At 53.0% G+C, this 200,066-nt stretch carries 175 protein-coding genes, 3 tRNA genes and 2 riboswitches (1 of these 180 only partly in view); of the genes, 120 read left to right on the top strand and 58 right to left on the bottom strand.

Going from position 1 to position 200,066, the window contains the following annotated elements; genetic code table 11:
* Window positions 1-52 precede the first annotated feature (52 nt).
* From L6H98_RS20070 to L6H98_RS20050, 5 genes are all read left to right on the top strand, one after another.
* Window positions 53-131: transfer RNA gene (locus tag L6H98_RS20070), tRNA-Leu, on the top strand.
* A gap of 6 nt (window positions 132-137) precedes the next feature.
* Window positions 138-211 (top strand) — tRNA-Pro (locus tag L6H98_RS20065).
* A gap of 13 nt (window positions 212-224) precedes the next feature.
* A tRNA-Gly gene (locus L6H98_RS20060) sits at window positions 225-295 on the top strand.
* 647 nt (window positions 296-942) lie between these two features.
* Window positions 943-1,572, top strand: coding sequence for a sporulation-specific diadenylate cyclase CdaS (gene cdaS, locus L6H98_RS20055; RefSeq protein WP_236417758.1), 630 nt, complete (start codon window positions 943-945; stop codon window positions 1,570-1,572).
* A 204-nt stretch (window positions 1,573-1,776) separates the two neighbouring features.
* On the top strand, window positions 1,777-2,883 hold the full coding sequence (locus L6H98_RS20050) for a Glu/Leu/Phe/Val dehydrogenase (RefSeq protein ID WP_236417756.1): 1,107 nt from the start codon (window positions 1,777-1,779) through the stop codon (window positions 2,881-2,883).
* A gap of 75 nt (window positions 2,884-2,958) precedes the next feature.
* On the opposite strand, the gene L6H98_RS20045 is transcribed toward L6H98_RS20050, so the two are convergent.
* The gene (locus L6H98_RS20045) at window positions 2,959-4,170 is read right to left on the bottom strand and encodes an MFS transporter (protein WP_236417754.1); all 1,212 of its coding nucleotides are present in this window, start codon (window positions 4,168-4,170) and stop codon (window positions 2,959-2,961) included.
* A 251-nt stretch (window positions 4,171-4,421) separates the two neighbouring features.
* Here L6H98_RS20045 and L6H98_RS20040 point away from each other — a divergent pair, with 251 nt between their 5' ends.
* Window positions 4,422-5,000 carry a TetR/AcrR family transcriptional regulator gene (locus tag L6H98_RS20040; RefSeq protein WP_236417753.1) on the top strand — a complete coding sequence of 193 codons (579 nt, stop codon included), beginning with the start codon at window positions 4,422-4,424 and terminating at the stop codon, window positions 4,998-5,000.
* A gap of 74 nt (window positions 5,001-5,074) precedes the next feature.
* On the opposite strand, the gene L6H98_RS20035 is transcribed toward L6H98_RS20040, so the two are convergent.
* On the bottom strand, window positions 5,075-6,190 hold the full coding sequence (locus tag L6H98_RS20035; RefSeq protein ID WP_236417750.1) for an LLM class flavin-dependent oxidoreductase: 1,116 nt from the start codon (window positions 6,188-6,190) through the stop codon (window positions 5,075-5,077).
* Window positions 6,191-6,552: 362 nt separating this feature from the next.
* Here L6H98_RS20035 and L6H98_RS20030 point away from each other — a divergent pair, with 362 nt between their 5' ends.
* From L6H98_RS20030 to L6H98_RS20020, 3 genes are all read left to right on the top strand, one after another.
* Window positions 6,553-7,941: a helix-turn-helix transcriptional regulator gene (locus L6H98_RS20030; RefSeq protein WP_236417748.1), complete on the top strand. Its 1,389-nt coding sequence runs from the start codon at window positions 6,553-6,555 to the stop codon at window positions 7,939-7,941.
* Between the two features lie 280 nt (window positions 7,942-8,221).
* Complete coding sequence (locus tag L6H98_RS20025; protein ID WP_236417744.1) at window positions 8,222-9,634, top strand: helix-turn-helix transcriptional regulator; 1,413 nt, start codon at window positions 8,222-8,224, stop codon at window positions 9,632-9,634.
* A 247-nt stretch (window positions 9,635-9,881) separates the two neighbouring features.
* On the top strand, window positions 9,882-10,070 hold the full coding sequence (locus L6H98_RS20020; protein WP_236417742.1) for an aspartyl-phosphate phosphatase Spo0E family protein: 189 nt from the start codon (window positions 9,882-9,884) through the stop codon (window positions 10,068-10,070).
* A 129-nt stretch (window positions 10,071-10,199) separates the two neighbouring features.
* Here the strand turns inward: L6H98_RS20020 and L6H98_RS20015 are convergent, their stop codons facing one another.
* The 4 genes from L6H98_RS20015 to L6H98_RS20000 form a co-directional block, all read right to left on the bottom strand.
* Window positions 10,200-10,850 carry an amino acid ABC transporter permease gene (locus L6H98_RS20015; RefSeq protein ID WP_236417740.1) on the bottom strand — a complete coding sequence of 217 codons (651 nt, stop codon included), beginning with the start codon at window positions 10,848-10,850 and terminating at the stop codon, window positions 10,200-10,202.
* Window positions 10,851-10,883: 33 nt separating this feature from the next.
* Window positions 10,884-11,609, bottom strand: coding sequence for an amino acid ABC transporter permease (locus L6H98_RS20010; RefSeq protein ID WP_236417736.1), 726 nt, complete (start codon window positions 11,607-11,609; stop codon window positions 10,884-10,886).
* Between the two features lie 107 nt (window positions 11,610-11,716).
* Window positions 11,717-12,553, bottom strand: coding sequence for a transporter substrate-binding domain-containing protein (locus L6H98_RS20005; protein WP_236417734.1), 837 nt, complete (start codon window positions 12,551-12,553; stop codon window positions 11,717-11,719).
* A gap of 42 nt (window positions 12,554-12,595) precedes the next feature.
* Window positions 12,596-13,336, bottom strand: coding sequence for an amino acid ABC transporter ATP-binding protein (locus tag L6H98_RS20000; RefSeq protein WP_290371467.1), 741 nt, complete (start codon window positions 13,334-13,336; stop codon window positions 12,596-12,598).
* 458 nt (window positions 13,337-13,794) lie between these two features.
* Here L6H98_RS20000 and L6H98_RS19995 point away from each other — a divergent pair, with 458 nt between their 5' ends.
* Window positions 13,795-15,414: a glycoside hydrolase family 28 protein gene (locus L6H98_RS19995; protein ID WP_236417730.1), complete on the top strand. Its 1,620-nt coding sequence runs from the start codon at window positions 13,795-13,797 to the stop codon at window positions 15,412-15,414.
* A 255-nt stretch (window positions 15,415-15,669) separates the two neighbouring features.
* Here the strand turns inward: L6H98_RS19995 and L6H98_RS19990 are convergent, their stop codons facing one another.
* Window positions 15,670-16,521 carry an AraC family transcriptional regulator gene (locus L6H98_RS19990; RefSeq protein WP_236417728.1) on the bottom strand — a complete coding sequence of 284 codons (852 nt, stop codon included), beginning with the start codon at window positions 16,519-16,521 and terminating at the stop codon, window positions 15,670-15,672.
* Window positions 16,522-16,775: 254 nt separating this feature from the next.
* Here L6H98_RS19990 and L6H98_RS19985 point away from each other — a divergent pair, with 254 nt between their 5' ends.
* Window positions 16,776-17,234: a cupin domain-containing protein gene (locus L6H98_RS19985; RefSeq protein WP_236417726.1), complete on the top strand. Its 459-nt coding sequence runs from the start codon at window positions 16,776-16,778 to the stop codon at window positions 17,232-17,234.
* A gap of 108 nt (window positions 17,235-17,342) precedes the next feature.
* Here L6H98_RS19985 and L6H98_RS19980 read toward each other — a convergent pair whose 3' ends face one another.
* Window positions 17,343-18,170: an aldo/keto reductase gene (locus L6H98_RS19980; RefSeq protein ID WP_236417719.1), complete on the bottom strand. Its 828-nt coding sequence runs from the start codon at window positions 18,168-18,170 to the stop codon at window positions 17,343-17,345.
* 329 nt (window positions 18,171-18,499) lie between these two features.
* Between L6H98_RS19980 and L6H98_RS19975 the strand changes: the two genes are divergently transcribed.
* From L6H98_RS19975 to L6H98_RS19960, 4 genes are all read left to right on the top strand, one after another.
* Complete coding sequence (locus L6H98_RS19975) at window positions 18,500-19,756, top strand: DUF445 domain-containing protein (protein ID WP_236417717.1); 1,257 nt, start codon at window positions 18,500-18,502, stop codon at window positions 19,754-19,756.
* Window positions 19,757-20,141: 385 nt separating this feature from the next.
* Window positions 20,142-20,513: a hypothetical protein gene (locus L6H98_RS19970; protein ID WP_236417716.1), complete on the top strand. Its 372-nt coding sequence runs from the start codon at window positions 20,142-20,144 to the stop codon at window positions 20,511-20,513.
* A 15-nt stretch (window positions 20,514-20,528) separates the two neighbouring features.
* Window positions 20,529-21,809: a hypothetical protein gene (locus tag L6H98_RS19965; protein ID WP_236417715.1), complete on the top strand. Its 1,281-nt coding sequence runs from the start codon at window positions 20,529-20,531 to the stop codon at window positions 21,807-21,809.
* A 51-nt stretch (window positions 21,810-21,860) separates the two neighbouring features.
* Complete coding sequence (locus L6H98_RS19960; RefSeq protein ID WP_236417714.1) at window positions 21,861-22,133, top strand: hypothetical protein; 273 nt, start codon at window positions 21,861-21,863, stop codon at window positions 22,131-22,133.
* Window positions 22,134-22,296: 163 nt separating this feature from the next.
* Here the strand turns inward: L6H98_RS19960 and L6H98_RS19955 are convergent, their stop codons facing one another.
* Genes L6H98_RS19955 through L6H98_RS19940 form a run of 4 tightly spaced genes read right to left on the bottom strand, consistent with a single transcriptional unit; the run spans window position 22,297 to window position 25,098 of the window.
* Window positions 22,297-22,650, bottom strand: coding sequence for a YxeA family protein (locus L6H98_RS19955; RefSeq protein ID WP_236417713.1), 354 nt, complete (start codon window positions 22,648-22,650; stop codon window positions 22,297-22,299).
* A gap of 37 nt (window positions 22,651-22,687) precedes the next feature.
* Complete coding sequence (locus tag L6H98_RS19950; protein ID WP_236417712.1) at window positions 22,688-23,419, bottom strand: ABC transporter permease; 732 nt, start codon at window positions 23,417-23,419, stop codon at window positions 22,688-22,690.
* Between the two features lie 12 nt (window positions 23,420-23,431).
* Window positions 23,432-24,184: an ABC transporter permease gene (locus L6H98_RS19945; RefSeq protein ID WP_236417799.1), complete on the bottom strand. Its 753-nt coding sequence runs from the start codon at window positions 24,182-24,184 to the stop codon at window positions 23,432-23,434.
* The gene (locus L6H98_RS19940; RefSeq protein WP_236417711.1) at window positions 24,181-25,098 is read right to left on the bottom strand and encodes an ABC transporter ATP-binding protein; all 918 of its coding nucleotides are present in this window, start codon (window positions 25,096-25,098) and stop codon (window positions 24,181-24,183) included. The genes L6H98_RS19945 and L6H98_RS19940 overlap by 4 nt, the downstream gene beginning before the upstream one ends.
* A 269-nt stretch (window positions 25,099-25,367) precedes the next feature.
* Between L6H98_RS19940 and L6H98_RS19935 the strand changes: the two genes are divergently transcribed.
* The 5 genes from L6H98_RS19935 (at window position 25,368) to L6H98_RS19915 (ending at window position 33,766) form a co-directional block, all read left to right on the top strand.
* The gene (locus L6H98_RS19935; RefSeq protein WP_236417708.1) at window positions 25,368-26,084 is read left to right on the top strand and encodes a response regulator transcription factor; all 717 of its coding nucleotides are present in this window, start codon (window positions 25,368-25,370) and stop codon (window positions 26,082-26,084) included.
* The gene (locus L6H98_RS19930) at window positions 26,084-27,469 is read left to right on the top strand and encodes a HAMP domain-containing sensor histidine kinase (protein WP_236417706.1); all 1,386 of its coding nucleotides are present in this window, start codon (window positions 26,084-26,086) and stop codon (window positions 27,467-27,469) included. The genes L6H98_RS19935 and L6H98_RS19930 overlap by 1 nt, the downstream gene beginning before the upstream one ends.
* A 350-nt stretch (window positions 27,470-27,819) precedes the next feature.
* Window positions 27,820-28,002, top strand: coding sequence for a type A2 lanthipeptide (locus tag L6H98_RS19925; protein WP_236417704.1), 183 nt, complete (start codon window positions 27,820-27,822; stop codon window positions 28,000-28,002).
* Between the two features lie 213 nt (window positions 28,003-28,215).
* Window positions 28,216-31,551 carry a type 2 lanthipeptide synthetase LanM family protein gene (locus L6H98_RS19920; protein ID WP_236417702.1) on the top strand — a complete coding sequence of 1,112 codons (3,336 nt, stop codon included), beginning with the start codon at window positions 28,216-28,218 and terminating at the stop codon, window positions 31,549-31,551.
* On the top strand, window positions 31,544-33,766 hold the full coding sequence (locus L6H98_RS19915; RefSeq protein ID WP_236417700.1) for a peptidase domain-containing ABC transporter: 2,223 nt from the start codon (window positions 31,544-31,546) through the stop codon (window positions 33,764-33,766). The genes L6H98_RS19920 and L6H98_RS19915 overlap by 8 nt, the downstream gene beginning before the upstream one ends.
* Before the next feature lie 195 nt (window positions 33,767-33,961).
* Here the strand turns inward: L6H98_RS19915 and L6H98_RS19910 are convergent, their stop codons facing one another.
* From L6H98_RS19910 to L6H98_RS19895, 4 genes are all read right to left on the bottom strand, one after another.
* A complete protein-coding gene (locus tag L6H98_RS19910; protein ID WP_339275736.1) occupies window positions 33,962-34,717 on the bottom strand; it encodes a YcnI family protein in 756 nt (251 codons plus the stop codon).
* A 78-nt stretch (window positions 34,718-34,795) separates the two neighbouring features.
* The gene (locus tag L6H98_RS19905; RefSeq protein WP_236417699.1) at window positions 34,796-36,520 is read right to left on the bottom strand and encodes a copper resistance protein CopC; all 1,725 of its coding nucleotides are present in this window, start codon (window positions 36,518-36,520) and stop codon (window positions 34,796-34,798) included.
* A 171-nt stretch (window positions 36,521-36,691) separates the two neighbouring features.
* Window positions 36,692-37,348 carry a response regulator transcription factor gene (locus L6H98_RS19900; protein WP_236417698.1) on the bottom strand — a complete coding sequence of 219 codons (657 nt, stop codon included), beginning with the start codon at window positions 37,346-37,348 and terminating at the stop codon, window positions 36,692-36,694.
* A gap of 1 nt (window position 37,349) precedes the next feature.
* Window positions 37,350-38,180, bottom strand: a complete 831-nt coding sequence (locus tag L6H98_RS19895; RefSeq protein ID WP_236417696.1) for a histidine kinase — start codon at window positions 38,178-38,180, stop codon at window positions 37,350-37,352.
* Window positions 38,181-38,485: 305 nt separating this feature from the next.
* On the opposite strand from L6H98_RS19895, the gene L6H98_RS19890 reads away from it, so the two are divergent.
* Window positions 38,486-38,653 carry a hypothetical protein gene (locus L6H98_RS19890; RefSeq protein WP_236417693.1) on the top strand — a complete coding sequence of 56 codons (168 nt, stop codon included), beginning with the start codon at window positions 38,486-38,488 and terminating at the stop codon, window positions 38,651-38,653.
* Window positions 38,654-38,824: 171 nt separating this feature from the next.
* Here L6H98_RS19890 and L6H98_RS19885 read toward each other — a convergent pair whose 3' ends face one another.
* The 3 genes from L6H98_RS19885 to L6H98_RS19875 all read right to left on the bottom strand — a co-directional run bounded on the left by L6H98_RS19885 (window position 38,825) and on the right by L6H98_RS19875 (window position 43,140).
* A complete protein-coding gene (locus tag L6H98_RS19885; protein WP_236417689.1) occupies window positions 38,825-40,642 on the bottom strand; it encodes a diguanylate cyclase in 1,818 nt (605 codons plus the stop codon).
* Between the two features lie 304 nt (window positions 40,643-40,946).
* On the bottom strand, window positions 40,947-41,537 hold the full coding sequence (locus tag L6H98_RS19880) for a DUF5317 domain-containing protein (RefSeq protein WP_236417686.1): 591 nt from the start codon (window positions 41,535-41,537) through the stop codon (window positions 40,947-40,949).
* Window positions 41,538-41,739: 202 nt separating this feature from the next.
* Entirely contained in the window at window positions 41,740-43,140 is a 1,401-nt protein-coding gene (locus L6H98_RS19875; RefSeq protein ID WP_236417792.1) for a hypothetical protein, read from the bottom strand.
* 293 nt (window positions 43,141-43,433) lie between these two features.
* Between L6H98_RS19875 and L6H98_RS19870 the strand changes: the two genes are divergently transcribed.
* The 8 genes from L6H98_RS19870 to L6H98_RS19835 all read left to right on the top strand — a co-directional run bounded on the left by L6H98_RS19870 (window position 43,434) and on the right by L6H98_RS19835 (window position 50,729).
* Complete coding sequence (locus L6H98_RS19870; RefSeq protein ID WP_236417683.1) at window positions 43,434-44,465, top strand: BMP family protein; 1,032 nt, start codon at window positions 43,434-43,436, stop codon at window positions 44,463-44,465.
* Between the two features lie 113 nt (window positions 44,466-44,578).
* A complete protein-coding gene (locus L6H98_RS19865) occupies window positions 44,579-46,078 on the top strand; it encodes an ABC transporter ATP-binding protein (RefSeq protein ID WP_236417790.1) in 1,500 nt (499 codons plus the stop codon).
* Entirely contained in the window at window positions 46,075-47,142 is a 1,068-nt protein-coding gene (locus L6H98_RS19860; RefSeq protein WP_236417680.1) for an ABC transporter permease, read from the top strand. Before L6H98_RS19865 ends, L6H98_RS19860 begins: the two co-directional genes overlap by 4 nt.
* Window positions 47,126-48,049, top strand: coding sequence for an ABC transporter permease (locus tag L6H98_RS19855; RefSeq protein ID WP_236417678.1), 924 nt, complete (start codon window positions 47,126-47,128; stop codon window positions 48,047-48,049). The genes L6H98_RS19860 and L6H98_RS19855 overlap by 17 nt, the downstream gene beginning before the upstream one ends.
* A 60-nt stretch (window positions 48,050-48,109) precedes the next feature.
* Window positions 48,110-48,781, top strand: coding sequence for a sulfite oxidase-like oxidoreductase (locus L6H98_RS19850; protein ID WP_236417676.1), 672 nt, complete (start codon window positions 48,110-48,112; stop codon window positions 48,779-48,781).
* A gap of 1 nt (window position 48,782) precedes the next feature.
* The gene (locus tag L6H98_RS19845) at window positions 48,783-49,526 is read left to right on the top strand and encodes a nucleoside phosphorylase (RefSeq protein ID WP_236417674.1); all 744 of its coding nucleotides are present in this window, start codon (window positions 48,783-48,785) and stop codon (window positions 49,524-49,526) included.
* A 186-nt stretch (window positions 49,527-49,712) separates the two neighbouring features.
* Complete coding sequence (locus tag L6H98_RS19840) at window positions 49,713-50,333, top strand: hypothetical protein (RefSeq protein WP_236417672.1); 621 nt, start codon at window positions 49,713-49,715, stop codon at window positions 50,331-50,333.
* A 210-nt stretch (window positions 50,334-50,543) separates the two neighbouring features.
* Window positions 50,544-50,729, top strand: a complete 186-nt coding sequence (locus L6H98_RS19835; RefSeq protein WP_236417670.1) for a hypothetical protein — start codon at window positions 50,544-50,546, stop codon at window positions 50,727-50,729.
* A 169-nt stretch (window positions 50,730-50,898) separates the two neighbouring features.
* Here the strand turns inward: L6H98_RS19835 and L6H98_RS19830 are convergent, their stop codons facing one another.
* Window positions 50,899-51,846, bottom strand: a complete 948-nt coding sequence (locus tag L6H98_RS19830; RefSeq protein WP_236417669.1) for a response regulator — start codon at window positions 51,844-51,846, stop codon at window positions 50,899-50,901.
* Entirely contained in the window at window positions 51,824-54,886 is a 3,063-nt protein-coding gene (locus L6H98_RS19825) for an ATP-binding protein (RefSeq protein ID WP_236417668.1), read from the bottom strand. The genes L6H98_RS19830 and L6H98_RS19825 overlap by 23 nt, the downstream gene beginning before the upstream one ends.
* Window positions 54,887-55,114: 228 nt before the next feature.
* Here L6H98_RS19825 and L6H98_RS19820 point away from each other — a divergent pair, with 228 nt between their 5' ends.
* The 7 genes from L6H98_RS19820 (at window position 55,115) to nfsA (ending at window position 62,025) form a co-directional block, all read left to right on the top strand.
* Entirely contained in the window at window positions 55,115-55,603 is a 489-nt protein-coding gene (locus L6H98_RS19820) for a GNAT family N-acetyltransferase (RefSeq protein ID WP_236417667.1), read from the top strand.
* Between the two features lie 112 nt (window positions 55,604-55,715).
* The gene (locus tag L6H98_RS19815) at window positions 55,716-56,117 is read left to right on the top strand and encodes a metal-sensitive transcriptional regulator (RefSeq protein WP_236417789.1); all 402 of its coding nucleotides are present in this window, start codon (window positions 55,716-55,718) and stop codon (window positions 56,115-56,117) included.
* 27 nt (window positions 56,118-56,144) lie between these two features.
* Window positions 56,145-56,345: a copper ion binding protein gene (locus L6H98_RS19810; protein WP_236417666.1), complete on the top strand. Its 201-nt coding sequence runs from the start codon at window positions 56,145-56,147 to the stop codon at window positions 56,343-56,345.
* 136 nt (window positions 56,346-56,481) lie between these two features.
* Complete coding sequence (locus tag L6H98_RS19805; protein WP_290371466.1) at window positions 56,482-59,004, top strand: heavy metal translocating P-type ATPase; 2,523 nt, start codon at window positions 56,482-56,484, stop codon at window positions 59,002-59,004.
* A 285-nt stretch (window positions 59,005-59,289) separates the two neighbouring features.
* Window positions 59,290-60,450 (top strand): ABC transporter permease, encoded by a 1,161-nt coding sequence (locus L6H98_RS19800; RefSeq protein ID WP_236417664.1) that lies wholly within the window; start codon window positions 59,290-59,292, stop codon window positions 60,448-60,450.
* 233 nt (window positions 60,451-60,683) lie between these two features.
* On the top strand, window positions 60,684-61,298 hold the full coding sequence (locus L6H98_RS19795) for a TetR family transcriptional regulator (protein ID WP_236417662.1): 615 nt from the start codon (window positions 60,684-60,686) through the stop codon (window positions 61,296-61,298).
* Complete coding sequence (nfsA, locus tag L6H98_RS19790) at window positions 61,279-62,025, top strand: oxygen-insensitive NADPH nitroreductase (RefSeq protein ID WP_236417660.1); 747 nt, start codon at window positions 61,279-61,281, stop codon at window positions 62,023-62,025. The genes L6H98_RS19795 and nfsA overlap by 20 nt, the downstream gene beginning before the upstream one ends.
* Before the next feature lie 217 nt (window positions 62,026-62,242).
* On the opposite strand, the gene L6H98_RS19785 is transcribed toward nfsA, so the two are convergent.
* The 6 genes from L6H98_RS19785 to L6H98_RS19760 form a co-directional block, all read right to left on the bottom strand.
* On the bottom strand, window positions 62,243-63,049 hold the full coding sequence (locus L6H98_RS19785; RefSeq protein ID WP_236417659.1) for a TatD family hydrolase: 807 nt from the start codon (window positions 63,047-63,049) through the stop codon (window positions 62,243-62,245).
* 38 nt (window positions 63,050-63,087) lie between these two features.
* A complete protein-coding gene (locus L6H98_RS19780; RefSeq protein WP_236417658.1) occupies window positions 63,088-63,975 on the bottom strand; it encodes an ABC transporter ATP-binding protein in 888 nt (295 codons plus the stop codon).
* Between the two features lie 31 nt (window positions 63,976-64,006).
* Window positions 64,007-64,765, bottom strand: a complete 759-nt coding sequence (locus L6H98_RS19775) for an ABC transporter permease (RefSeq protein WP_236417657.1) — start codon at window positions 64,763-64,765, stop codon at window positions 64,007-64,009.
* Window positions 64,765-65,055, bottom strand: a complete 291-nt coding sequence (locus L6H98_RS19770) for an MTH1187 family thiamine-binding protein (RefSeq protein ID WP_236417656.1) — start codon at window positions 65,053-65,055, stop codon at window positions 64,765-64,767. Before L6H98_RS19770 ends, L6H98_RS19775 begins: the two co-directional genes overlap by 1 nt.
* 42 nt (window positions 65,056-65,097) lie before the next feature.
* Window positions 65,098-66,135 (bottom strand): ABC transporter substrate-binding protein, encoded by a 1,038-nt coding sequence (locus tag L6H98_RS19765; RefSeq protein WP_236417654.1) that lies wholly within the window; start codon window positions 66,133-66,135, stop codon window positions 65,098-65,100.
* Window positions 66,136-66,331: 196 nt separating this feature from the next.
* A riboswitch (TPP riboswitch) is annotated at window positions 66,332-66,443 on the bottom strand.
* Between the two features lie 82 nt (window positions 66,444-66,525).
* Window positions 66,526-66,912: a VOC family protein gene (locus L6H98_RS19760; RefSeq protein ID WP_236417652.1), complete on the bottom strand. Its 387-nt coding sequence runs from the start codon at window positions 66,910-66,912 to the stop codon at window positions 66,526-66,528.
* Between the two features lie 406 nt (window positions 66,913-67,318).
* Here L6H98_RS19760 and L6H98_RS19755 point away from each other — a divergent pair, with 406 nt between their 5' ends.
* The 28 genes from L6H98_RS19755 to sdaAA all read left to right on the top strand — a co-directional run bounded on the left by L6H98_RS19755 (window position 67,319) and on the right by sdaAA (window position 97,024).
* Entirely contained in the window at window positions 67,319-67,798 is a 480-nt protein-coding gene (locus tag L6H98_RS19755) for a hypothetical protein (RefSeq protein WP_236417651.1), read from the top strand.
* A 326-nt stretch (window positions 67,799-68,124) separates the two neighbouring features.
* The gene (gene serS, locus L6H98_RS19750) at window positions 68,125-69,417 is read left to right on the top strand and encodes a serine--tRNA ligase (RefSeq protein ID WP_236417650.1); all 1,293 of its coding nucleotides are present in this window, start codon (window positions 68,125-68,127) and stop codon (window positions 69,415-69,417) included.
* A gap of 123 nt (window positions 69,418-69,540) precedes the next feature.
* The gene (locus L6H98_RS19745; protein ID WP_236417645.1) at window positions 69,541-70,644 is read left to right on the top strand and encodes an Ig-like domain-containing protein; all 1,104 of its coding nucleotides are present in this window, start codon (window positions 69,541-69,543) and stop codon (window positions 70,642-70,644) included.
* A gap of 179 nt (window positions 70,645-70,823) precedes the next feature.
* Entirely contained in the window at window positions 70,824-71,246 is a 423-nt protein-coding gene (locus L6H98_RS19740; RefSeq protein ID WP_236417643.1) for a DUF2809 domain-containing protein, read from the top strand.
* A gap of 55 nt (window positions 71,247-71,301) precedes the next feature.
* Entirely contained in the window at window positions 71,302-71,859 is a 558-nt protein-coding gene (locus tag L6H98_RS19735) for a GNAT family N-acetyltransferase (RefSeq protein WP_236417641.1), read from the top strand.
* Window positions 71,860-71,918: 59 nt separating this feature from the next.
* Window positions 71,919-72,254, top strand: a complete 336-nt coding sequence (locus L6H98_RS19730) for a DUF952 domain-containing protein (protein WP_236417639.1) — start codon at window positions 71,919-71,921, stop codon at window positions 72,252-72,254.
* Between the two features lie 80 nt (window positions 72,255-72,334).
* Window positions 72,335-72,883 (top strand): DUF1572 family protein, encoded by a 549-nt coding sequence (locus L6H98_RS19725; RefSeq protein WP_356723713.1) that lies wholly within the window; start codon window positions 72,335-72,337, stop codon window positions 72,881-72,883.
* 80 nt (window positions 72,884-72,963) lie between these two features.
* Window positions 72,964-73,554: a histidine phosphatase family protein gene (locus tag L6H98_RS19720; RefSeq protein WP_236417635.1), complete on the top strand. Its 591-nt coding sequence runs from the start codon at window positions 72,964-72,966 to the stop codon at window positions 73,552-73,554.
* Between the two features lie 66 nt (window positions 73,555-73,620).
* Window positions 73,621-74,385, top strand: a complete 765-nt coding sequence (gene pxpB, locus L6H98_RS19715) for a 5-oxoprolinase subunit PxpB (RefSeq protein WP_236417628.1) — start codon at window positions 73,621-73,623, stop codon at window positions 74,383-74,385.
* Entirely contained in the window at window positions 74,382-75,410 is a 1,029-nt protein-coding gene (locus L6H98_RS19710) for a biotin-dependent carboxyltransferase family protein (protein WP_236417625.1), read from the top strand. Before pxpB ends, L6H98_RS19710 begins: the two co-directional genes overlap by 4 nt.
* On the top strand, window positions 75,407-76,168 hold the full coding sequence (locus tag L6H98_RS19705) for a 5-oxoprolinase subunit PxpA (protein ID WP_236417624.1): 762 nt from the start codon (window positions 75,407-75,409) through the stop codon (window positions 76,166-76,168). Before L6H98_RS19710 ends, L6H98_RS19705 begins: the two co-directional genes overlap by 4 nt.
* Window positions 76,169-76,206: 38 nt before the next feature.
* Entirely contained in the window at window positions 76,207-76,665 is a 459-nt protein-coding gene (locus L6H98_RS19700) for an NUDIX domain-containing protein (protein ID WP_236417783.1), read from the top strand.
* Window positions 76,666-76,754: 89 nt separating this feature from the next.
* Window positions 76,755-77,171, top strand: coding sequence for a pyridoxamine 5'-phosphate oxidase family protein (locus tag L6H98_RS19695; protein WP_236417621.1), 417 nt, complete (start codon window positions 76,755-76,757; stop codon window positions 77,169-77,171).
* Between the two features lie 509 nt (window positions 77,172-77,680).
* Entirely contained in the window at window positions 77,681-79,885 is a 2,205-nt protein-coding gene (locus tag L6H98_RS19690) for a bifunctional 2',3'-cyclic-nucleotide 2'-phosphodiesterase/3'-nucleotidase (protein ID WP_236417778.1), read from the top strand.
* A 235-nt stretch (window positions 79,886-80,120) separates the two neighbouring features.
* Window positions 80,121-81,164 (top strand): EAL domain-containing protein, encoded by a 1,044-nt coding sequence (locus L6H98_RS19685; RefSeq protein ID WP_236417619.1) that lies wholly within the window; start codon window positions 80,121-80,123, stop codon window positions 81,162-81,164.
* Window positions 81,165-81,399: 235 nt separating this feature from the next.
* Window positions 81,400-83,493 (top strand): methyl-accepting chemotaxis protein, encoded by a 2,094-nt coding sequence (locus L6H98_RS19680; protein ID WP_236417617.1) that lies wholly within the window; start codon window positions 81,400-81,402, stop codon window positions 83,491-83,493.
* Window positions 83,494-83,583: 90 nt separating this feature from the next.
* Window positions 83,584-84,876, top strand: coding sequence for an arsenic transporter (locus tag L6H98_RS19675; RefSeq protein WP_236417616.1), 1,293 nt, complete (start codon window positions 83,584-83,586; stop codon window positions 84,874-84,876).
* Between the two features lie 584 nt (window positions 84,877-85,460).
* Window positions 85,461-86,399 (top strand): phosphate ABC transporter substrate-binding protein PstS family protein, encoded by a 939-nt coding sequence (locus L6H98_RS19670; RefSeq protein WP_236417615.1) that lies wholly within the window; start codon window positions 85,461-85,463, stop codon window positions 86,397-86,399.
* 117 nt (window positions 86,400-86,516) lie between these two features.
* Entirely contained in the window at window positions 86,517-87,449 is a 933-nt protein-coding gene (gene pstC, locus L6H98_RS19665; RefSeq protein WP_236417614.1) for a phosphate ABC transporter permease subunit PstC, read from the top strand.
* A gap of 2 nt (window positions 87,450-87,451) precedes the next feature.
* Entirely contained in the window at window positions 87,452-88,339 is an 888-nt protein-coding gene (gene pstA / locus L6H98_RS19660; RefSeq protein WP_236417774.1) for a phosphate ABC transporter permease PstA, read from the top strand.
* Window positions 88,340-88,351: 12 nt separating this feature from the next.
* A complete protein-coding gene (gene pstB / locus L6H98_RS19655) occupies window positions 88,352-89,107 on the top strand; it encodes a phosphate ABC transporter ATP-binding protein PstB (protein WP_236417613.1) in 756 nt (251 codons plus the stop codon).
* 339 nt (window positions 89,108-89,446) lie between these two features.
* Window positions 89,447-90,157 carry a response regulator transcription factor gene (locus L6H98_RS19650; RefSeq protein WP_236417612.1) on the top strand — a complete coding sequence of 237 codons (711 nt, stop codon included), beginning with the start codon at window positions 89,447-89,449 and terminating at the stop codon, window positions 90,155-90,157.
* Window positions 90,154-91,617, top strand: a complete 1,464-nt coding sequence (locus L6H98_RS19645) for a HAMP domain-containing sensor histidine kinase (protein ID WP_236417611.1) — start codon at window positions 90,154-90,156, stop codon at window positions 91,615-91,617. The genes L6H98_RS19650 and L6H98_RS19645 overlap by 4 nt, the downstream gene beginning before the upstream one ends.
* Window positions 91,618-91,649: 32 nt before the next feature.
* Window positions 91,650-92,741 carry a hypothetical protein gene (locus L6H98_RS19640; RefSeq protein ID WP_236417610.1) on the top strand — a complete coding sequence of 364 codons (1,092 nt, stop codon included), beginning with the start codon at window positions 91,650-91,652 and terminating at the stop codon, window positions 92,739-92,741.
* Window positions 92,742-92,758: 17 nt separating this feature from the next.
* Complete coding sequence (locus L6H98_RS19635) at window positions 92,759-93,265, top strand: PH domain-containing protein (RefSeq protein WP_236417609.1); 507 nt, start codon at window positions 92,759-92,761, stop codon at window positions 93,263-93,265.
* Window positions 93,255-94,766, top strand: coding sequence for a PH domain-containing protein (locus L6H98_RS19630; RefSeq protein WP_236417608.1), 1,512 nt, complete (start codon window positions 93,255-93,257; stop codon window positions 94,764-94,766). The genes L6H98_RS19635 and L6H98_RS19630 overlap by 11 nt, the downstream gene beginning before the upstream one ends.
* Before the next feature lie 292 nt (window positions 94,767-95,058).
* A riboswitch (glycine riboswitch) is annotated at window positions 95,059-95,187 on the top strand.
* Window positions 95,188-95,412: 225 nt separating this feature from the next.
* Window positions 95,413-96,102, top strand: coding sequence for an L-serine ammonia-lyase, iron-sulfur-dependent subunit beta (gene sdaAB, locus L6H98_RS19625; protein WP_236417606.1), 690 nt, complete (start codon window positions 95,413-95,415; stop codon window positions 96,100-96,102).
* Window positions 96,092-97,024 (top strand): L-serine ammonia-lyase, iron-sulfur-dependent, subunit alpha, encoded by a 933-nt coding sequence (sdaAA, locus tag L6H98_RS19620; RefSeq protein ID WP_236417605.1) that lies wholly within the window; start codon window positions 96,092-96,094, stop codon window positions 97,022-97,024. Before sdaAB ends, sdaAA begins: the two co-directional genes overlap by 11 nt.
* Before the next feature lie 99 nt (window positions 97,025-97,123).
* On the opposite strand, the gene L6H98_RS19615 is transcribed toward sdaAA, so the two are convergent.
* On the bottom strand, window positions 97,124-98,887 hold the full coding sequence (locus tag L6H98_RS19615; RefSeq protein ID WP_236417604.1) for an alpha-glycosidase: 1,764 nt from the start codon (window positions 98,885-98,887) through the stop codon (window positions 97,124-97,126).
* Window positions 98,888-98,995: 108 nt separating this feature from the next.
* Between L6H98_RS19615 and L6H98_RS19610 the strand changes: the two genes are divergently transcribed.
* The 6 genes from L6H98_RS19610 to L6H98_RS19585 all read left to right on the top strand — a co-directional run bounded on the left by L6H98_RS19610 (window position 98,996) and on the right by L6H98_RS19585 (window position 104,677).
* A complete protein-coding gene (locus L6H98_RS19610; RefSeq protein ID WP_236417603.1) occupies window positions 98,996-99,679 on the top strand; it encodes a response regulator transcription factor in 684 nt (227 codons plus the stop codon).
* Window positions 99,676-101,208 (top strand): HAMP domain-containing sensor histidine kinase, encoded by a 1,533-nt coding sequence (locus L6H98_RS19605; RefSeq protein WP_236417602.1) that lies wholly within the window; start codon window positions 99,676-99,678, stop codon window positions 101,206-101,208. Before L6H98_RS19610 ends, L6H98_RS19605 begins: the two co-directional genes overlap by 4 nt.
* A gap of 99 nt (window positions 101,209-101,307) precedes the next feature.
* Window positions 101,308-102,222 (top strand): ABC transporter ATP-binding protein, encoded by a 915-nt coding sequence (locus tag L6H98_RS19600; RefSeq protein ID WP_236417601.1) that lies wholly within the window; start codon window positions 101,308-101,310, stop codon window positions 102,220-102,222.
* Entirely contained in the window at window positions 102,219-102,935 is a 717-nt protein-coding gene (locus L6H98_RS19595; protein ID WP_236417600.1) for an ABC transporter permease, read from the top strand. The genes L6H98_RS19600 and L6H98_RS19595 overlap by 4 nt, the downstream gene beginning before the upstream one ends.
* A gap of 1 nt (window position 102,936) precedes the next feature.
* A complete protein-coding gene (locus L6H98_RS19590; RefSeq protein WP_236417599.1) occupies window positions 102,937-103,671 on the top strand; it encodes an ABC transporter permease in 735 nt (244 codons plus the stop codon).
* A gap of 22 nt (window positions 103,672-103,693) precedes the next feature.
* Entirely contained in the window at window positions 103,694-104,677 is a 984-nt protein-coding gene (locus tag L6H98_RS19585) for an alpha/beta hydrolase (protein WP_236417598.1), read from the top strand.
* A gap of 92 nt (window positions 104,678-104,769) precedes the next feature.
* Here the strand turns inward: L6H98_RS19585 and L6H98_RS19580 are convergent, their stop codons facing one another.
* The gene (locus L6H98_RS19580; protein WP_236417596.1) at window positions 104,770-105,723 is read right to left on the bottom strand and encodes an L-lactate dehydrogenase; all 954 of its coding nucleotides are present in this window, start codon (window positions 105,721-105,723) and stop codon (window positions 104,770-104,772) included.
* Between the two features lie 563 nt (window positions 105,724-106,286).
* Here L6H98_RS19580 and L6H98_RS19575 point away from each other — a divergent pair.
* Together L6H98_RS19575 and L6H98_RS19570 are read left to right on the top strand one after the other, a co-directional pair.
* The gene (locus L6H98_RS19575) at window positions 106,287-107,021 is read left to right on the top strand and encodes a hypothetical protein (protein ID WP_236417588.1); all 735 of its coding nucleotides are present in this window, start codon (window positions 106,287-106,289) and stop codon (window positions 107,019-107,021) included.
* A gap of 144 nt (window positions 107,022-107,165) precedes the next feature.
* Window positions 107,166-107,987: a protein kinase gene (locus L6H98_RS19570; protein ID WP_236417586.1), complete on the top strand. Its 822-nt coding sequence runs from the start codon at window positions 107,166-107,168 to the stop codon at window positions 107,985-107,987.
* Between the two features lie 201 nt (window positions 107,988-108,188).
* Here L6H98_RS19570 and L6H98_RS19565 read toward each other — a convergent pair whose 3' ends face one another.
* Complete coding sequence (locus L6H98_RS19565; RefSeq protein WP_236417585.1) at window positions 108,189-108,401, bottom strand: hypothetical protein; 213 nt, start codon at window positions 108,399-108,401, stop codon at window positions 108,189-108,191.
* Between the two features lie 255 nt (window positions 108,402-108,656).
* Between L6H98_RS19565 and map the strand changes: the two genes are divergently transcribed.
* Entirely contained in the window at window positions 108,657-109,403 is a 747-nt protein-coding gene (gene map, locus L6H98_RS19560; protein WP_236417584.1) for a type I methionyl aminopeptidase, read from the top strand.
* A gap of 170 nt (window positions 109,404-109,573) precedes the next feature.
* Complete coding sequence (locus tag L6H98_RS19555) at window positions 109,574-110,587, top strand: NADP-dependent oxidoreductase (RefSeq protein ID WP_236417583.1); 1,014 nt, start codon at window positions 109,574-109,576, stop codon at window positions 110,585-110,587.
* 89 nt (window positions 110,588-110,676) lie between these two features.
* On the opposite strand, the gene L6H98_RS19550 is transcribed toward L6H98_RS19555, so the two are convergent.
* Entirely contained in the window at window positions 110,677-111,171 is a 495-nt protein-coding gene (locus tag L6H98_RS19550) for a cytochrome c biogenesis protein CcdC (RefSeq protein ID WP_236417582.1), read from the bottom strand.
* 309 nt (window positions 111,172-111,480) lie between these two features.
* On the opposite strand from L6H98_RS19550, the gene L6H98_RS19545 reads away from it, so the two are divergent.
* Window positions 111,481-112,602 carry a hypothetical protein gene (locus tag L6H98_RS19545; protein WP_236417581.1) on the top strand — a complete coding sequence of 374 codons (1,122 nt, stop codon included), beginning with the start codon at window positions 111,481-111,483 and terminating at the stop codon, window positions 112,600-112,602.
* 179 nt (window positions 112,603-112,781) lie between these two features.
* Here L6H98_RS19545 and L6H98_RS19540 read toward each other — a convergent pair whose 3' ends face one another.
* Together L6H98_RS19540 and L6H98_RS19535 are read right to left on the bottom strand one after the other, a co-directional pair.
* Entirely contained in the window at window positions 112,782-113,324 is a 543-nt protein-coding gene (locus L6H98_RS19540; RefSeq protein ID WP_356723650.1) for a WHG domain-containing protein, read from the bottom strand.
* 29 nt (window positions 113,325-113,353) lie between these two features.
* The gene (locus tag L6H98_RS19535; RefSeq protein ID WP_236417579.1) at window positions 113,354-114,079 is read right to left on the bottom strand and encodes an MBL fold metallo-hydrolase; all 726 of its coding nucleotides are present in this window, start codon (window positions 114,077-114,079) and stop codon (window positions 113,354-113,356) included.
* A gap of 343 nt (window positions 114,080-114,422) precedes the next feature.
* Between L6H98_RS19535 and L6H98_RS19530 the strand changes: the two genes are divergently transcribed.
* The gene (locus tag L6H98_RS19530; protein ID WP_236417578.1) at window positions 114,423-114,857 is read left to right on the top strand and encodes an Rrf2 family transcriptional regulator; all 435 of its coding nucleotides are present in this window, start codon (window positions 114,423-114,425) and stop codon (window positions 114,855-114,857) included.
* A gap of 188 nt (window positions 114,858-115,045) precedes the next feature.
* A complete protein-coding gene (locus L6H98_RS19525) occupies window positions 115,046-115,672 on the top strand; it encodes a nitroreductase family protein (RefSeq protein ID WP_236417577.1) in 627 nt (208 codons plus the stop codon).
* Window positions 115,673-115,826: 154 nt separating this feature from the next.
* On the opposite strand, the gene L6H98_RS19520 is transcribed toward L6H98_RS19525, so the two are convergent.
* Together L6H98_RS19520 and L6H98_RS19515 are read right to left on the bottom strand one after the other, a co-directional pair.
* Window positions 115,827-116,510, bottom strand: coding sequence for an S-layer homology domain-containing protein (locus L6H98_RS19520; protein WP_236417576.1), 684 nt, complete (start codon window positions 116,508-116,510; stop codon window positions 115,827-115,829).
* Between the two features lie 92 nt (window positions 116,511-116,602).
* Entirely contained in the window at window positions 116,603-117,505 is a 903-nt protein-coding gene (locus L6H98_RS19515; RefSeq protein WP_236417575.1) for an AraC family transcriptional regulator, read from the bottom strand.
* A gap of 238 nt (window positions 117,506-117,743) precedes the next feature.
* Here L6H98_RS19515 and L6H98_RS19510 point away from each other — a divergent pair, with 238 nt between their 5' ends.
* Window positions 117,744-118,802, top strand: coding sequence for a lactonase family protein (locus L6H98_RS19510; protein ID WP_236417574.1), 1,059 nt, complete (start codon window positions 117,744-117,746; stop codon window positions 118,800-118,802).
* A 214-nt stretch (window positions 118,803-119,016) separates the two neighbouring features.
* Here L6H98_RS19510 and L6H98_RS19505 read toward each other — a convergent pair whose 3' ends face one another.
* From L6H98_RS19505 to L6H98_RS19480, 6 genes are all read right to left on the bottom strand, one after another.
* Window positions 119,017-119,982, bottom strand: coding sequence for an ABC transporter ATP-binding protein (locus L6H98_RS19505; protein WP_236417573.1), 966 nt, complete (start codon window positions 119,980-119,982; stop codon window positions 119,017-119,019).
* Window positions 119,975-120,958 carry an ABC transporter ATP-binding protein gene (locus L6H98_RS19500; RefSeq protein WP_236417572.1) on the bottom strand — a complete coding sequence of 328 codons (984 nt, stop codon included), beginning with the start codon at window positions 120,956-120,958 and terminating at the stop codon, window positions 119,975-119,977. The genes L6H98_RS19505 and L6H98_RS19500 overlap by 8 nt, the downstream gene beginning before the upstream one ends.
* Before the next feature lie 12 nt (window positions 120,959-120,970).
* Window positions 120,971-122,002 carry an oligopeptide ABC transporter permease gene (opp4C, locus tag L6H98_RS19495; RefSeq protein ID WP_236417571.1) on the bottom strand — a complete coding sequence of 344 codons (1,032 nt, stop codon included), beginning with the start codon at window positions 122,000-122,002 and terminating at the stop codon, window positions 120,971-120,973.
* Between the two features lie 12 nt (window positions 122,003-122,014).
* Entirely contained in the window at window positions 122,015-122,971 is a 957-nt protein-coding gene (locus L6H98_RS19490; protein ID WP_236417570.1) for an ABC transporter permease, read from the bottom strand.
* Window positions 122,972-123,093: 122 nt separating this feature from the next.
* A complete protein-coding gene (locus tag L6H98_RS19485) occupies window positions 123,094-124,830 on the bottom strand; it encodes an ABC transporter substrate-binding protein (RefSeq protein ID WP_236417569.1) in 1,737 nt (578 codons plus the stop codon).
* A 327-nt stretch (window positions 124,831-125,157) separates the two neighbouring features.
* A complete protein-coding gene (locus L6H98_RS19480; protein WP_236417568.1) occupies window positions 125,158-126,105 on the bottom strand; it encodes a winged helix-turn-helix domain-containing protein in 948 nt (315 codons plus the stop codon).
* A gap of 385 nt (window positions 126,106-126,490) precedes the next feature.
* Between L6H98_RS19480 and L6H98_RS19475 the strand changes: the two genes are divergently transcribed.
* From L6H98_RS19475 to L6H98_RS19455, 5 genes are all read left to right on the top strand, one after another.
* Entirely contained in the window at window positions 126,491-128,236 is a 1,746-nt protein-coding gene (locus L6H98_RS19475; RefSeq protein ID WP_236417773.1) for a rhamnogalacturonan lyase, read from the top strand.
* A gap of 382 nt (window positions 128,237-128,618) precedes the next feature.
* Window positions 128,619-129,704 carry a sulfate ABC transporter substrate-binding protein gene (locus L6H98_RS19470; protein WP_236417567.1) on the top strand — a complete coding sequence of 362 codons (1,086 nt, stop codon included), beginning with the start codon at window positions 128,619-128,621 and terminating at the stop codon, window positions 129,702-129,704.
* Window positions 129,705-129,810: 106 nt separating this feature from the next.
* Window positions 129,811-130,647: a sulfate ABC transporter permease subunit CysT gene (cysT, locus tag L6H98_RS19465; RefSeq protein ID WP_236417566.1), complete on the top strand. Its 837-nt coding sequence runs from the start codon at window positions 129,811-129,813 to the stop codon at window positions 130,645-130,647.
* Window positions 130,648-130,705: 58 nt separating this feature from the next.
* Window positions 130,706-131,581 (top strand): sulfate ABC transporter permease subunit CysW, encoded by an 876-nt coding sequence (gene cysW, locus L6H98_RS19460; RefSeq protein ID WP_236417565.1) that lies wholly within the window; start codon window positions 130,706-130,708, stop codon window positions 131,579-131,581.
* 229 nt (window positions 131,582-131,810) lie between these two features.
* Complete coding sequence (locus L6H98_RS19455; protein WP_236417564.1) at window positions 131,811-132,050, top strand: YezD family protein; 240 nt, start codon at window positions 131,811-131,813, stop codon at window positions 132,048-132,050.
* 105 nt (window positions 132,051-132,155) lie between these two features.
* Here L6H98_RS19455 and L6H98_RS19450 read toward each other — a convergent pair whose 3' ends face one another.
* The gene (locus L6H98_RS19450) at window positions 132,156-133,028 is read right to left on the bottom strand and encodes a hypothetical protein (protein WP_236417563.1); all 873 of its coding nucleotides are present in this window, start codon (window positions 133,026-133,028) and stop codon (window positions 132,156-132,158) included.
* A 138-nt stretch (window positions 133,029-133,166) separates the two neighbouring features.
* Here L6H98_RS19450 and L6H98_RS19445 point away from each other — a divergent pair, with 138 nt between their 5' ends.
* The 3 genes from L6H98_RS19445 (at window position 133,167) to L6H98_RS19435 (ending at window position 136,295) form a co-directional block, all read left to right on the top strand.
* Window positions 133,167-133,580, top strand: coding sequence for a GNAT family N-acetyltransferase (locus L6H98_RS19445; protein ID WP_236417562.1), 414 nt, complete (start codon window positions 133,167-133,169; stop codon window positions 133,578-133,580).
* Window positions 133,581-133,779: 199 nt separating this feature from the next.
* A complete protein-coding gene (locus tag L6H98_RS19440; protein ID WP_236417561.1) occupies window positions 133,780-134,412 on the top strand; it encodes an NAD(P)H-binding protein in 633 nt (210 codons plus the stop codon).
* A 218-nt stretch (window positions 134,413-134,630) separates the two neighbouring features.
* Window positions 134,631-136,295, top strand: coding sequence for an NAD(P)H-hydrate dehydratase (locus L6H98_RS19435; protein ID WP_236417560.1), 1,665 nt, complete (start codon window positions 134,631-134,633; stop codon window positions 136,293-136,295).
* A 321-nt stretch (window positions 136,296-136,616) separates the two neighbouring features.
* On the opposite strand, the gene L6H98_RS19430 is transcribed toward L6H98_RS19435, so the two are convergent.
* From L6H98_RS19430 to L6H98_RS19415, 4 genes are all read right to left on the bottom strand, one after another.
* Window positions 136,617-138,269: a methyl-accepting chemotaxis protein gene (locus L6H98_RS19430; RefSeq protein WP_236417559.1), complete on the bottom strand. Its 1,653-nt coding sequence runs from the start codon at window positions 138,267-138,269 to the stop codon at window positions 136,617-136,619.
* 65 nt (window positions 138,270-138,334) lie between these two features.
* Complete coding sequence (locus L6H98_RS19425; protein ID WP_236417558.1) at window positions 138,335-139,351, bottom strand: BMP family ABC transporter substrate-binding protein; 1,017 nt, start codon at window positions 139,349-139,351, stop codon at window positions 138,335-138,337.
* Between the two features lie 256 nt (window positions 139,352-139,607).
* Window positions 139,608-141,218, bottom strand: coding sequence for a gamma-glutamyltransferase family protein (locus L6H98_RS19420; RefSeq protein ID WP_236417557.1), 1,611 nt, complete (start codon window positions 141,216-141,218; stop codon window positions 139,608-139,610).
* 118 nt (window positions 141,219-141,336) lie between these two features.
* Window positions 141,337-142,236, bottom strand: coding sequence for a glucose 1-dehydrogenase (locus L6H98_RS19415; protein ID WP_236417556.1), 900 nt, complete (start codon window positions 142,234-142,236; stop codon window positions 141,337-141,339).
* A gap of 149 nt (window positions 142,237-142,385) precedes the next feature.
* On the opposite strand from L6H98_RS19415, the gene fosB reads away from it, so the two are divergent.
* On the top strand, window positions 142,386-142,811 hold the full coding sequence (fosB, locus tag L6H98_RS19410; RefSeq protein WP_236417555.1) for a metallothiol transferase FosB: 426 nt from the start codon (window positions 142,386-142,388) through the stop codon (window positions 142,809-142,811).
* A gap of 197 nt (window positions 142,812-143,008) precedes the next feature.
* Window positions 143,009-144,823, top strand: a complete 1,815-nt coding sequence (locus L6H98_RS19405; RefSeq protein WP_236417554.1) for a S9 family peptidase — start codon at window positions 143,009-143,011, stop codon at window positions 144,821-144,823.
* 188 nt (window positions 144,824-145,011) lie between these two features.
* On the opposite strand, the gene L6H98_RS19400 is transcribed toward L6H98_RS19405, so the two are convergent.
* From L6H98_RS19400 to L6H98_RS19390, 3 genes are all read right to left on the bottom strand, one after another.
* Complete coding sequence (locus tag L6H98_RS19400; RefSeq protein ID WP_236417553.1) at window positions 145,012-145,986, bottom strand: SMI1/KNR4 family protein; 975 nt, start codon at window positions 145,984-145,986, stop codon at window positions 145,012-145,014.
* 232 nt (window positions 145,987-146,218) lie between these two features.
* The gene (locus L6H98_RS19395; RefSeq protein ID WP_236417551.1) at window positions 146,219-147,250 is read right to left on the bottom strand and encodes a ribonucleotide-diphosphate reductase subunit beta; all 1,032 of its coding nucleotides are present in this window, start codon (window positions 147,248-147,250) and stop codon (window positions 146,219-146,221) included.
* Window positions 147,251-147,397: 147 nt separating this feature from the next.
* A complete protein-coding gene (locus tag L6H98_RS19390; RefSeq protein WP_236417550.1) occupies window positions 147,398-149,731 on the bottom strand; it encodes a ribonucleoside-diphosphate reductase subunit alpha in 2,334 nt (777 codons plus the stop codon).
* Window positions 149,732-150,496: 765 nt separating this feature from the next.
* On the opposite strand from L6H98_RS19390, the gene L6H98_RS19385 reads away from it, so the two are divergent.
* Window positions 150,497-150,832, top strand: coding sequence for an MTH1187 family thiamine-binding protein (locus L6H98_RS19385; protein ID WP_236417549.1), 336 nt, complete (start codon window positions 150,497-150,499; stop codon window positions 150,830-150,832).
* Window positions 150,833-150,949: 117 nt separating this feature from the next.
* Here L6H98_RS19385 and L6H98_RS19380 read toward each other — a convergent pair whose 3' ends face one another.
* Both L6H98_RS19380 and L6H98_RS19375 read right to left on the bottom strand, forming a co-directional pair.
* On the bottom strand, window positions 150,950-151,471 hold the full coding sequence (locus L6H98_RS19380) for a stalk domain-containing protein (protein ID WP_236417771.1): 522 nt from the start codon (window positions 151,469-151,471) through the stop codon (window positions 150,950-150,952).
* Window positions 151,472-151,827: 356 nt separating this feature from the next.
* A complete protein-coding gene (locus L6H98_RS19375; protein WP_236417548.1) occupies window positions 151,828-152,964 on the bottom strand; it encodes a PsbP-related protein in 1,137 nt (378 codons plus the stop codon).
* A 356-nt stretch (window positions 152,965-153,320) separates the two neighbouring features.
* Here L6H98_RS19375 and L6H98_RS19370 point away from each other — a divergent pair, with 356 nt between their 5' ends.
* The 3 genes from L6H98_RS19370 to L6H98_RS19360 all read left to right on the top strand — a co-directional run bounded on the left by L6H98_RS19370 (window position 153,321) and on the right by L6H98_RS19360 (window position 155,967).
* A complete protein-coding gene (locus tag L6H98_RS19370; RefSeq protein WP_236417547.1) occupies window positions 153,321-153,425 on the top strand; it encodes a YjcZ family sporulation protein in 105 nt (34 codons plus the stop codon).
* A gap of 411 nt (window positions 153,426-153,836) precedes the next feature.
* Window positions 153,837-153,959 carry a YjcZ family sporulation protein gene (locus L6H98_RS19365; RefSeq protein ID WP_236417769.1) on the top strand — a complete coding sequence of 41 codons (123 nt, stop codon included), beginning with the start codon at window positions 153,837-153,839 and terminating at the stop codon, window positions 153,957-153,959.
* 484 nt (window positions 153,960-154,443) lie between these two features.
* Window positions 154,444-155,967, top strand: coding sequence for an HD domain-containing phosphohydrolase (locus L6H98_RS19360; protein ID WP_236417546.1), 1,524 nt, complete (start codon window positions 154,444-154,446; stop codon window positions 155,965-155,967).
* Here the strand turns inward: L6H98_RS19360 and L6H98_RS19355 are convergent.
* Window positions 155,960-156,613 carry a phosphatase PAP2 family protein gene (locus tag L6H98_RS19355; protein ID WP_236417545.1) on the bottom strand — a complete coding sequence of 218 codons (654 nt, stop codon included), beginning with the start codon at window positions 156,611-156,613 and terminating at the stop codon, window positions 155,960-155,962. The two genes, L6H98_RS19360 and L6H98_RS19355, sit on opposite strands and share 8 nt — an antisense overlap.
* A gap of 221 nt (window positions 156,614-156,834) precedes the next feature.
* On the opposite strand from L6H98_RS19355, the gene L6H98_RS19350 reads away from it, so the two are divergent.
* Together L6H98_RS19350 and L6H98_RS19345 are read left to right on the top strand one after the other, a co-directional pair.
* Window positions 156,835-158,247: an ATP-binding protein gene (locus L6H98_RS19350; RefSeq protein ID WP_236417544.1), complete on the top strand. Its 1,413-nt coding sequence runs from the start codon at window positions 156,835-156,837 to the stop codon at window positions 158,245-158,247.
* Between the two features lie 157 nt (window positions 158,248-158,404).
* Window positions 158,405-158,779 (top strand): RidA family protein, encoded by a 375-nt coding sequence (locus L6H98_RS19345; RefSeq protein WP_236417543.1) that lies wholly within the window; start codon window positions 158,405-158,407, stop codon window positions 158,777-158,779.
* 115 nt (window positions 158,780-158,894) lie between these two features.
* On the opposite strand, the gene L6H98_RS19340 is transcribed toward L6H98_RS19345, so the two are convergent.
* Entirely contained in the window at window positions 158,895-159,653 is a 759-nt protein-coding gene (locus L6H98_RS19340) for a tryptophan-rich sensory protein (RefSeq protein WP_236417542.1), read from the bottom strand.
* A gap of 222 nt (window positions 159,654-159,875) precedes the next feature.
* Between L6H98_RS19340 and L6H98_RS19335 the strand changes: the two genes are divergently transcribed.
* Complete coding sequence (locus L6H98_RS19335; RefSeq protein ID WP_236417541.1) at window positions 159,876-160,844, top strand: bile acid:sodium symporter; 969 nt, start codon at window positions 159,876-159,878, stop codon at window positions 160,842-160,844.
* Between the two features lie 235 nt (window positions 160,845-161,079).
* Here the strand turns inward: L6H98_RS19335 and L6H98_RS19330 are convergent, their stop codons facing one another.
* A complete protein-coding gene (locus tag L6H98_RS19330) occupies window positions 161,080-162,708 on the bottom strand; it encodes a helix-turn-helix domain-containing protein (protein WP_236417540.1) in 1,629 nt (542 codons plus the stop codon).
* Complete coding sequence (locus tag L6H98_RS19325; RefSeq protein ID WP_236417539.1) at window positions 162,705-164,543, bottom strand: sensor histidine kinase; 1,839 nt, start codon at window positions 164,541-164,543, stop codon at window positions 162,705-162,707. Before L6H98_RS19325 ends, L6H98_RS19330 begins: the two co-directional genes overlap by 4 nt.
* 143 nt (window positions 164,544-164,686) lie before the next feature.
* On the opposite strand from L6H98_RS19325, the gene L6H98_RS19320 reads away from it, so the two are divergent.
* The 23 genes from L6H98_RS19320 to L6H98_RS19210 all read left to right on the top strand — a co-directional run bounded on the left by L6H98_RS19320 (window position 164,687) and on the right by L6H98_RS19210 (window position 194,055).
* Window positions 164,687-165,568 (top strand): sugar ABC transporter permease, encoded by an 882-nt coding sequence (locus tag L6H98_RS19320; protein WP_236417538.1) that lies wholly within the window; start codon window positions 164,687-164,689, stop codon window positions 165,566-165,568.
* On the top strand, window positions 165,568-166,404 hold the full coding sequence (locus tag L6H98_RS19315) for a carbohydrate ABC transporter permease (protein WP_236417537.1): 837 nt from the start codon (window positions 165,568-165,570) through the stop codon (window positions 166,402-166,404). The genes L6H98_RS19320 and L6H98_RS19315 overlap by 1 nt, the downstream gene beginning before the upstream one ends.
* A 1,089-nt stretch (window positions 166,405-167,493) precedes the next feature.
* Window positions 167,494-168,792, top strand: a complete 1,299-nt coding sequence (locus L6H98_RS19310) for an ABC transporter substrate-binding protein (protein WP_236417536.1) — start codon at window positions 167,494-167,496, stop codon at window positions 168,790-168,792.
* A gap of 167 nt (window positions 168,793-168,959) precedes the next feature.
* A complete protein-coding gene (locus tag L6H98_RS19305) occupies window positions 168,960-169,502 on the top strand; it encodes a TetR/AcrR family transcriptional regulator (RefSeq protein WP_236417535.1) in 543 nt (180 codons plus the stop codon).
* Between the two features lie 76 nt (window positions 169,503-169,578).
* Entirely contained in the window at window positions 169,579-171,546 is a 1,968-nt protein-coding gene (locus L6H98_RS19300) for an alpha/beta fold hydrolase (RefSeq protein ID WP_236417534.1), read from the top strand.
* A 208-nt stretch (window positions 171,547-171,754) separates the two neighbouring features.
* Entirely contained in the window at window positions 171,755-172,705 is a 951-nt protein-coding gene (locus L6H98_RS19295) for a DUF1177 domain-containing protein (RefSeq protein WP_236417533.1), read from the top strand.
* 65 nt (window positions 172,706-172,770) lie between these two features.
* Window positions 172,771-173,439 carry an AroM family protein gene (locus L6H98_RS19290; RefSeq protein WP_236417532.1) on the top strand — a complete coding sequence of 223 codons (669 nt, stop codon included), beginning with the start codon at window positions 172,771-172,773 and terminating at the stop codon, window positions 173,437-173,439.
* Window positions 173,440-173,471: 32 nt separating this feature from the next.
* Window positions 173,472-174,419 (top strand): aminopeptidase, encoded by a 948-nt coding sequence (locus L6H98_RS19285; protein WP_236417531.1) that lies wholly within the window; start codon window positions 173,472-173,474, stop codon window positions 174,417-174,419.
* A gap of 231 nt (window positions 174,420-174,650) precedes the next feature.
* A complete protein-coding gene (locus tag L6H98_RS19280; protein WP_236417530.1) occupies window positions 174,651-175,301 on the top strand; it encodes an aspartate/glutamate racemase family protein in 651 nt (216 codons plus the stop codon).
* 372 nt (window positions 175,302-175,673) lie between these two features.
* The gene (locus tag L6H98_RS19275; RefSeq protein WP_236417529.1) at window positions 175,674-177,215 is read left to right on the top strand and encodes a PucR family transcriptional regulator; all 1,542 of its coding nucleotides are present in this window, start codon (window positions 175,674-175,676) and stop codon (window positions 177,213-177,215) included.
* Window positions 177,216-177,524: 309 nt separating this feature from the next.
* The gene (locus tag L6H98_RS19270; protein ID WP_236417527.1) at window positions 177,525-178,535 is read left to right on the top strand and encodes an ABC transporter permease; all 1,011 of its coding nucleotides are present in this window, start codon (window positions 177,525-177,527) and stop codon (window positions 178,533-178,535) included.
* A 27-nt stretch (window positions 178,536-178,562) separates the two neighbouring features.
* On the top strand, window positions 178,563-179,465 hold the full coding sequence (locus L6H98_RS19265) for an ABC transporter permease (RefSeq protein ID WP_236417525.1): 903 nt from the start codon (window positions 178,563-178,565) through the stop codon (window positions 179,463-179,465).
* A gap of 528 nt (window positions 179,466-179,993) precedes the next feature.
* Window positions 179,994-181,577 (top strand): ABC transporter substrate-binding protein, encoded by a 1,584-nt coding sequence (locus tag L6H98_RS19260; RefSeq protein WP_236417523.1) that lies wholly within the window; start codon window positions 179,994-179,996, stop codon window positions 181,575-181,577.
* Window positions 181,578-181,686: 109 nt separating this feature from the next.
* Entirely contained in the window at window positions 181,687-183,009 is a 1,323-nt protein-coding gene (locus tag L6H98_RS19255; RefSeq protein WP_236417521.1) for an ArgE/DapE family deacylase, read from the top strand.
* Window positions 183,010-183,063: 54 nt separating this feature from the next.
* Complete coding sequence (locus L6H98_RS19250; protein ID WP_236417519.1) at window positions 183,064-184,044, top strand: ABC transporter ATP-binding protein; 981 nt, start codon at window positions 183,064-183,066, stop codon at window positions 184,042-184,044.
* The gene (locus L6H98_RS19245) at window positions 184,041-185,003 is read left to right on the top strand and encodes a dipeptide ABC transporter ATP-binding protein (RefSeq protein WP_236417516.1); all 963 of its coding nucleotides are present in this window, start codon (window positions 184,041-184,043) and stop codon (window positions 185,001-185,003) included. Before L6H98_RS19250 ends, L6H98_RS19245 begins: the two co-directional genes overlap by 4 nt.
* Before the next feature lie 515 nt (window positions 185,004-185,518).
* On the top strand, window positions 185,519-186,220 hold the full coding sequence (locus L6H98_RS19240) for a dihydroorotate dehydrogenase electron transfer subunit (protein WP_236417515.1): 702 nt from the start codon (window positions 185,519-185,521) through the stop codon (window positions 186,218-186,220).
* Window positions 186,201-187,133 (top strand): dihydroorotate dehydrogenase, encoded by a 933-nt coding sequence (locus L6H98_RS19235; protein WP_236417513.1) that lies wholly within the window; start codon window positions 186,201-186,203, stop codon window positions 187,131-187,133. The genes L6H98_RS19240 and L6H98_RS19235 overlap by 20 nt, the downstream gene beginning before the upstream one ends.
* A 287-nt stretch (window positions 187,134-187,420) precedes the next feature.
* The gene (locus tag L6H98_RS19230; RefSeq protein WP_236417511.1) at window positions 187,421-187,852 is read left to right on the top strand and encodes a chemotaxis protein CheW; all 432 of its coding nucleotides are present in this window, start codon (window positions 187,421-187,423) and stop codon (window positions 187,850-187,852) included.
* Between the two features lie 253 nt (window positions 187,853-188,105).
* Window positions 188,106-191,312, top strand: coding sequence for a DEAD/DEAH box helicase (locus L6H98_RS19225; RefSeq protein WP_236417509.1), 3,207 nt, complete (start codon window positions 188,106-188,108; stop codon window positions 191,310-191,312).
* A gap of 52 nt (window positions 191,313-191,364) precedes the next feature.
* A complete protein-coding gene (locus tag L6H98_RS19220; protein ID WP_236417508.1) occupies window positions 191,365-192,150 on the top strand; it encodes a hypothetical protein in 786 nt (261 codons plus the stop codon).
* A 349-nt stretch (window positions 192,151-192,499) separates the two neighbouring features.
* Window positions 192,500-193,468: a M15 family metallopeptidase gene (locus L6H98_RS19215; protein WP_236417507.1), complete on the top strand. Its 969-nt coding sequence runs from the start codon at window positions 192,500-192,502 to the stop codon at window positions 193,466-193,468.
* Window positions 193,469-193,662: 194 nt separating this feature from the next.
* On the top strand, window positions 193,663-194,055 hold the full coding sequence (locus tag L6H98_RS19210) for a RidA family protein (RefSeq protein ID WP_236417506.1): 393 nt from the start codon (window positions 193,663-193,665) through the stop codon (window positions 194,053-194,055).
* 194 nt (window positions 194,056-194,249) lie between these two features.
* Here L6H98_RS19210 and L6H98_RS19205 read toward each other — a convergent pair whose 3' ends face one another.
* The gene (locus L6H98_RS19205; RefSeq protein ID WP_236417505.1) at window positions 194,250-195,395 is read right to left on the bottom strand and encodes a copper amine oxidase N-terminal domain-containing protein; all 1,146 of its coding nucleotides are present in this window, start codon (window positions 195,393-195,395) and stop codon (window positions 194,250-194,252) included.
* A 339-nt stretch (window positions 195,396-195,734) separates the two neighbouring features.
* Between L6H98_RS19205 and L6H98_RS19200 the strand changes: the two genes are divergently transcribed.
* Both L6H98_RS19200 and L6H98_RS19195 read left to right on the top strand, forming a co-directional pair.
* On the top strand, window positions 195,735-196,211 hold the full coding sequence (locus L6H98_RS19200; RefSeq protein ID WP_236417504.1) for a GNAT family N-acetyltransferase: 477 nt from the start codon (window positions 195,735-195,737) through the stop codon (window positions 196,209-196,211).
* A gap of 36 nt (window positions 196,212-196,247) precedes the next feature.
* Window positions 196,248-197,318, top strand: a complete 1,071-nt coding sequence (locus L6H98_RS19195) for a Gfo/Idh/MocA family oxidoreductase (RefSeq protein ID WP_236417503.1) — start codon at window positions 196,248-196,250, stop codon at window positions 197,316-197,318.
* A 37-nt stretch (window positions 197,319-197,355) separates the two neighbouring features.
* On the opposite strand, the gene L6H98_RS19190 is transcribed toward L6H98_RS19195, so the two are convergent.
* Together L6H98_RS19190 and L6H98_RS19185 are read right to left on the bottom strand one after the other, a co-directional pair.
* Window positions 197,356-197,721, bottom strand: coding sequence for a hypothetical protein (locus tag L6H98_RS19190; protein ID WP_236417502.1), 366 nt, complete (start codon window positions 197,719-197,721; stop codon window positions 197,356-197,358).
* Between the two features lie 119 nt (window positions 197,722-197,840).
* A protein-coding gene (locus L6H98_RS19185) for a UvrD-helicase domain-containing protein (protein ID WP_236417767.1) crosses the window boundary here: on the bottom strand, window positions 197,841-200,066 show its 3' portion. Its footprint extends 336 nt past the window's final position; 2,226 of the gene's 2,562 nt are visible here — the last part of the coding sequence; its start codon lies off the right edge, out of view; it ends in the stop codon at window positions 197,841-197,843.

The raw sequence follows: 200,066 nt of genomic DNA, 5'->3' as shown, positions 1-200,066 counted from the left end.
ATCAAAAGGTCGGGAGTTCGAATCTCTCAGGGCGCGCCATTTAATTAAATAAGCCGGTGTGGCGGAATGGCAGACGCGCTCGACTCAAAATCGAGTGGGAAACCGTGGAGGTTCGAGTCCTCTCACCGGTATGTTTTCGGGATGTAGCTCAGCTTGGTAGAGCACCTGGTTTGGGACCAGGGGGTCGCATGTTCAAATCGTGTCATCCCGATTTTTTATAGGATGCGGGTGTAGTTCAATGGTAGAACTCCAGCCTTCCAAGCTGGTAGCGTGGGTTCGATTCCCATCACCCGCTTAAACTTTTTTTGAGACCCTTGTGCGACAAGGGTTTTTTCTTTGCTTAAATTTCGACATACTGATCTCGAAGCAGCATGCCCGCGGTATGCCGTATCCTCAATCCTCGGAGCGATGCCGACCAGGGAGGAATATTCAATTCCACATCCTAGAATTCGGTATCTGTACCGGCCCATCCACAGTTCTGATTTTCGCCCGATCCTCCTAAAGAGTGGAACAACATATTATAAACGCAAAAAGAAATGTAGAAGTATTTAAGAATGCCACGATTCCTGGAGGCGAAGCGCTCGATCCTGGAACCCCAATAGTAGTCCAATTCGTCGTCTCTTAATGGTCTGTTTTTAAATTAATGCAAGAAGGATCTGCTTCGCATTTAGACGAGCGGGTCCTTTTCTCGATCTTGTGTACGTTTGACAACCATAGACTTCGACCATCACCCAACTTATATTTAAAACACAAAAAGCTTTTGCGCTGCAAGGGCATTTTTTCCTATAAATGATGTTCCACGGCTGATGAAAGAACCTTTACTACGATGGCAAACAGATTATGCAGCATTGCATAGATTGCATGCGCTTATGGGCACGTTAATGAACATTAGGTACCGTGAACGTTGGAAAGGATGAAGACATCACGAAGGAGGAACATTCCATGATCCATCAGCAGGCAGATTGCGACAGTTCATCCATGCGGCAAAAATTGAAGGAGGATCTTCGGCGCGTGGCGAACCGCATGAATGAGACATTGACGCGTTTCGATCAGGATAGCGTCTGTTTGCTGGCACAGTTTGCGGAGATTCGGAACGAGATCAAGAGGGTCGAGGTGCTGGCTGCTTCCTTTTATCTGGACTGCTATTTGTCACCCTTCACGGAGAAATTTGCCGAACTGACGGTGAGTGTGCAGCATTTGTCGGATCGCAGATATGGTGCGTTGATTGTGATCGAACGCGAAATATCGCTTGAGAAGATTATCCATTCCGGCGTTGCCGTGGATGCGAAAGTCACGCATGCCTTGCTTGAGTCGCTTTTTATTCCGGGTGCTCCGTTACACGACGGTGCCGTGTTGATTCGCGGCAACCAGATCGTATCGGCCGGCAACGTGCTTCCCGTCTCGCAGGCCGACGCCATTGGAGGAAAGTTGGGAACCCGTCACCGGGCCGCGCTGGGACTGAGTGAGCTGACGGACGCGATCGTGCTGGTCGTCTCCGAAGAGACGGGACAGGCTTCTTTTGCAGTTGACGGGGAGCTCCATCCAATCAACGTGATAGAGACGATTCAGTAAAGGTTAGGGCCTGCACGGAAAGGAAATATATTGCCCCCAGAAATAAGTAATCCATTCTGACATTAGAAAGCTAGTATGAATATGATCTTTACATGGTTGGTGTCATTGTAATGGAAATAATGAATCGCGCGCGCAACAGAGAGTAGTCAAAAAAGACAGAATGATTGATTCGATCGCAAAAACGGTTTGAGGAGACGGTTAGCCATGAATTGGTTTGAAGCAATGGAACGCCATGATTACGAGGAGCTCGTCTTGTGTCAGGATAAATCATCCGGATTGAAGGCGATCATCGCTATCCATGACACAACGCTTGGACCTGCACTGGGCGGGACGCGAATGTGGACATATGCCTCCGAAGATGCAGCCATTGAAGATGCACTGCGGCTTGCCCGCGGAATGACGTACAAACATGCCGTATCCGGCCTGAACCTGGGCGGAGGAAAGGCAGTTATTATCGGGGACCCGCGACGGGACAAAAATGAAGCGATGTTTCGCGCTTTCGGCAGATACGTTCAAGGGTTGAACGGCCGTTATGTGACTGCGGAAGACGTCGGTACGACCGAGGAAGACATGAACCTGATTTATCAGGAGACGGACTACGTTACGGGCATCTCCCCGAGTTACGGTTCATCCGGTAATCCTTCTCCGGCGACGGCCTGGGGTGTATATCGGGGAATGAAGGCAGCAGCCAAGGAGGCACTCGGCACCGATTTACTGGAAGGCAAAACGATAGCCGTGCAAGGCATCGGAAACGTGGCCATGCGTTTATGCGAGTATTTGCATGAGGAGGGAGCCCGCCTGATCGTGACGGATATCCATAAAGACGCTGTGCAGGAAGCGGTGAACCGTTTTGGCGCGATTGCCGTGGATCCCTCGGATATTACTGGCGTCGACTGCGATATTTATGCACCTTGCGCCCTTGGCGGCACCATCAATGACGACACACTTAGGACGCTGAAGGCAAAGGTTGTCGCTGGCTGTGCGAACAACCAGCTCTTGGAGACTCGGCACGGCGACCGACTTCACGAGATGGGCATCGTATATGCGCCTGACTACGTGATTAACGCAGGAGGCGTCATCAACATAGCCGATGAACTCAGCGGGTATAACCGGAAGAGGGCATGGAGCAAGATTGGGGAAATTTACGAAAATCTGGAGAAGGTTTTTGAAATTTCGCGGACGGAAGGTATAGCAACCTACATGGCGGCGGACCGTCTGGCTGAGCGTCGCATTGAATGGATGAAAAACGCGCGCAGTACGTTTCTGCAAAATGGACATCACGCCCTGAGCTCCCGCAGATTGCGCCGATAAATCAGCATAAGCAAAAAATCAGGAGAGTCTCTTGCAGGATTCTCCTGATTTTTTATATGCGTCGAAACTAGAAGTTTACGGATTGACTGCGGCCTGAGCTTTTCTCTCCGTCAGATAGTAACCGAGAGCAAGCAGCGGCATAATCAATCCGATAAGCGTGGTAAGGCTCCATCCTCCGGCTGCATAAGACCAGCTGCCGAGTGTTGAGCCGATCGCCCCGCCGATAAAAAAGATCGACATGAAGATCCCATTCACGCGTCCGCGGGCATTGCCTGCCAGAGAATAGATCACGCGCTGTCCCAGAACCAGGTTGCCCGAAACGGCCATGTCCAGCGTGATGGCGACGACGACGAGCAGAGAGAGCGACAGGACGGAGTGGCCTTGGAACAGATAAGCGAGACCGAAGGATAGGGCAGCGACGACCATGGCGACTCCCGTCAATACTTTGGTCATGCCCCGGTCTGCCAGACGGCCTGCAATCGGAGCAGCCACGGCACCGCCCACACCAGCCAAAGCGAACCAGGCTATGCCTTGCTGAGACATATTGAAGTCATTAGCCAAACGCAGCGGAACGGTAGTCCAGAACAGGCTGAAGGCACCGAACAGGCTGGCCTGGTAGAAGGCGCGGCGACGGAGCATCGGCAGTGTTCTGAACAATTTGGCGAGCGATCCGATAAGTTGGCCGTAATTCATGACAGGCTCGGGTCTCCGGGTAGGCAGGGCCCGAGAGAGGAGCAGGGTCAGCAGAGCGATTACGACGGCCGAGAAAATGAAGACCGCATGCCATCCGAACAGGCTGGTGATGAAGCTTGCGACAGGGCGAGCGAGCATAATGCCGAGCAGCAGGCCGCTCATCACGTTGCCCACGACGCGCCCCCGCTGCTCTTCGGAAGTCAGGTACGTGGCGTACGGCACAAGAATCTGGGCGATCACGGAGCCGATTCCGATAATCAGCGAAGCCGACAGGAACAGCGATGCATTAGGTGCGAAGGAAGCCGCCATCAGTGCGACGATCAGAACAAGGAGAAGTATGGTGATCAGACGGCGATTTTCGGTAATGTCGCTAAGCGGCACGATAAAAAGCAATCCAAGGATGTACCCGATTTGGGTAATGGTGACGATAAGTCCGGCTGCGGCAGACGATAGCCCCGTGGCAGCGCTGATTGGGCCAATGACGGTTTGAGCATAATAGAGATTGGCCACGATGAGCCCGCATGCCGAGGCCAAAAGCAATATCATCCATGATGATACGGGCGCAGCCGGCTTCGAATTTTTGGTCATTTCCATGACGATCATCCTCCGTAATATTCAAATTGTTATTCGTATCGTTCGTTGCGAGTTAAAGATGAATTACTAAACGTTTAGTTCATTAATTATGGTTATATAATAAACTATACGTTTAGTATTGTAAATAGGAAAATCCATTTTTTCTGCATTCAAATTTGAAGCGGGGCGAAATTGGTTGTGTCCGATTTCTTTTAGTATAATGAACGTACATTATATGGATGATTAGTTTATAGGTTTGGGGAGGACTATCGATGACTGCCAAAAGAGGGCGCCCTCGCAACATGGAAACCCAGAACGCTATTCTGACCGCATCGTACGAGCTGCTGCTTGAACTCGGATTCGCGGCGGTTACGGTGGAGAAAATTGCTGAACGGGCGCAAGTGAGCAAGGCAACGATCTATAAATGGTGGCCGAACAAAGGCGCAGTAATTATGGACGGATACATGAATGCGGCCACGGCACGGCTTCCCGTTCCCGATACGGGAACCGTATTCGAAGATTTGCGCATTCATGCCGCCAATCTCGTCGTTTTTCTGACGAGCCGTGAGGGGAAAATGATAACTGAAATTATTGGAGAAGGACAACTCGATCCTGCGCTAGCCGAAGAATACAGAAGCAGGTATATCCGCCCTAGAAGGCAGGAAGCTTGGGGGATCATCGAGAAAGGCGTGAAACGCGGAGAATTGAGAGCCGATGCCAACATCGGATTGTATATCGATATGATCTATGGACCGGTTTTCTATCGAATGCTCGTTACGGGGGAAGGCATCTTGGAGAGCGACATCCTGGAGCTTCTGGACTCGTTATTTGAGGGGATTCGCGTTACATAGCGATTGTTCGGGCAAAAGATTAAGGGACGATTCCATGGAATCGCCCCTAGTTTGCGTGGGGAAGAGGACAAATATCATACCTGAAAAATCGGGGAAATGGCAGGAGGGATGCCGACAGAGGACGAAGTGGAGTCAAGCTCATTCAGAATCGGGGGTGTGCTCCACACCTGACTGGGGATTTCCCTCCGTAAAATGGGAGCCACTTCTTCAGCGAAACGCTGTACTTGCTCTAACTGCTCCTGATGGCTCAGGCCGTCCACGCTGATGCTTAGCACCTGATGGCCAAATGCCTGGTGGTAATCCAGAATTTTTTCGACGATCTGCTCCGGGCTTCCAATCAGTACCGGGCCGTTAGCGATGTTATCCTCCAGGTCCTTGAAAGGCGACTGGTTATGCTGAGCGGCGGCTGTTGCATGAAATGCCTCGTAGTAGGGCTTGTATCGGCGTATGGCTTCCTCGCGCGTATCTGCCAAATACAGGCTGCCTGCTCCGGAGCCTATAAGCGCTTTGCTGGCATCGTGACCGTAGTGCTCAAGGCGTTCTCGATAATGGTCAATCAGCGCCTTGTATTTGGCTTGGGGATGGAAGGAATTCGAAGTGAACAAAGGCTCCCCATGTTTGGCTGCAAGCTCGGTAGACAGGGTGCTGGATGCACTGCCATGCCAAACAGGGATGGTTTGCTGATAAGGCCTTGGCTGGGTTGTGACTTCATGTAATGGTGGGCGGTATTTTCCGTTCCAGGTGACGTTCTCTTCCGTCCAAAGCCGTTTCAGGAGCTCGTATCGTTCTCCTAGAGATTCCCATTGATCCTCTTCACGGATGCCGAACAGCGGATAATGCCGGGGATCGTTGCCTTTGCCGATGATTAGCTCCAGGCGTCCGCCGGAGAAGTGGTCAAGCGTGGCGTAATCCTCGGCTACACGCACGGGGTCAAGCACGCTAAGCACGGTTACCGTCGTCAGCAAACGAATGCGCGAAGTCGCGGCAGCCACCGCGGTTAACACGACGGGAGGGGAAGATGAGAGGAAGGGAGCGCCATGTCTCTCGCCGACCCCATATGCATCGAAGCCCAGCTTCTCCGCCAGGCGGGCCTGATCCAAAATGTTCAGGAACTTCTGCTGCGTGGTCAGGGCTTCGCCTGTTAACGCATTGGGCAGATTCATCATGAGGCTGAACAAGGCAAACTTCATTCCATCGTCTCCATATCCTATTGGAATAATTGGATAAGTTACTTTTTTAATGTACCATGGTCCGAATCAAACTTCTAATGGATTTTTTCTATAAGCAGCGGAAAAGGTGTAGAGTCAGATTCGAAGCCAGGTTATTTTGAATGCGTTGAGTACGGCTTCGCATATTAGCAGCCCGATCATGAACACGAGAAAATAATTTGATTAGTGACAAAAATCACTGAAAACGAACAGACATAGCATGAATGATATTGAAAAGGTAACGGAATTGCCACGATTTTTATTGACCACTGTAAAATTTAGGGTTAAAATTATTGTTATCATATAAATTCTAATTTCTGGATTTTATTGCGGGGGTGGGATGCATGGAACCTACAGCTACGATTCGCTCGACGATCGAGGATTACATCAGGAAACAGGGGTACACCCTGCAGTACTTTGCTGATATATCCGGTGTTAATGCAGGGACCTTGAGTGCCATCATCAAAGGGACAAGACCCATCGCCATGGCACAGCTTGACTTGCTGACGGAAGGCATGAAGCTGGAAGAGGGGCATTTTTACGAGCAGTATGGGGCCGAATGCTTCGTGGAAGCAGCGCCGCATTGGAGGAGGCTGGAGCCTTTCCTGCAGCGTTGTGCCGAATTGGACAAGCTGGATTGCATCCAGAACGTGATTCGCCAGGTAACAGACGACCGTTCGTACATTTCCGAATTGTTCGAGATGGCGGAAGGCATGTTCGAGCGCGGACAGAAACAGGCGGCACTCATGCTCTACGAATGCGTTGCGGAGTGCGAGAAGTATCAACATTCCGAGCGTTTGGCACTCTGCCAATACCGGATTTTCACCTTGTCCTTGGGTCAGGATCAACATGCAAACCTGAGAGCGGCCGTGCATTTCGAGCCCTTCATCAATCGGCTGGATGAGGAGCGGCAGCTTGATGCGATCAAGGATCTGGCAAATACATATGGAGGGCTTAATCTATGGGATAAAGTTCTTCATCTTGCCAATGAACTCGAAGAAAGAGTAAACTTTATGGAGACCATATATAGGAAGAATTCGGATGTATCTCTGAACAGATTATCTAAATATCCATTATTCATATACAAGTATTACTCCTATTTAATGAAGTCGGTAGTTTTTGGTGAATATCAAGATTACGAAACAGCTTTAAGTTTCACAAAATTATACTCGGATATTCATGTGGAAAACGCGAGCTCCGAGGATCGATTATTTATTGAGAGATTTAAAGGCTGGGCAGAAGTCAACACATATCTTTTTCTATTGATGATGGGGAATTTGGAAGCGTTAAAGCCATACGTCAATTATATTGAAAATAATCCGGATGAATTATTACCGGGTTTAGTGAAAATATTAGAGGCTTCCAATATGTATGATATTAACATTGACCATGTTCTTACAAAATTTGATTCATTTATTTCTCTATTAAATGGCCCTGATCATCTGAATAGCATCTACAATACCGAAATCAGTAATGAGAGGCAAGTAAAGCTTCTAATGGAATTAGCTAAATATTATTTAAGAAGTTCAGATTCTATCGAAGGTTTCGTTCAATTGTTGAGTTGTTTGTCTCACGCAATCAGAATCAATGACCACAAAACCATTATTTATTGCGTAGGACTTTTTGAGAAAAATAGATCCAGTGCTCCAAATCATATTATTAATAGTTACAGACAACTGATTGAGGAGGTCTATAAAGGTTATGAGAAGAAAAAAAATATCTACGTCCATTAAGGTTTGTACGGTGGCAATGTTGACTTTCTCAATTACGTTGGATACTGTTTTAAGGCTGTTAAACCATGGATTTGGTGGAGTATGATGTATAAACCGTTATTACAACATAAGTTCGGGATTTATTAAAATTACGAGTATAGCGAAATGAAAAACAGTAACCCCTAACCTGAGGGGCTACTGTTTTTTTTGTTGAATTAACAGATCAACAGGTTTAAAATCGAGGATATAATTTACATTAATTATATTTATCGTTTATGTTTGCAGATTCGGGGTGGGACCATTGGGGCCAGAGGCTACGATTTGCTCGCAAATTGAAAGGCACATGAATAAGGAAGGTTACAAACTTCAGAGATTTTCAGAATTATCTGGAGTAAATGTTGGGACACTTAGCGCCATACTAAAAGGAAAAAGGCCGCTGTCTATGAATCAATTAGACAAAATTACTGCTGCTATGGGACTAGAGTTAGGTTTTTTTTACGAGAAATATGCAATAGAGAGTTTTGTTGAAGGAGAAACTCATTGGAGAAGGTTGGAGCCCTTTTTAAATCGGTGTGCTGAACTTAACAAGCTTCAGTGTATAAAAAAGGTTGTAACCCGTGCAACAGATGACCGTTCTTATATCAATCAGTTATTTAAGTTGGCTGAGAAATGGTACGAAACAGGGTTATACAAGGCTGCGCTTATTTTATACAAATGTGTCGCAGAGATCGAAAAATATCAGCACTCAGAAAAACTCGCTATATGTCACTACAGAATTTTTATCTTGTCTCTAGACTCTGATAGCAGGAAAAATCTCCGTTTAACGGCAGTTTTTGAGAAGTATGTTGATTGTCTGGATGAAGATCATAGGTTGGATGCGATAAAGGATCTTATGAATGTTTACTCTGCTTGTCTTGAACTTGATAAATTATACGATACTACGATTAAACTTGAAGAAGCTGTGCAGACAAGGAAAAAGTACACATCAAATAAAACTGTAGCAAAATCTAAATACCCGATTTTCGTTTACGAAGCATATGCATATTTAATGAGAGGCTCGTTTTTCAGTCATACTGAGCAATATGAAAAAGCTTTGTTATGTGTGGAACATTATCAGAGAATCACCTTAATTAATGATCCAACAAGAGAAGAATTGATACACATCAATAAATTTAGAGAATGGGCAAAGTTGAATAGTTTACTTTATAACGTGATGATGGGTAATATGACAAAATTAAGAGAATATATACAATGTATAATTGCGTATAAAGATGAAGAGCATATTGCGTTGGGACATATATTTAAAGCCGCGAATAAATATGATTATGATGTTGATTTTGTAATAATTCAATTCGAGGAACTGTTAAATAAATTCTACCATTTCCCTTTTGAGGGAGATGTAATGACATCGAATAAATTTGTAATTTCAATGTTTTACGAGCTTTCACGATATCATTTGCGAAAAAAAAGATACGATAAGGGTATAAGGTTCTTGCTTAAAAGCTTAGAAGGTGCTATCAATAATTGGGATTATTTTACGATTGTTAAATGTCTCGATCTCTACGGTGAGAATAGGGGCCATGCTACGTTAGAGCAAGAGAAAGAATATGAAAGATTTCTTCAAACAATGTCTATGGAAACGCCTCGATACAAGAATTTCACCGCTGAGAGAGGTTTAGGTACTTGTGAGCGCAAAAAATATGGAACCAACTGAATGTCGGACGCAGACCGATGTTGGTTGGTTTTTTTATTTGCTGAATATTTTCTTTTAGAGAGTTGTGAAAAATAAAGTAAATTTTTATCAGTGATTGGAAGTTTTTTGTTTGGTTATATTTGAGGAGGGTGTCAATATTCTATGAAAAATTATTCTTGCAAACCATCATTTCAATTTGCAAAGGAAAAAAAGTTCAACTTTTTGGCAAACTATCTTAAAATGGATATAAGAAGGGGAGGGGCATGCTGTGAGAGTACCGAAACAGATTAGAGACCAAATCGAACAGAACCGGAAGGAACTAAGTCGTTTGGCGGCCGATCATGGCATGCACGACCAGAAAGTGCTGCACCAGTCTATGGTGCTGGACGAGCTTATTAATGAGTACTATCGTTTCGATTACCAAAAACGTATTCTGAACCATCAGCCGATCGCGTAGAGCCGTCGGTTTTTTTATTTTGCCAAATGAAAAGAGTCGAAAAACCGCCGATTGCATCGTGCATTCGGCGGTTTTGTCATGGTATCGTTCATACATTCATCGGATATGTTATCGAGCCATGCGTTTTCCTCAATGGATACGGGCCTCAAGTCGTCGTGCCACGATCGACAACGTGTAGTTGATGATAAAATAGAGCGCGGTCGCCAGCAGCAGGGCCGGAATGACGTAATTGAAGCTTTGCCCGCCAAGAATCTGCACATTGCGCATCAGCTCCGGCAAGGAAATGATGATCGCAAGGGACGTATCCTTTAGCAGGGAGATGAACTGGCTGACCATGGGAGGAGACATGCGCCGCAAGGCTTGAGGCATAATGATGCTGCCTAGTGTCTGCATATAACTCAGGCCGGACGAGCGGGCTGCTTCAATCTGCCCTCGTTCAATGGAGTTCAGCCCGCTGCGAACGATCTCGGCGATCATGGCCCCCTCAAACAAACTCAAGCCCACAACGGTGGACCAAAATACGGGCAGTTTGATGCCGAGCTGCGGCAGGACGATATGGATGAAAAAAATGATCAGCAACAGCGGCAAATTGCGAATGATGTCCACGATGACCGCAGCAAGCTGCGACAGAACCGGAACCCGCATATACCGGATCGTTCCGAACACGGTTCCAAGCACGAAACTGAATACGATGGATAATCCGGCGACCTGGAGGGTTACCAGAAACCCCTGAAGCAGAAAGCGTAGATTGGGCCAAGCGTAAGCGCCGGCAAAGTCCATGGGATCGATCACCACCTTTGATAAAAGAATGCCTCACATCGTCGCTTGCTCCGAGCGCTTATTCGGTTTTCGGGAATGCTGACGTTTGGGCCGAATTCCGCCATCGCTTTTCCCGAGCCGCCGTTCCATGTAGTGCACGAGGAAGCTGAGCGGCAAGGTCAGGACCAGATAGAACAAGGCAACGATCGTATATACGCTGAGCGGCTGGAACGTATCCGAGTTGACCAGGTCGGCGAAATACATCAGATCCATGCCTGCCACGACGGCCAGTATCGAGGAATTTTTGACCAGGTTGATAAATTGGTTGCCGATGGACGGCAGCACGATTTTGATTGCCTGCGGCAAGATGACCAGATTCATGGCCTGAATGTAGGAAAGACCCGATGACCGGGCGGCCTCCAGCTGCCCGCGCGGTACGGACTGAATGCCCGCACGGATCGCTTCGGCGATAAACGCCGCAGTATAAATGGTCAGGCCAAGCGTGCCCGAGACGAAGCCGTCCAATGAAATGCCGAGTGCAGGCAGCCCGAGGTAAAAGAAAAACACGACCAGCAGCAGCGGGATGTTGCGAATGAACTCGACAAACGCGGTGCCGATCCAGTTAAGCGGCTTGACGGGAGCGATGCGAAAGACCGCAATGACCGCACCCAAAAGAAAACTGCCAACGAGGGCGATCAGGCTAATCTGGATCGTATTCAGGAAACCTTCAAGGAAGCGGTCCGAGTGCCTCGTCAGCACGCTGAAATCCAATGTTCCCATAACGTTAAACGCCTCCGTTCGTTGCGGGAGTGACACAGATGGGGTGAAGCAGGGCAGAGGACTGGTATCGGTTGATTGTCTGCAGACCTATCCGCCCTGCTGCTTGTTTACTCAGGCTTGCTACCGAGCCACTTTTCATGCAGGGCATCGTATTCGCCGCTATCTTTCATGTTTTTGAGCAGGGTATTCACTTCCTCCACAAAGGCGCTGTCTCCCTTGCGGATGGCCATGCCGTAAGGTTCGCTGGTGAAATTGCCGCCGACGAGCTTATAGTTGTTATCGGATTGCTGCATGCCGATGAGGATGATATTGTCGGTGGTCAGCGCATCGCCTTTGCCGGCTTTGAGGGCCGTGAAGGCATCCTGATAGTTGTCATATTCCAGCACCTCGGCGTCCGGTGCTTTTTCGCGAATGTTTTGCGCAGAGGTGGAGCCTTTCACCGCAAGCACTTTCACGCCTTTGCCAAGGCTATCCAGCCCGGTGATGGAGCTATCGTTTTTCACGAGAAGGGATTGCCCTGCTTCGAAATACACATCGCTGAAATCAACCTGCTCCTTGCGCTCATCGGTAATGGTCATGGTTGCGATGATGATGTCGATGTCGCCGTTTTGCAGCATGGGGATGCGCGTTTTGGAGGTGACCTCTTTCAGCTCGACCTTGGTTTCGTCTCCCAGAATTTGCTTGGCGAGCGCTTTGGCAATATCGACGTCGAAGCCTTCGACGGCTCCGCTGGACGGGTCTTTGAGGCCAAACAGCTTGGTATCATACTTCACCCCTGCGATGAGTTTGCCACGCTCTTTAATCTGTTCGATCGTACCTTTGGCCGAGGAATCGCTATCCCCGCCGCTCCCCGGTGAATCGCTCCCCGTATTATTGCAACCGGAAAGTACAATAGAGAGCATCAGCACCAACATGAATGCAGGCCATTTCAACACGTTTTTCATCGGATCATAACCCCTTTCGGATCGTGGATTTTCTCTGCTTTCCTAATGATGAATCAAGCGGCTAAGAAATTGTTGTGCACGTTCCTCCTTCGGTTGATCAAAAAAGTCGGCGGCAGCGGCTTCTTCCACAATTCTTCCTTCATCCATGAAAATAACCCGGTCCGCTACCTCGCGGGCAAAGCCCATCTCATGCGTCACGACGACCATGGTCATGCCATGATGGGCCAGGGAGCGCATGACGTCGAGCACTTCGCCGATCATCTCCGGATCGAGCGCGGAAGTGGGCTCGTCAAACAGCATGATTTTGGGCTCCATCGCGAGTCCTCGCGCAATTGCCACGCGCTGCTGCTGGCCTCCGGACAATTGGGAGGGATAGCTGTCGGCTTTGTCGGCAATGCCTACGCGGGTCAAATACTTCATGGCCGTGGCCGCGGCCTGGTCTTTGGATTGTTTGCGTACTTTGATGGGGGCAAGGGTGATGTTATCGATGACTTTTTTGTGAGGGTAGAGATTAAAGTGCTGGAATACCATGCCGATGTCGCGCCGGAAGAGGTTGATGTCCACCTTTTTGCCATGCAGGGCGACGCCGCTAACGAACAGTTCGCCTTCAGTGATCGTTTCCAGACGATTGATGCAGCGAAGCAGCGTGCTTTTGCCTGAGCCCGAAGGGCCGATGATCACGACGACCTCGCCCTCGGCAATGGTGAGATGGATATCTTTGAGGACATGAAATTGACCATAATGCTTCTGAACACCCCTGAATTCAATCAAAATACATCCCATCCTTTCTGCTGTTTTGGTGTGACAGGAAATTTTAGGGATTAAATGGAATTGGTTATTCTATCATACCGAGACATCCTCTTCATGGCAATTGATTTGTTATAAAATATGACGTAAGTAATAGAAATAGTGGGCCTGAAGCTCGTTATTATGTTATATGTTTGTGATGTTGTTGGAATTGTTGTGACGAATCCTGACAAAAAAATGAATCGAATCGCCTAGATGATTTGTAGAGATTGGAATATATGGTTGTAGTATACTTATTATGGAGAAGCCCAAATGATGTGGATCATGGAGCATATAATCTCAAATTCCGTGCGGACAGAGCAAAAAAGCTCAACCCGAAGGGCTTGTCCTGCTGATATGATGGAGCCACCATCTGTGAACCGGGGGGGTGATGTCCGGTTTTGGTGCCATTCCAAAGTTATGAATAGTAATGATATGGAGGGTGATTCGGTTCGATGAATACATATAACGCTTCCTTGCAAACAGACAAAGGTACTGCTTTCAACACCAATGAACCAAAATATGAAGTACAGCTGCCCAAGATTCCTGCGCGTGATTTTCGAATCACCGATTACGGCGCCGTTGGAGATGGCCACACGGACAATTCGGAGGCATTCCGATTGGCAATAGCGGCCTGCGCGGAAGCGGGCGGCGGGCGAATCGTCATTCCGGCAGGCGTATGGCTGACAGGACCAATCGTGCTCCGCAGCAGCATCGAACTTCATACACAAGCAGGGGCGTTGGTCACCTTTAGTCAGGCATTTGATCAGTATCCCTTAATTGCATCGAGTTTTGAAGGGTGGCAAGTCGTCAGATGCCAATCCCCGATCGATGCCGAAGGGGTGGAAGATATTGCGATTACGGGCGAGGGCATCTGGGATGGGGGCGGTCAAGCCTGGAGACCGGTCAAACGTTCCAAGCTGACACCTTCGCAATGGAGAAAGCTTGTGTCTTCGGGCGGAGTTGTAGCGGGAGCCGAAGAAGAGGACCAGATCTGGTGGCCGTCCGCGTCTGCGCTTGAAGGCGGTTCCATCGCCCTTCGCCTACATCAGGAAAAGGTACGGGATGTGGCGGCCTATGAAGGAATTCGCGATTTTTTGCGTCCCAACATGGTCAGCCTGCGACGCTGCAAACGGGTGCTGCTGGACGGACCGACGTTCCAGAATTCACCGGCATGGAACCTGCATCCGTGGGCATCCGAACACGTGACGATTCGAAATGTGCAAGTGCGTAATCCGTGGTTCTCGCAGAACGGTGACGGGCTGGATATAGATTCATGCCGTCATGTGCTGGTGGAACAAAGCGTATTTGACGTTGGCGATGATGCCATCTGCTTAAAATCCGGCAAGGACGCGGAAGGACGCGAGTTGGGAATGCCCTCCGAGTACATCACGGTCCGGGATTGCACCGTGTATCACGGGCATGGCGGGGTGGTCATCGGCAGCGAAATGTCCGGCGGCATTCGGCATGTACGCGTGTCGGACTGCACGTTTATCGGCACGGACATCGGGCTGCGTTTCAAAAGTGCACGCGGACGCGGAGGGGTTGTCGAGGATATTCAGATCGAGCGTATTTACATGAAAGATATCATCTGGGAAGGCATCTCGTTCTCCTTTTTCTATGCTAACCAGGAAGGTTCAGCGAGGGGCAGCGACTTGGCACAGGAGGTTAGCGAGGAGACCCCCGTTTTCCGTGACATTCACATTCGGGAAGTGGTCTGTGCAGGCGCGGAAACGGCGCTGTTTGTCAGCGGGCTGCCCGAAATGCCGTTGGAAGGATTGGTCATCGAAGATTACAAGGTACAGTCCCGATCCGGAATACAGTGCTCCCATGCCAAACATTTGCGAATTGCGCGGCTGGACGCCGACATTGCCGAAGGTTCCCTAATCCATTTGCATCAGTGCAAAGGAGCGGAGCTGGAGGCGATTGGGGGGCATGGCGCGGATGGGCGTTTGTTGACGTTGACCGGGCGAGAAACAGCGGGGATCGTTTGCCGCGAAGGTGATGACGAAACAGCAGGACGCCAGATATCCGTCGGACCCGAAGTGCGGAGCGGGGCGCTTATTCGCAGATAGTCCCGACAAGACGCCGCAGCTGGGTGAGGGAGCGGCGCTGTCATACAGACGTGTCTCGCGGTGGCTGGAAACAGGGCACAGCCACCGCGCCTTTTTTTCATAATGAGAACTCCAGTCGTTGATCTCCACATTCCAGTGGCTCGGCTTAAGCGTCCAATCGGGTAAGGGTCGCATTCGCGAAATGCGGCTTTTTTTGTCCTATATGAAAAAGACGGTGAGAAGGGCCGGAAATGCAATATGCTTGCTCCAGACCGTTCACCGATGTTCTTTCCGGTATCGAAGGGGGGTCGTCCCCGTCACCTGTTTGAATGTTTTATTGAAATGGGCCGTGTGCTCGAATCCTACCTTCTCCGCGATCATCTGTACCCGGTCTCTGGTAGAGAGCAATCGGCGCTGGGCCTCCCTGACGCGCACGACGCGCAAATATTCGCTGAAACGGAACCCCGTAAATCGGCTGAACATCCGGCTGAGGTACGAAGGGCTGATATAAAAACGGGACGCCGTATCTTCAAGCGTAAGGGCTTGGCTGTAATGCTCGTTAACGTAACCTACGATTTCGCTAATCTTGTCCTGCATGGGATGGACGGGATCGGACATCGTCTGGCGCGTAGCCTCTTCTACGCGATGGATGCTGATCAACAGTTGGGCAAGCAGGCTTCTCACCGCAATCTCATGATGCGATCGGCGCTCTTTGCATTCACGCAGCATCTGCCATAACAAACGTTCGGTCTCCGGCTGCTCCTCTTTCGGGAAATGAACCAAACGGGAATGGTCAAAGGGAAGCAGGCCGCAGAGGCCGACCTCCATGCCCGTGGCAAAAGAGGGGGAGAACTCGATCAGGATCCGTTCAAAGCCGGGATTGCTTCCTTTGGATGTTGTATGTGGATCATGGGGATTGATGAGCATCAGGTCCCCTTTGCGTGCGGTAAGAACCTGTCCCTTCATGGAATACACCCGTTCTCCTTCCAGGAGATAATACAGCTCGTAAAACGGATGGGCATGCGGGTGTGTCATGGCGTATCCGTCCTGTCTGCGTATATGCTGAATGGTAAATGAATTCTCCCCGATGCGATACTTGGGTCCGATTCGATCCTCGATTACATGCATTTGCGCAGTTCCTCCCTGCAAGAATGGTTTGCGAATATAACCATATCATAACGGAAAATCCAGTTAATTGTAAACGCTATCAATAAATTGACATGCTGAAGGCCGGGGGTGGGGCGAATCGGCTCTAAATCCGAGTATCGTTCAGGTTAGGAGCGGGAAGGATGACAAAATATGATCGATGATTTACAGTAGGAGGAGTGGGACAGAGCCTGGATCGGCGTCTCCAAACTGAAGTGGAAGGAAGGAAATTGGTTATGACGACACATGAACTTTCGCCTCTCGTAGCTGCGCTCGACATGCAGCCGCACGTTGAAGGTGGTTGGTATAAGGAAGTATGGAAAGCATCCTATCAAATTCCGCAGTCCGTGCTGCCTGAAGCCTATTCAGGCCCGCGCTTTGCGGCGAGTTCGATCTATTTCCTGCTTCACCCGCATGAATTTTCCGAATGGCATACAGTGCTGTCGGATGAACTGTGGATGTGGCACAGCGGAAGTCCGATCGAACTGAAGCTGGGCGGTACCGGCGAGCGTCCGGAAAATGAGGAAGTCCATGTGCTCGGCATGGATATTGCCGCAGGACAGCTTCCGCAATTGCTTGTGCCGGCAGGTGCTTGGCAAACGGCGCGTCCGCTTGGCGATGAGCCGGTGCTCGTTTCGTGCGTGGTGGCGCCAGGTTTCCACTACGACGATTTCAAACTGGTAGCCAAGGGCTGATTTGGCTTATCGGAAGCATGCTAACCATTGTTAACATTCATTCCACAACAAACGAAAACCCCGATGCAGACATGAGCCTGCATCGGGGTTTTTTGGCATCATTATTTTTTAGAAATTGAAGTTGTCGGGGTCCGAACCGAAGCGTTTGTTTTCGTTCAACCCGTTAATTTGCCGGATGTCTTCCAGCGTCAGTTCGAAGTCGAACAGATCGGCATTTTCCCGAATGCGCTGCGGTGTAACGGATTTGGGAATGGTGACGATGCCGTTCTGAAGATCCCAGCGCAGAATGACCTGGGCCGGGGACTTGCCATACTTGGCTCCGATTTCTTGGAGCAGCGGATGTTCCAACAAATGGCCCTGGCCAAGCGGAGACCATGCTTCGACCTGGATTTTATGTTTACTGCAATAATCCCGCAATTCCTGTTGGTTCAATAGCGGATGCAGCTCAATCTGATTGACGGCAGGAACAACGGTTGCTTCGGTCATCAAATCCTCCAGATGGTGAATTTGGAAGTTGCTTACGCCAATGGCGCGAATGCGTCCTTCCCGATGCAGTCTTTCGAGCGCGCGCCACGTATCTTTGTATTTTCCTTTGACCGGCCAGTGAATGAGATAAAGATCCAGGTAATCCAGCTCCAGGCGCTCCATGCTGGCCTCGAAGGCAGCAAGCGTGGATTCGTAACCCTGGTCGGAATTCCAAACCTTCGTTGTAATGAACAAATCTTCACGGGCAATGCCGGATTCGCGAATGCCTTGGGCAACGCCGGTTTCGTTGTTATAGGCTTTGGCGGTATCGATGCTGCGGTAACCGGTTTCAATCGCCGTTCTGACGGCGTCCACGGCTTCTTGTCCGTCCTTCACCTTGAATACGCCAAATCCAAGCCATGGCATTTTGACTCCGTTATACAGCGTCGTCGTGTCCTGTACATGTTTCATGGTCCGAAATTCCTCCTTTGGTTATGTCGATGTGTTCTCCGTGTGCTTCCCCGGATGTGTGCTTGGCCCTGCAGGATGATTCCAACATTTATTATACTAAAGCTGCTCCTCCGTCGGCAAAGTTTATGGACCATGTTGGACATGAAGACCAGCTGTTTTTTTCCTTATTCTACAGGAAGAGGTTTGGATTTGATGCGCACGGGTGATAAGATGAAGTATAACGAGTCAGGGGCTTTGCTTCCGCTGACGAAGGATGATCTCAATTGAACGGATGCGGCTCGAACGGCAACTAACGGGGCGTGTCATTAACCATAAAGGAGCAAGTGGAGATGAAGAAATCGAAACATACCAAAACCGCGGCGGCCTGGTCCCTCGTCGTCATGGGGGCGGGATTTGCCGCATCCTTGCCGTTCCAAGGCTCGATTGCCGGCAAATTGCTGGTGGGGTCGTTCGAGGCCGGTTTGGTGGGAGGACTTGCGGACTGGTTCGCCGTCACGGCATTGTTCCGCCATCCGCTCGGCATTCCGATTCCGCATACGGCCTTGCTGCCGAAGAATCGGGCGAAAATGACCGAAGGGCTTGTGTCTGCCGTGGAGAACAACCTGCTCAACAAGGAGAGCATCACGGAGAAAATCGCCGGATTCAAAGCAGCGGAGATGGTGATGGATACCCTTATGCGGGAACTGCATACCGACGGAGCCAAGCAGATGATGGATACGCTCTGCAAACGCATTCTGGCCGGGCTGCCGCTGGAGCAAATTGCTCCCATCGTGGCGGCAGAGATCAAAACGCAAGCCGGGGCATTCGATCTTGGACCGATTCTGGAACGGGCGATATCGCAGGTGAGCGAAAAAGGGTATGACGCCAAGGCACTGGACTATGGCTTGAAGCAGGCTGAGGAATGGCTGGTGAAGCCGGAGACGGTCTACGTGCTTGGCGAGAGCGCCATGAAAGCGATCGGCGGCATCCAGATGAATGGGCTAATGCAGTTTGCGATGAACGCTTTTCTGGGTTACATGAACGAAGAGAAGATGGGCGCGATTTTGCAGGGGTATCTTTTCGACAGGGTAGAAGACATGAAACGCGAAGGCAGCGCCCTCCGCTACAAAGTGCTTGGCCTTGTCCGTGAGCAGGCCTCCAAGCTAGCTTTCAGCGCCAAGGTGCAAGACGGGCTGAATATGTGGAAGAACGACATGTTGAACCAATGGGATGCCGAGCAGACGGTGCTTAACAAATTGACCGAGCTGCGCGACAAGGCCCTTAGCGCCATGGAGGATGGAGCCTACGTAGAGGCGTATGCGCTGCCTGCCATCAGCAGGATGCTGACGGATCTGCGCTCCGACGAAGAGCTGCTGTCCGGGCTCAACGCCAAAATCGTGGTAGGCGTCACGACGTTGCTGGAGAAGAACCATTCCAAGATCGGCAGCCTGGTCCGCGAAAACGTCGAGAAAATGGACAATAAAACGTTGATTTCGCTGATCGAAGACAAAGTGGGACAAGATTTGCAGTGGATTCGGATTAACGGCGCGGTTACCGGTTTTATCATCGGAATCGTGCTCACGGGACTACGAATGGTGCTGGAATAATAGCGAGAACCCAGAATCGTCTGGGAAAAGGAGAGAGCCGCAGAGCCGCTGGGAAGCGGCTCTCTTTGGCATGCGTTCGTGCCGTTATGGCACAAGGATTGCAGAGGGTTCAAGGAAAGCTTGGTTAACAGCACAGCATGTTGCATCGGACCGACAAGCGGGTAATATAGACCGGGACACTTTGCCCGAATCATTTTAGGAATAAAGTTTCACAAAAACGATGCTGACAGCCGATATGGCCGATGTTGATTTTGTACTATCATTCATCTAACAGGCAAAATAGCGGATATGGAGCAAACGGGTCTGCATAGATTCATTATGGGGCGGATTGACTTCAGCGTCTGTTTTTCGCAGGAAACTCAATGGGGAAGAGAAGGTGACCCGCATGAAGCCGAGAAAACCTTGGGTGATTTTGTTAGTCGTGACGATGTTGTCTATGTTCGTATTGGGGGGGTGCCAGAACATGAAGGAAAGCGAAAAAGAAGCCTTGTTCAAGGAGGCGGAGGCCAAGGCTGTCAGTTATTTCAAGAACAATTATGAATTGGACGTGGCGATTACCAGCAAGAAGCTGCTGCCCGAAATGGCAATGAACGAGATCGGTCTGGAAGGCCATGTTCAGGGACACGAGGAACAACACTTCAGCATTTCGTATAACTATGACAAAAAAACCATGGTGGGCTTCGTCATGAGCCCGGAAATCAAGGAAGCCATCATAGCGAATGGATACGATCCGTTTGCGAAGCCGCAGGCCGAATAGGGAGGGGAGAACAGTTTGAGCCAAGGACAGAAAATCGATGACGAAACGTACAAGACGATGTCCCAGCTTGCCTACCGCGATTTCAAAGAAGGGGACGAGGTGCAGGACTTGCCGGGCTGGAAGGTGCTTGAAGACAGCCATGGGAACAAGAGGTCGGGATTCGATGCGGTGACCTTTTACAACCCGGAAACCAATCAGGCGGTAATCGCTTATCGGGGAACCGAAGGCAGTGCCGGACTGGATCGCATGGCTCCCGACTTGTTCGCGGACGGACAGATTGCGCTTCCCGAGTTGGGGCGCAAAATCGATCAAAGCATGGATCTGCGGCCCGACTGGCTGTCAGGAGGCATTCAGAAGGTCAAGGACGTTACGGGCATGACCGCAGTGGAAAATTTTTTCGGCGAAGTGGATAAAGGGATCGATAAACACCTTTCCTTTGGACCAAACCAGATGTACGAGGCTGAGGATTATGCCAAGGATATGCAGAAAAAACACAAGGATCTGGACTTTTCGCTGACAGGACATTCGCTTGGCGGCGGTAATGCGCAGTACGCCGCGGTGTATACGGGCCTGCCTGCAGTCACGTTCAGCGCGCCATCCGTCATTTCAAGTCTGACGCCGGGCATGAAGCGTAAGGCCGAGGATGGAGAATTCGACAGCCAGATCATCAATTTCGGGCATCCGGGCGATTTCGTGGCCAGCGGGTTTTTTGGAGGATACGACCGCCACGTCGGCTCTACCTATTACATCGATTCGAATTACCAAGACATGAACGACGACATGAGCATGATCGACAAGATCAAAAACACCTTCGGGGGCAAAGATTATCATAGCCTGGATCGCTATGAGTTCGAAAATGGCTACGTGTCCAACGAATTGTACGACCCCGTCACCGGCGAACGGATCGCACGCACGCCAAGACAGCCGTCCAACGCGCTGAGTGATCTTGCCCTGTTTATGCGTAACATTGGCATTCGCGCAGGCGAAATTGCCATGGGGGCGGTTGCGGGCACGATCCAGGTTACCCCGGAAGAACTCAAAGACGTGGCCACTCGCTGGAAGCAGCATGCCCAGCAATGCAACGGGGAACTGAACGCGGTGCGGGGCCGCATGATGCAATATCTGCATTCCAGCCGCAGCCGAAGGCTGGAGCCGATCGTTGGCCAATTGGATGCCTCGATGAACGAACTGGGTACTTGGCATATGAAACACACAAGCCAGTTTTTGAACTTCATTGAGCAAAAAGCCGAAGAATTCCGGCAGGCGGACCAAACGCAGGTTAGTTTTGCCCGATAGGGCATAGTCACTTGTTGCCTGGTTAGAAGGTGTACATAAGGAGGGAGCGAAGTGAACGGACAATTGCTTGTAGAGCTCAATGATCTCCGGACTGCGGAAAGGGAGCTGTCCCAGCTGCTGGTGCGCCTGCAGGCGGATGAACAGGAAGCGAGGGCGCTTTACAAACGGTTGGAAGACTGGAAAGGGCAATCGGCCGATCATGTCAGGCAGCAGATCGAAGCCTTTTTTGCAGGTCTGTCGAGCCGCATACAATCCATTGAGGAGCAGAAGCGGAGTTTATTGCAGTATATTGAGGCCATGATCCAGACGGACCAGTCGAGGTAAGCCATTTGCACCCCATCCGATCCGGTTCATAAAATAAATTCCATGGACTTTATAAATTGAACCCCGGCAATATGAACGGAGGCAGCTGCCCTCCGTCCGTATTACCGGGGTTGTTTGGTGCGAGGAGATGAATACGGCACGCTTCCGTAGGCGATTCCGGATGCTATTGGGAAGATAACTGTCGTGCTTCGCCAGGAAGATCATTTGCACTGACCTCTTCCCAATGCGTGACTCCGCGCAAGGTGGTTACGTACAATTTCAGGAATGCGCCCTGCTGAAGCGGCTTGCTTGCGGTAAAGCTGAGTTGTTTCGATTTTCCCTCATCCGTGTAACCGGTCAGCTCATACGCGTATCGGCCATTGCTATCCGTCGTGGCGCTTTCCTGATTTACGACGGTGTAATAAATCGTTTTGCCTGCCGGATTGTCTGGGGTCAGCTTGGCCGGATTCATGAAAAACAGCCACAGGCCAGTCAAGATGACCAGTCCCACAGCCAGTAAGGTGAATGCTTTTTTCATGGGGACCTACCCTCCTTAATGGATGATGACGTTTGTTTTAGGACGAGACGATGTCCTTGGTTTTCAGGCGATGTATCGACCAGAAAGCAAAAATCAGTATAAACGCGATATTCATCAACATAAACAGGACGTTCTGGGCCCGTGTGAGTCCTGTCTGGCTCAGGACGCCCATGCCGATGGTCAGCAGAGAATGGGGAAACAGCATGCCGATTTTGAGTACGTACATCCCCAAGCCAAGGAAGACGGCGCACAGGCCGATACCGATCGGCGTGGCGAAGCTGCGGATGCGGATCGACAGGCCGAGCTGCAAAGCGGCGATCGATAGGGATGCGAACCAACCGCGCAGACTCCATATGATGGTCTCCATGGGGAAGGCGTCAGGAATGGCAAACAGCTTCCCTGCAGCCCAATACATAAACATAAAGAACCCTTGGGCTGCCAGAATCAGCACGCCGACGATAACCAATTTTGCCATAAAGAAGCTGGTAACGGACATCGGGGACGAGAGCACCATGTTCCAATTACGATTGTTATGCTCCAGTCTGCAGACGAAGGCGCAGCATATCGCGATCAGGATCGGCAGAAAAAACTCCCCGTAAAACAGGCTCACCTGCGTCCAAAGGCTGTACCATCCATTCTGAAGTGCGGCCTGGTTGAAATAATAGTTGAAGCATCCGATCAGCAGGCTGATAATGGGCAGAATGGCCAACACCAGGCTGATCCGGGAATGCCTCAGCTTGAGCCATTCGGCGGAAATGCTTCGGATCATGTGGTTTCCTCCTTATACGTCTTGTCGTGAGACATGGATATTGCCCGCGATGTAAAACAAGATTGCCATGAGCAGGGCGGCGGCAAGCAGTCCGCCAGGCAGGCTGCCAGAAACGTAAGACCCCGAGGAAGCGCCATAAATATACGTCACCGGAGTGAGATCCATGTAGTAGGACCAGATAAAAAGGTGCCGAACGCCTGCGGGAAACAAGCCAGACGTCGTTCCGATGAATCCTCCGAGCATGCCAAGGCACAGCGCAAAGGCCTGGTTATGGACGGTGAGCGATAACCATTGTTGAAGAGCGGTAATCGCAAGCGTCGTAAGCAGTGTCCCGATCACGAACTGCCCGAGCAGGGAGAACGGGAGAGGGCCCGGTATGTTTTTGGAAAGACCAAAAGCGACGATGAACACGGCCTGAGCCAGAATGCCGTACAGAATCAGGCTGTTGGAACAGACGTACTTGGCGGTGTATACCTCATTGCGCCCGATATTGGTAGTCATCAGCATTTTCCAGGTGCTGCCCTTGTGCTCCATGTCGCAGATGCGGGAGACGACAATCGCCGAGATGATGGGAAGGAACAATCCGTTCATGGAAGCGATGCTGAAAATGAGGGCCTCCCAGTTTGCGTTAGACGCGCTGCGGGAGATGGAAATACTGATAGACATCGCTGCCCAGATCATCTCGGCGGCGAGAAACAGGGTCAGCATGACCCAAATCTTTTTGCGTCGAATTTTGAAATACTCCAGCGCGAGTGCCTTCATTATAAACTCCGCTCCTTCCCGGTAAGATCAAGGAAGATGTCCTCCAGGCTTTTTTTGTGCTCTTCGATGCGCGTTACGGCGATTTCCTGTTCCACCAGAATTCTGTTCAAGCGGGACACTTCCTCATCGCGGAGATAATCGAAGACCAGCTGTTTTTCTTTTGTTTTGGGCATATAACCCTGCGTAAGCAAAATTTTCTCCGCCCGGGCAGGATCTGCCGTTTGGAAATGGATCGTTGCCCTGTTGCTGGCCTGCAGTTCCTGCATCGTTCCTTGGTACATCAATCTCCCGTCACTAATGATGCCGACGGATGTGGCAATCTGTTCGATTTCGGATAACAGGTGGCTGGAGAGCAGCACGGTGATGCCATATTGCCCCGGCAGGGACTTGATCAGCTCGCGGATCTCGCCGATACCGGAAGGGTCAAGGCCGTTCGTGGGTTCATCCAGAATCAGCAGTTTGGGAAAGGCAAGCAAAGCCATGGCGATCCCGAGACGCTGCTTCATGCCGAGCGAATATTGATCCGCCTGCTTGTGCTTCTGATTTTCGAGGCGGACGATTTGCAGCACCTTGTCGATGTTTTTCGCAGGAGCATTCCGCAACCGCTGCATCACTCTCATGTTTTCCAATCCGGTCAGATGGCCGTAGTAGGAGGGGGATTCGATCAGCGAACCCGTCTGGTTCAGGATCGTGGGGCGATGCTTGCTCAGGTCTTTGCCAAAAACCCGTATGGTGCCTTCCGTAGGTTTGATCAAGCCTAGCAGCATTTTTAGCGTCGTTGTTTTGCCGGCCCCGTTGGGACCCAAAAATCCATAGATTTGTCCGGTTTCCACGCAAAGGTTGACTTGATGCACGCGCTCTACGCCGCCGTAGGTTTTGGTCAACTGCCGCGTTTCTACGATGGGTTGTATGCTCATCGTCGTCTCAACTCCATTTCAACTCGATTTATCCCGTTGTCCCCAATATAGCGTCATCGCCTTGCTCCCCGCTGAAGGTAACCTTACATTTACCTTAAATGAAATTGGAAAATATCGGGTGAATGCCTTTATCATGTATAATAAGAAAAAAGTCTGTAGATGTAAATTCATGGAATGTTGGAAAAAGCCGAAGAAAGTTCTTAGTGCAGTGCCGGGGAACCGTACTGCCGCACCAGAAGCGTACCTAGTTTAAAAAAAGGTGATGTGAATTGGATACAATGAAGAACAAAAAAATACTGATTGTGGACGATGAACCTGAAATACGGGAGATGATTGAACGGTTTTTGCGAAAAGAAGGTTTTTTTCGGGTATACACGGCAGACAACTTTGCCAATGCACTCTCGGTATGCAGGATGGAAAAGCCGGATGCCGCGATTCTGGACGTGATGCTTCCGGACGGAGACGGTTTTTCCCTGCTCTCGTCCATTCGCTCATTCTCGGATATGCCTGTATTGTTCTTGTCGGCCCGAGGCGAAGATGAAGATCGATTGCTGGGCCTTGGCTTGGGCGCGGACGATTACATGGTAAAGCCCTTCTTGCCGAGAGAGTTGATTTTGCGGCTAATGGCTATTTTGAAACGGGTATACGCGGCACCGGTCGTGGAAAGATTGCCTGTGTTTCGCCTCGGTTCGCAAGTCATCGATTTGGAAAGCGCAACGGTGCAAAGGGGGGATAGCGAGCATCCCCTGACGGCCAAGGAGCATGCCATTCTGGTCAAGCTGTACGAGAATCAGGGCCGAATCGTAACGAGCGATGCACTATGCCAGGCCGTCTGGGGGGATGAAAGCTTCGGATATGAAAACACGCTGATGGTTCATGTGCGCCGCATCCGGGAGAAGATTGAGGAGGACCCGTCCAAGCCGATGTATTTGCAGACCGTGCGGGGGCTGGGGTATAAGCTGCTCGCTGTTCAGGAGGCGCGTTAATGGATGGGGCCGTCCGCATTCTCAGGCGATTCGTCGGTTCCACCATTCTCGTATCCGTTATGCTTCTCATATTCAACTTAATCCTGCTCGGTTCACTGATCTTTAAAGAGCTTCATGAGGGTCCTTCGCCTGAAGCGGTTGTGAAGCAGCTCTCAAGCGGTCTTGCGGAGGATGGACAGGGAGGTTATGAGCTAAATGCGGAATCCTCCGGCCTGCTTGGTGCGCATCAGGCTTGGGCGATGCTGCTGGACGAGCAGGGGAAGGTGCAGTGGAGCGAGCATTTGCCGACTGAAATTCCACGATCGTACAGCGTAACCGATGTCGCAAAGTTTTCCAGATATTATCTCATGGAGTACCCGGTGTATGTGTGGGAACACGCGAACGGTCTGTTAGTGGTAGGATACCCCAAGAACTCCCACGGGAAATATCAGCTTGATTTTCTCGCAGATTGGTTGAGATCCCTTCCGCTGCGCATCCTGCTGCTATTGGTATGCAATGTAGTTCTGGCGTTGGTGGTGTCCATACTGATCGGAACACGCCTGATTCGCAGCATCCGTCCACTCATGGAAAGCATCCATGCGCTTGCAAAAGGAAAGCCCGTGCATGTGGAGAACGGCGGTATTTTCAGCGACCTTTCCCAGAGCATCAACTCCGCGTCCCGCATGCTGCAGGAAAAAAACGAGGCATTAAAGGCAAGGGACGAGGCCCGCTCGAACTGGATCGCAGGCATATCGCATGACATACGGACGCCGCTCTCCATGATTTTGGGTTACGCAAGCGAGCTGGAGGAGAGGGAGGAGCTGCCCGAGGAGGCCAGCCATCAAGCTGGGATCATCCGTCGGCAAGGAGAACGCCTGCGTTCGCTCGTCAGCGATCTCAACCTGGTATCCATGCTCGAATATGAGATGCAGCCGCTGCAGATGAAGCCGATCCGGCTCTCTGTGCTCGCGAGACAGGTCGTATCCGACTTTTTGAACAACGGGTTGGATGATCGGTACGACATCGTGCTTCAAGTACAGGACGAAAGTTTGCAGGTGATGGGCGATGAGCGTCTTCTATATCGGGCCGTCACGAATTTAATACAGAACAGTATCCGGCACAACTCCGAAGGATGCACGATCCGGCTGCAAACATTGCGTTCTTCAACCGATGGCTTTTGTCATTTTGTGGTGTCCGATGACGGCCAGGGCATTGCCAAGGAGGAACTGTCCGATGTCGTCATGCTGCCCTACGCCGCAGGGCGAAAACGGCCTTCCCGGCAAGGACACGGCTTGGGCTTACCTATGGTTTCGCGAATTGCCCAAGCTCACAAGGGCAAGCTGATCTTGAAAAGCGACGTTGGAGCAGGTTTGTGGGCTGTTATAGAGCTTCCCCTATCCCGATAGGTATCTTTCGGGGACGGGACTCTTTGACGTTTATGCCTATAACAACGATAGAAAGATACATAAGGACGTTTTATATGATTCATTGGATCGTTCAATGCTTTGAGGAGTGCATTCTTTGAACTGTCAAAAGAACTTGGAGTGACGAGGCATTGTAGGCAGGCTGCATTTTTTGTAAAAATGTTGGAAAAAAATTTAAGGAAACTATTTACAAATACTAGAATAGTATGGTAGATTATGAGTATAGAAGATTTACAAAATATTTAAATAATGTAATAAAATGTTTATTTAATGTGGTGTTTAGCTTAATTTAAGCTATTCATAAAAAAATTATTCGAATGGAGGTTTTCTCAATGAAAGAATTCAATTTTGAAGCATTGGGAGCAATCGAAGACATCAGTGATGACGAGCTCATGGTCATTACGGGCGCGGTAGCGGCCATCGAGGCTGCGAAAAGCGGCGGCGTGTTCTGCACGGTGAGTCATGAGTGTCATTATAATTCGGTTTCGCCTTCTTCCTGGTTGACTTGTTGCTAAGTTCTTTTGATCATCTTCAAGCACATGGCTGTTATCAGTTGTGTGCTTGAATTTTTTAAAATTATGGAACATACAGGTTTCAGCAGAGCTGAACCATTCTATATCGCAAAATTAACTTCGTCTAAGAACGGACCATCTTCCTTAAAGTTACGTAGATGGACGTTTTTTCTTATAGGCTTTATATCATCTCGCACAGGACAGGAGTTGGGAAAAATGAGCATGCAAGAACTACTGGGGGATGTTCGATGGAACAATGCCCTATACCTGAACGAAAAATATGAACGCTTCAAGCAGGCCGTGTCGTCTGGACGTGCCTCATGGTCGTCTCTGCATAACCGTACCGCAGGACCGGAGGAATCAGGAGGTCGGATGGCCGATTGGATCGAGAAGTATTTCGGTGACCGGCAGCTTTTGGAGGAACGTTTTGAGGCTGAGCATATGACGTTTGAAGAGGTTCGTTCATTGTCTGAACATGAGGATTGGTCCGATGCTTACACGCACATGGAATGGTATGGGGAGCTGAAGCGCACCTTTTTGGAGAACGAAGATTATGAAATCGAATATTATATCGGGGGCGAGACGGAAGAAATTCCGTTTTTTGAATTTTCCAGGCCATTTCTGCAACGAGTCATTCATATTTTGCAGGAGGGCATGCACGAAGGCTATGAGTGGCTGGACCGCAGGCGCATCACGGGGCTGGTGCTCAAAACCGTATCGGATAAAGTGTTTCACCTGTCTGCCAAAATGCTGATTTATGAGTTGAACAGGTCGAGACTACAGGGAGAATTGAAGGGAGATCATCCTGCCGAGAGGTATAAATATTTCGTCAGGGAGAACTTGCAGCATCGGCATCAGATTCTTAACCTGCTCATCGATTACCCCGTACTGGCCAGAGCCATTGTCGAGCAGACCCGGCGGATTGCGCTAAATCTGCTGACCGTTCTGGATAGGCTTACGCTGGATCGTCGTGACCTGGAAGAGGTGTTTGCTTTTAATTTGGACCGGCTGGAGGATGTCGCTTATCTGGGAGATTCCCACAATGGCGGGGCAAGCGTGATGCGGTTACAGTTTGCCAGCGGTGCCAGCCTGATGTACAAGCCGAGAGATATGGGGATTGACACGGCTTTTGCTAAGCTGCTGCAATGGTTCAATGATCGGCAGATCGCGCTGCCTTTTCGAATGATCAAGTCGCTGGATCGGTCGGATTATGGATGGCAGCAGTTCATTCCTTATAAGGAGGCTGCAAGCCTTGAAGAAGTGGAACGATTTTTCGAGCGGCAGGGGCAATATCTCGCCGTCTTGTATGCGTTGAACGCGACCGATATGCACATGGAAAATATCGTTGTTCATGGCGAGCATCCATTCTTTATCGATTTGGAGTCCCTTCTGCACAATCAACCCTTCCAGTATAACGATGACCAGATAGGGGGAACGGCGCTCGAGAAAACGATGGCCATCCTGAATGATTCGCTGCTGAAAACAAGCATGCTTCCTACGCTCGATGCCAATGCCTTGTACCACAGCGACTTGAGCGGGCTGGCGGGCGATGTGGACCAAGTACTCAATACGTATGAAATTTTGGACAAAAATACAGATACGATGCGAATCAAACGAACGAAGGTTAGCGTAACCCGATTCAATCATTTGCCTTCCTACCGCAATAAGCCGATCAATCCCGAGCGGTACATCCAGAACCTGAAGACAGGCTTCTACCGCACGTATTCCCTTATCATGGAAAGCAAAGAGTCCTTTGTCGATGCGCTGTCTTCGTATTTTCACGGTTGCACGGTGCGAACCATCGTCCGTCCTACCGTTTCCTATTTCAGCCTGATCGAAGCAAGTTCGCATCCCAAATATTTGAAAAATGCGCTGGATCGGAACCTTCTTTTCGACATGATGTGGATGATCGTTCGCCAGGATCGGAACCGGAAAAGATTGTTCGCATACGAGTATTATGATCTGCTGCACGGGGATGTACCGATGTTCAAGACGAGGATCGGAGACAAGCTTTTGTTTCACCATTCGGATCATGAGCCGATCGATGGCGTGTATGCATCGGACATTTTGACGCTGACGGCGGACAAGGTCATGCGAATGTGCCCGGAAGATCTTGAGATGCAGTGGGAGTTCGCAGAACGAACCATTCAAACGAAATATGTGCTTGAACGTTCCTTCGCCATGGAAAAAAGCAAGGATCGCGTCAGGGCGGAACAAATAGAAGGAAAGCGCACCACGTTGTCCGCCGAGGATTACCTGCTTGAAGCATCGAGGATCGGGGATTACATAAAAGAAATTGCCATTGCGGGAGACGACGGTCGGTCCGTATCGTGGATAAGCATGGGAATGGATGCCGACGAGAAGCTGATCTACAAATCCTCCGAGCTTGGTCTGTATAACGGGGTAACGGGAATTGCCTTTTTCTATCTCTATCTGAGCAAGGAGACCGGAAAGAGCGAGTATTTGGAAATGGTGGATCGGTGCACGGAGACGGCCTGGGAGATGATCCGCAAAAAAATGGACAGGAACGTTTCCTTGTTCACGGGATACGGTTCGCTGCTTTACCTGCTGATGCATCGATCCAGCGTCTGTTCCGAACCGGCAATCCATGCGGATACGCTTGAATTGCTGGACATTCTGGAAGAGATGATCGATGACGATCAGCAGCTTGACGTGATATCCGGTTGTGCGGGTACGCTGATCGCCTGCGTAGACATGTACGTTTCCCAATCCTTCGGAAGGGCTTTGGAGGTGGCCAGACGCTGCGGCGATCGTTTGTTGGAAATGGCGCGTCCCATGGAAAGCGGAATCGCCTGGGTCACTTCGGCCATCAATAAAACGCCGCTCAGCGGAATTGCCCATGGAAATGCGGGAATCTGCCTTGCGCTTGCCCGGTTGTACCGCGTGACCGGCCAGACGAAATATTTGGATGCTTGCCTGAAGGGACTGGAATATGAAGAAAGCCTATACAACCCGGAATTGAACAACTGGAAAGACCTTCGATTCACCGATGGAAGCGAGCCGGAGAATCATTATGTCATGTACTGGTGCAACGGTGCGCCGGGCGTTGGTATAGCTCGAGTGGGCATTGCGGAGCAGCTTGGATCATCTGCCGCAGCCCAGAGCGTGGAGACGGACATTCATCGCGCCGTAGCGAAAACGATCGACGACGGATTCACGGAAGTAAGCTATTCGCTATGTCATGGCGATATGGGGAATCTGGAGCTGCTGCTGCTGGCTTCCAGTCATTTCGGCGATCGTGAGCTGGAACAGTATGCTTACGATATGGCAGGCCACATCGTAAGGCAGGTACGCAAAGACGGGCATCATTGGAGATGCGGCGTTCCCGGCCGCCAGCAGATCCCCGGATTGATGCTTGGCTTGGCGGGAATCGGATACCAGCTGCTAAGGCTTCATAATCCCGACTTGCCTTCCGTACTCATGATGGAAGGACCACGAAGCGACAACCGAACGGATCCGGAAGGGACGCTTCATTTGGAGGGCATTCCGAGCAGAGTTGAAACCTATGCGGGGGAGCAGCCTTATGCCTAAGGGAAAGGTGCTCGGGCTATGGCGGGGAAAGCGACGCCGCGTTCCTATTAAATTGCAGATGAACCAGTATGATTGCGGGCCGAGCTGCCTGCACATGCTGCTTTCCTATTACGGTTATGAGGCAGACTTTGCCGAGCTGAAGGAGCGTTTCGCTATGCTCGGCAATGGCCGTGACGGAAGCTCCATGCTCAAAATGAAGGAAGTGGCCGAGAGCTATCAGTTGAACGGAATTGCCAAACGGGCATCCATGGAGCAGATGAGCAACGAATTTTTGCCGGTCATTTGCTTCTGGGAAAACAGGCATTTCGTCGTCCTGGAGCAGATTAGGGCAGGCGGGCAATATGTGGTGGCTGACCCGGCGCTGGGCAGGGTCACGCTTGACCGGAAAGAATTCGAAGAAAAATATTCCGGCATTTTTCTGCTCGTGCACCCCAATGAACATTTCGTGCCTTTAACGGGTAAAAAAATCAGCAAGGTTGGCTATTTCGGAGAACTCATCCGCAGCAACAAAAAATATTTTGCCTGGACGGTAGCGCTGGCACTGGGACTTCAACTCGTATCGGTTGCTTTCCCCTTCCTGATGCAGATATCCATCGATACGGCGATGGGAGAGAGCGGGCAGTCCATTTTTTCGGTGCTGATCGTCAGCATTGCGGCATTGACCCTGTTTCAGATCGGTTTCAGCTATATCAAGGATATGTGTATCGTCAAGCTGCAGGAACTGCTCGATGCACAATTGACGACTCGTTTCGTGTCCCATATGTTGAAGCTGCCATACCAGTATTTCGAGATTCGGTCCCGCGGCGATCTGATGATGCGGCTGAACAGCAATACGACCATTCGGGAAATCGTATCCCAAAAAATGATCTCCACCCTGATCAACTTATTTCTGATCGTAGTGACCTTCACGTATATCGTGATCCAGTCCCGGGTGATCGCTTTTACGTTATTGGGCATCGGTGTGCTGCAGGTGGCGATTTTCGGATGGACGCGCAGCAGATTCAAGAAGCTGACCCAGACTCAAATCGTCGCGCAAAGCCTTGCGGGGTCGTTCATGACGGAAGTGCTTGAGGGAATATCGACGATCAAATCACTGGGCATTGAAGAGCGAACAGAGGATACGTGGCGGGAACTGTTCAAACGTCAATTGGCCACGATCAAGGAGAAGTCGATCTTTCAAACCCGGGTTAACACGGTAACGAATACGCTCAATTTCGTGGCGCCCATGCTGATTTTGTTGGTCGGCTTGTACCAAATCATGCAGGGGAACATGACATTGGGCATGCTTGTGTCATTTCAGTCACTGGCTGCCCTGTTTCTTGGCCCGTTGAATGCGTTGGCGTTGATGCTGAATGAGTTTGTCATGGCGGACACGCTGCTTGATCGGATCTATGACGTCATCCAGGCGGAAGAGGGCGAGAGATTTAAGGAAAAAGAAACGGATAACAACCTGACGGATTTTAAGTTGTCAGGCGAAGTTGCGATCGAACAGGTCAGCTTCAAATATACCGATTATGGATCGGAAGCCTTGAAGAACATCAGCATGCAGATCAAGGCCGGCGAACGGGTTGCTTTGGTCGGCAAATCCGGTTCGGGCAAAAGCACGTTGGCAAAATTGCTGGTAGGGTTGTATGCGCCTACCCAAGGCAAGATTTTCTTTGACGGCGTAGATATGGAGGATTTAAGGCAGCAGGAGATTCGTAACCAGATCAGTATTGTGCTTCAGGATAACTTCGTGTTCAACCGAACGGTATGTGACAATATCAGGCTTCATGCAGAGCAAGCAACTATGGAAGAGGTCGTTTTCGCCGCCAAGCTGGCAGACATTCACGAAGATATTCAGAAAATGCCGATGAATTACAACACTTTGATATCGGAAGCGGGGTCCAATCTGTCTGGTGGGCAAAAACAGCGGGTTGCCTTGGCGAGGGCGCTGGTCAGCAGGCCCAAAATATTGCTTCTGGACGAGGCGACCAGCGCACTCGATACGATTACGGAGGCAACCATTTCACGCAATTTGAGCATGCTCAAATGCACCCAAATCATCATAGCCCACCGCCTTAGCACGATTCGGAATGCGGATAAGATATATGTGCTTGATCAGGGCGAGCTGATCGACGCCGGTACGCATGATGAATTGCTGAGCCGCTGTGAAACGTATGCCGAGTTGGTTGGCGAGCAGCTGATGGAATCGGCTATCCGGCAGTATGGATGAGATCGTGCTGGCCTTCATTCCCCGCATGATAGGCAAATCCCGAATCCGCAAGGCGCCATGGACGGTTTAGAAACAAAGAGAAAGAAGCCACGGCTCACGGGTATTCCGTGCGGTCCGATGGCTTCTTTTCATTCAGCGCTTATCTTTCCTGATGAAGATGTGGAGCGTTTAACGTCTCATTGAAGAAGTGCATGATCATCTTTTTTTGCGACGTGTGGCCAGTGCGATTCCAAGGAAGGACAGGATCAATGCCAAAATAGAAACGATCAGCGTAGCCTGCTGCAATCTCAGCGTACCGGGATCGGAGTCGGTGTTGTTCGGCTCTCCGGTTACCGTATCACTTAATGCATCGCCAAGCGTGGTATTGTCGTTGGACTTGCTGCCATCGCTTGCCTTGTTCGTGCTGCCGGCTGTTCCGTCGCTGTCATGGCCATGACTGTCCGCCGCGGAATCTGCGGCGTCGGGATTGGCCGTAATGGTCGTGATGCTGTGCGGGTAATCCGCATTCGATTCGCCTGTCCATTCCACGATGCTGCCATCGCTGTAATATTGGAACGCATCCCAGGCAACTTCCGCTTCGCGATCCGTGTTCTGGGCAACAAAGTTAAATTGTTGGAATTGTCCGGCCAGAATCCCTTCGTTATCGCCGTCCACTTCCCAAGTGACCATAGTGACTTCGTTGGAATCGTTCTTTTCGGTGGTTACTTTCCAACCGGCCAGCGGCTGGTATTGTTTGAACGAAACGCCCTCAGGTATTTTCAAGGCGATTTTGGTCGTGGCGATGTCCTTCTCGGACGGAATCTTGATCGTATACGTTTGCCATGCTCCTGTCTGCGCGACAGAGGGATTGACGGTAACGTGAGCGCTGGCGAACCCGGCAAAGAGCATGAGGGCGGCGGCTCCGGCAGTTAAAGTGGAAGCAAGTTTGGACATCCATGACGTTTTTTTCAACTTGAGTAACCCCTTTCGTAATGCGTAACTTTGTTTTTTAATGGTAAAGCCAAGGTTTGGAAAAGGATCATCGCCTATTCAGGGATTGTTTGTCTCGAATTCGAATTCGGCATCCAGTGAATCCAGGGACCTTGTCAGTGCGTGTACTTTGACGTGCCAATGGCCGGGCATGGAGAGATAATCCTCGGCTTTATAGATGCCGGCGTCGTTTTTGGGAATGGTAATCTCATAGATGCCCATATCCATATCCAAATGAGTCAGGGAAAGCGTAACCTGTTCCAGATCGTTGACGGTTGTTCCGTCTGCCCGTTTGATATCCACAGTAAAGGTATTTTCACCCGTAACGTTGGGACTGATCTGGAGCGTGATCGCCGATCCGTCCTGGATCGTTTGCGTTTCCTGAAACGGCCCCGATGCGGCCGGTTGTCCTGGCGACAGATGTGTCAGGACAGCGGCAAGAGCGAGCACGACAGCGCCTGCGGCCAGTTCAGCCTTGAGGCTTCCCGAAAGCCGGCCCCCCGTTCCGGTGCGGGCAAGCGCAGCGTGGCGCCATGCGAGTGCCAGCATGGCCATGAGCAGCAGCACTTTGGCCAACAAGACATAGCCATAAGCGGTCGTGAACAGCGATGTCAGGATCGGCTCGGGCAAAATGACCAGGCTGCTATAGATCCCCGTAGCAACCAGAGCGGCCACGGCACCGATTCCCCAGGCCGAGAAGCGGCGAATGGACGCCCAGTAAGCTTCTCCTCTCAAGGACGCGGGGAGTCTGTCCGTTAGCGGCGGCAAACATACAGCCATAGCCGCCAGGGCGCCGATCCAAAATGAGGCTCCGACCAGGTGGATGTAGTCCATGGCAATCGCCAGTACCTTCTCCTCCGCAGCCGCCGGGTGCCCGGTCATGGCATGGGTGAACAGCCAGCCCAGGACAAGGACTAGCGAGCCATAGGAATTCCAGTGCCGCGCCTTCACTGAACGATCGCGATCATATCCGGACAGGATGGTCACAGCGAGCAGCATCAGGAGCAGCATTTGGACGAGCCAGAGCTGTCCGAAGGAGGTCAGTTTTAGCGCGCTGCCGATGAGCGACCAGCTGAATTCGCCGATGGCCACGCCCGATTCATAGATCGTGTTTAGCGGCAGGCTGATGATCGCCGCAGCGGACGCGGCGGCATAGCTTATCCATAACAACCTGTGGCTGCGCGGCACGTCCAACGCTTCGCCGGCGATGGACTTCGGTACGATCCGAAAGAGCAGGAAGGCCAGCGTGCCAAGGATCGTGGACAATCCCAAGTATTGAATCCAGTCGGTCAACGATACCAGCCATTTGAGCGGGCCACCGCCTTGCTCCGCTCCGGAACCTGAGGTCAGGTTCTCAAGCCCCGGTGGCGCTCCTGACGGTGCACCGATATGAAATACATAAACGCCTTGAATGGGGTGCCCGTCGGCAGATACGGCTTTCCAGCTTACCGCATACGTTCCGTTCCCAAGTCCGCTACGAAGCCCGGTTTCCAGCACATGCGGTTTGGCTTCATCGATGCGCACGCTGCCATCGTCCGCCCGGTTGCCGTCCGGTCCGGTAATCACGACGTCATAGAAGGCCGTCTGCAGCGATTCGTTGAATTCCAGCGTGAGTAGAGCCGGTGCGGAGGCAACCGTCTCGTTCTCGCCCGGGCTGGCCTTAACGATATAGGCGTGAGCGGATGCCCATTGCGGCATGGCAAGGCAGCAAAAGAGCAACAAGGAGATGGCAAAGGACCAGTGTCTCTTGGCCCATGCCGGTTTAAATCCGTGAAAAAGAATCAAAAAATCACCTTCAGGTAAGTTGGAATGGTTTTCCTGTGATACGGATCACAATCTATTCCATTATAACTTTGTCCAATTTATAGTTATATGACTACATCGGGCTATAAAAAAACGGATTGCTTTCCGGAAATGTGACAAATGCATGGATGTCTCTACGGTAAGAGCTTGCGTTTACTTACGCAGGTTGCGCCCGGCCAACCCGCTCTCCAGGGCATAGCGGGTTAATTGGACCCTGTTGTCCAACTGAAGCTTTTGCAAAATGTTTTTAAGGTGGTTTTTCACCGTTTGGTCGGAAATGCCGAGCTGTTCTGCGATTTCCCGGTTCGTATAACCGGCAGATACCCACTGCAATATCTCCAGCTCGCGCGAGGTCAACGGGTTATCGGGCACGTCCTGACTGCGCGGCGCAGGAAACTCCTGCAAAATGCGATAGGCCAGCTCCTTGGTCAGCGGCGCATCGTCGGAAACGATGGCACGCAGGTACTCGAGCCATGTGGAGGGCGACAGGTTTTTGAGCAAGTATCCCTGAGCTCCTTGTTTCAACGCTTCGAACAGGTAGGTCACGTCATCCGAGACGGTAACCATCACGATCATGACGTAAGGAAAACGCAGCTTGATCAGCCGGGTGGCTTCCAATCCGTCCATATCGGGCATCTGTACATCCATCAAAATCAGATCCGGCATCCATTGCTCCGTCAATGCGAGCGCATCATGGCCGCTCGCGGCCGTAGCGATCACTTCGAATAAGCGGTCCTCGGACAAAATGCTGCAGATCGCTTCGCGCGCATGTGCATGATCATCCACAACCAATACGCGTACATGCTCCATATCAGTCATTCCCCTTTCCGATCGTTATGCGGGTAAGCCCCGGCTTGGATTCCAGCGAAAAGAACCAGCTCATCTGCGCGGCACGTTCTTTCGTGATTCTCAGTCCGTATCGTTCCTTAAGGGCAAACGGGTCACCGTTGATCCCCACGCCATTATCCTCGATTCGAATGGTCCAGAACGTGGAATCGCCTTTTGCATCAATCCGGACATCCGTGGCCTCTGCATGCTTGCGTACGTTCATCAATGCCTCGCGGATGCAAGCCAAAAGTTCGACCTGCTCTTTCGGCGTCAAAAAGGTGGCATCGAGCTGCCAATGAACGCGAGCTGAGGGAACGGTATCGTTGACAATCGATTTGACCTGGCCGAGAAGGGGTGCCTTTCCCGGCATGGCCGAATGTCCCGGCACGTATCGGAGCTGGGAGATGGCTTGCCTTACATAATCATTCGCTTCTTGAACCGTTTTGCGAATTTCACGGATATCTCGCTCGTGTTCGCTTCCGGCCAGGCTGCGCTCGGCTTTATCCGTTTTGACGGAGAGCAGGAAGAGCGACTGGGCAATGCCGTCATGCAATTCCCTGGCCAGCTGATCCCTGGCTTCCAGCGCAGCTTTGGTGGATCGCTCCTGCTCCAGAGCAGCCCTGGCACTCTCCAGCATATTGAACAGGCGGCTGAGCAGCGTTACGCTGACCAGATACACGATGACCGGCGTAAGCCAGTTTCCGGCGTCCATGGAGAGATAGGGCATCAGAAACTGGTGGCGAATATACTCCCATAGTCCGACCGTGACGGTTGGAATAAGCAATATCATCCATTTGATCTGTTTGTAGGACACCAAGCATAACCCCTTAGATAGAATTCAAAGTCAACAAACATGACAAGATTGATGGCATGGCCTCATTATAACGCAACCGTTCTCGAAGACCATAGCCCGGTGGGGGGATATGGCGATTGGGCTGTATGCAGGAGCATCCGGGAGGATCTTTGCGAACAGACATGGTGGGTATCCCTGATGAACTGTTAAGCCCGATGTGGAGGGCTAAGCATGGATGACCCCGTTTTCCCGAACCGCCAAGGTTCTTTATACTTATATAGAGCGTTAAATGATGACAAACCATGTTAAGGAGTGAATGCATCAACATGAATCAAGAGGTATTGGAACGTCGCAGCGAGTTGCTCAAAAAAAACATCCATCAAATGATTCTGCAGGATAATCAATATGGAATCAGCCGCCAGGACAGCATGTTTTTGCAGCAAATGATCAAGGAATTGGTTCAGACTTCGCATGAACTGAACGCTCAGCGATAATAGCGTTCGTAGAACAGGGAATGGGTTCGAATACGAATTATGGCCGCCTGCATGAACAGTGTTTTCTTGGAATTTAATATTTCGAAAAAAAATGGCGCTATCCCCGGATTGTATGGGGATAGCGCTTTGACGTTCTGCTGAACTACAGTCCGGTTATACGGGTCAGGAGCGTTAGGAGAGTTTGGTTTGGATGTACCCGATAAACAGTTCGACCAGTTCGGGATCGAATTGCGTGCCTGAGCACCTGCGAAGCTCATCGATGGCTTCCTGCATATTTTTCGTTTTTTGGTAAGGCCGCTCCGTCGTCATCGCATCGAATGAATCAATGACCGTCAGCATGCGGCATAACCGCGGAATTTCGGCCCCCTTGAGGCCGTAAGGATAACCTTTCCCGTCGTACCGCTCATGATGCAGCTCAATGTAAGGGATCAGGTCCGCAAACCGCTCGTTGGTCATGACCATTTTTTTGCCCCAGGTGACATGGCCTTTGATCGTTTCCCATTCATCGGCGGTGAGCTTTTCTTTTTTGTTGAGCAAAGACCAGGGGATTTCCAGTTTGCCGATGTCGTGAATCAATGCACCCAGCACGAATCGCCGTTTGTCGGCATTGTCCAGCTGCATGCGTTCACTGATATCGATCGCGTATTTGTATACCCGTTTCGAATGTTTAAATGTATCCATATCCTTGTACCGGAACAAGTTGAGCTGCTGTTCGATATCCCGCACGTCCTGCACCAGGTCGATCTCCTGCTCCATGCCGTCGTTGCTGCCATGGCGATGCACATTGTTTTTGCCTTGTTTCTTGGCGTAATAGAGTGCCTTGTCCGCCTGGTCTACGAGTTGGGACTTGTTGTACATATCTGTTTCATATTGCGCAACGCCAGCGGAAAAGGAAAGGCAGCCATGCGGGAAAACCTCCACACCTTCAAAAGGAGTATCGTTCAGTTGTTTGCGCAGTGCATTCATGAACGTAAACGCTTCGTCCACCTCCAGGCCCGGCATGAGCAAGGTGAATTCTTCCCCGCCGTAACGGAAAGCGGTAAACGGTGTGCCTTTCGTTTTTTGGATCAGAAATTTGCCGAAAAAAGACAACAGGCTGTCTCCTTGCAGATGCCCGAAGCGGTCGTTGTATTTCTTGAAATCGTCGATGTCGATTAATCCCAGAGAAAGCGACGTTCCTTGAATGCGGGTCTTGGCCAGCTCGCTTTCGAGCATGTTTTCGAAATAGCTGTGGTTGAACAGTCCTGTGCGCTGGTCCTTGTTGGCCTTTTCCTCAATGTCCTGATACATGAGAAACAGTTGTTTGAACGCATGCGACAGCAAAATGGTAAGACTGAGGTACAGCAGTAATCCAAGTACGCCGTTATGGCTAACCAGTATCGTTAAAACCAGCGCGAGAATGAGTGTACACAGGTAGACGAGCAGCGACTCCGTGACGAAGGCGCGTTTCATCTGCTGAAGGGCATCCTTGGTTGTGAAATGAAAGAAGAGTCCAAGCGTGAACGTATTAATAATGAAGTACGCCGCCAGCGCAGCAATATAAGGGAACAGGTTGTATCCGTCCAGCAGGCCGGGTTTGCCGCCAGTCCAAGCAAATACGGCTGCGGCCCCGGCGATCATGAGGACATAAATGCTGAAATTGATGATATGCTTCCACCAGGCAAGCTTGCGATCCTTGATCAGAAGAATGAGAGAGACGGGAAGCAGCACCGACAGGCTGAAGGCGCCGCCGAACATGAAGATGCATGCAAGATATACGGAAGAATCCATCGATTGCTGATTGCCTTTGGGCGGTATCTGGAACGTGAAGTAGTCGAGGATCAGCGCGGCCCCGAGCATGGTATATACCATAACCCAATCATCCATGGAGAGATGAAAATAAGACCACCTGTTCATATACAGAAAACCACCGATACCCGCGCAGCATAGCAAAATGGTATACACGCTGCTGCGATCTGCTTTATGGATAAGGTTACGAATGAAGTTCATGCCAATTCTCCCGCTTGATTTAGTCTGCTCGTGATGTTGTATCCGCTTATACTATATCGATGTATACCATAACAAGTTGCTGGGCAAAAATCCAGAACGAAAAAACAGGCTGCTTGGGCAGCCTGTTTTCGTTAGTTGGCAAGTTTGGAGTTATTAGCCGCCAAGCTTGTATCCGGAAGTTAAAGCCACAACAACGGAAGCTACGATGATTGCATTGATGACAAGGCGAGAATATTTGATGTTTTCAAATTTTTTCATGGATTGAACCTCCCTTCCTTGGAATCGGATGGCAGAACCATTCCGTTTATGCCTGACGTGCTTCGGGAGCCTTGGCTTTCTTCCGGTTCTTGTCCACCATCATGTGCTGAATAAACAGGAAGATGCCCAAGTTCATGACCACATCGCCGATGCTGATGACCTGGGTGCGCGGATAGGGACTGGACAAGGGGATAATGTCACCAAGGAAAGATAGCCGGGTAGAGGCATCCATCGCAAAATGTTTGGAGACCGCACCCCCTTGCTGCAATAAATCCACATAGTACGGACCCAGTACCTCAGAAGCCTCCACTGAAACGGGCATCCGACCGCCATTCGCCGCCATGACGGCAAAATTGAGAAATACCCCGATCCAGATCAATGTAAACCCCGGATACTTCCTATTCATCCAGAGGAAAACGAGACCGGTGACATACACGGCTCCAAACAAGTAACCATTAATAGAAGCAACCCAAGTCCACTTCTCCTGTACGTAAAAAATCAGAAACTGGCCAAGCAGCAATAACGGGAAAATCCAGCCGCCTTTCAACTTTAACGTTGAAAATTGGGCAAGACCATGGCGAAATCCGCCCCGAAACAGCCCGACGATCACACCGATCAAAATCCCATCGTATACCATGGAAAACTCCTGTTCTTGCAGATATGTGTAAGTAAATGCGTGTTTATGTATCTATGTTATTCGACCTCGTATTGGTAATTCCTTCATGATTTTGGACGATTCGATAAAAAAATTGTTAACCTCTGGAGAAAGATCAAAAAACCGCATTCGTGAGCCTTCGCGACTAGTCGCTGCAGGTTCATGAATGCGGTATGGTTCGTAATTATTCCGATTCGCCGTTCAGGTAATTGAAAAACGGCTGATCCACCCAGAAGTCGTATCCGGAAATATCGGCATCCGGGGCAAGCTTGCGGAACCCATCGCGAATCGTTGGCGCCTGCTCTTTTAGGGAGAAGGATTGCGCGTAATAATGGCCAAGCGCGATTTTGGTATTGGAAATAACCGGGTAACCGTCAATGGCGGTTGGCGAGTAATACAGCGGCTGCCACCAGGAAGCATGAATCAGCGGGGACGTGCCGTCACTGTTCTTTTTGGCATATTTTGCAACGATGTCGTTAAATCGGGCTTTGTCTGCCGCATTGTTGAACTCGAATTGAATGTCGTATTCTTTGGCATAAGCGATATAATTGCCGTTTTCGATTTGCGTTACTTTATAATCCGGGGTTTCTTTCGGCTCGCCCCATTCCTTCAAATAAATGAATGCCGATGTTTTCGGCTGGAACTGTATGTCTGCATCGATGCCTTCGCTGCGCAGCAGGCCGATCAGCTGTGCGGCATGTTTGATGTCGTCATGACCATACGTCAATGTCAGCTCATCGATGAAATTCGAATTAAAACGTTCGTCCTTCAGGTTGTAACCTGTGACGAGATTGTCGCGCAATGCCTGATCGACGATCTTCCTCAGCTCAGGCGCATCGATCAGATCAGCCGTGCGGTATGCGGCATACAGTTTGGAGTAAATATCCGGGTCGCCGGCTCTTCCGATTTCATTTTTGTATTGTCCCAGACTGGTCAGCACCTGTCCAAGCAATACATTGGCGAAATCCTTGCTTGCTGCCCCGCCTTTGCGCAACGCAGGGTACAGGCTTGCTGGCAACAGCCCCGTATCGATGGCAGCGGCCAGCTCCTGAGCGGCTTGTCCTTGGACGCGATTTTTGGAAATGCCCGCTTTGGCCAGCGCATTCTTCACCTTTGCTTCAGGGTACGTATAAGCGAGCTCCTTGAAGCCGGCTGCTTTGACGGCAAGGTATACTGCGGCATAAGTGCCGAGCGTATCGTCTGCCCGAACTTCGGTAGAAGTGAGAATGCCTGCGTTAAACAGCGAAGCTGCGGCATCATAGACGTCGTCGCCGGCCTTCAGGTCGGTAAACGAAGCCGCCTGATCTGCGGCAGCATCAGCCTCAGCGGTTTGGGTGATGGCGGCAACGGCTTGAATAAAGTCGCCCTTCGTGATCTGTGCCGGCAGCCGCACGCCATACTTGGCTTGCAGGAATTGGGCGTAATCAGCGGCGCTTTCGGCATGCGTTGCCGCTGTTGATGATGCTGGGGCCGAAGCTTGCCCCGGCGTGGACGCCGTTGCAGCGGATGCCGGAGTGAGGGGCAGGCCAATGCTGCCGATCGTAATCGGGGCCGCAAGCAGTGCGGCGAGTGTGGCGCGAGTCATTTTTTTCAAAGGAAATGCCTCCTTAAAGGAAATATGTATTGAAAGTTTGGATGAAAAGCATTAAAATTCTGACAAATCCTATCCGAATTTAAAGATTGGAATGAATTTAGCACGGTGAAGCGGAGGATGTCAACGAAAAAAACAAAGATATCATTGTCGTTCAAAGTTGCCGCAATGAAGGATGTCACATTAAGCCATTTAAAAGAGTGTATACGGTTAAAGTTTTATTGACAAGGATCGACATTATCCGATAGGATGATAACAAAAGAATGTGGAAAAGGGGAAGTTTAAAAATGAAAAGAGGTTTATCGTTCGTCTTATCCATCGTTATGGTCGCTATTTTGCTGGCTGCTTGCGGAAATTCGGCCTCTAAAGACGAACAATCCGCGCAAGGTGGCGATTCCGGAAAATCGCTCCGCATGGCGCTGGTGCTTCCCGAAAAAATCGGGGTTAACCCGTTCTTCGTACAAATGGATGAAGGTTTCAAAAAAGCGGGCGAAGAGTTCAAGGTAGATACGAAAACGATCGAATCGACAGACCCGGCTGCGTTTGAACAAAATTTGCGTGCCGCTGTTGCCGAGAATTACGACTTGATCATTACCGCTACGTTCCAAGCGGAAGATGCCCTGAAAAAAGTGGCTGCCGAAAATCCGGACAAGCAATTCGCGATCGTGGACACAACGGTAGACCTGCCTAACGTGCGCAGCGTCGGTTTCCGCGAGTACGAAGGGGCTTACCTGCTCGGCGCTGCAGCCGGATTGTCCACCAAAACGGATAAAGTCGGCATGATCGCAGCGGTAGACGTGCCTCTGATCAAGAAATATACAGAAGGTTTCAAAGCAGGTCTGGAATCCGTTAACCCGGATGCCGAGTTCCTGGTAAACTATGTCGGCGGCTTCAATGACCCGGCCAAAGCTAAAGAATTGGCGTTGGTTCAATTCGGCAAAGGTGCCGACTTCATCGCCGGCGCATCGGCTGTAGGCGATCTGGGCGTGTTCGAAGCAGCGAAGGAAAAAGGATTCTACACTTCCGGACAGGATACGGACCGTACTGTTGAAGATCCGGAACACATCGTTTTGTCCCAGTTGAAATCCACGGATACCGTTGCTTATCAAACCGTCAAGGATTTTGTGGAGGGCAGCTTCAAGGCTGGCGCGGTAAACTACGGCCTGAAGGAAGATGGCGTTGGCCTGACTTTCGTTACGCGTGACAGCGAATCCCCGCTGAGCGATTTCGTGGGACAAGAAGTGATCGACAAAGTAAAAGCGATCAAGGATGATATCGTATCCGGCAAAATCGTCGTCAAAGATCCACTGCAACAGTAAGATTGAAGTGTCGATTATGGAGTGATTGACATGTTGATCAGCCGGCTGCCCAATCAGGCAGCCGGTTTTGCTGCTATTATCATGTCCGAGACCGAGGGGAGCGAATGAGGGAAATGCTGTTGGAGATGGAACAGATTACGAAGAAATACGGCGAATTCACGGCCAACCGGGACATCCGTTTTACGCTGCGCGAAGGGGAGATCCATGCCCTTGTAGGCGAGAACGGTGCCGGAAAAACAACGTTGATGCGTATGCTCTACGGTATGGAGCAGCCTACATCGGGAACGATCCGCGTCCGTGGGAAAGAGGTGAGCTTTGCCACCCCTTCGCAGGCTATGGCCTGCGGCATCGGCATGGTACACCAGCATTTCATGCTGTTTCCATCCTTTACGGTTGCCGAGAATATCGTCATCGGGCGCGAGCCTTTATCGGCCGGGGTGTTTGACCGCAAGCAGGCGGCTGCGCAGGTGAACGAGCTCGGCAAGAAGTACGGGATGCCGGTCGATCCGTGGAAAAAGGTAGCCGAATGTCCCCTTGGCATGCAGCAGCGCGTGGAGATTCTGAAGGTGCTGCATCAAGGTGCGGACATCATCATTCTGGACGAGCCTTCTGCCGTATTGACGCCGCTTGAAGTGAAGGAATTGCTGGCAAACATGAAATCGCTCGCCAGATTGGGCAAAACGTTTGTCCTGATCACCCACAAGCTGCAGGAAGTGATGGATGTGGCGGACCGGATCACGGTGCTCCGCGACGGTCAGGTCACGGGCACATTGGATGCGAAGGATACCGACGTGGAGGAGCTTTCCCGTCTCATGGTAGGGCGCGAGCTTGTACGCATGGACAAACAGCCGTCCGTTCCGGCCGAAGCCGTGCTTCGGGTGGAAGGCGTCAATTTGTCCGGTGCCAAGGACCGCTCGCCACTGAAAAACATTCAGCTTGAGGTTCGCAAGGGCGAAGTCGTCGGTGTGGCGGGCATTTCCGGCAACGGACAGTCCGAGCTGATTCAGGTGATTGCAGGGCTGCGCAAGGCGGACAGCGGGCGCGTGCTGCTGTCCGGACAGGATACGACGAACTGGCCGGTACGGCGCATCCGCGAGCAGGGTCTGGCGCATATTCCGGAAGACCGCTACATGTGGGGAGCGGCGAAGGATGCCAGCGTACGCGAGAATGGATTGATGGGCCATCATTACCGCCTGCAATCCCGCGGCCTGATCAAAGCCAAGGCAGCCCGGGCGATGGTGGAAGGTTGGATTAAGCAGTTCGGCATCAAAACGGGATCGGCTGACACCAAGGCACAGTTTTTGTCCGGCGGTAATTTGCAAAAGCTGATTGCGGCGCGCGAATTCGCTCAGGACACGCCGTTTCTGATCGCCGCCGAGCCTACCCGCGGCGTCGACATCGGCGCGATGGAAACCATCCATGCCGAGTTATTGCGCAAACGCAATGAGGGAGCCGGCATTTTGCTTGTCTCTTCGGAATTGACTGAAATATTGCAGCTGTCCGACCGCATCATCATCATGTACGAAGGCGAGATCGCCGGCGAACTGAACGCGGCGGATGCGACGGAAGAACAGATCAGCTTGTTAATGGCAGGAGGGAAAGAGCGGGTATGAATCGGTTAAAAGACTCACTTCGCGGGCTTGTGCAGCCCCTGCTTGCCGTATTGATCGGCTTGCTGGCCGGCGCAATCGCGATTCTCGTCGTTGGCGGGAACGTCATCGAAACCTATGGGGAAATGTGGAAGGGGGCCTTCGGGAACTTCTATTTCTTCACCAACACGCTGGCCCGATCCACGCCGATCATTCTGGCGGGCTTAGGCGTCGCGCTGGCTTTCCGTGCCGGATTTTTCAACATGGGTGCCGAGGGGCAGATGATTCTGGGCGGACTCAGCGCAGCGCTTACGGCGCTCTACCTTCCGGGACCAGGCTGGTTCGTATGTATTGCCGCGATCGTCGCAGGCATTCTGGCAGGCGGGATATGGTCCCTGCTGGCAGGCTGGCTGGATGCGCGGTTCGGCATGAATCTGCTCATTACCACACTGCTGCTCAACTATATTGCGATTTGGTTCGGGGGATATATGGTATCTTACCCGTTCAAGGACCGCACCGGCTCCGCCGCCATGGCGCAGACGCCGATGATCGACCAGAGCGTCTGGCTGCCGAAGCTGTTTCAGGGCATGAGTTTGCATGCCGGCTTCATTATTGCCATCGTGGCGGCAGTTCTGATCTATTTCTTTACGTATAAAACGGTGACCGGATATGAGATCCGCATGCTCGGCAGCAACCCGTCCTTTGCGACGTATGGCGGGGTTCGCCGCATTCGCATCATGATGCTGTCCATGATTATCAGCGGCGGACTCGCCGGACTGGCGGGTGCAGGAGAGGTTCTTGGCACGCAGTACCGCTTCCTGGACGGCTCTCTGTCTTCGGCCAGTTATGCCTGGAGCGGCATCATGGCGACATTGCTGGCCCGCTCGCATCCGCTTGGAACGGCCGTAGCGGCCATCTTGCTCGCTGCTCTGCAGACGGGAGCGATGGGCATGGAGCGCAACACGGATGTGCCGCTGGAAGTCGGCAGCGTAATTCAAGCCGTGCTGACCCTGTTCGTGTCGGCGCAGATCGGTTATTCATTCCTGAAGCGGAGAAAGGAGAAGAAATCCAATGCAGCAACTGTTTGATGCAGCCTTGTTTGGCTCGACCCTGCGGATCCTGACTCCCATTCTGCTTGCGGCGCTTGGCGGGGCCTTGTGTTCCCGTGTCGGACTGTTCAACGTCGGACTGGAGGGACTCGTGCTGATCGGCGCTTTCTCTGCGATCGTGGGAAACTACCTGTTCGGCAACGTATTGCTGGCCGTGCTGTTCTCCATCGTGATCGTCATGTTGTTTTCGGCCTTATTCGCATTCATCAGCATTAATCTCAAGGCGAATGCCATCGTTGTCGGCATTTCGCTCAACTTTTTGGCGGCAGGGCTGACGACCTTTGCGCTCCGCGCGATTTTCGACGTAAAAGGCGCATATTACGATAAGGACATGCAGGGACTTCCGAAATGGGACATTCCGCTGATCAAGGACATCCCCTGGGTCGGGGACGTGTTCTCTGGCCACAGTCCGCTCGTGTATTTGGGGATCGTGCTTGTCATTGCGCTCCAGTTCTATCTGTTCAAAAGCGTCTCCGGATTCCGCTTGCGCTCGGTCGGCGAAAATCCGATTGCTGCGCAAAGCATCGGCATCAAGGTGCGCGGCATTCAATACGGCGCCGTCCTGATGTGCGGCGTGCTGTGCGCGTTGGCGGGAGCGCAATTGTCGCTGGGCCAGGTGACGATGTTCACCGAAGGCATGACGGCTGGACGCGGATTCATCGCGCTCGTGGCGACGATGCTCGGGCAGGCGAACCCGCTTGGCGTATTGGGCTCCAGCGTGCTGTTCGGCTTCATGGAAGCTTTGAGCATTCGTTTGCAGGGCTTCTCCCTGCCAACGCATTTCACGATGATGCTTCCGTATATCGTGACGCTGGTGGCCATGTTCTTTTTCAAAGATCGGACTTATGCGCAGGACGCGCAAAAAGCGGGCGGAAGCTCGCGTTAATCTGAATGCCCGCTGGCGAAATAACGTCGGCGCGCCAATCGAGCAAGGGAGGAAAGCAAATTGCATAACAAGGCTGAACGTCTGAAAAAAACGAAGGCCCCGGCGTCGAAGGCCGGTTCAGTATATGGCGACCGCCTGCCCCCAGGGCAGGTGTTGACGGAAAAATTCCCGATCCTGCACGAAGGAGAAGTGCCGGAATACGACCTGTCCACCTGGGATCTGAAAGTGTTTGGCGAAGTGTGGGAGGAAAGGGTGTTCTCCTTCGCCGAGCTGCAGGCGATGCCGCAGGTGAACACGGTCAGCGACATCCACTGCGTAACGCGCTGGTCCAAGTTTGATACGTCCTGGGAAGGCATCCGCTTCTCGGATTTCGTGAAGATTCTCGGCGTCAAGCCGGAAGCGAAATATGTGATGGTCCACGCCGACCATGATTATGAGACGAATGTGCCTTTGGAGGAACTGATGCACGATGACGTGCTGCTCGCCTTCAAATATAACGGCGAGCCGCTGACGCCGAAGCATGGTTATCCCCTGCGCCTCGTCGTGCCGCAGCTCTATTTCTGGAAGAGCGCGAAATGGATTCGCGGTTTGGAATTTATGACGGAGGACCGCAATGGCTTCTGGGAGAGCAACGGTTTCCACCATTTTGCCGATCCGTTCAAAGAACAGCGCTTCTCGGGCGAGGATTTGCCGATTCCGGAAGACGAGTGGACGAAAAAGGAGTTTGATTGACATGTTGATGCCGATTTTGCAGATTCATTCGGAGGATATGCCCGCTTACGCCATCGTGTGCGGTGATCCGGCCCGTGCGGAGAAAATCTCCCGCAAACTGGACGGAGCCAGGGAGCTGGCGTTCAGCCGCGAATATCGTACGTTTGTAGGTGATTACGAGGGTGTGAGGCTGGCTGTGGTCAGCCATGGCGTAGGTTGTCCAGGAGCCGCAGTGTGCTTCGAGGAATTGATTCGCGCCGGCGTAACGACGCTGATCCGGGTCGGCACGGCCGGTTCGTATACGGCCGACTATCCGGCTGGCAGCGTCATCGTCAGCACGGCGGCGGTTCGTACGGACGGTTTGACGCGTCAGCTCGTGCCCGACGGTTTCCCCGCCGTTGCAAACATGGATGTGACCCGAGCGCTGCTAGCGGCTGCGGAAGCCGGAGAAGGCGAGCAAGGTAAGCTCGGCGTCGGCATTACGGTGACGCTGGACGCGTTCTTTACAGGCGTGGAGGAAATTCCCCACCGCAAGTATAAACAAGCGGGAGCCTTGGCGGCCGAAATGGAGATTGCAGCGCTCTACATCGTGAGCACCCTGCGCGGTGCGCGCGCCGGAGCGATCGTGGCGATCGACGGCTTTGCGGACAGCGACCTGGCTGCCGAATACGACCCGCATACGGATGCGGTATCCAAGGCCGTGGAGCGCGAGATCGATGCCGCGCTGCGTGCGCTTGCGTCGCTCGCCCGCCAGGACAAGGAATAGACAGTGCAGGCTGGCAGGAACAAGAAGCGTCCTTGAAATAAGCATTCTGGTTGCCGATGAACGGCATTCAGAGTGCTTTTTTATGGCTTATAGCTCCAGTTTGAAGAAAAATTGCTGTATACTGGGGGCTAGATCGAAACAGGATTAATAGAAGAGTTTGGAATGTAAAGGAGGATCATTAGGATCATGTCTATGGGCTGGGCTGAATTTCGGGAAATTCCGTTTGAATACAATGATCAGGTGAAGCAGATCGATGAACAGCTGTTAAGGCTGGTGGCGGCAAGAAAAAGCATTACGGGGGCTGCTTACCATCATCCGGATCAGAAAACCATTGATGAGTGGGTGGAGCGACTGGACATGAAGGAGGAGGACATTCGCCATGTTCTTCGCAGTGTACAGCCAATGCCCAAACGACCGTTTGTCCCCCAGGAGGAAACCAAACTGACGGGTGTGCTTCCGATTATGAAACAAACGACGCAGGACGGCTGCGATTATGTGATTACACATGCCATGCAATATGATCATGAAAGCATTGTGCATCTCGACATTCACCACCGGGAGCCCAAGGCAGAGCATGTCTTTCTCAAACCGCAATTGATGCTGGAGGTCACCAGTGCTCAGGGTGAACACATGGTTCTTCGAGAAGGCAGTCGTGGTAGCGGTAGCGATGCTCAGCTTAGCTACCGGGTTGTGCCTGCACTCCCACCTTCGTTGGAGCAGGTGAAATTTTCGCTTGTTCCGGCAGTTCACGAACTGGAGATCAAGATGGAGGAAGTCATCCTGGACAAGCATGTAGACTTTAAATAGCGTGGATGAAATAAAACGTATTGCATCTAGCGGGAGCTGTAAGGCAGGGAGACTGATCCATACGTTTTTAGGTTGTGAAGTGCAGGCAAAGATCGATTTGCCTCTCTGCATTTTTTCAGGCAGGCGTTATGCATTTTTCGAATGATGGCGTTCAAATTGGGTAAATTACTTAAGAAGCATTACACCCATAATGAAGAGGAGGAGTCCATCATGAAGCAAAACAACCAGCCTCAGGACGAGGCCGAAATCCGCAACAAGCTGGACGAGGATGGGGATTCCCTGATGGAAAAGAAAAAGATTCTGAACGGAGTGGACATTGAGCCGCAGGCAGACGCTTGGGCGGCAAAACCTTCACCGGTAGCATTTGACGAAGCGGATACAACGTCCAAAAAATAGCGGAAACAACGATGCTTATTCAAACGCAAACGAAGCGGACACCCGATCGGGTGCCCGCTTTTGGCATCGTCTTATTCATTTAATCTGTCCGCTGCAAGTGGTTGTTTGGCTTCGTCTGCTCTCTTGCAGAAAGAAGAATACCTCCGGAGGCATTGGAAAACGTCGATAATCATATGTAATCCAGTTCCAGTAGCTTGCTCTGCAACATGGAGCGAATTTCCTCGTCTACATTGGGCAGGAGCTTCTCCAAGTGCCTGATAAATTTGCTCCGCAATTCTTCCCTTTTGACGTCGGCCCACTGGTAATATTCCATTTCGAGCAGGTCTCCCCTGTACAGCTCCAACAGTTCCCGGACATTGCCGCTTTCCGACTCCAGCAAGGACTCCAGGCGAGTCATGTCGCTGCTGATCCAATGCGCATGCATCCAATAGCGTTCGTCGCCGAATTCCACTTTGTTGACGAACCCTTCCGATTTCAAAAGGCTCCGCAAGTTATACAACGTCGTATGAAGCAAGGCCTGTGCACGCTCGACGTCGATATTCGGCCAGAGATCATCGAGCAGGTGATAACGATAAACCGGTTTTCCCCGTTGGAACCACAGGTAGGCGAAAAGCTCCTTTGTCTTTTTGGTTCGCCACGTGATCAGCTTGCCGCCGGAATTGTACAGTTCCAGTCCGCCGAGTACTTTGAGCTGAAGCTGTTTGGTTTGCACGACGGACTCCTGGACTGCGGAGGCTTTTGATTCGTCGCGTCTTTGCCGCAAACGGGTGTAACGCTGCAATGTTTCCTGCAGACGATCTTTCGCAACGGGCTTAAGCAAATAATCGATGGCGCGGGCATCAAATGCCTGTACCGCGTACTGCTGATAAGCCGTCACGAAAACGATCTCTGCATCCGGACACAGGAGAGATAACTGCCTGCCCGCGTCCAGACCGTTGATCCCGGGCATTTCAATATCGAGAAAAATGATGTCCGGCTGTACGGTTGCAGCACAGGCCAGTGCGTCCGCTGCCAGCTGGCATTTGCGGACGACCTGAACGCCGCCGATTTCGTTCAGCAAAATTTCCAACACATCCAGGGCGATTTTTTCATCATCAACCAGCATTGCTTTCAACATTTCTTACCTCCGGTACAGTAAGCTTAACCCGTGTTCCCTTCCCTTGCACACTGCTGATTTCAAGCCTTAAATTGTACAACATCTGCAGGCGGCGATTCACGTTCCGAAAACCGATGCCTGAAGCCTGATCGCGTTCCAGCATCTCCAGCTGAACACTGCTCATGCCAACGCCGTCATCTTCAACGACGATTTCCGTGATGCCGTTCCGGTTATGCGCAGAGATCAACAACGTACCGCCTTCGGGTTTTGGCCCGATGCCGTGGCGAACAGCATTTTCCACAATCGGCTGCAGCGTGAGAGGGGGGATCAGGCATTTCAAATTCTCTTCAAGCTCATAACGAATATTCAATCTCTCGCCGAACCTGAGATTTTCAATGGCAACATAAGCTTGTACCAGTTCCAGTTCACGTTCGAAGGTAATCGGTTCGCTATGAAAAACAAACGTAAACTTGGAGCGGAGGTACGTCGTCAGGTGATAGATCGTTTCTCTAAGCCTGATGGGGTCGGTGTAACTCAACCCTACGAGACTGTTCAAGCTGTTGTAGAGGAAGTGGGGCATAATCTGTGCCTGCAAGAAGTCCATTTCCCTGCGAACTGCCTGCTCGGAGGAATTTTTTAATTCCAGCAGGGAGCGGACCCTTGCTTTCAATTCCGCAAGCTCGAATGGCTTTTGCAAAATATCGTTGGCTCCCGCGTTCAACGAAGCCACGATATCGCCGGTCTGTCCCGAAGCGGTCAGCATCAGGACAGGAAGCTCGGCCAGGCCCTGTCTCTCGCGAATTTGGCGGCATACTTCGATTCCCGAAATACCCGTCAGCATCAGGTCCAATAAAACGATATCCGGTTTGGAGCCGTCACGCAGCACTTCAAGAGCCTCCTCGCCGCTGCCGACCGCGGTATAGGCGTACCCCAACGATGATATAACATCGACGAGCACTTTCATATTGGACAACTCGTCATCGACGATGAGCGCGTGAAAAGGCGCGAGGCGGCTGGGATGCAGCATATCGTTCATCGTTTCCGCGTCCACCGTCAAGGAGACGGTCGGTGCCGTGGCCGAGGCTTCAGACTGTTTGTCTAACGGAAGGGTAAACGTGAACCGGGTACCTTGTCCCAGCTGCGATGCTACCTCCAGGCGACCGCCTTGCAGCTCGATCAGCTGTTTGGAAATGCTAAGGCCGAGCCCGAGGCCCCCTGAAGTATCGTCCTGAAAGCTGTCCTTGTACTGATTATAGGGCTGCAGGATGTTATCCAGCTCTTCGGCAGGGATGCCTGGTCCCGTATCGGTGATGGATATAGCCATCTCCTCCTCAAGACATTCCACGGATACGGTCACCGTCCCCCGTTTCGTGAATTTCAGCCCGTTTTCGATCAGGTTGTGCAAAATTTGCTTCAAACGATTTTCGTCGGCATAGACCAGGGGAAGCGCATCAGGCAGCTTGTTGACGAGACGAACCTCTTTGTTGATCGGCGCGATCGAAAGGGTCTCCAAGACGAAATGAATGGAAGTGCCCACGTTGACGGGGGTCGGATGGATCACGAATTGGCCATGCCTGATCCGATTCAGATCCAGAATGTCATTGACGATCCCCGACAGCCTTCGGCCCATCAGATGGAGAAGCATGATGTTCTCGCGGTGATCTTCCTGCAGCGGGTGTTCCGTACTGTCGAGGAGCGATTGGGACAGGTTGACGATGCCGTGCAACGGCGTCCGCAGTTCATGGGATGTTTTGGCCAAAAACTCATCCTTCTGACGGTCGTAAATCAATAGTCTTTCTGCAAGGCTTTCGCTCCGTAAAAAGTTGTCCTGCAGCCGGTCGGAGATGAGCAGGGCCTGGGATAATAAAAGAAGCAGCGGCGTCCCTACCATGAAATAGGGATTGTCCAGGGCAAACAAGTATCGCAGCTCCCCGAAAATCCAGTAGACCGCAAGAAAGAAACAACCGAGAAGCAGATGATGGCGATCGTTAATGCCTTTTCTTCTCCCTCGGAAAATGGCTCTTACGATTAGGAAAAACACAAATATCTGTATCGGTATTCCAAGCGCCAGGGAAAACGGAAGATAATCGTTGGGAAGCACGAGCAAAATGACCGTAAGAACGATCGCGCATGACCCAAGCCATTTAAACAAAAAGAAGTTGGTCTCGTCGGTGTATGAATGCACGTAACTTGCAAAAAAATAAAATGAAGCGATCGGCAGCAAAAACAGCAATCTCTGCAGAAAAGGAAAAGGCATATCCGGAAAGATGATTAGCGCCAGAATTTCGTTGTCGATACTGATAAAAAGACCTGTCGCCAGACAAAACAGGCAGAAATGCATCAGGTAGCGTTCCTTGCCCCATTGCCTGAACATGCCGGCATAATAAAGACCGAATGAAAACAGCATGGCAATGATGGCCATATCGGCGAGCCTTGCCCCATCAACGCGTTTGCCAATCTGGGTAGCCAAGCCGAACTCGGGTGTCTGAACCATGCCGCCGCCCAGGTTGTTGAACGCAGCCGTTTGCACGATGATTTCGTTTACGCCTTTGTTCAATTGAAATGTGCGAAAATAGGGCGTGTTGCTTGGTACGAAGTGTTCCGAAGTCATCGAGGGTTTCCCGCTGCCTCCCATTTCCTGGCCGTTAATGAAGAAGCGCGATGAGATGCGGATTTTTTTGGCGCGAAGTCCGTACATTCCGTCTTCGGGCACTTCAACGAGCAAACGATAGGTTCCAGCCCCTTGGTTGTTGGGGTTGGCCGAGGAGAGCGCATTGGTTTTTTCATTCGGGACATTCTTCAGCTTGCGGATCTTGGACAGACTGCCGTCGTCCTCGGCAAAATCCACAGGAGTCAGCAGCCGGTTCGCATAATACTCCCATTCCCCGCGCAGCGGCAAGTAGCCGTCCGCTTCGAAGTTCCATTGACGGGCGTCAAACACCCCGTTTTTGGCCTCGACTTCCTTCATCGGTGGCACTAACCATTGATAAAGGCTAACTACCGTGATCAGCAAAAAAATGCCGATCATAAGCGGTAGTGCAATTTCCCGTTTCGGTTTCATTTACGTCAATCCCCGTTATGTTTTTCCATGGTACTTGTATGATTTTCGTCATCATTCGAGCACTTCCTTCATTTTTATACAAAAAATGAAGGTTTGGAATAGGTAAGTGTCGATTTTTTGGATCATTTCATCAGAAGGTAACGTTTTTATGGTGTTATGACACGTCTGGGCACCTTGCCAACCGGTAATGTATAATCATGGAAACAAGTGGCGAGGTGGCATTAGTTTATGGACAAGCTCTTGATTCGACGTGCCAGGGTTAAAGATTATATCGGCATTTCCGCGTTAATGGATGAGTTGCATGAACAACACGTCAAAGAGAGATCGGATATCTATCGGGCCCTTCAGCCCCGCTTGGAGCCGGGCGAGTATGAGGAGTGGCTCGAAAAGGATACCCGATACCTATTCGTTGCTGAGGATCTTGAAGCGGGGGAGATCGTCGGATTTGCCAGCGCCCAATGGCAGCAGATTCGGAACCTGAATGTGCTGCTTGACCGGGATATGCTGTATATCAACGAAGTTGTCGTGGATCGAAAGTGGCAGGGAAAAGGCGTCGGGCAGCGAATCATGACAGAACTGATCGAACTGGGCAAGGAGCTTCAGGCAGACAGCGTGGAGTTGACGGTATCGTCGTTCAACGAGGGAGCGCAGACTTTTTACGAGAAACTTGGTTTCGCCGTCCGCAGCAGCAGAATGGAATATATTTTGCGAACGTAAGCCCCTCATGAAGAAATGATGAACAATTGATAGCGAGAAGAAATAGGGCTTGAATACCCCTATGGGGTATGTTATATTGAATTCAGAAATCATTTGAAAAGGGGTGTTCATGATGGAACATCAGAGCCATCCCCATGAAGAGATGGAAAGGGCGGTAACCGCAGCGGGGCAAGAAGGTTCGCTGCCGGAAACGCAGGCAAATGCCTGTCATACGCCGGGACCAGACGGGAAACCGGTTCGCAAGAGCCATCATTCCCAGGAGATGAAGAGCAATCTCATTTCCCGCTTGAACCGCGTGGAGGGGCAGATTCGCGGGATCAAAGGGCTGATTGAGAAGGATACGTATTGCGACGATGTGCTTACGCAAATCGCTGCAGCGCAATCCGCATTGAGCTCGGTCGGCAAGCTGCTGTTGGAAGGGCATATGAAGAGCTGCATCGTCGAACGCATTCAGGCCGGAGAGCATGAGGTTGTAGACGAATTGCTTGTTACGGTCAGAAAGCTCATGAAATGATGAATATATACTAAGGAGGAATGAACGATGTCCAACATCACATTGAACGTTGCAGGCATGTCTTGCAACCATTGCGTCAAATCCGTAGAGGAAGCCGTTAAAAGTGTAGGAGCGAAAGGCCAGGTTGATCTGGCAGCGGGAACCGTTGCTGTGGAATACGACGAGCAAAGCGTGAGCGTGGAACAAATTAAGGCAGCGATTGAAGATCAAGGTTATGACGTAGCCTAAGTTAAGCAATAAGCGATCGTATTGGGTTTAAGCGCAGCTTCCCTTAAGAGAGTCGGAAGCGGGCGTTTAAGCCCGGATTTCGGCTTGTTTTATACCCCTTAGGGGTATTTCTGGAATAGGGAAAGGAGACTGTGTTATGGTTAAATCATCGACAACGGCAAGCGATCAAGATTCGAATGCGCTGACGTCTCCGGTTGGAGTACAGACCACGCTGCAGATTATCGGCATGACTTGCGCGGCTTGTTCGAGCCGGATCGAAAAGGGATTGTCCCGGATGGAGGGCGTGAATCAGGCCAACGTGAATTTGGCCACGGAGCAAGCGACGATTTCGTATGATCCGAAAATGGTGGACGTCTCCAGCTTGCGCGACAAGGTAGAGGCACTGGGTTACGGCACCGCCTCGGAATCGCTGGACCTGAACATCACGGGCATGACCTGTGCCGCTTGCTCAGCCCGCATCGAGAAAGGATTGTCCCGCTTGCCCGGCGTATCGCGGGCAAACGTCAATCTTGCGCTGGAGACGGCGCATGTGGAATATGCCGCCGGCACGTTGAAGCCGTCCGACATCATGGCCAAGATCAAACACCTCGGTTATGGCGCTGAAGTGCAGCAGGGCGAGCAAGAACACCAGTCTGTCCGCGAACGCGAATTGCAGCGCAAAAAATGGAAGTGGATCGTTTCTGCCCTGCTGTCCATTCCTTTGCTCTGGGCGATGGTCGGTCATTTCTCATTTACATCCTGGATCTGGGTGCCCGATTTGTTCATGAACCCTTGGTTCCAGCTGCTGCTGGCAGCACCGGTACAATTCGTGATCGGCTGGCAGTTCTATGTCGGAGCGTATAAAGCACTGCGGGGCGGCAGCGCGAACATGGATGTACTCGTTGCGCTGGGAACGAGCGCAGCTTTTTTCTACAGTTTATATCTGACCCTGAGCAGTGGATACGGGACTCAGCCGGCTATGGACCATGGCGGAATGGGTACGGCGGTCGCCGTCCCTTCGGTTGAACTGTATTATGAGACGAGCGCCATTCTGATTACGTTAATTTTGCTCGGCAAATGGTTTGAAGCGGTCGCCAAAGGACGCTCCTCTCAGGCGATCAAAAGCCTGATCGAGCTTGCTCCGCGCGAAGCGCGGGTGCTTCGCGACGGCAAGGAAGTTGTCATTCCCTCCGCTTATGTTGCCGTTGGCGATCTGGTGATCGTCAAGCCGGGCGACAGCATCCCGGTCGACGGCGTGGTGGAAGAGGGACGTTCGTCGGTCGACGAGTCCATGCTGAGCGGGGAGAGCTTGCCGGTCGACAAACAACCGGGCGATCCGGTTACGGGTGCCACGCTGAACAAAAATGGCGTATTGCGGCTGCGGGCCACTCGGGTCGGATCGGATACGGCACTCTCGCAAATCATCAAAGTCGTTGAGCAGGCACAAGGCTCCAAAGCGCCGATCCAACGCATTGCGGACGTAATATCAGGCATATTCGTGCCGATCGTTGTCGGCATTGCGGCGTTGACGCTGCTGATTTGGTATTTCTTCGTCAGTCCCGGAGATTTTGCGGGTTCGCTGGAAAAAGCCATTGCCGTTCTGGTTATTGCCTGCCCCTGCGCCCTTGGGCTTGCCACGCCGACGTCCGTCATGGCCGGTTCGGGACGGGCAGCGGAGTTCGGCATCCTGTTTAAGGGAGGCGAATACCTGGAAACCGCGCAGCAGATTCAAACGGTCGTGCTGGACAAAACGGGCACGGTTACCGAGGGTAAACCGGTGCTGACGGACGTGGTTGCTGCCGGGGACTGGCACGAGCCCGAGCTGTTGGAACTGGTAGGCGCCGCGGAGCAAGGATCCGAGCATCCTTTGGCGGAAGCCATTGTAGAAGGAATCCGGGGCAAGGGCTTGGAACCTGGACAAGCGGAACAATTTGAAAACATACCCGGATACGGTATACATGCAGTGGCAGGTGGCCGGCAGGTGCTGGTGGGGACCCGCCGTTTGCTTGCCGATGCTCAGGTGAACGTGCCGGAGCAGGCCCTGCAGCGTATGCACGAGCTTGAAGAGCAAGGGCGCACGGCAATGCTTGTCGCGGTGGACGGTCAATGGGCAGGCATCGTTGCCGTTGCGGATACGATCAAGGAAACGTCCCGTGAGGCCGTCGGTCGTCTGCATGCGATGGGGATTGATGTCATTATGATTACGGGCGACAACGAGCGTACCGCCCGCGCCGTGGCGGCACAAGCGGGCATCAAGCACATTCTCGCCGAAGTCCTGCCTGAGGGCAAGGCTGCGGAAGTGAAGAAGCTGCAGGAAAGCGGCCGCAAGGTCGCCATGGTCGGCGATGGCATCAATGATGCGCCTGCGCTTGCTACGGCCGATATCGGCATGGCGATCGGAACGGGGACGGATGTAGCGATGGAAGCGGCCGACATCACGCTGATGCGCGGCGATCTGAACAGCATCGCCGACGCGATCGAGATGAGCCGCCGCACGATGGGCAACATCAAGCAGAACTTGTTCTGGGCGCTCGGGTACAACGTGCTGGGCATCCCGATCGCTGCGGCCGGTTTCTTGGCTCCTTGGCTGGCCGGAGCAGCAATGGCATTCAGTTCGGTATCGGTCGTGCTGAACGCGTTGCGCTTGCAGCGTATGAAGCTCCAGCGGCGTGCCGGGTAACGTCGCGGTGGTTCTTTTGGCTTGATGAATACAGAAACCTGAAATAGATGTGAGCACTTTGCACGGCCCGCCAAGACGGACCGTGCATTTTTATCTGTTCGCAAGGTTGAGATGCCAGACAGTTGATCTCCGTTTTTTAATGAAAATGCTAGTGTGTATTTCTGCATCTTTCAGAAAACCGGGTTGACAATACAGACAACTCCATTTAAAATTTTAAACGACTGTTTGATTCAAACGATTGTTTAAATCAATGTAAAACTAAATATCCGATGGAGGACAAACTTTATGCTGCGAGCTTTACGCGCTCTTTTAAAGAAACCGCCAGTCATTATCGGCATTGTGACGGCGTTGATGTTCCAAGTCATTTTCAGCGTGATCTGGATGACGGCTTACTCCGGCGTCAATGATCGAACGAAAGAACTGACGGTAGCCATCGTCAATGAGGACGGCACGCAATCCCAAGGGATTGCAGACAGCTTGGCCCAAACGCTTCCTTTCCACACCGTGGCCAATCTGAGCAGCGCCGAGGCGCTGGACCAACTGGAGCATCATAAGGTGCACATGGTGCTTGACATCCCGGCCGGATTCAACGAGGTGCTTCAAACGCCGGGCTCCACGGCACAGATCAAGTACACGCTTAACGAAGCAAACCCGGTTACGATCAAAAGCATGATGCAAGGCGTTTCCCAAAGCGTGACCAACACGATCAACAAACAGGCATCTGCACAAGGCGTTCAAGCGGTATTGACCGCTTCCGGCGCACCTGCCGACCAAGCGGCTTCGGCAGCCGCTTCGTTGACTTCCCGCGTGGAGGGAACAACGACATCCATCAATCAGGTGAACGGCATGAATAACCAAATGGTGCCGATGATGATGGTGCTGGCTTCCTATGTGGGAGCAATGATCATGGGAATGAACGTGCAAGGAGCCATGGGCATGCTGGCAGCGATGCATTCGCGCCTGTCGCTGTTCGGGGCAAGAGTGATCATTAACATCGGATCCGCGCTGCTTGTATCCCTTGTTGGTTCCTCTCTGATCGTGGCCCTCGGGGGACAATTCGAACAAGGCTTTATCGCGTTCTGGATGTTCCAGGCATTGTTCCTGTGCACATTTATGTTCTTCTCCCAATTTTTCCTGATCCTGTTCGGACCGGCAGGAAGTGTGTTCAACATTATCTCGCTGTCCCTGCAGCTGGTGTCTTCCGGCGCGATGGTGCCGCGTGAACTGCTGAACGGGTTCTACAGCGGTTTGGGACAATATTTACCAGCCACATATGCGGTACAGGGCATTCTGAGCGTTCAGCTCGGCGGTCCCGGAGCACAGGCGGCCGCAGGAACGATTGCGATCATTCTGGTCGTTGCGGTGGCGCTGTCCTTGCTGGCGACGTTGCTCAAAAAAGGCCGTATGCCTGCAGTAGCGCCAAACCCGGCACCGGTTAACGGTTAAGTAAAATGAAGGCATGCGACGCAGATGCAGATACCCTCATCGCTGCGATCGACCGAACACCCCGATGGAATTCATCGGGGTGTTCGCCTGTTCTGGAGTGTTGGCTTTGCGGAAACGGCACATGACATGCCTTGCACTTTTTGACACAAACTTTCATAATAACAGGTAGAGATCAGGCATGCAGTCCGAGCGTGCCGGGCGCTTGAATAGAACGGACAAGGGGAGAGAACGGAATGACGGAACCGGAATTGGATATCAAAACGAGGATTTTGGTGGCAGCGAAGAAGCTCTTTGCCCAGCAGGGATATGACGGGACGAGCGTGCGGCAGATCTGCGACGAGGCGGGAGCGAATATTTCGCTCGTTTCGTATCATTTTGGCGGCAAAGAGAAAGTGTTTGAAGCGCTGTTCGAACGTTATTTCCTGATCCGTATTCCGGATGATTTGGATGAGATCATTCAGTCCATGTCACCAGCCGAGGGGGTAAGTCTCGTCATCGGCGAGATTGTCAGGTTCACCCTGTCGGACCGGGACATGAGTGATATCGTGCAATTGGAGATGGCGCTGCGGACCAACCGCGCCGCTTCCGTCATTCGTTTCCTGGAGCCGATCTGGACCAAGCTGACCGAATTGTTAGAAAGAGGCAAGGAGCAGGGAGTATTCCGCATCGAGTCGGCCACATATGGCATGCTTCAGGTATTAAGCGTGGCGCTTGCCCACAAAAGGGCCCATAACACACGATTTATGCTGGACTACCCGAATGTCGATCCGGAGAAGCTAGTGGAACAGACCGTCGAGTTTGTATTACGAGGATTGGGAGTGAATGAGCATGAACAACGAAACCATTGAATTGATGATGAAGCACCGCTCCGTGCGGAAATACAAGCCTGATCCGGTTAGCGAGGAACAATTGGCCGCCATCGTTTCGGCGGGTCAAATGGCTTCTACCTCCAGCAATGTGCAGGCTTACACGGTTATTGCGGTTACCGACAAAGACCAGAAGGCGAAGCTGGCCGAGCTTGCGGGCAACCAGGCTTACATTGATCAATGCCCTGTTTTCCTGGTGTGGTGCGCGGATTTGTATCGTCTCAAGCAAGCCGCAGTTCAACATGCGCCGGAGAAAGAATCGTTCGAAGATAGCATGGAAAATTTCATGGTAGCGACGATCGACGTGGCCCTTGCTTCCCAGAACGCAGCGCTTGCGGCGGAGTCGCTCGGATTCGGAATTGTATATATCGGCGGTCTTCGTACGCGGATCAGCGAAGTTTCGGAACTGCTGGGATTGCCTGAAGGCGTATACCCTGTGTATGGCATGTGCATCGGCGTAGCGGATCAAGATACGGGCATTCGCCCAAGACTGCCGCTGCAGGCGGTGCTGCACCATGGCCGCTACCAGGCTGAACAGACGCTGCAAGGCATGAAAGAGTACGATGAAACATTTGCAGCATATATGCAGGAGCGCACCCAAGGCGAGCGTTCGACGACATGGTCCGAAATGATGGCGAAACGTCTTACGGAGCCGGCAAGGCTGCAAATGAAGACATATCTTGAAGGCAAAGGGTTTATAAAACGGTGAAAAACTGCCGAAAGTTGCTCGTTGCGCAGATTCGGGCAGCGAACGCGAGTGAGATATCGTTCAGTAGCAAACCTGTTTGGATAGAGGATGAGATGTAACAAAGACACTGCACATAGCATCCGCATAATAAAGAAGCCAGTCCTCGTGGACTGGCTTCTTTTGCGTAGAAGATATGACCTGCTCTAGTGGCTTGGATCATCCAATTAGGGGTCCTTTTTCAGGGTAAACGATAGAAGCGCTTCGTATTTTCGTAGAAAATGCGTACTGCCGCCTCCGGCTTCGTTCCCGTAATCTCGCACCACGCCTGAACGACGCGGCTTGTCATGGCTGGATGCGTCATCCTGCCTGCAAAAGGGCCCTCGAACGGCCAGGGCCCGTCCGTTTCGGCCATGATCTGTCCTGGAGGATACACCCTTGCCAGTGCTTGAATCTCCTCTTCATATACGATATCCGGTGTGAAAGAGACGTAGTATCCGTTGTCCGCCATACGCCGGATCGTTTCCGGCGAGCCTTTGAACCAATGGAAGTGAGCCTTGTTTACTTGGTACTGCTCCAGCAGGTCGCAAGCCACATCGGCATCTTCGTACACGGCATGCAGCACGATCGGTTTGTCGTGCTTTTTGGCGAGCCGAACGAAACGTTCGAGCAGCAAAACGTAGCCGGATTGGTCCCAAGGTTTCCCTGCTTGCTCCGCCTCCTGGCGGCTGTAATAGGGAAGCCCTACTTCGCCGATGGCAACGGCCTGATCGATGCGGCGCTCGATCCAGTCGAACAGCTGCTCCGCTTCCGACGGCGAAGGTAGAGGCTGCTCCGGGTGGAATCCGATGGCCGGAAAGACAGCATGCGGATGTCTGGCCGCCAGGTCCATCGTGGCCTGCGAGGAGGCAAGGTGCATGGAGACGGCGATGACCGCTTCAACCTGGTGCGAAGGCAAGGAGCGAAGCATGTCCTGCTGTTCGGCCGGGGTGTATTGATCCAGATGAAGATGGGCATCGATGAAGGGGACATGGGTTGGCATTTTCATGGAGAGACGCTCCTTCTGCATGATTTAAGCCCGCTATCTCAGGATAGACGGGCCTTCTTTTGTTCTTGCTTCATCCACTCGGAGATTTGCCGTTTGCGCTCCAGGAATGCCGGCAGATCGGCGATCGTTTCTTGACGGGGCCGCTCAAAAGGAACATGGACTTCGTGCATCACCGTTGCGGGCCGATTCGAGAGCACGTAGACGCGATCGGCGAGCAGCAGCGCTTCTTCGATATTATGGGTGATGAGCAGCACCGAGCGGCGGTTCAGCTCCCATATGTCGAGCAGCCAGCGCTGCATGTCGCTGCGCGTCAAGGCGTCGAGCGCGCTGAACGGCTCGTCGAGCAGCATCAGCTCCTGGGGACTGAGCAGCGCCCGCAGGAACGCGGCGCGCTGCTGCATTCCGCCGGACAGCATGTGCGGGTATGCCTGCTCGAAGCCGCCGAGGCCGACGCTCTCCAGCCATTGGCGCGCTTCGGCAAGCGCGGTTTGCCGCGGCTGGGCCGATGGAGACACTTCGCCCGCAAGCAGCACGTTCTCTTCGATGGTGCGCCACGGGAAGAGCGCAGGTTGCTGCGGCATGTAGCTGATCTTGCCGCGTTGGCCGGTCACGTTCTCGCCGTTCATCCAGATCTCCCCCTGCTGCGGCTTCAGCAGCCCGCCGATGATATGGAACAGGGTGCTTTTGCCGCAGCCGGACGGTCCGACGAGTGCCACGAATTCGCCTTGCCCCACAGTCAGGGAAATATCGTTAAGCACCGGCAGCTTGCTTCGCCGCTCGCGGAAGGAGGCGTGCACGTTCCTGACGTTGAGCGCAGGCGCCGTTGCCGATGTCGGTGCCGTGCTGTCAGAGTGAGCCGCCCCCGCTTCGCTTGCCTGCATAGCTGGGGCAGCCGCTGGTGTTGCCGGAGAACCGGTATGATTCATGTCGTATTCACTTCCTTGGTTCAATGTCGGGTTAGCGCTTCTGCGGCCGCCATTTAACGAGCAGCTTCTCCAGCAAGGCAATGAGCAGGAAGAGCAGCAGGCTCAGCGCCACGATGATCATGATGGCGACGAATAATCGATCTGTCCGGTAAGCGGACTTCTGCAGCATCATGTAATAACCGATGCCCTTGTCGGCGCCGATCCATTCTGCGATGATGGCGCCCATAACGCTGTACGTGGCGGCAATCTTCACGCCGGAGAAGATGGAGGGCAGCGCATGCGGCAGCTCCAGCTTCCAGAAGATGTGGCGGCGCGATGCACCGGCCATGCGCATGTAATTCATCATGGCCGCATCCGTGCGCGTTAACCCGTCCATGGCCGCTACGGCGACCGGGAAGAAACAGACGAGAACGATCGTGATCAGCTTGGGCAGCAGCCCGAAGCCGAACCAGATCAGCAGGAGCGGAGCCAGCGCGATGGTGGGTATGTTTTGACTTAAAATAAGCAAAGGGTATAACGCCTGTTTGAGCAAAGGAATAAGATGCAGCACCATCGCGATCAGCAATCCGACGGCCGTGCCGGCAGCGAAGCCGATCAGGGTAAGCTGGATGGTAGCCCAAGCATGCATGCCGAGGCGATCGGCTTGAGATGCCGCTTCGCGGGCGATGTCCGAGGGTGCGGGAAGCATCCACTTTTCAATATGGAACAGGGATACGGCTCCCTGCCATAACGCGATAAAGAGAATAACCGCCACGAAGGGCGGCCATACGCTTTTCCAGTATGAATTCATTAGCGATATTTCTCCGTCAGGGCATCCATGCTGAACCCGTCAGGGCTATGGGCAATTTTGATCTGGGAAATGATGCTTGGGCTGCCGGCCTCCACGAGTGCTTCGTGCATTTTGCGCACGATCTGCAGCAGCTCCTCAAGTTCGCCTTCCATGGTCGTTTCCAGCGGGTTTACTTGATATTTGACACCGGATTGTTGAATGACTTCGATCGCGCGATCGACGTAAGGATAAGAGTTTTCGCCGTTCGGCGTTTTGGGAATCACTTGTATGCTAAGCAGTGTGCTGGCCATGTCCATTCACGGCTCCTTCCGATTTCGTTATATCGTTGCTCGTTATTGTGGTAAAAATTCGTTCGTATACGCTTTGGAAACGTCGACTTGCTGGTCGAGCAGTTTTTTGCTGAACATCCAGTCTGCGTAATTTTGCCAAACTTCCTTTTTCTGTTCGCCCCAACGTGCGGCATCGTCCTGATATTTCGGGCTGAGCCACTTCTGGCTGGCGAGTACTAAATCCTTGTCGAGGTCCGGAACGGCCTTCAGCAAAATGTTGGCAGCCTCCTCCGGGTGATCGATCGCATATTGATATCCTTCGGATGTCGCTTTCATGAACGCTTTAACCAGCTCCGGATCATTCTGAATCGTCGTTTCGTTGGTTACGAGCACAGGCGTGTAATAGTCGAGCGCTTCGGAGTAATCCTTGACGTACAGCATGTCGATCGGTTCATTCCGCAGCTGTGCTTCAATCCCGGTCCACGCATAGAAGATCCAGGCAAAGTCGATGTCGCGTTTCACGGCAGTGAAGAAATCGGCATCGCCCATATTGATGTTTTTCACCTTGGAGACGTCGGCGCCTTCGCCTTCCATAATCGATTGCATGACGGCTTCTTCTACCGGAGAGCCCCAGCCTCCATACGATTTGCCTTCAAAGTCTTTGGGCGATTTGATATTCCGGTCCACCGGAGCGGCAAAGCCGGACGTGTTGTGCTGAATGACCGCGGCGATGGATACGAGCGGTACGTTTTGCGTGCGCGCTTGGGTTACGCTCTCCTGGTAACTGACGCCAAAAGGGACCTCGTTCGAGGCTACCATCGTGTCCGCTCCGCCTGCGCCAGGCTGCACGATTTCGACGTTAAGTCCCTCGGCTTTGTAAAAGCCTTGATCCACCGCAGCGTACAGGCCGGTATGGTTCGTATTCGGCGTCCAATCGAGCACCACCTTAACGTCTTTCAGTGCGGCATTGCCGCCTTCGCTTGCCTTTTCCGTGCTGCTGCCGTTCTCGCCGGCAGGTGCCGCTTCCTTGCCGCCGCATGCGGCAACGGTTACGAGGGTGATGCACAGGAGCATCAGGCCCATCATTTTGCGCCATTTCATTTCTTTTTCTCTCCTTCATATTGTCCGGCCATCGGCACGGGTACTCCTTGGCTTCATGTCCACAACATCTGATTAAGAATGCCATATCAGGGGAATTGCATCGCGGTCCACACGTTCTGATATTAACAAAAAAGCGCCCCGTTATTCGGGACGCATGCAGGCGTTAGAGAATGGCCACCAGCCTTGGGGCTGTGCCTTGGTCAATATACTCCGATTCCTACGCTGGCATGATCCAGATCAGGTCTAAGGGTCAGTATCTTATGGGATACACTCTCAGCCGGCCAATTCCGACACCCCTGGGAAGCTATGAAGTTACGGGCGTTGCTATCACAGTAATTATAGGCAAGAGTCCGGATTGTGTCCAGTAAGGAATTGGAGGGACGACCGGGATTACCGTTGGAAAAATTCAATCCATTCTTTTTCAGGTCCATAGATGAAGAAGTAACGATATCCGTTCGGCAAGGTTACAATCTCCCCATCGATGAACTCTGCATCCGTTGCCTGAATGCGTCGGTATTCCGCTTCGATGTCCTCCACATGGATGGCAAAGTGGTGCACCGTTCCTTCGGATGGCAGCTTGTCGCTATACCCCTGAATCAGCTCGATCTCGGTCTCGTCGCTCCCGTTAAAACCGAGAAATGCCAGCTGAATGACACCGTTGGTGTGAGTCAACCGTCCCTTCAGTTCCAGACCGACAATCTCGGTATAGAAGCGGAGCGTTGTTTCCAGATCGCGAACGGAGATTCCGACGTGGTCGACGCGTTTTTGAAAAGCCATATGAACATACCTCCCGGGGCAGATAATTCGCCATTAGCATTTTAGAAATAGAATAGATGTGAAAATCCAAGCTGTCAAGTTGGAATTGGAGCGGCGGAATGAACATACTTACATTGAAAATAAAGATTTATAAAAGCGAAAAAACATAATACACGTGAACGGAGAGGAAGAACCAATCTGAAGAAGCGAAAGCGTTCGCGTTTATCACCGGATTTTCCCCTTGAAAAAGGGGATTCAAAAAATCTGGGGATAACAGCGATCGGAAGATGGTACTGCACTCGTAGTGGCCTAGTGTGATTGATTAGTACAGTTTCTATAAATGTATAGAAAAGTTCACAATTTGTTCACTTATGAAGGGCATAACGTGATCTCTATAATGATCAAATGAACAGAAAGGATGAGTACATTGCCAACAACGAAAAGAGAACAAGTGGTGTTCGGATTAATGATGTGCTTCGGCATGGTCACGATCATGCTGTTGTTTAATCTGTATAACAGCGGAATGATCGGGAAATTGTCTTTGATGGAGATTCTGCTGCAGTTTGTGATCTGTTTTGTGGTCGCTTTTGCGGTTGAATCGATATTGGTAGGTCCTGTGGCGAAAAAAGTAGCGTTTTCCCTGCCGTTCGACAAGTCGAACAAATTGGTGGCCGTGTTGACGCTCTCGTTTTTTATGGTGGTCGGCATGGTGTTGGTCATGTCTTTCTATGGTGTAATGACATCCTACTTCACCAATGGACTTGGAGGTCGTTCCATCCTGCGAAGCTATGGTTCGGCGATCGGCCATAACTTCTTGCTGGCACTTCCGGCACAGCTTCTGGTGGTGGGGCCGATCGTTCGGGCTGTATTTGGCAATGTGGTGGCCAGAAGCAAAGTCAGCGCTTGACCGATCTGTCTTATTTCCTGGGCAATGGTCGTTTGAAAACATAATGAATGAAGCTCTTGCGAATGGGGGAGCATTTCATATATAATCATTGTCAACAATTGCAGATCGGAACTATGCCGTTGAAGAGCATCCAACTCGGAGGCGTTTTCGCCAGGGGAGCGAACCCATTCCCCAAGTTAACCGGAACCGCCCGTTATCGCGGACCAAGAGGCTGGACACAGGATTACCTGTCCCGGCAAGTTGGGTGGCACCGCGAGCAGAGCGCTCCTCGTCCCAAGGGATGAGGGCGCTCTTTGCATTTTTATAGCCCAAAGGAGACGGTGTACATGTTGGATATGAAATGGATTCGTGCGCATGCTGATGAGGTTCAGGCGGCCGCGGACGGCAAAAAAATCAAGGTTTCGGTTCGCGAGCTGCTCACGCTGGACGAGGAAAGAAGAAGGCTTTTGCAGGAAACGGAGGAAGGGCGCCGCTTGCGGAACGCCTGGTCGGCAGAGATTGGCAAGCTGATGCAGGCTGGAGATCGGGCACAGGCGGAAGAGCTGCGGACACGCGTAAAGGAGCTTAACGACAAGCTCCAGCAGAATGAGACCAGGCTTGCCGACGTGCAGGAGGAGGTAACGAGACTGCAGTGGCTGGTGCCGAACGTGGTGTCGCCGGATACGCCGGCAGGAGCATCGGATGAAGATAACGTTGAAGTGCGGCGTGTCGGTGAGATTACGAAATTCGATTACGATGCGAAGGATCATGTTGAGCTGGGTGAAATGCATGACATGATCGACATTGCCCGAGGCGTAAAAATCGGCGGCACTCGCAGTTATGTATTGAAAGCGGCAGGTTTGCTTTTGCATCGGGCCGTACAACAGTTAGCCCTCGACCTATTATTGAAGAAAGGCTTCACGCCGATGGAAGTGCCGCTGATGGTGAGGGAGGAAGCGCTGGTTAACACGGGCTTCTTCCCCACAGGGCGGGATCAGGTATATGAGCTTGAGGGCGAGAACAAATGGTTGGTAGGGACTTCGGAGGTGCCGCTTGTTTCTTATTATATGGATGAAGTCGTGGATGTAGCGGAACCGATCCGATTGGCCGCCATGTCCACCTGTTTCCGCAGCGAGGTTGGATCGGGCGGCAGGGATGTGCGGGGACTGTATCGGGTGCACCAGTTTTCCAAGGTAGAACAGGTCATTATCTGTGCGCCGGATGCGGACGAATCGGAACGAATGCTGCAGGAGATCACCGGACATGCGGAGGAACTGCTGCAGCTGCTGGAGCTTCCGTATCGCGTGGTTGCCGTGTGCATCGGAGACATGTCGCAGAAAACCTATAAACAGTACGATATCGAGACATGGATGCCCAGCCGCGGAGCCTATGGAGAAACGCATTCGTCGTCGAACCTGCACGACTTCCAGGCCCGGCGCTCCAACATCCGTTGTCGTAACGCAGAAGGCAAGCTGGTCTATTGCCATACCCTTAACAATACGGCAGTGGCATCGCCGCGCATATTGATCCCGCTTTTGGAGAATCACCAATTGGAGGACGGGAGCATACGCATTCCGGCAGCGCTTCGGCCCTATATGGGGGGATTGGAATACCTGAAGCTGCCGGAAGCAGAAAAATAACAAAACATGTCGAATGGTCCTGTTATCCGAATTTCTTCAGTTATAGTATTCATTTCTGGGCATACCATTTCCGATATACTATAATAGGAGTAAAATACTGGATTATGGGAGATGAAGATGGGCATGAAAGGTTTAAGAGCAGGATTCAAGGCAACCCTAGCCTTGATCGTGGCGTGCGTTGCGCTGATTCCATCGCTGGCCATGGCGGCCGCAGGAGATATCACATCCATTAAAATTGTAAGTAATACGGATAAAATGAGCGTTTCCGAAACGGCCTCGTTGAAAGTGATGGCGGTGGTGGAAGGATTCGATAACGAGCAGGACGTCACGGCTGGCGTGACATGGTCGTCGAGCAATGCCAAAGTCGCTACCGTAACGAAAGGCAAGATCAAAGCCGTAGGTGCGGGAGAAGCGACCATCGTCGCCCAGGTGGATAACGAGAAAGCGCAGTTTGCCGTGCAGGTACAGGAGAAAATCAAAAAGATCAAGGCATCGCCGAGCTCTTATAATTTTGTCAAAGGCAAGGAGAGCGCATTGCCCAAAGTAACGATCGTGCGAACGAGCGGTAAAGAAGAGGACGTCACTTCCCAAATCGTCTGGACAGTTTCCAAGCCATCCGCCGTCGTGGAAAATGGGAAAATCAAAGGGGTGGAACCGGGACGCGTGCTGCTGCAAGGAAAATACGGCTCAACCACGGTCAAAGTCCCTGTAGCGATTACCGATATCATCGCCAAGGTGGAGGTTACGCCATCGGCCATCCAGATGAACATCAAGAAGTCCAAAGCTCTTAAGGTCATCGGTACCTATGAGAACGGCAAAACGGTGAACTTGTCGAAGCAAGTGACCTGGACATCGTCTAACCCTAGTGTGGCCACGGTCAAAAATGGCACGGTCAAAACGCTGACAGAAGGCAAGGCTACATTGACGGGCGTGTACCAGAATCAGACCGTCAAAACGGAAGTGACCGTGGTGCCTCTGCTCAAAAAGCTGATCAGCAGCACCAAAAAGCTGGTCTTGTCTCCTCAGGGCACAGCAACGGTGAGCGTTATGGCCCAGTATGACACAGGAAAGACCGCCTTGGTAACGAGTGACGCGGTATGGAGCAGCAATAAGCCAAGCGTGGTCACGGTTTCGAATGGCAAAATCCAGGCCGTTGGCAAAGGCAAGGCTTCCGTGGTCGTCAAATGGAACAACAAAAAACTTACGATTCCGGTGACGGTAAAATAGCAAGCTTGGTTCTGGTTTTAGTGGTATAATGTTAAAAAATGGAATGTTGAAGGGCGCTGGCAACGCCCTTTTTTTGTATCCTTTTGTACGATGGGAGAAAGATACATGAAAGATGCATCGATCGTGGAATCGAACTCAAGCCTGGGGGAAATCCATATGATACGGGTTGAAATACAATCATGACAATGCATAAGCAGAGGTACGCCAGTCGTTTAAGAGGCAAACTGTTGTATTTGTCCGTGACATTGCTGGCGATGTCTGCCGGGTATGCCTCCAGGGCCTATGGCGAGGTTTTGCCCGCATTTCTGCGAGAACATGCCGGGGATGCCTTATGGGCAGCTATGATTTATTTTGGAATACGCCTAATATTCACGTCGTGGAGCAAGGGATGGTCAGCCTTTGCCGGATTGCTGTTAAGTTGGTTCATCGAATGCTCGCAGCTCATCCAGGTCCCGTGGTTGAACGAAATTCGTTCGACGACGCTAGGGGCACTTGTGTTGGGCCGGGGTTTTTTGGTCATGGATCTCATGCGTTACGCCGTGGGGATATTAGGAGCTTGGTTTGTAGATCGATATGTGTTAAAGGCCGAAACCGAGCGTTGAAAGAGATGCGGCAAGAGTGGTTCTTTTGAAACGGATTCGTCAGGAGGAAATGAACATGAATGTCGACAAATTATTTTCCGAATCGCCCGAATTCGAGACAGAACGTTTGCGGTTGAGACGTCTGACCTTGGAGGATGTGCCTGAATATTTTGCGTTTGCCTCCGATCCGCTCGTCAGCCAGCACAGCCTCTGGAACTGTCATGAGACCATAGATGATTCGGTCGGATATATTCGGCGGGTACTGGATCAATATGAACAGCAGACTGTGTACATTTGGGCCTTCATTTGGAAGGACACCGGGGAACTGATTGGGCGCGGGGGCGTATTCGACATGAACGAATCGATGCAGAGCGCCGAATTGGGATACGCGATATCGAGCAGGTACTGGAATATGGGCGTGGCCTCCGAAGCGATGCAGCCTGTTGTGAACTATTGCTTTCGCGAGCTGGATTGCAACAGATTGGCAGGCAGGTGCAATGCGGGCAATATCGGTTCGGCCCGGGTGATGGAGAAACTCGGCATGTCGTATGAAGGTTTACTGCGCAAACAGTTGAAGATTAAAGGCGTGTTCACCGATCAGAAATTGTACGCACGCATCCGGGATGATCTATAATATTCGAAAGCGGATGCAAGACATCGAACGATTTTCGAATCATGGGGGGAGGGTCAAGTATGATATACAGCATTATTTCCCGCGCAGCGTGGGAAGAGGTGTCGAAAGCAGAAGTGTACGCACCGGAAAGCTTGCAAAAAGAGGGGTTTATCCATTGCTCCACCAAAGAACAGATTCCGTGGGTGGCATCGCAGTATTATGCCGGGCGTACCGATCTGGTGCTGCTGGGCATTGACGAAAAAGCATTGAAGCCGGAATTGGTTTATGAGGACCTATACGATTTGAATGAACTGTTCCCGCATATATACGGGGAGCTGAACCTGGATGCCGTGCAGAAAGTGATTCCGTTCGGTCCGAACGAAGACGGGACGTTTGCATTTCCTGTATCGGAATAATTGGAAGATAAAGAATAGATGATGATGGCCTGATTTGACGAAAACATGGAGAGGGTGCGGCGGGCGTGGATACGAACCGAATGTTTCTGGAGACGGCGGAAAAACAGTTTTTGTATTATAAACAGCTCGGCGAAAAAGCGATGGCCCAATTGGAGACAGAACAGCTCTTTCAGTCGTGGCATGAGGATACGAACAGCATCGGAGTCATTGTGAAGCATCTATGGGGAAACATGCTGTCCCGCTGGACAGACGTGCTGAATTCCGATGGCGAAAAGCCATGGCGCGAGCGCGACGCCGAGTTCGTCAACGACATATCCACGCGCGAAGAGCTGATGGACAAATGGGAGGAAGGGTGGCAGTGCCTTTTGTCCGCGCTTCGTGCCTTTGCGGCCGAGGATTTGGAACGCATCATATATATTCGCAATGAAGGTCATACCGTCATGGAGGCCATTATCCGTCAACTCGCGCATTATCCCTATCATGTCGGGCAAATAGTCTATGCTGCCAAAATGATCAAGGAGACGCCTTGGGACAGCCTGTCCATCCCTAGAAACGCTTCTGCCGATTATAATGGCGGCAAATTCGCCAAACCAAAGGCGCGACGGCATTTCACCGAGGATGAGCTATAGCTTGGGGCTGTGATTCGTCAATAACATCTGAAGATGATCATCCATCCGTTTCGGGTGGGAACAGAAAGGAAGGAAAAGGGATGACACATTTTGCATTGATTCGCCACGGAAGCACGGCATGGAACAAGGAGAAACGTTCTCAGGGCCAGACGGACAACCTGCTTGACGATGAAGGAAGAGAGCAGGCGAAATTGCTCGCCGAGCGGCTTAGCGGAGAACATTGGGATGCCATCTATGCCAGCGACCTGAAGCGCGCCAGTGAGACGGCCCGAATCATTGCGGAGCGCCTGGGCATTCAGGAGATTCATTTGGACGCGCGGCTGCGCGAAATGGGCGGCGGACAGGTGGAAGGCACGACGGAGGAAGAGCGCGTTGCAAAGTGGGGAGCGGATTGGAGCACCCTGGATTTGGGCAAAGAAGCACCCGAGGCCGGGACGGCAAGAGGCTCCGAAGTGTTGGAGGAAATATCGCGCGAGCATCCGGACGGGAAGGTATTGGTCGTTAGCCATGGAGCGATTTTACGCAATACGCTGCGCGGTCTCGTGCCCGATCTGGATGTTAGCGCCAAACTGTCCAACACTTCGATTACCCGAATCATGACGGGGCAAAGAGGTTGGCAATGCGAGCTGTACAATTGCAGCGCGCACCTGGTCCCGTCCAAGGACGAATAATCTACGGATGCAGTCGCACTGAGAGGACAATGGGAACTGTTGAGGAGTGGGTGAAGGAGGGCTCGCATGGCTGATCGGTCGTACATATGGACGAAGGAAACCTTATCTCCGCTTGGCGAATCCGGCGTCGTGATTCGCTGCGGGGATATCATTTCCGAAGAAGTCCACCATCGGGTGATGTCTGTGTGTGCCTTGCTGGAGTCACAGGATGTCATGGGAATCATGGGAATCGTTGACGTTGTTCCGTCTTTTAATGCAGTCACTTTGTTCTTTGATCCCGTAAAGGTTGCGGCGTCAGCGCAGCTGTTGGAGGGGACGGCGATGCTGCCCTATGAGGCCATCTGCGGCTGGTTGTTGGAGCAGTTATCGGGCTTATCGGAGAACCAAGATGCGGCGCCGCCGTCTCGAATCGTGACGATTCCCGTCTGTTATGGCGGGGAGCTGGGTCCTGATTTGCAGCACGTCGCGAGCGTGAACGGGCTTGATGCCGATGAGGTTGTTTCGATCCATTCGGCGGCGGAATATTTGGTGCACATGATCGGTTTTGCACCGGGTTTCCCATACCTGGGCGGCTTGTCCGAGCGGATCGCCACACCGAGACGGGCGACGCCAAGACTTCGCGTCGAGGCCGGGACGGTGGGCATCGGCGGCAGTCAAACGGGCATCTATCCCGTGGCCACGCCCGGCGGATGGCAGTGTATCGGCAGGACGCCGCTTGCCTTGTTTGCGCCTGATCAATCCCCGCCCAGCTTGCTTGCAGCAGGGGACAGGGTCCGTTTTCAACCGATTACGCTTGAGGAATACCTTTCTCTGAAGGAGGGCTGTCCATGAGCATCGAGGTCATTCGTCCAGGAATGCTCTCCATCATTCAGGATGAGGGGCGAACCGGTTATCGAAAGTATGGCGTTCCGTCAGGTGGGGTGATGGATACCTTTGCTGCCCGGACAGCGAACATGCTTGTAGGCAACCCGCGTGAGGCTGCCGTGCTGGAAATGACGCTTAGCGGTCCAGAGCTCCGGTTTCGGGAAACCCGGCTCATTGCGTTGTGCGGTGCCGACATGTCCGCCATGGTAGACGGAAAGCCGGTGCCTCTCTGGCGTCCGGTTGTGATCCGGCAGGACAGCGTGCTGCGAATCGGGAGCTGCCGCTTGGGCATGCGCGGTTACATCGCTTTTGCTGGCGGCGTGGAAGTCCCACGGACGATGGGCAGCCGCAGCACCGATCTCAAGACAGGCTTCGGCGGTCTGGATGGACGCCCATTGCGTGCAGGCGACAGGCTGTTCACGAGAGAGGGGAGCGGGGCAGCTCATGCCTTGTTGCATGTTATGGCTAAACGCGCCAAAGAGCAGGGGGAAGGCATGGCCGCCCCTTCGTGGCGCCTCTCCGAGTATGAAATTCCTGGCTATCGCACCGATCCTGTTCTGCGGGTTATGCCTGGCAAAGATCATGGGGAATTCACGGAGGAAAGCTTGCATCAGTTCTATCGGGATCGGTACATGGTCACCTCGGAATCGGATCGGATGGGATATCGCCTTAAAGGAGCGGCGCTGGAGCTTGCCCGGAAGGCGGATCGCTTATCCGAAGCCGTCGCGTACGGCACGGTTCAGGTACCCCCGGATGGCCAGCCGATCGTGCTGATGGCCGATCATCAGACGGTTGGCGGTTATCCCGTCATCGCCCAGATCGCTCGTGTAGACCTGCCGCTGTTGGCACAGGCGAGGCCCGGTAACCGGGTTGCCTTTGCAAGGGTATCCCACGAGGAAGCGCAGCAGCTGCTTCTGCATCAGGAGAAAAGCATGCGGCAAGCGGAAATGTGGATACGGCGAAAAATGAGCGAAATGGGGAATGAACGATGAGTGCAGTCGACATCAACTGCGATCTTGGCGAAAGCTACGGCATTTATCGGATGGAATCGGATAAACACATCCTGCCTTGGATTACCTCGGCCAACATTGCTTGCGGTTTTCATGCCGGCGATCCGGCAACGATGCGAAGCACCGTAGAGCTGGCATTGGAGCATCAGGTCGCGATCGGGGCCCATCCGGGTCTCCCGGATCTTCAAGGTTTTGGCCGCAGGCGGATGGACGTTACGCCGCAGGAGACGTACGACATGATGGTCTATCAGATCGGCGCGCTGGATGCTTTCGTCCGCGCCCGGGGCGGTCGCATGCATCACGTCAAGCCGCATGGTGCTTTGTACAATATGGCCGCTGCGGACGTTACATTGGCGGAAGCCGTAGCCGAGGCGGTATATCGCGTGCAGCCGGAACTGTATTTGTACGGCCTGGCCGGCAGCGCGTTGATCGAGGCTGCGGATCGGATCGGCGTGCGCAGCGTTAGCGAGGTGTTCGCGGACCGAACCTACGAGGCGGACGGAACGCTGAGATCGCGGCAGCTGCCCGGAGCGGTCATTCATCGGTCGGACGAGGCTTTGGCACAGGTGCTGCGCATGGTGACTGAAGGCAGCGTACTGGCAGTGGACGGGACGGTTGTGCCGATCAAAGCGCAAACGATTTGCATCCATGGCGACGGCCAGCAGGCTCTTGCTTTTGCCAAGGATATCCGAAATCTTCTTGAAGCCGAAGGGGTCACTTTGACAGCCATGAAACACTAACAAAGATCACAAGAAGTACAAAGGAGGGAAACATGGAAATGAAACCGATACGCAATTCGGCCAAAGCGGTCATCATACAGAACGGGCGGCTTCTGGTTATTAAACTGGAGGACCAATACGGAACGGCATATGTTTTCCCCGGTGGCGGGCAGGAAAAGGGAGAAGAACTGAAGGATGCCGTTGCACGGGAATGCTTGGAGGAAATTGGCCAGGCCGTGACGGTAGGGGAATTGCTGCATATTCGCGAGTACATCGGCAAAAACCACGAATTTGCCGAGTGGGACGAGGACGTACATCAAGTCGAATTTTATTTCAAATGTCATCTGAACGACCCGGAAGCAAGCGAATTTGCGGGTTCCAATCCGGATGATCACCAAGTGGCGGTAGAATGGATACCCCTTGAGGACTTGCCACAAGTAAGACTGTATCCGAAAACGATCGGCGAAATGCTTTTACGCCCTGAGCAGGCACGTATTTATTTGGGCGATTTGAACTAAACCTGCAGCGGATTCGCTCCCGGTGAGATGGGTACACTATAAGTATGTGAGAGTTCCATCATATACACCATCCGGAAGGGAGCATGATCATGAACCGAAACGAATTGGAGCAGCAGATCATAGGCGCTTTGGAAAACAATCCGTATTGCAGTTTTTCCACCGTGGAGAACGGAAAACCGAAAGCGAGATACATGGCACTGTTTAATGATGGGTTGAACATCCATCTGGCTACGAATCGCCGTACCCATAAGGTAGAAGAGCTTGAGAACAATCCAAATGTCAGCTTGCTGCTGGGCTATGAAACGGGCGGTACCAAAGAAGTGGTCGAGATCGAAGGCACTTGCGAGGTTACCAAAAACGAACAGCTCCGTCAGGAGATTTGGAACGATGAGCTGAAGGCCTGGTTCGACGGACCGGATGATCCGAATTACGTGGTGCTGGATATTACGCCGCAGCGCATCGAATACACAGGCAAGGATCATGAACATCAAGTCTGGGAGCAATAATCAGAACATATGCCTGCCAGGCAAGACAGCCGTGAGGTCTCGGACTTTGCGGCTTTTTTATGTTTTGTTTATGCAATTTTTGGGGAAGGGCATGAATCGATGTGAAGTAAATGTAATGTACGTATTTTACGTGTAATGTAAACTAATTTTAGGTAGAGTAATGACGTATAATGTCGAAAACACGCATGATTATGTAAACTTCCGAGGATATGTGCGGATAAAGTAAAAAATAATGCTTTTCAACCGCATCGCATTGCGTTATGATTTGGAATGTAAACGTCGCACTTCAGATATGAGCAGATATTCATGTGAGTTTAGCTGACCTGAATCACGAATTGCAGTGCCCCAGGAAGCAAAGCATCCCACAGCCATGAATTCTGTCCTTTTGGCGTCTGTTCGTTTGCCCATTAAACGAAGGTTTGATTCAATGTACATAACCGGGAGGGGTTATTTTGAAAAGGAACAAAAAAGTGTTATCGAGCCTGACTGCCGCTTTTGTTGCATTAAACGTGCTTGCGGTATTTCCGGTGCCCGTATCGGCTGCCGATGCGGCCAAAGTCAAACTGCGCATCATGGAGACGACGGACATTCACGTCAACTTGGCGAACTATGACTACTACTCTGATAAAGAGACAGACCAGTACGGATTGGCCAAAACGGCAACATTGATCAAAAAAGCGCGCGACGAGGCCAAAAACAGCCTGTTGTTCGACAACGGCGATTTGATTCAAGGCAATCCGCTTGGCGATTACGTCGCCAAAATCGATCCGCTCAAACAAGGGGAAACCCATCCAGTATACAAGGCGATGAACCTGCTCGACTACGATGCGGGCAACATCGGAAACCATGAATTCAACTATGGACTCGACTATCTCGACATGACGCTGGAGGGAGCCAATTTCCCTTATATCAATGCCAACGTATACGTTGATGACGGCGACGATGACGAGACGAACGACAAAAACTATTTCACCCCTTATCAGATTTTGGACAAGAAGGTGACCGATGAGAACGGCAAAGAGCATACGATCAAGGTAGGCGTGATCGGGTTCGTGCCGCCACAGGTCATGCAGTGGGACAGCGCAAATCTCGAAGGCAAAGTGATTGCCAAGGATATCGTGGCTACGGCCAAAAAATTCATTCCCGAAATGAAGGCGAAGGGTGCGGACATTATCGTTGCCATTCCGCACTCCGGATTCGAGGATATTCCCCAAACCGATCTGATGGAGAACTCGGTGCTGTACCTGAGCCAGGTGGAAGGCATTAATGCCATTCTGTTCGGACATGCCCATAAAGTATTCCCGAGCGCCGATTTTGCCGGCAAAAAAGGGGTGGATCTCGATAAAGGCACCATTAATGGCGTGCCATCCGTTGAGCCGGGATTCTGGGGCGACCATCTCGGGATCATCGATTTGGATCTGGAACAAGTCGACGGCAAATGGAAAGTCGTAGATTCCGCAACCGAGGCACGTCCGATTTATGATGCGGCGAACAAAAAACCGCTGGTGGAAGCGGACGAAAAAATTCTGGATGCCATCCATGACGAGCATGAGGGCACACTTGAATATATTCGCGGCCCGGTCGGCGAAACAACGGCTCCCATCAACAGTTACTTTGCTCTGGTGCAGGACGATCCTTCCATCCAGATCGTAACGAATGCTCAGAAATGGTATGTGGAGAAACATCTGCAAGGAACGGACTACGAGGATATTCCGGTTCTGTCCGCAGGAGCGCCATTCAAGGCAGGTGGACGTTCAGGCCCGGCTTATTATACCAACATTCCTGCGGGCACCATCGCCATCAAAAATGTGGCTGATCTGTACGTATATCCAAATACGGTACATGCCGTATTGATCAACGGCGCCGAGCTGAAAGAATGGTTGGAGTGGTCGGCAGGACAGTTCAACCAGATCGATCCGTCCAAAGGCGGACAGCAGCAGCTGATCAACATGGACTTCCCGACATACAACTTTGACGTGATTGACGGTGTAACCTATCAGATCGACGTGACGCAGCCTGCAAAATACGATAGCAAGGCAACGGTAATCAACGCATCCGCGAGCCGGATCAAAGACCTGAGCTTCAACGGCAAGCCGGTGGATCCTGACCAGAAGTTCATCGTGGCTACCAACAACTACCGCGCCTCTTCGTCCAAGCTTGCGAATCCGGACGGCAAACGCATCGTGCTGGCTGCCCCGGACGAGAACCGCCAAGTCATCATCGATTACATCCGCGAGAACAAAACGATTAACCCTACGGCGGACGGCAACTGGTCGCTTGCTCCGATCAAACCTGCTGCAAATGCAGCGGCTGCAGCAGCTGGCGATCTTGAAGTCGTATTTGCTTCTTCCCCGGATGCACAAGCATTGGTTGATGCCAACCCGGCCATGTCCTTCATTGGTACTAACGAGGACGGTTTTGCTGAATACGGGTTGAAACTGACAGGAGCGGCGCCTTCGACACCAGGTAACGAAACAGCCGGGCCAGCCCCAACGCCAACACCTGCTCCAGCACCTGCTCCGACGCCGACACCAAAGCCTGAGCCGGAGAAGCCTGCGAGCGGGAAAGTGGTCCATGTCGTGAAAAAAGGGGACAACCTGTATCGCATCGGCTTGAAGTACGGTGTGGATTGGCGCAAAATTGCAACAGCAAACAAAATCAAGAACGTACATGCGCTGAAAGTCGGGCAAAAGCTTGTCATCCCTGCTTCATAAACGGGAAAGCATTCGATGAAGATGGGCAGTCGTAGACTGCCCGTCTTTTTTGCGTCGGCTCCGAATATGAACATATGCGAGGTCATCAAAACGATAGAGATAATTTAGAAGACCCATGATATAATATTTACAAAGTTTGGATATCATTCTGTGGACCAATCCGACGTAGCGAACGCATCGACGAAAGGATGCAACATGACGATTTTGAACTCCAACAACGGCAAGGGGGGCTTACATGAATTGCAGCGGCTGCAGTCCAATACATCCGATTGAGGAACAAGGTATTTTGTATCTGCGTCCCAGATCCCCCGTTTTGCTTGAGGCTCTTCAAGCATTGGCAATGAAGGTTGTGCATTCAAACGATTTAATCCAGATGCAGTATACGAGTACGGAAGCGGTTAGAAACGTGTTAGGGAAAGTGGAGAGGGCAGACCTGTCTCTGCAAGCTTCAGTCGAGGTTCAAGTGACCCCGCTGCATATGCAAGCAGACCCGGACGGTTGGATTCGCCCGCAAATGCTGGAATCCCGGATTCGGCATGCCGAGTTGGTCTCCATCATTTTGGGCAACCAATTCAGCAGTCATATGCAGCCCATCGTGGATGCCTCCGAACAGATTATCGGATTTGAGTTTTTGCTTCGTCCCGCCGAGAATGGTAAGCCATTCAATCCTTACGAATTATTCGAGGTGGCCCGGTATACTGGTTTGCAATCGTATCTTGACCGGAAGGCACGTACTACGGCCATAGAGACAAGCGCTGCATGTTTGCCGCACGGCGTTAAACGCTTTGTCAACTTCCTGCCCTCGTCGATATACCACCCTGCTTCCTGCCTGACCCACACGTTCAATGCGATTGAACGTCTTGAACTTGATCCGAGAGACTTTGTGTTTGAAATGGTGGAGACGGAACAGGTTCAGCATGTTTCCATGCTTCAATACATTTTTGATACCTATCGTTCCCACGGAATTTCGGTAGCTCTGGATGATGTGGGGGCGGGATTTTCGACGCTCGAACTGATGAATCGACTGGAACCGGATTTTGTCAAGATTGACCGCAGCTTGATCGACCATTGCGACATGGACAAGACCAGACAGCGGAAAATCGTCGATATTGTCGAGATGTCGCGGCGGTTTGGCGGCCGGGTGCTGGCCGAAGGCATTGAACGAATCGAAGAATTCGAGTATTGCCGATCTGTCGGAATTGAGCTTGCTCAAGGATACTATTTCGGCAAACCTTCATCGTGTCCTCCGGAAGGGCCATACCGACGAACAACGGCTTGAAATGGCAACTTTTTGGCTAAAAATAACCGGTCACTTCATTATTGCGAAGTGGCTTTTTCGCGTTGATGTATATCATGAATGTGCCCAAAGAATTAAGGGGATTTAACCGATATAATAGGTAGACCTATACATATATCGATCTTAATGGCTTCTAGCCATGGTCTGATATCGCAGGTTGATGGAGAGGGACTTACATAAATAGAGAAAAGTCATATTTAAGAGGGGGAGAGGCTTCATGGGTAATTCTCTTGGAAATGGACAGCAGCAAACTGCTGCAGTCGGAGCATCCAAACAGAAAAAGAAAACAAACAAAAAGAAAAAAGGCTCGTTCTGGAACATACGTACCAAGGTATTGCTTTCGTTCCTGATCGTACTGATTCTTCCCAGTCAGGCCGTTGGATTCATGACCTTGACGATTGCAGACCGCACCGTGGAAACGCAATTGATGGATAGTGCCAGGCAAAACGTGATTACCACCAATTCGATGATCGACGACCAGGTGAGCGCTAAGAAAAACGACATCAACTATTTTGCCGACACCGTTGGGGTTGAAATGGTCAAGGGCCAGGACGAGAGTCCTGAACTGACGGCCAGGCTGGAGCAATATTTGAAATTGCATCCGGAAACGCTGAATATTTTCGTGGGCACGAAAGATGGCGTCATGGTTCGCGGGAAAGAGACGACAGGCAGCGCGCAAGGGTCGGCATACGATCCGCGTGAGAGAGAATGGTACAAGCTTGCCATGGAAAAACAGGGGACAACAGTGATTTCACCCGTATCCAAAAATACGGATGGGGTTGCGGTGGTTTTCGTTTCAAGAACGCTTAAGGATCAATCCGGCGTCGTCGGCCTGTCTCTGAACTTGACGAACCTGCAGGAATTGGCATCGATGAAGATTGGAAAAGAAGGTTATATCATCATTCTGGATGGCGAGAAAAACTACATCGTATCTCCGGATGTGGAGGCGGGTTCCAAAGTGGAAGGGACGGAGCTGGACCCGCTGTATGCATCGGCAGACGGCAGCTTTGACTACACGCACAATGGTGACGATAAACATCTGGTCTTTTCGACAAACCCGGAAACCGGCTGGAAAATTGGCGGGACGATGTATAAAAGCGAAATCAATGATGCTAGCAAGGATATTCGCCTGGCAACACTCATTGTAGTTCTTGCGGCCACAGTGCTTGCATTGATCTTCATTATTTTGTTCACGCGTGCGCTGCTGCGGCCAATTAAACGCCTGCAGGAAACCGCGAGAGCGGTTAGCAAGGGTGATTTGACGGTGAAAATGGACACCGCGCGCAAAGACGAAATCGGTGATCTCGCAAAGTACTTCGAACGAATGGTGGATAACTTGCGCATGATGATATTGGGCGTACAGGAGACGGCTGAACAGGTATCGGCTTCTTCCCAGGAATTGTCGGCAAGCGCAGAACAAACCACTAAAGCGATCGAGCATTCCACGCTTGCCATTCAGGAGCTTGCGGAGGGTGCTGAGCAGCAGGTCAGACGAGTGGCAGACGGAACAACACAGATGGGCAGCATGGCCGAAGAAGTGCGGATCATGTCCGAGCATGTTCAATCCATCACGGAAAACATGAAAAACACGTCCGGAGCGGCTGCGGAGGGCAATGCGGCCGCAAGCCAGGCGATGCAGCAGATGAACAGCATTCAGGAAACGGTGGAGCAGCTGGCAGAGGTCGTTCAATCCTTGAATACCCGCTCCATCGAAATCGGCAGCATGGTCGATGTCATTGCGACCATCTCCAAACAAACGAACCTGCTGGCGCTGAATGCTTCCATCGAAGCAGCCAGAGCAGGAGATGCCGGGCGTGGGTTCGCCGTTGTGGCGGGCGAAGTAAGGAAGCTGGCGGAGGAATCCGGAAGCTCTGCAGCCCAGATCGGTGAGCTCGTAAACAACATCCGTCTCGATATGGACGCAGCTCTCAAGGCGATGGAGGCAGCGCAGAATCGGGTTGGAGATGGCATTGAGGCAGTGAATGCTTCCGGTCAGTCCTTTGCGCAAATTCGCGAAGCCGTGGTGGAAGCAGCCCATACGCTGGATGGCCTATCCGGGCAAACGCAGCAGCTGGAGGCAGGAGCGGCTGACGTCGCCAAAGCTATGAAAGATATATCGGGCATTACGCAAGAAGCGGCGGCAAATACGGAATCCGTATCGGCTTCCTCCGAGGAACAGCTTGCTTCGGTGGAGGAGATTGCGTCATCCTCGGCTCATTTGAACAGTATGGCGGAACAACTGCAAGGTCTGCTCGGCATGTTCAAGATGGTGGAAGATGCACCGAAGAGCGAGAATCCTACGAAAAAATAATGGACATCTGCCCCTGTCGCCCTGTATAAATAGATCGTTGGGCAATGCTTACCTAACTAGGATACGGCTATTTGTGGCGTGGGGGACATTATGACGATGATTGCAATACTTATTTTTGTGCTTACCATCGCCTTGGTCATTTGGCAGCCGCGAGGGCTTGGCATCGGTTGGTCTGCCTCGGGAGGAGCGCTGCTCGCCCTTCTCTGCGGAGTGGTAAGTCTGAGTGATGCCGTGGATGTGGCATCCATTGTATGGAATGCAACGCTTGCCTTTATCGGCATTATTATCATTTCGCTCATTCTGGATGAGACCGGATTTTTCGAATGGGCTGCCCTTCATATGGCAAAGCTTGCGAGGGGAAACGGGAGAAAGTTATTCATTTATTCCATTATGCTGGGGGCCTTGGTATCGGCACTGTTCGCCAATGACGGGGCCGCTCTCATTCTAACGCCGATTGTGCTTGCGATGGTAAGGGCGCTGAAATTGGATGAACGGATGGTTTTGGCCTTTGTCATGGCCAGCGGCTTCATTGCGGATACGACTTCGCTGCCGTTAATCGTCAGCAATTTGGTCAATATCGTATCGGCCGATTATTTTGGCATTACGTTTGTCGATTATGCTGCGCGCATGATGGTGCCCAATTTCATTTCGCTTGGGGCCAGTACCGGCATGTTGTATTTGTTTTATCGCAAAAGCATACCGGCTCGCTATGATTATGCGTCAGCGCGTGATCCAAGGGAAGCGATCCGGGATCCGCGGATGTTCCGCATATCCTGGTACATGCTCGGATTGCTGCTCGCTGCGTATGCGTCCAGCGAAGTGCTGCCCATCCCGGTATCGGCCATCGTTGGGGCGGTTGCTCTGGTTTTCGCTTTGCTGGCTCGCCGAAGTGATGCGGTTAACCTGAAACGGGTCGTGCGGGAAGCGCCGTGGTCGATCGTCATTTTTTCCATCGGCATGTACATCGTCGTGTATGGATTGCGTAACGCCGGGCTGACGGACCATTTGAGCGAATGGCTTGATGCCATTGCCAAACATGGCGTGTTGGCCGCCTCGCTCGGCATGGGTATGATTGCAGCGGTGCTCTCTTCCGTAATGAACAATTTGCCGACGGTGTTGATCAATGCGTTGGCCATTCACGGGACGCAGGCCGAGGGTGTCGTACGTGAGGCTATGATTTACGCCAATGTGATCGGTTCGGATCTCGGACCGAAAATGACGCCGATCGGATCGCTCGCCACGCTGTTGTGGCTGCATGTCTTATCTCGCAAGGGTGTCAAAATTACTTGGGGATATTATTTCAAAGCAGGCATCATTTTAACCGTTCCTACATTACTTGCTACGTTGGCAGGGTTGGCGTTATGGCTGTGGTTGATTGGTTAGCCGGCGGGGCTCGAATGGAACTGCCGTTTATGTAAACATGTTTACGAAAAGCCGTACTCATGCACGGGTCTTGAACTCGACATGAGACGGCTTTTTTCGATATGTTAAAGCAATGTGTCGCAATCTGCTGCATTTCCCATATAGCTTACTTCTATTAATAGAAGTATTCCATTCCATAGATCTGCATCATTCATCATTAGGCCAGTCCAAATACGACTGGCCTTTTTTTGCATCCCCAGGCGTGGGGAGATTTTTAGTGAAAAACTAAGCAACTAAGTAGTGTAGAGGATGAATGAATGCGGAGAGCGAGAGCGTTCGCCTTTGCGGCCGTATTTTAACCATTGATCATATAATCAAAAAATTCGGAAGCAACAGCGATTGGAGCAACGTTCGTTTCCGGAGCGACTGCTCCGAGAAGGGAATTCATTTACGATGTTTCGAAACCACCGCCCATATTTTTAACACTGCGTTTACAAAACATTGATTTAGGGATGACATAGCGAAACTACAATAAGAACAGAGTTGATGGTGAACAAAAAAAATCGCAAATCGCCATCACTACATTGGGGGAGGAAAACAAAACTATGTTTAAAAAGTTGCCGTTTATTCTGATGACCTTAACGTTCGTACTGGTGCTTGCTGCATGCGGATCGAACAAAAATGCTGCGACAGATGATACTGCAAGCAATGGTTCCGGATCGACAGGAGAACCCGCTACGGAGCAAGTGAGCGGAAACATCCTTGCTGTCGGATCGACTGCTTTGCAACCACTGGTAGAGCAAGCTGGACAGAAGTTTATGGCAGTTGACGAATATAAAAACGTAACGGTTCAAGTGCAAGGCGGCGGCAGCGGTACTGGTTTGACTCAAGTTTCCGAAGGCCAAGCCACAATCGGGAACTCCGACGTATTTGCCGAAGAGAAACTCGAAGACGAAGCAAAAGCCAAAGAATTGATCGACCATCAAGTGGCTGTCGTGGCCATCGCACCAGTAAGCAACAAAGACGCTGGCGTGACCGACCTGACAAAGCAGCAGCTGATCGACATTTTCTCCGGCAAAATCACGAACTGGAAAGATGTTGGCGGTGCGGATCAAGCGATCGTGATCGTTAACCGTCCAAGCAGCTCGGGTACACGCGCAACATTCGAAAACTTTGCGCTGGGTACCAAAGTGGAAGACATCCAAGGTTCGATCCAAGAAGATTCCTCCGGTACGGTTAAAAAGCTCGTAGCCGAAACACCAGGCGCAATTGGTTACTTGGCGCTGTCTTACCTGGATGACAGCCTGCAAGTTTTGAAATACGAAGGCGTTGAGCCGACGGTTGAAAACGTGGAAGCAGGAACTTATCCAGTGTGGGCTTACCAGCACATGTACACTAAAGGCGAGCCTGATGCAGCAACGAAAGCGTTCCTGGACTACATGCTGAGCGACGAAATTCAACAAAACGACGTTAAGGAGCTGGGTTACATTCCGGTATCCGGCATGAAAGTTAAACGCGATGCAGCAGGCAACGTCACTCAATAATCTTTGAACCTACGCATACAGCGAGAGAGGCGGACTATGGTCCTGCCTCTTTGCGCGGTTTGCTCCGATGTTTTCCCAATATTTGTACCCAAACCAATTATAGAAGGATGGTAGTTTATGGAACAGACCGAAAGGGGAACGGCAGTGAAAAGCATTAAACCGGGTCGGCCCTTGAGAGAGAAACATTACTGGGAAGAATGGACGGGACGCATATATACGTCGATCTGTGTCGTTTTTCTGATCGTTGTCATGTTTTCTATCGTATATTTTGTCGCATCCAAAGGTTTGATGACTTTCTTCAAGGATGGCGTAAGTCTGAGCGAGTTTTTATTCGGCAAAACATGGAGCCCGACCACTGAACCTGCATCCTACGGGGCACTGCCGTTCATTACCGGGTCGTTTACGACGACGCTGCTTGCGGCACTGATTGCAAGTCCGCTCAGCCTTTGTGCGGCTTTGTTCATGACGGAAATCGTGCCGGGCAAAGGGAAAAAGATATTGCAGCCGGCCATCGAGCTGTTGTCTGGCATTCCTTCCGTTGTATACGGCTTTATCGGTCTTACGGTCATCGTTCCTGCGTTGCGAAGCATCTTCGGCGGGGCCGGCATCGGAATCGCGGCAGGGTGTCTTGTGCTTTCCGTTATGATTCTGCCAACGGTAACCAGCATCATGGCGGATGCGTTGTCCGCACTGCCAAAAGGATTACGCGAATCGTCCTATGCCCTTGGGGCAACGCGCTGGCAAACGATCTATCGCGTGATTATCCCAACGGTTCTGCCTGCGCTTCTGACGGGTGTCGTTTTGGGCATGGCCCGCGCTTTCGGTGAAGCTCTTGCGGTTCAGATGGTAATCGGTAATGCGCCGCACGTTCCGTCATCCTTGCTAGAGTCTGCTTCTACGCTGACCAGTGTAATTACCTTGAGCATGGGTAACACAACGATGGGTTCGGTTCACAACAATGCTCTGTGGAGCATGGCGCTCGTGCTGCTGGTGATGACGTTTGTCTTCGTCCTGCTGGTTCGTTTGCTTGAAAGGAGAAACCGCGTATGAAGATGAAAGCTAAAACGGTAGACAAAGTGGCCACAGCCGTTATTGTGGCATTGGCGCTATTTATCGTCGTTCTGCTGCTCGGACTGCTCGCCTTCATTCTGGTGCGCGGAATCGGCCAAATCGATTGGCATTTCCTGACGAGCGCGCCTCAGCTGCTGAAGGGTGGCGGAGGGATTGGCCCGCAATTGTTCAACTCGGTATTTTTGCTTGTCTTGACATTGATTATCACCATTCCGCTCGGTTGGGGCGGGGGTATTTATATGGCGGAATATGCCAAACCGGGTCGAATCACCAACTTCATTCGACTCGTTGTGGAAGTATTGTCTTCTTTTCCGTCGATCGTGATCGGTTTGTTCGGTCTCTTGCTGATCGTTAACACGTTCGGCCTGGGCTTTTCCCTGATTTCGGGAGCCATGGCACTGGCCATCTTTAACCTGCCGCTGATGGTAAGGACGACGGAACAAGCTTTCCGGGCCGTGCCGAAGGAACAAAAAGAAGCCGGGCTTGCGCTGGGTCTGTCCAAATGGAAGATCATCACGTCCATTTTGCTGCCTGTGGCATTGCCGAGTTTGATTACGGGTACAATTCTGGCTTCGGGCCGAATTTTCGGCGAAGCGGCAGCGCTGATGTTTACGGCAGGCATGAGCAGCCCGCCCCTGGACTTCACGGACTGGAATCCTGCGAGTCCAAGATCGCCGCTCAATCCATTCCGTCCGGCTGAAACGCTCGCCGTGCACATCTGGAAAGTCAACAGTGAAGGCATCGCGCCGGATTCCAAGGAAGTGGCGGCAGGGGCATCGGCCGTGCTTGTCCTTCTCGTACTGGCGTTCAATCTGAGTGCTCGTTGGATCGGCCGGGTCGTTTACCGCCGCATGACAGCTTCGAAATAAGGAGGAACCGACATGGCCATACCTTTTGGTACGGAACAGTTAAGCATATATTACGGGCATTTTCAGGCGGTCAAACAGATCAGCCTGGCATTTCCCGAATCGAGCGTAACGGCGCTCATCGGACCTTCCGGCTGCGGCAAATCGACGTTCTTGCGGTCTTTGAACCGAATGAACGACGAAATTGCCGGCTCCCGTACGGAAGGGCATATCTGGATGGATGGCAAAGACCTGAACGAACCGGGAACAGACGTGATCAAGCTCCGCCAGAAAATCGGCATGGTATGGCAGAAGCCCAACCCTTTCCATAAATCCATCTATAACAACATCGCGTTTGGGCCGCGTTACCGCGGCATGAAAAAGAAGAAGGATCTGGATGAGGTTGTAGAGAAAAGCCTTCGCCGCGCGGCGCTGTGGGATGAGGTCAAAGATCGCCTGAACGATTCGGCACTGGCTCTTTCCGGCGGACAGCAGCAGCGTCTGTGCATTGCACGCGCATTGTCCGTAGACCCGCAAATTTTGCTGCTCGACGAGCCGGCCTCTGCGCTGGATCCGGTGTCCACCGGCAAAGTGGAGGAGTTGATTTCGGAGCTGAAGAAAGATCTGCGCATTGTCATCGTTACCCACAACATGCAGCAGGCAGCCCGGATTTCGGATTTTACGGCATACTTCTACCTGGGCAGCCTGGTTGAGCACGGAGATACGGAGCATATTTTCACGAATCCGGACAACCGCTTGACGCAAGAATACATCATGGGTCGTTTCGGTTAATCGAAGCACACTCGCATGGAATGCAATTTAGTTCAGTGAAAAGAAATGGAAGCATAACTCCCGAACGATGAGTTTCGGAGTTATGCTTTTTTTGTGGTAACGTTTGCCACGACAAAAACAGTCATGCTACGATAATCAGGGCCAAGGCGCTGTCCTTGGAGAGCGAATTATAACGATAACATGCGTCAACCACAAAAGAGGGGGCGTCCTGACATCAGGGGGCTCTTTTTGCGTACCCTTTGCTCTTATATTCAAGAACGCATTTATGAAGAAAGTATAAACTCTGCGGAGGGATGAACGTTCTTCGCTACAATACAGTCATGGGAGGATGAAACAGCGATGAGAGACCACGTGAATATTTTGCTGGTGGAGGATGATCCGGAAATTGCCCGCATTTTGACGGACCATCTTCGGCGTGAGGGATATGGGGTGACTTGGGCTTCGAGCGGCCTGGAGAGCTGGGAGGATTTCAGGGAAGGGACCTACCAATTGGTTTTGCTGGATCTGATGCTGCCGGAGATGGACGGGTTCGCGGTATGCAAAAATATCCGGCTGATCAGCGACGTTCCGCTGCTCATGATGAGTGCGCGCATCGAAGAAGAGAGCAAGGTCAGAGGTCTTGGCCTGGGCGCTGACGATTACATTACCAAGCCGTTCAGCCTGGCCGAACTTACGGCCCGCATCGAATCCCACCTTAACAGATATCGCAGATATCAGGGCATCAAGCCGGATTCGACCCATCAACAGTACAACGACGGATTGTCGATCGACCTGTTGAATCAACGGGTGCAGCTTCATGGGGAAGATATCGTACTGACCAATAAGGAATGGGCTTTGCTCACGCTGCTTGCCTCTCATCCGGGCCGGGCATTCACCAAGGCGGAGCTGTATGAACATGTGTGGAATCAGCCGGCAGCGGGAAGCTCGGGTACGGTCACCGTCCATGTGAAGAGCCTGCGGGCCAAGCTGGGGGATGAGCCCCATCAACCACGCTGGATCCAGACCGTATGGGGCAGCGGATACCGATTTGTAGGAGATTTGGCGGAATGAAGCTGAAGTACTGGCTGATGATTGCTTTCCTCATCGTGATGCTGCTGCCTGTCGCTGCAGGCTGGGCGCTATTCTCCCTGTACGACTACTATAACGATCAGCGCGCCGTAGCGGAATATGTAGAGTTGTCCGGACGGCTGGGTCCCATCGAGCAGGCATTGTCCGACCCGGGGCTGTACCGCCTGCAATCTGCTGATGCCTATGCTTCGCTCTCCGGGCTCGCCAGTGATCAAGTGAACTTTGACCTCTATCTGCCGTCGGGGATCAGGGTGTATACATCCGGTGGGGATCCCTGGTCTGCCGGGGCTTATACCGTCAGGGGTTCGGAACTATATCGCGATCTGTACGACATGCAGATTCGTCATCGCACGTTTACGCTGAAAAAGCCGGTATGGGAAAAGGGCGAACTGGTTGGCATTTACGAGATCGTCATGCTTCGCGGAGAGTGGCTTGAAGGCATCTCGGTCCGGACGACATGGGTCGTCGGCTCCGCTGTTATATTCTTTATCCTGTTATATGGCACCGTGCTCTGGCTGCTATCCAGAAAGCTTTTTCGACCGATGAGACAGCTGATGGACAGAATGCATGCTTTTGCGCGGGGAGAAGTTCCCATGGATGACGCACCGGTACGTCGCGATGAAATGGGCACGCTGCTCAAGCAATTTGATGCAATGCAGGAAAAAGTCAGGCAGACGCAGGCAGAAGTGGAGAAGGAGCAAAAAGAGAAAGAGCTCATGGTCGCTTCGCTGTCTCACGATCTGAAGACACCGTTAATGTCCATCAGTGCCTATGCGGAGGCAATTCGTATGGATACGCAATTGGAACCGCCCGAGAGACGGGAGTACTGGGACGTGCTGTTCGGAAATGTGGAGCGGATGAAACGGATGATTGGCGAACTCGAAATGTATACGGCGCTGGGTTCCGGTGAATTGGAGATGGCCATGGTCGAGGTGGAAGGAGAAGAGTTCTTCGATATGCTGCTTGGAAGTTATGGAGGACTTGCCGAGCATGGACAGATTGAGGTGAAAACGGTCGTCCGCACAGATCACCTCTACCGGCTTCATCCCGAACAACTGATGCGCCTGACAGACAATTTGATGAACAATGCACTGCGTCACACAAGAGCGAACGGGGCAATAGGTCTGGGCGTCATTGCTTCAGATCAGCCGCTTCCGGAATGGATCATTCCAACGCTGGATTTGGAGCTGGATAAGTTCAGGAAGGGATCAACCTTGATCCTGGTGCAAAATGAAGGGCCTGCTATTCCTGAAGAACAGCTGGATCGTATTTTCGAACCTTATGTTCAACATCAGAATCAGGAAGGGAAGGCGTATGCAGGAAGCTCAGGTCTGGGATTAAGCATAGCCAAACGGATTGCTATCAAGCACGGAGGTGAAATGCGCATGTGGTCGGCCGAAGGATACGGTACGCTCGCTGCATGCCGATTGCCTGAGATGTAATGCATTGAATAAAATGAGAGAGGAAGATGGGGATGATGAAAAAAGGATGGATGATGCTCGGTACGGCTTTGCTTGCAGGTTCACTGCTCGGAGGTTGTGCAGAGAAGGAAATGCTTGGCCTGTCAGGAGATGAGATGATCGAGAAGGTGGTCGCTGCAGAAACGAAACCCGCATCATATTATGCTGAAGGTGAAATGAAAATATGGTCGGACGACAAGCTGAATCACACCATGCACATTAAGGAATGGGTCGACGGTGAGACAGGGCGAAAGCGCACGGAAACAGAGGAGAACGGCCACGTAAGCTATGCGGTCAATAACGGAACGGAAATTACAATTTACGAAAAAGAGACAGGCACGGCGTATTCGATGGACGTATCCGCCATGGGACAACAGCCCGAACAGACCCAGAAGCAGATGCTCGTGGATCAGCTGGAACGGTTGCGGGATTCCCATGATGTGGATATGATGGGACAGGAAAAGCTTCAAGGACAGGACGTCATTCACATTAAGCTGACGCCGAAAGAAGAAGGCACTTTATCCATTTCCTCCGAGTATTGGGTAGACCCCAAAACGTGGATGATTGTCAAAGTCATTAGCACCTATGGCGATGAAAAGTCAGAAATGGTCTATGACCCGATTCAATATGATCCCGAGTTTTCCGAGAATACGTTCGTGATTGATATCCCCAAGGAGGTTGATGTGAAGGATCTGAATGATCTAACGCAGAATTCGGAAGTGAGTTTGGAAGAAGCCGAACAAGCTTTGGGGCAACCCTTTTTGCAGGATATGAACGGTGAGTTGGAGCTGTCGCGGATTGAGATGACTTCACTCGGCGGAGAGCTCAGCAGGGACGAAGTGACATTGTATTATGTCAACAACGACAAGGTTGAAGTGAGTATGACTGTATTCAAGGCGCCGGATGAAGATGGTGATGACACGCTGCTGCCTGATGAGTCCGAGGTTGAGGTTCGTGACACAGAGGGTTCGTATATGAAGAGCATCCGGAACATATCCTGGACCGAGAATGGATTGCGCTACTCTATCATGGGTGAGAACGAAGAATGGACAAAGGAGAAGCTTCAAGCTTGGGCGAAGGATCTGAAGCTGCCCAATCAGCCTTAATTGAATTGGAGGAGAGTGTGAGTCACGCAATGGATTACGCAGAGCATAACAACGGAGAACGGCGGCGCCTCCACCCGAAAGCTAAACAAGCAACAGCCTTGACGGCCCTAATGGTCAATGGGCTGTTGATTTTACTGGCCGTCGGATATCTGATCGTAGCATGGTTTAGAGATTGGGTGGAGTGGCCGGGATGGCTCGGGACAGGGGTTTTTATGATTTCACTAATCTGGTATACCTGGATTTTGCCCGGATTACGTTACCGGCACTTCAGTTTTCGGGTCGCTGATGATGAAGTGGAGATCCATTCTGGCTGGTTGTGGCATACGGATACGATTGTGCCGATGACGCGTGTGCAGCAGGTGGAACTGGAAAGCGGTCCTCTGCTGCGAAAATATGGACTTGCCAAAGTCAGCATCGTTACGGCGGCAGCTACGCTCCACATTGCCGGGTTGGAACGGGCAGAGGCAGAGCAATTGAAGCGCAATATCGGTCATCTGGCGAAGGTGGAAGATCATGATGAATGAACCGAAGCGTTTACATAAGATGTATGTCCTCTTTCCTTTTTTTAGCGTAATGAAGTCCATCATTCCAATTATCGTTCTACTCATCATCAAAGGCGTGGACTGGAGCAAATTTCCGTGGTACAGCTATGCTGCGGCCGTTGTGTGCATCGCGCTTCCTTTTGTTCTGTATGGTTGGATCAAATGGCGTAAATTCAGTTATACGCTGCAGGACGATCGTATTGTGCTGCGCCAGGGCCTATTTGTCCGGGAGGAGAAATCGATCTATTTCAGCCGCATCCACTCCGTCCAGACGCAACAGCCCCTGATTCAGCGGATGCTCCGGCTGGCACAGCTCAAGATTGAGACGCCGGGGGGCAGCGTTGAGGCGGATGGCGTGCTTCCCGCTCTGGCAATTACAGAGGCCGAGCGAATCGAGCGGTGGTTATATCAGAAGCGAAGTGAAGCTGTGAAGAGAGAGGAAGCGCCTGCGGCAGCACCATGGTCCGAAGAGCATGTTCGCCGCGAAGAGGGAGAAGCTCCCGGACAGAGTGTGGAGCTTATGGAGGGGGCAGCATTCCCGGTAAAGCGAGAGGTTCTGCTGCGCCTGTCAGCCGGCAGATTGTTTGTCGGAGCGCTGACAACGATGAATCTGCCGCTTGTCGTGGTTTTCGGTGCAGGGGTCTATTCATTCGCAGATGACCTGCTTCCGGATCACTTTTACAGCAACCTGGTTGAACAGGCCGGGCGGCTGCCCGTAATTTGGTGGCTCGGACTTGTGCCCGTCATGTTTTTGCTGGCATGGATCTTGTCAGCCGTGCTGTTTACGATCAAGTATGCCGGGTTCACCGTGGAGCAGGAAGGCGGAAACATTGCCATCGTTTCCGGTCTGCTCGACCGGAGAAAGCATGTGTTTTCTCCCCGTAAGGTACAGGCTGTGGAGGTCAAAGAGGGGCTGCTGCGACAGCCATTTGGTTATGCCGAGGTGGAGATATATGTCTTGACTTCGGAGATGGAGAAAAAAATGATGCTTCATCCGCTGCTGCCGGTTCGCGATGTGAATGAACTGCTTGCCCGAATCGTTCCGCAATTCGAAATGCACACACCTGCCAGCCGCCCTCCGGATCGAGCCCGCTGGTTGTTCCTGCGCTGGAAACTGCTGGGTGCGGCCGTGCTGGGAACGGCGGGAACCGTATTTCTGGGCCAGGCCGGCGCGCTGCTGTTTCTCTTCGTGCCCTTATGTGCCGTTTGGGGATACGGATGCTTCAAGGATGAAGGGATGAGCATTCAAGGCAAGCAGCTGACGCTTCGTCACCGGACAATATCCCGCAGAACGGCATTAATGCGCAGGCCCCATATCGTTACGGTGAACACCGCTGCCACGACCGGACAGCGAAGCAAGTCCTTGCTATCCGTTCGGGCCAAGCTTATGGTGAATCGAAGCGGCTTTAGAGCGGTTTTCCTGGAACATGACCAGGCTAATGCCGTGAAGGATTGGTTTCGACAGGCTTCGAACTTGATCTAGTTGGATAGGGAGACTGTCTAATCACTGAACAATACCATAAAAGGATGCATATAAATATATGGAGAACCTCAATGTATATATGTACAACGTCTCCAAACATTATTGGCCTCTCAGCCGGGATTTGCGATATCATGCAGCCGTTTATCTGGCACTCGTCCGAGTATGGTAATAATACGTTAATTTTATTGACATAAAGTGTGTTGAAGTTTAATCTGTTATATGAATGACCAAGATGAGTAAGTAATATGTGTGAACAAGAACATGACTTATAGATTATGACCTATATAGCGAATGATGACGAGTGGGAGAGACCCGGACAGGCTGAATAAACATTCATGCTTCCGCTTCGGGCACCGAAGGAGCAAGCGGCGTGCACCCGGCACGAACGTTAATCTCTCAGGTAAATGTACCATCGTTGGACGCAGCTCTGGAGAGTGTGCCATGACATGGCGCCGCCCAAGGGGTAAATGATGGGGTCGAACAATCGACCAGCATCATGAAACTCTCAGGCATCGAGGACAGAGAGAGGGCTAAAGGCCCTTCTCTGTCCTTTTTGGTGTGTTTATAAGGAAGCATAGTGAAAATATGGATGCCTTGGATTCGGACATGATGGAGTCGGCGGGGCAGTTACATGGAGGGGTGCAGGATGCGTTTCAAAGATGTGTTTTCAATTATTGGCCCGTCTATGACGGGGCCATCCAGTTCACATACGGCAGGAGCGGCAAGGCTCGGCCGAATTGCGCGCCAATGGCTCGGCTTTATGCCCGAGCGGGCGCGGTTAACGTTGTACGGCTCGTTTGCGGATACGTATCAGGGCCATGGCACCGATCTTGCGTTGATCGGCGGCCTTCTCGACTATGCAACCGACGATCCGCGCATTCCGGATGCGGAGCGATATGCGGAAGAAGCCGGAATGGATGTCGAATTTTATACGAGCGGCCTGCCTGCCCCGCATCCGAATACCGTCAAGATCGAACTGTGGCACGGCGAACGTCAATGCTCGCTGGTTGGTGCCTCCATCGGCGGCGGCAGCGTATCGGTGCACGCGCTGAACGATTTCCGCGTGCAGATCAGCGGCGAATTCCCCACATTGGTCCTGCGCCATTCCGACAAGGCCGGCGTCCTTGCCTCGGTGACGTCAACGGTCAGTTCCTCCGGCGTGAACATCGGTTACATGCAGGTAGACCGCAAAGCCCGCGACGGCGAAGCGTTGACGGCGATGGAGATGGACGGTCCGCCAAACGCGGAGATGCTGAACCGATTGCGTACCCTGGAACATATGCTGGACGTTCGGGTCATTGATTTGAAGAGAGGGGTGGGTCACGATGCGGTTTAAACATTTGCACGAGCTGAGCGCCATTTGCACGGCCGAATCCAAGTCGATTGCGCAGCTTATGGTCGAGGAGCAGGTAAAGGAAACCAATGTCCCGGAAACGGACGTTGTGCGGCAAATGTCGGAATATTATCAGGTGATGAAGGAGGCTGTGCGTAAAGGACTGACGGAGGACACCACTTCGCGCAGCGGATTGACGGGCGGAGACGGCAAAAAGATGGCCGCGTACATTCGCAGCGGAGAAACCTGCTCGGGTGATGCTTCTGCGCTTGCAATGGCCTATGCGCTGTGCGTATCCGAGGTGAATGCCTCCATGGGACGCATCGTGGCGACGCCGACGGCGGGTTCCTGCGGCATTATCCCCGGCGTGTTCATTAGCGCCCAGGAGCGGTTTGGCTGGAATGACGAGCATTTGGTCAATGGTTTGTTCTGTGCCGGAGCCATCGGATACGTCATTGCCAACAATTCCTTCATCTCGGGAGCCGAAGGGGGCTGCCAGGCTGAAGTGGGCTCGGCGATCGGCATGGCAGCAGGCGCAATGGTGGAGCTGCGTGGAGGCACGCCGGAGCAGGTCGTGCATGCAGTCGGTCTTGCGCTCAAAAATACGCTGGGCCTGATCTGCGATCCGGTGGCCGGGCTAGTAGAGATCCCTTGCATCGTCCGCAATGGGCTGGGTGCCGTGACTGCACTGGCTGCCGCGGATATGGCCCTGGCTGGCGTGCGCAGCGCGATTCCTTCGGACGAAGTGATCGATGTGATGCTGGAGGTGGGCAGCGCCATGCCGAGCAGGCATCGCGAGACGGCCCAGGGAGGTTTGGCGCAGACGCCGACGGGGCGCAAAATGATGGAGAAGCTGGCCAAACCGAAAGCGAAGCGTGCGCCCGAGCCTGAACTGCAAACGGGAGAAGAACAACCTTCCGAGTAGACGGAAATGGTGTCATTGCCATGATTTCATCGATATTTAAAAGCCGATGCAAGTTCTTCCATAGGAAGAGCCGCATCGGCTTTTTTGAGCATGGGGCACTCACTCGGGTTTCAGCGGCGTGGTTCCCAGAACGGCATATCCATAGGCGGGAAGCTCCACGGCGAGCGTGCCTCCTTCCAGGGCGATCCGGTGGTCGCTCTCCAACAAATCGGCCCATTCTCCTTCGCCTGCTTCAAGCTCGAACATGGCCGTTTCTTCGGAGCGGTTGAATAACACGAGAATGCGTTCCTCGTCGCTTTGCCGCTCCAGCACCAGCTGGCTGCCGCCTAGGCTTGCTTGCGGGAAGCGGATGCTGCCTTTCGCACGCAGGGCGGGATGGGCATGGCGAAGCGCAATGATTGTTTTGTAGAAGTCCAGCAGCTCTCGATCTTGCTTCGCTTCGTCCCATTCCATGCATCTGCGGCATTCGGGATCTCCCCCGCCCTCCAGACCGATTTCATCCCCGTAATAGATGCAGGGGGCTCCCATGTAGCTGAACTGGAACAAGGCTGCGAGCTTCATCTTGCGTTTATCCCCTTGAGCCAACGTGAGCAGCCTTGGCGTATCGTGGCTGTCCAGCAGGTTGAATGCAACCTCGCTGGCCTGGTGTACATATCTGGACAATTGTTTTGCCATGGCATGCACGAATTGATCCGCATGCATCTTGCCCATCACAAAAAAGCGGTTAACGGCTTCGGTGAACGGATAATTCATCGCGGCGTCGAATTGGTCGCCCTGCAGCCATGCCGAAGCTTCGTTCCACACTTCGCCCAAAATGTAGGCATCCGGGTTGGCTTGCTTGACCACGCGCCGGAAATCCTGCCAGAACGCATTGTCGACTTCGTCGGCCACGTCCAGCCGCCATCCGTCCGCTCCGACATCCTTGATCCAATACTCCGCGACCTTGAGCAGATATTCCTTGACCTCGGGATTTTCCGTGTTCAGCTTCGGCATATGCGGCTCAAAACCGAAAGTATCGTACGTGGGTACGCCGTCCTTCACGTCAAGTGGAAACTCGTGAACGTGAAACCAGTTCGCATAACGGGATTTCGACCCGTTCTGTTGTACGTCGACGAAGGGAGCGAACGTTTTGCCGGAATGGTTGAACACCGCATCGAGCAGCACCTTGATTCCGCGCTTATGGCACTGTTCCACCAGGCGTTTGATCGTTTCCGCATCGCCGAAATGGCGATCCACTTTCAGATAATCTTCCGTATCGTACTTGTGGTTTGTGGTTGCTTGGAAAATCGGAGTGAAATAGATGGCCGTGATGCCGAGCTCGCTCAAATAATCGAGATGGTCCATGACACCCTGCAAATCTCCGCCGAAAAAGTTGAAAGGCGTAGGATCGCTGCCCCATGGTTCAATGTCCTTCGGATTCCGGGAAGGATCGCCATTGGAGAATCGTTCGGGGAATATTTGATAGAATACGGCGTCTTTGACCCAATCCGGCGGTTCAAAAACGGCTCCGGGATGTATGTACGGGAACTGGAACATGCGGCCGGGATCGTCAGGCTCCTCCTCTTGAAAGTCGGTTTCGGTCATCCAGATCTGCTCTTGCCCGCTTTTGAGCAAAAAGGCGTACTTCAGCCGATGATAGGGCGGCTTGACCTCTCCTTCGAAGTAATCAAACATGGAATCGGAGGCATACTTGCTTAAAGGAATCAAGGCTCTCGTTTCTTCCCAGGCATATTTGTCCCCGGTCAGCGCAAGGGCCTCGGTGAGATCGTCTTTTTTGGCGCGAAGCCGGAGACGAATCGTATCTTTGTCGTAGGCATAGGCCCAATTGCGTTTGGATTGGTGATAGATGGCTTCCAGCAGCATGTGATGCACTCCTCCAATCATAATGAACATGAACCGACGTGATATCGGCAGTTTAGGTATAATTGAGATATATTACCTCAAAGAAGCAGAAAGGAAACGATGATACGCATGAAACCAAAATTGTTATACATTGAGGACGACATCGAAATTTCCGCATGGGTCAGGGATGACCTTGAAGAACGAGGATATGACGTCGTTTGGCTCGCAAGCGGCGAAGGAGCCACGGAGGCGGCAAATGGATGCTCCTTGATTATTCTCGACGTGATGCTGCCCGGATTGGACGGATTCACGGTAGGGCAACGACTCAAAAAGGAACATCCCGCGGTCCCGATCGTCATGCTTTCGGCCCGGACGTCGATTGACGACAAGCTGCACGGGCTTGAATTCGCGGACGACTACGTGACCAAACCGTTTCATCCGGATGAGTTGGCCGCCCGAATCGAGGTCCAGTTGCGCAAGTCGGGTACCGCAGTGGCGTCCGGTCAAACGATCAGGCTGGAGCACCTCTCCATCCATGAGCAGGATCATCGGATCGTCAATGAAGAAACGGGAGAAGAGATTATTTTATCGGGAAAACAGTATCACATCTTCGCCTACCTGCTCCGGCACATGGGCATGATCCGAACCAAGGAGCAGATCTACGAAGCGGTATGGAACGAACCTTACCTTGACGGCGACAAGACGTTAATGGTGCATATTCGCCATCTGCGGGAGAAGCTGGAGCGCGATCCGGCGAATCCGACGATTTTGCAAACGGTGCGCGGCGTTGGATATCGCGTGAAAAAACCATGATTCGCCGTTGGCGGAAACGGACTACAGTAGAAGCGCCCCGCCAGACTCGAAAGGGCAAATCGGAGAACGTGCGCAAGCTCCGGTGGACGCGTTCCTTGATGTCCCGTTATATTCTGCTCATTTTATGTGCGGTATTATTTGTTCCGGTCGTCCTCCCAATCATTTCTGTAACATATGTCGTCATTGCCAACTATACAAACCATCATGTGGACCAGACTCCGTATGGCGATGCAACGGGATTCGGGAAAATGTGGATCGGCGAAGGTCGGAGGCTGGACGGGGTTCCCCCGAAGGAAGTGGATGCACGGCTAAGGAAGCTGCATGACGATTATCCCGAGTCTTCGATATACCGGGTTAACGGCAATGGGGAGACCGAGCTAATTCTGCCAGGAACCGGCGTGGAAGTGGCTGCAACGAAAAATGCAGCTAAAGCGGAGACTCGATTGAAGTGGATGCTTGGCGAACAGCGAACGGAAGTTACCCTTATTCCCGCCGTCTGGGAAGCGTCCGACATGCTGCAGTTCATGAAGGATGCTTCCTACCGCGACCCGTTGACGGCGGTCGCTTTTGTGGGCGGCGGGAATGTAGACAAAGGGCAGGGGTTTATGGTCATCGAGATGCCGCGGCATATGTTGGAGATGCAGCGCAGCGAACCTTGGGAGTTTTTGTATTTGCTCACGTTTATGGGCATCGTGTTCCTGTTCTTTATCTTGATGTCGGTCCTGTTCTTTGCCCGCATTCGCAAGCGGCTGATCCGGCTGCAAACGGCGATGGTGGATCCGGGCAAAGAAGGCATTCCGCTGCCTGTCAACGTCCGTGCATCAGATGAAATCGGCCAGCTGGAGGAATCGTTTAATCAGATGGTGCACCAACTAACGGATAGCCGGCACCGGGAGCGGGAAGAGGAACAGCTGCGCAAGCGGCTTGTGGCTGGGCTTTCCCATGATTTGCGCACGCCACTTACCGTCATCCGGGGCCATATGCATGCTTTGCATAAGGAAGCGCTCAGCGAAAACGGGCTTCATGCGTTGATGCGAATGGAAGCTAAAATGGACGACCTGGGCGGACTCATCGACAACATGCTCTCTTACAATTTGTTGGCGAGCGGAAAATATACGCTGAAGCTGGAGGATAAGGACGTTTTGCGTATCGTGAGGGAAATGGCGGCATCCTGGTATCCGGTATGGGAGAGGGAACAATTCGAGATCGACATTGATCTGCCGGACGAATCTTTGATTTGGCGCGTGGATGAACAGGGATTCAGGCGCGTGCTGGACAATCTGTTTCAAAATGCGGTGCGGCATGCAGCCGCAGGCCGGTACATCGGCATCGCCACGGAAGAAATCAAGGGTCAACGGGTCATCGTGGTGCGTGATGCCGGCCCAGGCATGCAGAAGGAGTCCGAGACCAGAGGAACGGGGCTTGGTTTATCCATCGTCGATCTGCTCATTCGCGAAATGGGGCTGCGCAAGCGCGTGGAAAGTTCGGCGCAAGGTGTTGCGATTTATATCTACAGCGGCGTTAACTAGTGACATCCCCGGGAACGCGTTTTTTAAACTAAACTTAAACTTCGGGCACCCCGGCTTTTAACCTTGAACCTTTAATATGGGTTCCGAGGTGATTAAACCATGAGCGAAAACATTATTCAAACCGCCAACCTGTGGAAAACATATCGCGACCGCGCAGCGGTCCGGGAACTTGATTTGACGATTAAAAAAGGAGACATCTACGGTTTCCTCGGCCCGAACGGCGCCGGCAAAACAACGACGATCCGCATGCTGCTCGGCCTGATCAAGCCGACGAAGGGCGTCATTCGCATCTTTGATAAAGACATCCGCAAGGATCGCATGGACATTTTGCGGCGTGTGGGCTCGCTCGTCGAATATCCGTCCTATTACGGGCATCTGAATGCGGTCGAAAATTTGGAAGCCCTGCGCCGGATTTTGGGCGCGCCCAAATCGCGGATTAGCGAAGTGCTCTCGATTGTTGACCTGACTCGGGACGCCAAACGGTCAGTCAAAGGGTATTCGCTGGGCATGAAGCAGCGTCTCGGCATTGCCAGCGCGCTGTTATGCCAGCCGGAGCTGCTCATTTTGGACGAGCCGACGAACGGTCTGGACCCGGCAGGCATTCAAGAGATCCGCGAACTGATCAAACGCATGCCCTTGGAACACGGCATCACGGTCCTCGTGTCCAGTCACTTGCTCAGCGAAGTGGAGCAGATGGCCAGCCGGGTCGGCATTATCCGTGACGGAAAAATGGTCTTGCAGGATACCATCGCGAACTTGCATAACCAGACAGGCAGTTCCATATGCCTGACGGTGTCGGAGCCGGAAGAAGCGATGAAGCTGGCGCGGGAGCAAGGACAGTTCGGCCAACGCCAGGGGTCAATGCTGACGTTCCCTTACATGGACGATAGCGCCATCGCCTTGCTCGTTCGCCGCCTGGTGGAACGGGATCATGCGGTGTATCGCGTGGAGGAGCATCGCCAATCCTTGGAGGACCTCTTCATGCGCGTGATCGGCGAGGGGGCTTCCATATGACAGGGCGGGCGCTATTTTCCGATTGGCTGAAGATACGCGGCAAGGGCATTTGGTTTCTCGTTTTTCTGGCACCGATCGGACTGACCGCAATGCAGGCGCTGAACTTCGGTTTGAGGCTCGATTACTTGAAGGAACAATACGCAGCCGATCTGTGGGGAGGGCTGCTCGAAAACGTGGTGATGTTCGTGCCGCTCGCCCTGATGTTGGGTGCAACGGTGCTCAGTTCGATGATCGCGGGCGTTGAGCATGAACAGGGTTCATGGAAGCAGCTTTTGGCCATGCCGATCTCCAGAACGGCCGTATACACGGGCAAATTTTTGCTTGCTTGCGTGCTGCTGATCATTTCGTGTTTGTTGCTGACCGCTGGCATCGTCGTCCTTGGATTGGTGCTTGGATTCGATGCGGGAAGTATTCCGTGGGGACAGGCGATCACGCTCGGATTGATGCCGCTTGCTGGGGCGCTGCCGGTATTGTCGCTTGAATTTTGGTTGACCACGGTCAGCAAAAACCAGGCGCTGCCGGTAACCCTTGGCATTGTTTTGGCCATCGTAGGCTTGTTTTCGTTGTCCCTTTCCCCATATTTCCCGCTCGCTTGGTCCCAGATGGCTTGGAGCGGTCCGAACCCCTTGATGTTTGCGGGTATGGGCATTGGTGCGGGATTGCTGATCCTGCTGCTTGGCATGGTCCACTTCAGTCGAAAGGATGTGGCCTAGGATGAACTTTGCGACGACATATTTTCGAATCCTCTCGTCCGAGCGGCTGAAAATGGGGAAATCGCCGATATGGCTCCTGATTCTCGTCAGCCCGCTGCTTGCGCTGCTGCTTGGGATCACCGCCACGCCGGGCGGAAACTGGGCCGTGTTGATGAACGCGATGCTTTCCTTGCACGGCTTGCTGTTATTTCCGATGTTAACGGGCGTGTTTGCCTCGTTCGTCTGCCGCTTCGAACATGCCGGCGGCGGATGGAAACAAATGCTGGTCCTCCCGCTGACGCGCACAGGCGTATACTCAGCCAAATTGACCGTCGTGATGGTGCTGCTTGCACTCACGCAGTGTTTGATGCTCGGGTCCATCGTGCTTGGAGGCATGTTCCATGGCTTTACGCAGCCTGTCCCGTGGGGACTCCTTGCAGGCCATCTGCTGCTGGGACTGTTCGCCGCTCTGCCGTTAGCTGCTTTGCAAATGTTCGTATCGTTGGTGTGGAGCAGCTTCGCCGCACCGCTCGCGTTGAATTTCGGCCTGACCGTGCCGAATATTCTGATCATCAATTCGGCGACTTATGGTCCGTATTATCCATGGGCGCAGCCGATGCTGTTGATGATGCCGACAGGAAGCGGCGGCTTTGGCGCGTATAATGTGCCGCTCGGCACGTTGATTGCCGTGGTTGGCGGAAGCGCGGTATTTTTCCTGCTGATCGGGCTGCTGTATTTCCGGCGTAAAGAAATTTGAACGCAGGTACAGGTCGATGAAAATGAATACAACTATAAAACGTTTGCGGGCCGTGGTCTTGAAAATCATATTGCTCCTTGTCTCATTCGTTGTTCTGTGGGTGGTTATTCACCAAGTGCTTACAGCTTATGAAAAAGGAAAGTATCCTCCCATGGGGACATTCATCGAAGTAAACGGTGAAAAGATGCATGTCTACGCGAAAGGCGCCGGGAAGCAAACGATCGTGTTGTTGAGCGGACTCGGTACGCCGGCCCCCGTGCTGGATTTTGAACCGTTGATCAACGAGCTGGCTGAGAGGAACAAAGTGGTTATCGTGGAGGGCTTTGGTTACGGCTGGAGCGATGTGACCCACAAGGAGCGGACCGTGGAGAACATCGTGGAGGAGCTGCGAACGGCTTTGAAAAAGTCAGGGATCGAAGGTCCTTATATTCTGATGCCCCATTCCATGTCTGGTATCTACAGCATGTACTACGCCAACCGTTATCCGGATGAGGTCAGGGCGGTCATTGGCATCGATCCAACATTGCCCCAGGCGTTGGCATACTTTGGCGAGAGCGCGCCTACCGCACCTTCGTACATGGGCCTGGCAGCTCCGACCGGCGTGATCAGGTTGGCTATGCTCATCAATCCGGCAGACTTTTTGCCAAGGGCGGAAGAGGGGCTGTACTCGGTTGCGAATCTCGATAAGATGAGGGCAATTACGGCATGGAAGGGAACCAACCGAAACATCATCGATGAAACGAACGAAATTGGCAGTAACGTGGCCAAGACCGCCGACATGGCATTTCCCCCGGATGTTCCCGTCCTGATTTTTACAACAAAAGAAAACAGGGAGGCAAAGGATGGAAAGACCAACGTGACGTTCTATCAGACTCAATTGCCGGACGATTCTGTCAGCCGAATCATCGTCATGGAAGGCGGCCATTACCTTCACTGGACGAAATACAAGGAAATAAGCCTGGCAGTCGAGCAGTTTACGTCGGACATTTCCGAGAAAGGGAACTGAAAAGCGACGGTTGGGCGCAAAAAAACAATAAGCCAGGGCCCCGTACAGCGAGGAGCGTCCTGGCTTTTTGTTATATGTTAAAAAGAAAATCGCTATGCCAACGTTAATCGACGGATGCTCCCGGACAAAATGCTGCACGAACGTTCGAACTTTTCACGTTCCGTTTCATGGAGATGCAGCTCGATGACTTCCTGGATGCCATTGCCACTAATAATGGCTGGTACCCCAACGCAAACGTCTTTCTGTCCGTATTCCCCGTCCAGAATGGCGGATACGGCAATGATTTTGTGCTCGTCGTTCAGGATGGAACGCGTAATGTGGGCGAGGGCGTTGCCGATACCAAACTGCGTGGAGCCTTTGCGCGTGAAAATTTCCCATCCCGCATCCTTCGTTTTGCGGGCGATATCGTCCAGATCGAGATGTTTGAAACGCTCCTTGTGCTGCTCCAAAATGTGCATGATCGGCTTGCCGCCGATCGTCACGTGGGACCAGGCGACGAACTGGGACTCGCCATGTTCCCCGAGGGCATATCCGTGCACGCTGCGCGGATCAATGGAGAACACTTCGGACAGCAAGGTTTTGAGCCTGGATGAGTCGATGGAAGTTCCCGTGCCGATGACGCGTTCGCGCGGCAAGCCCGACAGCTTCCAAACCATATAAGTGACGACGTCAACCGGGTTGGCTGCAACGACAAAAATACCCTGGAACCCGCTGTCCATGATCGGAAGCACGATATCTTTGGTGATGGCCTCGGCCTCTTCCAGAAGGTCAAGGCGTGTCTGCCCCGGCTTGGGGTTGGCTCCGGCCGTAAGCACAATAACGTCCATGCTGGTGCAATCGGCATACGTTCCCGCGTACACCTTGGTGCGATTGTGCGTAAAGTCCATGCAATGGGAAAAATCGAGCGCTTGCGCAACTGCGCGGTCGTATGTCCGGTCAACCATCATGATTTCCCTGCATATGGACTGATTAATCATTGAATAAGCACAACTTGAACCAACCAAACCCGCCCCGATCACCGCTACTTTACCTGATCTGCCTAACACCTCGTTCAACCTCCGTTTTCGAATATAATCCGTTCATAACATGCATTATGTTAAGTAAGGTCTTATAAAATATGTCGGATTCCAAATATACGTTACATAAGATAACACATGAAAATGCTTTACAGCAATGATTCCCGTTATCGCGGGAGCGTAGTGGGGTAATGAGGTTAACAAAATTGACACGAATTGCGATGGAAATAGGTAACCTCCCTTTTTTTCGAGGCATGTACCCCTGAAAATGTCTGATTTCAACACGGGTGTCGAAGCAAAATGACAGCATTTGCATGTGCAGCGTTCGACACGACGGCATATGTGGCTTAAGTCGAAACAGGCGGGAATTTTTCGAAAAAAGCGACTGACAAAAGTTCTTATGAATCCCCAGAAACAGAAGAAAACCGTCAAAGGGATTATTCCATGAATTCACGAATACATACGGCAAATGCTGAAAACAGCATGATTGAGCTTGTTTAACTGTTGCCCAATCCGATGAACGTTCCCCAAGAGGAACGCTGAAGCTATGTCCTTTGGTAGTCAAAGACTTCGATAACGGGAGGGAATTTCAAATGATTGAAGAAGCAGGAGCAACGACGGAAACAGCCAAGAGTCTGGGAATTGGGGCCAGCACTCTTCGTAAATATGCAGCGGCGCTGGAAGAACGGGGATACCGCTTTGAACGAGCCGCGAACAAATCGCGTCTGTTCAAAACAGAGGACGTGGAGTGCATTGAAAGACTGATGATGGAACTGCGAGAGCACAATATGCCGCTTGCCGATGCCGTAGTAACCGTCCTGGCCAATGATATGCGTGCCGATGACGGTCCCGAACCTGATGAGACAAATGATGAAATGGACGTTTCCAACAGTGGGCGGGAGGGAGCCGATCACGAGGTTGTGGGTGGCAGCGGGGAGCCTGCATTCGAGGCTGCCGCGCCATTGTCCATGCCATCGCTTTTTCCGGAAGTGGCGGCATCCTCCGTCCATTCCCGTATGGTGGAAGGGTTGGGGCAGCTGGTCAGCGAAGTGACGCATGGGGCCGTGGAACCGAAGGATGAGCAGACGCAGCTGCAGGAGCGGGTCAATGAACTTGAAGCAAAAATTGGGGAGCTTGCCGCCGTATATGAGGAATTGCTGGGGCAGATGGACAAGCAGCAGCAATGGATGAATGACAAATTGGAGGAAGAGCGGGATCGTGAGCTGGTTACCAATCTGCGCAGTTACCAGGGGAGACAACGCAAATCCAAGGGGGTGTCGTTGCGGATGTTGTTTGGGTTGTTGCCCAAAAAACATAAAGAGGCGTGACGAACATCGTTGTCCGCCCGTGCTATTCCTCTGCTTACGCTGCCTGATATAATAGTCTCCATACGATACCAGAAGACGGGCCGGGTACGATTTTGCACGCCACTGATGACAAATTCGAATCCCGGCTGCGATGTAGGAGGACATGTGGGACTGCGGCGAAGCTGGCAACGATGGATCGGATTTTGGACAGACCGACCCCAGAGGAAGGGCACAACCATTGCCGAAAGGTACACCGTTACCCGACTCCTTGGCATGGGCAGTTACGGACTCACTTATTTATGCACGGATGAACATACGGGGCAGGAGGTCGCATTGAAGGAGTCGAAGCCCAGCAAAGGAACGCTTTCGGTGAGGCTGCTTGAGCGGGAAGCGGAAGTGATGGGCCGTCTGGAGCATCCTTTCATCCCCAAGCTGCTCGAATCGTTCAGTTACCTCGGCCGGAACTACCTGGCTGCGGAGTATGTACGCGGAGAAACGCTGGAGCAGTGCATCTTCGAGCAGGGGTGCGTCTATTCGGAACAGGAGTGTCTTGAACTGGTGGGTCGTCTGCTCGGACCGTTAAACCATGTGCATCAGCAGGGATACATTCATGGCGATGTACGCATCCCCAACGTCATCCTGCGTGACGGCCAGGTGCATTTGATTGATTTCGGCCTGGCGCGGCGCATGGGGGAACCGCTCCTGCCGGAATTGAAACGGCGAATGCGGGACGTTCCTTTACCGGAGGACGAGCCGGCGATTGCGGATCAGGATCTTCAGGATGTGGGGCATTTTCTGTTGTTCATGTTGTATTCCGCGTTTGAACCGGAAAAGGGGAAAGCTCCTGCAAGCTGGCAGGAAGAGCTTGATCTCTCGCCATCCATGCGAGTCATGCTGGAAAGACTGTTAGGGCTTCGGCCCGGTTATGAAGGCGGCGTGCCCGAGCTTTTGGCCGATGTTCGGGATATGCTTGAGGAGACGAAGTGAATTATTTTTCTGGTAAAAAAGTAAAGGTGATCTGATGCAATGGCTGCCATGATCCGAATAAAAAGGGTGCTCTCCAACCGCGAAGCGGCTGGCAGGGCACCTCTTGTTTTGCACTCACCGGATAACAACCGCCGGGCGCGAGTTCCTTTCAGCAATTACGCCGCCGGATGCGTCGCATACATATCCGATGAACGCTGTATATTAACTGGAACTATATTTTCTGCTTTTGTAATAGCTGGAGCCGTGGCGGCTGTCCCGGTGCTTCATGTCCGACGAAGAATAACGCCGGTATGCATGCTTCCCGGAAGAACTGCTGTAGCGCCTGTAGACGCGTTTTCCCGAGGAGCTGCCATAATGTCTGCGGTGGGAAGAAGATTTGGAATCGAGAAGCTTGCCTAACATTTTTCTGAGCATCAGTTTCCCCTCCTTTCGTCTTCGGCCGTATATGCGAATATACGTTGCTTCGACGGGGGCGGTTTCGGTTTTTTTAGCACGATTCGTCTTTGCGGGATGCGGATGGATCCAATGTTTTCAGAAAAGTGTATTCATTGCATTGACGGGATATCGTATAATAGATTGTTGATGATGTTGCGGATTTTTTTGTTTTTGAGCGTTTCGAGAGTAGAATAGAGGAAAGAACAGATTAATTACGGACAAGGAGAAGTTATCATGATTACGTTGAAGACGAATGAACAGATCGGGAATATGAAAAAGGCCGGAGAGATTCTGGCTGCATGCCATAGAGAAATCGCCAAGATGATTCGTCCGGGAATCACGACCCAGGAAATCGATCAGTTTGCCGAAGCTTTTATGAAGAAAAATGGGGCAACGCCTGAGCAGAAAGGATACAACGGTTATCAATTTGCCACATGCGCGTCCGTCAATGATGTGATCTGTCACGGTTTTCCGGGAAAATACGTGCTGAAGGACGGAGATATCGTCACGATTGACATGGTTGTCAATCTGAACGGTTGGCTTGCCGACTCGGCTTGGTCTTATGCGGTTGGGCAGGTAAGCCCGGAAGCCCGGCATTTGCTGGACGTCACCAAGGAATCCCTGTACAAAGGCATTGAAATGGCCGTAGTCGGCAACCGCATCGGAGACATCTCCCATGCAATCCAGGTATATGCCGAAGGCGAAGGACTTTCCGTCGTGCGCGAATTCGTTGGGCATGGCATCGGCGAGAAAATGCATGAGGAACCGCAGGTGCCTCATTACGGACCACCGCATCGCGGGCCGCGTCTCAAAGAAGGCATGGTGATTACCATCGAGCCGATGTTGAACATCGGAACCTATCGCAGCAAGCTGGATTCCGACGGTTGGACAGCGCGCACGCAGGATGGAAGCCTTTCGGCGCAATACGAGCACACCATCGCCATTACGGCTGACGGTCCAATTATTCTGACGGCTCAATAATAGATTGCACATTCAAAACCACGATATTTGGCGAAAGTCGGGCGGACACGTTTGTGATCCGCCTGTTTCGGTTTAAACTGTTAAGGAGTCAGGAACATAATTTGCCAGGGCCAGGATAGCCCTGGCCACAAAGGCCGGTACGGTCTACTGACAGCAAGGAGGTCATTCAGTTGTCCGAAAATGAACAGATTGTGCTGGCATCGCGTCCGGAAGGTGAGCCGACCAGGGACAATTTTCGATTTATCCGGTCTCCCCTGCCGCAGCCTGAAGCCGGACAGGTGCTGGTTCGCACGTTATATTTGTCCGTTGATCCATATATGCGCGGCCGCATGAAGGATGCCAAGTCTTATGCGCCCCCTTACGCGCTGGATGAGGTCATCAAAGGTGGAGTCATCGGTCAGGTGGTTGATTCGTCGGAACCGAACCTGCGCAAGGGAGATCTTGTGACCGGGATGTGGGGATGGCAGCGATTCGCTGCGGTAAACACGGCCGATATTTCCCTGATCGAGCCGGGAGAGGCACCGATCACGGCGTATCTAGGCGTGCTGGGTCTGACCGGACTGACCGCGTATTTCGGGCTTGAAGATATCGGCAAGCCGCAAGACGGCGAAACAGTCGTCATTTCCGGCGCCGCCGGAGCGGTCGGCATGGTCGCAGGACAGATCGCAAAGATCAAAGGGGCGCGCGTCGTGGGGATCGCGGGTAAGGACGAAAAATGCGCGTATTTGAAGGAACAACTCGGATTCGACGAGGTGCTGAATTACAGACGGGAGCAGGATATGTCGGCAGCGGTCGAACGCGCTTGCCCGGAAGGTGTCGATGTTTATTTCGACAATGTGGGAGGCGACATTTCCGATGCGGTACTCCGCCATATCAACCGGAATGCGCGGATTCCGTTGTGCGGGCAAATTTCGGCTTATAATCTGAAGCAGCCCGACGTTGGCATGCGCCCGCAGACATTGCTTCTGACCAATACGGCTCTGATGAAAGGTTTTTTGCTGGGCGATTATGCCAAATCCTTCAAGGAAGGAAGAGCCAAATTGGCCAAATGGCTTGCTGATGGGCTTATTCGGCATGAGGAAAACATTGTCGAAGGGTTTGAACATACGCCGGAAGCGTTCATCGGATTGTTTACGGGCGACAATCTCGGCAAACAGCTCGTTAAGGTCGCGGATCCCGAATAGCGATGAAGCCGGGAAGAGCCGAAATCGTGACCTATGACAAAAGACACGTCATTCGCCAATGCAGCGCGAAAGACGTGTCTTTTGTCGGTTTATCGGGTTGCCGCATCCGAGGCAATGACTTCCTGATAATGTTTATACATATATACGCGCCAGCGCACGATCATGCCGAAAGCCAGCAGGAAAAAAAGTCCGCCCGTCTGCGGTATGGTGACGTAACGCTGGATGACTTCATGAAGAATAAGACGCACGGCGAGCAGGCCGAGCAAAATAAAAACAAAGCTGCGCGAACGAGTGGCGAAAATCTCGCCGTTAATCCGTTCGAACTTGGTGCTCCGTATGAGCGGGTACGAAAAGATGAACCAGCCAACGAGCAAGGCGATCAATGCCCACAACCACGGAACATGCGTCTCGGGCACGACAAACATAAGGAACCCGGTGCTCATGCCGAGCGGGGGAATCAAAATTTTACGAATGGTTACCGGCCTGTGGCTTGCCTTCATGCGAATGAAGATAGCGAGCAGTGCCATGACAAGCATACCGACGGTTGCGCCGATTTGAAGATATAACGGACTGATCTGAGCCACGGAAATATCCCTCTTTCCGGAAGAATAGTTTGACCCGCCCAGCGGATCTGCAAAAAAGTTGCTTGAATCTATGATTTCTATTATATCACAAAGAGATAAAGCCGATAGAATGCTAAGTGTGTCATTTATCGAATACTTCAAATCGAGGAATTACAAAATTTGCATTTATTTTCAACCAAAGCGGTACCGTTTATTCGGCGATGGAGGAATAACTTTCGTTCCGGGCACAGCAGCATGAGAGCAAACGCAGATCATGAAAACGTGCAGACCTTGGTGAGACTTTGACACGAATATGGAGGAAGACGCAGCATGAAAAGAACTCACAGGTCATCCGTATGGGTGATGGCTTCTTTGACAACCTTCTCGATCGTACTGGCCATCCCCTGGATTTGGTGGCAATCCGAGGCATCAACTCCGCTTGAAGTCCTGATTATCGACAAAGGGGCATCAGAGTCTCCCAATCCGGAACATAAAGGTTTGATCTGGTTGCTCAATCAGCAAAAAATCGTCCGAAAGAACGGGGAACGATATATGTACGACGAAAATGATGCGGACCGGGCTACGACCTATTCACCGTCCGTGAGCCGGCGGTTGCCCGAAGACATCATGACCGATACGGATATCATTTATGTAACGTCTTCTTTGAACCGACAAGGGAGTACGGGTTTAAACGAATCGAGTGCACGGGAAGGAATCACGGAGCAGGATATCGGCAAAATCCGTGAGGCGGCGTCCAGAGGAGTTCTGGTCGTTGCCGAGTATGGAACTTTGTCAAATACGTTATCCCCGGCGGCCCAAAAGCAGTTTTACGAGCTGATGCATGTAAGGAGCAGCGGTTGGCGGGGGAAATACATATCGCATTTGCAAAGCTCGGATGAAGTGCCGGAGCAAGTGATGAAACGTTACGAAGCCGAGACGCGGGCGAAATGGCCGTATTCCGGATCGGGTCTGCTGCTTATGCACGAGGACGGATCGATCGTTGTATTGTGCCACGGAACAGATATGCGAACCGAGGATAGCGGGCTTGCTTTTACCCAGGAGGGAACGAATTGGAGCGGCATTGATGAACGGATTCACTACGACAACTGGTTCGATATTGTAGAGCCGGATTCGAAAGACGCGGTGAAGGCCTGGTTCAGGACGGGATTGACGGATGCCGGGCGCCAAAAGCTGCAGGATGCCCGCATTCCTTTGGAATTCCCGGCCGTGATCCGGCATGACGACAACGTACGGACATACTATATGGCCGGTTCGTTTGACGAGTTGAACAACTATTCGTTTTGGCGCAGAATCAAAGGCTGGGACGTCATCAGGAACTGGCTGACTCCGAACCGGAAGGGCGTGCCTGACGTCATGTATTGGAAGGCATACGTGCCCATGATGAAAACGATCTTGCGGGAAGCGGAACGCGCGGTCGGGTCGCAGCCTTAGTATGAGGATAACGAAGAGTGAATCCGTAGTAGAAGGGTATGAATGTGGAAAACGTGATAGACCGGGAAAAGCCGATTTCGGTCCAAAGGGACAAAAAGAACGGCCCGCTTAGGCTATTGATTGCCGGAAGCGGCCGTTCGGATGTTTCCAATCATGCATCATGGACTGCGTGCTTGAAGCTATTGCATCTTACCCATGTGCTGCAGCCCGTTCAGGAATGCTGCCACGGTGAGGCGAAGGCTCTCGCCAGGATCGAAATCCATGGCAAATCCGCCTTGGGCGCCGATGGAGGCAAAGCCATGGCACAGGCTGCGCAAGCCGCGCACGGCATGCAAGGCCTCGGCCTTGGTCAATGGATAAGGCTGCAGGGTTCGCAGCAGCAGATCCAGGGTGGCACTGCTCGCGGCAGCAAGCTGCGGTTCGTCCCGGTCCGGCGCATGGAAGGAGGCTTCATACAGCCCCGGGTGCTCACGGACAAAGGCAGTGTAGGCTGCAGCGATGGCCTGGATGGCCTCGCCGCCGGAACGGCCAGCGGCAGCGAGCGTTAGGGCGTGGCCGAGCTGCTGCACGGACATCAGCGCCAATTCCTGGCGAAGCCCCGGAAGACCGCTGATGTGGTTGTACAGCGACGGGGAGCGCACGCCCAGCCGCTGGGCCAGGGCGGCCAGCGTCAGCGCCTGGAAGCCGTCGCTGTCGGCGAGCTGGATCGCGGCGTTCAGCAATGCGCCGCGATCCAGTCCTTGCCGGGGGCTCATACGCGCCCCACGGCAGGGCGCAGCCGCTGCTCGGCGTCAGCCGCGGCTGCCCGCATCGCCGCCGCGGGCTGGCGCAGCATCCGTCCGTGGCCTACGGCGAGCACGGACGGTTCCAGCTCGGCCAGCCGCTTCGCGCTGGCCAGGGCCAGTTCCCCGTTCCAGGTCGCAAGCGCGGGGAACGGGAAGAGCGGGCGCAGGCGGCCGGACACGGCCAGGCCGCCGCGCGACTGGTACGCGTCGCCGGCGATCAGCACGCGGCTGCGCGTATCCATGAAGGCCATATGCCCCGGCGTATGGCCTGGTGTGGCGATGGCGACCAGGGAGCCGATGCGGTCGCCATCTTCCAGCACCCGGTCCGGACGGGTGCGGATGCCTTTCGGCACGCTGCCCCGAACAGGGGTCTGGGGCTCGTGAGGCAGCAGGGAGGCGTCGCCCTTCAGCAGCAAGGCATCGCGAGAAGAGATGCACACTTCGGCATCCGGCAGGGCCTCGTGCAGGCGATCGAGTGCGCCTACATGGTCGCCATGGGCGTGGGTCAGAATGATGCGGGTAATCGGTTTGCCTAATGATCCGGCTGCCTTCAGAATCCCTTTGTAACTGAAGGGCATGCCTGCATCAATTAATGTTAAGCCGTCCTCTTCTTCCACAAGATATACGTTGACGGGAAAGAGACGGGGCAGAAACGAAACCTGGATGACATGATGTTCACGGGTCATGCGCATGGAGCATTCCTCCTCGAAAACTAATGATATTAGTACTATAACTAATGTAATTAGTTTTTGCAACGGGAACTTTCGACAAAAATAAAAGGAAGGATTATTTTGCGAAAAAAGCGTTTTCAAAATATGGATTACCGATTATAATAGTCTCGTAAGCCCTTTCATATGTCTATCTTATTGGAGCCCTTCGCGAAGCGATCGGCTCGCTTTTTTTGTTTTCGGACTCGATCGGGGGGCAGAAATGGCCAAAGTTGACAACCTTAACTGTCATTCCTATAATGACAGTTGTACTTGCCTTGGGGCTGAAGTTCACCGGAGTTTGCTGCCGGGAGAGGAGTAAAAAAAAATGAACAGTGAGTTTACGATTGCTGTCCACTGTCTCGTCTTTCTGTCCATGAAGGCTGAGTGCATGGCCAATAGCGAAGACTTGTCGCAGAGCGTCGGCACGCATCCGGCGAGAGTGCGCAAGGTGTTAAGCGTGCTGCGCAAGCATGGCTATCTGACAACGAAGGAAGGCGCACATGGGGGGTATATCCTTAGCCGGGCCAGCAAGGAGATCAAGCTTGGCGAGTTGTACAGGCTGGTTGCGGGCGGTTCGCTTGGTCCAAGCTGGTGCTCGGGAGAGCTGGATTCGCCATGTATCGTATCCTCCAACATGCGGGAAGTCATGGGTTCCATCTATGATGGCGGGGAGAATGCGCTAAGCATTTATTTTGACGGCATTTCGATTGAGGACGTTAAGCGGCGCATCGGCGAATCAGAACGGATTACCCGCTTATGATATGATCCGGCCGGGACTCTGGTACTACGAAACCCGGGCATTCCGGGCATAACGTGAACACAGATGGAGATCGTCTGCGCTGATGTTATTTTCGGAGGGCGGGTAAACTATCCGGGTGCATTCCCGGTGCCTTGCGAACTTAAAAAAGAAGCAAACCTAAATAACAATTTATGGGGAGTGGAAACTGCATGTCCAGCATTGAAAACAACGAAACACTTCGCGTGATCAGCGAGCGTCACGCCGTTAAAAAGTATGAAAAAGGCTTCGTTATGCCGGAAGCCGACCTGAATGCCATTCTGACGGCAGCGAGCGAAGCGCCGTCCTCCTGGAACCTTCAGCATTGGAAGTTCCTGGTGATCGAATCCGAGGCCGATAAAGAAAAATTGCTGCCTATCGCTTATGGCCAGTCGCAAATTACGGACAGCTCCGTGACGATTGCCGTATTGGGAGATTTGGAAGCTAACCGCAATGCCGTCATTTACGATCAAGCGGTAGAGGCGGGAGCCCTTTCTTCCGAGGTTCGCGACGCGCTTGTCGGGCAAATCAACAGAGCCTATGAAAACCCCCAAACCGCTCGCGAAGAAGCGATCCGCAACGCTTCCCTCGCTTCCCAGAACATCATGCTGGCAGCGCGAGCACTTGGATACGATTCCTGCCCGATGGGGGGATACAACCCGAAACAACTGATTGAAACGTTCAACATCCCTGCGCGTTATGTGCCGAACATGCTGATCACGATCGGCAAGGCTGCGCAGCCTGCGCGTCCTTCGGGTCGTCTGCCGTTGTCCGAGGTTGTTGTCAAAGGATCGTTCTAATTCAAGAGACGTATATAACCCTTGATACGCAAACAAACCGCAAGTCCGTTAATGGAATTGCGGTTGTTTGCGTTTTGTTTGCGTTTTTTTGATTGCTTTTGTCGGGACGCGTTGTCCACGTATCATGGATCGATTAAAGCATCGCTTTGCCTCGTTATTTTTCCGGCATTTCCGGAATTTGAGGCGCATGGAAGCTCTCCATGTGTTTGATCGCGTTGTACATCATGACCGCGGCTTCGGCGCGGGTGACCGTTTGTTTGGGATTGAACTTGCCGTTCTCGTCAAGGGTATTGATTTTGAATACGAGGGAACGCTGGATGGCTCCCTGATAACTTGGCGTAATCTCATCTTCGTCAGCAACGTCGAGCGGATTGATTTTGATCATGGGGAGAGCACCTTTGCTCTCGATGCCTTGCATCAGGAACATGGTGAACTGCTCGCGCGTCAGCGGCTGGGGCGGATCGATGTCGGCTTCAAGCTGGATTCCATTATATTGGGCGCGGATAAAAGCGTCGCTATACCATACCCCGTCGAGCACCTTCGAGAACCTGTCGCTTGGCAGCGGCTGTTTGACGAAACGGATGGCATCGAGATTGAGGTCCAGTCCATCCGCAATAAGTTGTATGCCTTGAGCGGTGGTGAGCTGCTGCCCTGGTTTGAACAGGGAGTCGGTGATGCCCTTGATCCGGCCGTCCTGATGCAGCGATTCGATCTTGTCCGCTCCGGCGAGACCCTGAATATCGGTGAATTTGGCCTGATCGGCATGAATCGGACCGGCGCCCAGCGAAATGGTAAGCAGTGCTCCAGCGGCAACTGTGGCTAAAATGTTCTTTTTCATTGAGGTTCGCCTCTCTTTTCCAGGGGATATCCCTTTAACTAAAAGCTATTTGCCCCTTTAGACGAACCTTGGATTCAAAAGGTTGCTGCCATTTATCCTTTCGATTTGTTGCGATATTCGGTAGGCGAACGGCCCATCATTTTGCTGAATAGACGGGAAAAGTAGTAGGGGTCCTTGAACCCGAGCTCCGAGCTGATCTGTTTGACCGTCCAATCGGTAAAATCAAGGTAGCGGCAGGAATGCTGGATTTTGAGCCGCAAATAATAGTCGATGGGCGAGTAACCGGTCGCCTGCTTGAACAATTGCGAATAATGAGGGACGGACAGGCGGGCTTGAGCCGCTAGTTCCTTGAGACTGACCGCGCCTTCGAGATGCTGGAGCATGTATTGCACCGATTTCTCGGCTGCCCGTTTGCTGCTCATTGACTCATGATCTGTCCCGGAGCCGTATGCGAGCATGCCGAGCATGTATCCGGCGATCTGGGAGGCATACATCATCGTTTGCATCGAGTAACCGGTCTCCAATGTACCGTAACATTCGTGAAAAAGTTCAAGCCATTTTTGCGTTTTGGCGGGAGCCATGGCGGTCACGCCTTCGTTCAACAACGGCTCGATGTAATTGTTCGACAGGGTGCCGCGCAAGTGAACCCAGTAGATGCTCCAAGGTTCGGACGCATGCGCCCCGTACACGTGAGCCATGTTGGCAGGGAGAACAACCAGATTGCCTGCATTCACCTCATGCCGCTCGCTCCCACCGACGGAATACCATCCTGTGCCCTCGGCACAATACATGATGATATGGGAAGGGCAACCGGCAGGACGATTGCGGTAATGGTGCTCTGCCTTGTGGAAATACCCGATATCGGTCACGTGCAGTCCGGCGGTAACGGGATGGCCGGAGGCTTCTTGCAGCAGCGGGTCAGGCAGAACGATCAGCTTTTGCAGGTGAAATCCGTCCGATTTGCGCATGGCGAGAAGTTTGTCATATGGTTTCATACTTGTATTATGGTAATGGCGCGGCGGCGGAGTCAATCCCCAAACCGATCGCGTTATCATGGGCATGAAGCGGGGATGAAAATCGATCAGGATGAAGCATATGGACCTGGGATGGGTAAATACATAACAGCCAAGATTGCCGGTGGACTTTTAATGGACAGACATAAGTTATGGGGTTCGTCGGGGGATAGAGATCAGATGTTTTTAGATAAAAGACAGACAAAGGAGAGGGTACGCGATGGAACAGTCAATCTACAATGAGACGTTATTTTATGTAGGGACGTATGCTTCTGCCGATCAGCCGGGAATCTACCTGTGCGCCTTGAATAATGACACGGGCGAAATGAGAGTGGTCAACTGGATGCAAGGCGTGGACAACCCTTCGTATCTTGCGCTCTGCCCGAAGGCCGACTGCCTGTATGCGGCGAGTGAAACGGAGGAGGGCGAATTGTTCGTGTACCGCCGCGACCCGGCGACGAGCGAGCTTCATTTGATGGATCGTAAACGTACGGAAGGATCGTCCCCTTGTTACGTGTCGGTCACTCGCGATGGTCGATGGGTCCTGACCTCCAATTACGGAAGCGGCAGCGTCAACGTGTTTCCGGTCGGGGATCAAGGTACGCTGGATGAAATGAGCGCAATGGTGCAGCATGTCGGCAGCGGGGAGAGCAAAGAGCGTCAGGAAGGCCCGCATGCGCATTCCATCCAGCCTGACCCGTCTGGCCAATACGCCGTGGTGTGCGATCTGGGATTGGATCAAATGATCGTCTATCGGCTGGATGAGGAGGGACGCCTTGTTACCCACCGCGAGCTCAAGCAGCCGCCTGGTTCAGGTCCAAGGCATCTTGTGTTCCATCCGAGCGAAAAGTGGGCATATGCCGTCAATGAACTGAACAACACGGTTTCCGCGTATTTGTACGACCTTCGCAGGGGAGAATTTTCGGTCATCCAACATGTCTCCACACTGCCTGAAGGGCATGACGGCACGGGAACGGCAGCCGATATTCGCGTATCGGCATGCGGACGATTCCTGTACGCGTCCAATCGCGGCGACGACAGCATCGTGCTCTATCACATCGACCAGGAAACCGGAAAGCTGGAAGCAGCGCAATGGACATCCACGATCGGCCGGACGCCGCGAAACTTCAACCTTTTGCCCGGAGGCATTCTGCTCGTGGCCAATCAGGATACCGACAGCATTGTAGGCTTCCGAATGGATGAGGAGGACGGAAGGTTGACCCATAACGGGTTCAAGCTGGAGATACCGCGCCCGGTGTGCATCGTGCCCGTCGTTTGACGTGAACCTTGACATGAATAGAACAGGCGCGAATGGAATGGATTGCAGAACATGTTATGCTGTTCGGGTGCATTTGGATTGAAGAAAGGCCGCTTAATCATGCATAGAGCATGATTAAGCGGCCTTTTTCGGAATCTGCGCTGCGGTGGGAGTTCAATGGATCGGACCCTCGAAGCGCCCTTGACCATTGCACGAAACAAGTCGATGAGGAGGCCTATACCAAATGGCAGGCTACCCAGTGATCGCTGCCGGCATTTCGGTACTCGGGCACTTGCTGCGAGCAAACTTCCTGTGCCCACGGGCAGCGGGTATGGAATTTGCAGCCAGCCGGCGGGTTGACCGGACTGGGGATGTCTCCTTGCAGCACGATGCGTTCCCTTTTGAGCTTGGGAATCGGCAGGGGCACTGCCGACAGCAAGGCTTTGGTATATGGATGAAGCGGGTTGCGAAACAGATCGTCCCGGCTCGCCGTTTCCACCATGGAACCCAGGTACATCACGCCGATGCGGTTGCAGAGATGTTCTACGACGCTCAAGTCATGGGAGATGAACAGGTAGGAAAGGCCCCGTTGTTGCTGCTGCCGTTTGAACAAATTGATGATTTGCGCCTGGATCGAAACGTCCAGCGCGGATACCGGCTCGTCGGCAATGATCAGGTCGGGATTCAGTACCAAAGCTCTCGCAATGCCGATCCGCTGTCGTTGACCGCCCGAAAATTCATGCGGAAAGCGGTCGATGTGGGCGACGGAAAGGCCGCATGCCTCCAATATTTCCTTAACCTGGTCGCGTACATTTCCAGCATCGCTCAGTCCGTGGTCGAGCAGCGCTTCTCCGATAGCGTCCCCAATGCGTATTCGGGGATTCAAGGAGCTGTATGGATCTTGAAATATCAATTGCAGCCGGGGCCGAATCCGCCGGATGTCTTGAGGAGACAAGGCGTGAAGGTCTGCCCCCTTGAACAGAACCTGTCCGTCGGTTTTATCCGTCAGCCGAACGATCGTGCGTCCAACCGTGCTTTTGCCGCTGCCGGATTCGCCAACCAGGCCGAAGGTTTCGCCCGGGCGGATCGTAATGCTGACGTCGTCCACCGCTTTGACGTATCCGGTCGTGCGGTTAAGCAGCCCTTTTTTGATCGGAAAATACGTCTTCAGGCGTTTTACTTCCAACAGAGGCTCACTCATGGGCATTTACCTCCTCATAGAGCCAGCAGGATGCTTTTTGTCCTTGGCCCACGTCCCGCAGCCGCGGCGGGCGCTCCCGGCAGATGGGCATGCACTGCCCGCAACGATCATGGAAATGACAGGAGTCCGTTAGGGAAAGCGGGTCCGGGACTTGACCAGGAATCGAGTACAGTTCCTCGTGCCGCTGATTCAGAATGGGCTTCGAACGGAGCAGTCCCTGAGTATAAGGATGCTTGGGATTTTCGAACAGCTGTACGACTTCTCCCTCTTCCACCACCTGGCCTGCATACATGACGACCACGTAATCCGCCATCTCGGCAACGACTCCAAGATCATGGGTGATCATCAGGATGGACATGCCCGTTTCGGATTTGATGGTACGGAGCATATCAAGAATTTGTGCCTGGATAGTTACGTCCAGCGCCGTCGTAGGCTCATCCGCAATCAATAGCTTGGGACCGCAGGAGACCGCCATGGCGATCATGATTCGCTGAAGCATGCCGCCGCTAAGTTCATGGGGATAGCTGTCGGCAATCTGTTCGGGCCGCGAGATCCCTACCTGCCGGATTAACTCGATGGCACGTGCACGGGCCTCCGCTCGCGTCAGCTTCAGATGGACCCTGAGTGGTTCCATAAGCTGCTGCCCGATTTTCAGCACAGGATTCAACGAAGACATCGGTTCCTGAAAAATCATGGAGATGTCATTTCCGCGGATATGACGAAGGGATGCCTTGCTCTCACGCAGCAAATCTTTGCCGCAGAAACGAATCTCGCCATGCGTAACGCGCCCTGTCTGTTCGTCGACCAGCCCCATGACGGACATGGCGGTGACGCTTTTCCCACATCCCGATTCTCCGACGATGCACACCGTTTCGCCTTCGCGTACGCTAAGGCTTACACCGTTGACGGCGGTAATAAGACCTTCTTCCGTCTGGAATTTCGTTTCCAGGCGGTCAATTTCCAAAATGCCGGCCATCGCGGCAATCACCTACCTTTTCTGTTTTGGATCCAGGACGTCGCGCAGGCCGTCGCCGAAAATGTTGATGGCAATGACCGTGAGGAAGATGGATAACCCGGGAGGAATCCATAACCAAGGGTGCGTCTGGAAATCGATCATGTTGTTGGCTGCATCGATCATGTTCCCCCACGTTGGTGTCGGAGGCATAACGCCCAAGCCGAAAAAGCTGAGGACCGATTCGCTAAGAATCGAGCCGCCGATGCTAAGCGTAGCCATAACGATCAGCAGTGGAACGATATTTGGCAGCAAATGATGGAACAGCTTGCGTCGGTCGCGCGGCCCAAGCACTACCGCTGCCTGCATGAATTCTCTCTCCCGCAGGCTCAGCATCTGTCCGCGAATCATGCGGGCCATGCCGGGCCAGTTGACGAAACTGAGCATAAGCATCACGATGTACATTCGCGATTCCGGGGGCACCTTCCATTCGGAGAGCAGTGCTCCGAAGATGAAGAGCAGCGGCAGGCCCGGAATGGTCAGCAGCAGGTCGGCTACGCGCATGATGACTTGATCGACGATGCCGCGGTAATAACCTGCGATGGCACCGAGCAAGGCACCGATGAATACGGACAATACCATGGAGGCGAGTCCTACCGTCAATGAGATGCGTCCGGCCATGAGCACGCGTGTAAGCACGTCCCTGCCCAGCGCGTCTGTGCCGAGCCAGTGACGCAAGCTAGGCGCCTGTTTCATGGCCGCCATGTTGATTTTGTTATCGGTGTAGGGAGAGAACAGCGGCCCAAGGAAGCAGGCGAGAAACATCAGAACAACGACGATCAAGCCGGCCATGGCCAATTTGTTTTTGGACAATCGCCGGATCGCGATCCGCCACAGGGAAGACTTGCGCGACTGCGGCGGCAAATTCGGCTGAGATTGCGGCCCGGGCTCGATGCCATAACCGGGTGCTTTCCGTCCAGGCTCTGCTTGGGGGGCTTCGACATGTGCCAGCGTTTGGCGGAGCTGCCCGCTTTTCGCACGGGAACCGCTAATAGGGGGGAATGACATGGCGTGTACCTCCTATTGCAGCCGGACGCGCGGGTCGGCAACATGGTAGAGCACGTCCGACAAAAGCGTCCCGATCACGGTCAGAATGGCGATGAACATGGTGAAACCCATCAGCAACGGATAGTCCCGCAGCGTAAACGACTGCATGTAGAGCTGGCCGATGCCCGGCCAATTGAAGATTCGTTCGATGATCAGTGATCCGCCGAACAGCGATGGCAGCTCGAAGCCTACCAGCGTGATGGCCGGAAGGAGCGCATTCCTTAGGGCATGGGTATACAGCACCTTGTTTTCCTTCAGTCCTTTGGCCCGGGCGGTGCGTATGTAGTCCTGCCGGATAACTTCGATCATGTTGCTGCGGAAGTACCTGGTTAACGACCCTACGCCCAGCAAAGTCATGACAATGACAGGGAGTGTCATATGTTCAATGACCTCCCGCACGTAGGCCATACCCGTCGCATTGCTTCCGGTAGTCATCATGCCCCCTGGCGGCAGCCATTTCAGATCGACGGCCAGCATTTTGATCAGAAACAGGCCGATAAAAAAGGACGGTACCGACATGGCCGCGAATATGGCGACCATCACCAGCGTATCGAACCATGAATACTGTTTGTAGGCCGCGATGACCCCGACAATGACGGCTATAATCCAGGTGAAGAAGGTAGACACTGCGGCGAGCAGGAACGAGTTCCAGATATATTCGTTGAACAGCGTAAGCACGGGCTTCTGCTGTGCCAGCGAATAACCGAATTCGCCCCGCATCGCATTGCCCATCCAGGTCAAGTACCTGTCCAGAACGGGTTTGTCCAGGCCGTAAATTTCCCGAAGCTCCGCCTTTCGCTCCGGGCTGAGCTTGATGTTGCTGGAGATGAAATCCCCCGGCGTCAGTGCGTACAGGCTGAAGATCAGTACCGACGCTGCCAGAAGAATGAGAATCATATAGGACAATCGCTTGGTGACGTATGTGCTCATGGCAATATCAGCTCCTTATCGGCACGTCCCCTCCAGTCTTGATGATACGGCTGAAGGGGACGCGGATTTGGCGTTGCATATGGTCGGTTAACGTTAGAAGGACATTTCTTCACGCGACCCGCTTATTTCAAGCTCCATTCCGGCAGGCTGGTCGCGATCCCGCGGAACGGGCTGACGGATAACCCTTCGATGCGCCCGTTATAGGCATATACCGTTTTGCGATAGCTGGTGAAAATAACGGGGAGTTCATCGTTCAGAAGCTGGTAGAGCTCTTTGTAGACTTGTTTGCGTTCCTCGATGTCTGTCGTGGCGAGCCCTTTTTGGTACAATTCCTTGACTTTGGGATTGTCATATCCCTTGATCTCGCCATCCACGAATTGATAAACCCCTTCGGAAGGGTCAGTCAGCATGGGAGTCGAGAAGGAGGCCATGTCATAATCTCCGCCCTCCACTTTGGAGACGAGCGCGTTGAAGTCGGCGAATACTTCCGGCTGGAACTGGATGCCGATCGCTTCGAAGTTTTCCTTGGCTACGGCAATGAAAACATCGGTTGCCGGGCTTTTGGTGCCGAGGAAGTGCAAGGACAGCTTGGTGCCGTTCTTTTCGCGTATGCCGTCCGCGCCGCGAACCCAGCCCGCTTCATCCAGCAGCTGGTTGGCTTTGTCCGGATCATAGGCATACGGATTGATGCCGTCTTCCGTATAGGACCACGAAATCGGGGAGGCCGGGATGTTCGCTACTGCACCGGCTCCCTGGTTGGCATCGACATAGATCGATTGCCGATCAAGCCCGTAGGTAATCGCTTGGCGGACCTCTTTTTCTTTCAGCTGTTCATGTTCCAGATTCAACTGCAAATACCCGTATGTACTTGGCGTGTAAGGCAGCAGATTCAGGTATGGCAGCGATTTGAGTTTATCGATGTTCTCCTGGGTGGCCGTGAACGCGGCAAAGTCGATCTCGCCTGTTTCGATGAATTGCCAGGTATCCCCCTCGGACGTTTTGTAAATAAAACGCTCGGCTTTCGGTTTACCTTTGTAGTAATACTCGTTGGCAATGAAGCGCACTTCCTGCCCGGGCAGGAACTTATCCAACTTGTACGGCCCGTTGCCGACTGGAGCGGCATGCAGCTGCTTGATGTAGTCGAGTTGGCCGAATTTGTACTCTTTGCCGTAGTAGGCTTTGGACAACACTTCCGAGCCAAGTGTCAACAAAGCGGTTGCGTTGGGCTGCTCAAGCGTAACGGAGATCGTTAGCGGATCAATGATTTTGATGCCCTCGATATGATCCGCTTTCCCGTCCGTATAGGCCTGCCCGCCTTTGACGTGGGTCGAGAAGATATCAAATCCGCCGTCATAGGCCTTATCGTGCAGAATGGTCCAGGTAAAGGCTACGTCTTCCGAGGTTAGGGGCGAACCGTCGCTGAATTTGGAGTCAGGGCGCAGATGGAACGTATAGGTCAGCTGATCGTCCGACACATCCCAGCTTTCGGCCAGATCAGCCACGGGCAAGCCTTGTTGATCGACGGTGACGAGCGAAGCAAACAGCAGTGAGGCAACATTGCCGTCATAACCGCTCTGGTGAAAATAAGGAGTGAATGCGCCGCTCGGATCCGTCAATGCCACAATGATCGTGTCCGTACGTTCCTTGGCAGATGCCGGCAATTTGCTCAAATCGGTGGCTTGATAAGGTCCATCCAAGCCGACGGCGGCAGTGGATTGGGTCTGGGCAGCCGAACCTTCGGCACTCCCGGATGAGCCGGCTGTTTCGGACCCGGAGCTGCTGCCTGCCGAGCAAGCGGACAACAACAACACTCCGCTAAGAAACATGGTGGACAACATCGAAGCTTTCTTCGTTTTCATAGTATCCTCCCTTGATTGCAATCTTCGATTTTTCCTCTCTCCTGAACCTTGTCTGAGGATGTTTAAATTTTTATAATTCCTATGAACTTAGTCAGATATGAGAGCGATAAGCCCTATTATAGAAATGCGGATTGGTTCTGTAAATAGAGAACCGGAATATTTTTTTTATAGATTAACCATAATTAACCACTTTAACGTGCTAAAATGCCGCATGATCAGGGCCGAAAATCATTGAACGGTCAAGTTCTGCGGCAGTCCTGCCATGCGGCATGTTGTACAGTGCGAAGGAGAATATTTTTGTGCAAATCCGAAATCCGGGGGGACAATTCAATCGCGTTCGATGTATTCGTGAACACTGGGAATCAGCTTGTCCAGCGCGCGTCGACGAATGGAATACTCGATCAGGTTCTCTCCCTCGAAGTGGGAGTAAATCAGCCCTGCTCCGCGAAGCTTGGAGATATGGTCATGCGTAATTCCTTTGGAAAGACCCAAATGGCGAACGATCTCGATGAAACTTCGAGGCCCATGATGCAGGAAACGTAAAATTCTGAGACGGTTTTTCTCGCCGAGGCTTCGGATGACGCGAAGTTCGTGGGTGGACATATATTCTTCGTTGCCGAAATACAGGCGTGCAGCATAATGGCATACCAAGGTATCGTCCAACTGCAGAATGATGTTCAAAGGCTGAAAGTGAAACTGTGGTACCAGTACGATGCGTCTCAATCCTTCCCGTGGACGGAACATGATGCCATTGGTTGCATCGTCGAGCACTTCATCGGGGGGGAGAACATTCAGCTGTTCCCGACGTGCGGTCATTTCCTTCAGCAAGGCCGGATGGATCCGCGAATCGGTAGAGGCGAAATAATGTTCGTTCCAGCCTTGCAACACTTGGGTCATCGCGGAGTGAAAGGCTTGCACATCTTCCGGGTAGGGGTAGCTGTAGCGCAGGAACAGCTCCGTTAACCCGTCGGTTCCCATCATGTCGAACCACCGAATAAACGATTCAGGGTCATTCTGATGACGTGGATCGGAAATTGATCCGTTCTCTGAAGCGTCCACGTACAGAAAGGCAAGCAGCAGCATCCAGTTCCAATCGTCGTCTACCTTAAGCTCGTTCAGAGCGGATGCCAGTCCTGTCGGCAGTCGTTCCTGAACGTCTTTGGCCCATGATGCGGACAGATCGATTTTTTTATGTGATTTTCGGCAGATATACGTATGCAAGCTGGCGATAAACTCCAAAGCCGGTGCGTATAATATCTCGATTTGAGGGTTCAATTCGGAAGCCACCTTTCTGGAAAACAAGGGTCACTCCATTATACCTTTATCGAGGTGATCGACGCCATGTTGGCTCAGACGTTATACGTTGAACGACCGCGTCGTCAACAGTGTAAATGAAATGAGTGAAAATGTTATTTTAGTCCTATATATGGAATTAAATGTTTAATGTAATATAAGTTATAATTAAAGCGCTTACATAAATATGCGCTATCGGGCATCGGGCTTACCAAATTCATGGGGGAGGCTGTTGAATATGGTGAATCGTCGGTCTTGGAAGCGAACATGGCAAAACGCGGGTTTGTTAATGTTGAGCTCGGCCTTGCTGGTGGCGACGCTTGGACTGGGCAGCCAGCAGGCGGCCCATGCGGCGGAGGCGCGCCAGATGGAGCTGCTGGATCGCGGCGTCGTGGCCGTTAAAACGGGCCAAGGCGTCTTTGTCAGCTGGAGGCTTTTCGGCAATGAAGGTTCTAATGTGTCGTTCAACGTGTACCGGGACGGGAAGAAGGTGAACACATCCCCGATTACGAACAGCACCAATCTCCAGGATGCAAACGGGACAAGCAGTTCCACATACACGGTCCGGGCCGTCGTTGGAGGTGCGGAGCAGGCGGCATCCGCCCCTGTGGGTGTATGGGGGAACAATTATTTGTCCGTCCCGCTCAATGTGCCGGCAGGAGGCACGACGCCGGACGGGGTTGCTTATACGTACAGCGCCAACGATGCAAGCGCGGGCGATCTGGATGGGGACGGCGAGTACGAACTGATCGTCAAGTGGGACCCGTCCAATTCGAAGGACAACTCCCAGAGCGGATACACCGGAGAGGTGTTCATCGATGCGTACAAGCTGAACGGAACGCATTTGTGGCGCATCAGCCTGGGCAAAAACATTCGTGCAGGCGCCCATTATACCCAATTCATGGTCTATGATCTGGACGGAGACGGCAAGGCCGAGGTGGCGATGAAAACCGCCGATGGCACGAAAGACGGGGCCGGCAGGGTCATCGGCGATGCGGGCAAGGATTATCGCAATTCGAATGGCTACGTGCTGTCCGGACCGGAGTACCTGACCGTGTTCAACGGGGAGACGGGCGCGGCCCTGTCCACCGTGAATTATGATCCTCCGCGCGGGAACGTTTCCGACTGGGGAGACAATTACGGCAACCGGGTGGATCGTTTCCTGGCGGCGATCGCGTATTTGGACGGAGAGCGGCCAAGCCTGGTCATGGCACGCGGATATTACACCCGTACGGTACTTGTCGCGTACAATTGGCGGGATGGACGATTGACCAAACAATGGACCTTCGATTCCAAAGCTTCGGGCAACTCGGGTTATGCGGGACAAGGCAACCATAATTTGAGCGTCGCCGACGTGGATGGAGACGGCAAGGACGAGATCGTTTACGGCGCCATGGCGGTCGATCATAACGGAGCCGGGTTGTATACGACAGGGCTGAAACACGGGGATGCGATGCATTTGAGCGATCTTGACCCGGATCGGCCGGGACTGGAGGTATTCCAGGTGCACGAAACCCCGTCCAACGCGGGTGTGGAGTTCCGTGACGCAGGGACAGGGCAGTTGATCTGGGGGGTCCCCACAACGAGGGATGTTGGCAGGGGGATGGCTGCAGATATTGACCCGAGATATCGCGGGGTGGAAGTATGGGCAGACGGCGCGCTTTATACGGCTCAAGGCCAGAAGATCGGGACAAAGCTGCCTTCATCCACGAATTTCGGAATTTGGTGGGACGGCGACTTACTGCGGGAGCTGCTGGATAGCAACCGGATTGACAAATGGGACTATGCCAACAGCCAAACGGTTAATTTGCTGACTGCGTCGGGGGTTTCCTCCAACAATGGCACGAAGTCCACGCCGAACCTGCAGGCGGACCTGCTGGGAGATTGGAGGGAGGAAGTGGTCTGGCGCACGAATGACAGCTCGGCGCTGCGCATCTATACGACAACGGATGTTACGGACAAGCGCATTTATACGCTGATGCACGATCCGGTCTACCGGCTGGGCGTGGCCTGGCAAAACGTCGCCTACAACCAGCCGCCGCATACCGGATTTTATCTGGGAGATGGCATGAGTGCCCCTCCGATGCCTCATATCCGGTTTGCCGGGCAGTGAAGGCCGATCACGAGGCATGACCCGGAAGGTTTGAAGCGGTTAGGGGTACGGATATGTTCCGTACCCCGCTTGTTTTCTGCGCATGAAAAATATTGGAATTTTGCGTAAAAAACGTTTGACAGACCTGGGGACTGCCCTTATTATAGGCATATAACTTACTAAACAGGTAGGAATAATTGTTTAGAACAGCATACGTTCTCACCGTACAGACGGAGGAACTCCACAGCACGTCATCCTGGATGAAGCTTGCACGCGTATTCGGCGGCAGGACTTCATAGGAGGATCGGGCATGGGGTTCCTGCGTCTATTTTTCGTTGAACGTCATACGCTGTTCAGCCTGCCGATGCAGTCACGCAGATTCATTCAGGGGGAGTGTTGAGCGATGAAAAAGGGAGTTCGGAGAAGCATTTTGGTTGGTCTTGCTTTGGTATTGACGGGGGTGCTGGCTGCATGCGGATCAGGCAGCGGAAGCGGCGGATCAAGTGCTGCGGAAAGTTCGGGAGAACAGGGGAGCGGTTCCGGGAAAGCCAAGGCAGTGGAGCTGCTGAACGTATCCTATGATCCGACCAGGGAGCTGTACGAACAGTTCAACAAGGCATTTGCGGCGCATTGGCTGCAAGAGAAAGGTCAGGAAGTGACCATCAAGCAGTCCCACGGAGGTTCGGGCAAACAGAGCCGTTCCGTCATCGACGGGCTTGATGCAGACGTGGTGACGCTCGCGCTCGGTTACGATATTGATGCGATCGAGGACAAAGGGCTGATCAATGCGGGCTGGCAGGACAAATACGAGCACAACAGCTCTCCATATACGTCCACCATCGTGTTTCTGGTGCGCAAAGGCAACCCGAAAGGGATCAAGGATTGGGATGACCTGATCAAGGATGGCGTCGAGGTCATTACGCCGAATCCGAAGACGTCCGGCGGAGCGCGCTGGAACTACCTTGCAGCTTGGGGTTATGCGCTGAAGCAGAACAACAATGATGAGGAAAAGGCGAAAGCGTTCGTGGCAGAGTTGTTCAAACACGCACCGGTGCTCGATTCCGGAGCGCGCGGGGCAACGACGACATTTGTGGAGCGCGGCATTGGCGACGTGCTTCTGGCTTGGGAGAATGAAGCCTTCCTCTCCGTCAAGGAACTGGGACCGGACAAATTCGATATCGTGGTGCCTTCAATCAGTATCCTGGCTGAACCGCCGGTCGCGATCGTTGACAAAAATGCGGACAAAAAAGGAACTCGCGAGGTCGCGGACGCTTACCTGAAATACCTCTATAGCGAAGAGGGGCAGACGATCGCGGCCGAGAACTATTACCGTCCGACGCTGGACAGCGTAAAAGAAAAGTTCAAGGATCAATTTCCGGAGCTGGAACTGTTCACGTTGAAGGATGTATTCGGCACATGGCGGGATACGCAGGCCAAACATTTCAACGATGGGGGCATCTTCGACCAGATCTACGTTCCGGGGAGCTAATGGACGCAGCCAAGGCAAGGCGGAGGACGGCCATGAACGGCCGTCTGTCCTAAAGTGTACGCAGCCAACCGGTCCTACCGACCGAAGGCAGAGAGGATGATGGTTCATGAGCAAGGTAATGGCAGCCCGGCGACGCACGTTGCCGGGGTTTGGGCTGACGATGGGGTATAGCGTGTTCTATCTGAGCCTGGTTGTTCTCATTCCGCTGGCGGCCTTGCTGTTCAATTCGACCGGATTGACCTGGTCAACGCTTGTGGAGAATGCAACCAATCCCCGGGTGCTCGCTTCGTTCAAAGTCAGCTTTCTGACGGCCGGCGCGGCAGCCTTGATCGATCTGCTCCTGGGGTTGCTGCTGGCCTGGGTGTTGGTTCGTTACGAGTTTCCCGGCAAGCGGCTGTTCGATGCCGTGATTGATCTGCCGTTCGCCCTGCCGACGGCAGTGGCCGGCGTTGCGCTTACGGCGCTGTATGCGGGAAATGGCTGGATAGGCCAGTTCTTCGAGCCGCTCGGCATCAAACTGGCCTATTCCCAGGCCGGTATTACGCTGGCCTTGATGTTTATCGGCATCCCGTTCGTGGTGCGCACGGTCCAGCCGGTGCTGGAGGAACTGGAGGCCGAGGTGGAGGAAGCCGCAGCGACGCTCGGTGCGGGACGCTGGCGCATATTTCGGGCCATCTTGCTGCCGGACCTTGTGCCACCGCTGCTGACCGGCTTTGCGTTAGCGTTTGCCCGGGGAATCGGGGAATACGGGTCGGTCGTATTCATTTCGGGCAACATGCCGATGAAGACGGAAATTGCGCCGCTCTTGATCATGGCAAAGCTGGAACAGTTCGACTATGCGGGAGCGACGGCGGTTGCGCTGTTATTGTTGCTCGTTTCCTTCGTCCTGCTGCTCGTCATCAATTCGCTGCAGCGCTGGAGCCGCAAGGCGGGCAGGGCTTAGCTCCTGTCGTTCAAGGATGGAAACGATCAAAAATACCGTTGGAAGGGGGCGAAGGCATATGGCTGGTTCCGTACCATTAACTCCGCTGCGGCCGGCGGGAAAGCAATCCGGGACGAACAGGGCGACGTCCGAAGCGCCCTGGGTGAAATGGCTGCTCATCGGACTGGCAACGCTTGTGCTGCTGTGGCTGCTAGTGCTGCCGCTCGTCATCGTGCTGATGGAGGCTTTGAAGCAAGGCTGGGGGGTCTACATTGCCGCGCTTACGGAGCCGGATGCCTTGTCCGCCTTGAAGCTTACCCTGCTCGTGGCGGCCATTACGGTGCCGCTTAACACGATTTTCGGGGTAGCGGCGGCATGGGTGATCACCAAATTTCAATTTCGGGGAAAAGGGCTGCTGATCACCTTGATCGACCTGCCGTTTTCGATATCTCCCGTTGTGGGCGGTTTGATCTTTGTGCTCGTCTTCGGCTCGAACGGCTGGTTCGGCCCGTGGCTGGAGCAGCATGACATCAAAATCATATTCGCCCTGCCCGGCATCGTGATCGCTACGCTGTTCATCACGTTTCCGTTTGTGGCGAGAGAGCTGATTCCCTTAATGGAAGATCAGGGCACGCGGGAGGAAGAGGCTGCAGTTACGCTGGGTGCATCCGGCTGGCGCATTTTTTGGAGCGTGACCTTGCCAAACATCAAGTGGGGTTTGCTGTACGGCATCATACTGTGCAATGCTAGGGCGATGGGCGAATTTGGCGCGGTATCGGTCGTGTCGGGACATATTCGCGGTCAGACGAACACGCTGCCGCTGCATGTCGAGATTCTGTACAACGAGTATCAGTTCTCGGCTTCGTTCGCGGTTGCTTCTTTGCTGCTGATATTGGCGCTGGCCACGCTGCTGCTCAAAAGCTGGTTAGGGCACAAGGCTGCACATGCCAAGTAATCCGGATATGCCATAACGCTTTTAAACCGGATTTGATGCGGATAATCAAGCAGTGGATAATTTCATTCTGACTTTAAGTCCAAAACCAATTGACAGTAAAATACAGCCCTGATAATGTATAATCCAAGTATATAGGTTGGATAAGAATGAATTATAGACGGGTACATGGAAGCGAAGCATTCGATGCAAGAAATATGGCGGGCACGGCCCGGGAAGAGGAGGCGGCTCTATGGCTAAGCCGTTAAAAGTGGATGAGGTATGGCTGGACCGCATTGCCGGACAATTGAACGACATGGAGTTTGGCTCGCTGCATATCGTTGTGCATGAAGGCCAGATCGTGCAGATGGAACGGACGGAACGCAAGCGTTTTGAAAATGTGTCTTCAGGCAGCGCCTCCAAATCCGGGAGCACTGCGAGAAGCAGCTCTGCCCGTGCTCTTCGGAGCCCCAAGGCAGGCACGAAGGGATAATAATTCAGGATCGAAACGCAAAAGGAGAAGCACGTTAAGACGGCTTCTCCTTTTGCGTTTGTTGTTTTGAGAAAGTGCCATTTTAGGATAAAGTCCGCCGTATCGTCAGCTCTGGCCGTCTGCTCCGTCCGCTCCATCCGTGTGGGCAGCTTGAGCCGTTTCCATCCCGTCATGCCCGGCATAGGGGCGATTGCTGCGGGAACTGGTCCTGGTAAGGCCGAAGCCGGAAACGATGAGGATGAGCTGAAGGCCAAGGGCATAAGGCGCAGCTGCGGAACCGATCAAATGCAGCAGGGCAGCCAGCACGATCGAAAGCGACAACAGCTTGCTCAGAGGAGCAGGCGTGCTCCCGCGCGGTCCGGACCAGAGCAGGTATCCATACAATATCGTGATCAACAGCGAAACGAATTGCATCCATGGCAAGGCATTGTCCCAAGCTGCCCAAAAGGGGCGGTGCAACCCTGACTGCCGGAAGACGAAATCCGCGCACAGCGCTGCCGTGGCAGCAAAGGCGATTGGTTCTGCGGCAGGACGAAACACGTTCCAGACACCCTGTCCCCAACCTGCCGGGAGTTCATTGCGTCCGAGTTCGTCGGACAAGGCCCCGGTTTCCCTCTCCAGCGCTTTGTGCACGAGAGACAGGTGTGCAGGTTCGGGATGTCGGGTACAGTCCCGAATCTGCTCCTGCAATGGCATGGACAAGCAGGCTGCCGCTTTGCATGACAGCATCGCTTGCAAAAGATCGGGAGAAGAGTGCTCGTCGAACATGTACCCATGGGTTTCTTTTGCCGCAAGTTGTCCCAACAAGGGTGTGCTTATGTATAATGTATCTCGTATACTCCGCATTCGCCGTTCGCGGTTGCGTCTGACTTCGGTTGCCGACCATAAATAGATGCCTGTTAGCAGCGCGGTCATTGCAAGCAGCAGCCCCCAAAATCCGGGATAGCTGAGCATGTTATGCAGCCAAAATGAAAACAAGGGTAACCCTCCTTTACTTAGGAATCGTTGCAAGTAAACGCACGTATCGTGAAACACGGTTCACGCAAGCTTTTCTCTCACTATTACACAGGAATTGCCTGAATTCAAGCATGAAGCGAAACGAAAGGGGATTGGATTATGGACGCCATTCATATTGTACATACGCCTCCGAAGGCAGAAGAGTATCTTGCGTTACGCAAACGGGCAGGCCTTAGCACCATGAGCAGGGAAGGAGCCGAAGCAGGTTTGCCAAACTCGCTGTTTGCCGTATGCTTGCGCCGTGGCGAGGAGCTTGTCGGCATGGGCCGGGTGATCGGCGATGGAGGGTGCTTTTTTCAGGTGGTAGACATCGCGGTACATCCGGATTCGCAGGGGCAAGGATACGGCAAACGGATCATGAGCGAGATTATGGACTATTTGCGGCGTCATGTTCCGCCTCGCGGCCTTGTCAGTCTGCTGGCCGATGTTCCGGCCGATCGGCTGTATGCCCAGTTTGGCTTCACGTATACCAGTCCGAAATCCGAAGGTATGTGGTGGAGACAAGAAGAGTAGTCGGGGGAACGAAGTCCTTTGATCTGGAAAAACGATCTTGGATCGAAAACAAACTGCATTTTTTTAGGCGTTGCGATTGACTTCATCGGATCATGAGGTTTAAGATGGCGTGTGCCGTTTAAGATTTATAACAACAGGAGTAAATTGGGACAATAATGATGCATTGAGCTTAGGACTTTGATGAAATGAGGGATTATATATGAAAGTTGCGCTGTTTGGAGCTACGGGAACGATTGGGAAAACGATATTATGGGAGTTGATGGACCGCGGGCATGAAGTGACGGCCATCGTGCGCGACCCATCCAAAGTGGAAATGGTGCATGAACGTTTGCGCGTGGAGCAGGGCGATCTGCTTAATCCGGATCAGATTGCCGATTATACGGCAGGCCAGGATGCTGTTGTGAGCGCCTACGGGCCTAAGTTTGGCGAAGAGGAAGAACTGCTCGAAGTCACGCGTTCGCTGCTGGAAGGCGTTCGCCGGGGCAAAGCGGGCCGTTTGGTCATCGTTGGCGGCGCAGGAAGCCTGCTGACGGATTCCGGTGAAATGCTGATGGACACGCCCGGATTTCCGGAGGAAGTCAGAACGCTTGCCAAAGCTCATCTGGACGCCTACGGATTAATCGAAGAGTCGGACATTGCCTGGACTTATCTGAGTCCTGCGGCAACGATTACTTCGGGCAGACGTACGGGTCAATTCAGGATTGGCCTGAATCGCATGATTACGGATGATCTGGGCGAGAGTACGATTTCCGTTGGAGATTTTGCGGCAGCGCTGGTGGATGAACTGGACGATCCGAATTTTATCCAGACGCGGTTTACGGTTGCTTATTAATGAGGGAACGGCTTAAGACCGGGTTTTCGGGGTCGCACCGGGACGTTTGAATTCGCGAACGGCATCGGTGCGTGCGTAATCTCCAGTGGGCAGAAACCTGCTGCAAATCTGATAGCATATCGCTGTATCGATCGGTGCTTCGCGTAAAGGATGATGGAACCTGGGATATGCCGGTTCGCATGAAGTCTGGATGTTAATCTTCCGGGAGGGGAATTGCGTTGTATATCGTAACGGCTGAACAGATGAGGGCGGTGGACGAACATACCATCCGCGAGCTCGGCATTCCGGCCCTCAGTCTTATGGAGAATGCGGGACGTGCCATTGCCGAGGAAGTAATCCGGCTATGCCGGCAGCAGGAGGCGGGCGTAGGCGAATGCCCGGAGGCGCCGCGTGGGGCGGATCGCCAGGCAGGCCGCGTGCATGGCGGTCCGCCGGGGCTTCCCGGCTTCATCGCCGCCGACCCGGCGCTCGTGATGAAGCGACCCCGCGATCAGCATTGGTACATGCTGATCGGCAAGGGCAACAATGGCGGCGACGGGCTTGTGGCGGCGCGCCATTTGGTGGAGGCGGGGCTCGGCGTCACGCTGGTGTACGCCGATGCCCCGGAGGCACTGCGGGGCGAAGCCGCAGTGCAGCGGGATGCCGCCGCGAAGCTCGGCATCCCTGCTTTGGTCCACGGGCGCGAAGCCGTGGACTTCAGCCGGTGCACGGGCATCGTGGATGCGCTGCTCGGCACCGGCTCGCGGGGAGCGCCGCGAGACTCTTACGCGGCGCTGATCGAGGCAGCGAATGGCAGCGGCAAGCCCGTTGTGGCGGCAGATATTCCGAGCGGGCTGGATGCGGACACGGGTGAGGTGCACACGCCATGCATTCAAGCCAAGGTCACCGTGTGCCTTGCGCTCTTGAAGCGCGGACTGGTGCAATATCCGGGGGCTTCTGCCGCCGGGCGCATCGTGGTGCGTTCCATCGGTATTCCCGCGCGGCTGGCCCCGGAACACGGAGCCTCTGTACGCTTGTTGACGGAAGAGGTGCTGCGCGATGATCTCGGCGTAGATACCGGCCGTGTGCGCGTTCCTGACGGGCACAAGGGCACCTATGGCCACGTGCTGCTGGCTGCAGGCAGCCTGCCGATGAGCGGCGCAGGCCTGCTCGCGGCAAAGGCCGCGCTGCGCGCCGGCTGCGGGCTCGCCACGTGGGCGCTGCCCGCGGCACTGCTGCCGCACGTCGTCGGCAGCGTGCCCGAGGTCATGCTCGCCGCCGCAGCCGAGGGCCCCGGCGGCGAATGGAACGCGGCTTCCGCGGACGCCGTGCTGCGTCTCGCGGAGAGCCGCGACGTGCTCGCGACCGGCCCCGGCCTCGGTCGCTTCGCGGGGGATACAGGCTGGCTGCGCAGCCTGTGGCAGGGCACGGATCGTCCGCTCGTCATCGACGCGGACGGCCTCAACATGCTGGCCGACGCCGGCCCGGACGGGCCCCGCGTCTGGGGCAAGCGCCGTGCGGCGGTCGTGCTGACGCCGCACCCGGGCGAGATGGCGCGGCTGCTGCGCCTGCCGACCGCCGAGGTGCAGCGTGACCGCATCGGATACGCTGCGAGGTACGCCCGCGAGCAGGGCGTGACCCTGGTGCTCAAGGGAGCACGCACGGTCATTGCCATGCCTACCGGCGAGGCGTACGTCAACACCACCGGACATGCCGGCATGGCAACCGCCGGCGCCGGAGACGTCCTGACCGGCATCATCGCCGGTCTGCTGGCCCAAGGGCTCAGCGCGGAGCAAGCCGCTGCCTGGGGCGTGTATTTGCACGGCCTTGCCGGGGAACGCGCCGCGCAGCACCGGGGCGATCCGTCTGCCGTGCTCGCAGGCGACATCGTGGAAGCCTTGTGATGCCTGTAAATCAGGCCGAACATGAGGACGGCCGGGCAGGGGCGTTGGATCGCTCCATGCGTTTCGCGGGATACAATCGAAAGAGAAGAGGAAACTTCTATAACCGGATGATAACGGGTTTCAAGCCCGTTGCCTCTGAATACACATCAAAGAGACGCTTCCATCACCACACCTGTCGTGGTGGCGAAAGCGTCTCTTCTTATTGGTTCCGGACCGACTCCTTCGTTGTGATCCTGATCGTTAGGTAACCGTCCTTTCGGTACGCCTGCTCCCCGTGCCGAAGATTTCCCAAACCCGGTCGTTCCGGCACCGATTTCCCGGTTACATTTTGAACCTTGCCAGTTCCCGGTGCATCTCCGCGCTGATGTCGCGGAGCGTTTTGACCTTGTCTGCCGCCTCTTCGAACGAGCGCTGCTGCTCGGCAGCGGAGGCGGTAATTTCTTCGCTGCTGGCTGCGGATTGCTGCGTGATGGCGCTGATGTTTTCGATGGCCTGGTGCACGCGGGAACTCCATTCATGGGATTGCTGCATCTCCGCGGCCAACTGCTTGATCTGGGCGCTGATCCGCTCCGCGCTGCCTTCGATTGTTGAGAAGGATTGGCCGGTTTGTCTGGCAGCTTGTTCCTGCTGCGCAACAAGGCCGATGCTGTTCAAGACGGATCGTTTCACGTTGTCCATGGCGGTTGAAATCTCTGTCACGGCCGCATAAATATGCTGCACGGACTGTTCCGATTGCTCCGCCAATTTCTTGACTTCGCTCGCCACCACGGCGAATCCTCGGCCGGCTTCGCCCGCCCGCGCCGCCTCAATGGAAGCGTTCAGCGACAACAGCGTGGTCTGGGAAGCGATGTCGGACACGTAGCCTGTCATCGTTTCGATCCGTGCGGCGCTGTCCTCCAGCTCCCGGAAGGTCTGCTCGACTTCCGCCATCGCTTGTTGGTTGACCTCGCTGAGTTTGAGCTGTTCCTGCATGAATGCTCGGCCGTCCGAAACCGTGCTTAACACTTCATTCCCGTATTCCGCCGATTGCGAGGTGGATTGCAGGCTGTTGTCGAACGTGTGCTGCATCTGTTCAACGATCATGACGGTTTCGGCCAGATCCTCGGCGATTTTCTGGCTGCCGATGGACAGTTCCTCCGTCGTACGGGTCACCTGCTGCACGATGGCCAGCATCGTGTCATTGCCGCGGTCAATGTCCTGCGCCATCGCATCCACCCGATTGCCTGCGGCGCCGATCGACTCGACCATGCTCCGAATGCTGTCGATCATGACCCGGAAGGAGGCGCTAAGCTCATCCAGCTCATCTTTTCCGCGGGTCGCCGCCAATTGGACGCTCAGATCGCCTTGGGCGATCCGTCCGGCAGCATCTTTAAGCACACGCATGCGTCCTGCCAATCGGCGGGAGGTGAAGAAGTTGAACAGGGTGACGGTGATGATCAGGAAAATTCCCCCTGCCAGCGCGATTTTCCATGTATCATCGATATCCTTGTCCAGTTGGGCAGTAAACTGCTCATAACGCTCGCGCGTGAGCTCATCCAGCATATAAATGTCATTCTGGATGCCTTTCACCCTTGAGCTGTAACGTTTGGCTTCCGTGCTGTCCTGGGCATTCATGGCTTGAGTTGCGCCCTCGCCCAGCGCGGTCAGCTTCTCCTGAATGGTTCCGATCAGGCGCATCTGCTCCTCCGTTTGCAGCAGCTCTGCCGCGAGCTGGTCCGCCAGCTGTTTTCCTTCGTCCAGCAAACGCAGCACAGCGTCCTGATTGGCTGCCGACATGGAGGTGGAGTAAACGTCCAGCGCCTGCGCCGTCTGCAGCTGGTTGGCATCCAGCTCGGAAACTTTAAGCATGGCAGGCACCAGATTTTGATTGCCGGCATTCATGCCGAGCAGTTGGAATATGATGTAGGCCACCAATACGAGGGATGCCAGCATTGAAAATAACGCATAACCGATCAGCTTGCCTTGAAGCTTCATAACATATGCCCCCATTGTTGAGTATTCACGTGCTTTGTCCTTATTGGTTACGACTGCTGCCTTGTTCAAGGGCTAAGCGTAATTTTGGTCTCGCCTGAAGCAATCTTTGCTTTCTGGTCTTCAAATTGTTTCTGCTGCTCGTCGCTCAAGGTAATATTGTGAAGCGCCGTGATGCCGATGCCGTTTTCAGCCAAGCCGTATACCATGACCTTTTGCGGGAAAGTGTTGTTGTTCTCTTTATATGTAGCGATGGCATTGCGGATGGAGACGTCCACGTTTTTGAGCATGGAGGTCAAAATCGCTTTTTCAGCCAAAAAGAATTGATCCGTATCTACGCCGATGGCATGTTTTCCCGCCTGCTGAATTTCGGTAAGAGCGCCCACGCCGGTCAAGCCTGCGGCAACGTAGATCACATCTGTGCCTTGGTCCTGCATCATTTGGGAAGCGATCTGTGCTCCCAGCTCGGGTTTGCCAAAATCGCCGGCATACACAGCATGAACGCTGGCATCCGGGTTGACGGCATGTACGCCTTGTTCGAAGCCTTCCTGAAAATCATGCAGCACCGGGATGTCCATTCCGCCCAAAAAGCCAACGTGGTTATCCTTGGTGGCAAAGCCGGCAATCATGCCTGCCAGATAACTGCCTTCCTCCGCTTTGAACTTAATGGAATTGATGTTGGGGAGTTCGGACTCGCCGTCTATCATCAGGAAGGTTTGATCGGGATATTTTTCCGCCACCTTTTCCAAATCGGCTTTGACCGTATCGGTCAAGGCGATGATCAGGTCCATTTTTTCTTGTGCAAATTGCTCGAAAGCCTGCTCTGGCGTCAGGCCGTTGGCAGGTTCCTTATAGTCAAAAATGATGTTGCCTTCATTCCGTTCCTGAATCAGTCCGTCAAAGGCAGAGTCGTTAAATGAGCGATCGCCAAGCCCGACTTCGGTCAGGACAACGCCAACCTTAATCCGGTTTTCCTGCGTGCTTCCGTTCGTCGAGCCATCGGGTGCGGAGCATGCCGTCAAAAGCAGCATAACGGCAAATATGTTCAGTACCAACACAGGAGAAATCCATTTTTGTTTTTTCATGGCCGGGCCCTCGTTTCTTTTCAAAATGTCTTGGGTGATGAATGAGTATACTTCTAGAACTATATCGGTAAAGTCCGGAAGGATTTTCATTGTTTTATTGAAAAATTACGCAAATAGTTCAATTTTCATGGAAATAGTCATTGGATTTTACAGAGGGGCGGTATTTCAAATGTTGAATTTGGTCAAAAATAAAAAAGATCCCGAACCGTTTTCTCAAACGGGGGATCTTTTGATTTACAAGACGAGTACCGGAGCGTCACCAGGCCGCAATGGTACCATCGGTTCGGCTCTCGGTGCCGCCGCATAAAACGCCGTTGTCCGGATTGCGCCAGATGATCTGGCCGCGTCCGAAGGTGGAGGAATCGAGCGCGACCTGAATGTCATGGCCCTTTCGGGCAAGCGCCTGGGCAATATGCTGCGGGAAGCCGGGCTCCACCATGACCGTCCTGCCCTTGGTCCATTGCCAGCGCGGCGAGTCCAGCGCAGCTTGCGGATTCAGGTGAAAGTCCAGCGTATTCATAATGACCTGCACATGGCCCTGGGGCTGCATGAAACCGCCCATGACCCCGAACGGGCCGACAGCCTTGCTGCCGCGGGTGAGAAAACCGGGAATGATGGTGTGGTAAGTGCGTTTGCCGGGTTCCAGCCGGTTGGCGTGAGAAGGATCTAGGGAAAAGTTGTGCCCCCGGTTTTGCAGCGCGATGCCTGTGCCCGGCACGACGATGCCGGAGCCGAAGCCCATGTAATTGCTTTGGATAAAGGAGACCATGCTGCCTTCGCCGTCCGCGACGGCCAGATATACGGTGCCGCTTGCCTGCGGGTCGCCGGCTTCAGGAAGGCGGGCCGTATCGCCGATCAGCTTCCGGCGCTCATCCGCATAGGTTTCGGATAACAGCTCCTGAATGGTTACTCCCATTTTTCCGTGATCGGTAATATATTTCTCTCCATCGGCAAAGGCAAGCTTCATCGCTTCCAACTGACGGTGGTACGTCAGCACCGATTCCTTCTCTTCGAACGCGAAGCCCTTCAGCAAGTTCAGCGCCGACAGCGCGATGAGTCCTTGCCCGTTCGGCGGAATCTCCCAAACGTCATACCCGCGGTACGAGACGGAGATGGGCTCGACCCACTCCGGTTTGAACGAAGCCAGGTCGTCTCTTGTCATATAGCCGCCATGCTCTGCCATGAATGCATGCATGCGTTCCGCCAGCCCGCCTTCGTAGAAATCGCGTGCATCGCTTTCGCCAATCTGTCGCAAGGTGGACGCATGATCCGGCGAACGCCAGATTTCACCGGAAGCAGGTGTACGCCCGCCCGGTGCGAAGGTTTCGAACCATGCGCTGCCTTTAAGCACCTCTCCTTGCGAAGCATAGATCCCGGCTGCCCTTGCCCAGTTGCGCGCCAGACCTGGTGGCAGGGGGTAACCCTCTTCCGCATAGCGTGCTGCAGGCTCGAGTGCTTCCGCCAGCGTCAGCCGCCCGAAACGCCGGCTGAGCTCGGCCCAGCCAGCAGGCGCGCCGGGAACGGTTACCGGGACGACGCCAAGTTTCGGCATTTCGGTGTAGCCGGCACTTGTGAGGGCTTCAATGGATAGGGTCCCGGGGGCCGGGCCGCTGGCATTCAGGCCGTACAGCTTGCCGCCCGTCCAGACCAGCGCAAAGGCATCGCCGCCGATGCCATTTGAAGCCGGCTCCAGCACGGTTAATGCGGCAGCCGTTGCCACAGCTGCATCCATGGCGTTGCCGCCCTGTTTCAGAACGTCCAGTCCGGCTTGTGCCGCCAAAGGCTGCGAAGTGGCGACCATGCCCTTATTGGCGTAAACGGGAACCCGATGTGACGCAAACGGCTGGTAAAGGGGATCAAAGTTCATCGAATGGTTCATCTCCTTGTCGCGAAATGTCAGCTTTCGGCCTGTCGAAGGCTTTGGTTCCTGAACCTTTTTCGCAGCCGGGGAACCGAACTCCTGCCTGAACTTCAAATCCGTTTGCTCAGGTAGTTACCATATCCCCGCCGTTGACGTGAATGCATTCGCCGGTGACATAGGAAGAGTCGCGAGATGCGAGATAGACATAAGCTGCCGCAAGCTCATAGGGTTGACCTGCCCTGCCCATCGGCGTTTCCGTGCCGAACACTTCGACATCCTCGGCGGAAAAGCTGGACGGAATGAGCGGTGTCCAGATCGGGCCGGGCGCGATGGCATTGACCCGGATGCCCTCGGCCGCGAGCGATCTCGCGAGCACGCGCGTCAGCGAGACGACGGCCCCTTTCGTGGAAGAGTAGTCAATAAGCCGGACGTCTCCCTTATAGGCCGTGATGGAAGCGGTATTGATGATGGAGGCTCCCCTTTTCATGTGGGGGTAAGCTGCCTGAATCAGGAAAAAGTAGGAAAATACATTGGTTTGAAACGTGTGATACAGCTGTTCCTCGGTAATATCGACGATACTTGGCTGCGTATACTGTACTCCATGATTATTCACGAGAACGTCGATGCTGCCGAATGCGTCCATCGTGGCACGGATGACCGCTTCACAGTTGACTTTCAGCCTCAGGTCGGTCTCGACCAGCAGGCAGCGCTGCCCCAATTCCTCGATGCGGTGTTTCGTCCATTCGGCATCCGTTCGTTCGTACAAATAAGCAATGACGATGTCGGCGCCTTCCTTGGCAAAGGCGATGGCCGCCGCCCTGCCGATGCCGCTGTCTCCTCCGGTGATGATCGCAACCTTGCCTTGCAGCTTGCAGCTTCCGATGTAAGCCGGATCTTCGCTGATGGGTTCGGGCACCATCAAGGTTTCGAGTCCGGGCTGAACGTTCTGATGTTGGGGCGGGAACGCCAGCTTTTGCTCTTTGCAGACCGTTCTTTCGCCGTGAAAAGGATAGACCGGGTTCATACGCGTTGCATCCTCCTCGCACTAAGGTTATATGCCTACACTATGCATTCGCCCATAGGATGGTGTGAGGACGAGAAAGAGGGGTTTGTTTTTTGACCAAAATATTCCATAATAAAGATAACCAAGACCATGGAGGTGTCAGGAGCCCAATGAACATTCAGGGAATCAATCATCTGTGCTTTTCCGTATCCGATTTGGAACGATCCATTGCTTTCTATGAGCAGGCCCTTGGAGCCAAGATCCTGGTAAAAGGCCGCAAGCTGGCCTATTTCGAACTTGCAGGCCTCTGGGTTGCCTTGAATCAGGAGGATGTGATCCGCAATTATACGGAACGAACCTATACACATATTGCATTTACGGTAAAAGAAGAAGAGTTCGAGGCATCGGTACAGGAACTGAAAGCCGCCGGCGCAAAGATTCTCCCTGGAAGAGAACGTGATCCGCGGGATGCGATGTCGGTGTACTTTACCGATCCGGACGGCCATCTGTTCGAATTGCATACCGGCACCATGGCCGAAAGGCTGGCCTATTATCGCGAAGAGAAGCCTCATATGACCTTTTATACGGAGTCATGAAGAATGCAGGCTGCCTATGCCATGCGGGGAATCGCAAATATACACGAATCTTCTATTTTGTTTAGCATGGCGGCGGAATGATTTTAGCGGATAGCTTACACAGGTATTGTGGTAACAGGTAACTTCCATATATTATGACTAATAGATTCCTAATTTACCACTGTTCAACTGGTGAGCCATTATGGAGGAGGTTGGTCATGCTTACTTTCCCGAAACCCGATGTGGAGCAATTTTTTCAGACGTACCGCATTTCGCATTTTGCCGTATCTTCCGACGAGAAGCGTTTGTTTTTCGACAGCAATCTGAATGGAAATCCGAATTTGTGGGCGATGGACCTGCCTGGCGGGTTTCCATACCCACTGACGTACCTGAACCAGAGCAGCCAGTTTATCAAAGCCGATCCGCAAGGACGTCATTTGCTCACCGCCTTCGACAAGGATGGGGACGAGAGTTATCACATTTATGCCTTGCAGCCGGAGGGCGGCGCTCCGTTACCTGTCGTACCCGCGGGGCCGGGGGACCGCTGTTATTATGTAGAGCTGTCCGAAGACGGGGAACGTCTCTATTACATCACAAGCGCCGGCAATCCGAATTTCCTGGATTCCAGGATCATGAACTTGCGGACGGGAGAAGGCGCGTTGCTGCACAAGGGTGAAGGAACGACCAGCATGCTGGCCGCTGTAAGCCCGGATGAGAACAGCCATGTGGTCATCAAAATATACTCCAATACGTACCAGACGGCCCATCTATACAGGAATGGGAAGGAACAAGCCGTTTTGCCTGCATCGGAACGCCAGAGCCAGGTTCCGTATGTTCTGTTTGCCGACAATGACCGTTTGCTGGTGATCACGAACGACAACGAATCGTATTCCTATGTTGCCGAATATCGGGGCGATACGGGAGAATTCCGCCAGTTATGCCGGGTGGAAGGCGAAGACGTGCAGAGCATTGCATGGCATAAGGCATCCAAGACGCTTTATTTCTGGACGCTCAAAGGAACCGAGAATCGGATGTATACGCTGGGCGAGGGGGAAGAACAACCGAAACAGGTGGATATGCCGCTGGACTTCGTGGAACAGTCGCTGGTTACGAAGGCAGGGAATGTATACGTCCTTGGACGCGGAGCCATCCAGCCGCATAACATTTATCGCCTGATGGCGGGGGAAGAGAAATGGCAGCAGCTTACGTCCAACCGGGTCACCGGACTGCATCCGGAAAATCTGGTGTATCCGGACGTCGTTCGTTATGAATCCTACGATGGATTGGAGATCGAAGCCTTGTTGTTCAAGGCCAAGCCGGAGAACGCCAACGGGCATACCGTGTTTTGGCCGCATGGCGGTCCCCAGGCGTCCGAGGCGAAGTTTTTTCGCCCGATGTTCCAATTCATGCTGGCCCAGGGCTATCATATTTTCGCGCCCAATTTCCGGGGCAGCACGGGATATGGCGCGGAGTTCGTGAAAATGGTCGAACGGGACTGGGGAGAAGGTCCGCGTCTGGATTGCGTGGCCGGGATGGAATGGTTGTTCAGCGAAGGAATATCCTCGCCAGACCGACTGTTCGTCGTGGGCGGCAGCTATGGCGGATACATGACTTTGCTGCTTGCAGGCCGCCATCCCGAGTATTTCCGGGCAGCCGTGGACATATTCGGGCCTTCCAACCTGTTCACGTTCATTGAATCCGTACCCGACGACTGGAAGCCGCTGATGGACAATTGGCTTGGCGATCCGGTTCGCGACCGCGAGCGATTGACCAAGGATTCCCCGATAACGTATCTCGATCAGATGAGAAACCCGATGCTGGTGATTCAGGGAGCCAACGACCCGAGAGTGGTCAAGGCCGAATCCGACCAGATCGTGGCTGCGCTGCAGGAGAAAGGCGTGATCGTGGAATATATCGTGCTGGATGACGAAGGACATGGTTTCTCCCGCAAAGAAAACGAAATTTTCGTATATCGGCGCATGCTGGAGTTCCTGCAGAGACATCAGGAGGCGGCGGTACCGCTTCAAAGCTAGGGACGAGGCAGAGAAAATGTCCTCATACCAATAAACGGCACCGGCTGGTCTGACAGATTCGTCAGCACCTTGCCGATGCTGTTTGCCGTTTCTATGGCCGAGGTTCAACAGGTCATTTCGCTAAGGGGGGATGATGGGATCCTTCAATCCATGCTCCGAAACAGAAGATTTTTACTGCACTAATGGCCTTAATCCTCGATATCTTCGCCTTCGTCTCCCTCATCAAACACGCTGTCATCCACCAAGCCGCGAATGAAGGCTTCGAAATTCGGCGCAAGGTAGGTGATCTCGTAATCGTCTTCCTGGTCGACGTGTACGACCGAAGGCTCGCCTTCCGGCCCGCAGAGACGGTAATCCAGCATGACGACGTCATGGCCCGCGGACGGGCAATCGCAAATGACGATGCCAAGATCGGGATATCCCCATTCTTCGATCATGAAACGGCTGCCCAGGCCACCTCCAAAGGAATGGGACCTGTCTCGGCGGATGCCGTGAATGTCCGTTATGGCAATATGGTCTTCGGCCCAGGATGTCGCTTCTTGGGTTGGAAAAGAGGTGCGCGACGGCGTGCCGCCGTTTTGCGATTTCATGAGGGCGATGTAGGCCGCGGGAATTGTATATCCGAGTTCTTGCTCAATGGACCGAACCACGGCTTCGTCCACCGGTTCAGAAATTTCATTTGCTCGTGCATACTCGTTTCCTCTCCAGAATGAAGCAAGGTCGAACCCTTCGAACGGCAAGGCGTTCCCATGTTTCTGTTTCCAGATGGCCGCATCCAATTTGCAACGCTGCTGATCCCGGATCATTTTCTCTGCTTTGGGACGAATATATTCGATGTAATCGAGCGTATCTTCGTCGCCCGGCTGCAGCCTGTTCGCTTCACGTAAAGCATGCAGTGCCTGGTCATACAGCCCCAGATGATGATAGGCGAAGCCCAGCCGGAAATGCCAAAGCGGATCCTGCTTACCTTCGTCGGCAACGGATAACAGCTGTTGGATCGCTTCCCGGTAGCGCTCGTCATTGTTATATGCCCGGGCAAGCTGGCTGATCAGCCCATAGCCGCGCTCTTGTACCGGGACTTGCTGAATTCGTTCGATAATCCGGCTGTATTCGTCATTGTCGTGCCAGTCGTGAAGCTGTGCAAGAAGCTCTTCATGATCCATGATGAGGCCCCATTTCGTTGAAAGATGTGAATCCCTTCCATTATACCGCAGCTTGTTCGCCGTACTCAAAATGAAGGAAGGGAAGCGCTGCCGAACCTATAACGGTATGCGTTCACTACAACGATCCAATGAAAATGGGATCGACAAAAAAACGGATGAAATCCTATTCCGGGATTTCATCCGTTTTCTATTCTGCCAAGTCAGGCATGGGCAAGCCGATGTTGACTGAGTTTTACAAATCGTCGAACCCGTTGTCGTCGCCGACTTTGCCGTAGTTGCGGGATTTGGCTTCGAAGAAGTCTGTTTTGGTTGCGTTCAGCGCTTCGTCGGAGAATGGTTTGATCCAAGGCATGCAGTTGACGTCAACGCCTTCGTACGCTTTTTCCATGCCCATCAGGCGCAGGCGTTTGTTGGCGATGTATTTGATGTAATCGGAAAGCTCGTTCAGGTCGATGCCGTTTACGTTGCTGAGCGTGTAATGGGCCCAGTTGGTTTCGAGCTGCACGGCACGGTCGATCGTTTTGTAGACGTAGTCCATGTTTTCCGCTGTGTTCAGTTCTGGGAAGTCTGCGAGCAATTGTTTGAACACTTCGGCGAAGAAGTAGCAGTGCTGGTTCTCGTCGCGTTGGATGTACGAGATCATTTGGCTTGTCGCCATCATTTTCTGGTCACGGGCCAGGTTGTAGAAGAAGGCAAACGTGCTGTAGAAGAAAATGCCCTCCAGAATGAGGTCGGCAACCATCGCCTGGAAGAACGTCTGCGGAGACGGTTCGTCCCGGAAGCTTTGATAGATGTCGGAGATGAACTGGTTGCGTTCCAGCAATACCGGATCATGTTTCCAATACTCGAAAATTTCCTTTTGTTCCTGCTCGGATACGATGGAAGAAAGCACGTAGGAGTAGGATTGGTTATGAACCACTTCCTGCTGCCCGATAATCGCCGAGATCGCTTCGAGCGAGGAATCGGTGAAGTAGCGTTTCACGTCGCCCACAAACATCGTTTGCATGGAGTCCAGCACCGCAAGCAGGGAAATGTTGATCTTGAACGTACGCTGCTCCTCGGGGTCCAGCTGCGCGAACTGGGAAGCATCCTTGGACATCGGGATTTCATCCGCGATCCAGTGATTCAGGAGCAAAACCTTGTACAATTTGTACATGTGAGGCATCCGAATGTCATTCCAGTTCAGAATGCCCGAGCATTCACCTTCGATAATGCGGGTCGATTGGTTGGGGGCTTCCGTATTGAAAATTTTCTGTAATTGCATGAAACGATTCACTCCTTAAAAAATCTATTTCAACATCCGGGTGGATGCAATGATCCGGTTTTGGGCAAAAAACAACCAGGGCAGCGCCGGTTTGCAAAGAAAACAGGGTGCCCTGGAGGTTATCGTAACTCAGGGATAATTCATTAATCAGCTAGCGCAGGATTCGCATTCTTCGATGGTCAATGCGCGGCTGCGGACGTAATAGGTTGATTTCAGACCGGCTTTCCAGGCATGCAGATGCAGGTCCAGGAATTCGGTTGCTTTGATGTCCGGACGAACGTACAAGTTGAAGCTTTGGCCTTGGTCCACGTGGCGCTGGCGGGCCGAGGCCATGTTGATCGAAGCATGCTGATCCACCATGAACGCCGTTTTGTAGTACCAGATCGTTTTTTCGGACAGATCCGGTGCCGGGTTGGCGATTTTGTACGTCGTTTTCTCTTCGTAGGACAACAGCTCATAGAGCGGGTCGATGCTGGCCGTCGAGCCAGCAATGATGGACGTCGAGCCGTTCGGCGCGATCGCGAACATCCACGCATTGCGCACGCCGTTCCGCTGCACTTCGGCTTGCAGTTCTTTCCATTGCTCCGTCGTTACGAATTCGCCGACGCGGTTGCCTGTCGTGTAATCACGCTGCTCGAAATATTGCCCGCTTTCCCAGTCGGAGCCTTTGAATTTCGGATAATGTCCTTTTTCCTTGGCCAGCTCCATGCTGGATTTCACGAGCAGGTAGTTGATTTTTTCGTACAGGTTGTCGTTGTAGGTCACGGCTTCGTCGGACTCCCAACGGATGCCTTCCAGGGCAAGCAGATGGTGCAATCCGAATGTTCCAAGGCCCACGGCACGATATTGGCTGTTCGTGTATTGGGCTTGCAGCACTTCGATATTGTTGATGTCGATCACGTTGTCGAGCATGCGAACCTGGATCGGAATCAGGCGCTCCAACACGTTATGAGGCACGGCGCGTGCCAAGTGGATGGAGTTCAGGTTGCATACCACGAAATCGCCGGGAACTTTTGAAATGACGATGCGCGTTTGGCCGTCCTTCGTGACGAGTTCTTCTTTTTCCACGACGGTTGCCGATTGGTTCTGCATGATTTCCGTGCACAGGTTGGAAGAGTATACCATGCCGTGTGCGCGGTTCGGGTTCGCGCGGTTGACCGTATCGCGATAGAACATGTAAGGCGTGCCGGTTTCAAGCTGGGACTTCATGATACGTTTCATGATGTCGATCGCTTGTACCGTAATGCGGGACAGCAACGGATGGTTGACGGCTTCCTCGTACTTCTCGCGGAATGTACCTTGGCCAAACGTTTCGTCGTAGAAGTCTTCCAACCCGAGTGCGCGTCCGTTTTCGTCTTTCCATCCCATCACTTTCTTCACTTCGTGCGGGCAGAACAGGCTCCACTCGCCACGCTGCTCGACACGTTCCATGAACAAGTCAGGCAGACATACGCCGTGGAATACGTCATGCGCACGCATACGCTCGTCCCCGTTGTTCAGCTTCAGGTCAAGGAAGGCGAGAATGTCTTTGTGGAATACGTCCAGATAAACGGCGATTGCGCCTTTCCGCGTACCGAGCTGATCCACGCTGACGGCTGTATTGTTCAACTGGCGAATCCATGGGATGACGCCGGAGCTTGTGTTTTTGTGTCCGCGAATGTCGGAGCCGCGCGCTCTGACTTTGCCGAGGTAGACGCCGATGCCGCCGCCCATTTTGCTTAGACGTGCCACGTCGGTATTGGAGTCGAAGATGCCTTCCAGCGAATCATCCACGGTATCGATGAAGCAGCTGGAGAGCTGTCCGGCTACCTTTTTGCCGGCATTGGACATCGTTGGCGTCGCTGCCGTCATGTACATGTTGCTCATTGCCCAGTACGCTTCTTTGACCAGGTTCATGCGTTTCTCGGCTGGTTCCTGGTGCATCAGGTACATGGCGATGACCATGTAACGCTCTTGCGGAAGTTCCATGACTTTGCCGTCAAAATCATGGGCGAGGTAACGTTCTGCCAGCGTAAGCAGGCCAATATAGTCGAACAGCAGGTCATTGCGGTAGTCGATGCAGTCTGCGAGCTCGTCGATCTGCTCTTTGGTATAACATTCGAGCAATTCTTCGCGATAGATGCCCTTTTTCACCAGATCTACGATCAACGGGTAGAAAGCACCGTACGGCTCGTCCGGATAGGATTTGTAGCGGCGGTTGTTGGCCGCTTTTTTGTACAGTGAAGTGAGCAGGGAACGCGCTGCGGCGAATTTCCAGTTGGGTTCCTCTTTGCTGACGAGCTCCAAGGCGCTCATCATAAACGCGGAACTGATTTCGTCCCCGGTGACCTCGTCGCGGCGAAGCTTGCTGTTCACCCCGCGTACCAGGCGCTCCTTGTCGAGCATCTCCAAATCTTGCAGAATGCGGTCGGCATAGACCGAAATGCGCATGTCGTCAAAGGCCAGCTGACGATTGTTCGGCTTGGTCACAACTTGTGGCATGGATATTCCTCTCTTTCATACGGTCAAAGTGTTTTGGAAAATTCTTATGTTAAGAATTGAGTTGTTACGATGTGGTGTAGCTGCTAATTCGTGCTGTTTCGTATGCGGACAAAATGGCTGCTGCAATGGCTATTCAAATGCTTAGGCAGCAAGTTGCGGGTAAGGCAGTGCACGGTGCATGTCCATACAAAAAGCATTCTCCCTGCCTCACGGCCGAAAATGCTTTCTGATGTCCGGCTGTCCTCTTCATGCCTCCAAAAAGCTGGTTAACACAGGGACACCGTATGTAAACAGTGCTGGTGCCAAAATATGATGGAAGCCGATGGACTTGCGCAGTCCAAACAGCCCCGGTGCCTCGAGGTCGACTCTGTTCGTGGAGAGCAATGCGCACCTGCCAAAGATGTCTTTGTAGGTAGTCCCATTTTTGTTTCTCGCGAACCTGCAGAAGTAGACTCATAGAAGCGGGGTTATAACATTTCACTACATTTTGTTGCTGCTATCCTAATGTAACCCAACATATAGTGTTTGTAAACAGGCCGATAAGCCAAAACGTAATTCCGAGTATATCATATGAAGCCTCAATACCGCAAAGGAAAAGGACTGGAAGATTTGCGGATTGCCCAAAAAAAATTTTCGTCAAAAGAGGGTGACGTTTTAACGTCAGTTTGAATTGGCGTTCATTCAACTGGTACAATAAAATAAGTCAAAAACGATCACAAAATGGGTGGCCGAGCGGATTTGCACGGTCAGAGGGAGGCTAGCGAAATGGCAATAGCGGAAGTAACTGTAATTCCGATCGGAACCGGAACCACCAGCTTGAGCGGTTATGTAGCGGATATGCAAAAAGTATTGGAAAGGCAGCGGGGAATTACATATCAGCTGACCTCGATGAGCACGATTATCGAAGGACCGCTGGACGAAGTGTTCACGGCGATTGCCGCGCTGCACGAGGCTCCGTTCCTGTCGGGAGCGCAGCGGGTATCCACGTCCGTAAAAATCGACGACAGGCGCGACAAACCGGGTGCATCCAGTGAACAAAAGCTGCAGTCGGTGCGCGACAAACTAACTGCGCTGCCGTCCCGTCCGCAAGAATTGAATTAAACCTGCATTTTCGTGAATTCTGTTGTGTTAAATTACGAATTCCTGGCATCTTGTTATGGCCTAAATTAATGCAAACAAAAAGCTTCACGCTTACACAGCGGAAGCTTTTTGTTTGCATTAACGGATGAGGCCCGCTTCTTTTAGATCTGCCCGTTTAAGAACGAGGGAACCTTGAAGCTTTTTATAGCGAATGGTTTTTCCGGTCGGATCGGCAACAACCTTTTCCTCATTTTCTTTCAGGCCATTGGCATCCACGGTTAATAGCGTTTTTAGGTCTTTGGAAACGGTATATACATCTGCAGAATCACCCTTAAGCTTGACTTCATAACCATAAGAAGCGGACAGGTCGATTAGAGTGATCCACTCGGACTGGGACTGGCTTTTGGCCGAAAACTGAATGGACCGATTGGCACTTTGATAATTTACTTCGTAACCAAGCAGTTTCGCAGCTTCCCGCAATTGGACATATGTATTCCCTTTATAGAGCAATTGATCAGAGGAAACGGATCTCGATTGACCGTTGACCACGATTTTGAAGTTAGCAATAGTAGCCTGAATTTTTTGAGAAGTTGCGGCTACAGCCATGGAAGAAGACCCAATCAACATCCCCAGCGATAATGCCACAATCACCTTTTTCATTTTCACTTGAATCATCACTCCTAGAACAAGATATGGTGTTATCTGAGAATCATACCCGATTGTGACAAGATAGACACGGGTTGATATCATTATTTTTATAATGCTAATGGCTCAATTATCATTTTGATTTATGTTCTGAGGTTTTTATGAAAGAAGTACTATTGTCCTTCATTTTTGCGATAAATTCTTTGATGACTGTGTCCTTTTTTGACATGAGTCCGGTCTAGACGTGCACGAACGCCTATAGAGAGTCAAAGAGCGAGCCTCCCGTTGTTTTAACATCGGGAGCTCGCTCTTTGTGTTTTACGAATATTCTGGTGAATATGGCGTTAACGTTCTCTTTCTGTGGAAAGAAATTATTCTTGTTCCAGGAGTGCTGCACCAATCAGTGTGGCATTCGTATACCCGCCGCTGATGTTGGCGAAAGAGAAATTGGTGATTGGCGGCCCAATCACAGTGGCATAATCGCCTTCCAACAGATCACCGGTGCTGTTCGGATAGACTGCAACGATATTGTTCTCGTTATCATCCATGATGTGAATCACGGAGAAGGTTGCGCCCAAGGAATTATTTTCTTCGACGCTGACGACCTCGCCGCTAATTTGAATGAATGATTCGAAATAGTTGGCGATGTTTTTATTCAAGTGTTTCGGCGTTACGGCAGGGTCTACCAGTTTTTTAACTTTTTTCTGAACATCAGGCGTCTCGGGAATGAACAAGTCACTATTTTGGGCAAAGAAATCGTAGGATGGCTGCTCCATGAACGCAGTTTGTTCAGTGATGATTGGCGTGATCTCGTTGAAGAAATCAGCCGCCGTTTCAAATGCGACGTCATCTGATCCGGCAGCATCGCTGGCCTTCGTGCCAGTGGTTTGTGCTGTTGCCGGCGAAATGGTCACGGAATTCAAAATATCCTCAACCTCTTTTTTACCGGCATCATCGTAGGAATCCTTGCCATAGGTCAGCGTAGCAGTATACAGTTCCGCATTCACGGGAATCATGTATTGGACCATGACCACCTCGACGCCGGCTGCGTTTTTATAAGTGCCTTGCAACACGCCGCCTTTAAAATCTTTATTTGGCTTATCGGTGTAACTGGTTTTTTGATATCCTTCAATACCTGCGTTTATGCCGTTGTTAACATAGTACTCAACAAGCGTAGCGGCCAACTGCTCGGGATCAGCAACCCCGCTTGCGTTGGCTTCAATCGTAAAATTGATATTATCCGCAAACTTGGTAGCGGCAGGGTCGGAAAAGGCCGCTTTGATGGCAGGCGAGTTCAGCTGGCTTGTATCAAATTCTTTCCAATCTTCTGGATATGAGAAGGAAAAGCCTTCTCCGCTGTATGTAGTATATTTTGCGCTTTCATTGGCCGTTGCTTCGGTAGTCGTTGTCGTTTGAGGCTGAGTTGTTTCCGATGTTGTCGATTTTTCTGCATTCCCGCAAGCGCTGAGTAGTGCGGCAAGGGCGAGAACGGTAATTATCTTTTTCATTGATATATTCTCCTAAGTGCTATTCCCATCGGCTGGGATATTTTTTCTGTGGTTATTGTTGACTTTGGATCGGTGAGGATATGCCAATGATGTGGATAGATTCGCCTTGTAGATAGGTTCCATCTCTTTCATAGAGAATCCATGTCCCGGTTGAACATAAACCGTTTCTTCTTTTTGCTTCTGCCTCCTTTCCTCATTGGTGTGCACCCCTCAGGTAAATTATAACGCTTCTTGCTGAATAAGGTTTCAATTTGTTTTTGTTTCAGGCAGAAATCGCCCATTTTCGGCATGAGCCCGGTCTTGAAGGGGAGAAATGCATATAGTGAATCGTACCCCACGTTAAAGGAGGGTTTTACATGAGTGGAGTTGTAGGTGCTTACGGCAACCCGTGGACATCGACAGGCGCCATCTTGGTCCTGTTCATTCTCTTGGTCATCATCACCAAATCTTTCTGGGTATAGCTTGATCGACTCCGCCGGGCAACCGGCGGAGTTTTTCTTTTGCGGACAAGCTCGGGGAGGAAGAAAGGCCAGAAGTTTCACGGCGGCATGGATCAAAGACAGGGTACGAAAGCCCATTTTGTGCCAAGAGGGCCATAGCCCGGTCCGGGAAAGGGCTGGATACATAGCTTAGGGGTGTAGGCAAATGCTAAGGAGGAATGAACGATGAGCGAAGTGAATAAACCGAAAACACCGAACGGGAAAGGTCATGTTTACTCTAATAATATGGGAGGTTATGCAAATATGCAGGGAAATGCAGGTTATGATGCGAATGGGTACGGACATGGTTACCCTAACAGTTATGGTTACGGTTACGGCTATGGAATGCCAACGGGGTATGGCTATGGATATCAGCCGAACCAAGGTCCTGTTATGAAACAGGATTATCAGCAAAACTATGGATGCTACGGGTACGGCGGCGGCTGGAGTTCGGTGGGCACCATCCTCGTATTGTTCATCCTTCTGGTCATTATTTCCAAAACGTTTTTCATCTAATGGGCACATAACATGGAAAAACACCCGGAACCCAATTCCGGGTGTTTTGTGTATGTTTTCAGTCTTCTCTGGAATAAGTGATGTCCAAACAACAAAAGCCCTGCCTCTCTTTTGTCCTTGCGGCTCCGATGACCGCGCCAGTGTGAATGGAAAAATCTTGCGTACCCTGCAAATACCGGGTCAGTGCAATTCAGGTTCTTCAATCTCCATGGGTTAAGTGATACATATTCGCTGCGGATGCAGCATGAAGAAAATATTCAGGGGTTAAAAGAAGAGTGAAAATCATTTGAGGTTGTAAACCAACTTTATTATCATACCACATCATGTAATTTTTTGCAAATATATTGAATCCTTTTCATGATTGCGCACGGCCTAAATATTAATTCTTTCCGCCCAATTTGCCGATAACACATATACAAGCGTCATCAAGATCCGCCTTATTGACAGGGGAAGAAGTGATGCAAATGGAGAGTGAGGGATAAGGGTGGAAATTTACCGTTCGTTTGTAGTTCGTTTGTTGCGGAATTATGTGATGGGCTCCGTGGCGGCTTTGGTCATGATTGGAACTGTCATGATGGTTTCCACCTTGCAATTCCCAAAAGCCCAACTTATGCACCTGATCGTTATTGTAGCGATTTCCCTGCTGTCGATGACAGGGTTCGAATGGCTGACCCTCAAGCGTCAACTTCGCCCGATAAGGCGCTTTTTTGCTGCCAAGCGAACGGATCGGGCCGAATTGAACGGAATATATGAGCGAATTCACCGTTTGCCGGAACAGGCGGCTTATCGCATTCTGGGTCCCCATTTGTTTGGCTTTGCCCTGCCGGCAGCAGGTCTAACGTGGTGGATGTTCTTTAAGGGCTGGATCCAATTCTCGCCCGAATATGTAGCTATTGCAGCGGTCTGCGCGCTGTTGATTGCCGGGATGCATGCTTTGGCCGAGTATTATCTCACCGTGCTGGCCATCAGGCCGTTACTGCTGGAGGTAAGAAGGCTGGGAAAGATCCAGCATGGCTTCGAGCCGTCGCTTGGCGGTCGCATCATGGTATCCTTTCAGCGCAAAATCCGGTTAAGCACAGCCATGATCAGTCTGTTTCCTCTGCTATTGTTCTTTTTTGCCACTTCGATTCGCTTGCAGTACGTGGACCATGAGTTTGCCCGGGAATATCTGATATGGGCCCTTCTGATCGTCATCCTGGGGGCAGGGGTTGCCATGGTCGGGAGCTGGCTGCTGATTCGCGATGTACGAGACCCCGTGAAGGAACTGACCGAGGAGATGAACCGCATTCAAGAGGGGGATTTCGGCCGAAGGATGCCGGATTTGTACGGCGATGAATTTTCCGCGCTGATCGCCGGATTCAACATGATGATTAACCGGCTCGAAATCAGGCAGGAGCGCAACCGGCAACTGACGCAGAGCTACTTTACGATGCTGGCAGCCGCCCTGGATGCAAGGGACAAGTATACGGCCGGACATTCGATGCGTGTCGCTGAATATTCCCTCATGATCGGCAAGCTGAGCGGAATGAGCGAGGAGCAGTCAGACCTTTTATACAAATCTGCCCTGCTGCACGACATCGGCAAAATTGGAATTCCGGATGAAGTTCTGCACAAAGACGGCAAGTTGACCGACGATGAGTTCGACATTATCAAAACGCACCCCGTGCTGGGGGAAAACCTGTTGCAGCAAATCGAGCCGGCTGAAGCGATGGCGGATTTTCTGCCGGGAGTGCGCTCGCACCATGAACGTTATGATGGAAAAGGGTATCCGGATGGGAAAGCGGGTCAGGATATTCCGGTATTCGGTCGCATTATCGCGGTAGCGGATGCATTTGATGCCATGACCTCGGACCGCCCGTACCGGAGCGGAATGAGCCATGAACGGGCATTGGCCATTTTAGAGGAAGGAAAGGGGACCCAATGGGACCCCCATTATGCGGGTTTGTTCATCAATGAATGGAGGCGCAGGCAGCATCTCCACGGTTCGCCGGACAAAAGGGTCAGTTGATTCTTTCTGTCCATTTGGATTCTTTTCTGCGCCGGCGGTGCAGGAATAGTCCGGTAACCAGTGTGAAAATGAGCTCGCCCAAGATGATAGCTCCGAGCGCATCGTAGATGACATGCTGCTTGATCAGCAGGGTCGAGAGCACGATGACTGCCGAACCGCTGGCGATGAGCAGTTTCACTTGCCGCTTTATTCCCTGGACGGAGAATGCCGCCCGCATGACCAGGTAGGAGTATAAGGCATGAATGCTGGGAAAGCAGTTGAACGGTTCGTCCCGGTCATAAAGCCAGCTTACGATGGAACTGCCGATGCCGCTTCCCGTAATCACGGGGCGGTGTACCGTCGTCTGAAAATTGAAATAAATGAGATAACAGATCCAAACACAGATGTTCATGGACAACAACACCCGGTAATAGACTTCTCGGTCTTTGGCACAGAGATAAGCGAGCACGCCGAAAACGAACGGATACCATCCCAGGTATGGAATGGACATCAAGGGAAGGAACGGAATCGCTTGATCGATGGGTGAGCGCAACACGACGAATCCGCGATCAGGTGAATTGAGGACATCATAGAACAGTCCCATAACGACAAGCGAGAGCATCAGGCTCAAAGACAGCCAGTAGGATTTGCTTTTTAGCGATTGCACGGCAGTGCTTCTCCTTTCGTCCACGTCTGCAAGGAAGTGGATGCAACGAATAAATAGACAATAATATATTTTACAATTTTAAGCGCACAAATTGAATCGGGATTTGTGTGTTTTTTTGTGTACATTTTCCAGGGCAGAATGTCGAAGATTGGCTGAGCGTGATATGATGAAGGTACAAAAGGGCCGTCCATTGCGATGGTTGGGACAACGGGAGTGAGTGAATGGAATTTTCAAAAATGTTCGTCATGAATATGGGGATGCTGATTACATTCGCCTATCTTGCTAGTCTGTTCTATAAATACGTTGTCATACGAACTTCTCCCAAATTTAAACAAATGATATCGGTGTTCCTGCTCATACTGGCCGGGTGGATCAGCATGGTTTTTGGCTTCCAACTGAACGATGAGGTCATTTTCGATCTTCGCTTCGTTCCGTTGATCGTTGCAGTGCTGACGTACAGGCAGCCTTATAGCGTTTTCCTGATCGGGTTGGGGATCGGACTGACTCGGTTAACCTTCGGAATTAACGAGGCCACGCTGGCCGGATTGATCAACTTGACTATACTTGGCGCAGTGTGCGCAGGATTGAATGTCTGGATGAGGCGAACGGACTATAGGCTGATTATCAAGGCCGTGCTTGTGATCCTGATCGTAAATATGGTTAACAGCCTCAACATTGCCGCGTTTGGCGTCATCCCGGCAACATACTTTTTCTCGCATATCATGCCTTACACGCTGCCGGCCGGCGTCGTGCTCAGCTTCGTATTTACCGTTATTCTGCGGGATTTTCAGAATGAACAGAATCGGATTGTGCTCATACAGAGCACCAATCGCCTGTTATCCTTGCAAAAGGAAGAACTGCAGCGCGCTCAGGCGGTGCTGGAGGAGCGTGCGAGGCAGCTTGCGCTGGCTTCGCAGTACAAATCGGAATTTCTGGCCAACATGTCCCATGAGCTGCGGACGCCGCTGAACAGCGTCATTAATTTTGCGCAAATGATCAGTGAAAACACGGACACGATGGACAAGGAGGAGATCGTCCGATTTGCGGAGATGATCGACCAGTCCGGTCAGGAGCTGCTCGCGTTGATCAACGATATTTTGGATTTGTCCAAGGTGGAGGCAGGACGGCTGGATATCGTGCTTGAGCAGATTGGCGTCAAGCAGCTGGCCGAGGATGCGATGAGCCACTTTCTGTTGGTTGCGGAGAAGAAGGGCATTCAACTGCTGATGGAACAGGAACCGGGCGTCCCCGAGACGTTGTGGTCCGATCCGCAGCGCATCCAGCAGATTTTGCGCAACCTGGTGTCCAATGCGGTTAAATTCACGCATCAGGGGACCGTAAAGCTGACGATCAGCAGCGAGACCTGCAGCGAAGGCTTTTCGGGCCGGTGGATCGTCTTTTCCATTAAGGATACGGGAATCGGCATCCCGAAGGAACGGCACCAATCGATTTTCGAAGCATTTCAGCAGGCGGACGGTTCGATCAGCCGCAAATTCGGCGGCACAGGTCTGGGTCTGTCCATCAGCCGTGATTTGGCCGGATTGCTGGGTGGTTTTATTCAGCTTGAAAGCGCGGAGGGAGAAGGAAGCACCTTTCGTTTGTACCTGCCGTTGACTTGTGAAAAAATGAGTTAACAACGCGTATGCCGGGAGTGGAAGTTGGAAAATTCCTGAAGGTCGTCCTCTTTGGGCTATGCGCCGTCCTATGTAACGGACGTTAGTTGCCCGAGGACAGGATCGTGATATAATAATCATCAACCAAAACAGGATGAAAGCAAAGGAGATCATGTCCATGAAAAAACCAATCTCTACCGAGCAGGCGCCAGGCGCCATCGGACCATACAGCCAAGCGATCGAAGCCGGCGGCTTCGTTTACACTTCCGGCCAATTGGGACTCAATCCCCAAACGGGAGAATTTGGAGCAGATGTGCAGGAACAAGCGCGCCTGTCTTTGAGCAATGTAAAAGCCATTCTGGAAGCGGCGGGCACAAGCATGGATAAAGTGGTGAAAACGACGGTTTTCCTGAAAGACATGAACGATTTCGTGCCTGTAAACGAAGTGTACAGCAGCTTCTTCGAACAGCCTTATCCGGCACGCAGTGCGGTGGAGGTAGCCCGTCTGCCGAAGGATGCACTCGTCGAGATCGAGGTTATTGCCCTGAAATAGTTCTTGGACAGGCCAGAACCATAAAAGCCGAGTTTGGTTGGATAACCGGACTCGGCTTTTTATATGTCTATCGTTATGATGAAGCTAGTTTCTTATCCGCCCCTATATTAAAATGTCAGTCCCGGTCCTGATTGCTGGCCAGGAACAGCCACACCGCATAAATCGCCAGCACAATCGCTGCCGCGATTGCCGTATAATAGACGGAAATGACATCCTTTTGTTTGATCGCAATCGCGATGTAGGCCCAGGTGAAAACGAGTGGATAGAATCCGTCTCTGTATGGGAAGCTTACCAGCACCGCGAGCAACGTGCCCACGGCAAGCATGATGATTGCCCATGTTGAATCGCTGAGCCCGAAGCCGTCCCAACCGATTTTGCGCAATAACACGGCGACGTTAATGATGGTTGCCACGCTTATCCAGCCCAGATAGATGCTGAAGGGCAGTTTAATGAACCAGATCTCGGCCGTGGTAGGTATCGTAATGGCGCGTGTTCGTAAATACAATGCAATCAGGGACAGGAGCAGCATAACCATGATCAGCAAAGACAGCCCGATTTGCAGGTTCTGAAAAGCAAAAATCCAAGCAATATTCAGAGCGCAGCTGACGGGGAACCAATAACCCAGGCTGGGGATGGAATCCCTTTTCCGGGAAGAAGGCAGGAATCCATAGATCACGAACCCGGCAAGCAGCAAATAAATGAGTGCCCAGATCGAAAAGGCATATCCGGCCGGGGTGATCAAGACGGGGTACATATCAGATACTTGTTTGTTGGTCCTGCCGCCGATCGGCAGGGCATTGGATAGATAGTTCACGACAACCATGGCGGCAAAGCTAATGGCATTGATCCATTTGTATGGAAGATTACGAGACATGGCATTTCCTCCTTGGTATGCAGCAGATGAATGAACAGCGGGTCATCCTACCTTGAATATACCCAATTCCGGAAAAGTTTAAATAAGCGCATCTGAAAATTGTGACAGATAGGGGAGCAGGGAACGAGATGCGGATTTGTTTGCAGCGTCCTGTCCAAGGTTACGCGGAGGCGGAACATAATATGTCCCTCAGGGGATGGAGAAGAGCGGGGAAAGCATGGAATGAGACGTGAAACGATGGAGAAATACCAAAGCTGGTTTTACGTTGCGGCGCTGCTGGCAGGGGCGGCCATCGGACTGGAAAGTGAAAAGGGGGGAGCTGCGCTTGGAATGGCCGTATCCCCGGTACTCGCGGTGCTGTTATACAGCATGTTTGCGCAAATTCCTTTTTTGCAAGTCAGGGAGGCCTGGTCCAACCTTCGTTTCATGGGGGCGCTGTTAACGGCGAATTTCGTCGTGGTGCCCGTGGTTGTACTGGGACTTACGCTATTGTTCCCTCAATCGTCTCCTGTGCTGATCGGGGTTCTTTTGGTGCTGTTGACGCCTTGCATCGACTATGTCATCGTGTTCACCCAGTTAGGCAAAGGGAACGAGAAACTTGTGCTTGCCGCAACGCCATTGCTTTTTATTGCACAGATGGTGCTGCTGCCGCTGTATTTGTGGCTGTTTGTCGGTAGTGAGGCAGCCCGGGTGATGGAAGTGGGGCCGTTTGTCGAAGCCTTTCTGTTTTTGATCGTTATTCCGATGGTGTTGGCACTTCTTACGCAGCTGTGGGGCAAACGCAGGAAAAAAGGAGAGGCCGTGCTTCAGGCAGCGGCCTGGCTGCCGGTCCCGCTGATGGCGCTGGCCCTGCTTGTGGTGGTAGCCTCCCAAATCGGCAAAGTTCGCGAGGATATCGGGGTCATCGTTGGCGTCGTGCCAATCTATGTGGCTTTTGCTGTCGTCATGCCAATCGTTTCGCGGTTCATCGCGGCAATTTTTCGCTTGGACGTCGGTTCGGGACGAGCCGTGATCTTCAGTTCGGCCACGCGTAATTCGCTGGTAGTTATGCCACTGGCCCTGGCGCTGCCGCAGGAATGGGCGACGATGGCGGCGGCGGTCATCGTGACGCAAACGATGGTTGAGCTAGTTGCGGAACTGGTTTATATCAGGTTGGTCCCTGCGTGGATCATGAGAGATCGACTGACTTGAGAAAAAGACGTCCCATGGCCCTGTACTATGCGCAACGAACATTGCACACCTTATTCGGCAGAATATGACCTTTAATTTCGGCTAACGAACCTCAGACACGCTATTGCTGGCCGAATGGACTCAGCACACACCATTTTCTTGAAATAGCGTGTCTACGGTTCGTTAGCGCCTCAAAAGGTCATCTTTTCGGCGAATAAGACGTCTCAGGTTCCTTAGAGCTTAGAATATTTCGCTTCTAATTCACCTCGGATGACATTTTCCGGTATTCCCCAGGCGTCATACCCTCCATTTTTTTAAAGACCTTGCTAAAGTACTTTTCATCCTGATACCCTACCATCTCCGCAATTTGGGCAAGTCGCAGGGAAGGGTTCTGCAGCAGCAGCTTGGCGTTGTTCATCCGCTGTCTTCCAAGGTATTCGGACCAATTGAGCCCGAATTGCTGCTTGAACTTGCGCGAAATGTATTCGCGGCTCAGATAAAATTTCGCTGCAATCTGCTGCAGGGAAAGATCCTCCTTATAATGGGCTTCCGTATAACGCGCGATGTCGCTCATCGGGTCGGAGTTTGCAGGATGCGGCGCGATCAGCGCCTTGCCTGCAGCCAGCAATCGGTGCTCCAGTTGGGACTGGAACAAGCGGATTGATAATCGGCCGGCCCGGTCCAGGGGCAGTTCCGCAAAAGGAAAAGCCTGCTCTTCGATGGTATCCAGATCCATCGCCGTAGGCAGGTCTTCCTGGTCGTCCAGCCAACGGCCGATCATCCACTCGAATTCGTCCATCCACTGCTGCAGTTGTTCGCCCGTAATGACCTCAAGCTGAGAGATGGGTTCGATCCACTCGGCAACGGCTGCCGATATGCTCGCCGCATTGCCGCTCATGGCTGCGACGCGCCACGTTTCCTCCATCGATGACAGGCGCTTTGGTTTGTTTCCGGACTGGACAGGGGGAGAAAGGTGAAGGCATCCTGCGGATTGGCGTATATTTCTTCGCCACAAGCGAAGCCGAGCCTCCTGGTAAGCCGCCGATATCCCTCCGGGATAAGCGTCGCAAGAAGAGATGCCAAAATGCAAATGGCGTTGGAGCGTCTGGTCCATACCTTGGTTGACTTTCTCCAGAAGGGACTGCAGACCGACGCTGTCTCCCCAATAGAGCAGCACGACTTCATCAGGCTGCTCCAAATGCCGGAATGCGACGCCTTTGTCCGGGGTGTTGAACGACTCGGCCGCGATATTGATGACCGAGAAGGCGAGCAGTTCAGGCTGGCTCCGGTATTTGGCCAGTATACCTGCATCGAGATGGGACAGGCTTGTCACGGCTACGCTGCAACAGGGCAGCGCATCAGGAAAGCTCAACTCGTCCCGAAGCTGCTGCAGCCGGGACGCGCCATTCGTCCGACCGGCGACGAGAGCGGTCAACAGCCTGTCCTGATAATGCGGGCGCATCCGGTTCACAACGATGGATTGTGTGGCGGATTGCCTGCGCGCGGCCTCCGCCTCGCTCCAAGCTCGGATGGCTTTGCCCAGGGAAGCGTTCAGTTCGTCCGCTTCGACGGGTTTAAGCAAATAATCCATGCCGCCGTAACGGATGGCGTGCCGAACCAGCTCAAAGTCGTCATAACCGCTGATGACCACCACTTTACTATGCGGAGCGTGAGTCGAAATCCACTCCAGCAATGCCATGCCGTCTTTCCCCGGCATGCGCATGTCGCTGAGAATAAGTTCCGGAGATTCGGCGGTGATGACCGCCACGGCTTCATTTCCGTCTGCAGCTTCCAGCAATGTTTCGACCCCAAGCTCAGTCCAATGACCAAGCAGACGGATGGCGTCGCGAACGTGTTTTTCGTCATCGACGATCAGTGCTTTCATGGTGTCCACTCTCCTGCGTATAGTTTAATGGTAATGGTGACGCCGCCTTCCTCGCGATTACTGACCGACAGACTGGCTGGGGATTCGGGCGGCGAGTGCAATTGAAGCCTGCGGATGACATTACGCAGACCGATGGATTCGGAATCATCCGCCGCGGTGCCTGCGGTTTCCGCATTCTGTTCATGCTGTTGCATCCACCCTTGAATTTCCTTCAACCGTTGTTCGGATATATGCGGCCCATTGTTCTCCACTTCGATCTCGACCTGTTGCTCATTAGTGCGGCGGCTGGACACGCGGATTACTGCTTGACCAGGCTGTACGTCTGCCCCGTGCTTGAAGCAGTTTTCAATGATGGGCTGCAGCGTCATTCTGGGGAGTCTAGTCTCCAACGTGTCCCCGGCAAAGCGCAGGTGCACCTCCAGACGTTCGCCGAAACGCTCCTGCTGCAATTGCAAATATAACCGGGCATGCTCCGCTTCCTCCTGCAAGGTGACAAGCGCTTGTTCCCGCATGCTGTAACGAAGCATTTTGGACAGGGAAGAGAGCAGCGTATATACCCGCTCTCCCTGCTGCTGCAGTGCAAGCGTGCCGATGGACTGCAGGGTATTGTACAGAAAGTGCGGATGAATCTGGGCCTGCAATGCTTTGAGCTGATTGGTTTTATTGGCGATCTCCAACCGGTATTCCCGCAAAATCAGGTTGTTCACCGTATCCATCATATCCCGGAAGTGGCGGGCCAGCACGCCGAATTCATCCCGGCTTTTCAGTTGGATGTTGACATGAAGGCGACCGGCCTGGATTTGATTCATGTACCGCATCAATTGTTTGAGCGGCCCTGTGATGCGGATGGAAATAAACAACGTGGCCACGATGACGAGCAGCAGCGCCGCAATGGCAATGAGCGCATTATTCCAGGTCAGCGAGGTGGCTTGGGCATACAACGTTTCATTCGGAATCTGTTTGACGATGGTCCAATCGGCGAAGCGGCTGCCAAGCTGCTGATAGACATACATGGAACGTTCTTGCTCAAAATGTCCGGATGCGGGAAAGGCTTGTCCCGAGCCTGCTCGTACAAGATCCAACTGTTCCGTCGCCTTAGCGCTCAGAGCTTCCGTACCTTCGATGCTCGACGTGCCTTGATAAATGATGCGGTTCTGCCCGTCTACCACATAGATCTGTTCTTTGGCTGGGTCGTAAAGCCGGTTGCAGATGGCTGCGATCGTATCCATGTTGAGGTCGATGGCGAGCACCCCGAGCTGTTCCGTCGAAGGGATGTCCATAATGATCCGGCGCAGAGTCACGACCGTTCGAGGGGCACCCCCTGCGGCGGAAGCCTTGAAGCCATAGGAATGGCTGACGTGTGCAGGCTCAAACCAAATGTCGGTTTGTCCCTGTGCGACATCGTCATGCGGGAAGCCGGCATAAGCCTGCTCCCGTTCCTCTCTTTTTGGAAATGGATCGGTAATCAAGGTCGACTGATTGGCCACATAAGAGTGCAGATATAGTTGAAACACGTCCGGAACGGAAGTGCGAATCGTTTGCAGCGTCGTGTAGATTTCGGCTACGGCACGGTAGTCCCCCGGAATTTTGATCAGGTTGCGCAAAAATTTCGGATCGTTGTACACGGCCAGTGAAGCCTTCGCAACGTTGTCGAGCACGTTGTTTAGATTGGTGGACGCCTGATAAATCAGGCGGATGTTCTCTTGCGTCGCCTGTTCGCGCAAGGCCGTTTTCGTCTGGGTAAAGGTCATGTACGTAGACGCCAGCAGCGGCAGCGTTGTAGCAATGAGCATAAAGGCAATCAGTTTGATGCGAATGCTGTAGTATTTGGACATCGAAACACCCTTCCGGCTTAGGTATGGGAGAGGACAATATTTTACACCCAACTGTTCACAAGGGTCGGTGTTTCCTGCGGCAGCATTGGGGTTTAATAGAAAAAGAGACCGAATCCATCCAACCATAGAAGGGGGAGAACGACATGAAGCATCGCGGGTCATCACAGCTGTTGCAGCAGCTTGTGTTTGTGGGTCCCTCCATCGTCTTTTTTATTCTCATTATCGTCATTCCTTTCCTGCTCGGCATGGTGTATTCTTTTACCGACTGGAATGGCGTGTCCGCGACGATCAACTGGATTGGGCTCGACAACTTCCTGCATATTTTTGCAAACGATCCCAAGTTCCAGACCGCATTCTGGTTTACGGTGCGCTTTACGGTGGTTGGCGTGGTGCTGACCAACATCATCGGATTTTTCCTGGCGTATTTCCTGACCAAACCGCTGAAGTCGAGAAACATGCTGCGCACGATTTTTTTCATGCCCAACGTCATCGGCGGATTGCTGCTCGGCTTCATCTGGCAATTCATATTTGTGAAAGGGTTTTCAACAATAGGCGACCTGACCGGCTGGTCCTTCTTTAATCTCCCCTGGCTGGGGGACGAGGCGACGGCCTTCTGGGGAATCGTCATTGTGTTTGTATGGCAGACTGCAGGTTATCTGATGGTGATCTACATTTCTTCCTTGACCAACGTCTCCCCGGATCTGCTGGAGGCCGCCGAAATCGACGGAGCAAGCCGCTGGCAGATCTTGCGCAGCATCATCGTACCGCTCATCATGCCGGGCGTGACCATCTGTCTGTTTTTGGCCATCTCCTGGTCGTTCAAAATGTTCGATCTCAACCTGTCGCTCACGAAAGGCGGACCGTTCGGCTCAACCGAGTCGGTGGCGCTCAACATCTACAATGAGGCCTTCGTGAACAACCGATACGGGATCGGGACGGCCAAAGCATTTGTGTTCTTTGTCATCGTGGCCATCATTACGATCATTCAGGTACGGCTGACCAAGAGCAAGGAGGTGGAGGCATAATGGAAACAAGCAAAAATTATCGGTTCGGGACGCTGCTTACCGAGGTGATCATGGTACTGGTCGGGCTGCTGTTCCTCGTCCCGTTCTACTTCCTGTTCGTCAATTCGGTCAAAACGTTTGGTGACCTGCTCACCAATTCGGCCGCATGGCCCGAGTCGTTCCAGTGGGCGAACTATTCGAACGCATGGGAAAAAATAAACTTTCCTTCCGCGCTGGTCAATTCGCTGATCGTTACGATCGTCAGCAACCTGCTGCTGGTGCTCATCAGCTCGATGGCGGCTTATCGGATGGTTCGCAGCAACACCCGGTTCAACCGGATCTTGTTCGGCCTGTTCATCGCCGCAATGGTGATTCCGTTCCAGTCTATCATGATTCCGCTGGTGACGGTAACCAGCAATCTGGGTCTGATCGACAGTCTCCCCGGGCTGATCATTTGTTATCTCGGTTTTGGGGCCCCCATGTCGATATTTCTGTTCCACGGATTCGTTAAGTCCGTGCCGGTCGAGATTGAAGAGGCTGCACGAGTGGACGGAAGCTCCGTATACGGCGTGTTCTTCCGCATCGTGTTTCCGCTCATGAAGCCGATGTATGTTACGGTCATCATCCTGAACACGCTTTGGATCTGGAACGATTACCTGCTGCCGTCCCTGATCCTGCAAAGCTCCAATCTGCGCACGATACCGATTGCGACCTTTGCGCTGTTCGGCCAGTACACGAAACAGTGGGATTTGGCACTACCTGCGCTGGTGCTCGGCATTATGCCGATTATCATATTCTTTTTGTTAATGCAAAAATACATTATTCAGGGGATCACGGCGGGATCAGTTAAAGGGTAGGTGTAGGAGTGCGAGTGTGGTCGCTCCGGGAGCAGTTGCACTTCCGATCGCTGTTGCTCCCCGGTGGCTTGAACGAGTAGGGCAAGGAAGCCACCGGGTATCAAAGGCGACCGCTGCGCTTCTCCAGTGCATTCAGCTCCCTCCGCTTTCAACTCGCACGGAAAGAAGCAAAGAGGGACCGTGCTGTGAGGAGAAGGAGCACAGTCCCGGGAAAAAACAGATCAAGGTAGGTGCGAGTCCGGTCGCTCCGGGAGCAGCTGCACTTCCGATCGCTGTTGCTCCCCGGTGGCCTGAATGAGTAGGGCAAGGAAGCCACCGGGTATCAAAGGCGACCGCTGCGCTTCTCCAGTACATTCAGCTCCCTCCGCTTTCAACTCGCACGGAAAGAAGCAAAGAGGGACCGTGCTGTGAGGAGAAGGAGCACGGTCCCGGAAAAAACAGATCAAGGTGGGTGCGAGTGTGGTCGCTCCGGGAGCAGCTGCACTTCCGATCGCTGTTGCTCCCCGGTGGCCTGAACGAGTAGGGCAAGGAAGCCACCGGGTATCCAAGGCGAACGCTGCGCTTCTCCAGTGCATCCAGCTCCCTCCGCTTTCGACTCGCATGGAAAGAAGCAAAGAGGGACCGTGCTGTGAGGAGAAGGAGCACGGTCCCGGAAAAAACAGATCAAGGTAGGTGCGAGTCCGGTCGCTCCGGGAGCAGCTGCACTTCCGATCGCTGTTGCTCCCCGGTGGCTTGAACGAGTAGGGCAAGGAAGCCACCGGGTATCCAAGGCGAACGCTGCGCTTCTCCAGTGCATTCAGCTCCCTCCGCTTTCGACTCGCACGGAAAGAAGCAAAGAGGGACCGTGCTGTGAGGAGAAGGAGCACGGTCCCGGAAAAAACAGATCAAGGTAGGTGCGAGTCCGGTCGCTCCGGGAGCAGCTGCACTTCCGATCGCTGTTGCTCCCCGGTGGCCTGAACGAGTAGAGCAAGGAATCCACCGGGTATCCAAGGCGAACGCTGCGCTTCTCCAGTGCATTCAGCTCCCTCCGCGTTCGACTCGCACGGAAAGAAGCTGCCCGTCCAAAATCATTCAAGGGAGAGAATGCTCATGAAAAAAATGACGAAGTTAGCGCTGCTCATGATGGTTGCTTTTGCGGTGGTACTCGCCGGTTGCGGCAATGGCGACAAAAGCGGAAGCCCTACTAGCAATCCGGGCGGCGGAGAAACGCCTGCTGCGCCAGGGGACAAGGTCATCAAAATCTTTCAATACAAGGTCGAAATTGCGGAAGCGCTCAACCGGCTCAAAGCGGAATACGAAGCTTCCCATCCAGGCATCAAGCTGGACATTCAAACCGTCGGCGGCGGCAGCGATTACGGCGCGGCACTGAAGGCGAAGTTCGCGGCTGGCGAACAGCCCGACATTTTCAACGTGGGCGGTTATCGTGAGCTGGATACGTGGCTTGAATATCTGGAGGACTTGTCCGGCGAGTCTTGGGCCAAGGATGCGCTTGAGGTAGCCAAGGAGCCGATGACCAAAGACGGCAAGCTGTATGGCCAGCCGCTGGCATTGGAAGGGTATGGTTTCATTTATAACAAGGACCTGTTCGCGAAAGCAGGCATCACTGAGATTCCAACGACGCTGGAAGCGCTGGAGCAAGCTGCACAGAAGCTGCAAGATGCAGGCATTACGCCGTTCTCTAACGGATATCAGGAGTGGTGGGTGCTGGGCAACCATAACGTCAATGTGGCTTTTGCCAATCAAACCGATCCGGTTAAATTCATTCAAGGTCTGAACGACGGCACCGAGAAAATCCCGGGCAACCAGGTGTTTGCCGATTGGATGAACATGCTCGATCTTACGCTCAAATACAGCAACAAAAACCCGCTGACCACCGACTACAATACTCAAGTAACCTTGTTCGCAACCGGTGAAGCGGCGATGATGCAGCAAGGGAACTGGACGCAGGTGCAGATTGACGGCATCAATCCCGACCTGAACCTTGGCATCCTGCCGATGCCGATCACCAATGAACCGAATGATAAACTGTTCGTCGGCGTGCCAAACTTCTGGGTTGTGAACAAGAACTCCCAAGTGAAGGCGGAAGCGAAAGAGTTTCTGGAATGGCTCGTTACGTCGGATGTCGGTAAAAAATATATGACGGAGGAATTCAAATTCATCCCGGCCTTCAGCTCCATCCAGGCGTCCGAAGAGGAGCTGGGCGATCTGGCAGCCGAGATCATGAAGTACAGCCAGGAAAACAAAACGCTGAGCTGGAACTTCAACCGCTTCCCTGAAGGCGTACCGCAGGAATTCGGAAGCACGATTCAGGCCTACGTTGCGGGCAAATCGGATAAAAACGCCTTGCTCGAAGCACTGCAGCAGAACTGGGACAGCCTTAAAAAGTAACTTGTGATACGTCATGAAACGTCCATTTGAATCAGCCGGGAGTCATATCCCGGTTGATTTTCTATTTATAGTACTGTATAGTTCTAAATATGAAAAATGATAACACAACCACTCGGTCGAAAAAAGGGGCCGGCTCCAACCCGAACAATCGGGCGAAGGCCATCGAGGTGGCCTCACAACTGTTTCTGAGCCAGGGATACAGCTATGTCAGCATGGATGAAGTCGTGAAGGCCAGCGGCGTATCGAAGTCCAACATTTATTATCATTTCAAAAACAAGGAGGAACTGCTGCTCGCCGTCGTGCAATTTTGGATTGCCCGTTACGAGTCGGACGTGTATTTACTGCTCAGCCAACGTGAGCGTTCCGTGGAGGAACGCATAACTATGTTTATTGCATCCCTGTCCTCCGGCATGGAGCAGCGGGATTACGCATGGGGTTGTCCGTTCGTCACGCTGTATATGCAGACGCCGCCGGACGCGCCGGAAGTGAAAGAGACGATATCGCGTTTTTTGCGCGAGCTTCAGCCGTTGGTGGAAAAGCTGTTGCGACAAGGAATTGAGCAGGGGGAGTTCCGGGCCAATGTCGATCCGCAATCTGCGGCTTCCTTGTTCGTGACGGCACTGGAGGGCTCGCTTGTGCTGGCAGAAACTTCGCGGGACGTTTCCATCCTGGAACGGTCTGCACGCACATTTTGCCAAATGCTTCGGTAATCGAAGCACTTTTTTTTACACATAATTAGTACTATTTAGTACTAATTAAACACTATGCATTGATGGAGGTACAATAATGATTACTGCAAATATAGATAAGGAAAGTGCGGATAATACATCCATTTTCATGACAGGCAGCACGGGATTCATCGGCAAAGAAGTGGTAAAACAGTTCATGAACGGCACGGCGAATCTGTTACTGTTGGTTCGTTCCGAATCGAGAGCAAGAAAAGCGATGCGGAATCACGGGATCGGAGTGGACGAGAGAATCCGATTCGTTGAGGGTGACCTGTCCCGGCCGGGTCTTGGGCTTAATGGCGAAGACAGGAAGCGGGTTATGGAAGCCGACGTCATTATTCACTCGGGCGGCACGATGGACGTTACCTTGGAACGGAAGGAGGCTGAACGTATTTTCATGAACGGGGCCAAGGAGATCGCGGTGCTGGCGGAGGATATTCATAAGGCGCGGGGACTGCGGCATTTTATTCATGTTGTAGGTTACATGAGTCCCTACGGAGATGACGATAATTCATCGTTACCGACTAATCGAAAGAAGCGGGCAGCGGACAATCCGGGGAAATGGAAAAGATGGCTCAATACCATGGTTCACACCGAGAGCGCCTACGAGTATATGAAATTTGAAGCGGACCGCTACATTCGCGAGCATGCCAAGCAATGCTCTTATCCTCTATCGGTGGTCAACCCGAGCACGGTCGTGGGGCCTTTTCCGACAGGAATTACAGAGCAGCTCGGGGGATTCGGCCTGCTCGTCCAAGCGACGAGAACCCGGAAAATGCCCGTTGTCCCTGGAGGTTCGCATCATTGGCTGCCGCTGGTATCCAATGATGTGGTGGCTGCAGCGATTGTCTTTCTTGCTGGCGAGTCGGATCCGACGGGAGGAACATTTCCGTTGTTGTCGCGTAAGGAGGTTGGCCCGGACATGAAAGATCTGATCGGCATGTTAGCGTCTGAACTGGACGTTTCCACCCCTCGCGGAGTCGTCCCGCTGCCGTTCATCCACGTTCTGATGAAAGCGGGCGGAAGTCGAATTAGCGGCATACCACCGGAATCTCTAGCGTTCATCACGACGCGTGAGTTCGAGGTTGAGCAGACGGAACGGCTTTTTGCATGCATGGGCCGAGCAATGCCTGATATTTCGGCAATGCTTCCCGATGTCGTGGCTGATTTGGATTATCGGATAAGCTATCCCTCGAAAGAAACAAACCTGCCCACAGGCTGGACGCGAACGCGGAAAGGGGAATTGGCGGTGTTGTCTCATGAGGGGGAAGGGGACCCGTGGATTATCGTTCATGGCTTGATGAGCGATGCAGATGATATGCTGCCCTTGGGGCAGGAGATTTGGAGCCGAACGGGAAACCCGGTGTGGCTGATCGATCTGGCAGGGTTCGGCCGATCTGCGAGACGAAGGCAAGCGTCGGAAACAAGCAATGCGTTCAGCAGACAGGTGGCAGCACTCCACCGCGTGCTAGCCGAAGTAAACGGGCCGATGACGCTGGTCGGCCATTCGGTTGGTGCGGCCATCGCCTCAGAAGCAATGCGGGAGAGCGGGCGCCTGGATATCGACCTGGCCTTGCTGCAGCCGGTCTGGGGGGCCCCGAAGGACAAGCTTCAGCGTTTTGCATCTAGATTGCCGCGCAGAATGTTACATCGTGAACTTTCCAGGATGAGCGCGCAGCGCATGATTCGTCAGTTGCAGCGGACGAATTCGGCAGATGCGGAACAGGCTGTGCTTGAAAGTTATGCCGCAAGAGCCGCGGCAGGGCTGAAATCTCCGCGGATTGCGGGAGCGAATGCGGACTTGCTGCAATGGATTTCAAGGCCTGATCGTGAAGTGGCGATCACGGCGGAGAAGGCGTCCACAACGATACTTGTCTGGGGATTAGAGGATACTGGATACGAACCACCTTCAGGTATTCATACCGATGTACAACGTGCCGATGTTCCTCATGGTCATCAGTTTCCCATATTTCAAGCAGCTAAAACGGCTACCTTACTGGTGGAATGGCAGGATGGGCGTCGATGAATTGAAACGTGTCGCCATTGAACCAAGTGTGAGTATTTGTGACACAATAGGGTAGAACTAATTTAGGTTAAGCGCTATATTTTTGTTTTTTTATTCTTATCGCACAATAAACCAACGATCATTTTGGCAAAGCGGCACATTGTGACCGGCTTCTCGGCTGCGTTAGACTTGATCACAAGATATAACAGCTTAGAGAGGATGTGTAGCGATGCCACTTCAAAAAACATTGTTGGCACTTGAAGCGCTCGACAGCGCTTACGTTAACGGGGAGTCGGTGAAACAGCTGTTTGGCGCTTATCCACGCGTAACGGTCGACGTTATGACGGTGCAGGGAGAAAAGGGCAGCACCGACTTTGTGAAAGTGGTTGTGCCTGGTAGCGAAGGTAAACGATCTGGCGGACAAGCTCCGACGATGGGCATTGTGGGCCGTCTCGGCGGAATCGGTGCGCGCCCAAGCCGCATCGGTCTTGTTTCCGACGCCGACGGAGCAGTAGCTGCTATTGCAGCGGCATTAAAGCTGGCGGATATGCAAACGAAGGGAGATACGATGAAAGGCGACGTGATCGTCACGACGCACATTTGCCCGGATGCCCCGACATTGCCGCATGAGCCGGTTGATTTCATGGATTCCCCTGTGGATATCTTGCAAATGAACGAACACGAGGTTTTGCCGGAAATGGAAGCGATCCTGTCCATCGACACAACGAAGGGCAACCGCGTTATCAACCACAAAGGCATCGCCATTTCGCCGACGGTGAAAGAAGGGTACATTTTGCGCGTCAGCGAGGACTTGCTGCGCATTATGGAAATGACAACAGGACAACTTCCCGTGACATTCCCGGTGACGATGCAGGACATTACGCCTTACGGCAATGATCTGTACCATATCAACTCCATTTTGCAGCCGGCAGTAGCTACTCATGCTCCGGTTGTGGGCGTGGCTGTAACAGCCCAGTCGGCTGTGCCGGGTTGCGGAACCGGTGCGAGCCATGAGGTGGATATTGCCAGCGCCGTACGTTTTGCAGTTGAAACGGCCAAGGAGTTTACTGCTGGTATCTGTTCGTTTTATAACGAGTCGGAATATGATCGTATCCTCGGATTGTACGGGTCGATGAGAGTGCTTCAAACCGCAGGTGCGCAGACCACTCCGGCCGTTTGATAACATGAATTGTCCGGTCTGCGAATTTGGGAGACGGGTGAATTGTTTTCGAAGGAGTTGATGACATGAAGCAATTGGGCATGATCACCATTGGCCAAGCTCCGCGGACGGACGTCGCGCCCTTGATCGAAAAATATTTGGAAGGCAGAGCGGAGCTCGTGCAATGCGGCGTGCTGGACGGTCTGACCGCGAAGCAAATTGCCGAGCTCGCCCCTGAACCCGGGGATTACGTGCTGACGTCCCGGTTAAAGGACGGCAGCGCTGCCGTGGTGGCTAGAGAGAAAATCCGGCCGCTTCTCGATGGAAAAATACGCGAACTGGAGACGCTCGGCATTCGAACAATCCTGTTGCTGTGCACAGGCTCCTTCCCTGGGTTGCACGCCAACCGCTCCCATCTGATCGAGCCGGACCGGATCATTCCCCCAGCGGTGCAGGCGCTGGCAGATGGCCGCAGGCTGGGATTGATTGGCCCGCTGCCCGAACAGGCGGGACAGCTGGATTTGAAGTTTTCCACCCTTGTTCAACCTGCCTTTGCTGCCGCTTCGCCGTACACGTCGGGCGAAGCGGAATTTCGCCAAGCTGTGGAAACGCTGAAGGGGAGAGTGGAACTGATCTTGCTTGACTGCATGGGATATGACGAACGCCATCGCGAATGGGTAAGTAAGGCGGCCGCAGGAATCCCGGTCATTTTGTCGAATGCTCTAATGGGCAAACTCGTCTCGGAGACCGTCTGAGCCGGTAGTTTGACATAGGAGGAGGCAATACAATGAATCAACAACAGATCGAAGTGAGTAAAAATGTACTGGTCCAGTGCCTGGGACTCCGTCCCGGAGAGACGCTGGCCGTTGTGGCTGATGACGCAAAGCGGGAGCTTGCGGAATCCATCTATGAAGCAGGCAAGGAACTCGGAGCAGAAGCGATGCTCCTGGTTATGAAGGAGCGCAGCAGATCCGGCGAGGAACCTCCGGCACCGATCGCCGAGGCGATGGCGCGTGCCGATGTGGCCGTGTGTGTAACGCGCCATTCGGTAACGCACACTCAGGCACGCAAAAATGCGGCGGCTGCCGGGACGCGGGTTGCAACCATGCCAGGTATGACGGAAGACATGTTCCTGAACGGGGCGATTACGGCGGAATATACCCAGGTCAAAGCGCTGACTGAAAGGGTAACGGACATGCTGACAGCGGGCAAAGAAGTCCGGATCGAGAAGGAGGGCAGATCCTTGTCGTTCTCGATTCATGGTCGGAATGGCGTGCCGAGCACAGGGATGTACCTGAATCCTGGAGAATCGGGCAATTTACCTTCGGGCGAAGCTTACATCGCGCCGGTTGAAGGCCAGGGAGAGGGACGGATCATTGTGGACGGTTCGATCGCGGGTATCGGAGCATTACCTGAACCGATTGAGTTGACCATCGAGGGAGGACGCTTGATCGCGGCAACAGGCGAGAACGGCGAAAAGCTGCTTTCCGTTTTGGGAGATGGCGACGGCCGTTATCTTGGTGAATTCGGAATTGGAACCAACAATAAAGCGAGAATTACCGGTGTTGTGCTGGAGGACGAAAAAGTATATGGCACCATTCATATTGCATTTGGCAGCAACAATACGTTTGGTGGAACCGTAGCTGCCGGCGTTCATATTGATGCCGTTGTGCAGAAGCCTGATGTATATATTGATGATGTCTTAATTATGCGTCAAGGGGAGTTGCAGTCTTAGGCTCGTGCTGGTGCTGGTGCAAGTTGGCGCATCAATTCGATCCAGCAAATCCAGGGATATCCACAACATGTCCAGGGATGTTGACAGCAATCGCGATTTACGTCAGCTTTACAAACAAGTACACAATATATACACAGGATATCCACAGTTATACACAGGCTTATATGGTTTATAAACAAGATACCGCTACTATATCCACAAGTTATGCACAAATTGGGGAGGAATATGTGAATGCTGGGAATCATTCGAGTAATTACGCTGCAAAATGATGAAGATATTCACAAACATGGGTCTTTGATCGAAGCGAGATATGGCCTTCCCGTGCTTAGCCGCTGTATTCCGGAGCAGTCTCTTGGCGTGTATGATGAGGAAACCGAAGCTGAGTCTGTTCCCAAGATCCTCAGTCTGGCGATCGAGCTCGAAAGGCTGGGGTGTTCGGCTATTGGCATTAGTTGCGCGGCTGACCCGGCACTTGCCGAGACTAGGAAAGTGGTTCGTATTCCTGTGTATGGTGCAGGGTCCTGCGCTGCACATCTTGCATTAACGTCTTCCGACCGGGTTGGTGTTCTGACCATTCTGGAAGAAGTACCAACACGTATCCGTTCTATTTTGGGAGATGCATACATTGGCATGGATCGCCCGGAAGGCGTCGTGACTACCGTGGATCTGAATACGCCTTCGGGAAAGCGTGCAGCTCTTGATGCAGGAATGCGCCTGCGCGAACGCGGGGCTGATTCGATCGTACTGGCATGCACAGGGTTCGCCACCATGGGCTTTGCCTCGATTGCTGAACAGGAATTGGGCGTCAGGGTGCTTGATCCGATTCTGTCGCTGGGGGCGGCAGTTTCCGCATCGTGTTCGGATGCATCGGTACAGACATGAAGAGGTTTGAGATGGAGATATCCACAATGGAACAAATATAGATTTAGGCTGATTTGGTTATGAGACAGCGTTGACCTACGGGGACTGATCCTCGTCCGTCAACGCTGTTTTTTAATGCTCTAAAGTGAGATGGCCTATTATTATTCCGAGTAAAAGTGTCGCACGGGAAAAATTATTTTCAATGTTTGATAATGCGTATAACAACGTGAAAATCATTATGATTTTCATTGAAACTGTGTTCTTATATTTCATATAACATATATTCCCTTTTTGTTTGCATCATGAGTCTGGTACACTTACATGAAAATTTGAGGTATAAGTAATAAAAGTTAACATCAAAAGGTGTCCATTCCGGATCAGGGGGCGATTGACTTGAGAACAACAGGGGTTACTTTGCGGGAATTACTCCACATATCGATTCTGGGGAAAGCAAAAATCATCAGCGGCAGTCAAGGATTGGATCGGGTTGTAAGGTTTGTGGACATTATGGAGGTGCCTGATTTAAAGGGATGGCTGAGAGAGGGTGTTCTGTTGCTGACGACGGCTTATTCCATCCGGCATGATCCAGCTATCTTGGGCGAATTGGTTCATACGATGAACGAGGCAGGTGCCGCAGCGCTAGCCATCAAACCGGCCCGATTTCTTAAAGAAATCCCGGCAGAGGCCATAGAGGCAAGCAATGCGTGTGGCCTGCCCATCATCGAAATTCCGCCGGAAATTCCCTATATGGACATTACTCAACCTGTGATGGAGCTGGTTCTCGATCGGCAAGCGGCGCTGCTCCGGCGCTCGGAAGAAGTATACCGGACGCTGACCACAATGGTGCTGGAGAACAGCGGCATTCAAGCGGTTGGTGACAATATTGCTGACCTGCTGCAGGCCCCTGTTGAGGTGTTGGACAATGCCGGGCGGACGATCGTATCATCTCCTCCGGATCATGATTGGCAGAAATCGGACGAATCGCTGCTTGCTTGGGAAATTAACGTGGATCGGCGCCGAGTTGCTCGGTTGCTGGTGGACAAGCAGGCGCTGGATGACATGGAACAAGTGGTGATCGAACAGGCGAGGCTTGTCCTGTCTCTGGAGTTGATGCGGAATAAGGTTGCCGAAGACACCGAACTGCGTCTCAGGGGTAATTTTATCGACGAGCTGATGACTCCGCCTATGCTGTCGAGGCATGAAGCGGAAACGAGAGGGCGCAAGTTGGGTATGAATCCCGGGCATATCTGGGAAGTGGCTGTCATCGAAGGAGAAGCGGAACCGGACGAGGAGTTGTTGGCCACCCTGTTGGATCGCGAAGCGCGGCGACGGGGTGTTGCGCCGCATATCGAGTTTCGCTCGAACCGTGCCGTGTTGTTTCTGCCGACGCCTGAGTATATGCAGCATGGGCGCGATGAAGAGGGAGATGCGACCTGGAGCGAGACGATTACAAGCTGGATGGAAGACACTTCCCACCGGCTCGGGACTTTCCGGGCAGGGATCGGCAGCAGGGTGTATCTATGGAACATGCATCAAAGTTATGGCGAAGCACGAAATGCATTAAGGGTCTCGGAGAAACTATGCACGTCCACTACAACGCGGTTTGAAGACGTCGAGGCGTATCATCTGCTTGGCGAAACGACGGCATCGGCCCCCGGTTATGAGGCGTTATTCGAGCGAAAGTTGGGCAAGTTGCGTCAATATGATGAGGAACATGGCGGCGACATGCTCCGCACCTTGTTCTACTATTTGGAGAGTCGCGGCAGTCTGATGGAGACGGCAAGCAGGCTCTACATCCATCGGAATTCGGTCAAATATCGGTTGGAACGCATCAGGGACATTGTCGGATTTGACCTGAATCACCCTCGTGAGCAATTCGTGTGCCACCTGTGTCTCGTATACCACTATCTCCGGCAAGGACAGGAGGAACTGTGAACAACCTGTAACTGGATGATATGGAAAATGTATATGTAGAGCGAGGCTACCTGTGAAAAGGGTGCAAGATGGTCATTAGATTCATTGGTGTTATTAAATGTGACATAAAGCGATGATATTAGTGCACAGCCGACAAACGGTTGTGCATTTTTTTAGCTGAATTGGACGTAGTTCGACCCTCTGAATCTATGTAAAATAAGCACAATTACTAAAGAAGAGACGATAATGGCGGGAATCTTGACATGACATTGTCTGCTCGACACAACATGACAGCAAAGTGAGGACAACAGAGGTAAAGGGGTTGATCGATTGTTAGCTTATACGGTCCGAAGGTTGCTGCAGATGATCCCGGCACTGCTGGGCATCGTAGTCATTACGTTTATTCTGTCCAGGGTGCTGCCCGGGGACCCCGCGCTCGTGATGGCCGGGGAACAAGCGACCGATGACGTTATTAACCGGATTCGGCAAGACATGGGGCTGGACCAACCGTTATTCGTACAGTTTTTTACTTATGTATGGCAGCTGCTTCAGGGCGATCTGGGCTTCGCCTATCACACGGGCCATACGGTAGCGAGCGATTTCGCCTCGCGCTTCCCGGCAACGATTGAGCTGACGCTGGCCAGCATCGTGATCGCCATTTGCGTCGCCATTCCGGTGGGCATTATAGCGGCTACGAAAAAGGAATCCTTCATCGATCACATTTCCAGAGTATTTTCGTTGATTGGTGCTTGTGTACCGATTTTTTGGCTGGGTCTGCTGTTCATCTACATTTTCTATTCGATTCTCGGTTGGGCACCTGCACCGATGGGCCGCATCAGCGGCGACCTGAATCCGCCGACCCATATTACCGGGATGTACGTACTGGATAGCCTGCTCAGTGGTGACATCGTTGCATTGAAAAGCAGCTTGGCCCATTTGTTGCTTCCGGCGATTTGCCTGAGCACGGGCACGATGGCCATCGTGGCCCGCATGACCCGTTCAAGCATGCTGGAAGTCGTCGGGCAGGATTACGTACGGACTGCGAGAGCAAAGGGGCTCAGCGAGGCTTCCGTCGTGGGCAGGCACTCCTTGATCAATGCCCTGATTCCGACGTTGACGGTGCTTGGCCTTCAATTTGGCGGATTGATGGGCGGAGCGGTCATTACAGAAACGATTTTTTCCTGGCCCGGGCTAGGCGGTTACGTCACAGACTCGATTCTGGCTGCGGATTACGCGCCGATTCAAGCTTTTACACTCGTCAGTGCGATCCTGTTCTGTTGCATCAATCTGATCGTTGATCTGGTCTACGGCCTGATTGATCCGCGAATTCGTTATGAATAAAGATGCCGTGAAAGGAGGATACCCGCTGTGAATACTGCTGCGCCAACAACACTGGGAAGTTCAAAGCCGGTACAAGAAGCCGCTGCCAAACCCAAAACCTTTCTGCGGCTGCTGCTGCGCAATCGGCTTGCGGTCGTAGGCCTGACCTTTATCGTCATGTGGACGGTGATTGCGGCTGTCGCCCCTTGGATCGCGCCATATGATCCTTACGCAACAAACACTGCGGTTAAGCTGCAGTCCCCTTCCGGCGAGCATTGGTTCGGAACGGACAATTACGGCCGCGATATTCTGAGCCGCGTGCTCCATGGAGCACGCATCAGCATATGGACGGGCCTGATCGCCGTCGGCATTTCGTTTCTGATCGGCGTTCCGCTCGGCGGAATCGCTGCCTATTATGGCGGTCGGATGGGGAACATCATTATGCGGCTGATGGATGTACTGCTGGCGTTCCCCTCCTTGGTCCTGTCGATGGCGATTGCAGCATCCATGGGTAACGGTTTGACCAGCGCAATGATCGCCGTCGGCGTTGTCGGCATTCCCGAGTTCGCCAGACTGATGTATGGGCAGACGGTATCGCTGCGCGAGAAGGAATACGTCGAAGCCAGCCGGGCCATCGGGGTGAAGGATCGGACGATCCTGTTCCGCCACATTTTGCCCAACGCGCTTGCACCCTTGCTTGTGCAGGCCACACTCGGGATGGGTTTCGCGATTTTGACCGCATCAAGCCTCAGTTTCCTGGGGCTCGGCGTCAAGCCGCCAACGGCCGAGTGGGGCGCGATGATCTCGGAAGGCCGCGAATACATTATTTCCGGTCAATGGTGGCTGGTGACTTTCCCGGGTCTCTCCATTGCAACTTCGATTTTAGGCTTCAATTTGCTGGGAGACGGATTTAGGGATGTATTGGACCCAAGGTTGCGTTCGGGCAGATAGAGGGGATTTATCGCGGGTTCGCAACATGCTGCTTGCTTGGACCTGCTTGAAGTCCCTGAACCTTGCTCGTTGAATATGAATTTCAAGACGTGGATTGTACCGGTTGATATGCATGTTGGAGACTTGCGCTTGGAAGTGGTGATATGAAGAAGGAAGCTGCTCGTCCGACTCATCATCCTTCAAAGTCCATCGTTGATCTTATGCCACTAGCGCATTGAAGCAGATACATCCCCTCTCTTCCCTATCCTAGGGTGTGCTGTTTCATTGGGGGAGTGACAATAATCAAACGAGAGTCTTCGAGGCATACATCCGGAACCACGACTGGGGCTCTGCGAGGATGGAGCGGGGAGGTGTATAACCTCTTACTCTATTTAAGCACCGCAACAACGCTTCACAGTTTTAAACATAAAGGCGTAGAGAGAATTCAACCTGCTGTAATGCAGCCAGGATTGGGATGCGGGCGTGACCCGCGAATCCGGCCTGGCTGCAGTCCAATCAAGAGATGGTCCAAATGGGGAGGAAACAGACATGAACAAACGCAAATGGTTTTCTGCAATGATTGCCCTTACCGTCGTGCTCAGCGGCTGTGCCAGCAATGCGAACCAGCAACCGGCAGCAACGGGCACGGGAGAGACAACAAAACCCGCACCAACCTTGACAGTGGCTTATTCAGAGGGCGGAACAACGATGGATCCGGCAGAAGCCAACGATTTAACCTCGGATACGCTGGTACTCGCTACTTATGATCAGTTGGTCACTTACGGGGTGAAAACGGTCGATGGCGGAGAAGTGGCCGATACCGAGAACATCCAGCCGATGTTGGCGGAGAGCTGGGACGTGTCTGACGACAACGCGACGTACACATTCAAGCTCAAAAGCGGCGTGACGTTCCAAAGCGGAAATCCGGTGAACGCGGATGCGGTCGTATATTCATTTGAACGGGTGAAAAATTCAAGCTCGGGCAGCTTTCTGTACGGCATGGCCGATATCAAAAGCGTGACCAAGATCGACGATTCGACCGTCGAAATCGCGCTGAACAAGCCAAACCACATGTTTACCCAAATCATTGCCATGTACACCTTCTCCATCGTGGACCAAAAGCTGGTCGAGGAGAAAGGTGATGAATATCTCAAGACCAATGCGGCCGGTTCCGGACCATTCTCCCTCGAAAAGTGGGATCCGGCGAGCGAGGCCGTATTCCAAGCCAACAACGATTACTGGCAGGGAGCGCCTCAGCTGGGCAAAGTCACGCTGAAATTCACGAAAGAAGCGTCCAACCGGGTACTGCTGCTGAACAAGGGCGACGTGGATATGGCGATTGAAATTCCTCCCAAAGACGTAACGGCCTTGCAGGAAAACAGCGATCTAACGATTGCCTCCAATGCGAGTAACCGAATTCTGTTCTTTGCAATGAATAACAATGTAAAGCCGTTCGACAACGAAAAGGTGCGGCAGGCCATCTCATACGCCATTCCTTATGACCAACTGATCAATGACGTCATGTATGGACAAGCCAAAACGATGAAGAGTGCAGTGGCGAGCAATACGCCGGGATACACGGATGCGGGTTACGTCTACGAATACAATCTCGACAAAGCCAAACAATTGCTGGCCGAAGCCGGATATGCAGACGGATTCAGTTTTGACTTCACGCTGGGCTCGGGCTTTGACGATTGGGAATACGACGCCGTATTGATTCAGGCCGAGCTTGCCAAAATCGGCGTCACGATGAACATCAACAAGGTGGCGCGTGCGCAGTTCCTTGAACAGCAAAAAGAAGGCAACCTGGTATCTTATATTTCCAAATGGACCTCCTTTGTCAATGATCCTGGTTACCATCTCGGCTTCCTGCTCTATGGCGAAGGTTCCTCCAACTATATTCACTACAACAATGCGGAAGTGAACAAGCTGTGGGAGGAAGCCGGTGCCGAGCCGGATGCGGATAAACGTAACGAACTGTACGGAAAGGCGCAGGAAATCATTACAACGGAAGCGCCTTGGGCGTACTTGTACGAGTACAATCGCGTCGTGGGCATGAACAACAAGATCAGCGGATACGTGTATTACCCGGATGAAGTGCTGCGCTTCTATCCGCTTAGCAAAGGCGAATAAGAAGGGCAACGAAAGCGGACGGGAGACAGGCGGACAGCCTGTCTTCCGACCATTTGCCGCATGTCCTTGCTTGCATAACCATATCGGAAATACGGAGAGGAGCCTGACCATGATGGATTGGAAAAAGAAAGTGCTGGATGCGATCGAGGAAAATCAGGACGAGTTGCTTGAGCTGTGCTCCAAGCTCATTCAGTTCCCGACCGAAAACCCGCCGGGAGATTCCCGGGAAATTAGCGCGTTTATCATCGAATACCTGCATCAGGCCGGGATCGGCACCAAGGTGCACGCAGCAACGGAAACGATGCTGAACCTGGTCTCCACGCTGAAGGGCACAGGCGAAGGGGATGAAGGAAAACATCTGATCTTCTGTGGTCACACGGACGTTGTTCCTGCGGGCGATTTATCCCGTTGGGATTTCGATCCGTTCTGCGGCGAAATTCGGGACGGGTACATGCTTGGACGCGGAGCTTCTGACATGAAAGGCGGGCTGGCCGGCCTGATATTCGCCACAGCAATCCTGGCCAAGCTGGGCGTACCGCTTCGCGGTGATCTGTCGCTCATGATCGTGCCGGACGAGGAGACCGGCGGGGATCTGGGGGTGCCTTGGGTACTGGAACGCGGGCTTGCCACCGGAACGGCGGCTGTCATTGCCGAACCGTCCAGTCCACAGCATCCGACGATCGGACAGAAGGGCAGCTGCTGGTTCGAATTTACGGTGGAAGGCACGCCAGGCCATGGCAGCTTGTCTCCGGTCGTGGGCGAGAACGCCATCGTAAAGGCGGCGAAAGGCATCGAGGCGCTGCAGCGGTTGTGGGATATCAAACCAAACATCCCGGAAGAAGTGAAAGAGATCATCGGCATTTCGCAGCATTATGCGAAGGAACGAGAGCAGGCGGGGCTGGCTTATCAGGTATTCGATCACGTGACGGTGAACATCGGAACCATTACGGGCGGTACCAAAGTCAACGTGGTGGCTGATCGCTGCACGGTGCAAGTGGATTCGCGGGTACCGTTCGGCGTTGATTACCGTGACGTTCTGGACCGGGCTCGCTCCCTGCTGCTCGAAGCAGGCATCGAATCGGAGCTGAAGCCGTTCGGTTTTCAAGGAAACGCCAACTGGACTCCACCGCATGAACCGATCGTAAGCCAACTGGTCGAGAGCATTGAAAAGGTGAGTGGCGAAGAAGCATACGGCGTGCTGCAATGGGCTTCGAGCGATGCGCGTCATTTCCGCAACCACAACATTCCTGTACTGCAATACGGCCCTGCCGAGTTGTCGACCATCCATAATTTCAACGAAAAGGCGCCGGTATGGCAAATTATCCAGTGTGCCAAGGTGTACGCGCTTAGTGCGCTCAAATATCTCGGCGTCGAAGGCATGCAAGATTCGGATCGGTCCGTATCTGCAGCCTCGAAAGTTTCTTCGTCATAAATCGTATCTTCGTCATCATTAAGCATTTCATCATCGAATTGGGAGGGGAATAACATGACTGCACTGCTCGAAGTGGCGGATCTGCGAACGGAATTCATCACGGACCGAGGAGTTATTCGCGCCGTGGACGGGGTGAGCTTGTCTGTGCGTCAGGGAGAGACGCTGGGCATTGTCGGCGAATCAGGTTGCGGCAAAAGCATTACCTCGTTGTCGATCATGCAACTTCTGCCCAAACGCATCGGCCGCGTCGCTTCCGGCGAGGTTCGCTTTCAGGGCAAGGACATGCTTAAACTGTCCGGTCGGGAAATCCGGAAGATCCGGGGTAACCGGATGGCGATGATTTTTCAGGAACCGATGACCTCGCTGAATCCAGTGTTCAAGATTGGCAAGCAAATATCGGAGTCGGCGCGGTATCACCTGAAACTGGGCAAAAGAGAAGCCTGGGAACGCTCGGTCGACATGCTGCGCAAAGTGGGGATTCCCCGTCCCGAGAAAATCGCGGACCAATATCCGCATCAGTTGTCTGGCGGCATGCGCCAGCGGGTCATGATTGCCATGGCCATGGTGTGCAATCCGCAATTGCTGATCGCCGATGAACCGACCACGGCACTCGACGTGACGATTCAGGCACAGATCCTCGATCTGATGCGCGAACTGCAACAGACCGAGAACATGGCGATTGTAATGATCACCCATGACCTTGGTGTCGTAGCCGAAATGTGCGACCGAGTCATGGTGATGTATGCGGGACAAGTGGTCGAAGAGACCGATGTCAAGACGTTGTTCTCCGATCCGAAGCATCCGTACACCCGCGGGCTTCTGGCTTCGTTGCCGCAGCTCGCCGGCGATCAGGACAGGCTTTCTTCTATCCCGGGGCAGGTTCCGAATCCGGCACAGATGCCTGCAGGCTGCCGTTTCGCTCCGCGTTGCCCGGTGAGGGAAGAGCGGTGTGAACGGGTGCAGCCCGAATTGCTGGAAACCGTACCCGGACACCGCTGCCGTTGTTTGCTTCAACAGGAAGGGGGATTGCAATGAGCGCCATTTTGGAAGTTCGCGATCTGAAAAAGCATTATCCGATCCGTAAAGGTTTGTTATCGAAACAGGTCGGCGCGGTAAAAGCCGTGGACGGCGTAACCTTGACTGTGGAACGTGGCGAGACGCTTGCTGTGGTGGGTGAATCGGGCTGCGGCAAATCAACGACGGGACGTGCCATTCTGCGTTTGATCGAACCGACGGACGGCGAGGTGTTCTTCGAAGGAAAGGACGTGCGCAAGCTGGCACCGGAGCAATTGCGGCGTTTCCGCACCGATATGCAGATGGTGTTCCAGGACCCGTATGCATCGCTTGATCCGCGTTGGACCGTGCAGCGTACGCTGGAGGAGCCATTGCTGACCCATCACAAGCTGGGAAAAAACGAACTGAAAACCCGGATCGAAGAGCTGATGGAAGTCGTCGGGTTATCCCCATATCAAGCCCATCGGTTTCCGCACGAATTCTCGGGCGGGCAAAGGCAGCGGATTGGCATTGCGCGCGCGCTGGCGCTCAATCCGAAGTTCATCGTATGCGACGAGCCTGTGTCGGCGCTGGACGTATCCATACAGGCCCAGGTATTGAACCTCATGCAAGACCTGCAGGAACAGTTCGGCCTGACCTATATGTTCATCTCGCATGACTTGTCCGTCGTTAAATTCATCAGCGACCGCGTGGCGGTCATGTACCTTGGCAAAGTCATTGAGCTTGCGCCTACGGCAGAGCTGTTCTCCGAGGCGCTCCATCCCTATACCAAAGCGTTGATGTCTGCCGTCCCTGTTCCTGATCCCGAAGCAAAAAAAGACCGCATCGTACTGGGCGGCGACGTGCCCAATCCTGAGAATCCGCCAACTGGCTGCACGTTTCATCCCCGTTGTCCTTATGTCAAAGAAGAATGCCGCTCTGCGATTCCGGAGCTGCGGGAGATTTCCCCGGGCCGTCAGGTGGCGTGCCATTTGTATTAGCAAGGAAAACCGTTCGCGTTATGCGCTGGACGGTTTTTTGGTTATTGATCGTATCGTTTTTTTATGTTCTGGAGGCTGAGGCGATGTAAAAGAAGAAGAAGGGGCTTTTAGCCTAGTTTCTTATAATATGTCGATGATAACTTAGAGAACAAATACACAGGTTATGCACATGATTTAAATACATATGCACATATATCAACAGGTTTATTCACAGGTTGTGGGTAATTGTGCACAAGTTATTCACAATCTGGGGTTATTGATACAAAAATATAGCGTTTTTCCGAGTGATATGGGGACAAGCAGAGTGAATTTGAGTGTTATCCACAGAAAAATGGGAAGTTGCCGTTGTCCCATGAGAGAAAAATAACGGACCCGCCTTTGGACCTGGTTGTAGCAAGAGATGTCGAATGATGTAAGGAACGTATTGGATCGGTGAACGGTGTTCACTTATGAGGAAGGTCACGTAAACTTGGCCGGTTATGCGATATAGTGGGTGGTTAATGGGGAGGGATGGTATGGCGAAGTTGATTTCCAATGAGGCGATTGTGCCGGATGTTCATGTTATGAAGGTAGAAGGGAGCTTCGAGGGCAGGATGGGGCAGTTTTATATGCTGCGCGGCCGGCACGGTTTCCCGCTGCTTGCGAGGCCGATCAGCATATATGATATCGCGAAGGAGCACATTTCCTTTTTGTATCGGGTGGTTGGCGAAGGGACGCGCATATTTGCCCGGATGCAGCCAGGGGAGGAATTGGACCTGGAGGGACCATTCGGCAACGGTTTTCCGCAAGTGGACGGAAGTTTGGCGCTGATCGGCGGGGGAATGGGAACCGCTCCGCTGCTGCTTGCCGCCAAACGATATCCGGATGCCCACGTGTATCTGGGATTCGCGGAGCAAGCTTTCGGCGTTGAAGCATTCGAGGCAGCATCGTTGTCCGTAGCCGTTCAAATCGGGGGAAGTATCATCGAACGGGTTGATCCGGCACATTATGCGAACATGTTTGCCTGTGGACCGGCCCCGATGCTAGGGGCGCTTGCCCGCAAAACGGCGAATACGCCGGCAAGGCTGTATATTTCCGTTGAACAGCATATGGCATGCGGGATCGGTGCCTGTCTCGGATGCACGATCCATACTGCCGCGGGCAACCGCAGGGTATGCAAGGAAGGTCCGGTTTTTCCAATCGGGGAGGTGGGACTGCATGAGTTCTTTGGCATGTAACATTGCAGGGGTAGCTATGAAAAACCCGGTGGTGATGGCATCGGGAACGTTTGGCTTTGGAAGAGAGTATGAGAGGTTCTACCCTCTGGACGTTTTGGGAGGCATCGTCGGCAAAGGGCTGACCTTGCATCCCAAGCCGGGCAATTCGGGCCTGCGGATTCATGAGACGGCTTCCGGCATGCTCAACAGCGTAGGGTTGGAGAATCCCGGCGTATCCGCATTTTTGGAGCATGAATTGGATGAGATGACCCGCTGGAACACGGCGGTGATTGCCAATGTGGGTGGTTCCGATCCGGAGGAGTACGTTCGGGCCGTCACGATGATATCGGAAAACGCGAAGGAGCGCGGCGCGACAGGACGCAGAGGCGTGGACATGCTGGAGCTGAACATCTCTTGCCCCAACGTCAAAGAGGGAGGCATGCAGTTCGGCATTCAGACCGAGACGGCCCGGGATGTCGTCCGCCAAGTCCGGAATGCGACGTCCCTTCCGCTGATGGTCAAGCTGTCGCCCCAAGCCGAAAATATCGCGCGGATGGCAGCCATGTGCGAGGAAGAGGGCGCCGATGCGGTTTCGTTGATCAATACGTTTTCGGCGATGAAAATCGATGTGCGCAGACGCCGAAGCGTCTTTGCGAATACTTATGCAGGGCTATCGGGGCCGGCCATTAAACCGATTGCCCTCCGCATGGTTCATCAGGTGGCGCGGGCCGTATCGATTCCCGTGATCGGCATGGGAGGCATCCGGTCCGCCGAGGATATCATCGAATTCGTCATGGCAGGCGCAAACGCGGTCCAGGTGGGAACGCATAATTTTGTTCGTTTGCGCGCAGGAGCGGAACTGGTGCGGGAGCTTGAGCAGTGGATGCTGCAGGAAAAGGTATGCGATTTGGAGGAAATCCGGGGGATTGTCTAAATCGCAGAATGCCAGATGCGGATTCTGCCGAATGTTGATGAGGGCATGCGATTTGCAATTGGTTTAGAAGCATGCTGACTCGTGAGGGACTTGACCATAGGCCCTTGTACAAAACGGCGCCAAAAACCGACAATTCAGTCTTGATTTTGAGAACGGGTATGGTAGACTTCACCTTAACAGTAACTGCTTTATACTATAGAAAGCGTCCAGGGTTTTGGAAGCAAAGCCGTTAAGGCCAGAAGTATTACGCTACATAATTACGAAATCCGAAAGGGTATGGACAACTTATGAATGACGAAATTCAGTATATCCATTTCTCCGTGGGAGAACAGGTCTGCGCGCTGCCGATTCACCAAGTGCATGAGGTCATTAAAATGGTCCCGATCACCTCAAGCCCGTTCAACACCGGCGCGGTAAAAGGGTTTGCAACGCTGTACGGCAAAGTGGTCTCCGTGGTCAGCTTGCGTGCATTGCTGGGCATTCCCGAAGATGAAACCACGTCTTCGAACCGCATCATCGTTGTCCCTTATCAAGGAGCAAACGTGCCGCTTATCGTGGATTCCGTGGATTCCATCGTTTCCTACAAAGAGATTGTGGAGCCGTCGGAGAAGTACAATCGCTACATGAAGGGAGCGTTTAAGGGAATCGCGCACGCGGAGGATCATGAAGCGGGCATTCTCGATTTGGACGTTATTCTGGGCGACCTGCCGAACGCATAACCTGCCGAACGCATAGAGAGAATTTTCAAAAATCAGACCGGATACCACATATGAACCTAGCGATGCTCCTCTCCCGACCGGGAAGGGGCATTTATTTTTTGGGGTAAGTGGGGCGGCAACAAAATGCTGCCGATATGGTTGTAAGCCATGGAGAGGGGGCCAAATCTGTTTTTTTGTTTGTAGAGGTTTTTAAATCCAGGCATTTTCGTATATGATGGAGAGTAACAATGCAAAGGAATGACGGGAGACTGTAATGATGCAATCGTTGTATGGAGTATGGCTTGGTGACGTATTTTTTTGTTTTTCCGGAGAAACATCGGAGCCGCGCGTGGACGCGTGGAGTCATGTGGTGAGAAGGCTGAGCTTCGGCGACGGGGGTCGTCTGCTTCAGCCTGCCGCCCTGCGCCTGGCAGAGCTGCGCTGGCCGAATCCGATGAGGAATGCGTCGGAAGCAAAGGGAACGAGGCGTCGACAGCTGCTCGGCCGCACGTTGGAAGGTTTGGCTGTTTCGCCGAGGGATACATTCAAGCTGTTGCTTCATTATGACGAAAGCATTCTGAACGCAGCGGGCATCCAACCCGGGCAAGAGCTTGCCTATTGGGTCAAGGCCGCGAGGTTTGCGCAGGAGCTCCTGCTGCGCGGGGAAATTGCGCCGTCTGCCGAATTTGCAGCCAAAACGGGAGCCAGACGCCGTTCCGGCCAGGAAACGCTGACGGGGATTTGGAGACCGCGTCTCGTGCAGAAGGCGGACGCGGAACGTTTCCGCGAATTGGCGGAAGCGATGCCGCCCATCGGTTTGTCGGCTCCGGGAGTATATGCCTCGATGGAGCCGGAAACGCGCCAGGAAGCAGCGGCGGCCGTACTGTATTCTTTTATGAGCGGAATGATTAACGCCTTCGTCACGAAAGAGCTTGAAGGCATGGATAGTGAAATGTCCCGCTACCGCACGCCGTTCCGGCGGGGAATTTCACCGGTGAGCGAGCTGTGGTGGAATAGCCTGATTTCCATGTTCCGTCCGGTAACGGTGCAGGGCTCGACAGAGGAAATGGCCGAGTTCATCGATACCGTTCAGGAGGCGGGCGGTACGATGATGCCGGTGGTGCGCAGCGAAGAGCCGGTTCAGAACGAGGGCGAGTTGAAGCTCGCTCTTCGTCTGGAGCCGCCGCTGGGCGACCAGGAATCGTCATGGGGCATTACGTTTTGGGCAGAGAGCGTGCAGGAGCCGGGAATCAGGCTGCCGGCAAAGGCCGTATGGGCGCATCCTGAGAAGGATCTTCATCGGGGCAGGATTACCTACCCGTCCATCGCGGAGCAGTTTTTGATGGCGCTCGGGCGTGCGGGGGAGCTGGCCCACGAACTGGAGGCCGCTTTGCTGCGGCCGTATCCGGAAAAAATCGAGCTGGAGCCGTTCGTCTTTTTCGAATTTTTGACGCATGGCGTGCCGCGGCTGCAAAAAGCGGGCGTGACGGTGCTCATGCCTTCCCGTTGGACGCGTTCCGGCAAACGGCGGGCGGGCCTGCGCCTGCAGATGCTCGGTTCCGGGACTGAACGGGCGCCCGGCTCGCCTTCAGCGCTTGGCATGGAGCAGCTGGTGGCTTTCAAGGCGGAGCCGATGCTCGACGGCAAACCGGTAACGGCAGAGGAGCTGGCCGCGCTTGCGGAAGCGACCGTGCCTTATATCATGTTCCGCGGCGAATGGATCGAAGTGGATACCAAGGAAATTCGCCAGGTGCTGCGATACATGAAAAAAGAAGAAGAGCAGTACATGCCTCTTTCCGAATGGCTGCATCTGGTCGCCGGAGAAGGAGAAGACGCCGCATGGAAAGGATTGTCCGTATTCGGGGCGGAATCGGAAGGCCTGCTGTCCTTCCTGCTCGACGGGCAAGTGCTGCGCAGCATTGAACCCCGCACGGTGCCCGAAGAGCTGCACGGGGAGCTTCGTCCTTATCAGGAACGGGGGTATCAATGGCTGTCGGCCATGCGCGAGCTTGGCTTCGGCGTATGTCTCGCAGACGACATGGGGCTTGGAAAGACCATTCAGGTGATCACCTGCCTGCTCGATTTGAAACACGAAGAGAAACAGATGGCGGCTGAGGAAGCGAATGAGCAGGACAATCTTGGTATGGGTGACGATGGGCTGAAGGAACGGACGGATTCAGCCTTTTCCGGGCAGGAGGGTTCGCCTGCATTGATCGTTTGTCCGACATCCCTGCTGGGGAACTGGCAGCGCGAACTGAAACGCTTTGCCCCCGATTTGTCCCTTTACATTCATCATGGCGGACAGCGTCTGCATGGGGAAGCATTCCGGGCAGAGGCCGGCGGGCATGACATCGTGCTGACCACGTATCACCTGGCAGGCAGGGACGGCCCGGATTTGGCTTCCCTGCATTGGTCCACCGTTGTGCTGGACGAAGCGCAGTATATCAAAAATTACCGCACCAAACAGGCGCAGAGCGTCATGCGTTTGTCCGCGCCGCATCGGATCGCGATGACAGGCACGCCTGTTGAAAACCGGCTGAGCGAGTTATGGTCCATCTTCCAGTTTCTTAATCCGGGATATTTGGGCACGGCGACGTCGTTCCGTCAGCGCTACTCCGGTGCGGGCACAGCGGAAGAGAACAGCGCGGCATTGCGAGAACTGCACCGTTTGGTGTCCCCGTTCATGCTGCGCAGGCTCAAAAGCGACCCGGATATCCGCAAGGATTTGCCGGAGAAGCTGGAACTGAAGTCATACTGCTCCCTTACGCCGGAACAGGCCGTGTTGTACCAGCGGGTAGTCGATGAGCTGATGGGCGGTTTGGACGGTCGGGGCGGCATAGCTCGCAAAGGGATCGTATTGTCTTCGCTCACGAAGCTGAAGCAAATTTGCGACCATCCGGTGCTGATCGATAGCCAGCGTAAAGACCATGCCAAGAACGAGGCGTCGGGCAAAATGGAACGCCTGCTGGAGCTGATCGATGCCATACGGGACAACGGAGAGTCCGCGTTGATCTTTACCCAGTACGTCGCTATGGGCGAGCTGCTCGTGTCGCGTTTGGCTCAAAGGTACGAGGAAGAGCCTTATTTCCTGCACGGCGGCGTTTCGAAGGCTCAGCGGGACGAAATGGTCGATACGTTCCAGAAGGGGGGAGGACCCTCCCTGTTTGTGCTCTCGCTTCGCGCAGGCGGCGTCGGCTTGAACTTGACCCGGGCAAGCCATGTTATCCATTATGATCGTTGGTGGAACCCGGCCGTGGAGAACCAGGCAACGGATCGCGTGTTCCGGATCGGACAGAATCGCAACGTGCAGGTTCACAAGCTGATCTGCCAAGGAACGCTGGAGGAACGCATCGATGAGCTGATCGAGAGCAAAAAGGCGCTCTCCGAGCAGGTGGTCGGCTCCGGCGAGAACTGGCTGACCGAGATGTCGGACGAGGAACTGCGCGGCCTGATCTCGCTCCAGGGAGAGACCTGGCTGTAGAACAGGACCCGGGCAGTCGGCTCGGGATCAAAGAAGCGAAAGGGGGATGGACGTGAGCGATCAATGGAACGTGCAACTGCAGATGCAGCCGTCTTCCGCTCCCGGAGCGTGGACGGCGGAAGTAAGCCCCGCATCCGGGCATCATGCCGGGATGCAGGCAACTGGAGCGGAGCCGGACCTGGCGGATTCCGGCGCCGGCCCGTTCACGGTGACGGTCGTGCAGGCGCATCTGGACGCCGGCGCCCGCGCCGCCCTGCTGGCCGAGCTGCGTCGGCGCCCGCAGGCGCTGTACGCGCTGCTGCGCGGCGGCCCGGCCCCGGCAGAGCTCGCCGGGCTGCTGCCGGCGGCGCCCGAGGCCGGCGCGTGCACCTGCGGCCGCGCGGGCTGCGCCCATGCGGCCGCCGCCGTGCGCGCCGCCCCGGCCCGCTGCGCGGCTGAGCCGCTGCAGCAGCTGGCGCAGGCCGGCCTGCCGCGCGAAGCGCTGCTCGCCGGCGTGTTTGGATCATGGGCCGAAGCTCTGGCCGATGATCCAAACGGCGCCAGCCGCGCCGCGGAGACGGCGGGCCGCCCGCAGGCGCGCGGCGGCGAAGGCGGCGCGGCCGTCGGCGAGTGGATCGCCGAGGCAGCCGCTGACGGCGCGCTGCACCAGCCCGGGCCGGGCTTCGGCGCCGTGCAGGTGCAGCTGGCCGAGCCGGGCAAGCCCCCGGCACTGCCGCAGCTGGAAGCGCTGCTGCCGGGCAAGCCGGCGGCAGCAGGCCTGGCTCTGATCCGCGAGCGGGTCGCCGCGCGGCTCTGGCAGGCTGTCCGGCCGCAGAAGGACAGCAAGGCAAAGACGTGATATCGGGGTTAAACGAAGCGGGAGATGCGAATGCATCCCCGCTTGTTCGCATTGGACCAGGGGATGCCCTAAAAGGCCGAAAACGGACCCATACGGCCGTCCGTACGCCATGATGAGAGGAGAAAACCTCTCAAGGATGGCATTGCCGGTGGAGGTTCGCGTTCTTTTAAGGTATACTGTCGCAGGGGAAGGCAGACCGCAAGGTGTTGCCGTTTCCCCGTGAACCGGCTTGGCTGAATGCATGCCTTTTCCTTCGTTCGTCTAATTCAAAAGGGGAAAAGCTTGTCCGCCGACCGGGATTTGACATCATTCGAATTCATCAAATTGATTACAGGATAGGAGTTATAACATGAAAAACAGTAACAGCAGACAGCGCCGCATTGTGGTTATGCTGTCTTCCTTCATGATATGTGCGGCACTGCTGACCGCATGTCAGGACAGTTCCGGCACCGATGGCAAGGCGGGCCTGAACGCAGGCGGGGACACCGTGCAGGGAACCGACGGAACGACCGTTCATTTTACCGAGGATCACGGCGGTGATGGACAACCGTCCGCTGGCAACGGCGATGCTTCGGCTGAAACCGGCGGAAACGGCGAGGGGAATTCCTCTGCCGGCGAAGGACAGGCTGCCGAAGGCGGCAGCGGGGGCGGAGAAACCGCAGTCTCAGCTGCCCTGATGGAGAAACGCAGCGTCAGTGCCCTGCAGAATACGATCGACGGGCAATCCGTCGTGACCAATGCCGAAGCGATGACCGTCATCGTTAACAAACAGCGCAGCCTGCCGGAAGGCTATGAACCGAATGATCTGGTCGAACCGAACGTGCCGTTTTCCTTTGACGGACCGCATGAGAAGCGCCATATGCGCAAAGAAGCCGCTGAGGCGCTGGAGAAGCTGTTTGCAGGTGCAAAAGCGGACGACATTGAACTCCGCGCCGTTTCCGGCTATCGTTCGTACGAGCGCCAGGTTTCCATTTACAACAACAACGTCAAAACCAAAGGGGAAGAATATGCTTCCCGCGTCAGCGCCGTGCCTGGACGAAGCGAACATCAGACCGGTCTTGCCATTGACGTATCGAGCCCAAGCGTGGGCAATGTGCTGGAAGAGTCCTTCGGCAAATCGAAGGAAGGCCAGTGGCTGGCCGAACATGCAGCCGAATATGGTTACGTCATCCGTTATCCGGACGGCAAGGAGAGCATTACCGGTTATGTGTACGAGCCTTGGCATATCCGCTATGTCGGCACAGATTTGGCTCCGGATGTCGTCAAAAGCGGCCTGACGCTCGAAGAATACTTCGACGCAGCCAACATCAAGCTCTAATGAGGACTGCGGCCTCAGTGCCGCTACGGAAAAGCGGGCCTGTCCGCTTCTGAACAAAAGCCTTTCGCACAAACGCCATCAAGATGCACTCGGCGTGTGGGCGAGAGGCTTTTTACGTGCTGTTCGGCACATGGACATGCTGATATAATTGAAACGACAATGGTGAAAAATGACAAATAAGCGAGGGTGACAATATGAGCAGGCAGCAGGTGTTTACGGGGTCCCCATGGGAACCGCTCGTGGGATATTGCAGGGCAATCCGTGTCGGCAACCGCATTGAAGTGGCGGGAACCACCGCCATGCAGGATGGCGTTGTTGTGGGCGCGGGTGATCCTTATGCGCAAACGCGTTTCATTTTGCAGACGATTGAAAAAGCCCTGAAGGAAATTGGTGCCGATCTGTCCCATGTTGTGCGGACCCGCATGTTCGTGACGGACATTTCCCGCTGGGAGGAAATCGGAAAAGCACACGGCGAGTTTTTTGGCCAAATCCAGCCTGTCGCTACGATGGTCGAGGTCAGTGCGCTGATCGATCCATTGCTGATGGTGGAGATTGAAGCGGAAGCCGTCATCGAAGAGAACGAGTAACCTGTCGCAATCCGCCGCAGCCAATATGAATTACGGCTCAAACGATCATTTCCGGCCTCAAGTGCGGGGCAGGCGGGATGCACATATCTTTTGCTTCGTTGATTTGAAGCAGGGTGCAAATCAACGCCAAAAACCCTTATTCGTGCATGACGAACATGCTGAATAAGGGTTTTTGGCATCATTTAAACTATAGCTTACTTCGGTTGAATTTCCGCCCCATCGGCTCTGTCTGCCGGAGACGGCAATCCGTCGGTCATGCTGGTGCCGTCAGCTTCCGTATCCACGACAAGTTTCCAAGCCGTTCCGATCGGCGGCAGGCTGCGAGTCAGAAGTGGGCTGTAAAATCCGATAATCGCGGCATCCTTGGTCAGCACGTCAGCTTTCAGCGTTTTTCCTTGAGGATCGACAATTTGGGTATCCTCATTGATGTTTAGAATGACGCGGTCCTGTGAGGTCTCAGACAGCCCGATGCCCGAAATTTCGATGCGCGTAACGGCATGGCCCTCGCTCGTTACTTGTTCGATTTTGCCCGCGGTACCCAGAACTTCGGAGTTTTCCGATTTGGAATCCATTTGATCAAGTACGGTGATGCGGTAGGTAGGAGTTTGTGGCGGCAGGCTCATGGTCATGATGATTGCATGCTCTGCTTCAATAGTCATGCCGATGGACAGATCGCCCAGCTTCAGTGTTTTGCCATCAGCGGTTTGATACACGGTATCCTCGCCGACGTTGAGTACGATGCCTGACGTGCCGACGCCGCCGATATGAACGGAAGCGTATTTGTCTTTTTGGTTGATGCTTGTAATGACGCCGCGCTCAATGATGGTTTTGGCCTGCTCTTCCGACGTGATGGATACCTGGTTGCCCGTTGTGCTGACTTGCGCTTGCAGCACTTTCTCGGCGAAGGCTGCCGGTATGTACATCTTGCCGTTTGTGATTTCAGGGGCAGTTCCCAAGGTCAACAGCATTTTGTTGTACGAATATTGGTCTTTTCCTGTCGTAACGATCGTCCACAGGTTGCCTTTGCTTAATTCGGCGGATTTGTTTTCCTTGTTCCATGTCAGTTCAATGCCGAGCGCATCCGCAAGGTCGCGCAGCGAGATCATGGGGGTTTTTCCGTCTTTATTCCAGTATCCATCAGCGATGGCGGTATCGTTGACATGGACTTTTACCGGACTCAAGGCCTTGCCCTGACCCTGAACCGTATTCTGAACGATGTCCTGGCTGCTCACGGGGATCGCGTCTGATCCGCTGTTTAATTCAGCCGCATAGGCAGCCCCTCCACCGAGTGCCAGAGAGAGAACCATCAGGGCGCTAACTTTTTTCATGTTGTTGTTCATTGTTGATCATCCCTTTCATTCTTGTATGGACGTTGGCACATTTTATCAATGACCGGTCGTTCATTCTCTCTAGACGGGACTTCTTTGCCGAGTGTTGCACTTATTTATGAGTTTCCAGCGTTAAAGTATGAAGGCGTTACAAAATAGGAGCGATTTGACGTATTTTTGCTTAACATATACGTGAATCGATGGGATATTTTGTGTAAAATAGGAAGCAGTGAGCAGGGTTGATCCATTGACGGTTAGGTTGGGGATATCCGCCTGAACCAATGCAGCTGCCGAGGCTCCATGAATAGAGGTAACTCAATCGAGTTGGCGAAAACGGAGGAGAAGCGAACGATGAGCGATATGCTGGTTGCACTGTATCGATTGCCGGAACAGGACAAGGAGCTTGATGAGTTAAGACAAAAGGGCATCGTCATTCGCAAGCCGCTTGCACCGGAAAAGCAGGTCGTGTTGGATTGGGTGAAGTCGCATTTCAGCCAGGCTTGGGCCGACGAATGCGACGTTTCTTTTTCCCGCCAGCCTGTAGCCTGCTATATTGCGATAGAGCATGGCAAATTGATCGGGTTTGCCTGTTATGAGGCAACCTGCCGCAATTTTTTCGGCCCGACAGGGGTCGGCGAACAAGCGCGGGGACGTGGAGTAGGGAAGGCTTTATTGCTAGCTTGCATGCATGCCATGCGTGCAGAAGGATATGCCTATGCCGTTATCGGGTCCGCAGGACCAGTGGATTTCTACGCCCGTACCCTTGGTGCCGTTCCGATTGAACATTCGACGCCGGGCATATATGAAGGCATGCTGCGGGCAGACTAGAACAACCTGATTACGGATAAGGGAGGAAGCGCGAGGATGAATACGGGCAAAAGGCTGCATATCGGCATGATTGGCACAGGCTCCATTTCGGATCTTCATCTTAGATACTATGCCCAGAACGAACAGGCCGTGATCTATGCGATCTGCGATCTGAACGAGCAGCGGGCTGCGGCAGCGGCGCAGAAATACGAGGCACAGTCGGTGTACACCGACTACCGTGAAATGTTGAAAGACCCTCATGTGGACGCCGTCAGCATCTGCACATGGAACAATACCCATGCCGATCTTGCCATCGCAGCTTTGGAAGCGGGAAAACATGTCTTGCTGGAAAAGCCGGTTGCCACCACGGTTGTGGATGCGCTGCGCATTCAGGAGGCGGTAAAGAAGAGCGGCTGCACCCTCGTCGTCGGATTCGTCCGGCGTTATGACAACAACATGCAGATGCTGCGCAGATTTGCGGAGGCCGGGGAGTTCGGGGAACTGTACTACGCCAAGGCTTCCCTTCTCCGAAGGCACGGGAATCCGGGAGGCTGGTTTGCCGACAAAAATCGCTCCGGCGGAGGTCCCCTAATCGATCTGGGCGTACATATCATCGACCAATGCTGGTACATGATGGGCAGGCCCAAACCGATATCGGTAAGCGGCAATACGTACCGGAAGCTGGGCAACCGGGCAAACGTAGAGCATCTTTCCTTTTACAAAGCAGCCGATTACAGTTCAGCCGTCAACGACGTGGAGGATATGGCCAACGCGATGATCCGATTCGAGAACGGCGCTTCGCTCGTCGTGGACGTGAGCTTTACGCTCCATGCTCGCAAGGATGAAACCTATGTGAAGCTGTACGGCGAGCGAGGGGGGCTCGAACTCGAACCGGAGACGCTGATCGTTGCGGAGAAACACAATACGATCCTCAACATCGAACCGCAGACGGATCATTCCGGTCTTCATATTCACAGTGCGTTCCAGAACCAGATCGACCATTTCGTGGATTGCTGTCTGAACGGCACGGAGCCGATCAGCCCCATTGCCGATGGCGTGACTTCGACGAGAATGCTGTGCGGCATTTACGAGTCTGCCGAGAAGGGAAAAGAAATTCGTTTGGACTAAACGCATTCACTTGGGACTATTAGATATAGACTGGAATCTACTTGTTCATCGGTGACTGTTCATAACCAGGGTCGTCATAGTCTGTATCCTGAAGACGGTCAAGCACATTCATCTCTTCAATGGCCTGACGGGTCGGCAGCGTTCCATGATGATGCAAAAAGGCGTACAGCAGGACTAGTCCATTTGCAAACCGCTCACTTGCATCATCGTGATCAGCCGACTTATAAGGTACGGGAGCGCGTTGCAGCGTGTAGGCATCGTCATTTTCCGCAAGATCCATCAGCTCCTCCAGCCTGGCCAGCTCTTCGTCATCCAGGACGACTTCGAAAGGCGTTGATTCGCTGCGGGACTGTTCGATGAGGTTATGGGTTACCGATACATAATAATGCTTTTTTTCGACCATCCTCGTTCAACCTCCATTCAAAAATGGAAAAAAGACGCTTTCCACTGTTAATAAACAGCGGAAAGCGTCATGAAACGAAATGAGAACGGAAGGGCAACGTCCTGAGCTCATTGTATAGTTTATCTGAAGCGTGCATCCCTTCCGGTAACGGGAACGCTGCGTGTGCCCGCCTCCATGGGGCCGGAGCACAAGGGGCATGCAGGCGGACCCGAGGCAGTTCTGCGCCCGGAGCTGCTGCGGGAGTGAGTGTCCGTCTTCTGCCGCAGCCACGCCTTGCACGTCGGCGAGCTGCATTTCCAGATCGCCACAACTTCCGTGCGTCCGCCGTCGCTTGATGTTCCACTATCTGTGGCGGATGCCGAAATGGAGGACGTGTTCTGCCGGACGCTTGGCGTACTGTAGGCTTTGTGATTGCGTACTTCCCCGCTTCGCCTGCGATCCTTTGACTCCGGTGTTTCGGCATCGCCGCCGTTGATTTTGCGCCTGTGGATCATATCCCTTTTGCCGGAGTCTGCTCCGGAGCGAGTGGGAGAGGCGGAGCCGTTGCCATAGGATCTATGCGAGGAGCCATAAGCTCCGGAATCCGTGTTTTTGCGTTTGTCCGGCACGGTGATGCCGAATGCCTCCAGCAGAAAACGCGACACATCGGCAGGTTTGCCGTGGTGGCTGGCAGGAGAAGTCACGTACAGGTACTGCTTGGCACGCGTTACGGCTACGTAAGCAAGCCGCCGTTCTTCCTCGATCGCAAGCTCCAGGTCGGCAGCAGTTTGCTGCACGGTGAGGGCGGCCTTTTGATCATCGGGCAAATCTTGCCGGAGGGCCGAGCTATGCGGAATGATGCCTTCGCTGGCGCCGATCCAATACACGCAGGGAAATTCGAGCCCTTTGGCACGATGGATCGTCATAAGCTGAACGGCATCGCTGTCCTCGGCCCGGCGCAATGTTTCCATTTCCCTATGCCTGCGGGACAGCTCGTCGGCGAAGCCGATGAATTCTTCGACGGTTTCGAATCGTTTGGCTGCCGCTTCGAATTCGTCGAGCGTCTCCAGCATCGTTTCCCGGTAATGCGTAAATATGCTGGGGTCTCCGCTCTCCATGTATTTGTCGTAGAATTGGCGCCGCATTTCCTGAACGGCAAAGACCGGTTTCATTTTGCTGAGCGATTTGATCAGCTTGATGCGTTCCTTCACTTGTTCCTGCTGGAAAGGCTTCAGCTTATCCCATTTGGCCAGATGAATCAGCGGATACTTCTTGGCCTGCTGTTGTTCGGAGCGTTGAATCCACTCCAAGCCGGCATCGCGGGATACGTACAGCGGACCGAGCGCGCTGGGGAGTGCTTCCGCCGAACGGGGGTTGAGCGACAACCGCAGGTGATCCATCAGCGGCCGGATCAAGGACTGATCATAGAAGACAGGGGATGCGCCATGTTGAATGAAGGGCACGTCCTTCAATACCAGTTGCTCGAAAACGGCCCGGCTGCTGCTCGCGGTACGGTGAAGAATCGCAATGTCGCGGTAACGGAACATGCCGTCCTCGACCTGGCTGCACAATTGCTCGACGACCCAGGCAGCTTCCTCCTCGGCATTTGAGGGCGTTGCGAAGCGCGGTGCGTCACCGCGATGTCCGGCTGCTCGCAGCGTTTTGTGGCGCCTGCGTTTGTTGCGGGCAACAAGCTCGCTCCCAAGCCCCAGGATGCGCGCATCGCTGCGATAGTTGATGTCCAGCGTCACGATGCGTGCTCCGGGATAGACTTTATCGAACTCCAGAATCGATTCCTGCCTCGCGCCATTAAAGGTATAGATCGTCTGGTCATCATCGCCGACAACCATCAGGTTGCGATGCGCCGATGCCAGCTTCTGCACGATTTCGTATTGAAGATGATTCGTATCCTGGAATTCGTCGACCATGATGTACTGGAAGCGCCTTTGCAAGGGCTCAAGGACGGCCGGATCGCGGAGCAAGGCGGCGGCACGCAGCAAAATATCGTCGAAATCCATTTTGTTCCGGTCCCGTTTCCATTCCTCGTATCCGATCAGCACACGTTTGGCGTCGCGTTCTTCCTGCGTTTTTTCGGGGAGGTCGGCCGTTGCGGAGCCTTGCATTTTCCAGGCGGACAGCATGGCAAGCAGGCTTTCTGGCTGGAATGCCTCACTCATGCCATATTGGCGCAAAAGCATTTTGATCACGGTGTGCTGGGCTCTTGGTTCGCCGAAGATGTCTTCTTGCGTGCCGTAGTGGCGAAGCAGCGTCAGCGCAAAGGAGTGGAACGTACGGGCCTGCACCGCTCTTGCGGCTGCCGGGCGAATGCCGGGCAAGGAGGCGATGCGGTCCTTCATCTCCGCTGC

The organism is Paenibacillus sp. JJ-223, from assembly GCF_927798175.1.
Taxonomy (GTDB): Bacteria; Bacillota; Bacilli; order Paenibacillales; family Paenibacillaceae; genus Paenibacillus; species Paenibacillus hubeiensis.
This window is presented reverse-complemented; position numbering and strand designations above follow the sequence as displayed.

What these genes read in the sequence shown, in the direction of transcription:
- L6H98_RS19990 (WP_236417728.1), bottom strand. Translation starts at nt 16,521, where the DNA reads ATGCATGTAATCGAGGATCGAATCGGACCCAAGTATCGCATCGGGGAG.
- L6H98_RS19920 (WP_236417702.1), top strand. Translation starts at nt 28,216, where the DNA reads ATGAGCATGCAAGAACTACTGGGGGATGTTCGATGGAACAATGCCCTA.
- L6H98_RS19680 (WP_236417617.1), top strand. Translation starts at nt 81,400, where the DNA reads ATGGGTAATTCTCTTGGAAATGGACAGCAGCAAACTGCTGCAGTCGGA.
- L6H98_RS19980 (WP_236417719.1), bottom strand. Translation starts at nt 18,170, where the DNA reads ATGAAACATGTACAGGACACGACGACGCTGTATAACGGAGTCAAAATG.
- L6H98_RS19315 (WP_236417537.1), top strand. Translation starts at nt 165,568, where the DNA reads ATGGAAACAAGCAAAAATTATCGGTTCGGGACGCTGCTTACCGAGGTG.
- L6H98_RS19915 (WP_236417700.1), top strand. Translation starts at nt 31,544, where the DNA reads ATGCCTAAGGGAAAGGTGCTCGGGCTATGGCGGGGAAAGCGACGCCGC.
- L6H98_RS19370 (WP_236417547.1), top strand. Translation starts at nt 153,321, where the DNA reads ATGAGTGGAGTTGTAGGTGCTTACGGCAACCCGTGGACATCGACAGGC.
- L6H98_RS19215 (WP_236417507.1), top strand. Translation starts at nt 192,500, where the DNA reads ATGAAAAACAGTAACAGCAGACAGCGCCGCATTGTGGTTATGCTGTCT.
- L6H98_RS19350 (WP_236417544.1), top strand. Translation starts at nt 156,835, where the DNA reads ATGGAATTTTCAAAAATGTTCGTCATGAATATGGGGATGCTGATTACA.
- L6H98_RS19950 (WP_236417712.1), bottom strand. Translation starts at nt 23,419, where the DNA reads ATGATCCGAAGCATTTCCGCCGAATGGCTCAAGCTGAGGCATTCCCGG.
- L6H98_RS19195 (WP_236417503.1), top strand. Translation starts at nt 196,248, where the DNA reads ATGAATACGGGCAAAAGGCTGCATATCGGCATGATTGGCACAGGCTCC.
- L6H98_RS19245 (WP_236417516.1), top strand. Translation starts at nt 184,041, where the DNA reads ATGAGCGCCATTTTGGAAGTTCGCGATCTGAAAAAGCATTATCCGATC.
- L6H98_RS19845 (WP_236417674.1), top strand. Translation starts at nt 48,783, where the DNA reads ATGTTGATGCCGATTTTGCAGATTCATTCGGAGGATATGCCCGCTTAC.
- L6H98_RS19240 (WP_236417515.1), top strand. Translation starts at nt 185,519, where the DNA reads ATGGCGAAGTTGATTTCCAATGAGGCGATTGTGCCGGATGTTCATGTT.
- L6H98_RS19765 (WP_236417654.1), bottom strand. Translation starts at nt 66,135, where the DNA reads ATGAAATGGCGCAAAATGATGGGCCTGATGCTCCTGTGCATCACCCTC.
- L6H98_RS19870 (WP_236417683.1), top strand. Translation starts at nt 43,434, where the DNA reads ATGAAAAGAGGTTTATCGTTCGTCTTATCCATCGTTATGGTCGCTATT.
- L6H98_RS19310 (WP_236417536.1), top strand. Translation starts at nt 167,494, where the DNA reads ATGAAAAAAATGACGAAGTTAGCGCTGCTCATGATGGTTGCTTTTGCG.
- L6H98_RS19200 (WP_236417504.1), top strand. Translation starts at nt 195,735, where the DNA reads ATGAGCGATATGCTGGTTGCACTGTATCGATTGCCGGAACAGGACAAG.
- L6H98_RS19225 (WP_236417509.1), top strand. Translation starts at nt 188,106, where the DNA reads ATGATGCAATCGTTGTATGGAGTATGGCTTGGTGACGTATTTTTTTGT.
- L6H98_RS19800 (WP_236417664.1), top strand. Translation starts at nt 59,290, where the DNA reads ATGCTGCGAGCTTTACGCGCTCTTTTAAAGAAACCGCCAGTCATTATC.
- L6H98_RS19520 (WP_236417576.1), bottom strand. Translation starts at nt 116,510, where the DNA reads ATGAAAAAGAACATTTTAGCCACAGTTGCCGCTGGAGCACTGCTTACC.
- L6H98_RS19230 (WP_236417511.1), top strand. Translation starts at nt 187,421, where the DNA reads ATGAATGACGAAATTCAGTATATCCATTTCTCCGTGGGAGAACAGGTC.
- L6H98_RS19930 (WP_236417706.1), top strand. Translation starts at nt 26,084, where the DNA reads ATGGATGGGGCCGTCCGCATTCTCAGGCGATTCGTCGGTTCCACCATT.
- L6H98_RS19795 (WP_236417662.1), top strand. Translation starts at nt 60,684, where the DNA reads ATGACGGAACCGGAATTGGATATCAAAACGAGGATTTTGGTGGCAGCG.
- L6H98_RS19890 (WP_236417693.1), top strand. Translation starts at nt 38,486, where the DNA reads ATGAATCAAGAGGTATTGGAACGTCGCAGCGAGTTGCTCAAAAAAAAC.
- L6H98_RS19380 (WP_236417771.1), bottom strand. Translation starts at nt 151,471, where the DNA reads ATGAAAAAGGTGATTGTGGCATTATCGCTGGGGATGTTGATTGGGTCT.
- L6H98_RS19535 (WP_236417579.1), bottom strand. Translation starts at nt 114,079, where the DNA reads ATGCGCATGACCCGTGAACATCATGTCATCCAGGTTTCGTTTCTGCCC.
- L6H98_RS19820 (WP_236417667.1), top strand. Translation starts at nt 55,115, where the DNA reads ATGGACAAGCTCTTGATTCGACGTGCCAGGGTTAAAGATTATATCGGC.
- L6H98_RS19775 (WP_236417657.1), bottom strand. Translation starts at nt 64,765, where the DNA reads ATGAATTCATACTGGAAAAGCGTATGGCCGCCCTTCGTGGCGGTTATT.
- L6H98_RS19285 (WP_236417531.1), top strand. Translation starts at nt 173,472, where the DNA reads ATGAATCAACAACAGATCGAAGTGAGTAAAAATGTACTGGTCCAGTGC.
- L6H98_RS19430 (WP_236417559.1), bottom strand. Translation starts at nt 138,269, where the DNA reads ATGAAGCTTCAAGGCAAGCTGATCGGTTATGCGTTATTTTCAATGCTG.
- L6H98_RS19510 (WP_236417574.1), top strand. Translation starts at nt 117,744, where the DNA reads ATGGAACAGTCAATCTACAATGAGACGTTATTTTATGTAGGGACGTAT.
- L6H98_RS19390 (WP_236417550.1), bottom strand. Translation starts at nt 149,731, where the DNA reads ATGCCACAAGTTGTGACCAAGCCGAACAATCGTCAGCTGGCCTTTGAC.
- L6H98_RS19805 (WP_290371466.1), top strand. Translation starts at nt 56,482, where the DNA reads ATGGTTAAATCATCGACAACGGCAAGCGATCAAGATTCGAATGCGCTG.
- sdaAA (WP_236417605.1), top strand. Translation starts at nt 96,092, where the DNA reads ATGCGGTTTAAACATTTGCACGAGCTGAGCGCCATTTGCACGGCCGAA.
- L6H98_RS19785 (WP_236417659.1), bottom strand. Translation starts at nt 63,049, where the DNA reads ATGAAAATGCCAACCCATGTCCCCTTCATCGATGCCCATCTTCATCTG.
- L6H98_RS19865 (WP_236417790.1), top strand. Translation starts at nt 44,579, where the DNA reads ATGCTGTTGGAGATGGAACAGATTACGAAGAAATACGGCGAATTCACG.
- L6H98_RS19320 (WP_236417538.1), top strand. Translation starts at nt 164,687, where the DNA reads ATGAAGCATCGCGGGTCATCACAGCTGTTGCAGCAGCTTGTGTTTGTG.
- L6H98_RS19295 (WP_236417533.1), top strand. Translation starts at nt 171,755, where the DNA reads ATGCCACTTCAAAAAACATTGTTGGCACTTGAAGCGCTCGACAGCGCT.
- L6H98_RS20010 (WP_236417736.1), bottom strand. Translation starts at nt 11,609, where the DNA reads ATGGGAACATTGGATTTCAGCGTGCTGACGAGGCACTCGGACCGCTTC.
- L6H98_RS19720 (WP_236417635.1), top strand. Translation starts at nt 72,964, where the DNA reads ATGACACATTTTGCATTGATTCGCCACGGAAGCACGGCATGGAACAAG.
- L6H98_RS19900 (WP_236417698.1), bottom strand. Translation starts at nt 37,348, where the DNA reads ATGGAGCATGTACGCGTATTGGTTGTGGATGATCATGCACATGCGCGC.
- map (WP_236417584.1), top strand. Translation starts at nt 108,657, where the DNA reads ATGATTACGTTGAAGACGAATGAACAGATCGGGAATATGAAAAAGGCC.
- L6H98_RS19995 (WP_236417730.1), top strand. Translation starts at nt 13,795, where the DNA reads ATGAATACATATAACGCTTCCTTGCAAACAGACAAAGGTACTGCTTTC.
- L6H98_RS19970 (WP_236417716.1), top strand. Translation starts at nt 20,142, where the DNA reads ATGAAGCCGAGAAAACCTTGGGTGATTTTGTTAGTCGTGACGATGTTG.
- L6H98_RS19610 (WP_236417603.1), top strand. Translation starts at nt 98,996, where the DNA reads ATGAAACCAAAATTGTTATACATTGAGGACGACATCGAAATTTCCGCA.
- L6H98_RS20040 (WP_236417753.1), top strand. Translation starts at nt 4,422, where the DNA reads ATGACTGCCAAAAGAGGGCGCCCTCGCAACATGGAAACCCAGAACGCT.
- L6H98_RS19205 (WP_236417505.1), bottom strand. Translation starts at nt 195,395, where the DNA reads ATGAACAACAACATGAAAAAAGTTAGCGCCCTGATGGTTCTCTCTCTG.
- L6H98_RS20030 (WP_236417748.1), top strand. Translation starts at nt 6,553, where the DNA reads ATGGAACCTACAGCTACGATTCGCTCGACGATCGAGGATTACATCAGG.
- L6H98_RS19615 (WP_236417604.1), bottom strand. Translation starts at nt 98,887, where the DNA reads ATGCTGCTGGAAGCCATCTATCACCAATCCAAACGCAATTGGGCCTAT.
- L6H98_RS19420 (WP_236417557.1), bottom strand. Translation starts at nt 141,218, where the DNA reads ATGAACTTTGATCCCCTTTACCAGCCGTTTGCGTCACATCGGGTTCCC.
- nfsA (WP_236417660.1), top strand. Translation starts at nt 61,279, where the DNA reads ATGAACAACGAAACCATTGAATTGATGATGAAGCACCGCTCCGTGCGG.
- L6H98_RS19325 (WP_236417539.1), bottom strand. Translation starts at nt 164,543, where the DNA reads ATGTCCAAATACTACAGCATTCGCATCAAACTGATTGCCTTTATGCTC.
- L6H98_RS19455 (WP_236417564.1), top strand. Translation starts at nt 131,811, where the DNA reads ATGGCTAAGCCGTTAAAAGTGGATGAGGTATGGCTGGACCGCATTGCC.
- L6H98_RS19780 (WP_236417658.1), bottom strand. Translation starts at nt 63,975, where the DNA reads ATGAATCATACCGGTTCTCCGGCAACACCAGCGGCTGCCCCAGCTATG.
- sdaAB (WP_236417606.1), top strand. Translation starts at nt 95,413, where the DNA reads ATGCGTTTCAAAGATGTGTTTTCAATTATTGGCCCGTCTATGACGGGG.
- L6H98_RS19330 (WP_236417540.1), bottom strand. Translation starts at nt 162,708, where the DNA reads ATGAAAGCACTGATCGTCGATGACGAAAAACACGTTCGCGACGCCATC.
- L6H98_RS19650 (WP_236417612.1), top strand. Translation starts at nt 89,447, where the DNA reads ATGAGAGACCACGTGAATATTTTGCTGGTGGAGGATGATCCGGAAATT.
- L6H98_RS19855 (WP_236417678.1), top strand. Translation starts at nt 47,126, where the DNA reads ATGCAGCAACTGTTTGATGCAGCCTTGTTTGGCTCGACCCTGCGGATC.
- L6H98_RS19485 (WP_236417569.1), bottom strand. Translation starts at nt 124,830, where the DNA reads ATGAAAACGAAGAAAGCTTCGATGTTGTCCACCATGTTTCTTAGCGGA.
- L6H98_RS19565 (WP_236417585.1), bottom strand. Translation starts at nt 108,401, where the DNA reads ATGCTCAGAAAAATGTTAGGCAAGCTTCTCGATTCCAAATCTTCTTCC.
- L6H98_RS19630 (WP_236417608.1), top strand. Translation starts at nt 93,255, where the DNA reads ATGATGAATGAACCGAAGCGTTTACATAAGATGTATGTCCTCTTTCCT.
- cysW (WP_236417565.1), top strand. Translation starts at nt 130,706, where the DNA reads ATGGCTGGTTCCGTACCATTAACTCCGCTGCGGCCGGCGGGAAAGCAA.
- L6H98_RS20005 (WP_236417734.1), bottom strand. Translation starts at nt 12,553, where the DNA reads ATGAAAAACGTGTTGAAATGGCCTGCATTCATGTTGGTGCTGATGCTC.
- L6H98_RS19525 (WP_236417577.1), top strand. Translation starts at nt 115,046, where the DNA reads ATGTCCAGCATTGAAAACAACGAAACACTTCGCGTGATCAGCGAGCGT.
- L6H98_RS19695 (WP_236417621.1), top strand. Translation starts at nt 76,755, where the DNA reads ATGAACCGAAACGAATTGGAGCAGCAGATCATAGGCGCTTTGGAAAAC.
- serS (WP_236417650.1), top strand. Translation starts at nt 68,125, where the DNA reads ATGTTGGATATGAAATGGATTCGTGCGCATGCTGATGAGGTTCAGGCG.
- L6H98_RS19235 (WP_236417513.1), top strand. Translation starts at nt 186,201, where the DNA reads ATGAGTTCTTTGGCATGTAACATTGCAGGGGTAGCTATGAAAAACCCG.
- L6H98_RS19975 (WP_236417717.1), top strand. Translation starts at nt 18,500, where the DNA reads ATGAAGAAATCGAAACATACCAAAACCGCGGCGGCCTGGTCCCTCGTC.
- fosB (WP_236417555.1), top strand. Translation starts at nt 142,386, where the DNA reads ATGAACATTCAGGGAATCAATCATCTGTGCTTTTCCGTATCCGATTTG.
- pstA (WP_236417774.1), top strand. Translation starts at nt 87,452, where the DNA reads ATGAAAGCTAAAACGGTAGACAAAGTGGCCACAGCCGTTATTGTGGCA.
- L6H98_RS19730 (WP_236417639.1), top strand. Translation starts at nt 71,919, where the DNA reads ATGATATACAGCATTATTTCCCGCGCAGCGTGGGAAGAGGTGTCGAAA.
- L6H98_RS19365 (WP_236417769.1), top strand. Translation starts at nt 153,837, where the DNA reads ATGAAACAGGATTATCAGCAAAACTATGGATGCTACGGGTACGGCGGC.
- L6H98_RS19415 (WP_236417556.1), bottom strand. Translation starts at nt 142,236, where the DNA reads ATGAACCCGGTCTATCCTTTTCACGGCGAAAGAACGGTCTGCAAAGAG.
- L6H98_RS19760 (WP_236417652.1), bottom strand. Translation starts at nt 66,912, where the DNA reads ATGGCTTTTCAAAAACGCGTCGACCACGTCGGAATCTCCGTTCGCGAT.
- L6H98_RS19700 (WP_236417783.1), top strand. Translation starts at nt 76,207, where the DNA reads ATGAAACCGATACGCAATTCGGCCAAAGCGGTCATCATACAGAACGGG.
- L6H98_RS19375 (WP_236417548.1), bottom strand. Translation starts at nt 152,964, where the DNA reads ATGAAAAAGATAATTACCGTTCTCGCCCTTGCCGCACTACTCAGCGCT.
- L6H98_RS19530 (WP_236417578.1), top strand. Translation starts at nt 114,423, where the DNA reads ATGAACAGTGAGTTTACGATTGCTGTCCACTGTCTCGTCTTTCTGTCC.
- L6H98_RS19770 (WP_236417656.1), bottom strand. Translation starts at nt 65,055, where the DNA reads ATGGCCAGCACACTGCTTAGCATACAAGTGATTCCCAAAACGCCGAAC.
- L6H98_RS19440 (WP_236417561.1), top strand. Translation starts at nt 133,780, where the DNA reads ATGAAAGTTGCGCTGTTTGGAGCTACGGGAACGATTGGGAAAACGATA.
- pstB (WP_236417613.1), top strand. Translation starts at nt 88,352, where the DNA reads ATGGCCATACCTTTTGGTACGGAACAGTTAAGCATATATTACGGGCAT.
- L6H98_RS19840 (WP_236417672.1), top strand. Translation starts at nt 49,713, where the DNA reads ATGTCTATGGGCTGGGCTGAATTTCGGGAAATTCCGTTTGAATACAAT.
- L6H98_RS19710 (WP_236417625.1), top strand. Translation starts at nt 74,382, where the DNA reads ATGAGCATCGAGGTCATTCGTCCAGGAATGCTCTCCATCATTCAGGAT.
- L6H98_RS20050 (WP_236417756.1), top strand. Translation starts at nt 1,777, where the DNA reads ATGAATTGGTTTGAAGCAATGGAACGCCATGATTACGAGGAGCTCGTC.
- L6H98_RS19400 (WP_236417553.1), bottom strand. Translation starts at nt 145,986, where the DNA reads ATGGATCATGAAGAGCTTCTTGCACAGCTTCACGACTGGCACGACAAT.
- L6H98_RS19290 (WP_236417532.1), top strand. Translation starts at nt 172,771, where the DNA reads ATGAAGCAATTGGGCATGATCACCATTGGCCAAGCTCCGCGGACGGAC.
- L6H98_RS19545 (WP_236417581.1), top strand. Translation starts at nt 111,481, where the DNA reads ATGAAAAGAACTCACAGGTCATCCGTATGGGTGATGGCTTCTTTGACA.
- L6H98_RS19300 (WP_236417534.1), top strand. Translation starts at nt 169,579, where the DNA reads ATGATTACTGCAAATATAGATAAGGAAAGTGCGGATAATACATCCATT.
- L6H98_RS19255 (WP_236417521.1), top strand. Translation starts at nt 181,687, where the DNA reads ATGATGGATTGGAAAAAGAAAGTGCTGGATGCGATCGAGGAAAATCAG.
- L6H98_RS19595 (WP_236417600.1), top strand. Translation starts at nt 102,219, where the DNA reads ATGACAGGGCGGGCGCTATTTTCCGATTGGCTGAAGATACGCGGCAAG.
- L6H98_RS19475 (WP_236417773.1), top strand. Translation starts at nt 126,491, where the DNA reads ATGGAGCTGCTGGATCGCGGCGTCGTGGCCGTTAAAACGGGCCAAGGC.
- L6H98_RS19705 (WP_236417624.1), top strand. Translation starts at nt 75,407, where the DNA reads ATGAGTGCAGTCGACATCAACTGCGATCTTGGCGAAAGCTACGGCATT.
- L6H98_RS19670 (WP_236417615.1), top strand. Translation starts at nt 85,461, where the DNA reads ATGTTTAAAAAGTTGCCGTTTATTCTGATGACCTTAACGTTCGTACTG.
- L6H98_RS19740 (WP_236417643.1), top strand. Translation starts at nt 70,824, where the DNA reads ATGACAATGCATAAGCAGAGGTACGCCAGTCGTTTAAGAGGCAAACTG.
- L6H98_RS20035 (WP_236417750.1), bottom strand. Translation starts at nt 6,190, where the DNA reads ATGAAGTTTGCCTTGTTCAGCCTCATGATGAATCTGCCCAATGCGTTA.
- L6H98_RS19340 (WP_236417542.1), bottom strand. Translation starts at nt 159,653, where the DNA reads ATGTCTCGTAATCTTCCATACAAATGGATCAATGCCATTAGCTTTGCC.
- L6H98_RS19860 (WP_236417680.1), top strand. Translation starts at nt 46,075, where the DNA reads ATGAATCGGTTAAAAGACTCACTTCGCGGGCTTGTGCAGCCCCTGCTT.
- L6H98_RS19985 (WP_236417726.1), top strand. Translation starts at nt 16,776, where the DNA reads ATGACGACACATGAACTTTCGCCTCTCGTAGCTGCGCTCGACATGCAG.
- pxpB (WP_236417628.1), top strand. Translation starts at nt 73,621, where the DNA reads ATGGCTGATCGGTCGTACATATGGACGAAGGAAACCTTATCTCCGCTT.
- L6H98_RS19835 (WP_236417670.1), top strand. Translation starts at nt 50,544, where the DNA reads ATGAAGCAAAACAACCAGCCTCAGGACGAGGCCGAAATCCGCAACAAG.
- L6H98_RS19815 (WP_236417789.1), top strand. Translation starts at nt 55,716, where the DNA reads ATGGAACATCAGAGCCATCCCCATGAAGAGATGGAAAGGGCGGTAACC.
- L6H98_RS19470 (WP_236417567.1), top strand. Translation starts at nt 128,619, where the DNA reads ATGAAAAAGGGAGTTCGGAGAAGCATTTTGGTTGGTCTTGCTTTGGTA.
- L6H98_RS20045 (WP_236417754.1), bottom strand. Translation starts at nt 4,170, where the DNA reads ATGGAAATGACCAAAAATTCGAAGCCGGCTGCGCCCGTATCATCATGG.
- L6H98_RS19335 (WP_236417541.1), top strand. Translation starts at nt 159,876, where the DNA reads ATGAGACGTGAAACGATGGAGAAATACCAAAGCTGGTTTTACGTTGCG.
- L6H98_RS19385 (WP_236417549.1), top strand. Translation starts at nt 150,497, where the DNA reads ATGGCAATAGCGGAAGTAACTGTAATTCCGATCGGAACCGGAACCACC.
- L6H98_RS19735 (WP_236417641.1), top strand. Translation starts at nt 71,302, where the DNA reads ATGAATGTCGACAAATTATTTTCCGAATCGCCCGAATTCGAGACAGAA.
- L6H98_RS19645 (WP_236417611.1), top strand. Translation starts at nt 90,154, where the DNA reads ATGAAGCTGAAGTACTGGCTGATGATTGCTTTCCTCATCGTGATGCTG.
- L6H98_RS19260 (WP_236417523.1), top strand. Translation starts at nt 179,994, where the DNA reads ATGAACAAACGCAAATGGTTTTCTGCAATGATTGCCCTTACCGTCGTG.
- L6H98_RS19725 (WP_356723713.1), top strand. Translation starts at nt 72,335, where the DNA reads ATGTTTCTGGAGACGGCGGAAAAACAGTTTTTGTATTATAAACAGCTC.
- L6H98_RS19885 (WP_236417689.1), bottom strand. Translation starts at nt 40,642, where the DNA reads ATGAACTTCATTCGTAACCTTATCCATAAAGCAGATCGCAGCAGCGTG.
- L6H98_RS19675 (WP_236417616.1), top strand. Translation starts at nt 83,584, where the DNA reads ATGACGATGATTGCAATACTTATTTTTGTGCTTACCATCGCCTTGGTC.
- L6H98_RS19590 (WP_236417599.1), top strand. Translation starts at nt 102,937, where the DNA reads ATGAACTTTGCGACGACATATTTTCGAATCCTCTCGTCCGAGCGGCTG.
- L6H98_RS20000 (WP_290371467.1), bottom strand. Translation starts at nt 13,336, where the DNA reads ATGGGATGTATTTTGATTGAATTCAGGGGTGTTCAGAAGCATTATGGT.
- L6H98_RS19500 (WP_236417572.1), bottom strand. Translation starts at nt 120,958, where the DNA reads ATGGCCGGCATTTTGGAAATTGACCGCCTGGAAACGAAATTCCAGACG.
- L6H98_RS19445 (WP_236417562.1), top strand. Translation starts at nt 133,167, where the DNA reads ATGGACGCCATTCATATTGTACATACGCCTCCGAAGGCAGAAGAGTAT.
- L6H98_RS19880 (WP_236417686.1), bottom strand. Translation starts at nt 41,537, where the DNA reads ATGGTATACGATGGGATTTTGATCGGTGTGATCGTCGGGCTGTTTCGG.
- L6H98_RS19955 (WP_236417713.1), bottom strand. Translation starts at nt 22,650, where the DNA reads ATGAAAAAAGCATTCACCTTACTGGCTGTGGGACTGGTCATCTTGACT.
- L6H98_RS19825 (WP_236417668.1), bottom strand. Translation starts at nt 54,886, where the DNA reads ATGAAACCGAAACGGGAAATTGCACTACCGCTTATGATCGGCATTTTT.
- L6H98_RS19585 (WP_236417598.1), top strand. Translation starts at nt 103,694, where the DNA reads ATGAATACAACTATAAAACGTTTGCGGGCCGTGGTCTTGAAAATCATA.
- L6H98_RS19685 (WP_236417619.1), top strand. Translation starts at nt 80,121, where the DNA reads ATGAATTGCAGCGGCTGCAGTCCAATACATCCGATTGAGGAACAAGGT.
- L6H98_RS19605 (WP_236417602.1), top strand. Translation starts at nt 99,676, where the DNA reads ATGATTCGCCGTTGGCGGAAACGGACTACAGTAGAAGCGCCCCGCCAG.
- cdaS (WP_236417758.1), top strand. Translation starts at nt 943, where the DNA reads ATGATCCATCAGCAGGCAGATTGCGACAGTTCATCCATGCGGCAAAAA.
- L6H98_RS19925 (WP_236417704.1), top strand. Translation starts at nt 27,820, where the DNA reads ATGAAAGAATTCAATTTTGAAGCATTGGGAGCAATCGAAGACATCAGT.
- L6H98_RS19190 (WP_236417502.1), bottom strand. Translation starts at nt 197,721, where the DNA reads ATGGTCGAAAAAAAGCATTATTATGTATCGGTAACCCATAACCTCATC.
- L6H98_RS19505 (WP_236417573.1), bottom strand. Translation starts at nt 119,982, where the DNA reads ATGAGTGAGCCTCTGTTGGAAGTAAAACGCCTGAAGACGTATTTTCCG.
- L6H98_RS19515 (WP_236417575.1), bottom strand. Translation starts at nt 117,505, where the DNA reads ATGAAACCATATGACAAACTTCTCGCCATGCGCAAATCGGACGGATTT.
- cysT (WP_236417566.1), top strand. Translation starts at nt 129,811, where the DNA reads ATGAGCAAGGTAATGGCAGCCCGGCGACGCACGTTGCCGGGGTTTGGG.
- L6H98_RS19345 (WP_236417543.1), top strand. Translation starts at nt 158,405, where the DNA reads ATGAAAAAACCAATCTCTACCGAGCAGGCGCCAGGCGCCATCGGACCA.
- L6H98_RS19875 (WP_236417792.1), bottom strand. Translation starts at nt 43,140, where the DNA reads ATGACTCGCGCCACACTCGCCGCACTGCTTGCGGCCCCGATTACGATC.
- L6H98_RS19250 (WP_236417519.1), top strand. Translation starts at nt 183,064, where the DNA reads ATGACTGCACTGCTCGAAGTGGCGGATCTGCGAACGGAATTCATCACG.
- L6H98_RS19280 (WP_236417530.1), top strand. Translation starts at nt 174,651, where the DNA reads ATGCTGGGAATCATTCGAGTAATTACGCTGCAAAATGATGAAGATATT.
- L6H98_RS19490 (WP_236417570.1), bottom strand. Translation starts at nt 122,971, where the DNA reads ATGAGCACATACGTCACCAAGCGATTGTCCTATATGATTCTCATTCTT.
- L6H98_RS20015 (WP_236417740.1), bottom strand. Translation starts at nt 10,850, where the DNA reads ATGGACTTTGCCGGCGCTTACGCTTGGCCCAATCTACGCTTTCTGCTT.
- L6H98_RS19575 (WP_236417588.1), top strand. Translation starts at nt 106,287, where the DNA reads ATGATTGAAGAAGCAGGAGCAACGACGGAAACAGCCAAGAGTCTGGGA.
- L6H98_RS19640 (WP_236417610.1), top strand. Translation starts at nt 91,650, where the DNA reads ATGATGAAAAAAGGATGGATGATGCTCGGTACGGCTTTGCTTGCAGGT.
- L6H98_RS19210 (WP_236417506.1), top strand. Translation starts at nt 193,663, where the DNA reads ATGAGCAGGCAGCAGGTGTTTACGGGGTCCCCATGGGAACCGCTCGTG.
- pstC (WP_236417614.1), top strand. Translation starts at nt 86,517, where the DNA reads ATGGAACAGACCGAAAGGGGAACGGCAGTGAAAAGCATTAAACCGGGT.
- L6H98_RS19940 (WP_236417711.1), bottom strand. Translation starts at nt 25,098, where the DNA reads ATGAGCATACAACCCATCGTAGAAACGCGGCAGTTGACCAAAACCTAC.
- L6H98_RS19395 (WP_236417551.1), bottom strand. Translation starts at nt 147,250, where the DNA reads ATGCAATTACAGAAAATTTTCAATACGGAAGCCCCCAACCAATCGACC.
- L6H98_RS19810 (WP_236417666.1), top strand. Translation starts at nt 56,145, where the DNA reads ATGTCCAACATCACATTGAACGTTGCAGGCATGTCTTGCAACCATTGC.
- L6H98_RS19425 (WP_236417558.1), bottom strand. Translation starts at nt 139,351, where the DNA reads ATGAAAAAACAAAAATGGATTTCTCCTGTGTTGGTACTGAACATATTT.
- L6H98_RS19745 (WP_236417645.1), top strand. Translation starts at nt 69,541, where the DNA reads ATGAAAGGTTTAAGAGCAGGATTCAAGGCAACCCTAGCCTTGATCGTG.
- opp4C (WP_236417571.1), bottom strand. Translation starts at nt 122,002, where the DNA reads ATGTCATTCCCCCCTATTAGCGGTTCCCGTGCGAAAAGCGGGCAGCTC.
- L6H98_RS19405 (WP_236417554.1), top strand. Translation starts at nt 143,009, where the DNA reads ATGCTTACTTTCCCGAAACCCGATGTGGAGCAATTTTTTCAGACGTAC.
- L6H98_RS19600 (WP_236417601.1), top strand. Translation starts at nt 101,308, where the DNA reads ATGAGCGAAAACATTATTCAAACCGCCAACCTGTGGAAAACATATCGC.
- L6H98_RS19830 (WP_236417669.1), bottom strand. Translation starts at nt 51,846, where the DNA reads ATGTTGAAAGCAATGCTGGTTGATGATGAAAAAATCGCCCTGGATGTG.